The following is a 230,686-nucleotide window of genomic DNA, read 5'->3' as shown; positions in this document are numbered from 1 at the left end:
GTCATGGGCAGTGTGCTTACGGCCCATCTCAGGGAGCGCACCATATGGGTCAGCTGCGGGCTGCTGCTGGTCAGCTTCCTGATCATGTTTGTAAAAGAAGATATAGAAGGCGGGCATGTGTAAAAGCTGCCTCCCAAAGAAATGTAGATATATGGAAAAAACGGCTGAAGGTACCGGCTGTGATTCGGCGGCTTTCCCATTGACAAGCGCGTTCTTATGAAGGAAAACCCGGAGCGTTCCATGATATTCTGCGGCATGATTCACGGTGAGATGGAGCAGAAGGAACGGCTTAAAAATGTGGACGCATTCAGGCGGGTAGGGTTCCGGTACCTGATTGCCGCGGATGTGGCTGCCAGGGGAATTGATTTTGAGGACGTCAGCCTGGTGGTGAACTACAATTTCCCCATGGGAAGGGAGGCTTATGTGCACCGGATTGGTCGGACCGGGAGAAATGGCAAAAATCATAACAGTGAAAGAGGCGGCAGAGCTGGTACAGGACGGCGCGGTTATCGGTTCGGCGGTCCAGGGAATGACAGGCTGGCCGGAGGAAATAGGGCTTGCCATTGAGAACAGATTTATGGAAACAGGACACCCGTCGGGCATCACCCATATCCACGGGGCGGGTCAGGGGGATTTCGGCCGTATGTCTGAGGACGGCAAAACCTGCCGGGGAGAGTGTGCGCTGGCCCACGACGGACTGCTTTCATGCAGCATACACGGCCATGCGGGATGTTCCTTTAAGGTGACAAAGCAAATCGTGGACAACAAGATTCTGGCCTACAACATTCCACTGGGAGTGGTGGGGCAGATTTGGAGGGAGATGGGGCGCGGATTCCCGGGCCTTCTGACAAAGGTGGGACTGGGCACGTTCATGGACCCCAGATACGACGGGGCCATGGTCAACGAAAAGACAAAGAAGGAAGGGAAAGGGCCATTGAAAATCTTAAGACAGCGGGGGCCTCTCCGGTTATCATTGTGGCCGGATATAAAGCGGACCAGCTGATGGATTATCTGCGGCCCCTGGATATCATGTTTGTCCGCAATGAAAATTATGCCTCCGGCCAGATGTTTGATTCGGTCAAACTGGGGATATCCAGGGCTGCCGAGCTGTGCGGCCGAATCCTCATCACGCCTGCGGACGTCCCGCTGATTGAGCAGGCCGCCTTTAAACAGGTGATGGAATGCCCGGGCGCCCTGGTGCGCCCGGTCTGCGGCGGCCGTCCGGGCCATCCGGTCCGGGCGGATTCACGGCTGGTGCCGGATATCTGCGCCTACAGGGGCGGGGGAGGGCTCAAGGGAGCCATGGAGCGCCTGGGGGTGCCGATTACGGAACTGGAGGTGGAGGATCCGGGAATTTATCTGGATGCGGATACGCCTCAGGATTATATGAGTCTCAGATACTGGAATGATTACAGTCAGATACAGAAACAAAGCCCTAAAATGATACATTTCCGTATTTCAATAGGAATGACCTCATAGGGGTGTGGAAATGGTCAGGTGTGCCGCAGAGATGGAACGCCCGGCCATTTTCGCCTTAAAAGACTATGAAAACCCATATAAATTCCAGTTTTGCAGTGTATCTATCTTTACAAAATCGAACGCTGGTGCTATTCTATATGTAATGCGTTATTTGAAAAAATAAATAACGGGCGGAGGTTAAATAGAATGAAACTGATTCAGACAGTGGATGCGGAGGGCACCGTACTGTGCCATGATATCACACAGATTATTAAGGGCGTGACAAAGGATGCGGTATTCCGTAAGGGCCATGTGGTCACCAGGGAAGACATACCGGTCCTCTTAAGTGTGGGAAAGGACCAGCTCTATGTATGGGAGAAGGAGGATGGAATGCTTCATGAGAATGATGCGGCGGAGATTCTCTGTGACATGTGCAAAGGGCAGAATATGGAGCGTTCCCAGGCAAAGGAAGGAAAGATTGAGCTGACGGCAGCATGTGACGGCCTTCTGAAGGTGGATAACCGGGGGCTTAAGGCGGTAAACGGATTCGGACAGATGATGATAGCCACCCGTCACGGCAATTTTGCAGTGAAGAAGGGGGATAAGCTGGCAGGGACCAGAATCATCCCTCTTGTGATTGAGGAAGAAAAGATGGAGGCGGCAAAAAGGGCGGCCGCAGAGGCAACAGGGGGATGTCCCATCCTGGAGCTGAAACCATTTTTACATAAAAAGGCAGGTATCGTTACAACGGGCAACGAGGTGTTTTACGGCCGTATCCAGGATACCTTCACCCCTGTGATCCGGGGAAAGCTTTCGGAGTTTGACACAGAGGTCATTGACCATGTGACGTGGAACGATGACGATACCAAGGTGACGGCCAGCATCCTGGACATGATACAAAAGGGCGCGGACGTGGTTGTCTGTACGGGCGGCATGAGCGTGGACCCGGACGACAAGACGCCGCTTGCCATCCGGAACACAGGAGCGGACATCGTATCATACGGAGCGCCGGTGCTTCCGGGAGCCATGTTCCTGCTGGCCTATTACCAGGTCAGGGATGGGGAAAATCCCCGTACGGTTGCCATCATGGGACTTCCGGGGTGCGTCATGTATGCCAAGCGTACCATATTTGATCTGGTCCTGCCGAGAATCATGGCGGATGACCAGGTGACGGCGGATGATCTGGCCGCGTTGGGCCAGGGCGGGCTTTGCCTTAACTGTCCGGAATGCACCTTCCCCAACTGCGGGTTCGGCAAGGGGATGTAACAAACCGTTTGAAAGGAAACAGACATGGAATTTACACATTTTGACGACCAGGGCAACGCCCTGATGGTGGATGTAGGGGATAAGGCTGAGACAAAGCGGGAGGCAGTGGCCAGAGGAAGCATCTTTATGAGCCCTCAGTGCCTGGAAAAGGTGGCGCAGGGGACCATGGCAAAGGGAGATGTGCTGGGGGTTGCCAGAGTGGCAGGCATCATGGGGGCCAAAAGAACCTCGGAGCTGATTCCTCTGTGCCATATACTGAATCTCACCAAGCTTACCGTGGATTTCACCATAAAGAAGGAGAGCAATGAGATTGAGGCGGTCTGCACGGCCAGGACCACGGGAAAGACCGGCGTGGAGATGGAGGCGCTGACAGGAGTGTCCGTGGCGCTGCTGACAGTCTACGATATGTGCAAGGCCGTGGATAAGTCCATGGAAATCGGAGACATTTACCTGGAACATAAAAGCGGAGGCAAGAGCGGGGAATTCCATAACCCCAGATGTGCCCGGAACAGGGGATGAGCAATATGAAGGATGCATTGGGTAGAACCATTGACTATATGAGGATATCCATTACGGACAGGTGCAACCTGCGCTGTAAGTACTGCATGCCCTATGGGGTGGAGTGCGTTCCCAGATGGGATATCCTGTCTCTGGAGGAGATCCGGGCCGTGGGAATCTGCGCTGCCAGCCTTGGCATACGCCATATCAAGGTGACAGGGGGCGAACCCCTGGTGCGCAGGGACTGCTGCCAGCTGGTAAAGCAGCTTAAGAGCACACCGGGCATTGAGAAGGTAACCATAACCACCAACGGCGTACTGCTGGAGCGGTATCTGGACGATTTGACGGAGGCCGGGATAGACGGCATCAACATTAGTCTTGACACCCTGGACAGGGATCTGTATCAGAGGATAACGGGAACCGACGCACTGGGTACTGTGACGGAAGCCGTCAGGCGGGCCTGCGCCATGCCGTTATCTGTTAAAATCAATGCAGTGTCCATTGATTTCAGCCAGATGGATGAAGAACACCGGGAAGCCGGACAGGATGGCTGGCGGCAGATGGCGGAGCTGGCAAGGGAATATCCGGTGGATGTGCGGTTTATTGAGATGATGCCCATTGGTTACGGCAGGAATTTTAAGACCATCAACCACCAGGAGCTGCTGGAGGAGATGATGAAGGCATACCCCTGTATGGAGGAGGATGACCGGGTTCATGGCTTCGGACCGGCTGTCTACTACAGGATACCGGGATTTAAGGGCAGTATCGGACTGATCAGCGCTATCCACGGAAAATTCTGCGGCGACTGCAATCGGGTGCGCCTTACCTCCCAGGGCTATCTGAAGCCCTGTCTGTGCTATGAGGACGGGGTGGATTTGAGGCGGATACTTAGAAAAGGACAGGAACGGCCTGAGGAGGAGGGGCATTACCGGTGGCCCTATGCCGGCTGTCCGTCTGACGGGGAGCTTCAGAGGGAACTGAGGAAGGCCATGGAACAGGCTGTTTTACGCAAACCCGCGGCCCACTGCTTCGAGCGTCCGGGTCAGGTAACAGAAGCACATAACATGATTGCTATTGGAGGATAAAGTATATGTCAGAGCAGACAAAACAGAGTGTCTGTCCCACCGGAGTGGTGAAGGCCATCTGTATCAGTGATAAACGGGGAATTGAGAAGAGGGCCATAGAAGAGGGGCATTTTCTGGTGGATTTCGGTATTGAGGGAGATGCCCACGCAGGCCGCTGGCACCGCCAGGTAAGCCTTCTCTCCTATGATAAGGTGAGGGCGTTCAACGAGCGCGGGGCCAATGTTATAGACGGGGCTTTTGGCGAGAACCTGGTGGTGGAGGGTATTGATTTCAGAAGCCTTCCCGTGGGTACAAGGCTGTATGCGGGCACCGTGCAGCTGGAGATGACCCAGATAGGAAAGGAATGCCACAGCCACTGCGCTATCTACAAGCGGATGGGTGAGTGCATCATGCCGAAGGAGGGAGTGTTTGCCAGAGTTGTCCGGGAGGGAATCATCCGTCCAGGGGATGTGATGCGGGTGGAGCCGCCGGCGGAGGAACGTCCCTTTACGGCTGCCGTCATCACTCTCAGCGACAAGGGCGCCAGGGGAGAGCGAAAGGACGAGAGCGGTCCCGCGGCAAAGGAGTTGCTGGAAGCGGCCGGATATGAGGTGGTGGAGCTTTTGCTTTTGCCGGATGAGCCGGTCCAGTTAAAGACACAGCTTATACGTCTGGCCGACAGCCGCCAGGTGGATCTGGTGCTGACCAGCGGAGGAACGGGATTTTCCCTCAGGGACCAGACTCCCGAGGCCACCATGGCAGTGGCTGAGCGCAATGCGCCTGGAATCGCCGAATTCATCCGCATGAAGTCCATGGAGGTGACGGACCGGGCCATGCTCAGCAGGGGCGTGTCCGTTATCCGGGGAAAGACCCTGATTGTGAACCTGCCGGGAAGCCCCAGGGCGGTTAAGGAGAGCCTTGGCTTCATCATGGGCAGTCTTGACCATGGACTTAAGATACTCAGGGGAAGCGCCTCGGAATGCGCCAGAAGCTAACGTGGGTCTGAACGCAAATTCAGACACACTCCAGAGATACAGATAACAGTGATATAGGAATACAGGCGCTTGCCCGGTATAAATGCTCATCCGTTGCAGATGGGCATTTATGTGGGGAACGATATGGTCGTTTGAGTATAACGAGTACCTGTGTTTGTATATAAATAATATTCTAAATCCAGGAGGATTAAATTATGAAAAAACAGATTTGCATGATGATGGCGGCAATGATGGCGGCAGCAGCCCTGACCGGCTGCTCAGGCGGGGCAAAGGAAACAACGGCGGCCCCCACCGCGGCAAAGACAGCGGCAGAGACAACCCAGGCACCTGCCGCCGGTGAAGAGACAGAAGCAGAGTCTTCGGCCGGGGAGACTATGGCAGCCCAGGCAGGCGAATCCGCGGAGATTCTGGTTGCGGCTGCCGCCAGCCTTAAGAATGCCTATGAGGATGAACTGATTCCCATGTTCCAGGAGCAGTATCCGGGCGTGATTGTCAAGGGTACGTATGACAGCTCAGGCAAGCTCCAGACGCAGATTGAGGAAGGACTGGAGGCGGATGTGTTCATGTCGGCCGCGACCAAGCAGATGACAGCCCTGGACGAGGAAGGCATGATTGAATCCGACACCGTCACCAACCTGCTGGAGAATAAGATTGTGCTCATCGTTCCCGCAGGCAGCAGCGCGGGTTTTGAGAAGTTTGAGGACATTGAGAAGGCAGAGAGCATTGCTCTCGGAGACCCAGCCAGCGTGCCTGCCGGACAGTACGCGCAGGAAGCTCTTACCAGCCTAGGCATCTGGGATAAGATTCAGGACAAGGTAAGCTTTGGAACCAACGTGACAGAAGTGCTTAACCAGGTGGCCGCGTCCAGCGCTGACGCGGGTATCGTATACGCCACCGACGCAGCCGGCATGGCGGATCAGGTGCAAGTGGTAGCTGAGGCTCCGGAGGGCAGCCTTGCGGGGAAGGTCATCTATCCTGTGGCGGTAGTGAAGAACACGGCTCACGCAGAAGAAGCAAAGAACTTTGTGGAATTCCTTAAGACGGACGAGGCCATTAAGGTATTTGAGGAGTACGGATTCACGAAAGGCGAGTAAGGAAAAAGGGAGGAACCATCCATGGACTGGTCACCGATACTGATATCTATGAAAACAGCCAGCTTGTCGATTTTCATTACGTTTTTTCTGGGAATCTTTGCGGCATGGGCTGTGGTGAGCATGAAAAATGAAACATGGAAGCTGATTTGGGACGGCGTGCTTACGCTGCCCCTTGTCCTTCCCCCTACGGTGGCCGGTTTTTTCCTTCTCTATATTTTCGGGGTAAAACGGCCGGTAGGACAGTTTTTTATTGAATATTTCAGCGTTAAGATTGCATTTTCATGGACAGCTGCGGTGATTGCGGCCGTGGTTATGTCCTTTCCTTTGATGTACCGCTCTGCCAGGGGCGCGTTTGAGCAGGTGGACCAGAACCTGGCGGCGGCAGCCAGGACCCTGGGTATGAGCGAGTGGAGCATCTTCTGGAAGGTGCTCATGACAGGAGGCATGCCGGGGGTTGTCAGCGGAGGCGTACTGGCCTTTGCAAGGGGACTGGGAGAGTTTGGGGCCACTGCCATGATTGCGGGAAATATAGCAGGCAAAACAAGGACCCTTCCCATGGCGGTCTATTCCGAGGTGGCCGCAGGCAATATGGATACGGCGTACCGGTATGTGGCAGTGATTGTGGTCATCGCATTCCTGTCCATTGTATTGATGAACTGGGCGGCATTAAGGCCCGTGAACCGGAAGGGATGAAAGGGGAACAGCCGTGAACTCAGAATACAATCTTCATTTGGAAGTTGATATAAGAAAGAAATTAAAGGGTTTCAGCCTGGACATCAGCTTTGAGGCGGGGCGGGGATGCCTGGGCATCCTGGGGCCGTCGGGCTGCGGCAAAAGCATGACACTGAAATCCATAGCCGGCATCATCCGCCCGGACGAGGGCAGGATTGCCCTGCGCTATGCCCAGGGGGAGGCGGCCGGGGGCCGTGTTCTCTATGACTCTGCCCTCAAGATCAATGAGAAGCCCCAGGTAAGGCGGGTGGGCTACCTGTTCCAGAACTATGCTCTGTTTCCGGGCATGACCGTGGAGCAGAACATCATGGTGGGATTAAAGGGGGGACGGGGAAATGTGGGGCTTAGAAGGCGCCGGCCCATGTCCCGGGAAGCCGGGGAACAAAAGGTGTCTGAGATGGTGGAACGGTTCCGGCTTCATGGTTTGGAAAAACGCTATCCGGGCCAACTGTCAGGGGGACAGCAGCAGAGGGTGGCCCTGGCCAGGAGTCTGGCCTATGAGCCGGAGGCGCTGCTGTTAGACGAGCCGTTTTCAGCCATGGATACATACCTGAGGGAAGGGCTGAGGCTGGAGCTGGCCGGCGCCCTTAAGGAGTATGACGGGGTGACCATTATGGTGACCCATGACAGGGATGAGGCATATCAGCTCTGCGATAATCTGCTGCTTATGGACAGAGGATGCGTGCTGGCAGCCGGAAGAACACGGGACATCTTCCAGAATCCGGTCACATGCCAGGCAGCCAGGCTTACGGGGTGTAAGAACATATCCAGGATTGAACGTCTGGGGGAACGCAGGATACGGGCCGTGGACTGGGATGGCCTGGAGCTGGCCACGGACCGTCCCGTGGGTGACGCCATCACATACGTGGGCATCAGGGCCCATGATTTTGAACCCCTGTCAGAGAGCGGCGCCAGGGCTTATATGGAGCGGGAAGACGCAAATCTTATAAAAGTATGCTCCCCATGTATTTCCGAAATGCCTTTTGAGTGGTATATTACTTTACAGAACGGTCTGTGGTGGAAGAAGGAGAAGGATATCCACACCCACGATACGGCGGGGGTGGTTCCACAGTGGCTCAGGGTGGCGCCGTCCGCCCTTTTGCTCCTGACAGGAGAACTTTAGAGGCATATATCAGGCCGTTATAATACTTATCAGAAAGGCGGAACAGACTTATGAGGACAGGGGCTGTCATTATCGCAGCAGGCCATAAGAGCACAATCAGCCGTTTTCAGCCCATGCTTCCCGTGGGGGACAGCACGGTCATACGCAGAATCATCATCACACTGAAACGGGCGGGAATCGAGCCGGTGGTTGTGGTCACGGGACAGAAGGCGGACGAGGTGGAAAAACATATTGCCGGACTGCGGGTCATCTGCCTGCGCAATCAGGATTATGAGCAGACTCAGATGTATTACAGCATCTGCATGGGGTTAAATTATATAGAGGATTTATGCGACAGGGTATTCATCCTGCCTGCCAAATTTCCCATGTTCCTTCAGGATACCATACAGCGGATGATGGGTTCCCGGGCAATGGCCGCCTGTCCTGTATATGACGGGAAACGGGGCCATCCGGTCCTGGTATCCAAGGCAGCCATCGGGCCTCTTTTGGCATATCACGGTGAAAGAGGACTGAGAGGGGCTCTGCGCCAGCCTGAAATCAATGCGCAGCTGGAAGAAATTCCGGTGGAGGATGAGGGGATTATCATGGCCGTGGAATCGGACGAGGACTGCGCCCTGGGCAGTCTGGGCAGGGAAAAGCTGGCCGTATATCCCCAGGTACAGCTGACACTGGAGCGCAATGAAGGATTTTTCGGCCCCCAGGCAGCCCAGTTCCTGTCTCTGATCGGCCATACAGGCTCCATGCAGACAGCCTGCAGGCAGATGCATATGTCCTATACCAAAGGATGGAAGATTTTAAAGGAGGCTGAGCGGCAGTTAGGCTACCCTCTTCTGATTACACAGTCAGGCGGGGCGGAGGGAGGTTTTTCGCAGCTCACGCCCAAGTCTAAGGATTTTCTGGACCGCTACCTGCGGATGGAAAAGGAACTGCGCATGGAGGGGGAACGGCTTTACAAAAAATATTTTTCCGGGGAGGAAGAGACGGAGTCATGAAAACATTATTTACAGAGTTAAGACAATTACTGGAACAGGGGGAGGAAGCTGTCCTGGTGACCATTATTGCCAGTTCCGGCTCCACTCCCAGGGGAACCGGCTCCAGGATGCTGGTAAGGAAGGACGGGTCCATAGAAGGAACCGTAGGCGGAGGCGCCGTGGAGTACCAGGCTATGCAGACAGCCCTTAAGGCCATGGAGGACAAGGCTTCCTTTGCCAAAGGATTCACTCTTACCAGAAACCAGGTGGCGGATATCGGAATGGTGTGCGGCGGAAATGTGGTGGTATATTTCCAGTACATCCGCCCCGGCGACCAGGCGCTGTCCGGTCTCTGCGGCCAGGTCCTGGATGCCCTGGCAAAGGATGAGGACAGCTGGCTTATACTGGATATCACCGACGAGACATGCTGGCAGATGGGTTTGTACAGCCGAAGCCTGGGCCTGGCCGGGATTAAGGGGCTGGGACAGCTGCCGGAGGAGGAGCTTTTCGGAAGCAATGCCCTCCAGAAGGAAGTGGATGGGCGTAAGTTTTATATCGAGCCCCTGGTACAGGCGGGGACTGTCTATATATTCGGAGGCGGTCATGTGGCCCGGGAGCTGGTTCCGGTGCTGGCCCATGTGGGATTTAGATGCGTGGTCATGGATGACAGGGAGGCATTTGCCAATCCCCGGGTGTTTCCCCAGGCAGAGAGGACCGTCATGGGGGATATGGAACATATCAGCGATTATGTGGATATCCGTCCCAGAGACTATGTGTGCGTCATGACCAGAGGGCACCAGTTTGATTATTACGTGCAGAAGCAGGCCATGGCTCTGCATCCTTATTACATCGGCATCATGGGAAGCAGGAACAAGATACGGGTGGTGACGGATAAGCTGCTGGCGGACGGCTTCTCCCTGGAGGAAATCCAAAGGTGCCATATGCCTATCGGCACAGACATAGGAGCCGAGACACCGGCGGAAATTGCCATCAGCATAACAGGGGAACTGATTGCTCAGAGAGCTGCCAGGATGGGCAAAAAGAGATAGATGCAAAAAAAATTAGTCAATCTAAAATATTTTGCATTCATGCACAAAAAACAGATGTGTGTTCACCAAAAGATTAGATATAATGCGGATTGCTAAGCAGGTCTGCCTGACATATAATGAATCTATCACAGTGATGGGGAACATATTGGAAGGAAGGAATCAGTTATGGCAGTCATCGGAGTTATATTAGTGTTTGGTATCCTGAGTTTTGATTTGTATGGTGTAATCAGGAATAATATCCAGAAATAAGGACGGATTAAGGCCGGACAGGATAAAATCCAGCAGGAATAGAACAGCAGCCGGAAGCGGGGGAATGCCCCTTGTTTCCGGCTGTTTTGTTTGCCCAGCATGGGCGTTTTCTAATGGGTGAAAGTCCCAAGTGCGCGTAGGCAACAACGAAGCACATAGCCGAACAGCAAGGGTGTCCGCCGTGAGACGGAATCTGAAAGAAGCTGTAAGCAAACCTCTGACCTGACGGACAGGAACCGCATATAAGGCTCGGAAATACGGATAAGGTGGCAAAAGGCACTGAAGTCCAAAAGGTTGCCGGAAGTACGAGTAAATGCGGCAGGTACATGGAGGAAAAGAACACGCACCTTAACTGGGGAGGTCTCACAGGCGGTCTCATTAGCCGTAGTAACAACGAATTGTGAGAAGTCAGCAGAAGCCATAGTAGTGAGGAAGTTCCTGTAATGGGGACGGAGCGAAGGGCTGAACAATCAATCAGTTGAAGTACGTTCCACTTCGTAGCCGGAGCATACGCCTGTCGATGACTTCAAAGGCGGCAAAGGCAAAAGGGGCAGAAAGGAAACAACGCATGGACACAAGCAGTCTCATGGAGCAGATATTAAGCAGGGATAATCTAAATGCGGCGTATCTGCAAGTCGTAAGGAATAAAGGAGCGGCAGGCGTGGACGGGATGACCGTTGAAGAACTTGGCGCATATCTTTCGGAAAACGGCGAAAACATTAAGGAACAGTTGCGGACGAGGAAGTATAAGCCGAAGCCAGTCCGCAGGGTGGAGATACCCAAACCCGATGGTGGTACAAGAAATCTTGGAGTGCCAACAGCAGTAGACCGCTTTGTACAGCAGGCGGTGGCACAGGTGCTTACCCCGATATTTGAGGAGCAGTTTCACGACCACAGCTATGGATTCAGACCCAAGCGGTGTGCACAGCAGGCAGTCCTTAAAGCATTGGAAATGATGAATGACGGACACAACTGGATAGTGGATATCGACCTAGCGAAATTCTTTGACACAGTAGACCATGACAAGCTGATGACGATTTTCGGACGGACAATAAAGGACGGAGATGTCATATCGGTGGTAAGAAAGATTCTGGTCAGCGGCGTAATGATTGATGATGAGTATGAAGATACGGTAGTCGGCACACCGCAGGGTGGAAATATCTCGCCGCTGTTAGCAAATATCATGTTAAATGAGCTGGACAAAGAACTGGAAGCAAGGAGGCTGGATTTCGTCCGGTATGCAGATGACCTTATTATAATGGTCGGGAGCAGACAGGCGGCAGAGCGGGTAATGAAGAGCGTGGCTCGGTTTATAGAGGAAAAGCTTGGACTGAAAGTGAACGCGGAAAAGAGCAGGGTTGATAAACCAAAGGGCATTAAGTATCTGGGGTTTGGATTTTACTATGACTCATTTGCCAAAGGGTACAAAGCCAGACCACACCCGAAAGCGGCAGCAAAGTTCAAGGCGCAGATGAAGAAATATACAAGCAGGAGCTGGGGAGTGGGCAATGGTTATAAAATTGGGAAACTCAACCGGCTTATCCGAGGGTGGATAAATTATTTCAAAATCGGAAGCATGAAAAGGCTGTGCGCAAAAATGGACGGACAGATTCGGTATCGACTGCGCATGTGCATATGGAAACACTGGAAAACGCCAAAGAACAGGGAAAAGAATCTTATCAAACTTGGTCTGCCGCCAAATGCGGCACATGGCATTTCATATGCCAAAGGATATGCCAGAGTGTGCAGAAGCTGGAATCTCCACATTTGTATCAGTAAAGAGAGACTAGCTAAGTTTGGTCTTGTATCCATGGAAGACTACTACGCCGAAAAGGCTGTTACATGTTAAGTTGATTGAACCGCCGTATACCGAACGGTACGTACGGTGGTGTGAGAGGTCGGAAGGCGAAATAATCGCCTTCCTCCTACTCGATTGAATGGAAGTTTTTGAATGGAAGGGAAAATCATCTTTCCCAATTTACTGTTTTATGATAAAATAGTCAAAGTATCAAAATAAGTTTTTGTATCGACTGTAAAAGTGGAGAAAACGCCATGAGGGCTTATTTTTACGAGTATGGCATATGGACCGGAACAGACAGCCTGTGGCATGGCCTGGGGCTGGAGGGACGGATGGAGCAGGCACGGTCCGTGAAAGGACCGGGCCCTTTTGTGATATCCATGGCAGGGGCGGGGGGAAAGACATCCACCATCCGCAGACTGGCCTGGGAGGCCGTGAGACGCGGACTTAAGGTGCTGGTGGTTACAACGACCCATATGGCCCGTCCCGGTGCTTTTGGAGCCTTTGAGGGCAATGCGGAAGAAATCAGGACCGTTCTGGGATGCCACGGCCTGGCTGTGGCCGGAAGGCTGGCGGAGAAGGGAAAGATTGCATTTACAGGCTGGGAATTATATAGGGAGGCCTGTTCCCTGGCGGATTTGGTGCTGGTGGAGGCCGACGGTTCCAGACGCCTGCCTTTGAAGGTGCCAAGGGCCGGGGAGCCGGTGATACCGGACAATACAGACATGATTTTATGTCTCAACGGCCTGTCATCCCTTGGAAAGCGGGCTGAGGACTGCTGCCTGAGGCTTGAGGAGGCCAGGGCTCTGATGAACCGCCACGGCCGCAGACACTATGAGGATAACCGCAAGCCGTGGGGCAGTGCGGCGGATGGACTTGGCCGGAATCCGGAAAACAGGGCGGACTGGGTCATACAAAAGGAAGATATGATGACACTGATAAACCATGGATATCTGCTGCCCCTGCGGGCGGACTATCCGGGAGCGGATGTCCTGCCGGTATTCAACCAGGCCGACACCCCGCAGGAAGCAGCGCTGGCCGGGGAAATGCTGGAGGGCATGGGAGAGACATCTGGGGCTGCAAGCGGACAGCTGGACCAGGACGTGTCTGCCCGGTTATTTTAAAGGATGGTTATGAGGGATGAAGATATCGTTTATCTATATGGCTTCCGGATTTGGAAGCCGTTTTGGCTCTAATAAGCTTCTGGTACCCTTTAAGGGGAAGGCGCTTTACCGTCATGGGCTTGACTGCATCTGCCGTGCGGCGGGGGAGCTGGAAAAAGAGGGGTACCAGACAGAGGTTCTGGTGGTCAGCCAGTATGAGGAGATTCTAGAGCAGGCCGAAAGCCAGGGACTGCGGGCGGTCCTTAACAGATTCAGCGGCCAGGGAATCACCGCTTCCCTCAGGCTGGGAACTGATTCGGCCTCTCCTGAATCAGAGGCGCTTCTGTTTTCAGTGGCTGACCAGCCGTATATGAGTCCGTTCACCCTGAAGGAATTCATACGTGGTTTCCGGCTGGCCGGGAAGGGCATGGGCTGTGTGTGCCATCAGGGAAAGCGGGGGAATCCGGCCATATTCGCCGGCGCCTACAGGGAAGAACTGATGGGGCTTCGCGGAGACAGGGGAGGAAGCGTAATCATGAAGGCGCACCCGGAGGATGTGTGGACCATGGAGGTGCCGGAGGAAGAACTTAAGGACATTGACAGGGCAGAGGATTTGGGAGCGGTACAGAATTGACGGCGGCATTTTTCTAAAGCTATCCGGTGCGGCCGGGACAAAACAGACAGAACAAACGGAAATGTGGTGGGAGTATGAAACAGTCGGTTAATCAATCGGACAAACAATCGGACAATCAAAAGAAGAATGATTTTTCCAAGGGCAGTGTGGTTGGAAATATCATGAAGCTGGCGGTCCCCATGACCCTGGCGCAGCTCATCAATGTGCTGTATAATATTGTGGACCGCATTTACATAGGAATGATACCGGAGAACGCCACCCTGTCCCTGACAGGGCTGGGGCTCTGCCTGCCCATCATATCCATTGTGATTGCCTTTGCCAACCTCTTTGGCATGGGCGGTGCTCCCCTGTGTTCCATTGAGAGAGGCAGGGGGAACGAAAAAGAGGCGGAGGCCATCATGGGCAATTCCTTTGTGATGATGGTGGCGGTGGGGATTCTGCTGACGGTCCTGGGACTGATGTTCAAGAGACCCATGCTGTATCTCTTTGGGGCCAGCGATGCCACCATTTTCTACGCGGACGCCTATGTGACCGTCTATCTCATGGGCAATATCTTTGTCATGACAGGCCTGGGCATGAACAGCTTCATCAATTCCCAGGGGTTTGGGACCGTGGGCATGATGACCGTGCTTTTGGGGGCGGTCACCAATATTGTACTGGACCCCGTCTTTATCTTTGTTTTTAACATGGGGGTGAGGGGCGCTGCCCTGGCCACCATCCTTTCTCAGATGCTGTCAGCCCTGTGGATCCTGGCCTTCCTCACCGGCAGGCGGACCATCCTGAAGCTGCGGCCTTCCGCCATGAGGCTGGACTGCGGCAGGCTGCTTCGCATCGTAGGCCTGGGTATGTCCGGGTTTACCATGTCCATCACCAACAGTCTCGTACAGATCATGTATAATTCCATGCTCCAGAAATTTGGCGGCGACCTCTATGTGGGAATCATGACCGTTATCAACTCGGTTAGGGAGGTCATTTCCATGCCTGTAAACGGCCTGACCAACAGCGCCCAGCCCGTGCTGGGGTTTAACTACGGAGCCAGGGAGTATAAAAGGGTACAGAAGTCCATTGTATTCATGTCCGTGGTCTGTATTCTGTATACAGTGGTGGCCTGGGGATTTGTGGACTGGTTTCCGGCGTTTTTCATCCGCATCTTCAACCGGGAGGGCGATATGGTGGAGGCGGGAATCCCGGCCATACGTATGTATTTCTTTGGATTTTTTATGATGTCCCTTCAGTTTGCGGGACAGTCCGTATTTGTGGGTCTGGGAAAATCCAGAAACGCGGTATTTTTTTCCATTTTCCGAAAAGTCATCATCGTCATACCCCTTATCATCATACTGCCCACTGTATTCGGAATGGGAACCCAGGGAATACTGATGGCAGAGCCCATATCCAATTTCATCGGAGGAGGAGCCTGCTTCGGGACCATGCTGCTTACTGTGTGGCCTGAGTTAAAACGGGGCGGAGAAAAGATCCACAGCTAAAGGAGAAAGAACCAATGAAAAGACCATACATGAAGGCCGCGGCCATACTGGGGACGGCAGCGTTTCTGTTTACATCCGGCTTTGCCAGGGCAGAGGACCATGCCGCGGGGACAGCCGGTTATCTCAAATCAGCCACCTACTATTCCGATGACTGGGTTATCAATTTCTGGAACAGCGAGAGCCGCCATATGGACCAGGAGCTGGCCCGCATTGCGCAGGACGGCTTTAACAATATCATTCTGGTGGTACCCTGGAGGGAATTCCAGCCAGGCATGTCCCCATGCACATACAACCAGTATGCCTGGGACAAGCTGGACCGTGTCATGGATGCCGCCGCTGCCCGGGGACTGAGCGTGATGCTGAGGGTGGGATACACCTGGGATTACTGCGGGGCCGGCAATGTGATGGACCGGTACCAGGGGCTGATGCAGGAGGGCACGGAGCGGTCGGCCTGGCTGGAATATGTGGGCCGTCTCTATCAGGCGGCATCCTCCCATGAGAATTTCTGCGGAGGATTCCTGACCTGGGAGGACTTCTGGAACTTCACGGATGCCAGCGCGTCCCTGGGAAAAGGGGTAAAGGGACGCAGCATGGCCAGGGACTGCGGATATGTGGATTACGCCAGGGAAAATTATGAGCTGGAAGAACTGGAGGAGATGTACGGGCACAAGCTGTCCGGCTACGACGACTTGTATTTTCCGGCAAAGGATTCCCAGGCCAGAAGCGTATTTTACGGGTTCTACGACCAGTTTTTAAATGAACTTCTGGCTGACAGCCAGACTGTGTTTCCCGGTCTGTCCATGGAAGTGCGACTGGATGTGGACCCGGTGGAACACAAGGACGGAAGCCGGGAGGGCTTCATGCATTCCTCCACCTTCCCCAGCGGAAGCGCCGCCTATACCAGCGCGATGTACGGCATTCCCATGGGCTTCATGAATGAGCATGAACGCGTGACGGCAGCGGAAGCACTGGAAAAGGTTCCCGTGTTCCTGAACCGCCTTCATGTGTACAGCGGAGGCAAGCCGGTGTATCTGGACCAGTTCCTGTTTACGGACAATACAGTTGGATATGAGCACAATGCCCAGCTGCGGGACGATGAAAAATCATTGTATCTGGAAGGCGTTGTTCCCATTCTTAAAAATTCTACCATGGGATACGGCATATGGACCTACCGGGATTACGGGGACAATAAGCTGTTCAACGCCCAGTTTGCCCTTGGCGCGGACGGATGGCGTTTTTCCGGAGGAAGCTATATTATGGAGGATGAGAACGGAAAATCCGCAATGATTCCCTCCGGCGGAAATATTTACCAGAACCTGGGCAGCCGGATGACAGGCAACACAGGAAAAGATACTTATGTGAGGCTGAGGACAGGGGCAGAGGAAAAATGCAGGCTGACCATACGCATGGGCTCCCAGACAAGGACTGTGGACGTGAAGGAGGAGCGGAAGGTGGAGCTTAAGTTCAGCAGCTGCCAGCCCTCGGATTTCACCATCAGCGTAAGCGGAGGCAAAGGCGCCTATGTGGACGACGTTCAGGTATATACCTTTGTGACTCAGGGAGAGCTTTACAATATGGACGGCAGTGAAGGAAAATGCATTGAAGCCCTGCGGCTCATGAATCAAAAATTATAATCCGTACATACTATCCTTGTCATTGGTAAGAATAAAGACCAGGAGAAGGAGGTAAGGACGATGACCAAGCTGGAATGCAGTGTAAAGAACTGCCTGCACAACGCTGATAACTGCTGCTGCAAGGCAGCCATTGCAGTGGATGGGAACAAGGCTAAGACAGCAGAGCAGACCTGCTGTGCGAGCTTTGACGAGAACAAGGGAGGCAAGTTCACCAACCTGTTCAAGACCCCTGAGACAAGGCTGGAGATTGCCTGCGACGCAGTAAAATGTGTCTACAATGAGGAACACCGCTGCAGTGCTGAGCGTATTGATATCAGCGGTGACGGAGCCTGCGAATGTACGGAGACCAGATGCAGTACCTTTAAGGCCAGATAGATTCAGAATCAGGACGGATGTGTGAGGGGACGGGGACGTCTTGCGGGGAACCGGAGGGCGTCCCCGGCCTTTTGCCGGAGGCAGGGTGGAGACAAGCCTGGAGAAAAGTTTATAAGAAAAATTTGAAATTAGAGTTGACAAATACGTTCAAATGTAGTAGATTAATATAAGTTGTGAGAACGACTGACAGGAAAGCAGGTATCCGCCTCACCCTGGCACGAGTAAGTGACCCGGGTTTATAGATGAAACGATGTGCTGTATTATTTCCGGATATTTCCATGTGAGATAGGGCAGCAGATGGTTTTATGTGAGAAAGTGGATAGCCGGGCTGTCCGCTTTATTTTTTGCCCTACAGGGAAAGAACGGGGGCATGCTGATTCCAGAACAACATGACTTATTTGGAGGTGTACGACTATTAGCGAATTAATGATTAACGAGCAAATCAGAGACAAGGAAGTACGGCTGATTGGCGAGGACGGGGAGCAGTTAGGCATCGTGCCGGGAAAAGAGGCGCTGAGGCTGGCTCAGGAAGCAGAGCTTGACCTGGTGAAGATTGCACCTACGGCAAAGCCGCCGGTATGTAAGATTATCGACTATGGCAAGTACCGTTATGAACTGGCACGCAAGGAAAAAGAAGCCAAGAAGAAACAGAAGGTAATCGAGATAAAGGAAGTTCGTTTGTCACCCAACATTGACACCAACGACCTGAACACCAAGGTGGGAGCTGCCAGAAAGTTTTTGGAGAAGGGCGACAAAGTGAAGGTAACACTTCGTTTCCGCGGTCGTGAGATGGCCCATATGTTCAAGTCCAAATACATCCTGGATGATTTCGCTGAGAGTTTAAAGGATATCGCAGTTATCGATAAACCCTCCAAAGTTGAAGGAAGAAGCATGGTTATGTTTTTAACTGCAAAACGTTAAAATAGAAAGTTTTAAGGAGGAAATTTACAATGCCAAAGTTAAAAACCAGCAGAGCAGCAGCAAAGCGCTTTAAAAAGACAGGAACCGGTAAGTTAGTCCGCAATAAAGCTTACAAGACTCACATCTTAACTAAGAAGTCCACTAAGAGGAAGAGAAATCTTAGAAAAGATATCGTTACCGATGCTACCAACTCAAAGGTAATGAAGAAGATTTTACCATATCTGTAAGTTTGAATTGTAGAAGGAGGAATTACCGATGGCAAGAGTAAAAGGCGGTTTAAATGCAAAGAAGAAACACAATAGAGTCTTAAAGATGGCTAAGGGCTACAGAGGTGCCCGTTCCAAGCAGTACAGGATTGCAAAGCAGTCCGTAATGCGTGCCCTGACCAGCTCCTACGCAGGCAGAAAAGAGAGAAAGAGACAGTTCAGACAGCTGTGGATTGCGCGTATCAACGCTGCAGCACGTATCAACGGCCTGTCCTACAGCAAGTTCATGTACGGCTTAAAGTTAGCTGAGGTTGACTTAAACCGTAAGGTTCTGTCTGAAATGGCTATCAATGACGCAGAGGGATTCGCGAAGTTAGCTGAGCTGGCTAAGTCCAGGATTGCTTAATTGAAAATTGATATAAGAACACAGGAGGGTATTGCAGGACAAGCTGCAGTGCCCTCTTTTTTGAAACGGCCTTTTCACGGCTGATTTCTTTGCGTTTACCTTTATCCTGAACAGGAGTATGAATCGTGGCTGGGCGCAGCCGCCTGGCAGCTGACCATAGCGGCAGGCGTATTCCGGGCAGAAAACAAGGGAAAAAGCAGCCTCCAAGCGTTATAATAACCAAAGGAGGTTGTGGGCAATGATTAAGGATGCATATGTACAATACCAGTCGCGGAAAGCGGCAAAGGACCAGTTTGATGCAATGGAACTGCTGCCGGGGCGGGTGAAGATGGAGCGTAATGTCCACTATATTGACGATGAGACGGCTGCCATGAATCTGCATCTGGCCCTGATGATGGCGGTCCTGGAGGACGGGTTATGGCAGTGAGGCTGTTCGTGAAAAGACCCGCCGTGCAGGGTACAGGAAAGTAAGGGAGAAAAAAAGGGACAATGAAGAAGGCGGATAATAAGAACCCGGAATAGAAATCCTTCATGTAAAATACTGGATGAGGCAGAGGCCCTGGAGGTAGTGGAGATGAACCGGGAGGAAGTGAAGCGTTTACTGGGTGGGGGGGGGGTGCAGGCGGGCGCCGGATATGACCAGGCCCGCCTTTTCCTGTCTTTAATGCTCTCCTGTTTTATAATCGTCTCTTGCCCAGTTGGGAGCATTGACAGGGCCTGCTTTGGCGTTGCCGTTTTTGGCAGCCCCCTGGATTTCGGGAACCTGGGCCTGCTCATTTTTGGGGTGTTTCATTTTGTGGTGGTTCTCGGTTCCGTGATTATCAGCGTCGTAAGGGCTGGGTCTTCTCATTCCTGCTTTTGCCATGATGATACCTCCTGTCCGTAGTAGTTTTTGTAAGATTGGCGGAAAATATTCGGCAGTTTGTCTCCCTTCTGATGTTGTATTGTATTTTTTACTGCCATACTTGCATATTCGATACAGGACAACGCGGTCTTTGCCGGTTTCCGTCAATGTCCGCCGGCGGACGGCATATAGAAGAACCGGATAAGTTTGGCTTAGCCGCTTCACTTCACGTATCAATTTAATAGGAAAATAGAGAAATTTAAGTATGCGGCAAATATGCACCATATCAGATAAGGAATCTGTAAATAAGCAGATAGAGGGTTAACAATGAGAATTAGTGCAATGAGCCAGATAAAAGCAAATAGGAAAAGGTCCAAACCAAAAAAGATAATACTCCAACAAAAGTTGAAAAATAACTGTATACAATAGAGCAACAAAGCTTTCGATTGAACAAAATCGCTACGCGATGGCCTGCCAAGGCTGTGGCGCAGTTTTTACGTTCCTCTAAATAAAAAGCAGTGGAAAAATCTTCCGCAATACGGTATTGTTAAGTTACCACACAAAACAACCAAATACGGAAACCTCCACTGCCTATGATTACAATAGCATTTTTTGGTGTCTTCCGCAAGCGGAATTATGATGCCAATGCCCCTCCTGACAGGCAGCTGCCACGATCAACGCTGCTTATTTCAGGAGGTTTTATTATGTACGATGATATTTTTGAATCTATCCGCTATGAAGCGGAAAAACGGAACCTGCGGGAAAGTACCATAAACTTGTACTGTGCCAATGTCAATTACTTTCTCCGCTGTATTGGGAAAACCGCCTCTGAGCTTACACTTGACGATGCGGAAAGTTTCCTCTCTGCCAAACGTTTGGAAGGCAGGTCTCCCGAAACTCACAACCACTATCGGTCAGCAATTAAGTTCTTCTACAAAAAAGTGCTCTGGATCCTTTGGGATGATGACATAGTTCCTGCCATGAAAAGGGAACGGAACCTTCCCGCCGTCCTGAGCCGTAATGAGATAAACGCGATCATTGAGGCCACCCAAAACCTGAAGCATAAAGCTATCATTGCGACGATGTACTCTTCCGGATTACGCGTCTCAGAGGCTGTCCATCTCCATTACGATGACATTTCCCGTACCAACATGACCATCCATGTCCGTGAAACCAAAGGCAGGATTGACAGGTATACCATCCTCTCCCGGAAGAATCTTGACCTTCTTACCGAGTATTGGTACAAATGCGGCCGGCCCAGGGGGATACTTTTCCCAAGCTCCTGGACTGGTGGATACCTGGATATAACCAGTGTGAACCAGTTCTTTAAAAAAAGCGCCAGGCTTGCCGGTATTACCCGCCGTGTCTCTTCCCATGCGTGCCGACACAGTTTTGCCAGCCACCTGTTTGAAAGCGGGACCGATATCAAATATATCCAGTCCCTTCTCGGGCATGTGGATCCCCGCTCTACCGATGTCTACCTCCATGTAAGCAACAAGACCCTCCTCGGCATCCGCAGCCCGTTCGATGGTCCGCAAGGCGGTGAGGAATGAACACTGACTGCACAATCCAGGATGTTTTTAACCGTTTTTATCCTTCCTATGCATCTTCCCATGATGTTTCCCCTGCCCAGAGAAAGGCGGCTTACCACATCATGAACTGCAAGACCGGTGCTTTTGGCGTAAATGTGAGCGTCTGTGAGGATTGCGGCTGTATTTCCATCCACTATAATTCCTGCCGTGACAGATGCTGCCCTATGTGTCAGGAATTCCCGAAAGAAAAATGGGTTGACGCGCGCAGGGAGGATCTGCTGGACGCGCCATACTTCCATATGGTATTCACTGTGCCGGAAAATCTGAACCCTGTTATCTACAGCAATCAGAAACTTTTATATACAGCGCTTTACCATGCCGCGTCCGATACCCTGCGTGAACTTGCGGCTGACCCGAAATACCTTGGCGCTGACATCGGCTATATCTGCATTCTGCATACCTGGGGGAGCGCCATGAACTTCCATCCCCATATCCATGCCATTGTTCTGGGAGGCGGGCTGGATGCAGGAAATCACTGGAAAGGCAGCGGGGAGGACTTCTTCCTTCCGGTCAGGGTGGTCTCCCGGCTGTTCCGCGGAAAATATCTTGCTGAACTGAAACAGCTATGGAAAGATGGAAAACTCGAATTCCACGGTACGGCAGAGCCTTACAGGAACCATTATGCCTTACAGGAATTATTGGATACCTGTTACAAAAAAGAATGGATACCCTACTGTAAGAAGCCGTTCCATGGCGCGGAATCCGTCATCAGGTACCTTGGAAGGTACACACACCGGATTGCCATCAGCAATTATCGTATCAAATGCATGACGGATTCTATGGTCACATTTACTGCAAAAGATTATAAAAACCAGGGCCAGTGGGAGGAGATTACGGTTTCCGGTGAGGAGTTTATCCGCAGATTTCTGATGCATGTCCCGCCGAAGCGTTTTGTCCGGATACGCCACTATGGCCTGCTGTCATCCCGGAACAAGAATAAGAAGATCACCTTGTGCCGGAATCTCCTCGGCTGTAGAAAGTATATCGCAAGGCTGAAAGATCTGGATGCCCCTGCCATGATCCGGCTGCTTTACAATAAGGATATCTGCAGGTGTTCTTCCTGCGGCGGAAGGATCATTCCTTTACCGGCAGGGCAGCCTTGTACAATGCCAGAACCGCATCTTCTATGTTAAAAAAGGCAACTGAATATTTTTTAAGCTTCCTTTGGAGGCTTATTTCTGATGCCATAAACATGACACCGGACGCCGAATCTGGCTGCCATGCATCCATATGCAGTATACTTCGCTAAAAGGCTGGGGAAATTGAAAGTCCATATATAACGGCTACCCGGACGCGCCTTTGTTCAACCAGGAAAAATCGAAACTGATGCAAACGAAAGGGCAGTTATCGAAATATCAAAGCTGCTTTTTCGTTTGCACCACCTTCGATTCTTTCCTTAACGATTTATTGGGACTATTTGAAGAATAAACTATATATGAGGAAGCTCCCATCAGTATATAAAGTATTGTCCATACGACAGGAAAGATAAATCCCGGTGGGCTGAAAGCTGGTTGAGTTAAAATAGAGTATGATGACATATTTCCGCTAAATAATGCAGACATTGTGCCAACCGCTAATGGGATAAGTATTGATATGATAAGAGCACTTTTATCTCGTATTTTCATATGGCCCTTATATAGATAATAGATAAGATATCCTTCAGATTTTAAGCCTATTAAGAGGTGTTATCTATATTGTTATAAGGACCAATGCATACCAAGGTATGAATGAAGTTATATTCCGGAGGACCTAAGTCCTCCGGAATATGGAGAGGTTAACACATATTATTTAATTCATAAAGAGAGACCACCTGGTTGTTACGGACTTGTTACATGCAATCGTTCAGTAATGGAATGATTGAATCCAGTTTTGCCTTTAATACGCCCTCGAGGCTTATAATCCGGTCCAGTGTAGACTGAACGGATGTATCAATGGCCACTAAGGTTTCGTAATCGCTATAAGCCGCAACGACCTTGCTTATTTTATCACACTCTGCATTCAATATGCAGGCAAGAGCCTGTTCTTCGTTAGCAATGGAGGTAGCAATCTCCAAAAGAATCGGGCATGGGCAGCTCCTTGGACATGTTGTTGGGCAATGAATATTTCTATCATCGGTCATTATAATTATCTCCTTTCTTATCTCTCTATCGAGATAATAATATTATATGGACTAGTATAACTCGATTTTAATAAGTTTACATTATTATCCTGAAAACCAAGGGAAACGTGCGCCCAAAGCACGGACACGTAAGCCAATAAATCAGATTACTACCAATGCTTAAATTGTAAGCTTATTTAAATCGAGTTATACTAGATGAAAAAGTGTGACAACCCCTGTATGAATGCAAGAAGACAATATATAATTTGGCGGAGATGTGCAATGCAACAGAATGCAGGAACTGTTACCAGTCTTTTGATGAAAATAAATGCATATTGAAGCATGCCAGTGGCCCCGATATTGCTAAGGGCTGTTTTGATAAAGAGAAGAGGTATGAGGGGACGGTCTGGGTTCGTTTTAAAAGATAGGAGGATTTTGGACATGCATGTAATGAAATAAGGGAGCGATTAAGGGAAGAGGTGAACTATGAGGTCAGGATTTACCTTATGGATACTAATGAAATGCAAAAACAGGTATATTCATGAAGTTTATACATTCTTAAAGTACAGTATACAAGGGACTACACAGGGTAACGGTCTGACGGGAGGTGTGCTGCCCGTCAGATTTTCCATGTAATGTTGATGGCTTCGCTTGTGGCGGCTATGGTGGTAATCATCAAATCCACCACCCGCCGCTTGTCGTCAAAGGATACGCTGTTCCAAGTGTCGAGGTAGCCGGAAATCTGGCTGACCTGTTCCGGGCTGATGGCTTCCACGGTCAAGTCCGCTATCCGCTTCACAAGTTCCTGCTTGCGCCCGTCCAGTTCCGCTATCTTCACATTCACATAGGAGAGCAGGACATTGTTCGCCCCCGTCAGGCTGTCCACCAGCTTTTCAATCTCGCCGTCCACATGGGCAAGTTCCACTTGCAGGGCGGCGATTTTAGGATTAGCCTTTGCCGCTTTCTTCCTGCCCGTCAGCATCTTGTGGCTTTCCAGCTTTTTTACCATCTGCTGATAGACTACCGTTTCCAGTTCGGCGGTGTAAATCTTGCCGCACCCGACGCAGCTTTTGTTGTCCAGCCGTTTCGTACAGCGGAGATATTGACGGCCTACCCGGTTGACGATACTCATAAGCGCATAGCCGCAGTTACCGCACTTGATTTTTCCTGCCAGCCATGTGTGGGTGGCTTTTCGGGCGGACTGGATTTTCATGTTGTTCATCAGCTTCTTGCGGCAGGCCAGCCATGTTTCCGACGGGACAATCCCCTCATGGGGCGCAAGCACTAACATCTGGTCTTTGAGATTGTGCAACTTGTCCGGCTTTACATCACGGCCTTGATAGAGGTAACACCCGTTCAAGCCGGTGAAGTCAGCGGCGTCATTGACAAGCACCGTCCCCTGGCTTTTGAAAAATTCGTACACATCAAGGTCTGCCTGCACATAGACGGGGTTGCGTAGCATCTGCGCCAGCGTGGGGCGTATTAATTCCTTGCCGTAGAACAAAATCCCCTGTTCCGCAAAGTACCGGGTAATGTCGCCATAGGAGGTTGCCGGGTCTGCGTACATCTCGAACATCAGCCGGATATTTACCGCTTCTTCCGGGTTTACCACCAGCTTCTTTGTGTTGATACCGTCCATCTTGATAGGCTCCGTATGGAAGCCGTAGGGGGCTTTGCCGCCCATCTTGAAGCCCCGCTGACTGCGGGAGTAGTAAGCGTCCGTCACCCGCTTCTGTATCGTTTCCCGTTCAAGCTGGGCGAACACGATACAGATATTCAGCATGGCCCGCCCCATCGGGGTGGAGGTATCAAACTTCTCTGTAGAGGAAACAAACTCCACATTGTACTGCTGGAGCAGTTCCATCATGTTGGCAAAGTCCAGAATGGAACGGCTGATACGGTCAAGTTTGTAAACAACGACCTTTGCAATCAAGCCCCGCTTAATGTCCCGCACCAACTCTTGAAATTTCGGGCGGTCTGTGTTCTTGCCGCTGTATCCTTTGTCTGTGTATTCCTTGCAGTTACCGCCTTTCAATTCGTATTTGCAAAACTCAATCTGGCTTTCAATGGAAATGCTGTCCTTTTTGTCAACCGATTGTCTTGCATAAATCGCGTCTATTCGATTGTTCATTTGTCGCTCCTTTTCTTCAAAAAGAAACGGAGCTGCTGACAATACTATTATACTGCCAGCAGCCCCGTAAATCAATGTTGCCTTTGGAAAACCTTACGCCCCGGCTTCCGCTGCCCGCCGCTTGTCGGCGTACTTGCGGAACACCTCATAAAGCTGTTGTTCCAACTCCCGGCGGTTCGCCGCTTCCTGCTCTGGGGTGAATACCGGGGAGAGATTTTCCAGCGTGATTTCTTTCCCTTGAAAGGTCACGACCTCTGTTTCTTTTTTATATCTGATATGCTCCATATTGCCTATAAAATCACCTATCCTTTCCGTACTGCTGTTGTTGTTTCAGTTCCGCCAGCACGTCCGGGGAAATACGCTCCACGAGCCGCTGGATATTATGTAATTCGCTTTCCAGCTTCGCTCGTTCCATTGTGTCCTGCATCTTGCCTTTTTCGCTGGCCTTTGCCCTTGCTTCCAGCTTCTTGTTTTCTTCCAGCAGGTCGGTAATCGTGACCTTGTACTTTTTCAACTGCCCGGAAAAGTTCTCCATCTGCGGGAACCACTTTTTCAGCATGGCGAGGGCTTCCTCTTTCTTCTTCCCTGCGTTCAGCGGGTTGATGCCATCCAGCGCCGCTTCAATCGCCCTTGCCTGTTTGGAGAGGGAAACCGCCTGTTTGAAAAGGCGGGTGGGGATATGCTTTCTGCCTGTCTTGCTGGCACTCTCCCCACGCTCCAAGTCAGGATATTTCTCTACCATGTAGGCGTGAAAATCGTCCTGCCACTTTGTGAGGTTGGCTCTGTTCCCGATAATCTCTTTGGCGCACAGGCGGTTGTCCTGTGTCAGAGGAACGAAGGTCAAATGCAGGTGGGGCGTTTTCTCGTCCATGTGTACCACCGCCGACACGATATTCTCCCGGCCTACCCGCTGGATAAGAAAGTCAGCCGTCCGCTGGAAAAAGGCTTGTATCTCCTTTGGGGGCTTGTCCTTGAAAAACTCTGGGCTGGCGGTTATCAGCGTATCGACAAACCGGGTGCTGTCCTTGCGTGTCCTGCACCCGGCCTGTTCAATGCGGCTCTGAATGAAGTGGTAATAGCGTCCCTCCGGCTTAACGATATGGAAATTGTACTTGCTCTTTGCTGTGTCAATATCCGGGTTGCTGGCATACTTTTCTTTCTGCCGTTCGTGATGGGCTTCCAGCGGCCTTGCCGGGTTGCCCTTGTGCTTTGCAAATCGCAGGATTGCGTATTGCGGCAATCTATCAATCCTCCCTCCTGCGGACAGTTTGGGGGCTGTTTCGGGGGCGGGGCGTACAAACACACAGCCCCGCCCCGAACAGCCCGGAAAAGTCCTTGATTTACGGGCTTTTGTCAGCCCCTATTTGTCCGTTTCCCTGCGCCGTTTCCGGTCGCTGGCGTTCTTCTGCCGCCTATGTACCCGTCTGGCGCAGGCTTCACAATATTTTGCCCGGTTGGAACGGGGGACGAAAGCCGCCCCGCATTCGGCGCACCGCTTCACGCTGGCGCTGCGGAATATCTCCGCCTCCAGCGCCTTGTCCTGTGGCAGCACTGCCCAGCGGAACCACTTGCAGCAGACGGAATAGGAGATAGACTGGGGGCAGACACATTCCTCCCCATCGTCCAGCAACAGGCAGTTGCCGTTATCGTAGTTGCAGCAGGTTTTGCGAATGAGGGCGTTTGCCCGTCTGCGCTGCGCCGGGGTCATGCGGGGCAAGCCGCCGCCCGGTGTGCGCTCTATCCCTGGTATTTTTTTGCTCATGCGTTCCTCCATTTTCGCTTTACTGCCGTTTTCCCCGAAAGCCGTTCCTACCCCATTCCTGCGGCGTATCCCGGCATTGGTACGCTCTCCCTACTTCGGGACAGTGGCCAGAAGCGGGGTCACGGCGTACTTCCCCAGCCGGTAATATCTCTTTCGGACGGTCATTCACTTGTGCTTGTCCATCGATGAACTAACACAAGTCTACACTTTTTTGACCGCCCGTCCCGTATATCCGAAAGGTTGGAAATCCCGCTGGAAAACACACTATTTCCACGCTCTCGGAATTGTGGTAGAATGAAAGAAACCGTAAGCTGACAAGGAGGGCGAGCCATGAAAATGCCAACAGAAAAAATGGATACGGCTATGTTTGCCCCCTGCGGCATGAACTGTTTGGTCTGCTATAAGCATTGTTATCATAAAAAGCCGTGTGCCGGTTGCTTGAACAGCGACATGGGCAAACCGGAACACTGCCGCAAATGCAAGATAAAAGATTGTATCAAGGGCAAAGGGCTGTCCTATTGTTTTGAATGTCCCGATTATCCTTGCAAGCTGATTAAAAACCTTGAAAAAAGTTACAACAAAAGGTATCAGGCGAGCCTTATGGAGAACAGCGAGTTTGTTCGTCAGCACGGTTTGGAAAGGTTCATGGAACAGCAGAAAGGGAAATATACTTGTCCCAAATGCGGAGGTATCATTTCTATCCATGACAGAGAGTGCAGCGAGTGTCAAGAAAGCATGAAATAAGCATAAGAGGGGGTGTGTAGATTGGCGTTGACAATACAGGAACGCTTGAAAGACCTGCGTGTGGAGCGTGGGCTGACGCTGGAACAGCTTGCGGAGCAGACACAACTCTCCAAGTCTGCGCTGGGCAGCTATGAAGCGGACGACTTCAAGGACATCAGCCACTATGCCCTTATCAAGCTGGCGAAGTTTTACGGCGTGACCGCTGATTATCTGTTAGGGCTGACCGAAACAAAAAGTCACCCAAACGCCGATCTTGCAGACCTGCGTTTGAGTGATGAAATGATTGACCTGCTGAAAAGTGGGCGAATTGATACCGCCTTGCTTTGTGAACTGGCGGCGCACCCGGATTTTGTCAAGCTGCTGGCCGATATACAGATTTATGTTGAGGGTATCGCCGCAACACAGATACAGAACTTGAACGCATGGGTAGATGTGGCGAGGGCCGAAATTATGGAGAAGTACCAGCCGGGGGAGCATGACAAGACCGCTGGTGTCCTGCAAGCCGCCCATGTGCGGGAGGGCGACTATTTCAGCAGCCGGGTACATCACGACATAGACGCTATTATGGAGGACATACGGGAAGCACACAGGGGCAGGAGCGACAGCGCCCCGGAGAATACCATTGTGGACGAACTCAAGCGGGATTTGGAGGAAGTGGCGAACTTCAAAGGCAGTCGGGCGGAACACCTGTTGATGGTGTTGTGTAAGCAGACAAAACTGCGCTACACCAAGCTGACGGAGGAAGAAAAACAATGGCTGACCCGGATTGTACAAAAATCCGAGTTGACGAAAAGCTATGTGCCGCAACGGGGAAAACGGAAATAGCGAGCGACAATCGAGAAATTGCGAGGTAAAAAGTAATGTGTGGATTGATGTTAGTTAGGCCATGTAAACTTTATGCAGAACAAGTAATGTCATACAAAGAAGAAATGTCACAAAATGGGGATAGCTTTGACGGTTGTGCAGGACTTGAAGATGTCTATTCATTTGATGAATGGATTGATTTTGAAGGAAGATTAAGAAAAAAGTATAAAACTGGATATGTTCCATCAGAAGTGTTTTTAGCGGTAAGACAAAGTGACAAATTTCTTGTCGGAATGATTGATTTTCGTCACCCATTATCGGATTTTCTTAAAAATTATGGGGGCAATATTGGATATAGTATTCGTCCATCAGAAAGGCAAAAAGGGTACGCGTCTGAAATGCTAAAACTGGTTTTGCCCATTTGTCGCGACTTCGGAGAAAGTAAGGTTTTATTAACCTGCGATAAAGGAAATGTAGCTTCACAAAGAACGATTATTAAAAATGGTGGGATGTTGGAGAACGAAATTTCTGATACAGTAGGTTTAAGTAAAAGTGGAATAATACAAAGATATTGGATTTCATTATAACATCTTTCAACAATTCCTCGTCTGGGAGATAGCAAAGCCAGCCGAGCCAGTCAACGGTCAAGATGAACGGCGCTTACAGCGCCGCCGTTGACAGCCTCGCCCGTCTTTGCTTATGAGTAATCAAGGCGGGAAAGCCCTAAAATGGCTTTCCCGCCCACTCTAATTTTGAGAGAACGGACAGCCTCAAAATAACTTTGACGGCGGACAAGCACAGTATGGGATTGTCCGTCTTGTCTACCCATTCAGCGGGACGGGCGGCGGCGGTCAAGGTCGGGCGTAAGCCCGTTCATTTCAGCCTTGACGGTTGCCGTCCGTTCTGCTATTTTTGCCGAGTGTCTATACACAACATCGGGCTAACTTGACCCGATGTCCAAGCGGGGGCGAGGGCCGGGGGCTTCATATACGCCCTGTCTGCTGGCGAAAACAGTCCTGCGCTTGTGGCATCCCGCCCCGCAAGCACAGCCTGTTTTCCTGCCGCTTCAAATGCCGTTGCCCTCCACGGCGGCAACGGCATTTTCACGGCAACGCCGACAGAGCGTATAACACACTACACTTTGCTTCGCAAAGTCGTGTGCCAAGGGGCAAGCCCCTTTGGATTCCCCAGACAACAAAACAGGCGGTATGCTGCCCTCTCCGGGAGCATACCGCCGTTTGTTGTTAGCAGCCCGTTTCACGGTCTGCGTGTAGTCTCTTGTAAACTGACCTAAATAGACATTTTAACTGTTCAAAAAATAGTAAAAAGTCGCAACTTTTTTGAAATGTATTACGTCTAATATTATGAATTTATAAAAGACAAGGAGGTTTTAAATCATGAAAAAAAGGAGTATATTAGTTGCAGCTTGTGTAACACTGATGTTAGCTACAGGTTGCTCTGCACAGGAAAGGACAACATCCTCTGCAGTGTCCACACAGATGGTTAGCACTTCCAGGACGGAAAGCACATCGGATGCATCCTCTGCTGAAAATGACATGGCTGCAGAAAACGAGTCGACTATCACAGGCATTATCAGCGACATTAAGGATTTTATGTTTACTATCACTGATGAGAATGGAGTTGATTATGCAATTAGCTTTGAGGGAGAAAAGCCAGAGGGATTGTCTTCTGTCAAAGAAGGGGATACAGTTTCTGTGATTTATACAGGAAAACTAGAAGAAACAGAAGCATTCACCGGAACTGTGATTTCTGTGACAAAAAAGTAGTAGGTTTTAATTGTTAACTGGAAAAGTTTTGTACTAGTATAACTCGATTTTAATAAGTTTACATTATTATCCTGAAAACCAAGGGAAACGTGCGCCCAAAGCACGGACACGTAAGCCAAGAAATCAGATTACTACCAATGCTTAAATTGTAAGCTTATTTAAATCGAGTTATACTAGTTAAAGAAGGAAGGACAGTTATAAAGAAGGCGCCGTAAAGGCGCCTTTTGTTAATCAAGATAATATTTTACAATATAATGAGATAGTGCGGCTATAAATGTTTTATTTCATCGAAGATTTCCGATTCATCAGAGTTTATAAAAATCTCCTTGGTAACGAAAAATGCCTCTCGGCGGTCCCTGCGGCCGACAACATCACATGTCGCTTAAACGTTAATTCGGTTACATGATGCAGGCGGGATCGGGACGTGTAAACAGACCTGCCTGATTTCATGCCATTTTCTACTTTCTGATACCGCCCTATTAGACACGGTAAAGTCACAAATATGCTGAAAAACAACGTAAAACCGTACTTTTTAGTCCCACAATATTAAGGAATCGTTAATAATTATTGTTTTGCATTCCTTCCCAATATATGGTACACTGAGTCCTGTATCATATATTGTTTTTTACGGGAGCGGTTGCGGCGATGCTGGAGATATCAGGGATTTACAAGTCCTATCACAGACAGAATATTTTAGCGGGAGTGGACCTGACGGTGGCTCCGGGAGAATGTGTGGGCATCGTGGGGTATAACGGCTGCGGCAAGACTACTCTTTTGTCCATTCTGGCAGGCGCCCAGAAAGCGGACCGGGGCATCATTCTATACAACGGCAGGGAAGCGTCGGGCCATCCGCGGGTATTCGCGGAGGAGGCGGCTTATGTGCCTCAGGAGAATCCGCTTATGGAGGAACTGACTGTAAGGGATAACCTGCTTTTGTGGTACAGGGGAAGCAGGAAGCAGATGGAATCGGATTTGAAAGGCGGAGCGGCTTCCATGCTGGGTGTGGACCGCATGCTGGACCGGACGGTGGGAAAGCTTTCCGGCGGAATGAAGAAGCGGCTCGGCATAGCATGTGCTTTGTCCAATCATGCTCCTGTCCTTATTATGGATGAGCCAGGGGCTGCCCTGGATTTGGAGTGCAAGGAAGTTATCCGGAACTATCTCAGGGAATATATGGCTTCAGGCGGGGCTGTCATACTGACATCCCATGAGCTGGCGGAGCTGGCCCTGTGTACGAAGATGTACATACTAAAAGGCGGAGTTTTAAGCGGAATCGATTGTGGCCTGTCGGCAAAAGAGCTGATTAGCCAATTTCGATAGATTCAAAACGAAAGGGCAGCCGCTGCGGCAGCATACAGGGCAGCGGGAAGATCCTTTTACAAGGGAGGAGAGAGAAATATGAAATGTACCAAGTGTGGAGCAGAGCAGGAAGCAGATGTGAAATTCTGCACCCAGTGCGGGGCTCCGATGGAACAGGACAATCAGACACCGGAAGACAACGGTCCGGACCCGGCAAAAGAAGAACCGGCAGCCGAAGCAGAGGCTGTAAAAGCGGAAGAACCAGCGGCAGAGGCTGTAAAAGAGGAAGAACCGGCGGCCGAAGCGGAAACCGTAAAAGAGGAAGAGCCGGCTCCAACAGCTGTGACCGTGCCGGCAGAACCCCAGCCAAATAAGAAGTTTATCAAGGTATTGTCTGCCGTTGTCGCCATTGCCGCTGTCATTGCCGTTGTGGCGCTGGCTTATGTGAAGATGGCCACAAAGGACCCCAAGCAGGTTGTCATTGAAGCCTTTGAAAATGTGTTCCCGGAAGGACAGGTTTATCCCTCTGAGGAGCTGTTTGGACTGAAGGACTTTGCTGAGACAGTGAAGACAGCAGACAGCCAGGGCGGTCTGACACTTAAGATGGACAGCTGCTCGGATGAGACGGTCAATGCCTATGCGGGAAGCGGACTGCGCTTCCAGGCAAAGGACGACAAGACCAATGGCAGGAGCTTCTTCAATATGGGAGTAATCTACAGCGGAATGGACCTTGCCAATCTGAACGCATATTATGGGGATGACACCCTGATGCTTGCGATTCCGGAGCTGTCCGGCAAGGTGTTTACCGTGGACCTGGGAGATGGGCTGGCAGACCGTATTAAGAATTCCCCGACCGTGGGACCTCTGCTGGAGCAGAACGGCGTGGATGTGGAAGGCATGGCCGCTTATTTCACGGAGCTGATGGACGAGGCTGAAAAGGTGCAGACAGAAGGCAAACAGCCCTTTGACATGGAGGCGCTGATTAACCGTTATAAAGAAGGGTGCAAGGCCCAGGAGAATTTCAAGGCTGCCCTGACGGTTGAAAAGGCAGATAAGGGAACCTACACCATGGATGGCGCGCAGGTGAGCTGCAAGGGATACAATGTGACTGTCAGCAAAGATTCCATGATTGAATTCATTCGTCAGTCCTCTGATTTCTTCCTTCAGGATGAGACCCTGAAAGCAGACTTTATGCGTCAGCTGGAGACCACCGTGAAGATGAGCGAGCTTATGGGCGGAACCATGTCGGGAACCGGAAATATGTCCGCAGAGGAGATGCAGCAGCAGTCCTACGAGGAGGCAAAGAATATGGTGGACCAGATGATAGAATATCTGGACAAGGCGCTGACCGATGTAAACATGACGGTTTATGTGGATAAGAAGGGACGTCTGGCAGCAGTGGAGGGCTCCACCAATCTCCGTTTGGATGATACAGATGTTTCCGAAGAGGGATACCGTGCAGTGACCTTTAGCTGCCAGCTTCAGGGCGGAGCCTATCTGACCCAGAATGCTCTGGCCAGCATCACGCTGGAGGATGCCACGGATACGGTGAGTATTGATATGGTGAAGCAGGGAACCTACGATAAAAGCGTACTGACCAGCGACCTTTCACTGGATCTGTCTGTTCCGGGTGATGGGGCTTATAATTTTACATATACCAGTACGTATGATTCCAAGGATGGAAGCTACCACCTGTCAGGCGAAGTGGGAGGAAATGGTTCGCAGCTTGTGAAGATTTCCGCAACAGGCGCAGTGGACCAGCTGGAAAAGGGCAAATCCGTCCATGTGAACATAGATTCTCTGGAGACATCCATTATGGATGATTCCGTGAATGTGGTTCTCAGCGGTGAATACTACTACCAGCCGCTGGAAGGTGAAATCAGTCCTTTAGAGGGCGAGACCATGAATGTGCTGTCTGCCACGGAAGAGGAATGGACCAATGTAGGGATGGAAATGCTGTTTGGCGTCATGGGATTATGCAGCCAGCTGGGAATATCCATGTACTAATAAGATAAAAGGAATGGGAAGATATGTCTGCACGTCTGGTTTATCTCAGGCTTGAGCTGAAACGAGCATGTAAAAAGCTTCCCCACATCTTTGCAGGGGCAATCGTGCTGTTACTTTTAGCGGGTACGATTGCCCTTTTGTCAGCCAGGATGCTGTATGGGGAGACATCGGCAGGGAGGATTACCGTAGGGGTAGTGCTTCCTGAAGGAGATGCGGTGGCGAAAAAGGCGCTGGCCATGGTCAGTTCGCTGGAAAGCGTCAAGAGCATCTGCGATTTTGAATATATGAATAAAGAGGAATGCCTGGATAAGCTGAATGCAGGGAAACTATACGCGGTGATGGAGGTGCCGGAGGGTTTTGTGCAGGATATTATGAACGGAACCAATACTCCGGTGAAAATTCTGCTGCCCAGGGGAACCGGTCTGGAAAGCCGCATTTTCAAGGAACTGACCGACGCGGGCGCCTCCACTCTGGGAGCCGGCCAGGCGGGAATCTATGCGGGAGACGAACTGCTGTACCTTTATGGCATGGCTGATTCGGTGAGCGGCCTGGAGGCGGACCTGAACCGGATTTACATGGGTTACAGTCTGCCGCGTATGGATTACTTTAAGAATGTAAGGGTCAGCGCCACCGGCGATGTGGATACGATTCACTTTTACGGCATCAGCACCGCTGTGCTGTTCCTGCTGCTTAGCGCCATTCCGGTGTCAGCTTATCTTGCCTCAGGCTCCGCGTCCATGAAGGGTCAGTTGGCCCTTATAGGAGTGGGAAAAGGGACGCTGATTGCGGCAAGGATGTTGGGGCTGGGGATGCTGTTTATGGCGGTGGCCCTGTGTACAGCCCTGGGAGCGTCCTTTGCGGGACTGATAGAATTAAACCTGCCTGGACTGGCTGCCCTGCTGATGGTCTGCCTGGGGGCGGCGTCCATGGTGGTATTTATCTATCAGGCGGCCGGAAGCCTTATGGGAGGCGTTATGCTGCTGTTTCTGGCGGTGACTGCCATGCACTTTCTGTCGGGAGGATTTCTTCCCCTGGTGTTCCTGCCCGCCACCTTCCGGGCCGCGGCGCCGTTTCTGCCCAACTATATGCTGATGGAGGGAATGAAGCTGGTGGTTACGTCGTCCTTTAGCCTGGCAGTAATCATGAAGCTGGCAGCCCTGGCCCTGGCAGGGTTTCTGCTCAGCGTGGGAGCGGAGGTGGTCAGGGAATGAAGCGGGCCGCTATGTGGTTTTTTCTGTCATGCAAGCGTTATATGAGAAAATGGTCCTTTCTGTTTATCCTCCTGCTCCTGCCCCTGGGGGTGCTGGCAGCAGGCCAGGCCCAGAAAAAGGGGAGCCGGGACGTGAACATAGCCATCAGTGTGGAGGAGAGCGGGGAGAACGCGCTGGGCAATGCCCTGGCGGACAGCCTTGTGAACCGGCCGAGAGGAGAGGACGCGGGAATGTTCCGCTTCTATCTGTGCCGCGGCGAGGAAGCGGTAAAGGCAGAAGTGGCATCCCGGCGGGCGGAATGCGGTTATGTGGTATATGCCGGACTGGAGGAGAAGCTGGATGCCAAATCCTATAAGCGTTCCATTGGCGTATATTCGGCGCCGTCCACCGTGGCTGCGGCCCTTTCCACGGAGACCGTGTTTGCCGCTCTTATGGAGATATACGATGGGGAATTGCTGGCGGATTATGTGGCTGAAAATGAATTGTTTGACCCTCTGGGAACGGCAGGCGGCGAAGCCAGGGAGAAAGCAGCCGCACAGGCAAGGGAGCTTTACGCAAAATGGCTGGAGAGCGGTTCCACCTTCCGGTTTCAGTACCAGTTCCAGGGCAGGGATGGAGAGGACAGAGACGTTGCCGGCAGCCAGCCAGATGTATTTCCCGTCAGAGGTCTGGTGGCTGTTTATGTGTTCGTCACCGGTCTGTATGGGGCTGTAGTCATGTGCGGTGATGAGGAGCGGGGATTGTTCCTTCCGCTTTCATACGGATACAGGATACCCTGCCGTGTGGCTTCCATGGCGGCTCCTGCTGTCATGGCCGGCGTATCAGGCCTGCTGGCCTTGTGGGCGGGAGGCGTGATGACATCCCTGCCAGGAGAGGCCGCGGTTATGGCCGTTTACTGCTGCGTTGTCATAGGGGCGGCCTGGATTCTGCGCCTGGTATGCCGCAGGCAGCAGGTCCTCTGCTGCATCATACCATTTCTGGTCATTGGAAGCCTTGTATTCTGCCCTGTTTTTGTGGATGCAGGGAGGTTCTTTCCGGGACTGGACCAGGTGGGCGGGCTGTTTCCGCCGTGGTATTATCTGCAGGTATTCAGGTGATTTGAAAATTGGATATAGTAAGATGTGAATGCTGAAATACAACAAAGCATACGCATACCGAAAACCGGGGCCAAAATCCTCCATCACGGATTTCAGCCCCGGTTTTAATCCCTATATCAGTCTTTGGTAAAGTACATGGAGATTCCCTGTCCGCCGCCAATGCACATGCTTACCATGGCATCCTTTTTGCCGGTCCGCTGCAGTTCATAAAGCACCTTTACAGCCAGGATAACGCCGGTTGCGCCGATGGGATGGCCGATGGAGATTCCTCCGCCGTAAATATTTACTTTATCGGGATCCAGACCAAGGTCGCGCCGTACGGCAAAGGCCTGGCTTGCAAAGGCCTCGTTGATTTCAAACATATCAATGGCCTTAAGGTCCAATCCCAGTTTGGCTGCCAGCTTTTCGCTGGAGAGCTTGGGAGCGTATCCCATGACGGCCCCGTCGTTGCCGGCGACCGTGTAGCCTTTAATGGTAAGGAGAGGCTTGACGCCCAGGGCGTTTGCCTTTTCCCTGGACATGACAACCACTGCGGCAGCGCCGTCATTCAAGCTGGAGGAATTACCCGCGGTTACGGTTCCGCCCTTTACAAAGCACGGTTTTAAGCGCTCCAGCTTTTCTATGGTCTGGCTGGCCCTGGGGCCTTCGTCAGTGTCAAAGACAGTAATGTTTCCTTTTCTGTCCTTTAATTCCACCGGAAGAATTTCATCTTTGAATTTACCGGCTTCGATGGCTGCCGCTGCCCTCAGGTGGCTTTCCAGGGCATACTGGTCCTGCTCCTGGCGGGTCACATTGTATTTCTCGGCTACATTTTCAGCTGTCACGCCATTGTGGTAGGGGCCTAAGGGCCAGGTCAATATATCGATGACGCCGTCCTCAAACACCTTGTGTCCCATCCTGGTGCCCCAGCGGGCGTCCTTTACGTAGTAGGGAAGCTGGGAAATGTTCTCGGTGCCCGCAGCAACCACCACGTCCGCAAATCCTGTCTGTATCTCCATCATTGCGTCGGCAATGGCTTGAAGGCCCGAACCGCACTGACGGTTGACGGAATACGCGCATGTTGATTCGGGAAGCCCGGCCTTCAGGCTGACGGCCCTGGCCACAAAACCGCATTCCGCAATCTGGCCCACCTGGCCTACGATGGTCTCATCTACATCAGAGGGCTCTATACCGGCACGCTTCACTGCCTCTTTTACAGCCATGGCGCCCATATCAATGGCGGAAATATCCTTGAGGCTTCCGCCGAAAGAGCCGACGGGAAGCCGGACTCCGCTGACAATTACTACTTCTTTTAAATTTTCCATATCCGTATCCTCCTACTGTTTTATATGATTAAAGAATCATGCCGCCGCCCACGTTGATTACTTCGCCTGTTATGTAGTCTGCCTCGTCAGAAGCCAGGAAAGCAACCATGTTGGCTACGTCCCCAGGGCTGCCGGCTCTGCCCATAGGTATCTTGCTTATCATGGTATCCCATACCTTTTCAGGTACGCCGCGGGTCATGTCCGTGTCGATAAAACCGGGGCAGATGGCATTGCAGGTGACGCCCTTTCTTGCCAGCTCACGGCAGGCTGTCTTGGTAAGGCCCACTACGCCGGCTTTGGAGGCGGCATAATTGGCCTGTCCGATATTCCCCAGCCAGCTGGCGGAGGAGATGTTGATGATGGCGCCGCTTCCCTTTTCCCTCATAATCTGAGCCGCATACTGGACACAGTAGAATGTGCCGGTCAGGTTGACCGCGATGACCTGATCCCACTGTTCCGCGGTCATTTTGTGCAGCATGGCGTCACGGTTGATTCCGGCGTTGTTGACAATGACATCCAATGTGCCGAAAGACTCCACGGTAAAGTCCATCATTGCCTTTACCTCGTCCTGCTTGGCTATATTGACAGCAAAGGCCTTGGCTGTGCTGCCTAAAGCGTTAATTTCATCAGCGGTTGCAGAGGCTGTTTCCATTGACATGTCTGCTGCGATGACCTTGGCGCCTTCGGCCGCCAGTTTTAAGGCAATTCCCTTTCCCAGACCGCGGCCTGCACCTGTTACAATTGCGGTTTTGTTTTCTAGTCTCATGACAAATCCTCCTTTAATATGAATATGTTATTGGAACTGTTCAGGACGGAGACTCTTCTTGACCGAAAAAGCCGTCCTGAACTGTTGCGTATTAATTAGAAAATATATACTTTCTCAGTCCAAAGGGAGCCCCCTCCATGAAAATAGCCATGTCCATCTCCTTCAGATCAGGGCTGATTCGGGGAGTGAATTCCATCAGGTCCAGGACCTGGGTCTGGATATCAATTCCGGGGGCGATTTCGGTCAGGGTCAGTCCTTCCGCCTGCAGCTCAAATACGGCCCGTTCTGTTACGTAGTGCATTTTCTGGCCCTTTTCTCTGGCAATTTTGCCGTTGTAGGAAACCTGTTTAATCCGGTTGACAAATTTTATTAAGGAGCCCTCCTGGTTGATATGAAGCCTTCCTCCCTCAAAGGTGCAGTCCAGCCCTTTAGCGGTAAAGGAAGAACAGAAGACCACATGTTTGGCGTTGGTGGTGATATCGATGAAGCCGCCTGCTCCCGTGGGCTTCGGCCCTAAACATGTGGCGTTGACATTTCCCTGGGCGTCCACCTCGCCTGCGCCCATGTAGGTGACATCCACGCCGGGTCCATTGTAATAGTCAAACTGGTCGTCGTGCCGGACCAGGGCAAACTGGTTTTTGGCGATTCCAAAGTCAATGCCGCCCATGGGAATGCCTCCATAGATACCGGATTCCACGGTGATGGTCACATCCTCCGACATGCCCTCCTCCGTGATAATGGGGCCTACTACATCATTGGGAATCCCGGTTCCCACATTCAGCACATCGTCAGGCGACAGCTCCATCAGCGCCCTGCGCCCTATGACCTTGCGCAGCGAGATGGGGAGGACGTCATCGGATGATACAGGCGCCTTGGTATCCCCGCAGTAGGCAGGGTCCATATAGAAACTGTGGGTCTGCCTGTGATCCTCCTCGGGATTGGGGCAGATGACAACCGCATCAATGAATACGCCCGGCACAATCACGCGCTTGCAGTGGAGGGAACCGGCTTTGACTTTATATTTTGCCTGGGCCAGCACCTTGCCCCCGAATTTTTTGCATGCCATGACGGCGGAGAACACTTCCAGATGCATGGCCTCCTCGTCCGTGGTCAGATTGCCGTATTCATCCACATAGGTTCCCCGGATGATGCAGTAATCCAGAGGAATGGGTTTGTAGCGCATATATTCTTCGCCGCCAATAGTAACCACCTCGCTGATATCGGGGGCGCTCATGGTGATTTCGTTCATTTTGCCGCCGTCAATCCTGGGGTCTATGAAGGTCCCCAGGCCCACCTTGGTAATCTTTCCCGGCTCGCCTCCGGCCATGCTGCGGTATAGCTGGGCAAATTGGCCCTGGGGAATGCAGTAGGCCAGAATCTTGTTGTCCGCAATCAGCTGCATCATCCTGGGCTGCAGTCCCCAGTGGCCTCCGATGATTCTGGAGAGCATGGTCTCATGGGCAAAATGCTGGATTCCCCGGTCCCGGTCGCTCTGCCCGCAGGAATGGACCAGAGTCAGCCCTCTGGGGCTTCCTGTTTCCAAAAAGCGCTGTTCAATGGCCTTGAGAATGGTTTCGGCCGCCGACACCAGGGTCATGCCGATGGTTGCCACAGTTGCGTTGTCGGCAATCATGGCGGCAGCTTCTTCGCCGGTGATAAAAACTGGTTTTCTCATTTTTGTGTAACCTCCTTAATGTTCTGGCTGCATGAAAAGTTTCCGTATGGCTGATTTGTTTACTTTGTTATTGGGTGTGAGAGGGAGCTCGTCCAGGAAGATGATGCGGGAAGGAATCATGTATTTGGCAATCCTGCATTTCAGCAATTCCTGTATCTGCTGTTCCGTCAGAATGCTTTCGGGAGACAGCTTCACCGCGGCCACAGGCACCTCGCCGTATATATCATGGGGAATTCCCACCACGGCCGCCTCATCGATCCCGTCCAGCCTGTACAGCTCATTTTCAACATCAAAGCTCCATATTTTTTCTCCGCCCCGGTTTATCATGTCCTTTTTCCGGTCCACGATAAACAGATACCCCTCCCCGTTAAAATATCCCAGGTCTCCGGTACGGAGCCAGCCGTCTCCGTCCAGCCCGCCGGTTCCCTTTTGATAATACCGGTCCAGGACAACGGTCCCCCTGACCGCGATTTCCCCTACCTGGCCTGTCTGCATCTGTGAACCTGAGTCGTCCAGTATGCAAAAGCAGGTGCCGGGAATGGGAAGGCCCGAGGAACCAATGTAACTGCTGGTGGAGGCATCGCCCGGAAAGATGGTGGCAGGCGAGCATGTCTCGGTCAGCCCATATACGGTGTGAAATGCGGCGCAGGGCAGCCAGCGGTGGATCTCTGTCAGTTTTTCCTTTGACATGTTGCTGCTTCCGCAGGCCAGAAGCCTGAGACTGGGAAGGGAAGGAAAACTGTCCTTTTTCCTTAGCAGCAGGGAAAATACAGCGGGTGCGGAGTGGAGGAATGTGATTTCCTTGTCGTTTACATCCCTGAGAACCCTTTTGGCATCAAAGAACTTGTGCAGGTAAACGGTTCCGCCTGCATACAGGGTCAGCCCCAGAAGCGCCACCAGCCCGGTTACCAGATAGATGGGGATGGGAATGAGGGTTGAGTCCCTGTCCGTTATCTGGAAAATTCTTTGGTAGGAGACAATGGCGTGCATGATGCTGTAATTCTTGATAATGACTCCCTTGCTCTGAGAGGTGGTGCCGGAGGTGAACATGATGAGCGCGTCATCCTCTTCCCTGCCAAGAGACGGCACAGGGCTGAGATAGGAGGCGCACAGGTGGGAAAAACCAAATCCGTTCTTACCCCGTCCGGGCTTCATGATATGGACGCCGGAGGTTTCTAACGGCACAAACCAGTCATAAAACTTTTCATCACACAGGATGTACTGGAGATCGGCCTTTGCCGTCAGTGAAAGCACTTCGTTCCGGCTGTATTTACTGGGCAGCGGTATGACCACGGCTCCCAGCTTTGTAAGAGCCAGGAAGGTTACGCAGAATTCAACACTGTTGAACATCATGACGCCTGTCTTGGTTCCCGGCTTGATATCCGATATGTAATATAGGTAAGAAGAAAAATGGTCGGCCATGTCCCTCAGTTCCGTGTAGGTATAGGCGGTGCCGTTATCATCCACAGCGGCTGTCTTGTCCGGACGGCGTGCGGCAGATAAGGATAATGCGTCATATAAGTTGGCGGGAAGATTGGGATAGGTCAAATAAGTCTTGCCGGAAAAGGTCTTTTCTATCATATCCGCAGTATAAGAGCGATTCCAAAGAGTTGTTCCGTTAATCATAATTAATACCCCCCGTGTATTAGAGAAACCGATTTCGTTATTTAGGCTAATAGTAAACGAAAATGATTCAATAGTCAATAAGAAAAAATTATTTATTTTGGGCGGTACTTTATAATGGAGACAATATAATATAAAAAACAGTAAAAATATTATGCATATTGTATATCTGTTGAAGAAATGGGATTGTTTTAAAACAGGTGAATCTAAAGTATATGCACAATAATATTGATAAAAAATAAACAATTTTTAAAAAATACACAATATATGTACTGAAAATTTGTTGAAAAAGTAAAAAAGCATTAAAACAAGAGAAAAAGGGAAATAAACTTATTGATTTTAACGAAACCGTGTGCTATGCTTGGGACAACATAACGAAACTATTTTCTAAAAAGAACGAAACATAACGAAACTGAATCGCTAATTACGATTGGTGAACACAAACCACATAACGCAAAAGGAGGGGATTGATTCGTTTGGATACAGGGAAAGAGAGAGGGGGAAAAGGAATGATACTTGATTTAGAAGGACGCCGGGCGGTTGTCACGGGAGGCGGCAGGGGACTGGGATATGGAATTGCCCAGGCGTTGCACGGCTCCGGGGCAGAGGTAATCATAACCGGCAGGACAGGGAAGGCGTTGGAAGCTGCCGCGGAAATAGGAGGCAGCGGACCTTCAGCTTATGGAGTGACAGGAGATTTAAGTAAGAAGCAGCAGCGGGAAGCTGTCTGTGAGCGGATTATGGAGATTTACAACGGGCGTGTTGATATCCTGGTTAACGCGGCCGGAGCATTGAACAGATGCGCTGCTTTTGAGGTGCTGCCGGATGACTGGAATGAAGTAATCGAGCTTAACCTGAACGCCGTGTTCTTCATGTCTCAGAGGATTGGGAAGTCTATGGCGGCCCGTCATTACGGAAAGATTATCAACATAGCGTCCATGGATTCCTTTTTCGGCAGTGTTCTGGTTCCTGCCTACAGTGCCAGCAAAGGCGGAGTTGCCCAGCTGACAAAAGCGTTATCCAATGAGTGGGCGGCAGAAGGAATCAATGTCAATGCCATTGCTCCGGGATACATGGCCACGGCACTGACGGACACCATGAAGGTGAAGAATCCTGCCCAATACGAGGAGACCACCCGCAGGATACCCATGGGAAGATGGGGGACCGCGGAGGATCTTAAGGGGCTGGCTGTGTTTTTGGCTTCCGATGCCTCTGCTTATATATCGGGGGCGGTTATCCCGGTAGACGGAGGTTTTTTGGGGAGGTAGAAACAGGTGGAAACGCGTCGGTGAACGCGGAGCTGTTATCAAATTAGTTGGGAGGTAGTAACATGAATATATTTTTGCAGGCGGCTGCCAATGGGATTATGGTGGGCGGAATTTATGCACTCATAGGTATGAGCCTGACGCTGATTTTCGGAGTTATGAAGATTATCAATTTTTGCCAGGGCGAGCTGCTGATGCTGGGAATGTACATATCCTTTGTTCTGTTTGACCAATGCGGACTTGACCCCTTTGTGGCAATTCCCATTGTGGCGGTGGTAATGTTTGCGTTTGGGGCGCTTCTGCAGTCTACGCTGATTACGCGGTCCCTCCACGGAAATGACGATACCAATGTGTTGTTTTTAACGGTTGGTCTTGGAATTCTGTTCCAGAATGTAGCGCTTCTTTATTTCAAGTCGGATTACAGAACGGCCCAGAGTATGTTTTCCGAGAAAATCGTGCAGCTGGGAGCTATAAACTTAAGCCTTCCAAAGGTGCTGAGCTTTGTGATTCTTCTGGCGGTAACTATTCTGTTGTTTGCTTTCTTAAAGTATACCAATATAGGAAAACAAATTCGCGCCACTTCCCAGAACAGTACCGGAGCGCAGGTCTGCGGTATCAAGACAAAGATGGTCTATGCCACTACATACGGTCTGGGAGCCGCCATTGCGGGAATCACCGGAGCCTGTCTGATGTCCTTCTATTATGTATTTCCTACGGTTGGGGCCGTATATGGGACAAGGTCCTTCATTGTAGTGACCATGGGCGGACTGGGGAGCGTAATCGGAGCCTTTGTCAGCGGTATTGTGCTGGGACTTATGGAAACCGTGGGAGCGGTGGTTGTGGGTTCCTCCTTTAAGGATACCATTGTGTTCCTGGCATTTATATTGATTCTGGTAGTGAAGCAGACAGTGAAAACAAGACGGGGGTAGATAGCAATGAAGAAAAGAATAGGTTCCAGACAGATTTTATTATTGATTTTACTTCTAGTCGCGGCTGTGATACCCGTATTTGTCCGTATACCGTACCTGCTGTCGATTTGTGTGATGACATTTTACATGGCCAGCGCGTCTCTGGCCTGGAGTATCCTGGGCGGACTTACAGGCCAGATTTCCCTGGGCCATGCCTCCTTTATGGGACTGGGCGCATATATGTCAACCCTTTTGCTGGTTAAGCAGAATGTGTCGCCATGGATCAGCATTCCTCTGGTGTTTCTGTTTGTGGGAGTGTTAACCGCATTGCTGCTGTCTCCTTGTTTTGTTTTAAGAGGACCGTATTTTTCGCTGGTTACCATTGCTTTTGGAGAGGCGTTCCGCAATCTGATGACCAACTGGGATTTTGCCGGCAAGGGGCAGGGGCTTCTGCTTCCCTTTGGCGAAAATTCCCTGGCTCTGCTGAGATTCAAGAGCAAGGTGCCCTATTTTTATCTGTCACTTCTTATGGTAATAGCGGTATATCTGATTGTGCGAGCAATTGACCGTTCTAAGTTTGGATATGCCTTAAAGACGGTGAGGGAAGATGAAGACACGGCCAACGCAATCGGAATCAATCCACTCAAATATAAGGTGCTGGCGACCTTTGTCAGCTGCGGACTGATTGCTGTATGCGGAGTGTTCTACGCAAATTATATCCGTTTCATTAATCCGGATATCATGATTCAGGCGCAGTCCGTGGAATTCGTTCTTCCGGCTGTCATCGGAGGGATCGGAAGTGTGACAGGCCCCTTGATTGGAGCTATCATTCTTACGCCGCTGGCTCAGTATCTCAACTCTACCCTGAGCAGTATAGCGCCCGGAGCCAATCTGCTGGTTTACGCCATCGTTCTGATTGTGGTTATCCTGTTCCGGCCAAGGGGTATTATGGGCTGGTATAACGGCAGCAAATTCAAGGTAAAGGTCGATGAGATGTTTTACAGGCTTGACGGTAAAAAGTAAACCGGGAGAGGAGACGTTTTAAGTGGGCAATATATTGGAAATAAAGGATTTGAGTAAGAATTTCAAAGGACTGAAGGCTGTGGACGGAGTCAGCTTTGCTGTGGAGGAGGGCGGCATTACCGGGCTCATCGGTTCCAACGGAGCCGGAAAAACAACGGTATTCAATATGATCAGCGGCGTGTTCCCGCCTACGGCCGGTCATATTATCTATAAAAATAAAGAAATTACCGGCATGAAGCCATACCACTACACGTCCATGGGAATTGCCAGGACATTCCAGATCATGAAGCCTCTGGCATCCATGTCTGTATTGGATAACGTTGCCTCTGGCGCTTTGTATGGAAGAAAAAAGTATAAATCAGTGAAAGAGGCAAAGGAATACGCGGAGGAAATCCTGCATTTTACCGGATTGTACGAGCGGAAGGACTGGCTGCCGGGAGAAATGGGCACCCCCTTTAAGAAACGCCTGGAACTGGCCAGAGCCCTGGCCACGGACCCTGATATGCTGCTTCTGGATGAGGTTATGGCTGGCCTGAATCCCACGGAAACAGACGAGGCGGTGGAGCTGATTCGCAAAATCAATGAGAACGGAACCACCATACTGCTGATTGAGCATGTTATGAGAGCCGTGGCCAATCTCTGCCAGAAGGTGGTTGTGATGCATCACGGTGAGAAAATAACGGAGGGAACTCCGGAGATGGTAATGAATGACCCCTATGTCATCGAGATTTATCTTGGTAAGGAGGAGCATTGATATGGCAGACAGGTATTTTAAGGTAAATAAAATCAATGTCCGGTATGGGGACATTCAGGTGCTTTGGGATATTGAATTTACAGCGGATAAAGGGGAAATCGTAGCCCTGGTGGGAAGCAACGGAGCGGGGGAGAGCACGGCAGTCAAGTCCTGCGCCGGTCTGCTCAGGCCGTTTCAGGGAAATATCTGTTTGGATGGACATGATCTCACCGGTGCGGCCTGCAGAACCTTTATTGACCACGGGATTATCCTGGTTCCGGAGGGCAGGCAGTTGTTTCCTTCCATGACAATCTATGAGAATCTGGAGATGGGAGCCAGCAGCAAGGCGGCGAAGGCGGCTAAGAAGGATACCATTGAGCGGATTTATAACTGGTTTCCTAAACTGAAGGACAGAAAGAACCAGCTGGCAGGCACCTTAAGCGGAGGCGAACAGCAGATGCTTGCCTTTTCCAGGGGCATGATGGGGCTCCCAAAGCTTCTTATCATGGATGAACCCTCGCTGGGACTGGCCCCCAACATTGTGGACATCATATTCTCCATCGCGAAAGAGGTGGCGCAGGAGTCCGGGCTTACCATTATTCTGGTGGAACAGGATGTAAGGAAGGCGCTGAGGATTGCCAACAGGGGCTATGTGATTGAAAATGGCCAGATTACCGTATCTGGCACAGCGGAAGAACTTTTGGACAACGATGAGGTGAAAAAGGCGTATCTTGGATTTTAGAGCGTGTGCGGAATGAAAATGAAAGATGGCCCTTATATGGGTTAATCAAATAAAAGGAGGAGAAATACATGAGGAAACAATTGGTGGCATTGACATTAAGCGTTGCTGTGGCAGCGGGTATGCTGTCCGGGTGCGGGGGATATGGTTCTGGTTCAGGAGGACAGAGGGAGGCTGCAAAGCCCGCGGGCACGGCTGGGGGAGCGGCTTCGGAGGCCGCGGCCGCTGGCAGTGACAGCGCAGCGCAGCCGGCGAAGGAGTCCGCGGCTGACGGGGAGCCGATACTGATTGGCGCGCTGTATCCCATGACGGGAGCGCTGGCTGATTCGGGCCAGAACATGAAGGACGGCATTGACCTGGCTGTGGAGGAAATCAATGCGGCAGGGGGAATAAGCGGCCGTCCTATCCGGATTGTATACGGTGATACCCAGGGGGCCAATGCCACGGGCATGACTGAGATGGAGCGTTTGATTACACAGGATAAGGTGATGGCGGTAATGGGCGCATATCAGAGCGGCGTTACCGAGGTAGTGTCCCAGGTGGCGGAAAACTACCAGGTGCCGATGATAACAGCCAATGCCACGTCGGACTCCCTTACTTCTCACGGATACGAGTATTTCTTCCGCCTGGCGCCCACCAATATGATGTTTATACGTGATATGGAGCGGTATCTTCTGGATTTGTCAGCCAAGGATCCTGCGGATGATATTGATGTGAAGAGTGTTGCGGTCTGCGCGGACAACACCGAATTGGGACAGCAGACAGCAACCTGGGCAAAATACTTTGTGGAAAAGAACGGACTGGAGTTTAAGGGCGAGGTTCTTTACTCCCAGGGCGCGGCGGATTTGACCAGCGAGGTGCTGCAGTTAAAGTCCCTGAATCCGGACGCTCTCATTGTTGACAATTATGTATCGGATGCAATCCTCCTTACAAAGACCATGAATGAGCAGGGATACAAACCTAACATTATGATAGCCAAGGCAAACGGTTATACGGAATCCTCCTATCTGCCGTCCGTGGGCGGTCTTGCAAACGGAATCCTTACAGCCACGGAATTCCTGCCTGGAGACAAGGGGACCAAGGTTTCGGATGCGTTTAAGGCAAAGTACGGTGTTGATATGAACGGGCATTCCGCTGAGGCGTACACGGTGGTGTGGATATTCAGGACAGCCCTTCAGAACCTGGCGGATGCAGGCGGGGAGATTACCTCTGAAGCGTTAAAGGATGAGCTGAGCGCTCTGGAAATTAAAGAAGCCTTCCCGGGAGGCGAGGAGATTATTCTTCCTTATGATACCATCAAGTTCTCCGAGTCTGAATTTAACGGTATTCCTTATAAGAATACCAACATGGACGGCAAGCTGACAATCGCTCAGTTCCAGGATGGTTCGCTTGTTACTGTATGGCCGTTTGAAATTGCAAAACACGATACCATTTATCCGGCGCCGTTCAATTAAGGATGACGGGCGAAAGGGGGGACAGCTGGGGCTGCTCCTCCTTTTTCGATTCTCGCAATACCGATTGCATTACATTTTTACTTATATTATAATAATAGCAAGACGCTTATTGGGATAGGTGGATCACAGCCATGTTATTTCAAAGCAGATAAGGAAGTAAGAGAATGAGTATCCAGAAAAAAGATAAGTATACTATTTCCGACGTGGCCCGGATGCTGGGGGTATCGCGTTCCACTATTTCCAGAGCCATGAATAATTCTCCGGGAGTCGGGGAGGAGCTGCGCAAAAAGGTGCTGGATTTTGTGGAGGAGATAGGTTATCAGCCTAATACAATAGCCAGAAGTCTGAGCAAGGGCAGACAGAGCATCATCGCGCTGATTGTCAGTGACATCCGTAATCCGTTTTATGCGGATCTTACCTTCTACATTCAGAAGATTCTTCACAACAATGGATATATGCTGATGGTCCTGAACAGCGAATATGATATCAGACGGGAAAAAGAGTTCATTCATATGGCTATCCAGTTTAATTTTTCAGGTGTGTTTTTGCTTACTGCCCAATCAGAGGAAATTGAAGAGGAATTAGAGAATATTGAGATTCCGGTTGTGCTGGTAAACAGGATCCTGGGGTCCTATGAAGGGGATTCCGTGCTGTCGGACAATTTTAAGGCCGGTTACATTGCGACCATGCACCTAATTGAGCTGGGGTATCCGGAGATAGCCTTTGTGAAGGGGCCGGATGTCTCGTCGGCGTCGGAGCAGCGTTTCAGGGGATACAGACAGGCGCTGGAGAATTACCGGCTCCCTTTTAAGGAACAAAATGTATTCAAAGGTGATTTGAAGCTGGACACGGGAAGCGAACTGGCAAAGATTTATATATCGGATTTGAAGAACCGTCCAAAGGGAATCGTGGTTTCCAACGATATGATGGCCATTGGGTTTGTTGAGCGCTGCCGGGAGTCGGGGGTTAAGATTCCGGAACGGATTTCCGTGGTGAGTTTCGACAATATTGTTTTTTCGTCCCTCTATGACATTGGCCTGACAACGGTGAGCCAGCATGTCAGAGAGATGAGCGAGCACGCTGCCCGTCTGATGTTAAAGCAGCTGAAAACCCCCCGGGAAAAGCCGGAACGGGTGATACTTGACCCTACATTGATTGTGCGCAGAACCACATGCCCGTATGTTCCTGAACAGGATGGGGAATAGGCGGAGGCGGGGAGGCCTGGAGGCGCCGGTCTGTCTGCCGCCGGGCCGGTCTGTCTGCCGCCGGGCCGGTCTGTCTGCCGCCGGGCCGGTCTGCCGCGGGAAATGGGATAAACGAAAAACAGGAATCTCCATCATGGAAATTCCTGCTTTCTGCCTGCAGAAGATGGGAGTCGAACCCACAAGGTATTACTACCACACGGACCTGAACCGTGCGCGTCTGCCAATTCCGCCACTTCTGCATTTTGTTTTGTGCTGCTGCTCTGCTCAAGCAACGAAGGTTATTATAAATGAGTAACAGCGATTTGTCAATATTGTTTTTCAAATTTTTTATAGAATTTGGTTTACGAAAAAAATTAAAAAAATTTGTCAAAAATGGTTGCCAAGTTGAAAAATCTATGCTATACTACCATTCGTGTTGCGGGAGTGCTGGAATTGGCAGACAGGCAAGACTAAGGATCTTGTGGGTGTATGCTCGTGTGGGTTCAAGTCCCATCTCCCGCATTTTAGAGAAAGGAATCCTTCCAAAGAGGGTTCTTTTTTGTATTATAGGGTGCGCCCAGCTAAGGGCTTGAAATTTAGTGGGTGAGAGTCCCACGGTGTAAGGTACAAGCTATACCGCATCAAGCGAGTCTTGGGTGGACAGCAGCGATGTTGCCTGCTAAGCGTAGACAGCGGGATTGCAGGGCATAGCCGTATATAGCTTCGATATTAAAATGAAATTGGGAAGGCAGAAGTGCTCCTATACACTGAAAGCAACACAGCTGTAGTCGTTAAGAGCGAGAATGCAGCTGCTTCCCCGGGGTTTTAAGGCTGGTCATGTAATCAAGGATTTTAAGTCAACTGGGGAGGTCTGCCAGGCTCCGGGCAGGTTGCGTAAGCCCGGTATACGGAACAACGGTAGAAAGGAGAACCGTAAATGGCCGGCAGAAGTCGGATGGCCGAATAGTACACAGCAAAAAAAAGCGGTGGAAGTCGAGAGAGACCTGTCCTCGCAGGTCAGCCATGCAAAGTCATATCAAAGAGGAAACATAATCTGTACGCAGAGACAGGAGAAATTATGGAAACGAAATTGGCGAGAATATCACAGTTGTCAAGCGAACATCCGGAAATGGTATTTACGTCCATAGGGCATCTGATTAATAAAGAGTTACTGAAAGAATGCCACAAGGAGATGGATGGAAAGAAAGCGGTAGGAATTGATGGAATTACCAAAGAGGACTACGAAGTAAATTTGGAAGAAAACTTAGATGAATTAATCAGGAAAATGAAGAAGAAGGCATACAAGCCCAAACCGGCAAAACGGGTGGAAATACCAAAAGAAAATGGAAAGACCCGCCCGCTCAGTATATCCTGCTATGAGGATAAGTTAGTACAGGAAGCGCTAAGGCGAATACTGGAAGCAGTGTTCGAGCCCCATTTCTACGAAGAAATGATGGGATTCCGCCCAGGAAGGAACTGCCACATGGCATTAAGGAGACTGAATGGGATGCTGGAAAGGGAAAAGACGAATTGGGTGCTGGACGCAGACATTAAAGGGTTTTTCGACCATTTAGACCATGAATGGATAGTAAAGTTCATAGAATCGCGGATAAAAGACCCGACCATTATCAGACTGGTAAGACGGATGCTGAAAGCGGGAATCATGAGAGATTTCAGATATGAGGAGACAGAAGAAGGGGCAGGCCAAGGCTCGGACTGCTCCCCGGTCATAGCCAATATATATATGCACTATGTGCTGATATGGTGGTTCAGGGAGAAAGTACAGCCAGTGATGAGAGGATATGCGGGGCTGGTAGTCTATGCGGATGATTTTGTGGGATGCTTCCAATATAAATCAGATGCAGAAATATTTTATGAACACTTAAAGCGCAGAATGAAGTACTTTGGACTAGAATTGGAGGAAAGCAAGACAAGGTTGATTGAATTTGGCCGATTCGCAGAAAGTAACCGGAAAGACCGGGGAAAAGGGAGGCCGGAGACGTTCACATTCCTGGGATTCACGCATTACTGTTCGCATGGCAGGACGGGAAAGTTCAGAGTAAAGAGGAAAACCAGTAAGAAAAAGCTTGCAAAGAAAAGCAGGGAAATAAACGCCATGATAAGAGACATGAGGTTTCTGGAGATAAACAGGATAGTAAAGAAACTAAATGAAGTACTGACTGGTTATTATCATTATTACGGAATTACTGACAATTCAAGAAGCCTGAACTCATTCAATAATGTGGTATGGTTTAGGTTATTCTACTGGCTGAACAGAAGAAGTCAGAGAAGGAGCTATACGAAGGAAGGATATAAGGAACTAATGAGACAGTTCCCGCTTGTGCGGCCACGTATTTATGTCAGTATATACGGATAACTGTAGATGTATTAGCTTTGCAGGGAGCCGGATGCGGGAAAGCTGCATGTCCGGTTCTGAGAGGGGTAAGCCCTGTAAGGGGCTTACCTACTTACCAAAGTCCTTGCTGAAATAAAGTTATGTAAACTAATGATTCTGCCAAAGGAGGGTATAGAAAACAGACGGTGATTTAGAACAGGTCGATATAGAACCCTTCTTCCCATCCATCATCGTCGAGGTCGTCATCTTCAGTTAAAAAGTAATGCATATCCAATAAATCAGAATCGGTCATATTTCTGACCAGTTTGGGTGTCATTCCTTCTGGAGGATTTTTGATGTATTTTTGTCTGAGTTCATCCACATATCTTTGATTCATTTGCAACTGCCTCCCATCTGTAATAAATGTAGTATGAAGCAGATGGGAGAGAAAGTCAAGCAGAGCGGGACCGGGGATAAAGGCCATGCCTTATCCTTGTCCTTTTGTATAATTCATCCAGAGGAACCCGTTCATGTTTATGGTACAGCTCTAGAAAGACCATTTCATGTCTGCAGTTTGGGCATTGCAGGGGGTCGTACCCCATGGTAAGAAGGAAAAGCTTACGCCAGGTGTTGAAATCGAGGAGAATCCTGTGTTTGGATTTTGGGACTGCTTTATGGAGCTGATTGTCAATCTCCCGGTGTCTGGCATAAAGCCCATAGTACCGGGTCATCTTGAAGTTTTTTTCAGGTATATGCAGAATGAGCAGCTTAATGAAATCAATGGCGGGAAGAGTCTTTTTTACAAAAGAGTTGTCTTCATGCTTATTGTAATGGAAAGTCACCATCTCCCCATCGTAGGAATCAATCCTGGAAAGAGCAATGACAGGGCGGCCAAGATAACGGCTGACATAATTAATAATGGATTCTGGGTCGCAAAGATTGGGCTTGGCATAAACGTAGAATCCATTTCTGTCCCTATGGTAAACGGCGGCTTTCATCTTTTTAAAAGAGGGACCGATGCGTTTTTCCAGTTTATTTAACAAAACAGTCTGAAAGGATTTACGGAGGTAGGAATAATTGAAATATGTGACCTTGCGCCAGACACCATCATCAGAAAACCCGCCTTCGGTAAGGAGACAGTGGATGTGTGGATTCCAACCGGGAGGGCGACCGAAGGTATGAAGGACACAGATAAACCCAGGGACAAAGTTTTTGGATTTGTTCAGGGAGAAAAAATATTCTTTGATGACATCAGAAACAGCCTCGAAAAGGCAGTTAAGCAGAGTGCGGTCTTCGAGGAAAAAGCGGCGGAGGGATTCGTCAATGGTGAAGACGAGATGGCGATGGGTACACTGTATTAATTTAAAAGACATAGCGGCAGACCTGTCATTGGAATACTTAGCGCCGCAGGAGGGGCAAAACTTGGAGTGGCAGCGGAAAGGAACGAACTTGAGGTTACCGCAATGGGGACAGCCATACATGGCGCCACCATAAGAAGGATCCCCGCAGTTAATGACCTTATCAATGTTTTCCATGACGACAGGTCTGGGTTTTATATCGTATTCAATGATTTCGTAATAGTCTCTGAGCATCTTCTGAATCACATTCATGAGATTATTATGGAATAAAATGACGCAAAAAACAAGCCCTAATTCCCCTCATGAATGAGGGGCTAGGGGAGTTGAGGTGCCGAAGGCACTTTCTTGCGACGCGGCTGTAAAGGAGATGGGGCAGAGGGCAGGGACGATTGTGATGCCCTACGGCGGTACCACTTTGCCGGTTTTGGCCGGGAAGTAAACGGACAGGAGCGCGAACAGGCGGGGAAGGGATAAGCTTTTGTCCCCTGTTACCATTATATTTACTTGGACATTTGCGAAAATGAAATATGTTAGGGTATGCCGGATTAAACAGGGGAAGAGGACAGAGTATGAGTTATCACAGGCAGAAATAGAGGACATCAAACAGTATATTCCCCAGGCATTAAGGGAAATGGGAGTCAATGAGCAGAATCCCCAGGCAAGGGGATTTTACGAACACATGGGATTTCATGTGTATAAAAGAACGGAAACGGACGGACAGGGAATATGCGTCTTATATTGATTATAAGACAATCGGCCTTCTGTTTTGCCTGATGACCGTGATGGCAGGGCTTCAAAGCCTGGGAGTGTTCAAAAAAGCAGGGGAGCGGCTTCTGGGGTATGTGAAGGGTCCGGGGGCTGTGTCTGCCGTGCTGGTGCTCCAGACCATTGCGGCAAATCTGGGAAGTATGCTGACGCCCATTGGCAATCCCCAGAATCTTTATCTGTATTCAAAAGCCGGTTTAAGCGCGGGCCGGTTTATGGAGCTGATGGCGCCCTACACAGCGGTATCCTTAGGAATGCTGGGGATCTGCCTGGCCGTAGCGGCCGTGAGGAACAGGATGCCGGAAAAGGAGAAAAACGGCGGGGAACAGGGGCCTGTTTCTGGCTGTGGATTATTCCCTTCTCCTGACATTCTGCGCGTTTTTTGTATTCATCGGCAATATGGGAAGAGTGCCTGCCTTCTGCCGGTTCCTGGGCCGGATTCTGGAGGGCCGGGAAATCATCACCTGCGTGGGAGCCAGCCAGGTTATCAGCAATGTGCCAGCCGCCCTTTTGCTGTCCGGATTTTCCGGGGATTACAGTGCGCTGATTGTGGGGACGAATCTGGCAGTGCTTCTTGTGCTGGCTTTGTGGGTTATCCCCTTTTAAAAAAGGATTTCCGATGCTATACTTAAGTCAGAGCATGTTACGGATTGCGCCGGGCTGGCGGATTGTACCGGGCTGGCGGATTGTACCGGGCTGGTGGATTGTACCGGTCCGGCGGAACGTACCGGACGGAAAGGATAGGCATTATGGCTGTGATTGGAGGAATCATGGTGCCCCATCCGCCTCTGATTGTGCCGGAGGTGGGCAGAGGGCAGGAGATTCTCATTAAGGATACCATTAAAGCATACCAGGAGGCAGCCGGGATGGCAGCGGAGCTGAAGCCGGATACCATTGTGGTGATTTCGCCGCATGCGGTGATGTACGCGGACTATTTCCATGTATCGCCGGGAAAGAAAGCCAGGGGAGACTTTGGCCAGTTCATGGCCCCGCAGGCAGGGGAAGAAGCCGTATATGACGAAGCTTTCGTAAGGGAACTGGACGGACTCTGCGGGGAGGATGATTTTCCCATGGGTACAGAGGGAGAGAGGAAAAAAGAGCTGGACCATGGAACGCTGGTCCCGCTGCATTTTATCCATCAGCATTACAGGGATTACAAGCTGGTGCGAATCGGCGGATCCGGACTGTCCTTTGCCCACCATTACCGGGCAGGCCGGTACATTGCCATAGCAGCAGAAAATCTGGGACGCAGGGTATTCATTGTGGCCAGCGGGGATTTGTCCCATAAACTGAGAGGGGACGGGCCTTATGGCTACAGCGTCCAGGGGCCGGAGTATGATGAGCGGATAATGGACGTTATGGGAAAGGCGGAGTTTGGGGAGCTGCTGGCATTTTCAGAAAGTTTCTGCGAAAAGGCGGGGGAATGCGGCCACCGCGGCTTTACCATGATGGCGGGAGCCATGGATGGAAAGGCAGTCATGCCCAGGCGTCTGACCTATGAGGGACCCTTTGGGGTGGGCTATGGGATTTGCACGTTCCGGGTGACCGGGGATGACGATGGGCGCAGATTCCTGGAAACATATGAAAGCTGCCGGAAGGAAGCCTGTAAAAAACGGCGGATGGAAGAGGATGCTTATGTGTCTCTTGCCCGTGCAGTGCCCGTAAGTCCTGAGGAGCTGGCCAAAAAGGCAGCAGAGCTGGTTCAGATTGCCAGGGAGTATTTAAGATATGTGTGGACCGGTAACTGCTGAGCGGAAGCCGCCATGCGTGTAATCTTTTCAAACCATGCAAAGTTTGTACGGGTGCCTCAGCCCGCTTCGCTGTCCCTTTATTTTAACAGCGGTACCAGGGGACAGGAAGGGGCAGTCACCATGGTGATTTTTAAGTTAAACAGGTCTGTGTGAGTGACAGGAAATAAATTTAATTGCCGGACATCGCAATTCGCAAATGGCGGGCAGGAAATGGAGGTGCAGGATGGATTTCAGATACGAGACAGTAATTCCCAATGACGATCTGCCCTTTCGGATGTTCATATTCGAGGGAAGGGATGGAAATTACCGGGTCAGCAAGCATTGGCACCAGTCAGTGGAACTGTTTCTTGTGTTGGAGGGAACGCTGGATTTCTTCATCAATTCCAGGCAGTATACATTGAAGCACAATGATTTTGTCATTGTGAATCCCAATGAAATCCATTCCATTGAATGCCCTGACCCCAATATTACCATTGTGCTCCAGATTCCAATGAAATCCTTTGAGGGGTATATGAGTGATGAGTCCTGCATCACCTTTGCGGACAGGGAAGAAAGTCAAAAGGCCAGGCTGGTGTCCCTGGTCACTGCCATGTACCGGACGTATGAGCAAAGGGAATTCGGCTACCGCCTGAAGGTAAAGAGCCAGTTCATGGAGTTCCTCTATCTGATTGTGACAGAGTTTAGGATTGAGCAGATCGATAAGGTCCAGGTACAGCAAAAACGCCATTTGGATAAGCTGTCCCAGGTGACACAATATATGAAGGAGAACTATGACAAGGAACTGAGTCTGGAAATGGTTGCGTCCAGGTTTGGCTTTACACCCTCCTATCTCTCCCATATGTTCAGGGAATATGCTCAGGTGGGATACCGCACATACCTGATGGATTTGAGGGTAAAGTATGCCATGCGGGAATTGCTGAATTCGGACCGTTATGTGGGGGACATTGCTCTGGATCATGGATTTGCTGATGCAAGGGCATTTGCCAAGGCATTCAAAAAGCGGTATGGCTGCCTGCCCAGCCAGTACCGGAAGCAGATGAATCAAAAACAGATGATCCGCAAGTCATCGTCAGATGAGTGAAGATCGCAAAAAAGTGCTGTTAGTTCGTAAAATAACAGCACGTTTTTTTTTCCTGTTTATATTATAATGGTTACCAGAGAAAACAGGCTGGTGCGGATGGAAAAACGTACGGGCCGATATAAGGAGGTATGAACATGGGGATGACAGTCAGGAAGGTGGCGGATCCGGCGTTTAAAGCCTATGGAAGGGTCATCACAGGTTATGATTTCAGCGGTCTTTTAAAGGCAATGGAGCATACGCCCCTGCCGGAGGATGTTATTTATATTCCCTCGCTGCCTGAGATGGAGGCCCTGTCTGATGCAAAGGAGCTGGAACGCGGGATCTACGGCCAGATGCCGATTCAGATAGGATGCTGCAACGGACACAACAAGAAACTGAATGCAGTGGAATATCACCGGGATTCAGAGGTAGACATTGCTGTGGACGACCTGATACTGATATTGGGAAAACAGCAGGATATTGAGGAAGACCATACATACGATACATCCAGGATGGAGGCATTTCTGGTTCCTGCGGGAACCGCGGTGGAGGTATATGCCACAACCCTGCACTATGCGCCCTGCCATGTGAAGGATGAGGGCTTCAGATGTGTCATCGTTCTTCCAAAGGGCACCAATCTGGACATGGAGCCAGTGGATGTGAAGGACCCGGAGGACAGGCTTTTGTTTGCCAGAAACAAGTGGCTCATAGGCCATGCCGAGGGCGGACTGCCGGAAGGGGCGTTTATCGGCCTTAAAGGAGAGAATCTGAGCGTCTGATTCAGAACATGAAAACTCAGATGCGGACAAATAAATTTAATCATGTATGAGGAGGAAATTACAATGAACAATACACCAGAGGTAAAAATCGGAATCGTGGCAGTGAGCAGGGACTGTTTCCCGGAGTCTCTCTCTGTCAACAGAAGAAAAGCATTGGTGGAAGCCTACAAGGCCAAATATGACGCGGCGGAAATTTATGAATGTCCTGTGTGCATCGTGGAGAGCGAGATACATATGGTTCAGGCATTGGAGGACATAAAGAAGGCAGGCTGCAACGCCCTGTGCGTATACCTGGGCAACTTTGGCCCTGAGATATCAGAGACACTTCTGGCAAAGCATTTTGACGGACCTAAGATGTTCGTGGCAGCAGCCGAGGAGTCAGGGGATAACCTGTGCCAGGGCCGCGGCGACGCATACTGCGGTATGCTCAATGCCAGCTATAACCTGGCGCTGCGTAACATCAAGGCATATATCCCGGAGTATCCGGCAGGGGATGCTGAGGATTGCGCGGACATGATTCACGAGTTTGTACCCATTGCCCGCGCGGTGGCGGCGTTAAGCCAGTTAAAAATCATCAGCTTCGGACCAAGACCTCTCAACTTCCTGGCCTGCAACGCGCCTGTCAAGCAGCTGTACAACCTGGGCGTGGAGATTGAGGAAAATTCCGAGCTGGATTTGTTCGAGGCATTCAACAAGCATGCGGGGGATGAGAGGATTCCAGGCATTGTGAAGGAGATGGAGGAAGAACTGGGAGCAGGCAACAAGAAGCCGGAGATTCTCTCCAAGCTGGCCCAGTATGAGCTGACCTTAAAGGATTGGGTGCAGGAGCACAAGGGCTACCGCAAATATGTGGCCATTGCCGGAAAATGCTGGCCCGCATTCCAGACACAGTTTGGTTTTGTGCCATGCTATGTGAACAGCCGACTGACAGCCCAGGGTATCCCGGTGTCCTGTGAGGTTGATATCTACGGAGCGCTCAGCGAGTACATCGGTACGGTCATCAGCCAGGATACGGTTACTCTTCTGGACATCAACAACACCGTGCCGAAGGATATGTATGAAGCTGATATCAAGGGGAAATTTGATTATACTCTTAAGGATACATTTATGGGCTTCCACTGCGGCAACACCGCGTCCGGCAAGCTGTCCTTCTGCGAGATGAAGTATCAGATGATTATGGCCAGGGCCCTTCCAGTCGAAGTGACCCAGGGAACATTGGAGGGCGACATTAAACCAGGCAGCATTACCTTCTACCGTCTCCAGAGTACGGCGGACAACAAACTGAGGGCTTATATTGCGCAGGGAGAGGTACTTCCGGTTGCCACACGTTCCTTCGGCTCCATCGGCGTGTTCGCCATCCCGGAGATGGGACGGTTCTACCGCCACGTACTCATTGAGAAAAACTTCCCTCATCACGGAGCCGTGGCCTTTGGAAATTACGGCAAGGCATTGTTTGAGGTATTCAAGTACATTGGCGTGGATGTGGAGGAAATCGGCTACAACCAGCCAAAGAGCGTAAGATACAGGACAGAGAATCCATTTGCATAAAAACGCGGGGAGGGAAAAATATGCTTTATATAGGAGTGGACCTGGGAACCTCAGCGGTAAAATTGTTATTAATGGATGGAAGCGGACGAATCCACAAGGTGGTTTCACGGGAGTATCCCCTGTATTTCCCCCATCCCGGATGGTCGGAGCAGAACCCGGAGGACTGGTTTACAGCCTCCATGGACGGCATGAAGGAGCTGACCTCGGAGTGTGACAAATCACAGGTGGCAGGCATCAGCTTCGGAGGACAGATGCACGGTCTGGTGACGCTGGATGAGGCGGATGAGGTCATCCGCCCGGCCATCCTCTGGAATGACGGACGGTCCGAAAAGGAGACAGATTACCTGAACCAGACCATTGGCAAGGATAAGCTGTCCGCTTACACGGCCAACATTGCCTTCACCGGCTTCACGGCCCCTAAGATTCTCTGGATGAAGAAAAATGAACCGGAAAACTTCGCGCGCATATGCAGGATAATGCTTCCAAAGGATTATCTGGCTTACAGGCTGTCTGGCAGCTTCTGCACGGACTATTCCGATGCCTCCGGCATGCTGCTTCTGGACGTGGCCCACAAGCGCTGGTCTGAGGAAATGATGGAGATGTGCGGCATCACCAGAAAACAGCTTCCGGATTTGTATGAGAGCTATCAGGTGGTGGGAAATCTGAAGGAGGAACTGGCAAAGGAGCTGGGATTCACACAGGATGTAAAAATCATCGCCGGCGCAGGAGACAATGCGGCTGCCGCTGTGGGCACCGGAACCGTTGGGGAGGGCTGCTGCAATATTTCCCTGGGAACCAGCGGAACCATCTTTATTTCCAGCGAAAGCTTTAAGGTGGACTGCAACAACGCACTTCATTCCTTTGACCATGCGGACGGACATTTCCATCTCATGGGATGTATGCTAAGCGCAGCCTCCTGCAACAAGTGGTGGATGGAGGAAATTCTTAAGACGAAGGAGTTTTCCAGGGAGCAGGAGGGAATCGTCAGGCTGGGAGAGAACCATGTGTTCTATCTGCCCTATCTCATGGGAGAGCGCTCTCCTCATAACGACCCAAGGGCCAGGGCATGTTTCATCGGCATGAGCATGGATACCAGCAGGGAGGAGATGACCCAGGCCGTATTGGAAGGCGTGGTATTCGGACTCAGGGATTCCCTGGAGGTGGCCAGAAGTTTAGGCATCCGCATTGACCGCACCAAAATCTGCGGCGGGGGAGCAAAGAGCCCTCTGTGGAAGAAGATGGTGGCCAACATCATGAATGTGAAGGTGGATGTGGTTGAAAACGAGGAAGGCCCTGCCCTGGGAGGCGCCATACTGGCAGCCGTGGGCTGCGGGGAGTATCCGGACGTGAAGACCGCAGCGGACAGCATTGTGAAAGTCATAGAGACCATTGAGCCGGATGCTGGCCTGGCGGGAAAGTATGAAAAGCAGTACGGCAGGTTCAGGCAGATGTATCCTGCGCTTAAGACGGTATTCCGGAATCTGGAAGAATAATATAAACAGGGAGCAGGATGATTCAGGCCCCATTGCATGGCAGCTGGATGCAGCGGGGTCCTGGAAGTCAGGCTCCTTTTTTCTGTGTCGGTGCTTATTGTGCATTGCCTTGCACGTTCACAGGAATTATGATATAGTGATTCTGCCAGATGATAGTTGGTCAATTTAGGAGGCTGTACAATGGCCCGGTTGGGATGGGTACACTTGGTGGAGTGTATGACATTGGAATTAATAAGGATGCATTGACCGGCCGGGAGATTTCGGCTCATCCTCTCACCGTATCATGCCCCAGGTCCACCAGCACAGCGCGGGGCTGATTCTCTATTACGACAACATGAATTACATTAACCTGAGAAAATATTACAGCGAAACTCTGGGGCAGAGCGCCTTATCCGTCATCCATCTGGAAAATGGAGTAAGGACGGAATTCCTCAATACCAGGATACCGGTGGAGGACCGGCCTGTTTACCTGAGACTGTACGTACAGGGCAGACAGTCCTGGTTTGAATGGAGCTATGACGGAGAGAAATACGAGAAAATCGGGTGCATCTTTGATACCACGCGGTTTTCCGACGAGTACTGCAAATACGGGGAGTTCACCGGAACCATGGCAGGCATAACCTGTGCGGACCGTGTAAAACATGCCCATTATGCTGACTTTGATTTTCTGGAATATGTGGAGGAGCAGGGAGGATGATTCCCGCTCCGCAGCCCGCGACCGCCTCCCCCACCCCTGTTCCACTCACGGACGGATGCCCCAAAACACATTTACCCCCCAATCCTCAGCGCTTTTTTGCAGAAACCATCAAAAAACTTGCATTGTCAGCTTGGGACGTGCTAATATCTATAATATGGATAAAAGATACTTTGAGAGAACAGGAGAGGTAAGATGACAAGGGACAGGATATATGGGTACTTCATTGAAAAGGATAATAACTGTGCGGAAACCATGCTGCGTGCCCTGAATGACGAATATCAACTGGGAATACCGGACGACTCGGTAAAACTGGTGGGCGGATTCGGAGGGGGAATGGGCTGCGGGAAGGCCTGCGGCGCCTTGTGCGGAGGATGTTCCGCCATCAGCTACCGGCTCATTAAGGAAAGGGCCCATGCAACCCCTGAGCTTAAACCGGCCGTGGCTGCGTTTGCAGAGGAATTCGTGGAGCGTTTTGGTTCAGATGCCTGCTGTGAGCTGGTAAAGACCTATAAACAAGAAGATACCCGCTGTCTCGACATGATTTGCATGGCTGCGGACATTGCAGATGAATGTTTTGAGAGAATCCTATCAGCGGAAGAAAGGAAATAGAGATTATGAGGATATTAATTGTAGGCGGTGTGGCAGGCGGCGCGTCTGTGGCGGCCAGGGCCAGGAGACTGGACGCCAGGTCGGAAATCATCATGTTTGAGAGAGGGCATCATGTGTCATTTTCCAACTGCGCCCTTCCTTACTATCTCAGCGGCACGGTGAAGGACAGCAATGCCCTGGTCATGATGAGTCCGGAGAAGTTCAGGAAGCAGTATGACATTGAGGCGAGAACGGACAGCGAGGTGCTGTCAGTGGACCGGGAGAAGAAAACCATCCGGGTAAGAAACGGATGCACCGGGGATGTCTATGAGGAGCACTATGACATTCTGGTCCTCTCTCCGGGGGCGAATCCCATCCGCCCGAGGAGCATAGAGGGCGTGGACAGGCCCAATGTATTTACTGTGAGGAATGTGACGGATATTGTGAATCTGAAAAAGTTTGTTACCGACTGCCAGATTCAGGATGTGGCTGTGGTGGGAGGCGGATTCATCGGCATTGAAGTGGCTGAGAATCTCAGCATGGACGGAAGGCATGTATCCGTTATTGAGGCCCAGGACCAGATCATGGCGCCCTTTGATTATGATATGGTGCAGATGCTCCAGAAGGAGCTGCTGGACCATGGAGTGGATGTGATCGTAAATGACGGTGTCAGCGCCATCGGGGAAGAAAGCATTACCCTGGCTTCGGGAAAGGAAGTCAAGGCAGGCATGACCGTGCTGGCTATCGGGGCTGCGCCTGAGACAGGACTGGCTAAGGCCATGGGCCTGGAGCTGGGAGAGACAGGAGCCATTAAGGTGGACCACAATTACAGGACAAGCGACCCTGACATCTATGCGGTGGGAGACGCCATAGAGGTGTTTAACAGGCTGACCCATAAGCCGTCCAGGCTGGCGCTGGCAGGCCCGGCCCAGAGACAGGCCAGGGCAGCGGCGGACCATATGTACGGCATTCCCCATAATAATAAGGGGGTTATTGGTTCCTGCGCGGTCCGTATTTTTGACCTGAACGCGGCAGCAACCGGGCTGAACGAAAAGACAGCCGGTGCAGCCGGTATTCCCCATGATTCCGTCTATATTATCCCAACGGATAAGGTTGGGCTGATGCCGGGAAGCGCTCCCATGCACTTTAAACTGGTTTATGAATATCCCACAGGAAGGATTCTGGGAGCCCAGGCCATTGGACGGGGGAATGTGGATAAGAGGATAGATGTCATTGCGGCCATGATTTCCATGGGAGGAACTCTGGAGGATTTAAAGGAGCTGGAGCTGTGCTATTCTCCTGTATTCGGTACTGCCAAGGATGTGGTGAACCAGGCGGCCCTGGTGGCCCTGAACCTGCTCTATGGACGGGTAAGGCAGGTGCCTGTGACAAAGGTACGGGATCTGGTGGAGACAGGCGCGTATATCATTGATGTCCGCGAAAGGAATGAGTACAGCCTGGGCCACTTAAAGACATCCGTCAATATCCCGTTGTCAGAGCTGCGGGACCGTCTGGATGAGATACCGGCGGATCGTCCTGTATATCTCCACTGCCGTTCCAGCCAGAGAAGCTATAATGCGTGTATGGCCCTTGTGAACCGGGGCTACAGGAATGTGTGGAATATATCAGGTTCTTATCTGGGAATCTGTCTGTATGAATATTTTACGGATGTGACCACCGGACGAGAGAAAATCGTAACCGAGTATAATTTTAAGTGATTGTTCCGGATGAGGTTAGTTTATGACAATCGATGTGGAATCAAGCGTCCATGCGGGAAAGGCCATGGGGCTGTTTCTGGACGGATATAACTGTGCCCAGTCTGTATTTACAGCGTTCTGCGATCTGCACGGCATGGATGAAAAGGGGGCTCTGCGGTTAAGTTCTTCCTTTGGAGGCGGTATGGGGCGGCTGCGTGAGGTTTGCGGGGCGCTCAGCGGCATATTTATGACAGCGGGCCTGCTGTACGGCTATGACAGATAATGGAAGGCAATGCCAGTCAGAAAGTTACCGGGAGGTGTATATGCAGAGGTACGGCCGTTTTCTTAAAATCTTAAAAATAGCCGTGGGAAGCCTGCTGGCCATGGCTGCCGCCCAGGCGCTGGGCCTTAGGTACAGCTCCTCCGCCGGCGTGATTACCCTGCTCAGCATCCAGGATACGAAGCGGGAAACCTTACGTGTCACGGCCGGGAGGCTGTTAGCTTTCCTGGCCGCAATGGTCCTGGGGCCGGTATCCTTTGCATTGGCAGGATACCGGCCTTTGGCTATGGGGATTTTTCTTCTTATGTTTACTCCGCTGTGCATGAAATGGGGCATACAGGAGGGGATATCCGTGAACACGGTCCTGATGACCCATATTCTGGCCGAGGGTTCCATGGGAATGGCGGACATTGCCAATGAAGCTCTTCTGCTGTTTGTGGGAACGGGTATGGGAGTTTTACTCAACCTGTATATTCCGGGATCGGGGGCAGCCATACGTTCTGCCCAGAGGGAAATTGAAGAAAAGTTTATCTGCCTGCTGAGCCAGATGGCATCAGAGCTTGGGGAGCCGGGAGAGAATGGAGCACGGACGGACGGACACGGGTTTCAGGCCCTGGAACAGGCCCTGGAGCAGGGAGAGCGCAGGGCCTACGAGGGGATGGAGAACAGTCTTTTGGCGGACACACGCTATTACCTTGGCTACATGGGGCTGCGGAAAAACCAGTTTGCCATCCTGTGCAGAATGCGGGACTGTTTTTCGCGAATGGAGTCCAAACCGGACCAGGCGTCTGTGGTGGCGTCCCTGCTTGAATCCGTAAGCGGTTCCTTTCACGAAAGAAACAATGCCCTGGGATTGCTGGATGAGCTTGAGCAGGTGAAATTACAAATGAAGGCCCAGCCTCTTCCTGTCCACAGGCAGGAATTTGAGAGCCGGGCCTTGTTATACTTGAGTCTGCTGGAACTGGAACAGTTCCTGGTGCTGAAAAAGGAGTTTGCGCTGGGGCTGAGCCGGGAGGAAATCCGCAGATTCTGGGGACAGGCATAGACAACAGCAGCCGTTTTAAGCAAACCTTTTAGCTTAAGCAGGGGCGGCAAACTGTTCCGACAGCTTGTGGAACAGGGACTGGGCCTCGTCTCCCTGCCGGTTGATATAATCTGCTTCCGGAATCTCGATATCGTGAATCAGCACATTGCGAATCTTGCGCAGGGACACAATCTGGTTGATGCATTCCCTGTCCAGCAGATTCAGCCGCTTCAGGGTATTGATGTTGAAGGCTCCCCGCACCTTGGGGGAGTTTTTGGAGGAGACGCGGTTAAGCAGCTGTTCCAGGGGAACCCACTGGCTGAAGAAGTATTCCACTGCATGGCGCTCGTCCTCGCTGATGCCGTCCTGACCGGCCCGCAGCTCCTGGTAGATGTGGTAGCGCTTTTCACTTCCCGTAATCATCTGGTCAATGATCTGCTGGGAGATGTTGCGCCGGTCCTTCTCGAATTTCACGGATTTTAGTACCGGTTCCAGCTCTTTTACGCTGTTTATCTTCAGGCGGCTGCTGAGTTTGAACAGCAGCTCAATATTGCCCATGCGCAGCTCTATATCCTCGGGGCGGAAGTTGTTGCTGAGATAATTATACAGGTAGGAAGCCAGCTCGTACTGGGATCCGAACTCTGCGTTTTTGTTCCGTATGCGCTCATTGCCCGCGTTCTGAAGACGCTCCAGGGCAATCTCGCCGGCAAGGACCAGGCCGTTCAGCTCGTCCAGAATCGCCAGCTCCTCGTCGGACAATGTTCCCTGCAGGGGCTTGTAGACCAGGTCGTGCTCCACCTCGGACCAGGCGTGCATAAGGACCGAGGCCACCTGTATCTCAATGCGGGCCGTGGTATACTTTTTCTGGGAACGGTCCAGCGACTCCTCCCTCATGTGGGCCCGGTAATGGTTGGCCCAGTAACCGGAAAAACGCTTGTTATAAGAAGGCGCCTTGGACTGTTCCGGAAACTGTTTGGTTTCCAGAAGGAGGAAGAGGTCGTTAATAAGGCTGTCCGCCTTATCGCGGTCACCGGGGAAGTACAGTGACACCCTGACACCGCACAGGTCCGCAATATCTTCATATATCTCACGCATGTTTTTATAGGGGACCGACCGCCTGGAATTGCGTATGAGGACCTTGCTTTTCAGACGCCCCGGGGCTTTGGCGCGGGAGGTCACAATGGCCCGGATACCGGCTGCCTGAAGGGCGCTTTCCAGCTGCCTGGCAGCCATCCGGCCGGCTGTCTCATAAAAGTTTATCTTTTTCTTGTAATTCTCTATGAACTGGCTGATTAAATCCATATTTATTCTCCGTAATGCTTTGATACCCAATATTATATAACATTTTCAGAGGGAAGTCACCCCTGTGGTAACATTTAGGATAAAAAGTAAAAGCCCACTGGATTTAATGAAATTTGGTGTTATACTTAACACAATCTTCAGGGAAATGCCGACCGGGAGCAGAAACAGCGTCTGGATCGTATGTGGGGTACGCTGCGCGCCCCCTCAACGTGCTTCATACCTGCGGGGTGGAGACAGCCCGGGGATATCTGTTCAGCAGGCCCATATCCGTGTAGGAATATGAGGAAAAGTATCTGTAAGTGATATTGGAAGTGATATTGGCTCCGGCGCTGTAGTACTAGGTGACCGGAGCCATCTTGTTTTCCTGGCGCCACTGGCGTGGCGGGATGCCGTATGTTTTTTTGAAGGCACGGGAAAAATGGAGCTGGTTGGGATAGCCCACCGCATTGCTGATGTCGTTTATGGACAGTTCCGTGAGTTTCAGCAGTTCGGCTGCCTTGGTCATGCGGTAGCTGATAAGGAATTCCTGAGGACTCTTACCCACCGCGTCGCGGAAGATTTTGCCGAAGTAGCTGCGGTTCAGATTGCAGAAGGCCGCGATGTCCTCCACCGATATGTCGTTCTGGAAGTTCTGCTCGATAAAGGAGGTGGCTTCCCGTATATAAAAGTCCTGGAGACGGCCTGTTTTTAACAGTCTGCGGGAGGCGGAGGAGCGGGTCAGATAGTCCAGGAGCAGATAAAGATGGCCAATCAGGTGGAAGGGCGACTGGTCGGAGTGCCTGGCAATGTAGAGCATTTCATTTTTCAGTTCCAGGCTTAAGTCCCGGGCATTGGAATGGTATACAGGGGCATCCATGGTCAGTCCTGCCAGCTCCAGGGCTTCCTTAACACGGAGGCCGTCAAACTCCACCCAGGTGTACTCCCAGGGATGGTTCTTGTCCGCAAAGTAGGTGTTGATCTGTTTAGGATAAATCAGGAACCCTTCCCCGGTTTTAATCTGGTAGGTGTGGGACACACCCTTGGAATCCGTGGATATGAGGGTGCCTGTGCCGGATATGCAGTAGTGGAACAGATAGTGGTTCCTGGCGTAGGGACCGTAGGAGTGCAGCGGTTCACATTGTTCCCAGCCGTATTGATATAAACCCAAATCCACAAAACGTTCGTTGGGAAATATGGAAAACAGTACATTGTTCATTGCCTGAAAACCCCCTTTTTAATCATTATATACCCAAATGCCAGCCTATATCAAGTTATAGGTATAAAAATAGTATTTGGGTATATTTTTTGCGAAAGCAGAATATTTACCTGCTTTAAAACCCATGATATCATGTAGTTATCAAGGAAATCCGGATGGAATGAAGGCGACAAATTGGATGGTTTTAGAATAGAAGAAACAGGGATGACAGGGGGTATATTATGCTTAAAACGTTCAAAAAGGGATTGCTCACAGCGGCGGCAGCCGTGCTGGGGGCAGCTTTGCTGGGAGGATGCAGCTCCGGAACCAGAGCCTCGGACGGCTTGGTGCATCTGAACTTCCAGATTTGGGACAATGCCCAGAGAGGCGGCATGGAAGCGGTAGCCAGGGCTTATATGGATAAGAACCCGGAGGTGGAAATCCAGGTTCAGGTCACCAGCTGGGATGAATATTGGACCAAGCTGGATGCGGCGGCAGAGTCAGGACAGCTGCCGGACATCTTCTGGATGCACACCAATCAGATTCTCAAATATGCGGATTATGGAAAACTGGAGGATGTGACGGATTTATATGACGATGTGGAGCCGGACTATTATACCACCCATTTTTCGGATATTTCACTGGCAAATGCCAGGGGTTCCGACGGAAGGATGTATGGGGTTCCCAAAGATAAGGATACGATCTGCCTGGTCTATAACAGAGAGATGTTTGACGCGGCAGGAGTGGCTTACCCCGATGAGTCCTGGACGTGGGATGACCTGAAGTCTGCGTCTGCCCGGATTCATGAAAAAACCGGAAAATACGGATATATGGCATATGCGGATGATCAGCTGGGATACTGGAATTTCGTATACCAGGCAGGGGGATACATACTGAACGAGGATAAGACAAAGGCAGGGTTCCTGGATTACGGTACCAGGAAGGCCATGGAATTTTACATCGGCCTCCAGAAGGAGCCGTGGTGCCCTGACCAGAACTATTTTGCTGAGACAGCTCCGGGCAACGCGTTTATGTCAGAGCAGGGAGCCATGTACCTGGAAGGAAACTGGAACCTTATCTCCTTCATGGAAAATAACAAGGAGATGATTGGAAAATGGGACGTGGCCGTGCTTCCCAAGTGTCCGGACCCGGTCCGGGGAGACGGCAGGGCCACCATATCCAACGGCCTGTGCTATTCCACCGGAGCCAAGGGAAAGAAGCTGGAATACGCAAGGGATTTCCTGAAATTTGCAGGTTCTGAGGAAGGACAGAGGGTCCAGGGGCTGTCAGGCGCCGCCATACCGGCCTACAAAGGTCTGGAGGATACGTGGATAAGCGCCTTTGACCAATATGACTACAAATTGGATGTCCAGAAATGCGTGGATATGTTTCCCTATGGCGTGCAGAGCGTCAATAACGCATCCAGACCCAAGTGGAAAACCCAGATTAATGACCTGCTGTTAAAGATATACAGCGGCGAGCTGAGTCTGGACCAGGGACTGGAGGACATGCAGAAACTGGTGGACGAGGCAAAGGCGCTGTAATAATGGCAGGATTGGAGGAAAATGATGGGTAAGAAACAATGTTTGACAGAGGATGCAAAATGGGGCTATCTGCTTATTGCCCCTACGATAATAGGTCTGATTGTGCTGAACGTATATCCGTTCCTGCAGACCCTGGTACTGAGCTTTTCCACCACCCATCCCTTTGGGTACTATGAGGTCAGCGGGGTGGAGAATTACGTGCAGATGTTTGGAAGCAAGGAGTTTTGGAAGGCTACCTGGAATTCCATTTACTTCTGTATTCTGACCGTGCCCCTGGGAATATTCCTTTCCCTGCTGACCGCTGTTCTGCTCAATGCCAAGATTCGGGCAAAGGCGGCTTTCAGGGCCATCTATTTCCTTCCCATGGTGGTTGCGCCCGCAGCCATAGCCATGGTGTGGAAATGGATTTTCAACGCAGAGTACGGCATTATCAACCAGGTCATCGGAAGCAGGGTCAACTGGCTGACCAATCCGAAGCTGGTGCTCCCCGCCTGCGCGGTGGTGGCAGTCTGGAGCGCGGTGGGATATGACGCGGTTCTGCTGCTGTCGGGAATACAGAACATATCAAAGAGCTACTATGAGGCCGCCAGCCTGGACGGGGCTTCCAAGGTAGAGCAGTTCTTTAAGATTACGCTTCCAATGGTATCGCCCACCCTGTTTGTGGTGTTAATCATGCGGCTCATGGCATCTCTTAAGGTGTACGACCTGATTTACATGATGGTGGACCAGACGAATCCGGCCCTTACAAGCGCCCAGTCACTGATGTATCTCTTCTACCGTGAGTCCTTTGTGGCGGGGAACCGCGGGTACGCCTCCGCCATTGTCGTGTGGACCGTGCTGCTCATAGGAGCCGTGACAGCCTTGCAGTTCTGGGGACAGAAGAAGTGGGTCAACTATGAAGTTTAGGATGGAGGGAAATTATGAAATCACTGGAGACAAACCGCGGTATTAATACCGCCCTTGTGTATGCGGCCCTGGGAGCGGGAGCCCTGCTTATGATATTTCCGTTTATATGGATGGTGTTCACCAGCTTCAAATCAGCAGGGGAGAGCGTGCAGATTCCGCCCACCATCCTGCCAAAGCAGTGGATGAAGGAGAACTACCTGAGAGCCATCGCCTCCCTGCCCATTATGAAACTGTATGTGAATACGGCGCTGCTGATCCTGTTTCGGGTGCTCTGCGCGGTAGCGTTTTCCTCTGCAGCCGGGTTCGCATTTGCAAAACTTAAATTCAAGGGGAAAAACCTTCTGTTCTCCCTGGTGATTGTACAGATGATGCTGCCGTCCCAGATATTCATTATTCCCCAGTACCAGATGTTAGCCGGGATGGGGCTGACAAACAGCATGTTTGCGCTGGTATTTCCAGGACTGGTCAGCGCGTTCGGCACCTTTTTCCTCAGGCAGGCTTACATGGGCATTCCGGATGAACTGGGGGAGGCAGCATACCTGGACGGCTGTACCAAGTGGCAGACCTTTACAAAGGTCATGATGCCTCTGACCAAGGCCAGCATGGCTGCCCTTACCATTTTCACCGCGGTGTTCGCGTATGCAGACCTGATGTGGCCTCTGATTGCCAACACCGACCTGAACATGATGACCCTGTCAGCCGGCCTTTCCACCCTGAGAGGACAGTTTATCACCAATTATCCGGTGCTGATGGCAGGCTCTGTCCTGGCCATGGTTCCCATGGTGATTCTGTATCTGGTATTCCAGAAGCAGTTTATTGAAGGCATTGCAATGACAGGCGGAAAATAGAAAATGGAAATAGAGACGGAAATAGAGACAGATATATATAGACGGAGGATGACACATGGCAATACAGTATCAGGAAAATGGAAGGATATTCACCCTTCACACGGACCACTCCACATACCAGATGAAGGCAGATTCCTATGGGAATCTGCTTCATCTGTACTACGGAGACAGGACAGAGGGCTCCATGGAATATCTGCTTACCTTTGAGGACAGGGGGTTTTCACCCAACCCATATGAGGCCGGTGATGACAGGACCTATTCCCTGGATGCCCTTCCCCAGGAATATCCATATCAGGGGTCGGGGGACTTCAGAAGCCCTGCCTTTGCAGTGGAACAGGCCGGCCGATCCTATGGACTGAATCTGCGCTATGCCGGGTACGAAATATGCAAAGGGAAATACAGCCTTCCCGGCCTTCCGGCCATGTATGGGGAGGGGCAGGAGGACGCAGAGAGCCTTAAGATACGCCTGACAGACCAGGTCAGCGGGCTGGCGGTTACTCTGCTCTACGGCGTATTCCCCGGATACGACATTATTACCAGGGCAGTCTGTGTGGAAAATGGGGGGAATGGTCCGGCAGCCCTGAAACGGGTATACAGTGCATGTCTGGACTTCCTCCACGGGGAATACGACCTGATTCAGTTTTACGGACGCCATGCAATGGAGCGCAATTTCCAGAGGACCGCCCTGTGTCACGGCGCCCAGGTCATAGGGAGCCGCAGAGGGACTTCCAGCCACCAGTATAATCCATTTCTGATACTGGCAGGACGGGAGACAACGGAAACCTCCGGGCCCTGTTACAGCATGTCCTTTGTGTACAGCGGACCCTTTAAGGCAGAGGCGGAGACGGACCAGTACGGTCAGACCAGGATGGCTATGGGGCTTCAGGATGAGATGTTTTCCTATGAGCTTAAGCCGGGGGAGCGTTTCTTCGGACCTGAGGTAATCATGGGATACAGCGGACAGGGACTGGGAGCATTGTCACGCAGCATCCATAAGGCCATGCGCCGCAGCCTTTGCAGGGGAAAGTACAAGACCATTCCCAGGCCGGTGCTGATCAACAACTGGGAAGCCACCTACTTTGATTTTACCGGAGAAAAGATACTGGACATAGCAAGGCAGGCAAAGGACCTGGGCGTGGAAATGATGGTGCTGGACGACGGATGGTTCGGAAACCGGGATTCGGATTTTTCCGGGCTGGGAGACTGGCAGGTAAACGTAAAAAAGCTGGGCGGTTCCCTGGTCAGCCTGGTCAGCCGGATTAACGGCCTGGGAATGAAATTCGGTATCTGGGTGGAGCCGGAGATGGTATCTGAGGACAGCTGTCTTTACAGGGAACACCCGGACTGGGCCTTTGCCGTGCCCGGAAGGAAGCCGGTCCGGGGCAGAAGTCAGCTGGTGCTGGATTTTTCCAGGAAAGAGGTGGCGGATTACATTTTTGACAGTATATGCCAGGTCCTTGACAGCGCCCATATTGAGTATCTGAAATGGGACATGAACCGCAGCATAGCGGACGTATATTCGGCGGCAGGCAAAACGGCGGGAGGAGACAGTCCGGGCAGCGTCCTGTACCGTTATATGCTGGGACTCTATGACTTCCTGGAGCGCCTGACGAAGCGCTATCCGGACCTTCTGATTGAGGGGTGCAGCGGCGGAGGCGGGCGTTTTGACGCGGGCATGCTGTATTACACGCCGCAAATCTGGTGCAGTGACAATACCGACGCAGTGGACCGCATCCGGATTCAGTACGGCACCTCCTTTGGCTATCCGATCAGCGCGGTGGGTTCCCATGTATCCGCGGTTCCAAACCACCAGACAGGCAGAATCACGCCTATGAAGACCAGGGGAGTGGTTGCCATGGCGGGAAGCTTTGGGTATGAGCTGAATTTAAACGCCATATCAAATGAAGATAAGAAATGCGTGAGGGAACAGATAGACGCGTACCATAAATACTGGCATCTGATTCATGACGGGGCGTATTACCGGCTGACCAATCCCTTTGAGGACAGGGAAGCCGCCGCGTGGCTCTTTGTGAGTGAGGATAAGGGGGAGGCGCTGTTAAATGCGGTGATCCTTAAGACCCACGGCAATCCTCTGTCATTGTATGTCCGCCTGGAGGGACTGGAGCCGGAGGCCATGTACAGGGATGAGGATACAGGGGCCGTATATCCGGGAGCAGGCCTTATGTCGGCCGGAATGCCCATACCGTCCATGAAGGGAGAATACCAGGCGTGGCAGGTACATTTAAGGAGGATATGATAGGGATGAAGCGCGATAAAATCTACAAAGGACGCCTGGATAAGCATATGGATGAACTGAAGTGGCTGTATATGGAGCTCTACAACAGCCAGGATATGTTTGACGGGCTGTTGGAGGGAATGGAGGGGTTTTACGTGGAGCGCACAGAACGGCTCAGAACTCTGGATGCTTCCAGGGAAGAGGAACCGTGCTGGTACAGAAAGAGCTCTATGCTGGGCATGATGATGTACGCGGATCATTTCGCGGGCAGCCTGAAAGGCGTGGAAGGAAAGCTGGATTATATTGAGCAGTGCCATGTGAATTATCTCCACCTTATGCCTCTCTTAGATACCCCCAGGGGACGCTCGGACGGTGGATATGCCGTATCTGACTTCAGAAAGGTGAGGGAGGATTTGGGAACCATGGAGGACCTGGAACAGCTGGCCCGTGACTGCCACGATAGAGGAATCAGCCTTTGCCTGGATTTTGTGATGAACCATACGTCGGAGGAGCATGAGTGGGCGAGAAGGGCAAGGGCAGGGGAGAAGGAATACCAGGACAGATACTTTTTCTTTGACAGCTGGACGGTTCCCTCCATGTTTGAGGAGACAGTGCCTCAGGTATTTCCCACCACGGCGCCGGGAAACTTCACCTATCTGCCGGAAACAGGACAGCATGTGATGACCACCTTTTATCCCTATCAATGGGACCTGAATTACAGAAATCCCGTTGTCTTTAATGAGATGATGTTCAATTTCCTCTACCTGGCAAACCGCGGGGTGGATGTACTGAGGATTGATGCGGTTCCCTACATATGGAAGGAATTGGGGACGGACTGCCGCAATCTTCCCAGGGTCCACACCATTGTCAGGATGATGCGCATGATTGGAGAAATCGTGTGTCCCGGTATCCTGCTGCTGGGGGAAGTGGTCATGGAACCGGAGAAGGTGGCACCCTATTTTGGAACCGTGGAAAAGCCGGAATGCCATATGCTATACAATGTGACCACCATGGCAGCCATCTGGAATACGGCAGCCACAAAGGATGTAAGACTCTTAAAGAGCCAGATGGAGACGGTCAGTTCCCTGCCATCCACCTGCACCTTCCTCAATTATCTGCGGTGTCACGATGATATAGGCTGGGGACTGGATTACCCTCTTTTGGAGAAGTGGGGGATGAGACAGGTTCCCCATAAGAAATTTCTGAATGATTTCTTTACAGGCAGGATACCGGAGAGCTTCAGCCGGGGCGTCCTGTACAATGACGACCCGGTCACAGGCGACGCCCGGTTCTGCGGAACCACGGCCTCCATGTGCGGTGTGGAAAAGGCGGGATTCTGCCATGACAGGCAGGCCATGGAGGAGGCTGTCAGGCTGGATACCATGCTCCACGCATTCATGCTGTTTCAGTCGGGCATCCCTGTGCTGTACAGCGGGGACGAGGTGGCCCAGGTCAATGATTATACCTATAAGGACAATCCTGAAAAAGCGCCGGATTCCCGGTATATACACAGGGGAGATTTTCAGTGGGAACTGGCGGAACGGATAAATGAACCGGAAACAGTCCAGAATCGTATTTTCCATAATCTGGAACAGCTGGAGGCCATACGGGCCGGGGAACCCTTATTGGATGCCGGGTGTCCCTTCCGCACATTGGAGACTTGGGATAACTCTGTTCTGGGTATGGTAAGGCAGGGCGGCAGGGACGGAAAACTCATCGGTCTATTTAATTTCAGCGGAGAACGCCGCATTGCGTGGATTGATGAAAGGGACGGCATGTATGGGGATATGGTTACAGGAGACCTCATGGAAGCATCCGGCGTCAGTCTGCCTGGTTACGGATTTCTGTGGATGAAGCGTCAGTGCGGATGACAAAGCCATATTCCGCTGTGCTGTTGTCCGCCCACCGGCAGTTTACGCGGAACCCTCTCAAAATACCTGCTTCCATATAGGAAGACATATCAGAACTCAGCATGGCTGCCCCGTTGACATTCAGGGAAAAACCGGCTGTGCTGCCGGAACAGGCCAGGGTAAATTCCTCTGTGGCCTGTTCATTGTATTTAGGGGAACCGTCATCGTGATGCCGACAATGACACTCAGGTGCTTCTGATTGCCGGGCTCTCCGTTGCCATAATCAATGCCCTGCCGCACATTAAGGAACTGTGCGATGTGGTGGTGGCTGACAATGACCACGACGGCTGTGCCGAGGCAGTGGACCGTTACCTGCCGGATGCATGAGACTCAGGTTCGGCAGGCAGGCGGACCAGGAAACAGGCGCCTCCGTCCGGTGAATCCGATACGCTTATGGTGCCTCTGTGGAGCTGTACCAGTTCCTTTGCAATACTGAGCCCCAGCCCGTAATTCTGCTTGTGGCTTCTGGCGCTGTCTCCCCGGTAGAACCGGTTAAATATATGTTTCTTTGTCTCGTCGTCCATGCCGCAGCCCTGGTCTGATACGGTGAGGCAGACCATGCTCCGGCCGCGGGAGAGCAGATGCTTATCCGTCTGTACGGATGCGGCCAGACTGACACTGCGGCCTCTTGGCGTATAGCGCAGGGCATTGTCCAGGAGGACGGCAAAAATCTGTTCCAGGCGGTTTTCATCGCCGCATACCCTGGGCAGGGAGGTTTCGGGCAGGTCCAGCTTCAGGCAGACTCCTTTGTCCTGGTACAGCGGCTCAAACCGCTCGTAGATACTGATTAGAAGGGTATCCATGTCCAGGGAGGAGGTCCTGAGGCTCCAGTGTCCGGTGTCGGCTGAGGCCAGAAGCAGCATGTCGCCCACCAGACAGGACATGCGGGAACACTCCCGGTCCATATTATCCATGAATTTCTCCCTTTGGTCAGGGGCTGTCCGTGCAGCGCATATGCTGGAGCGGATGACCGCAAGGGGAGCCCTCAGCTCATGGGATGCTGCCGCTATGAATTCATTCTGTTGTTTCTGGCTTTCCGCCAATGGTTTTAAGGACTTTCCCACCAATACCCAGCTGACGGACATCAGCGCGGCGATGCCGGCCAGATTGAGAAGAAAGAACAGGATACCCTGCCGGTACAGGCCGAATCCCATGGGGTCCTTGTAGGCAAGCAGTGTCAGGCTCTGAAAGCCTGTCCGTGTGGGAAGGACAAGCACGCTGCCCAGATAGGTGTCATTGCAGTCCCCAGTCACCGTAAATACAGAGCTCCTGAGCAGGGATGAGGATACCGGCCTTGATGACGGGTCAATGCGCTCGGACATGGCGGCTTCCCTGGCCAGCATGATTAAAGTGTCCCGACCGCTGGCCGGAGTCCAGGAACCGCGGTAAAGGAGAGGCTTGCCGTTGTCCTCGATATGTATAATCAGGCGGTTATCGCTCTCCAGCCTGGACAGCCAGGTGCAGCTGATAGTGGTGCCGGACTGGAGCCGGGAGGTGATGTTAAGGATTTGGTTTTGAAAGGAAACCAGGTTTTTTTTGTTGAATTCCCTGGCGCTTATGACCAGGATGCCGATAACCACCAGGGTCAGAATCAGTCCGGTGGTAATGGTAAAAAGGGCGGTGAGCTGCCGCCGGAGCCGTTTAATCATGGGTCCCTCCGTTTTCCAGGCGGTATCCGATTCCGTGGACCGTCTTAATCTGGGGCAGGGCTCCTATGGATTTGAGGCGCCGCCTCAGAAAATAGATATAGTTGTCCAGATTCCCCTCCTCCACATCGGAGTCGGGACCCCATATGTAAGACAGAATCAGCCCTCTGGGAAGGACCTGGCCTGCGTTGCGAATCAGGTATTCCATCAGGGCGGATTCACGTTTGCTCAGCTGCAGGGTTCCCTGGGGACCTGTGAGCTCCCTTTTCTCCGGGTCCAGGCTGATGTTGGAGCAGGCGGCCGCGGGACTCTGCTTAAAATTACCCGGCCGCCTGGTTAGGGCCCGGATTCTGGCAAGCAGTTCCTCCGCGGCATAGGGCTTCACCAGATAATCGTCGGCGCCCGCGTCCAGGCCGTCAATCCTGTCGTTGATGCCGTCCAGGGCAGTGGTGATGATGACCGGCGTGGCAATATTCATTCTCCTTAAGCCGCCCAGGACGCTGAGTCCGTCCATTTGGGGAAGCATCCGGTCCAGTATGATTACATCGTAGGGGTATTCAGCCGCATAATAAAAGGCTTCCTGCCCCTGGCCGCAGCAGTCAGTCTCGTATCCCGCCCGCTCTAACTGGAGCTTTATGGCGTCACATAATTCCTTATCATCTTCAACCAATAAAATCCGCATTGTTCCATCCTCATTGTCATTAATATATGATACCATTATATCAGACAAATCTCTAAAAAATCTAAAAGAAATTTTTCCATTTTTTCAGTTTTTTTAGAGATTTGTTTGATATGATACATGGGACATGAATATTGTCCAGGAGGAGAATTACAATGAAAAAGAAACTTATGAGCCTGTGTCTGGCTGTCAGCATACTGGCAGGATGCCTGTGGGGATGCGCTAACCCGTCCGGTACAGCAGGCGGCAGCACAAGTGAACAGCAGACGGAATCAAAGAGACAGGAGGAAAAGCAGCAGCAGGAGGGCCCAAGGGGAAGATACGCGGAGAGCAGTATAGGCATTCCCCTGGAAGAAGGGGAGACAGCCGCCGATATCATCCAGACAGAGGACCAGGTCCTGGAGCTGTATACGATCAAGGACAAAAAAGCTTCCAGATACATATGGACGGGTGAAAAATGGGAGAAACAGGACAACAGCCTGCTGGAGGGACTGGAGTTTCCTTACGGGACCCTGCACATGATATGGGGGGAGGATGGAATCCGGTATGTGCTGTACCAGAGCGGGGATGATTATAAGACATTCATGATGAAACTGACAGAGGGGCAGGAGCCTCTGATGCTTCTGGACCAGGTCTTTTCCGCCAAAAATGAACGGGAATATTACGATGTGAGGCCTGACTTTGCGGCGGTGTCGGAGGAGGGACTTATTTTCCTGTCCCACAGCGGGGTGACGGACGTGTACACGCCTGAGGGCGACCTGGTTCTTACCCTGCCCCAGAAGTGGAGTTCCATGGAATGGAAGGGCTCGGGCCTGCTCATGGGGAACAGATATATCACGAACGGCGACAGCTCCTATATCAGCTACGATATATCCGGCATGTCAGCGTCCGCCAAAGAGGAGATACCATTCCAGTCACCGGATTTTGACATGTGGGCTCCCATGGCATCTGACGGAAGCGGGGGAATATACATTGCCAATCCCCGGGGAATCCACCATATGAATCAGGGGGGAAGCCTGTGGGAGACCGTGGCTGACGGCACCCTTAATTCCCTGAGCCTTCCAAGCGCTAATCTCAGGAAGCTGTTTGTGGGAAACCAGAATGACTTTTATGTCTGGATGACCCAGGATGATAAGGAAGAACTGAAACATTATACATATGACCCGCAGATGCCTTCCGTGCCCACCCAGACCCTGACTGTATACGGGCTGAATCTGGAAGAGACAGATACCATTCGCCAGGCAGCTTCCATGTTCCAGCTGGAACACCCGGATGTCAGGGTGGAATTGATTGACGGCCAGACCTCGGCAGGCAGCACCACGGTATCCGACACCATAAGGGCCCTGAATACAGAGCTTTTAGGCGGAAATGGGGCGGACCTGCTGGTTCTGGACGGTCTCCCGGCGGAGTCCTATATAAAAAAGGGGATTCTTGAGGACATGAAGGAATACTTAAGTCCCATGATAGCTTCGGGAGAGCTGATGGAGCAGGTGTCAAAGCCTTATACAGAGGAAAGCGGGAGTATTTACCAGATTCCCACCAGGATGACGCTGCTGGCTGCCTATGGGGACAGCCAGGCCGTAGCCAGCCTTGTGTCCATGGAAGCCATGAGAGCCTACCAGAAGGATTCGTCCAATCTTCCCCTGCGGCCCAAGACAAATTATGAGAGTCTGCTGCGTCAGATTCTGATGCTGAAATACGATGAAATCGTGGATATGCGCACGGGAAAGCCGTATCCGGATAAAATTAAGGAACTGTTGGAGACCGTGAAGGTCCTGGGTGAGGCAAACGGTGCCAAGCCTGCCTTTGACGAGTCTGAGGATGGTGGACGGGGCAATGTCTACAACCTTATTCCGGGAACGGATGGACTGATGACAAGCGAATACAACTGTGTGGACCAGGGTATGAGTGCCATTGCAATCGACAAGATTGGAGGCATGTACGATGTCCTGCTGCCTCTGGCAGTACAGAGAAAGCACGGATTCACTATGGAAAATGTAAATGCATCCTACCTGCCGGCAGGTACCATGGGAATCAACCAGGCCTGCCGGAACAAGGAGATGGCAAGGGAATTCATTCTCTTTGTGCTGGGACGTGATGTCCAGTCAAAGGACCTTTCAGACGGCCTTCCGGTCAATGCCCTGGCAGCCCGTGACTGGGTGGAGCGGGAAAATACAAGCGGTACATCCATTGCTGTCAGCGGAGCTGACGGTTACGAGCTGACAGGCAGCTGGCCCACAAAGGAAGAACGCCTGCTGGTATTTGATACCGCAGCCAGGGCGGATCATCCCATTCGGATGGACCGGGTTTTGACGGATATTATCATCAATGAGACAAAAGGATTTTTTGAGGGGAAACTGTCCCTGGAACAGGCAGCTCAGAATGCGCAGAACAAGGCAATGCTGTATTTTTCAGAGTAGAAAAGGCATAAAAAAATATTTTGGGAACCGGTTTGGCATCCAGCTCAGGAATATGAGGCCATGGCTGTTCCTGGCCCCAAGTCTGGCGGGGACAGCCATATTTGTGCTCATACCCTTTGTGAATGTGGTGGTCCGCTCCTTTTTCCAGGCAGTGGGCGGGCAGTTTGTGGGCATGGAGAATTTCATACAGGTCTTTCACAGCCAGGCATTCCGGCTGGCTGTGAAGAATACCCTGCATTTTATCCTGGTGTGCATCCCTGTGCTGATGGCCTTTTCACTGTGGGCAGCGGTGCTTGTGACAGCGGCCGCGGACAGCCGGAACCTGTATAAGACAACGCTCCTGCTGCCCATGGCCATACCGGTGGCCTCCGTTGTGCTGCTGTGGAAGCTGCTGCTTTATCCTCAGGGGCTCCTTGACCAGCTGGCGGTATGGGCAGGCGGGAGGGAACAGGACTGGCTGAATCAGGGAAGTGCCTTTTATATCCTGGTGCTGACCTATATATGGAAAAACACAGGCTACGACATGATGCTCTGGCTGGCCGGACTGGACGGAATACCAAAAGAGCTTTTCGAGGCAGCAAAGGTGGACGGAGCCGGTTCCTGGCAGAGCTTTTTCCATGTGGCTCTGCCGGGGCTTAAGAGCACGGCCTTTCTGGTGCTGGTGCTGTCTGTCGTCAATTCCTTTAAGGTGTTCAGGGAGGCATACCTTATATCAGGGGATTATCCCCATGAGAGTATCTACATGCTCCAGCACCTGTTCAACCATTGGTTTGTATCCCTGGACATTCAGAAGATGAGCGCGGCATCCGTGATGGTGGAGACATCCATTTTGATTCCGGTGCTGCTATGGACCTGGAAGAGGAAAAAGAGATGATAAAACGTATTTTGACAAATGTAGTCCTAATTTTGCTGTGCCTTTTTATATGGCTTCCCCTTTTTCTCATGGCGGGCAACGCGCTGATGTCTGAAGGGGAGATGCTTGAACGTTTCGGCGCTGTCTTTGGCATGGGAAACGCCCCCATAAAGGCAGCCCTTATTCCCTCCTATCCAACGCTAAGCCCCTTTGTGGAGCTGCTTGTGGATTCTCCGGGGTTTTATGTGATGTTCTGGAATTCCTGCCTGCAGACCGGGCTGGTGTTAGCAGGGCAGCTGCTTATAGCGCTTCCGGGAGCCTGGGCCTTTGCCCACTTCCGTTTTCCCGGAAAAAGGGCATTGTTTCTTTTCTATATCATTCTGATGATGCAGCCTTTTCAGGTGACCATGGTCCCAAATTATCTGGTCCTTAAGCAGTTCCATCTTTTAAATACCCATCTGGCGGTCATTCTGCCGGGAATCTTTTCCGCATTTCCGGTCTTTATCATGACAAAATTCTTTGCATCCATCCCAACGCCTCTCATAGAAGCGGCAAGGCTGGACGGAGCCAGTGACTTTTCTATATTTTTGAAGGTGGGTATACCAGTGGGACGGCCGGGAATCATTTCCATGCTGGTGCTGGGATTCCTGGAATACTGGAATGCCATTGAACAGCCCATGACATTTTTAAAGGAGCAGAGACTTTGGCCGCTGTCCCTTTATCTGCCGGACATTACGGCTGATAAGGCAGGCGCTGCCTGGTCTGCCTCGGTCATCATGATGATGCTTCCTGTCCTTCTGTTCATCATGGGCCAGGAGACACTGGAGCAGGGGATTGCCGCATCAGGAATCAAGGAGTGAGAGTCAATGAACGTGAAAAAAGCAGCGGCCATATTCCTGGCCCTTATGGCAGCTCTGACCTTTCTGTCCAGGGCCCTGGATTCATTTACCGTCATACGGGTGAAGACAGGGTATGGAAAGCAGGATGTGATACCCTACGCAATACAGGGAGAGGGAGAGCTTACTGCCGGAAGAACGGTATACATATCACTGCCGGAGAACATGCAGGTGGAGGAAATCACAGCCAGGCCCGGACAGTCTGTTAAGGCAGGAGACACGGTCCTGACCCTTCAGATGGAAGGACTTGAGGAGGAGCGGGATGCCCTGACCCTGGAGTACAAAAAGGCAGAGCTGACGTTTAAACAGGAGCAGATGTCCTTTGCTCCGGTCCCGCGGGTGACTGAGGAGACTCTGGCGCTGCAGCAGCTGGCCGCGGCCCAGAGAGCCCTGGAACTGGGAAACCAGGATTTGGCGAAGGCGAAGGAGGACCATGAGAAGGCATCCATTGAACTGGAGCACGATTATGTGCAGAAGAAGAACCGGACCAGGGAGCAGGTGAAGGAGGATAACCGCAAGGCTATGAAAAGTGCCAGAAGATCATATGAGTCGGCCCAGAAGTCCAGGGATTCTGCTGTGAGAAAGGCGGAGCGGGAAGTGGAGGATAAGCAGAAAAAACTGGACCGCCTGGAGGAGCAGGGGGCTTCCGAAGAGGAGCTGGAACGGGCTAAGCTGGAGTTTGATAGGGCCGGAGAGGATTTGGAGGACATCCGGGATGAAGAGGACCTGAAGGTAGAGGAAGCCAGGGCAAAGATGTATGCGGCCGAGGAAGACTACGAGGATGTGGATTACGGGGAAAGGGAAAACCAGGAGGACCTGCGAAGGGCGTATGAGGACGCCTTGAAGGCAGAGGATGACAAGCTGGAGCAAGCCGGAAGAAAGGTCCGGGATTTGGAGGAAAGCCTGTATCAGGCCATGGAGAAGGTGGAAAACGCAAGGGTATCGGATGCCGGTACAGCGGCAGGGGAAGCGGCCGGAAGGGGAATGTCCGGCCTGAAACAGGAGTCCATGAAACTGGACATGGAGGAGATTCAAAAAAAGCAGAGGAAGATAGAGGAATTAATAGATGCCAAAGGACAAATCAAGGCATCGGTGGATGGGGTTGTGGTGGATACCGGATTACAGGCAGGGGACCGGATCCAGGACGGTCATCAGGTCAGGCTGGCTGTGGGCGGCCTGGAGATGAAAGCACAGATTGACAAGGAGACAGCCGGGGCAGGTCTCCTGAAAAAGGGTGTCAGGATGCAGGTGAAGCTTGCGGGACAGTCAAAGAAGGTGGAAGCAGAGGTGGAATCCGTGGACCAGATGGCAGAGGACGGGAAAATCCAGGTGACAGCCAGGATGCAGGAAGGCGAGGGAAGGCTGGGAGACCTGGTATCCTTTGCCGTGAACATGGAATCCGGGGCATACCCTTGTGTAATTCCCATGGAGGCGCTGCGTGAGGATAATAAAGGATATTACTGTCTGGCGGCAGAGCCGGAAAAAACCATACTGGGAGAGGAGCTAAAAGCAGTGAGAATCCAGGTGGAGGTACTGGAAAAGAGCAGTTCCGCCGCTGCTGTGTCAGGTCTTGTGACAAAGGATATGAAGCTGATTACAGAATCCGGCAAACCAGTGAGTGAAGGAGACCGGGTCAGGGTGGTGGAAGAATGAAAAAATGGATCATACTTATACTTATTGCCGCCGTATGGGGCTATGGGGCCATCCTGGCCTGGACCATGAGGGATGCGGGCAGCCAGGTATTTATATACTATGGGGAAGGGGAGGCGGTGGAGGAACAGCTGATTTCCCATGCACTGGACGGTGAACAGGAGCAGACCAGGAAAATGCTGCCTGAAATCACGGCCTGGTCCCGTGCGGAAAGGCTGAAGGTATTGAACCCCGGACTGGGAAGGTCAGAAGAGGCGGATTGCATCGCTGTATACGGACTTAAGGAAATGGCGTCATCACCCAGGCTGCTGGGAGGAACATATGGCTGCCGTTCAGACCAGGACGGATGCGTCATCAGCAGAGGCCTTGCCATGGAACTGTTCGGAGGTCTGGATGTAGCGGGAAAATATATCTGGTGCAGGCAGAAGCCCTACAGGATACGGGGAGTCACGGATGAATCATCCCATGTCATACTGCTGCCTGCCAAAGAGAAAGACGCCATGAGATACATGATGTTTACATACGTAAGGGGGGCAGAAAGTGGTGCGGAAGAAGGGACATCCCATGGGATGGAAACAGGAAAATCAGCGGCGGAAAATTTTCTTTACAGGAATGGGATTAAGTCCGGGAAGGTCCTGGTGGACGGAACGTATTTTTCCTCTGCCGCCGGCCTTGGAGTGTGTCTGCCGCTGTGGATAACTTCAGTCTGGATGCTCTCTGGCCTTCCGGGAAGCAGGAGGGGGATAAGGGGGAGGACAAAGGAGGGCATAAAGAAGAGTATAAAGAAGAGTACAAAGGAATTCATCCTGGCTGCCGTATTTTCTCTGGCGGGATTACTCCTGGCATGGAAACTGGAGCTTAAGATACCTCCGGATTTGATTCCCAGCAGATGGTCTGATTTTGAATTCTGGGCCAGGAAGATAGGGGAAATGCGTTCCGATATGGCGGACATGGGGGAGGCAGGAGCTGTCTGGTGGCTGGCGCAGATGAAGGGCAGGCTGTCAGTGTGCCTGCTCTGTTCTTTTATAGGCGCGGCGGGAGGTGTTATCTGGACGGCAAAATGCACAGGGCGTTCCAGGGAGTAAAGCAGATTCTCTCCGGGACGCCCTGGGGCTGTGTCCCCATACCTGGCAATGGACCGCACCCGGAAGGTGTAATCGCCGGGTGAATTTGCTGCGGAAGTCATAAGAGGTGACGGAAGCAGTGTCTCCCAGGCTCCATATGGAATGCGCCATGACCACCCAGGGTGATGATGACATGATTGCGGGTAAGGGCTGTAAGGCGGTCGGCAGAGGTTCATCGGCTGCTTATCTTCCAGGGGGCCCGTGATTCACGTATATCCCATGGCCTCATCCCCATTGAGGTGCAGAATGGGGGATAGGGAAAACATGCGCTCCAGACTGCCTTGGGGGATGAAGCTGATTCTGGGACCCGGCGCAAAGTAAACAGTATATTCCGGGTACTCTTCCAGGTTGTCCCGTATGACGCTTCCTGTATCCTCATCCAGTTCCAGTCCGCATACATAGGCACATCCTCCCAGGGACATAGACTGGCTCTCCACAATCACATCCTCGCCGGTAACAGGCAGGCGGGGCAGCCTGACAGTTACGTCTACCACGGTGGAACCGATGATTAATGCCTGTTTCAATTTTATTTCCTCCCATGAATCGTATTTTTAAATAGTGGTGATGATGCTGCCGGCCGGAAGCTTTGGAGCCGGGGGAACCACCCTGGGTACCATGAAAGTCAGATACGGAGACGGATCAGAGGAGGACGTGTCCATAGGACAAATCATCCTTACTCTGGATAAACCCATGGAATATGTTACAGCTGCGGGGGGGATCGTTCAGCTCCGACGGAACCGCCATGACACGCTATCTTGTGCAGAAGGACTGCCGTCTGAAAGGCTTTGAGGTCCAAAACCCGGAACAGGTGAAAAGGGAATTCAAGGTTACCTGATTCAGTGGAAATGCTCTGACGGTTCAGGAGGAGAGTCCTGGTTTACCACGAATCTGGACCGGCAAAACAGCATGGACGCAGACCGCGGCATTCTATGAATACTCGGTTGTATTGGGAAGCAGCGGGTGGAATACCGCGGGAGCTGTGTGCGTTATAATTGGGCGCATCATGCTGGTGAAGGAGCTGGCGGCGTGGGCGCCTGGGGAGAAAACAGAATTATGACATCTCCCCTGATGGATGGTTGCCGCCGTACTTTTTTGTAAAATAATGATGGAGAAGAATCAATTTGAACCTGTCGTTGTCTTTGTGGAACGGATTGAGATTCAGCTGCTTTTTCAGCTGGTTCAACCGGAACACCATGGTGTTTCTGTGTATGAACAGAGCTTCGGCAGCCATAGAAATATCCATATTGCAGGCAACCAGGGCGCCTATGGTCTCCTGGGCCGTGGGGGAGATTTTCATATAGTCCAATTCATTTTTGAAAAAGTGTTCAAAAGAGTGTTCCGGAATTTCGTATACAAGGTGTTCTGCCAAAAAGTCATCTATATAATAGATTCGCTTTTCCATGTCCGGCCGGTTCTGCGCGTACCGGAAAACAGCCTGGGCAGAAATGGAGCTGTCGCAGTAATGCCCGATATTCGTTACGGTGAGCCCCACACCGATACGGCAGGAGACGAAGTAATTTTTATTCAAATCCCGGAGCCGCCCTTGCCGCCCGCGCCAGCCGGAGCCAGGAGGCCGGAGCCGGTCTTTACCAAAGAGCAGCCGCCCGTGTGCCGCTGCAAGGTGCGCTATGGGAAACGGGCGGCATGATTCCATTCCTGTCATGGACTACCGGCAATACAGGCGGGAGCGGCGATTAGTACATGAGTGCTGCAACTACGATTCCGGGAACTGTATCGCGCTGGACGACGGGGAGGAATGTGTCTGCATCCAGAGCATTTCCTACTCCCTGCTCTGCCGGTGGTTCCGAATTGCGGTGCTGCCGCTAGACAGGGAGCTGGAGGCCACCCTGTTCCACCGACTGGACAGGAAGAAATGCTGCGTGTGCGGTAAGTTATTTCTTCCCGGCTCCAACCGCGCCAAATACTGCCCGGAATGTGCCGCCGCCATGAAGCGGAAACACGCCGTAGAGCGCAAACGGAAACAGAGGCATAAGTGTCACGCTTTAGGGGCTGAAAAACCCTTGTAATATGACGCATGGGGCAGGAACCTGTTTTCAGTTTCCGCCCCATGTTTTCCGCCATATCAGAATTATTCTTCCATGCCCTCACTCTCGAAAAATTGTGCAACCGTCATACATTTCGGATGTTCCATTTCAAGGCTTAAAAAATCCTTATCTCCCGTGAGAATAATATCCACATCAGACACAATCGCCGCATTTAAGATCGGCTGGTCTTTTGCGTCGCGTATCAGCTTTTCCGCATGGTCTACCGCTGGGATAAGCTCATAGGACATTTCCGCAAGCAGCACTTCCGCGTCCGGCAGGAACTTCGGGGCTTTCCGTTGCAGAATATCCCGCAGCTCCACAATGTTGCGGTCACACAGGACAATCTCGTGATTGTCCGCGATATACAGAAGCGCCCGCGCCGGTTTGGAACGTGGAAAGACCAATGCGGAGAACAGGATATTTGTGTCGACCAATATCCGCATATTACCTTTCCTTTCCGTACCGTACTTCGTCTACCAGTGCCTGAATATCATCTTCACTGTAAACGCCCATTTCTTCGGCAGCCCCAGTAAAGGCAGCCTGCGCCTTGTGGATTGCTTTGGAAGAAGCGTTGCTTACAACAATTTCCCCGTCCTGCTTCTGGAAGAACAGAATTTTATCCCCGGACTTTAAGCCGAGCAGACGCCGTATTTCCACCGGCACCGTAATCTGACCGTTTGCAGAGATTTTTGCCAAATTCATAAAATCACCCTTTCTATTCTTGAAATCTAAAGAAAACTTGAGGTCATTTATAGTATATCCCATTCCGGGGCAAAAGTAAACTTGCCACAGGCGAAAAAGCGTGGCTGTTTTATGAATTTTTTGTGAATTTGATTAAAACGTCCTTGACAACTCGTCTCTGGGGCAGCCGTATGAGTAGTCAAATTCCTTCATGAAGGTCCAGTTCTCCAAGATACATAAATATTCCTCTCCTGTCTGTTGTTATTTTAAGTATATCAAGTTTTACATCATATAAAAATGTGCTTTTGATACAATAAATAAAAAGATAAATTGGGAAATATACATAGAGAATTGCCGAAATATGTACAGGAGGGGGGATTTTACGGCTAAAAGAAGGGTATATTTGACTGCATATGATAAAGAAATGTGCAGCTGATATAATAACCGTCTCTTTTTATTAGTCCCGGCGGATATTGTTTTGCAATTGTGGCATTGCTATACTTAATGCATACAGGAAGTACCGAAACAGTCCATAAATACAATCAATATGTGGGAGGATTATAAGAATGAAAAAGACAGGAAAAAAGTTACTGGCAACCGCATCCGCAGTTTCACTGGCAGCGCTCACTTTGAGCGGCTGTGGAGGAGGGAGCGCCGCCTCTTCGTCTGCTGTCCAGCCTTCAGAAACAAAAAAGGAGGAGACGCAGGAGCAGGCAGAGCTGGCAGGCGCTGAGTCATCTGCCGGGGTTGCGGACCACACCCAGGGAGATCCTATCGTGATCAAGATAGCCCATGTCAGCCAGGAGGGAGTGCCCATTGACCTTGCATCCAACAAATTGGGAGAGATGTTAAAAGAGAAAACCGGCGGAAGAATTAAGGTAGACGTGTTCCCTGCCTCAGCATTGGGAAATAATACGGAACTTCTGGAACAGCTTCAGATGGGTACTCTGGAAATGGCAATTTCCTCCGTGGCATTTCTTGGGGCATTTACGGATTCCACTGCTCTTTTGGACCTTCCGTATTTATTCCAGTCCAATGAAGCGGCTGAGGAGGTGCTGGACGGCGATGTGGGACAGGAAATATTCAGCAATCTGGAACCTGCCGGCTTCAAGGGGATGACATGGATGGCTACCGGCTGGAGACAGCTGACTGCCAATAAGGAAATTCATAAGCCGGAGGACATGAAGGGACTGAAAATCAGGGTTATGGAAAATCAGATGCACATTGACCATTTCAATGCGCTGGGTGCATCCGCAGTGCCCATGGCATTCTCTGAATTATATACGGCGCTTCAGAATGGAACCATGGATGCCCAGGAGAACCCCTTTGCCAATATTGACGGCAACAGATTGTATGAGGTACAGAAATATATCATAGAGACAGGCCATATTTATGATACAAGTCCATTATTAGCCTCCAAGACATGGTAGGACAGCCTCAGTGCGGCGGACCAGGAGCTGATTCAGGAATGTGTGGACGAGATGATTGTTTATGAGCGTGAACTCTCTGCTTCCAATGAGGCTGAACTGGAAGAAAAGATCGGAAACAATGGGACAAATGTAATCATTACCCTTACGGATGAGGAGAGACAGGCGTTCCGTGACGCGGCTGAGCCGGTTTATGACAAGTATGTTCCCGGAATAGGGGAAGATTTGGTAAACAAGGTTGACGAAATCAACGCAAAGTACATGAAGTAAAAAGACCTTGTACATAAGGAGAACAGCATGGAGAAGACGGAGAAGAAAGAACCTTTTTATAACCAAATTGAGAAGTATATCATTGTATGCATGTTTCTCGTGATGACCATAATCATTGCACTTAACGTTGTTACCAGATTTGTATTTAGCTTCACCCTTTCCTGGGGTGAACAATTGGCCAGGCTGCTGCTGGTATGGACATCCTTTGCCGGAATCAGCTGGGCAGGAAAAATCAATGCCCATATGAGGGTGACGGCCTTGTCATTGGCTTTTAAGAAGGACCCGAAGATTTTTGAGGCAGTGTACCTGGTGGGGGATGTGATTGCTGTTGGTTATGGGATATATATGTCTTATGAGATATTCCGGCTTATGAATTTGATACGGAACCAGGGGCAGGTTCTTTCCGCCCTGCCCTTCGTTCCCAAATGGATTATGTATCTGGCAGGAGTGCTGGGGATGGCCGGTATGAGTATACGGATTATCCAGCGCAGGGCCGGAGAATTCATGAATGCAGGTAAGGAGGGGGCAGAGGTATGATCGGTACAATGCTGGGAGTATTATTTGTATGCCTTTTGGGCACTGTCCCCATTGCGGTGAGTTTGGGATTGAGCTGTGTGGCTACATTCTCTGTCTTTAACGCGGGAAGCAATATGACACAGATGCTGGCGCAGTCCACGGTTACAAGCATTGATTCATTCTCTCTCATGGCAATTCCATTCTTTATGCTGGTGGGAAGTCTGATGGAGAGGGGAGGCATTGCAAAGAAGCTGGTGGATGTGGCGGAAATGATGACAGGAACCATGCCGGGCGGATTGGGTATGGCTGCCATAGTAGCGTCCATGTTCTTTGCGGCCATATCGGGCTCCGGACCCGCTACAGCCGCGGCTATAGGGGGCATCATGATTGGCGCCATGACAGCCCAGGGCTATTCCAAAGGGTACAGCGGAGCTCTGATAGCGGCAGGAAGCACCATCGGGCCGGTTATACCGCCCTCCATACCCATGATTATGTATGGGGTTACCATTGGGGTTTCCGTATCCTATATGTTTATCGCGGGAATTATTCCAGGGGTCCTCATGGGCGTGGCCCTGATGATTTATAACTATTTTGCCAGTAAAAAGCGGGGCTATAAGGGGAACGAGACAAAGGCCAAGACCGGCAGGGAAAAAGCGGTTGTGCTGAAGGAAGCCATACCGGCTATACTGATGCCCGTCATAATCCTGGGAGGCATTTATTCCGGTGTGTTTACTCCGACGGAATCCGCTGTCATCGGTGTCGTGTATGCAATCATTGTGGCTGTGTTCGTGTACCATCACCTGAGCCGGAAGGCTTTTTGCGAGGCCATGTTTGACGCGGCCATCACATCGGCCACCATCATGATACTGTTTGGCGCGGCAAATACCTTTGGCCGGATACTGACCATGAACCGTGTCCCTGCCATGATTACGGACTGGATGATGTCCATAACAAGCTCCAGAGCCATGATCATGCTGATGCTTAACATTGCTCTCCTGATCATCGGGATGTTTCTGGATACCATATCGTCAATCGTACTGTTTGGACCAATCTTTGCGCCTATTGCAATAGCAATTGGGTTTGATCCACTTCATTTCGGCATTATTATGGTGATTAACCTGTGCATCGGAATGCTTACGCCTCCCATGGGAGGAAACCTGTTTGTTGCCCAAAGGCTATTTATCTGTGGGCCAGTGAGCAGCCATGGTGTGACAGGGACAATATGTTTCCCGCAGGGCACAGTATGGGAGGGGCCATTGTTTCCAATATTATACCGCAGCTTCAGCCCAGGGGAGCCGTTATGTGGGCTCCGGGAAACGTGGTCTACTATGATATCAGCAGCCGTGTCCATGCTGTTCCGGGCCACTACGAGGAGTTCTATGACATAGGCGGACTTATGATGTCCAGTGAATTCCTTTCACAAGTGAGAAAGACAGATATCGTCAGGCAGGCGGAAGGTTACGGCAAAGAGGTGCTTATCATACATGGGGAGTTGGATGAGAAGGTTCCGGTTTACGCGGTGGGACCATATCTGGACCTGTATGGGGAAAAGGCCCGTCTGGAAATAATAAAAGGGGCCAATCATCAGTTTACTTCGGTTGAATGGAAGAATAGGGTATATGAATTGAGTATTGATTACATAAAAGAAAAGGTGGGCTCGACAGAAAAATATCTGTTAGAAGATTGAGTGCGGTTTTAATATCTGTAAGCCAACCCCTGCCCGTACCATTCCGGACAGGGGTTTTGCCCTCCAACTCAAAAATATACAAATTGGAATTGTCGTTATTTTTGGACAAGAATAACCGATTTATCGGAAAATACCACAAAGAGGGAATGGAAGAATTGTAAATAATACATGAAAATACTTTGTTTGGCGAAAATCTTTTGGTAGTATATTGACATTTTGAGATTAAGATGTAAAATGTAGACATAATCAAAAAGCTCCAGCAGGAGAGAAAAATTTTTGTTAATCTTAACAAGAGTTTGGCAACCTTTGACAAAGCGTTGCGGCTCTTGTTTTTTTTGTTCATATTTGTCTAAAAATTAACGATAATAACGGTGAAATCAGGAGTTTAAAGCTGTTCAGCCGGATAAAGCATGATGGGGACCCATGAAAAATATGGGCCTGAAATAAAACACAGGACAAAGAGGTGAGAAGGATGCTGTTAAGAAATGGAACCGTTGTCAGCGGGACGGGCTGTGTGCGGCAGGATATCCGCATAGGCGGGGGACGGATTGTACAGACCGGTCCGGGCCTGGAACCCCTTGAGGGGGAAGAGGTAATGGATGTATCCGGCTGTCTGGTTGCGCCGGGAGGAATCGATGCCCATACCCATTTCGACATGCCCTGCGGCGGCATCATGACTTCAGATGATTTTGAGAGCGGCACCAGGGCGGCTGTGGCCGGGGGAACCACCACAGTGATTGACTTTTCGGAGCCGGAGCAGGGGGCCAGCCTCCAAAGCGGTCTGGACCGGTGGCATGAGAAAGCGGACGGACGGTCCTTTACGGACTATTCCTTCCACATGACCGTGGCCCGGTATGACCAGGGGATAGAGGAGGAAATCCTCTCCATGATTCGCCAGGGAGTCACTTCCTTTAAAGCCTACACGGCTTATAAGGGGGACCTGGGAGTGGAGGACCGGGATATGTACCGGCTCCTGTCACTGATGAAGAAACATGGTGTCCTTTTGATGGTACACTGTGAAAACGGCGATATCCTGGATGTGCGCCGGGAGGAACTGGCAGCCGGACATCCGGCGGATATATCCCTCCATCCGCTGTCCAGGCCAAATGAGGTGGAACACGAAGCCGTGTCCAGGATGATTGACATGGCAAGGCTTCTCGCGGTTCCGGTTTACATAGTCCACACCAGCACCAGACAGGCGCTTAAGGAGATAGAGGAAGCAAAGGAAGAGGGAGTGAGGGTTTACTGCGAGACATGTCCCCAATACCTGTTCCTGTCAGAGGAAAAGTACCGTCTTCCCGGTTTCGAGGGGGCAAAATATGTGTGCAGCCCGCCCCTGAGGAGCAGCAGAGACCAGGAAGCCCTGTGGCGGGGACTGAAGCAGGGGATTGTGGATACGGTTTCCACGGATCACTGTTCCTTTAACTACAAGGGCCAGAAGGATTTGGGACGGGTGGACTTCCGCCTCATACCAGGCGGACTTCCGGGTGTGGAGAACCGGCTGGAGCTCATGTATTCACAGGCTGAAAGCCATGGCCTTACATACAGCGGCATTGCCAGGATGACAGCAGAAAATCCGGCAAAAATATTTGGCTTATATCCAAGGAAAGGAGTGATACAGCCAGGCAGCGACGCTGATCTGGTGGTAATCCGGCCGGACAGCAGTCATGTCATAGATGCCGGCACACAGAGGCAGTATGTAGACTACAACCCTTACCAGGGCATGGTAGTTTCACATAAAGTCCGGCATGTATTTCTGAGAGGGCAAAAAATCATAGAGGACGGCGCATTTAAGACAGATATACCGGCCGGCAACTATTTACTCAGGAACACATTGGTCAGATAGGCTTTTCTCCGGCTTTAGTCTATCTGTCAAGCCTGTACACTGGACGGATAAAGAACCATACCACAGGCACATCCTGGTACGAATCAGGGTGGGTAACGACGAAGTCAGGAACACCCGAAGGGAAGAAGCCCCCTTTCGTATTCTTAATCAGTTAAAGGAGAACAACATGAATAAGAATGCATCCAAAAGTACTTCAACTATCAAAACCGGCTCCATTTATGAGTTAAATGGACGCCCGCCATTCGCGCAGGCATTTCCGCTGGGATTCCAGCAGCTCTTGGCCATGTTCGTGGGAAACATAGTCCCCATGATTCTGGTAGCAAATGCAAGCGGTATGGACGCTTCACACGCTACGCTGCTTCTGCAGTGCTCCATCCTGGGAGCCGGCGTAGCCACACTTCTGCAGGTATTCCCCATACGGTTCGGCAATCTTCAGTTCGGATCAGGGCTGCCTGTCATGATGGGACTGACATACACATTTCTTCCCATCTGCATTTCCGTATCTGTCAATTATGGGTTAGGGGTTTTATTTGGGGCGCAGTTGGTAGGCGGTCTGGTGTCTATCGCTATCGGCTTTGCTCTTCCCAAAATTAGGAGATTTTTCCCGCCGGTGGTGACGGGGACCATTATCACCTCCATCGGTATCTCCTGTTTCCCCATTGCTGCTTATAATCTGGCGGGAGGACAGGGTGACCCGTCCATGGGACAGCTCCACAATTTTGTCATCGGCCTGGTCGTCATTCTGGCTATTCTGATTATGAACGGCTACGGCAAGGGCATGGTCAGCGCGGCAGCTGTACTGGGCGGCATGATTGTGGGATACGTCATAGCGGCTATCTGCGGATACATCAATTTTTCGCCCATCAGCGAAGCGGCATGGTTTGCTGTTCCGAGGCCAATGGCTTTTGGAAAACTGGAGTTCCACCTGAACTTTGTTTTGGTATTTGTCCTGCTGTTCTTCATCAATGCGGTGGAGATGTCGGGAGACTTTACGGTTTCGGCCACAGGCGGCCTTAACAGGCAGCCGAAGAATGAGGAGCTGAGAGGCGGCATCATCGCCAACGGCATTGCCTGTATCTTTTCCTCCTTCTTCAACTGTTTCGCCACAGGAACCTACAGCCAGTGCTCCGGTATCGTGGCGTTGACAAAGGTTTGTAACCGCTGGGTTATGGGCTGGGGCGCCATCACACTGACGGCCGCAGCCTTCTGTCCGAAGCTGGCCAGCGTGCTTTCCACCATACCCAACTGCGTTATCGGCGGGGCAACCATCGTGGTATTCTCCATGATATGTATGTCAGGCATGAGCCTGGTGGCGAGAGCCAGATTCACCAACAGGGCCATGCTCATATGCGGACCTGCCCTTGCGCTGGGACTGGGAATCTCTCTGGCAAAGGATACGCTGTCTGGTATGGGTGAATATGTGCAGATGTTCTTCGGGGAGTCATCCATCATCCTAGTACAGCATTGTTTAAATATCAGTGATTAAATTACTAATGGTATCCCGGCATATGTCCACTTAAATGGGTGTGCTGTAAGATTGTATTGTTCAATAAAGCGCAGGATGCTTGCTTCCAGTTCTTCTATTGACAGGCAGCTTTTCCGCTTCAGCAGCTTCCGGTTAATGATGCCAAACCATATCTCAATCTGGTTCATCCAGGAACTGTGTTTCGGAGTATAGACAAAGCGGATCCGGTGGGAAGGGTCATGCAGGAAATCCGCCCGGCTTTCCATACTTTTAAGGATCCCTGTTTTCCCTTTTTTGCCCAGTTCCACGCCAAGGGCACAGGCTTCTGCCACAAAGCGGACAAGGGCTTCCGATTTATGGGTGTTTAGGCCATCGCATATAAATGTCCATGGGGCTTGCGGGTCTGTCCCTACCAATGCTTTCACGGCTTCCACAAAATCCTCTTCTGTGCGTGTGGAGTTTAAATACGGCATTTCCATACGGCCCGTTGCAACATCAAAGAACCCGATGAGGCTGGCCGTGCCATGGCGGATATACTCAAACTCCATTTTGGCGCACTGGCCGGGTAATGGGAGCTTGTCAGGATATTTATGTTCCAGCGCTTGTACCCCGGTCATTTCATCCGTGGAAACAATGTGTGCACCTTCCCGGCTTTGTTCCTGGGCACTCTGGTACAGGCCGCAGATTTCGTTTACTTTCCGCGCAAAAGATTCCGGGGCTTCCGTCTTTTCCGAAGAATGAAGCCAGTAACGGATTTTGTGGGGATGTAAATCTACCTCATTTTTAAAAAACGGCTGACAGATTTCTCAGAAATCTGTTCAGCGATCCCCTGCTTTTTAATTTCTGCCACTAACAGCGGGAGACTCCACTGGCTTACTTCGTACCCAAAATCATTTGGGTTGCTGCAGGCAAGGTCGATGATCCGCATGATCTGGTCCGGCGTAAAAACAGACGGGGCACCGGGGCGTTTTTTATCGGACAGGACTGCCCGTATCTCATCTTCAAGCTTTTCCGGGGCGTCCATTTCAATCCTCCGCAAGGCTGGGAGCGCCGCGAGGAACCGACTGCGCCAGGTGGCAACATTATTATAATGAAGCCCGGCCTGTGGTGCAATATTCTGGTTGAGTTCCCCCTGTGACGCAAGCAGGACAATGCTGGCTCTTTTGACCAGTCCTGACGGAAGGGAGCGGCTTTTTGAAAAAGCAGATAATATGTTTTTCATGGCATCAGATAAAACCGGGATAGTATCAATTGTTTTCCTTCGCATAATAACACATCCATTCTTTAGTGATAGAATTATTATGCACCGACTACAATAAAAAAGCAACGTCTATTCATTATTATTTTGGCAATGCTGTACTAGTGGCCGGATTTGCCATTGTCCTGAACCTGATACTTCCAAAGGATAAGACGGACCAGGAAGTGGAGGCAGAGTACATAAGGGAAATCAGCCAGACAGAAGAGGATGGCGCTGCATCTGCAAAGGCACATGAAGTTGAGACGGCGTAAGCTATCGCGTGTGAATCAAAGAGAAAAGGAGTTTAGACTATGATCAGCCATTTATTTAAAAACGGAATCATTGTAACGGTAAATCCTGACAGGGAGATATTTTTTCACGGTGCGGCAGCCGTAAAGGACGACCGGATTGTGGAAGTGGGACCTACCGAGGCCCTGGAGGCCAAGTATACGGATTGTGAACGCGTGACGAACCTGGAGGGCAGGGTGATGTTCCCGGGCTTTGTGAACACCCACAACCATCTGTTCCAGACCCTGCTTCGGGGACTGGGGGATGATATGGTGTTAAAGGACTGGCTGGAAACAATGACCTTCCCCGCGGCCACCAGCCTGACTCCCGATGACTGCTACCACGGCGCCATGCTGGGCCTGATGGAAGGCATCCACAGCGGTATCACCACCAACCTGGATTACATGTATCCCCATCCAAGGGAAGGGCTGGACGACGGCGTTATAAAGGCCATGAGGGAGCTGGGAATCCGCGGCATCTTCGGCAGGGGCTGCATGGACACCGGAATCCAGTACGGCGTGCATCCGGGCATCACGCAGCAGAAGGACGACATCGAGAAGGGCGTCAGGGACATCTTTGAGCGCTACCACAACTGCGACAACGGCCGCATCAAAATCTGGGTGGCGCCGGCAGCCATGTGGTCCAACACCAGAGAGACACTTAAGATGCTCTGGAAGGTGACAAACGAGTACAAATCAGGCTTCACCGTACATATCTCCGAGACAGAGTTTGACAGAGAGGCAGCCAAGGGCATTCACGGCAAGTGGGATATAGACGCCATGATTGACATGGGAATCTGCGGGCCAAACGTACTGATGGTGCACTGTGTACATCTGACGGATGAGGATATTGAGAAGGCCGGGAAGTACGACCTTAAGATCTCCCACAATGTATGTTCCAACATGTACCTGTCATCAGGCGCAGCTCCTATTCCAAAGCTTTTAAAGGCAGGCGTTACCTGTTCCCTGGGCGTGGACGGAGCAGCTTCCAACAACGCCAACGACATGATAGAGCTGATGAAGAACACGGCCCTGATGCAGAAATGCGCCACCAGGGATCCGCTGTCCATGTCGGCCGAGAAGGTAGTGGAGATGGCCACCATCGACGGCGCAAGGGCCATTGGCATGGAGGATGAGATTGGTTCCATAGAGGCAGGCAAGAAGGCGGATATGGTAATCTTTGACCCATATGAGTGCGTCAAGGCAGTTCCCCTTCACAACCCATGCTCCACTCTGGTTTACTCCGCGTCATTAAAGAACATCACAGATGTGTATGTGGATGGCAGGGGAGTCATGGAAAAGGGAGTTATCCTTACAGTGGAGGATGAAAAGGCGGAGCTTCGGGCAGCCCAGAAGGCAGCGGAGGAACTCTGCGTGAGAGGCAATATCACCAACCGCTTAGAAGGGCATAAGTGGAATGATACTTATAGAAAATATGAGAGGCAGTAAAGAATGATAAAAAATGGAAATCTGGCAGCGGCCATTATAAAACCAGACTATGTATTGACGCCGGAGGGCCTGAAAGAGGGCTGGGGCGTCCGGATAGAAGAAGGACGGATTGCCTGTGTGGGGCCCTGGGATTCCCTGGGCGGCGGAAGCAATGAGGAGGCGCAGGCAGTCTGCCTTCCGGGACAGATGCTTCTTCCGGGCTTTGTCAATGGACACAACCATATGTACGGCGTCCTTTCCCACGGCATCACGGCAGAGGCAATGGTAACGGATTTTTCCGATTATCTGAAGGATTTCTGGTGGCCCTGCGTGGAGGACAGAGTGGACCATGACCTGGCGCGCATTACCGCCAGGTGGGCCTGCGTGGAGATGATTGACTCCGGGGTTACATCCTTTGTGGATATCCTGGAAGGACCTAATTCCATTCCCGGCGCTCTTGAAGTAGAAAAAGAGGAAGTAGAAAAGGCCGGCCTGAGGGGCTTCCTGTCCTTTGAGGCCTGCGAGAGAAAGAGCAGGGAAAACGGCCGGCTGGGTCTGAAGGAAAACTTCGATTTTGCAAAGGCCTGCAATGAGGAAAAGGGCCTGGTGAAAGGCGTCATGAGCATCCACACCCTGTTTACCTGCGGCGAGGATTTCATACGTGAGGCAAAGCACATGGCGGATGAAGCCGGATGCCTGCTTCACATGCATATGAGTGAAAGCGACCTTGAACCGGCATGGGCCAGGGAACATCTGGGAACCACGCCGGCGGAGGCATATGACGGCATGGGATGCCTGGACGGAAACGTCCTGGCTTCCCAGCTGGTACAGATCACTGATAAGGAAATAGCCATTCTGGCAGAAAAAGGCGTAAAGGGTATCTCCATGCCGCTGTCCAACTGCGAGGTGGGCGGCGGAATAGCTCCCATAGAGAAAATGCTGGAGGCCGGCATGACCGTCGGCCTGGGCACGGACGGCTATGTGAATAACTTCTTTGAAGTGATGCGCGGAGCTTTCCTGATTCATAAGGGCTGCCATAAGGATCCCCAGGCCATGCCTGCGGGGAAGGTGTACCGCATGGCAACGGAGCTGGGCGCAAAGGCTGTGGGCATAGAGGCGGGAGTCATAAAGGAGGGCATGCTGGCCGACCTGATTACCGTGGATGTGGCAAGGCCCACTCCTGTCAATGAATATAACGTATATGACCAATTAGTACTTTTTACCAACCCCCAGAATGTGATAAACGTAATGGTGGGAGGCGCATGGCTTAAGAGGGACGGAAAGCTGGTGACCCTTGACAAAGAGGCTGTGCGCAGGGAGATGGAAGAAAAGACAGAGAGGTTCTGGAAAGGAGATTCAGAATGCCGTTAACAAAAGTAGGCGAAAAACATTTTTCTGTGATAAACCACTGCGTACCCCGTATTGATGGGGTGGATAAGGTAACGGGAAGGGCGCGCTACGCAGCGGACATATATATGGAAGGAATGCTATACGCTGGCGTTTTAAGAAGCCCCTATTCCAGTGCCAGGGTAGTGTCCGTTGATGCCGCGAAAGGAAAAGGGATTCCGGGCGTGGAGGCTGTTGTTACCTGTTTTGACATGCCCCGCACCAGAAGCTGGGCAGGATATATGTATCTGACGGATACCATCCGTTATTCCGGAGACTGTGTGGCCATGGTTGCGGCCCAGTCAAAGGAGCTGGCAGACGAGGCTCTGGAGGCGATTCATGTTGAGTATGAGGAGCTTCCTGGCGTGTATACCATTGAGGAAGCCTTGAGCGAGGGCGCCTTTGCGGTCCATGAAAAATATCCCGACAATATTTTCAAGGAATCCATGTTCCATATCCGAAAAGGAGATCCGGAGGCAGCATTTGAAAAGGCTGATATTGTTCTGGAAAGGGAATACAGAACCCAGTACATCGAGCACTCCTATATTGAGCCGGAGGCATGTATCTGCTATCTGAACCCCAACGACGGTGCCATGACCGTACATTCCGCTTCCCAGAATCCCTTCTTTACAAGAAGGTATGTGGCGGATGTGCTGGGAGTGCCCATGAACCAGGTCCGCATGGTGCAGGAGACCCTGGGCGGCACCTTCGGAGGCAAGGAGGAGGGCGCCGGACTGGTGGCAGGAAGATGCGCCTACCTGTGCAATCTGACGAAAAAACCGGTGAAATTCGTGTTTAACAGGGAGGACTCCTTCCTGGAATCCGCTAAGCGCCATCCCTTCCGCCTCCGCTACAAGGCCGGACTCACAAAGGACGGACGGATCGTGGCCTGGCAGGGCGAGCAGGTGGATAACTGCGGAGCCTACAACAACCAGACCCAGTTCATGAACTGGAGGGCCAATGTCCACTCAGCAGGCCCTTATGAGATTGATAATATAAAGACGGATACATACGGTGTGTTCACAAACAATGTGCACTCCGGCGCCATGAGAGGCTACTCATCACCGCAGCTGATTTGGGCGCAGGAGCAGTTCATCGAGGAGCTGGCCATGGCCTGCGGCATGGATGAACTGGAATTCCGGCGCAAGAATCTGCTCCACGACGGGGCTCTGACAGCCACCGGCGTTCCCGTGGAGCACTGCGTGATCCAGGAAATCATGGACGCCACCGCAGAGCAGACCGGCTACAAGGAGAAACACGCAGCCTACTTAAAACAGCCCGAGGGAAGCCGCAAGCGCAGGGGCATCGGCCTGGCCGTCTGCCACAGGGGTTCCGGACTGGGAGCTGAATCACCGGACGCGTCAGGATGTATGATGATCTGCAACGAGGACGGTTCCGTGATGATTAATTCCGGTCTGGTAGAGAACGGCCAGGGCTTAAAGACAGCCTATGCCCAGATTGCGGCGGAAGCCCTGGGTGTGAGCTATGAGGCGGTCCGCTTCTTCGGCACCGACACCCATTCCATACCGGACTGCGGCATGACAGTGGCCTCCAGAGGAACGGTCATGGGAGCGCAGTCCGTCAGGAAGACAGGAGAGAAGTTAAAAGGGGTCATGATCCAGAATGCCCTGGAGCTTCACAGCCTTCCCCTGGAGGAAATCGAGAAGGCATACGGCCTTAAGAAGGGAACCCTGGATTACGGTAAGCTGACAGCGGACCAGGTGGAGCTTTTAGACAGCCAGTTCTATTTAAAGAAATACCCGGATGTGAAGGTTCCCTTCTCCGGCGTCTGCAATGCCTGCCTCTGGACCGGTAAGCAGATGGCTGCCTTTGAGTGGTTTAAGCCCCAGGATTTGATTCAGGACCACGAGACAGGACAGGGAAAAGCATTCCCCACCTTTGCATACGGCTGCATCGTGGCTGAGGTGGAAGTGGATATGAAGACCGGCTACGTGGATGTGCTGGAGGTAACAGCCAGCCACGACGTGGGAACCGCCATCAATCCGGCTCTTGTAAAGGGTCAGATTTACGGAGGCATTGTAATGGGCCAGGGCTTTGCGGTGACAGAGGACGTGGTAACCGGTAAGCGTGGACAGAAGACGAAGAATTTTGACAGCTACATCCTTCCCACCTCCATGGACGCCCCGAAAATGAACATCAATATATATGAAAACCAGGACCCGGCAGGAACCTATGGAGCCAAATCCATCGGGGAACCAGCCACCGAGGGCGTGGGGGCAGCCATTGCCAATGCCATCTTTAACGCCACCGGCCGACGGGTCTATGAGAATCCTGCAGACCTAGAGACAGTATTGCTGGGACATAAATTACAGTAGAAGGGAGATTCGGCAAATGATTCAGTATAAGTATCACAGGGCCGTTTCCCTGGACGACGCAGTGAAGGTGCTTAAGGAATACGGCGGCAAGGCCCGTATCGTCGCCGGGGGGACGGATATCTTAGTCCAGATTCACGAAAAGGATAAGCGGTGGAAGGACCTCCGGTGTCTGCTTGACATCACCTATTTAGACAGGGAGCTGCGCTATATCTGCGAGGACGAGGCGCATGTATACATCGGCCCTCTGTCCACCCACACGGATCTGGAGCAGTCGGAAATCATTGCAAAGCACATCCCCTTCCTGGGATGGGCCAGCGCCACCGTGGGTTCCCCGCAGATACGAAACCGCGGAACACTGGGCGGAAGCATCGGCAACGCGTTTCCGGCCTCCGACCCACTGCCTGCCCTGATTGCGGCGGACGCCCTTATCAAGGTGTACGGCCAGGACGGCGAGCGGGTATGCCTGCTCAAGGATTTTTATGAGGGAAAGGGAAGCCTCAAGCTTGAACCGGGAGAATTCATCCGTGAATTCGTGGTAAAGAAGCTGCCGGAGGGAACCGGAATGGGATTTTCCAAGCTGGGCAGAAGAAAGGCTCTGGCCATATCCAGGCTTAACTGCGCCGCAGCCCTTACCATGGACTCTGAGGGAACCGTCACAGAGGCCAGAATCGCTCCGGGATGTATCTTCGTACAGCCTGACAGAGTGGAGAAGGCAGAGCTGGTCCTTATAGGGCAGAAGCCGTCTGAGGAGCTGTTTGCCAAAGCGGGAAAGACCGTTTCAGAGGTCATGATAGAGCGCATCGGCATCCGCTGGTCTACCCAGTATAAGGAGCCTGCGGTCCAGGAAATCGTACTTCGGGCCCTGTGTCAGGCAGCGGGAATGGAGGTATAGCAGTGGAGAAGATGAAAATAAGTTTTACATTAAACGGAAAGCCATGCCAGGTGGAGGTAAAACCCCACCAGAGGCTTTTGGATATGCTGAGGGACGAACTGCGCCTGACCGGTACCAAGGAAGGCTGCGGAATCGGTGAGTGCGGCGCCTGTACCGTGATTTTGGACGGCAGGGCAGTCACATCCTGTCTGGTACCGGCTCCCTCTGTGGACGGCCGGAACGTGGTCACCATTGAGGGAGTGGGCTGCAACGGGAAGCTGGATCCGGTCCAGGAGGCGGTTCTTGAGAACCACGCTCTCCAGTGCGGATTCTGCACACCGGGATTCATCATGAGCGCAAAGGCTCTCTTAGACGAGAATCCGGATGCCACAAGGGAGGAAATCCGCCGTGCCATATCCGGAAACCTGTGCCGCTGTACAGGGTATGAGCAGCTGACCGACGCCATCTACCAGGCGGCAGGAGAGCTTAAAAAGCTCCGCATGGAGAAGCTGTAACCCCCAATAAGGGACAGAATGGGTCTGACGTTTGCCCGCAATATAAAATCAAGGAGATATTGGAACATGAGCTGTGAAATCAAATGGGCTTTAAACAAGATGCCCAAGACGGAAGACAAAAATCTCTCCATCATGTCTGTGGTGGAGGTAAAGAAAGCAAGGGCTTTCCATGAAAGCATTCCCCAGTACCAGGTGACCCCTCTGGCAGACCTTAAGAACATGGCGGAGTATCTGGGCCTGGCAAAGGCCTGTGTGAAGGACGAGAGCTACCGGTTTGGATTAAACGCATTCAAAGTATTGGGCGGCTCCTATGCCATTGCCAGATACATTGCAAAAGAGACAAAGCGTGACATCAGCCAGATGCCTTACAGCGTGCTCACCTCCAGGGAGCTTCGCGACGAGTTCGGCCAGGCCACGTTCTTCTCTGCAACCGACGGCAACCACGGCAGAGGCGTTGCCTGGGCTGCCAACCGCCTGGGTCAGAAATGTGTTATCCGCATGCCTGTGGGCTCCACTGAGAACAGGCGCCGCCATATCGAGGACGAGGGCGCGGAGTGTACCATTGAGAAGGTGAACTATGACGACTGTGTCAGGATGGTAGCCGAGGAGGCCAAACACGCGGAGCGCGGCGTGGTCATTCAGGATACCGCGTGGGAAGGCTACGATGAGATTCCGTCCTGGATTATGCAGGGCTACTCCACCATGGCGGACGAGGCAGTGGAGCAGTTTGAGGAGCGCCCCACCCATGTGTTTGTCCAGGCCGGCGTGGGAAGCCTGGCAGGAGGCGTGGTGGGATACTTTGCCAACAAGTATAAGAAGAATCCTCCGGTGATGGTAGTGGTGGAAGCAGAGCCGGCCGCCTGCCTTTACAGGGGAGCCGAGGCAGCAGACGGGGAGATCCGCATTGTGGACGGCGAGATGCCTACCATCATGGCTGGCCTGTGCTGCGGCGAACCCAATATCACTTCCTGGGATATCTTAAAGAACCATGTAACCGCGTTCCTGGCAGTGAACGACGATGTGGCCAGAAGAGGCATGCGCATGCTGGCAGCTCCGTTTAAGGGAGACCCCCAGGTCGTTTCCGGCGAGTCCGGCGCAGCCACATTCGGCGCCCTGGCCACCATCATGAAGGATGAATCCTACCGCGAGCTGCGTTTGGAGCTTGGGCTGAACCAGGATTCCAAGGTACTTATGTTCTCCACCGAGGGAGACACGGATCCGGACCGCTATAAGACCATTGTATGGGAAGGCGGACTGAAGTAAACAAATGCTGGAGGTAAAATATGTTAGATAAATCAAAATTAACCGGAGCGGATATCTCCGCAGACTTCTGCGGATGCCATCTGCAGAGCCCCTATATTCTCTCATCAGGCCCCTTATGCTACGGGGCGGAGGGAATGATTAAGGGCCATGAGGCCGGCGCGGGAGCTGTGGTGACAAAGACCATCCGCCTGGGAGCAGCCATCAACCCGGTACACCACATGGGAACCGTGAACCAGGATTCCCTGATCAACTGCGAGAAGTGGGCTGATTCCGACCGCCTGAACTGGTATGAGAACGAGATACCGAAAACCGTCGCGGCAGGAGCCGTTGTCATTGGTTCCGTGGGCCATACCTTAAAGGAGGCCCAGGCCATTGTAAAGAATGTGGAACGTGCCGGAGCCCATATGATTGAGCTGGTATCCTATACAGAGGACACCCTGATTCCCATGCTGGACTACACCAAGGAGCATGTGGACATTCCCGTTATCTGCAAGCTGTCCGGCAACTGGCCCGACACAGTGGGAACAGCCAGGAAATGTCTGGAGCACGGCGCCAACGGAATCTGCGCCATTGATTCCATCGGCCCCACGCTGAAGATTGACATTGAGAAGGCCGCGCCTGAGATGTTGAGCGGAGACGGCTTTGGCTGGATGACAGGCGCTGCCATGAGACCCATTGCCATGCGCTACAATTACCAGATAGCCAAAGAAAATCCCCAGCTTATGAACCTGTACGCATCCGGCGGAGTCATGAAGGCGGATGACGCCATCGAGTACATGATGGCGGGAGCCATGGGCGTGGGCGTCTGCACGGCCGGTATCCTTAAGGGCGTGGAGTATGTGGAGAAGATGTGCTATGACCTGTCAAAGCGCCTGGCAGAGCTGGGATACAGCTCCATCCGGGAGGTAAACAGGGCAGCTCATCCAAACTTCCCCAGTGAAGAGCATATTTCCGGCCTGAAGTTCCATTTCACAGCATTTAAGGAAGACGGCACCACAAAGAAATGCGTGGGCTGCAAAAAGTGCGAGACAGTCTGCTGCTATGACGCCAGAAAGCTCACCTTCCCGGAAATGACGGTGGATATGGATAAATGCAGGTGCTGCGGACTCTGTCTGGACGTATGTCCTACAGGCGCCCTCACGGCAGAGCTGGCTCCCCAGACAGAAAAGGACCTTGCCCTGGCTCAGAAGTCAAAGGACTTTTACGAATTGGTTAAGTAGAAAGGAAGAAAAAGAAATGTCAATGTTAAACGAGAAAAGGGCGGAGGAACTCCTGGCCCTCACAACCAAGATGATTCAGGCTCCCAGCTACAGCGGACAGGAGAACCTGGTAGTGGACGTCATGAAGAAATTCTGCGACGAGCACAAATTTACAGATATCCACGTGGACAGATACGGCAACTGCATCTGCCACATAAAGGGCTCCAAACCAGGGCCAAAGATTCTCTTTGACGGCCATATGGATACGGTACCCGTACCGGATAAGACAAAATGGGAGCATGACCCATTTGGCGCCGAGATAGTGGACGGCAGGATGTACGGGCGGGGAACCTCCGATATGAAGGGCGCCCTGTCCGCCATGCTGGCTGCAGCCCTGTACTATGCGGAGGATGCGAATTACGGCTTCCCGGGCGATATCTACGTGGCGGGCGTTGTCCATGAGGAGTGCTTCGAGGGCGTGGCTGCAAGGGAAATCAGCGCTTATGTGAAGCCGGATTATGTTATCATCGGCGAGGCGTCCCAGCTGAATATGAAGATTGGCCAGAGAGGCCGCGCGGAGATCGTGGTTGAAACCTTCGGCGTTCCCGCCCATTCCGCCAGCCCTCATAAGGGTGTAAACGCAGTCTACAAGATGTGCAAAGTAATTGAGGAAATCAACAAGCTGACACCTCCTCACCACGATGTGCTGGGCGACGGCATTCTGGAGCTGGTGGATGTGAAATCCTCCCCATATCCGGGCGCATCCGTTGTGCCGGATTACTGCCGCGCAACCTATGACAGACGTCTGCTCACCGGTGAGACAAAGGAGAGCGTTCTGGCTCCCTTACAGGAGCTTTTTGACCGCATGATAAAGGAAGACCCGCAGTTAAAGGCAAAGGTTTCCTACGCAGTGGGACAGGAGAAGTGCTGGACCGGCGAGACCATCGAGGCGGAGCGTTTCTTCCCGGGATGGCTCTTTGACAAGAACGAGGACTGGGTACAGAACATTTATAAGGAAATGAAGGAAATCGGCCTGAACCCAACCATCACCAACTATGATTTCTGCACCAATGCCAGCCACTATGCAGGCGAGGCGGGAATCCGCTGCGTAGGCGTAGGCCCGTCCTTAGAGACACTGGCCCACACCATCAACGAATACATTGAGATAGACCAGTTAAACAAGGTCATGGAATCCTATTACGGAGTCATGAAGGCACTGTTAAAATAACAGCTGGAAAAGGATAGTCCCCTGGCAGACAGGGCTTAAGCGTGTACGGTTCACACCCGCACGCTTTGCCCTGTTTGCCGGGGTATATCTGGTTACGCAGAGAGCAAAGCGAGGAGGAATCTGATGATGGCAGTGAAGAAGTGGGCTATGGTAATCATGAACGCGGGCTATGACCCGGAAAAGGACATGGCGCGTCTGGACCTGGAGCAGGTTGAGACACATATCCTCACGGTGAGGAATCCCGATGAGGCAGTGGCGCTGGCAAAACGTCTGGGGGAGGAAGGCTTTGGGGCCATCGAGGTCTGCGGGGCATTCGGAGAGGAACTGGCAAAGAAAATGTATGAGGCCGCCGGATGCAAGGTTCCTGTGGGCTATGTGACCACCCCTCAGGACCAGTTTGAGAAGGCGCTGGCATTCTGGAGCTGACCGTAGGGCTTAGTGCTCCATCCAGCCGGCAGAGGTCAATATAGCCTGTATAGGCAAAACCAGTTAGAAAGCCAGTGAGAAAGTCGGTGAGAAAGGAATATATACTATGAGGCTGTTTGATTTACACTGTGACACCATAGAAGAATTAAAAAAACGGGGAGAAGATTATCTTAACTGCACCACCCAGTTCTCCCTGAGAGACAGGGACAAATTACAGAAGGCTGTCCAGGTTATGGCTGTTTTCGTGCCTGATGATATCCGCGGGCCGGAGGCGGTGCAGTTCGTACTGGATTACCACCAGTACATGGACGACCAGGTGAGAAAGACCGGGGGCCAGGCTGAACTGGTGGAGAAGATCACGGACTTAGACCGGATACTGGATGAGGGAAAATGGGCCTTTATCCGATCTATTGAAAGCGGAGCCGCGCTAAACGGAGACTTAGACAACATAAACCGTTTTGCGGATTTGAATTTCAAGATGCTGGGACTGGTGTGGAACGGGGCCAATGAGCTGGGTTCAGGGCCGAACAACGATACCGGACTCACTGCCTTTGGAAAGGAAGCGGTAAAGCGCATGGAGCAGGTGGGCATGATTGTGGACTGCTCCCATCTCAACGATGCAGGGTTTGAGGATTTGTTAAACATAGCAGAGCGTCCCTTTGTGGCATCCCATTCCAATGTCAGGGCCTGCTGCAGCCATCCCAGGAACCTTACGGACGCCCAGTTTAAGGAACTTGTGCGCCGGGGAGGACTGTGCGGCCTGAACCTGTTCTCCCGGTTCATAGACGACGATGACAATGGAAGCAAGGACTATCTGCTGCGCCACATCTACCACATGCTGGAGTTAGGCGGAGAGGATGTGATAGCCTGGGGCGGGGATATGGACGGCGAGATCACCTGCGACCCCGACCTGAGCACGCCTTATGGAGTGGGACGGTTTGCGAATTATCTGTTGGAACACGGCATCGGGGAAACGGCCGTGCAGAAGATTTTCTTTGACAATGCATACCGGTTCTTTAAACAACAAGTCAAATGATGTTCTGAAAGGAAATACAATATGGAAACAATTAGCCTGTATATCAACGGGGTCTGCCGGGAACTGGCAGTGGGAAAGAATTGGACGCTGTTAAAGACGCTGAGGGACGGACTCAGGCTCACGGGAGGTCAGAAAGGCCATTGACCCGAATCTGTGCCGCTGCACCGGGTATGACAATATAGTGAAGGCTATTTTACTGGCTGCCAGTCGGATGGGAGGAAACCGGAATGGAGAATGAATACACTGTAATCGGAAAACCGAGCCCCATAGGCGACGTTGCTTTAAAGGTGACGGAACAGAAGATATATGTAGGTGATATGGAACTGCCAGGAATGCTTTGCGCAAAGGTGCTCTTAAGCACGGTTTCCCAAGCCGGAATAAAGAGCATCGACACCTCCGCGGCAGAGGCTCTGCCCGGGGTGAAGGCGGTAGCCGCCTATAAGAATACACCCCAGGTGCGGTACAACAGCGCGGTCCGTTTCATCGAGCACAAGAATGCGATTACGTATCTGAGGACCGCTACACCACCCAGGCCATCCGCCATGCGTCCATCGAGCCCCATATTGCCATAGCTGACTTTAATTCCAAGGGAACGCTGACCGTATACAGCCCATGCCAGAACACCTTTGCCTTCCGCGTTATCATGTTCCGTATCTTCGGCCTGTCCTATAACAAGATACGGATGGTGGCTCCGGCCATCGGCGGCGCCTTCGGAGACAAGCTGGAGGTGACGGTGGAGCCCGCGGCGGCAGTGCTCTCCCGGATGACGGGAAAGCCTGTGAAGGCGGAGTACAACAGAAAAGAAAGCATCCTGTCCACCCGTGTGCGCCACGCTTCCGTAAACTATGTGAAAACAGGGTTCATGAAGGACGGGACCTTAAAGGCAGTGGATTTTAAAGTCTACACCAACACGGGAGCCATGAGAGGATACGGCTCGCCCCGGGTTTATTTCGGATGGCAGAGACAGATGCAGAAGATTGCCGATTTCCTTCGCATGGATATGGCGGATCTGCAGATGAAGAACATGGTGGACCCGGACAGCTGCGATTCCATTTTCCACAAGCCCCGCGGCAATCCCAGGCCAAAGGACTGCTTAAAGAGGGCGCCGGAGCTCATTGACTACGAAGCCTGCCTGAAGGAACAGGAGGCCACCCGGAATATTGATATCGTGTCCCGCCGCCAGAGCATTTGCTGCGGCGGGACATTGTTGTCCGGGCTATGCCGCGGCCCGCTGTAAGGGATTCCCATGTAAAATCTTAAATACAAGGTAGATATCTGTATGATTTGGTAGTACAATAAACGGAGTTCAGTTAACACGGCATGGGAGTTCATCCCTGCACCATTCCCCGTTGGAAAAAGGTGCTGGAGATAAAGGATTATTTTGAGGAACAGATGGGATGCACCATCTATGAAGCGCTGCCCTGCGGGGGAAAGCTCCGGCATTTATAAGGAGGCATATATGATATATACAGTTCCCCACTATTACAATCGTTTTAAATGCATTGCGTCGGAATGCCCGGACACCTGCTGCGCGGGGTGGGGCATCATGATTGACAGAGCTTCCCTTAAGAAGTACAGGGACATGGAGGGACCCTTTGGCAGCCGCCTCCATAATTCCATTCACTGGAAGGAAGGCTCCTTTAAACAGTACCATGGAAGGTGCGCGTTTTTAAATGAGGAAAATCTATGCGACCTCTACAGCGAGGCAGGGCCGGAGTACCTGTGCCGCACCTGCCGCGCATATCCCAGGCACATAGAGGAGTTTGAGGGATGCAGGGAAATAACGCTCTGTCTTAGTTGGCCGGGCTTTATGTTCCAGGTATGAGGTTATGGAGGAGGCGTTTTCCCTGTTTTCCGAAATGGAGGTTCTGGGGAAGGATTGGCCGGCGTTTGCCTCGGAAATGAGGTCGGCTCTTTACGGGCAGGGCAGGAATGTATATGAGAAGCGGCGCCGGGCTTTCCTGGAAGGTGAGATTGGAAAACGCCTGCCGGTGCTTAAGGAGCAGCTTATGGTGTATTTTGTGTTCACCTATTTCTGCGGAGCTGTTTACAACGAAAATCCCTGTGGAAAAATGAAGATGGCTGCCGCGGCCACCCTGTTGATTGAGGAGCTGGCCCAGGCCCTGTGGACAGACCGGGGCGGCCGGCTTTCCTTCATGGATTTCGTGGATGCCGCCCACCGGTTTTCCAGGGAGGTGGAACACTCGGATTCCAACAAGGCTGTACTGGAGAAAGCCATGGTCAAACGTCCCGGATTTGCACTCAGGCGTCTGCTGGCCGCGGTGAACAGTGACGTCAGAGGACAGGATGGTGAACAGCCAGAAAACAATGGACAATATGGGGAAATGGCTTTATAATTAAAATTATGTTTAGAAATATTGGAAGGAGAACAAAAAATGAGCGAATGTAACCATAATTGCGGCTCCTGCAGTGCAAACTGCGACAGCCGCAAGGTAGATAAAAGTGAGTTCCTGGAGGCACTGAATCCGGCCAGCTCCGTAAAGAGAGTAATTGGTGTTGTCAGCGGCAAGGGAGGGGTGGGCAAGTCCCTGGTCACCTCCATGCTGGCAGTGAGCATGAACCGTAGGGGCAAGAAGACAGCTGTCCTGGACGCTGACATCACAGGTCCGTCCATTCCCATGGCCTTTGGAATCGGCAATGAGGGCGTGGCAACCTCACCTGACGGCAGCCTGATGCTTCCGGCCAAGTCCATGGAAGGCGTGGAAATCATGTCCGCCAACCTGCTTCTGGATAAGGATACGGACCCTGTTATCTGGAGAGGCCCCGTGATTGCGGGAGCGGTGAAACAGTTCTGGTCTGAGACCTTATGGCAGGATGTGGATTATATGTTCGTGGATATGCCGCCAGGCACAGGCGATGTGCCTCTGACCGTATTCCAGTCCCTGCCCGTGGACGGCATCATCATCGTCACCTCGCCCCAGGAACTGGTGGGAATGATTGTGGCCAAGGCAGTGAATATGGCCAAGAAGATGGATATACCCATTGTGGGTGTGGTGGAGAACATGAGCTATCTGGAATGTCCCGACTGCGGCAAGCGCATCAGCGTATTCGGAGAAGGCCATGTAGAGGAAATCGCGGCAGAGCACGGCATCAAGGTCCTGGCTCAGATACCAATTGACCCTGCCATTGCCCAGATGGTGGATGCAGGACGCGTGGAATATCTTGAAATGCCGTGGTTTGATGAGGCTGTAAAGGCAGTGGAGGCATTATAAAAAACTGCGGCAGCAGTAAACCATAGATAATGAGGTGAACCGATGAACATTAACATCAATCCCAACAGTGAGCTTCATCAGTCCATCGTCAATGTACCGGATATGGTCCAGGTGCCGGAGATGTGGGTTGACCAGGCTCACCAGTTCCAGCAGGCTATGATGAGGTATACCTGTGCAATCAGGGAGGTTAAGACAAAGCTGGAAGTGCTGAACGACGAGCTGTCCGTCAAGAACCAGCGCAATCCCATCGAGATGATAAAGTCCCGTGTAAAGAAGCCCAAGAGCATCGTTGAAAAGCTGCAGCGCAGGGGTTTTGAGATCTCATTGGAGTCCATGGAGAAAAATCTGGATGATGTGGCCGGAATCAGGATTATCTGTTCCTTCCTGGATGATATCTATGAAGTTGCGGATATGCTGATAAGGCAGGATGATGTAAAGGTGATTGCGGTGAAGGATTATATACAGAATCCCAAGCCCAACGGATACCGGAGCTACCACATGATTATCGAGATACCGGTGTTTTTCTCTGACAGCAAGAAGCCAATCCGTGTGGAGGTACAGATACGTACCATTGCCATGGACTTTTGGGCCAGCCTGGACCATCAGCTGAAGTATAAGAAATCCTTTATTGACGATAACGGAGAAATCAGCGAGGAACTGAAGCAGTGTGCGGAAGTCATCGCCGGCACAGACATGAAGATGCTGGAGATACGCAAGAAAATCGAAGCCCAGGGCGTCACGGTGCGCAGGGACTGACAAGGGCTGTAAAACAGCCGTTTCAAACAGGCTTTAGTAGAGGTAGTAGGACAGGGTTTCCGTGATGCGGAACCCTGTTTTTCGATAGAGCCGCAGGGCAGGTTCATTGGAGCCGGAAACCTGGAGGCAGATCCGCCGGATACCCTTACGCTCCAGATGCCGGATAAGCTGCGCAAGGAAACGGCCGGCCAGCCCCCGGCGGCGCAGGGCCGGGACAGTCTCCAGGCTGTACAGATAGGCGCTGGTGCCGTTTAGGGAGAGACGGCAGGCGACGCAGGCGCCCGGCACGTTGTCCGTGCCGGAATTTGTATCTGGGGAGGTAACGCCATTCCCATCCGCGGGGGAGTTGTCCCCGGGTATTCGGGCGCAGATAAGCAATCCTTCCGGAGTTGTATGGATGTCCATGTCCAGTTCCGTGTCCGGTTCCGTGTCCGGCAGGGAGGCCTGGGAGACGGATGTTCCGCTCTCATAAGCGGTTCCGGCTGCCGGTACATCATATTCCATCATATATTCTTCATTCCAAAGCTCTGCCTCCAGTTCCCGGAGAACGGCCATGGCCGCCGGGCATTTGTTATCGGTTACAAAGCAGAGTTCCGGCTCTCCCAGGGCTTCGCTGTAGCGGCAGACCTGTTCCAGGAGCAGGGAAAAATATCCTTTTCTTCTAAAATCCGGGTGTGTGAAGGCACAGCATTCCCACATGGTTACCTCTGTTTTATACACGGCCAGAAAAGCAGCCGCAGTCGTATCCTCCTCCAGAATCCAGTATTCATCCCCGTCCCCGGGGCAGGAAAGACTCAGGCCGTCCGCGAGGCGGCACAGGGCAGTAATCCTGTGTATATCTTCCTGTTCTTTCCGGGATAATGTTGTTGTATGAGTAATGTTTGTATGAGTAATGTTTGTATGTGTGGTGTTCATATGCGTCATGTTCATGCGGGCGCGGCCTCCTGGACTCCTGCCTTTGGACTTTCCTATATTGTAGGGCAGGAAGGTCTCCATTGCAACGGTAAGATTGTATTTCTTGTGTATTTATCTGTCTTCGGGTTGATTATGGAAAAATGCAGTGGTAGAATAAAGGCCGTGCGAATTTTAAACATAATCAGAGCATGGCTGAAAACACGCTCTAACGCAGCAGGAGGAAACAAAAGATATGAGATATGTAAAGCAGATAGGAATTATCATGGGCATTACCCTGGCGGGAGAGGTATTGAATCATATGGTGCCCCTGCCTGTGCCGGCCGGTGTATACGGCCTGTTTATCATGCTGGCAGCCCTTATGTGCGGGTCCGTGAAGCTGGAGAGCGTGGAGGGATCGGGCAATTTTCTCATGGATACCATGACCATGATGTTCATACCGGCAACGGTTGGAATTGTGGAGTGCATCGGGGAGGTAAGGGCAGTTCTGGTGCCCTTTCTGATCATCATAGGCATATCCACCCTTCTGGTCATGGCGGTGACCGGATGCATGGCCCAGTGGGTCATGGGCAGGAAACACAGCGGGGAGGAGCAGTGACATGAGGGAAGGAATACGATTGATACTGGAACAGACGCAATATTTCGGTCTTGTGCTCAGCATAGGCGCCTACCTGTTTGCCTGCTGGCTTAAGAATAAAACAAAACTGGCTATCCTGAATCCGCTTCTTGTGTCGGCGGCCCTGATTATTGCCTGCATTCTGGGAGTAGGAATGGATTATGAAACATATAATAAAGGTGCGTCTTATCTCAGCTGGCTTCTCACGCCGGCCACGGTCTGTCTGGCAATCCCATTGTATAAGCAGCTGCATCTGCTGAAGAAACATGCCGACGCCGTGGCGGTGGGTATTACGTCGGGGGTAATCACCAGCGCGGTGAGCATTTTTCTCATGTGTAAGGTGCTGGGCATGACCCATGTCCACTACGTGACACTGCTTCCCAAGTCCATTACCACGGCCATCGGAATGGGTATCAGCCAGGAGGCGGGAGGAATCGTCACACTGACGGTCATGAGCATCATACTTACGGGGGTGTTAGGCAATATGGCAGGGGAGACTGTGTTAAAGCTTTTAAAAGTCCGTCATCCCGTGGCAAAGGGCCTTGCCATGGGAACCAGCGCCCATGCGGTGGGGACAGCCAAGGCGCTGGAGATGGGGGAAATCGAGGGCGCCATGAGCAGTCTCTCCATTGCGGTGGCGGGACTGATGACCGTTATTGTGGTGCCTCTGGCAGCGAATTTGATATAGGTGAATTTAATAGGGCGCCAATTTAATATAGTATTGGAAGGAGTGTGTTCTGCATGAAAAAACGAAGCGAAGCAGATGTAAAGGATACCTGGAAACTGGAGGATATGGTGGCGGAGGACGGTCTGTGGGAACAGATGTTTAAAGAGGCCTCCGGGGAAATAAACGAATATGCTTCCTACAAGGGGCGGCTGGCTGACAGCGCGGATACCCTTTATGCCTGCCTTTCTTTCGACGACAGGCTTTCCCAGAAGATAGAGCGCCTGTATGTCTATGCCAGGATGCGTTCCGACGAGGATACCACGGTGCAGAGATACCAGGATATGTTTTCCAGGGTCCAGACGCTGTCCTACAGGGCGGCTGAGAACAGCTCCTTCCTGGTGCCGGAAATTCTGTCCATGGACCGGGAGCTTCTGGACCGGTACATGGAAACGGATAACGGAATCAGTCATTTTAAGCGGGCGCTGGAAATCATTCTCGCCAGGCGGGATCATACCCTGTCCGCTGAGATGGAAGAACTTCTGGCCCAATCCTATGACGCCACGCAGGGCGCCAGCCAGATTTTTACCATGTTCAACAATGCGGATGTGAAATTTCCTGTTATCACGGGGGAGAATGGGGAGGGCATCCAGATTACCCACGGCAATTACATTTCCCTGATGGAGAACCAGGACCGCAGGATACGTAAGGATGCGTTTGAGGGGTTATACAGTGTATATGAACAGTTTTCCAATACACTGGCAGCTGCATTTTCCTCCAATGTGAAGCAGGCCGTGTTCTACGCAAAGGCGAAGAAGTATGCCTCCAGCCGGGAATACTACCTGGCTGACAACGAGGTGCCGGAGCTGGTCTATGACAATCTGGTGAAGGCGGTGCGGGAGAATATCACAAAGCTTCATGAGTATACCCGGGTGAGGGGGGATGTGCTGGGGGTGGATGAGCTTCACATGTATGACCTCTATGTACCCATGGTGGCAGCGGCTGACCGCCATTACACCTATGAGGAGGCCAAGGCCATTGTTCTGGAGGGGCTGGAACCGCTGGGAGAGGAGTATCTGTCCTTGTTAAGGCAGGGATTTGACAACCGGTGGATTGATGTCTATGAAAATGAAGGCAAGCGCAGCGGCGCTTATTCCTGGGGAACCTATGGCAGCCATCCCTATGTGCTGCTGAATTTCCATGGCACCCTCAACGATGTGTTTACCCTGGCCCATGAAATGGGGCACTCCATCCATACCTGGTATTCCGACAAAAACCAGCCATTTACCTATGCCGGGTATAAGATATTCGTGGCAGAGGTGGCTTCTACCTGCAATGAGGCGCTTCTGATACGCCATCTTCTCAAGAAGGCAGGCAGCAGGGAGGAAAAGGCATACCTGCTCAATCATTTCCTGGAAAGCTTCCGGGGAACCCTGTTCCGTCAGACCATGTTTGCGGAGTTTGAGGATATGGCCCATAAAAGGGCGGCCAGTGGGGAGAGCCTGACGGCTGAGAGTCTGTGCAATGCGTACCGCCAGCTGAATACGGATTATTTTGGGCCGGCCATGACAGTGGACCGTCAGATTGATTATGAATGGGAGAGAATTCCACATTTCTACACACCTTTTTATGTATATCAGTATGCCACGGGATTTTCGGCAGCCGTGGCTATCAGCAGCCGCATTATGAGCGGGGAGCCAGGCGCGCTGGAAGGGTATAAGAAGTTCTTAAGCGGAGGCTGTTCCATGAAGCCCATCGATCTTCTGAAGCTCTGCGGCGTGGATATGTCCACCACCCGGCCGGTGGACGAAGCCCTTGGTTTCTTTGGGGAGCTGCTTGAAGAATTTAAGACGTGTATCCATACAAATGAATGATTGAGGGAAGAAGATGAATCAGAGTGCAGCAAAAAGCCGTGAACAGGAAAAACAGATAAAGAAGCGGATTGACTTGACGGAAGGGAGACCGGGGCGGCGCCTTCTCCTGTTTGCCCTTCCCATGATACTGGGAAACCTGTTCCAGCAGTTTTACAATATGGCGGACTCCATGATTGTGGGAAATTTTGTGGGCGAGGACGCATTGGCGGCTGTGGGCGCTTCCTATGCACTGACCAATGTGTTTATCATGATAGCCATAGGGGGAGGAAACGGCGCATCGGTTTTGACCTCCCAGTATCTGGGAGCCAGGCAGCACGGAAAGATGAAAACATCCATTTCCACGGCCCTGATTACCTTCCTTTTTGTGAGCATTCTGCTGGGGAGCGCGGGTTTTTACCTGAACGGCCTTATACTGGAATCTCTTAAGACGCCGGCCAATATCATGGGCCAGGCAAAGCTTTACCTGGGTATTTACTTTTTGGGAATGCCGTTCCTGTTCATGTACAATGTCCTTGCCGGCATATTTAACGCCATGGGGGATTCAAGGACACCTCTGTACCTTCTCATATTTTCTTCTGTCCTGAACGTGGTTCTGGATATTATATCTGTCACATGGCTGGGGATGGGAGTGGACGGTGTTGCCATAGCGACTGTCATGGCCCAGGGAATATCCGCCCTGATATCCTTCGGTATCCTGATGAAAAAATGTAAGGGATATGAACAGGAGGACGGGGATGGTTTCCGGCTCTACGACAGCAGCATGTTAAAAGCAGGGACCAGAATCGCGGTGCCGTCCATTCTCCAGCAGTCCATTGTATCCATCGGAATGCTGCTGGTCCAGTCCGTGGTTAATGGGTTTGGTTCCGCTGCCTTGGCAGGTTACTCAGCGGGAAGCAGGATTGAGTCCATCTGCGTGGTGCCCATGATTGCAACGGGCAACGCCGTGGCCACCTTCACGGCCCAGAACATCGGCGCCGGAAAGATGGAACGGGTGAAGGAGGGATACAGGGCCAGCTACGGCATTGTGGCCGGTTTCTCCGTCATCATAGCCGTGATAGTGGCGCTGCTTAACGGCCCTATCATAACCTCCTTCCTGGGAGACGGCATGAGCCGGGAAGCCTATGGGGCGGGCACGGGATACCTGTCCTTTATCGCCTACTTCTTTGTATTCATCGGTATGAAGGCGTGTACGGATGGAGTTCTGCGGGGCTCCGGGGATGTGCTGGTATTTACCATCGCCAATCTGGTGAATCTGACCATACGTGTGTATGCGGCCTTTCATTTCGCACCCATATGGGGCGTGGCAGCCGTGTGGTACGCGGTGCCCATGGGCTGGATTGCCAATTATGCCATATCCTTCAGCCGTTACCTCGCAGGAAAATGGAGGGACAAAAAAGTTATATAAGGAAACGGAAGGGCTGCATCACAAAGCCCACCACCTTCCAGGCCGCCCTTTTATACGCCGGAACATCTGCAATGGTCAGATGTTCCGGTATTTCATATGCTCCGCCCGGCAGCAGACGGCGGCAGTCCTTCTGATAGGAGACCATGTATTCTTCCAGCCGGGCTGTCAGCTCCCGGCTCTGGATGACCAGCATAAGCTCTGTGTCCAGATAGGTGCTGCGCAAATCGAAGTTGTAGGACCCCACGGCGCACAGCTCACTATCTATGACAAGGGATTTGCCATGGTAGGAGAGGCCGCCGTCATATTCCAGAATCCCCATGCCGGTATCCCAAAATGCGTCCCTGTGCATGGGATAATCGCTGGAGGCAAAGAAATTGTCGCCGTTTTCAACGGAGTTAACCATCATGGTCACCGGCACCCGGGACGTGATTTCCTTCATGGTATCGTACATATAGTCATTGAACACCGCATAGGGAGTGTGAATCAGCACACTCTTTTTAGCGTTCTTCATAAGAACGGACATGGTGTGAAAGACCACCGGCTCCTTTCCGTAGATACCGGTGGGATTGGACACCAGGGTGATTTTTCCCGTGGGAACGGTGCTGGCTCCGTAATACTCCAGGGCCTTCGACTGAATGGGGGTCAGAGGGAAGGCCGGGGAAACGTCATCGTTGATACTGGAATCCATGGGCAGAGCCGGACAGCCGGGCTGGCCGGGAAGGGTCCCGCAGCCGGCGGAATCCTTCTCACTGTCCAGCAGTTCCGGATATTTCATGGCCAGAACCTTATAGCGCTCCCTCAGCATGGCCGCGGCATTCCGGACAGAGGTCCTGTCTGCTGTCGTTTGGCTGTCGTGGAACAGGGTGGACACATCCAGATTCCATACCTGCTCAAAATAATCTTCCACCTGATACAGGGAGCTGTCCCGCCCCTTGTCTGTGCCGTGGGCTGTATTGTAGACCAGGACCTCCCGATCATGGCTTCTGGAATCCGTGGGATAGGAACCGATGAAATAATCAAAGGTATTCCGGCCTCCAAGTATATATCCGTAGTCATCCACAATCACGTACTTGTCATGCATCCTTCCCTGGGTTTTCCACGGAAGCAGGGGATTCATTTTGTTGTAAATCTTGATTTCAATGTTTGGATGGCTGGACAGGGCATAGAAAAGCTTGCAGGGTTCCATGCGCACCAGGCCGGAGAACCCGTCCACCAGTATCTTTATGCTGACTCCCTGGTCGGCCTTGTGAAGCATGACTGCCATCAGGTCCCTGGGGCTATCGCCGTCCCTGAAATCAAAGGTGGACAGTATAATCCGTTCCCTGGCCAGGTTCATCAGGCGCATCCGTTCATCCCAGGCGCTCTGATTGGTTTCCAGTATCATGGCGCGGTCCGAACTGTCTCCCTCCTGATAGAAGCTCTCAGCCGATACCGTTTCTTCTGTTTCCTGGGAGATCGGCTTATAGTGACAGAAAGGCGCCGCGGCCCCAATTACCAGATACATAAGTATCAGGAAAAAGAGTGAGAGGACAGGGCGCTTTTTAATCCATGTTATACAAGTGCGTATCATAAGAAACTCCTTTTATGTGCATACTTTCAGTACAGCGTATTATGATATAGGTACTATACTAAGAAAAACAGGGAAAGTCAATTCATAGAACAGGAGGACGGGACATGGCGCAGACGCTTTACTATAACGGCACCATTCTTACAATGGAGGACAGATGCCCCCGGGTGGAAGCCGTGCTGACGGAAGACGGAAGAATCCTGGAGACAGGGACATGGGAAAAGATAAAGGAAAGGGCGGGGGATAAGACCCGCAGGCTGGATTTGCAGGGAAGGGTGATGCTGCCGGGCTTCATAGATTCCCACAGCCATTTTACTGCCTGTGCCAGCCATACAATGGAAGCGGACCTGAGCGGGGCGCGCAGCTTTGAGGACATTCTGACATGCATCCGGCAATACATTGCGGACAAGAAGATTCCGGAAGGAAAATGGGTCACGGCATCCGGCTATGACCATAACCGCCTGAAGGAGCACAGCCATCCCCGCAGGAAGGTCCTGGACCAGGCATCGCCTCAGAATCCATTAATACTGAAACACCAGTCAGGTCATATGGGGGTGTTTAACACCATGGCCCTCAACCTGCTGGGTGTAACCGGACAGACACAGGCGCCTCAGGGCGGCGTCATAGAAATGGAAGGCGGGCTGCCGACCGGATATATGGAGGAAAATGCATTCTTAGGCTTCCAGGGACGCGTCCCCATGCCGTCGGCGGAGGACTTTCTGACTGCCTATGGCCGCGCCCAGGAGCTCTATGCTTCCTATGGAATCACCACGGTCCAGGAGGGATTGATGGCAGGCCGGCTGGTTCCGCTGTACCAGATGCTGCTGAAATCAGGACTTTTAAAGCTGGATTTAATCTCCTATATGGATATCCGGGACAGTGATGCTGCCCGGAATACATTTGAAAGCCATATAAAGAACTATAAGGGGCATATGAAGATAGGCGGGTATAAAATGTTCCTGGACGGCTCACCCCAGGGAAGGACGGCATGGATGCGGACACCCTATCTGCCGGAAACGCCGGATGTGCGGGAAAAGGGACAGGGAGATACGTGCCCGGAGACCTATGAAACAAAAGAGAATTACCGGGGCTATAATACCCTGGAGGACAGTCAGGTAAAGGAAAATGTTTTGAAGGCAGAGCTGGAAGACATGCAGCTTCTGGCCCATTGCAACGGTGATATGGCGGCAGAGCAGTATATGGACCAGTTGGAAACAGTCTACAGGGAGCTGGGGAGCGGGCACAGCAGAAAGCCCGGTTTTTACAGGGGCGATATCCGGCCGGTCATGATCCATGCCCAGCTTTTGGGGCTTGATCAGCTGGAGCGGGTAAAAAAACTGGGTGTCATTCCCTCCTTTTTCCTGGCCCATGTATACCACTGGGGAGATATCCACGTGCGCAATTTTGGTTTGGAGCGGGCAGGACGCATCAGTCCGGCTGCTTCGGCCCTAAAGGAGGGCATTTGTTTCACCCTGCACCAGGACAGCCCGGTTATCATGCCGGACATGATGGAGACCCTGTGGTGCGCCGTAAACCGGCGTACCAGGGAGGGAAAGGTGCTGGGACCAGAGGAACGCATTCCGGTCTGGGATGCGCTTAAGGCAGTGACGGTCAACGGGGCATACCAGTATTTTGAAGAAAATGAGAAGGGAACTGTCACACCCGGAAAAAAGGCGGATTTTGTGGTGCTGGAACAGAATCCACTGGAAACAGGGACAGATGAGATACGGAATATCAGGGTACTGGCCACCATCAAGGAGGATCGGCTTTTGTGGAAAGCATAGGATGAAATAAAGAATATAAAAAAGCCGAAAAGGACACAGCCGGGATGGGGGTGGGGGCGATTACCGGCTGTGTCCTTTATCAGGGTTAATATATATAAAAGGAGTGTGGGCACTCAATGATGATTACAGAATATCAATATACTTCGGTGTCTCCTCCACCTTCGGCGCATCCTTTGGCACCTGAAGCCTCAGTATGCCATTTTCAAAACCAGCCTTGATATCTTCCTGGCGAATCTGCTCGCCTACAAAGAAGGTTCTCTTACATGAACTGGTATAGCGTTCCTTGTGAATCAGGGTACCCTTGTCATCCTTGTCCTCGCTGGATTTGGTTATATCCGCGCTGACGGTCAGATATCCGTCCTTAAGCTCTGCCCGGATATCTTCCTTCTTAAATCCTGGAAGTTCAATCTCTAAAATATAGTTTCCATCCTTCTCCATGATGTCGGTGCGCATCACCGGAAGCTTCTTGGCGTCCTCGCCCTTTTCGGAGGCGCTGGTAAAGAATGGGTCATTGAAAAAGTCATCAAATAAATTAAGTCCGTAGTTTCTTCTTGGTATTAACATCATCGTTATATCCTCCTCGCTCATAGAACTGTTTGTTTTTATTTACTTTATGTTTGTATTATAACACGATTGTTAGCACTGTCAAGAGGTGAGTGCTAATAAAATTATAAAAAAAGTTTGAAGTACATTAAGAAGGTATTTATAAGGCAGCCCTGTGGATTTTGCCTTTTACCGCTCAACGCAAAAGAGGGACCATCGTCACCGATAGTCCCTCTTTTGCTGTCATATTACGCTTGCCGACTGACACTCTTTTCATAAAATTTATAATCCTCTATCTCCACCTTATCCGTCTCCTGGAACGGAGCCAGAGTGGAAATCATTTTCACGGTCCGCTCATATGGGTTGAAGCAGTAGTGGACTTCCAGCGGTTCGATGTGGATCAGGTCGCCCTGTTTTAAGTGGTGTACGGTTCCGTCCACCACGATATTGATTTCGCCCTCGAGTATAAAGAAATCTTCCTCCATGATATTGTGGTAATGGGCCTTGAAATCCTGGCCTGACTGGAACTGGACCACGGCAAAATTCATTCTGGGGCCTTTCATCAGGTACTTGGGGCCGCTGTCCCCAAAACGGTACTCTTTTTCATTTTCATTTACAATAAACATTTTCTGCTATTCCTCCTGTTTTATAATCCCGGGGCAGCCCACATGCTCCTCGTCAGATTCTGGCTGCACAGATTCAGCGAAGCCTTGTAAACGCTGCGCCATTGTTCGTACATTTCACAGTAGAGCTGATGATTGGCGGAATCCGGAACATAGGTGGTATCCCATTTTACCAGTTTTTCTGCTGCTTCTGACATATCTTTATAGATGCCGACCCCGCAGCCTGCCAGAATCGCGGCGCCCAGGGCGGTTGCTTCTTTGACAGCCGGAACCTTTACCGGAAGTCCCAGAACATCGGATAAAATCTGGCACCACAGCGGGCTCTTGGAAGCGCCTCCGGCGAAAATGATATCCTCGGGCTGGTTCCCGGTTGCCTCGCGCACCAGGTCCAGATGGCCCTTGGTTACCATGGCTGTATTTTCCAGGATTGCGCGGTAGAAGGTATATTTTGAAAACCGCACCGGATCCAGCTCGAAGTTGGTAAAGGTAGGTGAGGCGTGTTTCCAGTTGATGAAGTTCATAACATCGGAGAAAACACACATCATACCGTAGGAACCTGCGGCAATGTCCTTCGCGTACTCGTTCATCACATCATAGGGGTCCGTGCCCTTCAGCTTTGCAATCTCTTTTTCCGCCTGGCAGAAGCCGTCCCGGAACCAGCGCATCACGAGGCCGGGCTTGAATGCCAGGGCTTCGTACTGCCATACATTCGGCACCGCGTGGCAGTTGACCCGGACTCTGCATTCCTCGTCTGTTCTGCCGTCCGCTGTATTGTATTCATACTGCCAGAAGCTTCCGCCGAACACAGCCGCCTGGTTCGGCCTCACAACACCTACTCCGATACAGCCCAGCTGCGCGTCGCCGCCGCCTACAATCACAGGCGTTCCCTGGGCCAGTCCTGTCTGTTCCTCGCACTGTGCGGTCACGGTTCCGGCTCTGGAGCCGCATTCCCTTACTTCAGGGAACATGTCGGTGCGCAGTCCGCAGCGTCTGGCAATGGAGGAATCCCAGGATCTGTTTTTGAGGCTGAATAGTCCAGTGGTGGAGCCGTTGCTCGGCTCCACGGCCAGAATCCCGGTCATCTTATGGATCAGCCAGTCGTTAAACATTCCCACATATGCAATCTTTTCGTAGACGTCCGGCATTTTATTCCTGACCCATAACAGGCGGGGAAGTGCGTCCAGGGCATAGGTCTGGCCGGATTCCAGGTATAATTCCTGTTCCAGTCCGGGGTATGCCTTTCTAAGCTGGCTGACCTCGTCCGTGCTTCTTGCGTCCACATTGGCGCAGGCCCAGATTTCGTGTTCGTCCTTGTCGTAGAGTACAATACCCTCCCTCATGCAGGTGGTGGAAATCGCGGCAATGTCATCCGGGGAAATGCCGGACTGCTCCAACACGCCCTTGATGCATCCGCAGGTCAGCTTCCAGTTATATTCCCAGTTAAAATCCATACTGCCCGGGTATCTGGGATCTTCCTTGTGATCCCATTCCTGCTGTACGCATGCGGTCTGGTTGCCCTCCAAGTCAAACAGGACGGCCCGAACGCTTCCCGTTCCGGCATCGACTGTAAGAAAATGATTCTTTGACATATGTAAACTCCTCCTTTACATAATCTTTGTCAGCTTAAATCAATCAGCTGCATGGCTGTTTCTTCATCCGTAATCAGCACATCCAGATATCCGCCCCTTAACGCTGCGCGGATAGCCTCCACCTTCTGAGGGCCGCCCGAAATCCCTATAACATTATTCAGACTTTTTAATGTCTCCAGAGGCGTGCTGAAAAGACGCTCTTCCACGTCGCTGTGAATCGGCTTTCCGTCTTTATCAATGAAGTGGGTCAGGATGTCGCCCACTGCCCCCTGCATGGAAAGATACAGGAAATCATTCTGGTTTAAAATACCGTTGGAAATGATAGTGGCCTCATCGTTCATGGCTCCGATGCCGACCACTGTCATGGTTGCCAGACGGACCATTCTTGCAATCTCTTCAATGGGAGGCTCGTTGCGCATGGCTTTGCACATCTCCTTGGAAGAGACGAGAAGCGGCGCCGGATAGAGATAGAGCTTGGCATTAAAAATGTTGGAACGGATATTGGGCAGATAATAGCTGACTCCTCCTGTGAGGGATACCACGGAAATGGGTGTCTCTGCAATCGTGGCCAGGTGGTTTAACACCCGGCTGGGGGTGTCTCCGTAGCCCATGTTGATAAACATGTTTTCTGTCAGACGGTCACCTATATACATAGCGGCTGCCTGAGCAATGGTTTCATTCAGATTGGAACCGCTTGGCGGCGTGGGAACCACAAAGATGTCCTTTAAATTCCATTGGGTGGTCAGCTTCTGCTCAATCATCAGCTGCTGGCTCCGCTCCGGCGAGATTTTAAATTGAATCACCCCGGTCTGTTTCGCCTTATCCAATAGTTTGATGACTTTCATGCGGGATATGCCCAGCTTTTCGGAAATTTTCTGCTGTGTCATGTTTTCTATATAATAGTACCAAGCTGTTTTGACAATCAGGGAATCTTCGTAATTCATATCTACCGTACGCACCTCCAATTTTTGTATCGGGAAACAAATGTTTAGATTTTGGTAAAATGTTTAACTCTGTGATTAGTATATCAGAGCTAAACATGAATGTCAATAATAAATAGTGGAGGAAATTGGCATAGAATAGAAAAAATGAGGGTAATTATGCTAAAATAAATGAAAAAAATAGAGGGATAAACGGTTAAAATGCTTAAAAGCTCTTGACAAACTTATCTCGTTCACGTATACTTACAAGTGTTACAAATGTTTGAGCAATAAACAAAAATATCAAAAACAGATGCACTAAGGAGGGTAAACATGAGTCAAGCAGAGACATGTGATTCTAATGAAATGCTGCTTTCTGCCCGCGGCGTCTTTAAGACATTTGGTTTGAACGCAGTATTAAAAGGAATTGATCTGGATGTTGGCAAGGGCGAGGTGCTGGCTTTGATAGGCGGAAACGGTGCTGGAAAGAGCACTCTGATGAAAATCATCATGGGTATTTACCAGCCGGATGAAGGAGAGCTGGTCATTGCAGGTGAAAAGATCAATTCCTTCAAGCCTTCGGTGGTGCTGTCCAAGGGCGTCTATATGGTACCCCAGGAACCTATGCTCTTTCCAAACATGACAGTGGAAGAGAATGTCCTCATTGGATTTAAGGAAAAGTCAGGAATCTTGAGAAAGCGGCTGCTGCAGATTATGGAAGACATCGGATGGCGCCTGAACCTGAACAGAAAAGCCATGAGCCTTTCCATAGCAGAACAGCAGCTGGTAGAGCTGCTGCGCGGACTTTTGAGAAATGCCAGGGTACTGATCCTGGATGAACCTACCAGTGCACTTACATTTGACGAAGTAGAGAGTCTCTTCAAAATCGTAGAAGACCTGAAACAGAAAGGCATCGGCATCATTTACATAACACACCGTCTGGCAGAGGTATTTCAGATTGCCACCCACGTGGCGATTATGAGGGACGGAATTATCACATTAAAAGGACGCGTATCGGACTTCACCAGGGAAATGCTGGTAAAGGGACTCCTTCCTCCCAATATGGATGAGGCGGATATCAAGGATGGGAAGGCGGAGGAAAAAGCCATTAATTATGAAGGACTGAAACCTGTGTTTGAACTTCAGGATTACTCCGGATACGGATTTGAGGATGTAAACCTCAAGGTGTACCCGGGGGAGGTGCTGGGAGTGGCCGGGGTTGTCGGCGCCGGACGTACGGAGCTTGCCACAACCATATTTGGAAGAGACAAGGTTTTAAAAGGAAAAGCGATTCTGGATGGAAAGGATATAACAGGACATTCCACCGCCCGGGTTCTGGAGGCAGGAATCAACTATGTGCCCGAGGACCGGAGGCTCAACGGACTGTTCGCAATCAGCGATGTGGCTGCCAACACCACCTCTTCCCTATTAAGAGACAAGAAGATGGGAGGATTCTTTCTGAATAAAAAAGCAGAAAGGGAGGTTGCCGGACGCTGCATTGACGACTTCCGCATCAAGGTTACGGGGCAGGATCAGACAGCAGGAAGCCTTTCGGGAGGAAACCAGCAGAAAATCATTATCGGACGTTCGCTCTCAACCAATCCCAAGCTGGTGATTCTGGATGAACCCACCCGCGGTATTGACGCTGCGGCGCGGGGAGATGTGTATTCCATTATTCATAAACTGAAGGCCCAGGGTGTGGCGATTATGCTCATCTCCTCCGATATGGAAGAAATCGTGGAGCTTTCGGACCGGGCGGTGGTGGTGTTTTCCGGGCGGATCAAAGGTGAACTGTCCAGGTCGGAAATCAGCCAGGCCAGCCTGATGGCAGGAGCCTTTGGTGTGACAGAATAATGAAAGCAGGTGGAGAGACATGAATCGATTGAAAAAAATAATGAAAACCCATGAAATGAGCAGTTTTTTATTTCTGGCAGCATTGATATTCGTTGTAGGCTGTGTAAATCCAAGCTTCTGGCAGCCTACGTCAATCCTGAACTGCTTCAATGACAGTGTGGTCTTTACCTTGCTTGCAGTGGGAAGCGCCTTTGTCATACTGACCGGAGAAATCGATGTTTCGGTGGGAGCAACTCTGGGCATGTCGGCTGCAGTGGGAGCAACGCTGCTGCGGGACGGTTCCAACTGGGCCGTGGCCATTCTGGCAGCGCTGGCCATCGGGGCAGTCATCGGATTTGTCAACGGATTCGGAGTGTCGGTGCTTCAGATCCCATCCCTTATATTTACCCTTGGTGTCAACGGTGTTGTCCGCGGCCTGATTTACGTATTTACAAAGGGAGCATGGGTGGAAAACCTTCCCGCCGGGTTCACAAGGATGTCCAATACCCTGATTGCGGGACAGCTCACCACGTTTTATGCAGCGGCAATTCTGGCGGTGATTGCGGGACATCTGATCCTGACGCAGACTAAAAAGGGCAAGTATTTTATCGCGGTAGGCGATAACGCGGCAGGAGCAACCCTTGTTGGTATCCCTGCGTCCCAGACGAAAATTACAGCTTACATATTAAGCGGAGTCTTTGCGGCAGCGGCCGGCATGATTTACACGTCGCGTATCGGCTTCATCACGCCCACCGCAGGCAACAGCTACGAGATGAAAGCCATTGCGGCATGTGTTCTTGGAGGTATAAGCCTGACAGGAGGCCAGGGCAGCCTGATCGGCGCGTCCATCGGCGCAATCATTATGTCCTCTATCAGCAGGATTCTTGTATTCCTGGGATTTTCTTCTGACTATGACAATACCATCACTGGCATCCTTCTCATTACAATTGTGGTGCTCAATACAGTGACACAGAACAGGGCCATCCTGAAGAACAGGCACCAGATACTGTCTGCGAGGACAGTGGCGGGCGCTGATAAAAAAGGAGGGGTTCAGTGATGAAAAAGGCATTAAAAAGCTGGGAGACCGTTCTGCTCTGTATTCTGGTCCTGGAGTTTGTAATATTTGCAGCAGCCAACAATAAATTCCTGATGCCACGTGTACTGTTCGGAAGCATCAATGATATGATATCCATCTGTATCATTTCCTTGTTTGTTACCTTTGTCATGATTACAGGAGGAATTGATATCCAGGCCGGTTCCATTGTAGGACTGACCTCCATTGTTCTCGGCGTATCCTGGCAGGACTGGGGGCTCAATATCTGGGCAGCGGCAGTACTGGGAATTGTAGTTGCAGCGCTGTGCGGTGCCCTGTCCGGATATTTTGTGGCGTACTGCGGCGTACAGCCCATGGTGGTCACGCTGGGCGGAAGCTTCCTGTTTTCAGGCATTGCGCTGCTGGTATCCAACCTGTCGGCTACTGAAAGCTATAAGGGTATCAACGGATTCCCCGACAGCTTTATCAGGATTACCAAGTTCAAACTGTTTGGGGTCATACCCAGCCAGGTGCTGATTTTCCTGGTGCTGGCAGTCATTGCCTACATCCTTTTGCATAGGACGAAATACGGACGACAGATTTTCCTGATTGGTGTAAACCAGAATGCGGCAGAGTATTCCGGCATCAACAGCAGGCTGGTGATCATGAGCACCTATGTGCTGTCGGCCATGAGTGCGGCGGTGGCCGGCATTGTCCTCACCTCCTATCTGGGCACTGCCAAAAGTGATATCGGAGCGACCCTGACCATGCCTATCATCACAGCCGTGGTGCTGGGAGGAACCTTGAGCACCGGGGGTAAGGGAAGCGTTCCCGGAACAGCCCTGGCAGCGGTGGTGATTGGAGTATTAAGATTCGGGCTCCCGCTCTGCTTCAAGGTAAACCAGCAGTACCTGGATATCCCGGTTGGACTGATTCTCCTGGTGGTGGTGGTTGGCCGTTCCCTGGCCAATAACCAGAAGGTAATCGCCATGTTCCGCAGGAAGAAGAATTAGAGAAGTATTACGGGAACAGAATTTCCCTGAAAATGCGATAACAAAACAATCATAAATAATTTAAGGAGGAACAATGTTATGAAGAAAAAATGGTTATCAGTGGTTCTTGCAGGAGCAATGACAGTTTCACTGGCAGGCTGCGGAGGCGGTACTGCTGCTACGGCAGCGGCGCCTGCAACAGAGGCAAAGGCAGAGGCTGCACAGAGCAAGGCAGAAGAGGGCAAGACAGAGGCGGCAGCTCCCGCAGCAGGTGCAGATGTTGCCGGCATGACAGTTGCCTTTGTTCCAAAGCTGACAGGAAACGCATTCTTTGAGTCCGCCAACAACGGCGCACAGGAGTATTCCAAAGGCTGGGGCTTTACCGTTGACTATCAGGGCAGCGCCAATGCGGCGGTTGCAGACCAGGTTAACGTAATCAACAACGCAGTGGCCAGCGGCGTGGATGCAATCTGTATTTCATCTGTTGACGCAACCGGACTGGATTCTGCACTGACAGAGGCAAGGGACGCAGGCGTTACCGTTGTTACATGGGATTCAGATGTTTCCGATACAGCACGTACCCTTATGGTCAGCCAGGGAACACCGGAACTGTTAGGTAAAATGCTGGTTGATATGGGTGCTGATTCCCTGACCAACCGCGGCAAAGACACCAAAAAAGATACCATCAAATATTGCTGGCATTATTCACAGGCAACAGTTGCCGACCAGAACTCCTGGCAGGTAGCAGGCGAAGCCTATATCAAAGAAAACTTCCCGAACTGGGAAAATGTAGCTCCTGACAACTATTATTCAGAGCAGGATGCAGAGAAGGCGGTTTCCATCGGCGCATCCATTCTGGAAGCACACTCTGACATTGACCTGATCATCTGCAACGACTCCACCGCGCTTCCGGGACAGTGCAAGGCAGCTCAGAACAAGGGGCTGACCAAGGACGACGTTACAATTACAGGTTTTGCATCTCCTATGTCCATTAAGGATTACTGTGCAGCAGGCGTAATCGAGCAGTGGGGCCTCTGGGACTGCGGCGTACAGGGCGCAATGGGCTGCTACCTTGCAGCTTACCTTGCAGCAGGCAATGAAGTACATGTAGGCGACAAGATTAATATCCCTGACATCGGCGAGGTAGAGGTTATGCCTAATGACAGCCTGGTTGAAGGCGCATCTACCGCAGAGGTAAACAACGGCGTTGTACTGCTGCCGGAACGCACCGTATTTAACGCAGATAATATGAATGATTATAACTTCTAAGCTTAAAAATCAATCAAAATTGTATTAATTGAATTGGAAGGAGATTTTTGATTATGGCTGATTTGGAAGGTGTAAAGGTTGCGAAGGATTACCACGTAGATGTACCCTTTGCAAATAACGATGGCTTCTATGTTAAAGGAGCAAACAACCTGGACTGGGGAATGAAAAAACATCTGTCCAACATTTTTAATCCCCAAAGTGGGAACACGGTTATGTTCGCCTTTGACCATGGATACTTTATGGGGTCAACTGCCGGACTGGAGCGTCTGGATTTGGTGATTCCTAAGCTACTTCCCTATGTGGATGTACTTATGGGGACCAGAGGCGCTCTGCGTTCATGCGTGACACCAGCGTGCGGCAAGGGCATTGCCCTTCGCTCCACCTCCGGTTCCTCCATGCTGAACGACGACCTGTCCCATGAAATCCTGGCGGTTGATATTGAGGACGCAATCCGTATGAATGCAGACTGTATGGCAATCCAGACCTTCATCGGCGCCGACGGACAGCTGTCCAGTATTGAGAACCTTTCAAAGGCAATCAATCTGGGAATGAGATACAGCATCCCTACCATGGGCGTTGTGGCCGTGGGCAAACAGATGGAGCGCACGGACCGTTTCTTCAAGCTGGCTACCCGAATTGTTGCTGAAATGGGAGCCAACATCATTAAAACCTATTACTGTGAAAACTTTGAAGAAGTTGTGGCGGCATGCCCGGTTCCCATCGTAGTGGCAGGCGGCAAGAAGCTTCCGGAGAAGGAAGCCCTGACCCTGGCTTACAATGCAATAAGCGGCGGAGCCCATGGCGTGGATATGGGAAGAAATATTTTTCAGAGTGTTCACTCGCTGGAGATGGCGGCAGCAATCGGAAAGATTGTGCATGAAGGATTTACGGATAAAGAAGCATACGAATTCTTTGAGGATGCAATCCACTAGAATGTATTTGGAACGTGCAGATGGTGCCTTTTATTTATGGCTTTAGCCAGTACAGACTTGACGGCGGCGAACAATTTTGAAATTGTCCGCCGCCATTAAGTTCAATAAATAATATTTTCCAGCTGCTCCTTTTCATTTAATATATCAGATCGCTTTCTAAAGGTAAAATCCGCAGAGAAGGAAATTGGTAAGCAAGACCTATAATATACAGGGTATAGGTTACACCATTCTGGACATTAAATGTGGCTGTATCCATAATTGCAATGCGTGTATTATTGCATTCCACATAGTCCTCGGTCATTATAATCGAATTGTTGTTCGTACAAGGCAAGGACTCGGAGACGGCTGCGCGGTATGTGCCTTGGTTGATTAGGCGAAATCCCGTATAGGAAAACTGATTGATACGCTGGAAGATGCGTCCATATCCTGCAGAACTTACAGGGTAACGCGGGAGCCATTATCAACAATTGACACGGTGTAAGCGGATTGATTGGAAAAATAAAAATTTCCCCGGTACAGCGTATCACCCGTTCTTGTATTTATTACCGTAATAGGAGTACTCTGATTCCCCGCGTTTGTATAGTAAGGAGGGGTGGAGGCGTGGAGGGAATCCTTTGACCGGATTGACGATATAATAGATAATACCATGGAGATAGAAAACGGATTTGCCAGCGCTGGATTGGCAGTGAAGCAGCAGTAAGGCAGCGTTGAGGCAGCAGAAAATTACTGCCGGACAGGAACTGATATCATATCAGGTTTTTCTGCCCGGCTGTTTTTTGCCTTTCACGGGTCCGTTAAAATAATTGCAATACTGGAATATCATTCCTTGAAACAAGGTACTTTATATGATAAAATGGGGAAAGAATTCATGCAAAGTGAAAAAACTCTCAACAAAGGAGAACATTATGATAAGCCAGTTAATTGAAAAAATAAAGAAAACCAATGCCCCAATCTGCGTAGGACTGGATCCCATGCTGTCCTATGTACCGGAGCATGTGGTAAAGAAATCCCTGGATTCCTGCGGGGAGACACTGGAAGGGGCTGCTGATGCCATCTGGCAGTTTAATAAGGAAATCATCGACCACACATTTGACCTGATTCCGGCTGTAAAGCCGCAGATTGCCATGTATGAACAGTTCGGCATTGAAGGACTGACCGTATATAAGAGGACCGTGGACTACTGCCATGAAAAGGGGCTGATTGTCATTGGAGACGCCAAGAGGGGCGATATCGGCTCCACATCCGCTGCCTATGCAGCAGGCCATCTTGGCAGGGTGCAGGTGGAAAGCAAATCCTTAAGCGGATTTAATGTGGATATGCTTACCGTAAACCCATATCTGGGAACAGACGGCGTGAAGCCCTTTGTGGATGTATGTAAGAGTGAGGACAAGGGCCTTTTCGTCCTGGTCAAGACCTCCAATCCGTCCAGCGGTGAATTTCAGGACCGCCTGATTGACGGAAAGCCCCTTTATGAGTGGGTGGCCGCCAAGGTGGAGGAGTGGGGCTCCGACTGCATGGACGGTGAATACAGCAATGTGGGCGCGGTGGTAGGCGCCACCTATCCTGAGATGAGCGGGATTCTGAGAAAGCTCATGCCCCACACCTATTTCCTGGTACCCGGATACGGGGCGCAGGGAGGAACAGCCGCTGACCTGAAGCATTGTTTTAACCAGGACGGGCTTGGCGCTGTGGTCAATTCCTCCAGAGGAATCATCGCGGCCTACAAACAGGAGAAGTACAAGAAATTCGGGCCGGAGCACTTCGGTGAGGCATCCAGACAGGCAGTGATTGACATGGCTGCTGATATCAGCAGCGTACTGTAAGAGACAGGAGATGCATGTTATGGCAAAAGTGAAAATGACAGCAGCCGTCACGCTTCAGGAGCAGCTGGCTGCCGATATATACGATATGAGGATAAAAGCGCCTGAGATAGCGGAGTCAGCGGTTCCGGGCCAATTCGTATGCCTTTATTCAAAGGACGGGGCCAGGATTCTTCCGCGTCCCATCAGTTTGTGCGGCATTGATAAGGAAAAGGGAGAACTCAGGCTGGTGTACCGCATCGCGGGGGAAGGCACAAAGGAGTTCTCCGGACTCGCGGCAGGCGATACCATTGATGTCCTGGGACCTCTGGGCAATGGATTTCCCCTGCAGGCCGGAAAAAGGGCGTTTCTGATAGGCGGGGGCATCGGTGTTCCTCCCATGCTGGAATTGGCCAAAGCCCTTCATGGACTTAACAGGTCCGGGGAGGACAGCCTGGTCCAGTCCGTACTGGGATACAGGGACAGCCAGATGTTCTTAAAGGATGAATTTGAGGCATACGGTCCGGTATACGCTGCAACAGAGGACGGCAGCTTTGGCACCAGCGGCAATGTGCTGGACGCCATCCGTGAGCAGGGCCTTACGGCGGATGTCATTTACGCCTGCGGTCCCACTCCCATGCTCCGCGCGCTGAAGGCATATGCGGCCGAAAAGGGGCTGGAGTGCTGGCTTTCCCTGGAAGAGAAGATGGCCTGCGGAGTAGGCGCCTGTCTGGCCTGCGTGTGCCGGTCCAAAGAGGTGGACGGCCACTCACAGGTGCACAATAAGCGCATATGCAAGGACGGTCCTGTGTTCCGGTCAGATGAGATTGAGCTGTAGGCATGTATAGGTGAAAGATAGCGAGGTACCGTTTAGATGAATATGAGTGTAAATATTGCCGGTGTGGAATTTAAGAATCCGGTAATGGAAGCGTCGGGCACATTTGGTTCCGGCATGGAATACAGTGAATTTGTGGATTTAAACCGTCTGGGCGCAGTGGTTACCAAGGGTGTGGCAAGTGCGCCGTGGCCGGGCAATCCCACTCCCAGGATAGCGGAAGTATACGGCGGCATGCTCAATGCCATCGGCCTCCAGAACCCGGGCGTTGAAGTGTTTACAAAGAGGGATATTCCCTTTTTAAAACAGTATGACACGAAAATCGTTGTCAATGTCTGCGGAAAGACCACGGAAGAATATATTGATGTGGTAGAGCGTTTGGGGGACCAGCCGGCAGATATGCTGGAGATCAATATATCCTGCCCCAATGTAAAAGAAGGCGGAATCGCTTTCGGCCAGGACCCCAAGGCGGTTGAGGCCATTACCAGGGAGGTAAAGGCACATGCAAAGCAGCCTATCATCATGAAGCTGAGCCCCAACGTGACGGATATCACTGTCATGGCCAGAGCGGCAGAGGCCGGCGGGGCAGATGCCATTTCCTTGATTAATACCCTTACAGGCATGAAGATTGATATTCACAAAAGAGCCTTTGCACTGGCCAACAGGACAGGCGGACTGTCCGGTCCTGCTGTAAAGCCGGTGGCTGTGCGCATGGTATACCAGGCTGCCCGGGCCGTGAAGGTTCCCATCATCGGCATGGGAGGAATCAGGAATGCAGATGACGCCCTGGAGTTCATACTGGCGGGCGCCACGGCTGTTGCCATTGGCACGGCCAATTTCCATAACCCCTATGCTACGGTGGAGACCGTGGATGGAATCCGGGCGTATATGGAGAAGTACGGAATCGGGGATATCCGGGAACTTATAGGGGCTGTGAGGTAGGACCGGCCAGGTAAGACAGGAAAAAAAGGCACGTAAGAGGTTAAATGACCCGTAAATACAGGAGGTTTAAGGAAGATGGAAAACTACAAGCAGGAATTTATAGATTTTATGGTGGAAAGCAATGTGCTTAAATTTGGCTGCTTCACATTAAAAAGCGGACGCAAGTCCCCGTTTTTCATGAATGCGGGAAGCTATGTCACAGGAACCCAGCTGAGGAAATTAGGAGAGTACTACGCAAAGGCTATCCACGATAATTTCGGACTGGATTTCGACGTGCTCTTTGGGCCGGCTTATAAGGGAATTCCATTAAGCGTTGCGACCACCATGGCGATCAGCGAGCTGTACGGAAAAGATATCCGTTACTGCTCCAACCGCAAGGAGGTCAAGGACCACGGAGATACAGGCATCCTTTTGGGAAGCCCTATCAAAGACGGGGACAAGGTAGTTATCATCGAGGATGTGACCACATCCGGAAAGTCCATCGAGGAGACATTCCCCATCATCAAGGCCCAGGGAGATGTGGAAATCAAGGGACTCATGGTATCCTTAAACCGTATGGAGCGCGGCAAAGGCGCCAAGAGCGCCCTGGATGAGATTAAGGATTTATATGGTTTCCCCACAGCAGCTATCGTATCCATGGCAGATGTGGTGGAGCACCTCTATAATAAAGAAATAAATGGCAAGGTAGTCATCGACGATCAGATAAAGGCCGCCATCGACGCATACTATGAGCAGTATGGAGCCCAGGCATAATGATGTTTCCAGGAAGAAAGGCGATGAATATGGAGAGAGTGTATAAAACCATGCGTAACACAGGGGCTGGCTGCATAGCGTTAGGAGTCATCATAGCCGTGACCGGCCTTACGGTTGGAATCATTTCTATTGTAAATGGAGCGCTGCTGCTGAAACGAAAATCCGAAATTGAATTTTAGTAAGCGGGGCTGACAATGATAAGAAATACAACAAAGCGTCAAAAGCTGGGATGGGTATTGTTCATACTGTATCTTTGTTTCCTGGCGTATTTCATGTTTTTTTCAGAATCCTTTGGGCGCACGGACACAGACAGGGGGTACCAGTATAATCTGGTGCCCTTTAAGGAAATCATGCGGTATTTCCGTCATTATGACGTGCTGGGGCCCACATTGTTCATGATTAACATGATAGGAAATGTGGCGGCCTTCATGCCTTTTGGGTTCTTTCTCCCCATAATCAGCAGACGCAGCAAAAAGTGGTACAACACGGTTATGTTCGGCTTTGTTTTCAGTCTGATGCTGGAGACTCTGCAGCTGGTGTTCAAGGTAGGGAGCTTTGATGTGGATGATATGTTCCTCAACACCCTGGGGGCAGCCGCAGGCTATCTGTGTTACCGCCTGGTGCAGTGGACCCGGTGCAAATTGAGAAAAAGGAGGCTTTCACGTTGAGGCAGATTGGCGATAAGGTATCGTATGTTAGAAATCCTTTTGCGAGAAACAGCTACTGCTGTCTGATACTTGCGGTGCTGGGACTGGCTTTGGGAATAGCCAGCATGTATCTGTCTGTGACAAGGGCAGGCCAGGGAGGCCTGAATACAGGGGCTTATGGCTTTTCCAGCCTTGCCGCGGCCCTTATGGGGCTGTGGTACGGGGCGCGCTCATTTATGGAAAAGGACCGCAATTACATACTGGCGAAGATAGGAATCAGTATCAGCGTGGTGCTGGTCATCGTGTGGGCTGTGATTATCATAACCGGTATTGTAAGATAGATGGGAGTAGATGCAGATGGATTACAGAATATTATTACAGGAAGAGAATGATGCCGTAAGGGAGCGTTACGAATTGTCCATGGAGCGTATCAGGTCCATGGACACAGAGGAGATGCAGCTGCCTTACGGCTGTTATTTTAAGAAGGTTTCGGCATTTATCCGCCGGATAGAGAGACTGGCAAAGCGGGTGGAAGAAACCGGCTTAAGCCAGGAGGCCGGGCTGGATGGGGCTCTTTTAACCCTGGAGGAACTGCGGGAGGAGAATCATGCCCTGTACCAGGATATTCTGCCTGAGAATTACGGGGAGAGCTTCACCAATCCGGATTACGCGGTGGAGGTTTTGGGGGATGGCTATGGCCAGCTTTTATCCTTTCTTTATACGGAAATCCGGGCTGACATCGTATATGCATTTGAAATGCGGCTTATGAATATCACTATCCTGAACGAGCTGTTCCTGGAAGTATATAACCTATTTGACCAGGCATGGGAGGAGGGAAGGAAAGCGCCCCAGGAGCAGCTGATTAAGGATTCCCTGTACTGGTTTGTCAGCGACTATGCGGAGGTCACAGTGGACTGGCGGATTCGTGAGGGACTGGACCCGGCCCTTTCCTTTGGGACAGACATTGTGATGGAGCAGGATTTGACTGACCTGCGGTATCTCTATGCCTACGGGGAATATGTTTCGGAGACAGAGATAAAGCTTGCCTCTTTCATGAACAGCCTTCCCCAGGAGACCATTGATCAGATGGCGTCCACTTATACGGAAGGATTCAGGAAGGGTTTCCAGGTCATGGGCAGGGACCTGAAGAAGAAACGGACCGTTGTGGTGGAATTTCAGCTGGGATTTGAGCGCATGATTCGCAGGGCGGTGGAGTACTTTCGGGAGATGGGACTTGAACCCATCTGTTACAGGGCGGCGGTGGAGTCCGTGAACCGCGGGGCCAATGGACGCAGAGGATATTACGGCACATCCCCCAACAAGCAGTATGATTATGACCATCGTTATGACAGCGCCCTTTATATGGGCAATGCTTTTAAGGAGAGGAAGCTGGCCGTCCTGCGGTCTGCCTATGAGACCCGCAGGAAGGAAGCCGCCTGGTGCGCGGGCCCTGCCCTGGTGGAGACATTTGGTGAGGAAGGCTTCACGCCTGTAAATAAAAAGACGGCTCTGGCCCTCAACGCCCATCAGGAGGCGCTGACTCTGGCTTATGCCAATGAATCCAGGCGGATTGTGAACCAGTATATGCCGGGAGACGAGACCAGCTTTACCATTATTGCCTTTCCCAAACCTGAGATTGGGCCGGAGTTTGAAGAAGTCTTCAGGGAAACCATCCGAATCAATACACTGGATTATGAGAAGTACCAGAAAATTCAGCAGCGTATCATCCGGGCGCTGGATGAGGCCAGCCATGTGCTCATAACGGGCCGCGGCGGCAATGAGACATCCATGAAGGTATCCCTCCACCCCTTAAAAGACAGGGAAAAGGAGACCAATTTTGAGAACTGTGTGTCCGATGTGAACATTCCGTTGGGAGAGGTTTTTACATCCCCTATTTTGAAGGGGACAGAAGGACTGCTGCACGTAAAGAATGTTTATGTGGAGGATTATCAGTTCAGGAATCTGCGCATGGTGTTTAAGGACGGTAAGGTGACGGAGTATTCCTGTGGGAATTTTGAGGAGGATGGGAGTACCGGGGACGCCGGAAATGGTGAGGCCGCTGGGGCTGCCGGGAGCGTCGGAAACTCCGGAAATGGTGAGACTGCCGGAACTGCCGGAGAGGCCCGCAGACAGGGCCAGGCTCTTGTAAAGCAGGTCATTATGCGGAATCATGACTGGCTGCCTTTGGGCGAGTTCGCCATCGGTACCAACACTACGGCCTACGCCATGGCCAGAAGGTTTTCCATTGGCGACAAGCTGCCTATCCTTATTGCCGAGAAGATGGGGCCTCATTTTGCAGTAGGCGATACTTGCTACAGCTTTGCTGAGGATTCGCCCATGTATAACCCTGACGGCCGGGAGGTCATTGCCAGGGATAATGAAATATCCCTTCTCAGAAAGACGGATATGTCCAAGGCGTATTTCAGCTGCCACACGGATATCACCATTCCTTATTCGGAATTAGGGGATATAAAGGCTGTGAGGGCAGACGGAAGCGGTATTGATATCATCCGTCAGGGCAGGTTCGTGCTGGATGGGACAGAGGAACTGAATGGGGCTTTGGACGAGGCGGCTGACTGAGTAAGCGGGTTAGAGCATGTTTGAAAATAACAGAATGTTTGTTTGATAGATGAGGGAGACACTGTTCCGGATGAGGGGAGGGTGTGCTCATTGTTGAAAAATCACTTGGACAATCCAATTTACGGATAGAACAAGTGATTTTTTCTGTTATACTAGGTAAAAGAGAAACAATTTAGACTATATCAGGAAGGAGGGACGCCGCAGACTTCCCATTGCGGAGCTGGCTGTAGCTGCCTGCCTGTGCCTGGCCGGCAGAGAGACTGGCGGCTACAGGAGTCAGTGGGTTTCAGGAGAATACATTATAAAAAACATTCAAAAATGCGGGAGACCTTTTCAAGTACTTTTTTCAAGTTTTGTATTGACGGCATAAGCATTTCCTAGTATTATGATTATAAGTAGAATTGAGCTATATAAAGATACTTATAAGATAAACTAATAATAATTATCTACATGGATAATGAGCTTTAGAAAAGGAGAATAAATAATGGCAAAAGTAGGAATTGTAATGGGAAGCGACTCTGATATGCCTATTATGGCAAAGGCGGCTGAGATTCTGGACAAGCTGGGCATTGATTACGAGATGACAATTATTTCCGCGCACAGAGAGCCTGATGTATTCTTTGACTGGGCAAAGTCAGCAGAGGATAAGGGCTTTAAGGTAATCATCGCAGGTGCGGGCAAGGCTGCACATCTTCCCGGTATGTGTGCGGCTATTTTCTCTATGCCGGTCATTGGAATTCCTATGAAGACATCTGACCTGGGCGGTGTGGATTCACTGTATTCCATCGTGCAGATGCCAAGCGGTATCCCGGTGGCAACAGTGGCCATCAACGGCGGTGCCAATGCCGGAATCCTGGCGGCAAAGATACTGGCCGTCTCCGATGCAGAGCTGCTGGCAAAGCTGAAAGAGTATTCTGAAAGCCTGAAGAACGATGTGGTGAAAAAGGCCGGAAAGCTGGAGCAGGTGGGCTACAAGGAATATCTTGCACAGATGAAATAGGGCGGATTAAAGGAAATTGGCAAAGGAAATATCAGATAAGAGAGGATAAAAACCATGATGGATTACAAGAAGGCCGGAGTTGATATTGAGGCAGGCTATAAATCGGTGGAACTGATGAAGGAATATGTAAAGGGAACCATGCGCCCTGAGGTATTAGGCGGTCTGGGTGGATTTTCAGGAGCATTTTCCATGTCCGCGTTCAAGGGGATGGAGGAGCCTACTCTGCTGTCCGGTACTGACGGCGTGGGAACCAAGCTGAAACTGGCATTTCTGATGGATAAGCATGACACAGTGGGAATCGACTGTGTGGCTATGTGTGTCAACGACGTGGTCTGCGCTGGTGGTGAGCCTCTGTTCTTCCTGGATTATATTGCCTGCGGCAAGAATGTTCCGGAGAAAATTGCCACGATTGTAAAGGGTGTGGCTGAGGGATGCAGGCAGTCCGGTTCTGCCCTGATTGGCGGGGAGACAGCAGAGATGCCGGGCTTTTATCCGGAGGATGAGTACGACCTGGCAGGATTCTCTGTGGGTATTGTAGATAAGAAGGACCTGATTACAGGTGAGAACCTGTGTGCGGGGGATGTCCTGATTGGAATGGCTTCTTCCGGTGTACACAGCAATGGCTTTTCGCTGGTGCGCAAGGTATTTGAGAAGGAGCTGACAAAGGAAGGCCTGAACACATATTATGATGAGCTGGGGACCACTCTGGGCGAGGCATTGCTCGCCCCCACCAAGATTTACGTGAAGGCTCTGAGAAATGTAAAGGAAGCAGGCGTTACCGTAAAGGCATGCAGCCATATCACTGGCGGCGGCTTCTATGAGAATATTCCGCGCATGTTAAAAGACGGCGTGAAGGCTGTCATCAGGAAGGACAGCTACCCCATTCCTCCTGTATTCAGGCTGCTGGCTGATAAAGGGCAGATTGAAGAGCAGATGATGTATAATACCTATAATATGGGATTGGGTATGATAGTTGCCGTTAACCCTGCTGATGTGGAGAAAACCATGGAAGCCATGAGGGCAGCAGGCGAAGCTCCTTATGCAGTGGGCTCCATTGAAGAAGGAGAGAAGGGTGTGTCCTTATGCTAAGAGTAGGCGTACTGGTATCCGGCGGCGGAACCAATCTCCAGGCTATTTTGGACGCCGTGGATCATGGTGATATTACCAATGCAGAGATATCCGTTGTCATCAGTAATAATCCGGGGGCCTATGCTCTGGAGAGAGCCAGAAAGCATGGGATCCGGGCTGTCTGCATTTCTCCAAAACAGTTTCCGGCCAGGGATGCGTTCAACCAGGCATTTCTCGCCAAAATAGATGAATATGATTTGGATTTGATTGTACTGGCCGGATTCCTGGTGATGATTCCGGCGGCCATGACTGAGAAGTATAAGGGACGCATCATCAATATCCATCCATCCCTGATTCCCTCTTTCTGCGGTGTGGGTTACTATGGGCTTAAGGTCCACGAGGCGGCCCTGGCTCGCGGCGTGAAGGTGACAGGGGCAACGGTCCACTATGTGGACGGAGGTATGGATACCGGCCCCATTATCCTCCAAAAGGCAGTGGAGGTGGAGGAGGGGGATACCCCTGAGATTCTGCAGAGAAGGGTCATGGAGCAGGCAGAGTGGGTAATCCTTCCCAGGGCAATCAACATGATTGCAAATGGGCAGTAGCATCTCTTTGACAGTAGCGCGCACCATATGTGCCATGTTTTCATTATAAGGAGGAACGTCATGAAAGTATTGATAGTAGGAGGCGGCGGACGTGAGCATGCAATCGCATGGAAGATATCCCAGAGCCCGAAGGTGGAGAAGCTTTACTGCGCTCCCGGCAACGCGGGTATTGCCAAGGTGGCTGAATGCGTTGACATCGGCGTCATGGACTTTGAGAAGCTGGTCGCATTTGCCGGAGAGCAGGCCATTGATTTGGTGGTGGTAGGACCGGATGACCCGCTGGCGGCCGGCGCAGTGGATGCATTTGAAGATGCAGGCATCCGCGTGTTCGGCCCCGGGAAAAACGCTGCCATACTGGAAGCTTCCAAGGCATTTTCCAAGGATTTGATGAAGAAGTACAACATTCCTTCTGCCGCTTATGAGACATTTGATTCCCCGGAAGCAGCCCTTACATACCTGGAGACAGCTCCCATGCCTATCGTGCTGAAAGCGGACGGCCTGGCGCTGGGAAAGGGCGTGCTTATCTGCAACACCAGGGAGGAAGCAAAGGAAGGCGTTAAGACCCTGATGCTGGATAAACAGTTTGGCTCCGCGGGTGACAGAATTGTGATTGAGGAGTTCATGACAGGGCGGGAGGTTTCCGTGCTCTCCTTTGTGGATGGCCACACTATCAAAATCATGACCTCGGCCCAGGACCACAAGAGAGCCAAGGACGGGGACCAGGGACTGAATACAGGGGGGATGGGAACATTTTCGCCCAGCCCATTCTATACGGACGAGGTGGATGCATTCTGCAGAAAGTATGTGTACCAGCCAACCGTGGACGCCATGAAGGCAGAGGGCAGGGAGTTCAAAGGAATTATCTTCTTTGGCCTGATGCTGACGGAAAACGGCCCCAAGGTGCTGGAGTACAATGCCAGGTTCGGAGATCCGGAGACTCAGGTAGTTCTGCCAAGGATGAAGAATGACATTGTGGATGTGTTTGAAGCCTGCGTGGACGGAACCCTGGACCAGATAGAGCTGGAGTTTGAGGACAATGCAGCCGTATGCGTGGTTCTGGCATCGGACGGATACCCGGAGCATTATGAAAAGGGATATAAGATAGACGGCCTGGACCGGTTTGACGGTCAGGACGGGTATTATGTATTCCATGCCGGAAGCAAGTTCGATAAGGACGGGAATGTAGTGACCAACGGCGGAAGGGTGCTGGGGGTTACGGCAAAAGGTAATACACTGAAGGAAGCCAGGGAGAATGCTTATAAGGCTGCGGAGTGGGTGGAATTTGGGAATAAGTATATGAGGCATGATATTGGGAAGGCGATTGATGAGGCCTAAGTTGTGATATAGATGATACTTGTGGTTTTTTAGAATAAGACGCATATATAACCGCAATATATTGCGGCTTACGACCGAAAGGTTGGCAAAATTGGGTCGTTTTTCGATTGTGAATTTAAGGGCAAAAACGGCAAGAGTGTAGATGAAATCCCCTGGTTTGGGTAATAAACCAGGGGATTTTCTGTTTTCTGGAAGCTATTTTATCCACGTTCATTGAAACCGGACAATATTATAAATAGCATTTCATATACCAGAGTTCCGTTGCTGATTTTAACTATCGTGGCAATATTATTACTGTTTTATAGAAAACGAATAATTTTGATATGTCATGCTTCATTTAGTCCATAAATGGCATCGGTTGATAATAAGGAAATAGAGAAAGAGTATTATGTAAGATGATGCAATAAACAAAATAAGTGAAGTACATAATTGTGAACTTGGATTTTATGGTGTTGCACATACTCCATCTGAAAGGAACAAAAAATGGAACTGAATTATTATCGGAGAGGAGATTACCTGTTTCCAGATCTTATTATCGATGAGGAGGAAGTATCAATCGGAAAATATGGTATGTTGCGGAGAACATTTTTAAAAGAAAATAGGAAGAACTGGTATCAGAGCATGATGCTAACAGAAAGGAAAAAGACCAGTTGGCATGGGCGGCACATCTGAACAATTTGACTGCAATGGCAGAGGAAAGTGTCCTGATAGAATTAGTGTATAATTAAGCATATAAAAATCAAAACCATACTCTCATTTTGGAATAACCGCGGGAGTATGGGAAGTATGGCTGATGTATGCAGGAAAATCTTTATGGAGTCAGGCGATAACGGGTTATTTTTTTCCAGTTTTGAGGAAATCCCATTCGCTCAAGCAATTCTAAGCTGTTTATGTGCGTAAGGTTTGCAGATACGTTATCAATTAGGCGCGACAGCTTCCTTTGGAAAACGTGAAAATCTTTATTGGGGATTAAATATCGGAAGGCAATGACAACGGCAAACAGGTCATTCTTGCCATATTGGTACTGGATTCCCACTAAAGGTATGGACATTTTCCTGTGCAGTGGGAGGTCGGAAATATTGTCTATTGTCCGGTAAGTAAAAAGCCGTTCTCCATGGGCGCAGACATTCCTGAATTTTGTAAGGACAGAAAGGAACTGCTCCATCTGCTTCTGGTTAATGGCTGTAAAATTTTTACATATTTTCGATTGTAAGGATTGGGGTATTACCTGGTACATTTTTGACAGGTTCCCAAACGTAAGGACATTGATCAGCACCCAAAGCGGTATGTTTCCATATGTAGCACGGTAATAATTGATATAGTCATAGTCGGTGGTCGATGCCGCCCGATTGAGGGTAGAAATCAGTTTTGAAACTGTGCGGTGGTTGCGCTGGCTGTTATTATAGTTATTGATGTTCAGGTAGGCATTTTGAGATTCCCCGTATTTTTCGGAAAAATAATAGGAGATCAGGGAACGGAGATGCCGCTCTATCTGTAGCAGGTACTTGAAAAATAATTCTCTTAGTTCCGAATCAAATTCGTACAAGGCAACGATTTCTTCAAATGTGGTTCCTTCCTTATATTTCTTTGTCAGTGGGATGCGGAACAGGTGTTTATATCCACCCATCAAAGGGAAATAGCCGATATGCTTTAAGGTTTCTTTTGCATATTCAGGGTCAGTGATAATAAGCTGTTTCTCATCCTTTAGCCATCTGACTTGATCCTGGAAAGAGGAAAATGTTTTTGTTGCCATATAGTTTCTCCTTAAATGTAAAAGGGGAGAGACCCGCAGGTTCTCCCCCGGTCACGGGCTTCGCAAGTTTCCGCAACACGATCACTGAGCATAATATAGCAAAAATTAGGGAAAGTGTCAACCGATTCTGAAAAATTTCAGATTAGTTTTCCCCTTTTGCTATAAAGCTCATCATCAGTATATGTAAGAAATAATAAAAAATACATAAGCGGTGGATACCCAATATCGTAATAAAAAAAATCAGGTTCAAGAGATAGTCGAAAGCAGCCTGGAAAATGAAATTGGTATTATCATGCTTGCTGAGGCGGATAATTTGGATTCACAGTACCTAATTGGTCAAATGGAAACATCTTGATCTTAAGTTATGGATACCTGAGCGTGCCATTGAAAAACAGCAGAAGCTGACCTTAATGCATCCGAAACAGGCGGAAAACCTTGGAAAATCCACATACCAAATAGCGAAGGAGCTTACCGAACATGTATTGATGGCTACATGGTAAGCTCAGGGAGCGGAACCTATCCGTCGGCATACTTATGAAAGATTAGATACTATCCAATATTTAGGCGATACCGGCGTGGTGTGATTCCTTTATAACGTTTAAATGTTTTGATAAAGTAGCATACATCGCTAAAACCACATCTATAGGCTACCTCTGTCAAGGTTAAATCAGAGGTACTTAATTCGCTGCAGGCGCGCTCAATACGATAGTAGTTCAAGTAATCAATGGGGGTTCTGTGAATGATAGAATGGAAATAGCTGCAGAAATATTTGGGAGACATTCCGGCAATTCTGGACAATTCATTCAGTGTAATAGTCTGCCCGTAATTACTATCTATGTATTCCAGCACAGGTTTGAGCTGCATCATCTTTCTGGAAGATTTTGTATCATCAGCCTTATCCTGATAAAGCCCTTTTTGGTAGATAATTCCAAAAATTTCAAATAAAGTGCCCATAGTTATCAATTCGTTTCCAGGCTCACTATGCTGCATGGATATGAAAAGATGGCCGATAATTTGATGCAGGGAACGGTTGCTTTTTGTAAAATGATTCTGTACGATAATCTGATGCTTTGTAATAAGGCGGATATAAAACCGACAGGTATCTGTGTGCATGAGGAGACGCTGGATATCGAACACAATACATTCATAAATACAATTATGAGGTAAACCGCCATGAATAACCCCCTCATTAATAAAAATAATATCCCCAGCTTTAGCTTCAAATTCTTCATCATCTAACTTTAAATAGAGGATTCCCTCCAAAATCCGGATGATTTCCAACTCTTTATGACAGTGGAATGGCATGTTATAACGGGGATGGTGCTCGTCTACATGGTAATATTCGATAGGAAAATCCGGAGTCCCGTGTTGCTTTTTTTCATTATAGTCCAAATAGTGCATACTGCGCCCTCCTAAAAATGTAAAAATAACTATAAATACAGAACAGTAAAGTAAATAAATGGATAAAATGTCTAAAAAAATGAATATTGTTATATTTTTTGCCATTATATCACAGCAAATAGCTATATATCAATAGTATAATACAATTACGCAAGAGGAGCACAAAAATACAGAACTTAAATAAGTTAAAGCGAACACAATCTAAAATTAAAAAGGAGGAAAACACTATGGCAGCAAGCAGATTGATTGGGTCTTATCCGGTTATCGGCATCAGACCCACAATAGACGGAAGACAGGGATATATGAAAGTAAGGGAATCCATGGAAGAACAGACCATGAATATGGCCAAAAGCGCGGCGGCCCTGTTTAGGGAAAATCTTTTTTACAGCAATGGAGAACCGGTAAACGTAGTGATTGCGGATTCCACCATTGGACGGGCGGGGGAAAGCGCGGCCTGCGCGGATAAATTCCGCAGAGCCGGAGTGGATATTACCCTGACTGTGACCCCATGCTGGTGTTACGGTGCAGAGACCATGGACATGGATCCGCATACAATCAAGGGCGTGTGGGGATTTAACGGAACGGAGAGACCCGGTGCCGTATATCTCGCCTCTGTACTGGCTACCCATGCGCAGAAGGGGCTTCCGGCTTTTGGTATCTATGGACATGATGTCCAGGATGCTGATGATACAAGTATACCTGAGGATGTAAAAGAAAAACTTCTCCGTTTTGGACGCGCCGCAGTGGCTGCCGCTACCATGAGGGGAAAGTCATATCTCCAGATAGGTTCTATCTGCATGGGAATTGGAGGTTCCATCATAGACCCGGCATTTATTGAGGAATATCTCGGGATGCGGGTGGAATCCGTAGACGAAGTGGAACTGATCCGCCGTATGAGTGAGGAAATATACGATAAAAAAGAGTTTGAAAAGGCCCTTGCATGGACAAAGGCAAACTGTAAGGAAGGCTTTGACAAGAACCCTCCCGAAGTTCAGAAGACCCGGGAACAGAAGGATAGGGATTGGGAATTCGTAGTTAAGATGATGTGCATCATCAAGGATTTGATGAATGGGAATCCCAATCTGCCAGAGGGGCGGGAGGAAGAGCGGATCGGACACAATGCCATTGCCGCAGGCTTCCAGGGACAGAGACAGTGGACAGATTTTTATCCCAATGGTGACTTCGCTGAGTCCATGCTGAATTCCTCCTTTGACTGGAACGGCGCAAGGGAGCCATACATACTGGCTACTGAGAATGACACATTAAATGGGCTGGGTATGCTGTTCATGAAGCTGCTCACCAACAGGGCGCAGATTTTCGCGGATGTGCGTACGTACTGGAGCCCTGAGGCTGTTAAGAAGGCAGCCGGATATGATTTGGAAGGGGTCGCAAAGGAAGCAGGCGGTTTCCTGCATCTGATCAATTCCGGAGCGGCCTGTTTGGATGCCACGGGTAAAGCCCTGGATGAAGACGGTCAGCCGGTCATGAAGCCATGGTATGAGGTGACGGCGGACGATCAGAAGGCAATGTTGGAAGCAACCACATGGAATGAGGCTGATTTTGGGTATTTCAGAGGCGGCGGCTATTCTTCCAGATATGTTACAGAAGCCCAGATGCCATGTACGATGATCCGCTTAAACCTGGTAAAGGGACTGGGGCCTATGCTGCAGATTGCAGAAGGCTGGACCGTGAAACTGCCGGACGATGTAACTGACATCTTATGGAAGAGAACGGACTACACATGGCCGTGCACCTGGTTTGCGCCCAGGGTGACAGGCCGGGGCGCATTTGCCTCCGCGTATGACGTGATGAATAACTGGGGAGCTAACCACGGTGCAATCAGCTATGGACATATTGGGGCGGACCTCATTACACTCTGCTCAATCTTAAGGATTCCTGTCAGCATGCACAATGTGCCTGAGGAAAAAATATTCCGTCCTGCAGCCTGGAACGCATTTGGAATGGACAAAGAGGGACAGGATTTCCGTGCCTGTGCGGCCTATGGGCCTTTATATAAGTAAGGCGGTGTGTCTATGAGCCATAAAAATGTACTGGCAGTGGATTTCGGCGCTTCCAGTGGAAGGGTAATGCTGGGAAACTTTGATGGGAGCCGGTTATCTATACAGGAAATCCATCGTTTCCCCAATGATCCGGTTATATTAAACGGAACCATGTACTGGGATTTCCTGCGGCTGTTTTATGAAGTGAAGCAGGGACTGATGAAAGCAAAGAGGTATGGAAAGATTGACAGCATCGGCGTGGATACCTGGGGCGTGGATTTCGGCCTGATTGACAAGGAGGGAAATCTTTTAGAAAACCCGGTGCACTACCGGGATGCGCGGACCGCAGGGATGCTTGAAAAGAGTTTTGGAAAGATGGATAAGGACCGCTTTTATCAGATTACGGGCAGCCAATTTATGGAGATTAACACGGTATTCCAGCTTTTGGCTCTGCTGGAAAAGCGGCCCGGGCTTCTGGAGGGAACTTCCAGACTTCTGTTGATGCCGGACTTATTTAATTATTATCTATGTGGGGCGCAGGTCAGCGAGTACTCCATCGCGTCCACCACGCAGATGCTGGATGCCCGTACTAAGATGTGGTCGAAGGAAGTGTTGGAGAGCCTAGGTATCCCGGAACGGATTCTGAGCGGTATCGTTCCATGTGGAACGAGACTTGGTTTCATAAAAAACGGAATTTGCCAGGAGCTGGGAATTGAGCCCATGGAAGTGATTGCTGTGGCAGGACACGATACGCAGAGTGCCCTTGCGGCTGTTCCTGCCAGGGATAAGGATTTCATCTTCATCAGCTGCGGAACATGGTCGCTGTTTGGCACAGAACTGGACGAACCTGTTATCAACGGGTTGTCAGAACGGCTGAATATCACAAATGAAGGCGGGTGCCAGGGAAAGATTTCCTTCCTCAAGAATATTATCGGGTTGTGGCTGATACAGGAAAGCAGGAGACAGTGGATTCGTGAGGGAAAGGAATACAGTTTCGGACATCTGGAGCAAATGGCCGCGGATGCAAAGCCATTTAAAGCCCTGATTGACCCGGATGCACCAGAGTTTGTTCCGGCTGGAAACATTCCTGAGAGAATCCGGAGATACTGCCGTGAAAGCGGACAGAGGGTACCGGAAAATGAGGCGGAGATTGTGAGATGTATCGACGAGAGCCTGGCGTTTAAGTACCGCATGACATTGGAAGAAATTAAGATGTGTACCGGAAGAGAGTACCCGGCTATCCATATGGTGGGTGGCGGAACACAGAGCGGACTTCTCTGCCAGATGACGGCCAATGCGTGTCATTGTCCGGTGATTGCCGGACCGGTGGAGGCTACTGTACTGGGTAACGCGGCTATGCAGCTGCTTGCAACAGGAGAACTTAGGGATCTGGATCAGGTGAGAAGTGTCGCAGGGGCTTCCGCCAAGGTAAGCATCTATGAGCCGAAAGATACAGATCAATGGGAGCAGGTATACGGACAATATAAAAAGATGCTGGAATGACCAAAGACCGGGACAACCTGGAAAATAAGGAGGTATTATGGAATTAAGCTATATGGAACTAAGGGAACAGATTTGCGATGTGTGCCATAAGATGTGGCAGCTTGGCTGGGTGGCAGCCAATGACGGCAACGTGTCCGCCAGGCTGGATGACGGAACCTTTCTTGCCACTCCCACCGGAATGAGCAAAAGTTTCATCACACCGGAAAAACTGGTTCGTATCGATGGGAAAGGCGAGGTGTTGGAAGGCCTTCCCGGATACAGGCCCTCTTCAGAGATTAAGATGCATCTCCGCTGCTATAAAGAGCGTGAGGATGTAAATTCCGTGCTTCACGCCCACCCGCCTGTGGCCACCGGATACGCGGTAGCCAATGTGCCGTTGGACGAGTACTCTATGATTGAGACGGTAATTGGTCTGGGTTCGATTCCGGTAACGCCTTACGGAACCCCTTCCACTTACGAAGTACCGGATAACATAGCGCCTTATCTGGGGGAACATGACGCAATGCTCCTTCAGAATCATGGAGCTTTGACCGTGGGGGCTGATGTGATTACCGCTTATTACCGCATGGAAACACTGGAACTCTTTGCAAAAATCAGCCTTAACGCCAGAATGCTGGGAGGTGCACAGGAAATATCCAGGGAAAATATTGACCGCCTTATCTCAATGAGGAAAGGATATGGGGTAACCGGCAGGCACCCCGGTTATAAAAAATACAGTAAACAGGGGGAAAACAGATGCTAAGAGGAATACCCCATATATTATCTCCTGAACTGTTAAAGATATTATGTGAAATGGGTCACAGCGACCGGATTGTGATTGCCGATGGGAATTTCCCGGCAGAGTCCATGGGCAGGGATGCCCATGTCATACATATGGAAGGCCACGGCGTGCCGGAGATACTGGAAGCAATCCTCTCGCTTTTTCCACTGGACACCTACGTAGAACACCCTGTCTGCCTGATGTCGGTAACGGACGGGGATACGGTTGAAACACCGATCTGGGATCAATACATGACATTGGTGGAAGCGTGTGACAGCAGGGGCAGAAGTGCCATTGGCCATATAGAGCGGTTCGCGTTCTACGAGGAGGCAAAGAAAGCTTATGCAATTATCGCCACCAGCGAGAGAGCGCTTTATGCCAATATCATGCTGCAAAAAGGGGTAGTTACCGACCAGGGCCTGTAAATGGGTTCCGCCAAAACAGTGCAATTAGTAAAGAAATGGAAGGTGATGATGTGGGAGAAGTAATTCTGACCATGAAAGACATTGATAAGTCCTTTGTCGGAGTACATGCGTTAAAAAATGCCTGTCTGGAACTTAAAAAGGGCGAGGTCCATGCACTGATGGGTGAGAATGGCGCCGGAAAATCCACCCTCATGAAGATATTGACGGGAATCTACAGCAAAGACAGCGGTACTATTGTGTATGAGGGGCGCCAGGTGGAGTTTAAAAGTCCCAGGGAAGCGCAGGACGCCGGCATTGTGATTGTGCATCAGGAATTAAACATGATGAACCACTTAACGGTGGCCCAGAATATCTTTATCGGCAAAGAAAAAATGAACGGAAAGCTGATTAATGACCGCAGGATGGTAGAAGAGGCAGAAAAGCTGTTCGGATTACTGAATATCAGGATTGACCCAAGGGAAACAATGGGTAGGCTGACGGTGGGGCGCCAGCAGATGTGTGAGATAGCCAAGGCAATCTCAACAGATGCCAAGATAATCGTATTTGATGAACCGACTGCCGCGCTGACAGATTCAGAAATCAGCGAGCTGTTCAAAATCATCCGTGACCTAAGAGCCAAGGATATCGGAATTGTATACATTTCCCACCGCATGGATGAGATTAACCAGATTACTGACAGGGTAACGGTTATGAGGGACGGGGAATATGTGGGTACGCTGACAACCAAGGATTCCACGAAAGACGACATCATCCAGATGATGGTAGGACGCACGGTGTATGAGGAGCCTAAGAGTTTCAGCAATGTAAAGCCGGATGCCCCGGTGGTGCTGAAGGTTGAACACCTGAATGTTGGGAAAACAGTAAAAGATGTAAGCTTTGAACTTCGCAAAGGAGAAATCCTGGGTTTTTCAGGACTCATGGGAGCCGGAAGGACGGAGACAGCCAGGGCTATCTTTGGTGCTGACAGGAGAGACAGCGGTGATATTTATGTGAATGGAAAACGGGTGGATATCAAGAACCCACAGGACGCGGTTGACGCCGGGATTGGATATCTGTCGGAGGACCGCAAGCGCTATGGTGTGATCATTGAGAAAACGGTAGCCGAGAATACGACAATGGCTTCCCTGAAAGCATTCTGCAAAGGCCTGTTTATTGATAAGAAAGCGGAAAAAGAAACCGCGGAACAATATGTGGAGGCATTAAAGACCAAGACACCATCCGTGGAACAGCAGGTGCGCAACCTGTCGGGAGGTAACCAACAGAAAGTGGTCATTGCAAAATGGCTTACCAGGAACTGCGACATCCTGATATTTGACGAACCCACAAGGGGAATCGATGTAGGAGCAAAAAGCGAGATTTATACATTGATGAATAATCTTGTAAAGCAGGGGAAGTCCATTATCATGATATCCTCTGAACTGACGGAAGTGCTGCGAATGAGTGACCGTATCCTGATTATGTGTGAGGGCCGTAAAACAGGAGAAATCAGCATAGAAGAAGCTACCCAGGAAAAAATCATGCATGCCGCTACACTGAGAGATTAAATGGGAGGTTAAAGACATGTCAAATAATGGGAATCAGGTAAAAAAGGAGCCGAATGGATTGTTCAAAGCTATCGGTACTCAGAAATTGGTGGCAGTCATTGCGCTGATTGTATTATTCATGTTCTTCTGGATTTTTGGGGACAATTTTGCAAAATACAGTACACTGGTCAGCATTTTTGATTCGTCCTATTATATCGGTTTTATGGCGATAGGCGTAACATTTGTAATCATCACCGGAGGAATCGACTTATCCATTGGTACGGTCTGTATCTGCTGTTCCTTGATTTCAGGAACGCTGTATACAAAACTGGGACTGCCTATGCCGCTGTGCGTTATCCTGGCCATACTGATGGGAGGCCTGTTCGGACTTGCCAATGGACTTATGGTATCTGTCATGAGGCTTCCGGCCTTTATTGCCACACTGGGAACCATGATGATTACCAGAGGCCTGGGTTCGATTGTGACAAATACGGCAACCGTGACCTTTCCGCAGGCTTTTGCGCCGGGCGGCTCATTCAGAGGCATTTTTAAATTAAAAGGGGCAGGGCTTCCGCAGGCAGGTATCCCCACGGGATTCATACTGCTGATTACACTTGCAATCCTGATGGCAATCCTTCTCAACAAGGCGCGTCCGGGACGCTATATACTGTCTCTTGGGAGTAATAAGGAGGCGACCCGGCTTTCCGGTGTAAATGTGGTAAAGTGGGAGACTTTGGCTTATGTCATAAGCGGTCTGTTTGCCGGGCTGGCAGGTGTGTCTTATGCAGCAGTATACTCCACACTCATGCCTGGAACCGGAAATGGATTTGAACTGGATGCAATCGCCGGGGTTGTAATCGGCGGAACATCCCTGGCAGGTGGCGTGGGTTCCATATCGGGGACTTTAATCGGTGTTTTTATTATGTCCGTTTTGAAGACAGGCCTTCCCTTTGTGGGAGTACAGCCACATTATCAGCTGCTGATTACCGGATTTGTGTTGATCATAGCCGTATTTGTAGATGTTTTGAATAGAAGGAAACAGGGGAAGGATTGATACGCACTAATAACCCGCAAAGCGGGATAATAAAGGGAGGTTTATTCATGAAGATAAGATTATTAAGTACAGTCATCTGCGCAGCAATAGTTTCCACGATGGTAATGGGCTGCTCCAGCGGAGCCAGCGCGCCTGCCACGACAGCCGCAGCAGCGGCCGCTCCGGAGACAGAGGTAAAAGACACAACAGCAGGGGATACGTTGGCAGCCAAGGCAGATGGGGCTGTGGACTACAGCGATGTCACGGTTGAGATTGTGGCAAAAGGCTTCCAGCATGATTTTTGGAAAGCGGTAAAGATGGGATCAGAGCAGGCTGCAGAGGATTTGGGGCTTAAGTCCACCAATTTTGTAGGGCCAGCCAGTGAGAGTGCAGTCGCTGAGCAGATTGAGCAGTTAAATAATGCGGTCAACAAGGCTCCAAGCGCCATCTGCCTGGCGGCTTTGGATACACAGGCGGCCCTTGATGCAATTTCCAATGCTCAGGCAGCAAATATTCCGATTGTAGGGTTTGATTCCGGTGTGCCGGATGCCCCTGCAGGCTCCATTGTGGCCAATGCCGCTACGGACAACTATGTAGCGGGCGGTCTGGCCGCGGAGAAATTGTATGAAATGATTAAGGATAAGGTCACAGCTCCGGCAGAAGAGGTCAGAATCGGCGTTGTCTCCCAAGATGCGACATCCCAGTCCATTGGAGAACGGACGGGCGGTTTCATAGACAAAATGCGTACCTTGGTTGGCGAAGATAAATGCATGGTAGTAGGCCATGATAAGTATAATAAGGCAGTTGACGGAGCAAAGGTGATTATCGATGTAGGCATTCCGGCAACCGTGGATGATGCGGCTTGTGTGACTGTGGCCAATACCCTGCTGAATAAAAATGATTTGATTGCCATTTATGCGTCCAACGAATTTACAGCCAAGAACCTGGTGACAGCCAATGAGAGTCTTCAGGTGCTGGGAGTAGATAAAGTAATCGGCGTTGGATTCGACTCAGGCGCCATCCAGCTTGATGCTATCAAAAGTGGTGTCTTAGCAGGTTCCATCACGCAGAATCCGGTACAGATTGGATATCAGGCGGTTACCCTGGCCGCCAAGGCAGCCAAAGGAGAACCGGTAGAGGATGTTGATACTGGTGCACTGTGGTATGACAGCGCCAATATGGATTCGGCGGAAGTAGCTCCGTGTCTCTATAAGTAATATTTTGTTAGCCAGTTGTTTAATCATAACTTGGTTAGACGGCTGGCTGCACCATTCAGCATATAGCGGTATTAAGGAGGAAAATCTTGTTTTTCGGATCTTTCGTGCAGATGGAAAAACGGTGGATCTCGTAAGAAGGCATTGACTGATTAGGTTGAACTGGTATATTGACATTATTTTGGAAATTGTTATAATATTAAAATAAAAATCAGATTCAGATTATGGGGTTTCCGTATGGAAGAACGGGCAGGTACAGGACAAAGCGGCAAGAAATCATATTAGATTGTTTGAAAAAACAGAAAGGAGGAGACGAAGTGAGCTATTTGGTAAAGCATAAAAAAATCTTTGCGTTCATGACAGCGTTTCTTGTAACCGCTGTGCTGCTTCTCTCCGGCTTTTTTATTGTCACACATACAGAACATGAGTGTACAGGTGAGGACTGTCCTGTCTGCGCGGAGCTTCAGGCATGCGCTGCCACAATCCGCTTGATAACAGAAGCGGCAGGAACAGGTGCCGTCGTCATCTTTGCATATATCATTACTCAAAAACTCTTAATATCTTACCAGACCGGACTCTATATGTGCCCGGTTTCTTTGGTCAGCTTAAAAATCCGTTTAGATAATTAAGACTTCCTTCCGGCAAGGCTGTTTTCTATCCATAATATTTTTAATTCCCTGGGTCAGCGTACTTTTTTCGTCAGGCTGCACGGTCAGGGGGACATTATGGCTGGAAATCTGCCTTGTTTTTTGTGTACGCATTTATTATGTATCACTGTGAAAAAACATATCAGGAAGGATGATCATTATGAAAAAAAATTTAAAATTTACATTCTGCGCACTGACCGTGACGGCTCTTGTTTCCGCTGTTGTGCTTTCAGGGTGCTCCGGAAATACCGCCGCCCCAGGGGCCTCTGATACAGAGCCTGTCTCAACCACCGCCGCGGTAAGCAGGGATGAAGAAAGCACAGGCGCAGCTTCATCAGAGTCAGAAGAATTCAGTGCTGAGATTGAAGCAGAGGATACGGACGGGCAGAAACTGAAGGTAATGGCCAGTTTTTATCCCATGTATGATTTTGCCGTCAAAATCGGCGGTGATAAAGCGGAGGTGACAGACATGGTCCCGGCCGGCACAGAACCCCATGACTGGGAACCGGCTGCAACCGATATCAAGAACCTGGAGGAAGCAGATCTCTTTGTCTATAGCGGCGCCGGTATGGAGCACTGGGCCGATGACGTGCTTGCCAGTCTGGAAACAAAGCGTCTGGTATCGGCGGAAGCTTCCGCCGGGCTTACCCTCAGGCCAGGACACAGCCATGATGAGGAAGAACATGAGGGAGCGGAGGAACACGCAGAGGAAGAGGAACATGACCGCGGCCAATTCGATCCCCATGTATGGCTGAGTCCGGTGAACGCGAAGAAAGAAATGGAAAACATTAAGAATGCTTATGTCAAGGCAGACCCGGACAACAAGGATTACTATGAAGATAATTATAAGACCTATGCGGTCCGGTTTGACGAACTGGATCAGGAATACAAAGATACCCTGTCTGCCCTGCCTGGTAAGAGCATTGTAGTGTCCCATGAAGCGTTCGGTTATCTCTGCGATACCTACGGGCTGACCCAGATGGGCATCGCGGGACTTTCCCCTGATACGGAACCGGACCCGGCCAGAATGGCAGAAATCATTGACTTTGTAAAAACGAACCATGTCAAAGTTATCTTCTTTGAAGAATTGGTAAGCCCGAAGGTGGCAGAGACAATCGCGGCGGAAACAGGAGCCCGGACACGGGTTTTAAATCCCTTGGAGGGTTTAAGTGACGAGGAATTAAAAAACGGCGCGGATTACTTCACCGTAATGGAAGATAACTTAAAGCAGCTTAAGGCGGCGCTTGAATAAAAACAGGAACAGGAGTACTGAGGATGGATGCCATTGCAGTGAAAGGACTGGATTTTTCCTATGGAAATACCAGGATATTAAGGAACATCAATTTTACCATCCCCGAGGGCCGGTTTGCGGTCCTGCTGGGGCCAAACGGGGCAGGAAAAAGCACCCTGTTAAAGCTCATGCTGGGGGAACTTCCGTTAAATGGACAAAGGGGCAGGATTGAACTTCTGGGACAGGAGATCCGGCAGTTCAAGGACTGGCAGAAGGTCAGCTATGTTTCCCAAAACGGCATGGCATCCTGCCAGAATTTTCCCGCTTCCGTGGAGGAGCTTGTCCAGGCGGATTTATACGCCCAGATCGGAAGATTCCGGTTTGCGGGAAGAAAGGAGAAGGAGCAGGTCCGCAGCGCGCTGAACCAGGTCGGAATGGGGGATTTTGCAAAACGGATGATTGGCCGGCTGTCCGGAGGGCAGCAGCAGCGGGTCCTGCTGGCAAGAGCGCTTGTGAACGCCCCGCGGCTTTTGCTGCTGGATGAACCCACTTTCGGTATGGACGAAGACAGCACCACCTTATTTTACCGGCTGCTGTATCAGATTAACCGGGAGCAGGGGGTGACCATTTGGATTGTCACTCATGACCGGAAGCGGCTCATGGCTTATGCGGACGATATCTGGCTTTTAGAAGATGAAAGCCTGAAACCGGTTCAGCCGGGCAGGAAGGAGAACAATTATGGAAATCTTTGAATATGCGTTTATGCGGCGGGCCTTTATTGTAGGTATTCTTCTGGCGGCCGTTATCCCGTGTATCGGGCTCGTGATTGTATGTAAGCGCCTGTCCATGATTGGGGATGCCCTGTCCCACACCTCGCTGGCCGGGGTGGCGGCCGGGCTGATCCTGGGGCTGAATCCTGTCTTGACCGCTGCGGCTGCCTGCGTGGTTGCCGCCATTGGGATTGAGGCGATACGCAGGAAGATTCCCAGGTTTTCGGAAATGTCCATCGCTGTCATTATGTCCGCCGGGATTGGCATGGCGGGCGTTCTGTCGGGATTTGTTAAAAATGCAGCCAATTTCAACAGCTTCCTGTTTGGGAGTATTGTGGCAATCAGTAACGGGGAGTTGTATCTGGTAATCGCCGTCAGCATGGCGGTTCTGCTTATGTTTCTGCTTATGTACAAAGAACTGTTTTATGTGTCTCTGGATGAACAGAGCGCCAGGCTGGCCGGGGTGCCTGTAAAGACGGTGAACTTCCTGTTTACTGTTTTAATCGCGGTGACAGTTTCTGTCGCCGCCAGGACGGTGGGGGCTCTCATCGTCTCATCCATGATGGTGGTTCCCGTGGCCTGCGCCATGCAGTTTGGAACGAGTTACCGCCAGACGCTTACCTTTGCAGTGGCGTTTAATGTTCTGTTTATGATTACGGGCCTGTTTGCGGCATATTATTTGGGATTGAAGCCGGGCGGTACGATTGTTCTGGTGGGAGTGATATTTCTGATACTGGTGTTTGCAGGAAAGAGAATTCTGAGGCGGAAATAATCACATGAAATGGCCAAAGAGAAAAGGACAATACGGAATCAGGAGGTATTGCGGACGGGATTTATATATTGGAAAAAAGATAAGAGTAGCATCCGGATTCCACCTACTGAGGGGTCAAGGCAATCCTGGCTCTGAGCGGATATAACGGTATCCTGGGATGCCGTACCGGGCCTATGTAAAAAAGCTGACACAGGCGCTGAAAGAGGACGGCTATGAGTTTGCTTCCCATTCCTGGGGGCATCGGGATAGAGGCAGCCGGCAGAAAGGAGTGTATATGACGGACGTTTATGTGATATCCGGCTTTTTGGGAGCGGGAAAGACGACACTGATTAAAACAATGGTGCGTTCCGCGCTCAGGAACAAGAAAATTGTTGTGATTGAAAACGACTTTGGGGAGGCCGGGATTGACGCCGGACTGCTTAAGGAATGCAGCCTGGCTGTTACCAGCTTAAGCGACGGGTGTATCTGCTGCAGTCTGACCGGAGACTTTGAGAAAGCGATGGAACGCATACTAAAGGACTACGCACCGGATGCTGTATTGGTGGAGCCATCCGGCGTGGGCAGATTATCCGATATTATTAAAATCTGTTTAAAACAGGAGGACAGGGGCCTCATCCATCTGAAAAAGACAATAACCGTGGTGGATATACGGTCATTTGATAAATATAGGAAAAATTACGGGGAATTTTTTGAGGACCAGATTGCCTATGCCGATTTGATCCTGTTAAGCCGCCAGGAGGAAGATGTACATGAAATCCAACCGGTGAAGGCAAAACTTCGGAAACTGAATCCGGAGGCCAGGATCGAGGCAGACTTTTGGGAATCCATTCCCGCATCCGTATTCCGGTATGGCCCGCGAAACAGCGGCATTTTCAGACTGGAGATGGAAACAGCGGTATCCATGAAACCCGTGCGGATCCGCAGCCCCAGGGAACCGTCCGGGAAGGCTGGTTTTATCCGCCGTCATTTTGCCAGGGAGGTTTTTTCTTCTGTCACAATTGAGTGGAAAGAGCCTATTACGGAGGAACCGCTGAGAAAAAGGGTTCTGCGTGTTGTGAAACATGCAGTGGGGGAAATTCTCAGGGGAAAGGGGATTGTGACAGACGGACGCCGGGGACTGGTCTTTCACTATCTGCCGGGCAGTTTAAGCATTGAACCTGTAAATATAGTTGGAAACCAGGTCTGTTTCATAGGCACCGGCCTGGATGAACAGCAGATACGCACATTATTCAGAGAGGAAACAACATGACAACGCCGGTATGGGTCATAACTGGACTGCTGGATTCGGGAAAGACCACACTCATCAACCAGTTGATTGAACAGGAGCTGGATGAGCAGGATATCCTGGTCATCCAGTTTGAATCAGGAGAGACACCTCTGACAGAACAGGAACGCGTGAAAGAACTGGTATTCTCAAAAAACCAGCTGGAACAGATTCCCTTCGGCATTGCGGATACAATCACTCGCTATATTGACAGGCACAGCCCTGATTTAATCCTGGTTGAATGGAACGGAATGGAGCATTTCCATAGACTGGAGGAAATGCTTCTCCAGTTCACCGCAAAAGCGGTACTGAGTATTGAAAAGGTGGTCTATGCAGCGGACGGCGCCAGCTTTAAGGCCAGGATTCCAGACGCGGGAGCGGCCGCGTATTCGCAGATTGCGGGGAGCGACTGCGCTTATGTCAGGCTGAGAGGACATCGGCGGAATCGGAATGACATGGATGTACTTTATAACTGCAATCCGGATATTCGGGTCTATACCAGCCGGGATCGTTTTGCGCGCGCCTTATTCCGTTTCGGCATGAAGCCCCGGCATTGTTTCCTGATGATTCTGACCGCGGTCATGTTGTATATGATGGTTTTTCCGCTGCTGAATGAAGTGGGGGTTCCGCCCGGCCGGTATGTCAGCATATTCCTTGGGGTTTTTCTGCAGGCGGCACCTTTTTTGGCGATTGGCGTCCTGCTTTCATCTCTGATCCAGGTTTACTTAAGGACGGACTGGATTCAGAGAAAGTTCCCCGGAAAAATCCTGGCGGGACAGCTCTTTGCGGTGATTGCCGGTTTTTGCCTGCCGGTATGCGACTGTGCGTCTATCCCTGTATTTAAAAGCCTGGTCAAAAAGGGGGTGCCCATGCCGGCTGCCGTGACCTTTATGCTGGTATCTCCGGTCATTAACCCGGTAGTCATCCTCTCTACCTGGTATGCGTTTAACGGCAATTACAAAATTGTCGCGGCCAGATGCGGATTAGGAATACTGTGTGCCGTACTCTGCGGATTAACCTATCTTTTTAAACCGCCTGCGGATTATCTGATAGAACAGGCCATGCCTTTCCAGGCGGTGTGTGTGGATTACAGCCTTCCGGCAGAAACCGGTACCCGGCTGTCACGTTTTTCGCTGATGATGAGGCACGCCCAGAATGAATTTTTCTCAGTGGGGAAATTCCTGCTCACAGGAATCTTTGCATCCACACTGTTCCAGGATATGATTCCCCAGGCAGTGGCTACGGGCGGCGCTGGGGCGCCCTGGAAAGCGCTTCTGGTGATGATGGGGCTGGCCTTTGTGCTGTCCCTCTGTTCCTCCTCCGACGCGGTGGTGGTCAGAAGCATGGCCGGGAGTCTTCCGGCGGGGGCTGCCCTTGGATTCATGGTGTTCGGCCCCATGATGGACATCAAAAATGCCGCCATGCTGCTTTCCGGCTTTAAATCCGGTTTTGTTATACGCCTTTTTGCAACCACATTTCTTGTCTGTTTTATTGTGACAGGGGTGTTTATAATAGGGGGAAGCGGAGGAATCGGGATATGACGCTGCGGGGAAAAGGAATCAACCTTCAGGTACTGACAGAATGTATCTGTTATCTGCTGTTTGGATACCTGTTGTTTCAGCTTACTTTTTCAGGCGGGTATTTAAACTATGTGACTCCAAGGATGAAGCCGTATCTTTACGGCATGTCTGCTTTAATGCTTTTATGGGCGGTGTTTACCGGAAGATACTTACTGACACCCCGGTATCGGGTAAAGCTGGCCCGTTCCTTTGTTTTTATTATTCCGATTCTGCTGCTTGCCTTCCGCCCGGCCGATCCTGGGGGAAGCAGTATGGTCAGAAGCTATGAGAACTCCGGTTTATCCATGGGTTTTGGAAATGGCGGCGGCCAGATGGCGGGAAATCCGGGGCGGAAGACAGCGGGGAGTACTGTGAGGCAGACATTGCCGGCGGCCGGAGGAGAATCCCGGGGGCCGCTCTCCGATGGAGAAGCAGGTTCAGGGCTGCCGGACGGGGAAAATACAGAAAAGGATGGATACAGCGGAACCGATGCTTATCCGGAAGATGATACTGGACAGTCCTATGGAGAAGAAAATCCATGGTATGACTTAAGAGGTCTGGACGAGGCAGAAAAAACCATTACGATTGCAGATGAAGATTACTACACATGGATGTATGAATTGAGTAATTTTTATGAAAAGTATGAAGGTTATACCGTTGTAATGAAAGGCTTTGTATTCCGTACTCCGGACATCCAAAAAAAATGCGATTTTGCCCTGGTCCGGCTGTCCATGTGGTGCTGTGCCGCGGATTTAACCCCAATTGGTTTTCTGGTGGACAGTGACAGTGAAGTGACATTCAAGGATGACGACTGGGTGACGGTAACGGGTACATTTGGAATCAGCGAGAACGGAGAGTCTCTGATTTTAAAGGCTCAGAGCATTGAAGCAGCCGGGAAGCCTGAAGAAGAATACGTTTATCCGTACTTTTAATCGGAAAAATGATGAAGGAGAATTGAAAGGGAAAAAATAAAGATTGAAAAATGAAAGCGGCCGCACTGTTTATTTAACAGACAGAATTCGGTTACTTGTAAAAAATGAAAATAGGCTTCTTGTGTGATAGAATTATATATCAATTGCAAGAGGTCTATTTTTATAATGAGAAAATCTAATACAAATTGTTATTGACATGAAACATCCTTTAATTCAGATCATCATGAAGTATTAAAAAAATGCACAGTATGAGGCACAAGCATCATAAAAATCATCCGTATATTGATTGTTAATGTATTCCAAAAATCAGGGGAACTCTGTAAAAGGGAGATTTCTTCCTGATTTTTTCGTGTATAGAGCCAGGTATAACTCAATTAATTATATTGGTGATTTTGTGGCAACTTTTAAATTTGTTATATGGGTGCTTAAAAGGAACAGTCATTTTTTGTTTAGCGATAAGGATAATCGTCTATAATCAGGGCAATATAAATATTTATAAAAACCATATAATGTAAGGAGCAGAATGTGATGAAAAGAAATGGAAGGCTAATAGAAAGAATCGTTACGCAGGAATCTGTTAATAGATATTGTGAATGGCTTTATGGGTGTGAAAAAAGTAGTGGAACCATTAAACAATACAAGTATTACTTAATACTATTTATGCAATACATGAATGGGAAGAGTGTGGAGAAAAGTGATGTAATTATGTGGAAGGGAATCCTGAGAGAGAGAATGGCTCCGGTAACGGTCAACAGTGCACTGGCAGCAGTCAATGGATTTTTGACGCATAATGCATGGCAGGATTGCCGGACAAAATTTTTGAAGGTAAGCCGCAGGGTATTTTGTCCGGAAAACAGGGAAATAGATAGAGATGAATATAAGCGTTTGGTGAAATGTGCTTACAAAAGGGGCGATGAAAGAATGGCTATGCTCCTTCAGACTATATGCGCTACGGGAATACGAGTTTCTGAAGTTCCCTATATTACTATAGAGGCGGTAATACAGGGAAAGGCAGAGGTTGAATGCAAAGGGAGAATAAGGACCGTTTTTTTGACTCGCCGTTTGTGTTATATGTTGTTGGACTACGCAAAGAAAAGTCATATTGACAGTGGGATGATCTTTGTGACAAGAAGCGGGAAGGCACTTGACAGAAGCAATATATGGCGAAACATGAAAAAACTGTGTGAAGGAGCCGATGTATTATGGGATAAGGTATTTCCGCATAATTTTCGTCATTTGTTTGCCAGGCTCTATTATGAACAGGAAAAAAACCTGGTTAGGCTTGCGGATATATTAGGGCACAGCAATATTAATACAACAAGGATTTATACAATGGAGAGCGGACGCAACCATATGAGACAATTAGAAAAACTTGAAGTATTGTTTGACTTTTACAACAAATTTTCTCTTTTGTTGTAAAAACATTCATACAACCACAATTATTTTACTACATATTTTGAAAGAAGTCTACAGAAATTCTTAATAAATATTGTAATATCATGTTTTTCGACATAATAAAATGGCCAACTGATTCTTTCTGGGGTTGGCCTATTTGTATTGTCTGCATCTATGAATTTTAGATTCTAAAAAACTTTGTCTACTAGGTTTTCGCCTTCCTTCCACTGAATTTTGAAGTAACTTTACAACAAAAGAGAAAATTTGTTGTACAGAGGACAATGTGATAAGGGATGAGTTATGAAAAGGAGAGAAGACTTAGACTGGTTTCCATGTACAAGCAATGGAAAACGGGTGCATGACATTAGAAAGAAAGTGATGAAGCAAAACAGAGGGGAGAGGCTGCATCATCTCTCCTTTTATATCGTTGGAATCGCGATGGTGGTATTTATTATCAGTGGCTTGGGAAGAAAATGTGAAGCGGCCCAGAATGAAGAAATTGTGGAGACGATTCGCCTGGAAGACGATGTGCTTCATATGAAATCAATAGGACAAGAAACTGGATTACTTGCAGTAATAGATGAAAATGAAGTCCAGGAAGCATACATAGGGGAATTGGCTGTGGCTGTCAGTACTGTGTCGGAAAGACAGACACTGCCGGCTTTTAAAGTAGAATCCGGAGAGGAACATTTGGGAGAACCCTTAGGGACTTTTGAAGTGACTGGTTATTGCGGTTGTGAAAAATGCTGCGGATTGAAAGGGGGATTGACTAAGACAGAGAAAACCCCGAAGGCTGGGTATACAATTGCGGCAGATCCGGAGGTACTGCCTATGGGGAGCAAGGTGGAAATCGATGGTATTGTCTATATGGTGGAAGATACTGGGGGATTAGTAAAGGGAAATGTGATTGATATTTATTTCGACACTCATGAGGAAGCGGTGATGTTTGGCAGACAAAAGAAAAAAGTTTATTTAGTTTCGTAATCATCATGCAATAAGTTAATCGCTGTCAATGTGTTGGAAGAAGTTTGGCAGATTTAAAAGTTTTCTATCGAAATGGAGAATTTCGGTGGTTTATCATAGATATCAATGAGGAAAGGAATATTTGGAATGAGAAGAAAAAAAACGGCAGTTGCAGCGTTTGCGTTGTCTATGGGATTTTCAGCGATTTTATTTTTGGGAACAGCACAGGCGGCAGAAGGCTGGAACATGACGGAGGGTGAATGGAGTTATTATGACCAGAATAACCGGCCGGTAACCCTGACATGGAAAAAGTCAAAGGATTACTGGTATTATCTGTCGGAGGACGGAACTATATTGAAGCATTGTGTGTTCAGGGATAAGGATTCTGTTTACTATGTGGATGAAGAAGGGAGAATGGTACAGGATACATGGATATATGCGGATGCAGGAAAAACTGCCAAAAATGGTTTTGAAGAAGGATGGTACTATTTCGGCGCAGATGGGAAAGGTTACCGGCGTAAGAACAGCAGCTTTAAAAGAAATATAGGGGGCAGTACCTACATATTTGACGAAAATGGGAAGATGCTGTCAGGATGGTTTGACGAGGATGGTAACCCCATTGAGGATTCAGACACCCCATTTGTTGAAGGGGTTTATTATGCAAGGGAGGATGGAAGGCTCCTGACCGGGGAGTGGCTGGATTACGGAGATATTGATGAAGGAATCGGGGGGTCCGGCCTGGACAGTGAGGTTGCAGGGAGAAACTACATGGATTATGACAGGATGTGGATTTTTTTTGACAGCCATTCAAAGAAGGTTAAAAGCAATGGAGACCGTCTTAGACAAAAGACCATCAATGGAGCCAAGTATGGTTTTGATGAAAATGGTATCATGATTCCCTGGTGGAGTAAGGTGGCCAGTATCAGCAACGCAGATAAGAGTAATCCCAGCAGCGATGTTTCAGCCCGGTATTATTCCGGATATGACGGTGGTGTGCTTCTGAAAGATAGTTGGTTTTGGATGTATCCGTCGGAAAATCTGGATACGGAAGATTATTATGACCAGGAATGCAGCTGGTGGCATACAGATGAAAGGGGCGAGGTATATCGGAACCGTATTCGCAAAATCAATGGACGTTCCTATGCTTTTGACGGGATTGGCAGGATGCAGACGGGGTTTGTCCTCTTCGATGGAAAGTCTGAGTTTGTAGCCCGGTATGAAGCGGATGACTGGGGGTCAGAGGATTTTATTGAAGGAAATATATATGGTATTGAGAAATCAGATCTGTATCTGTTCTCTGCGGATGAACTTAATGATGGTTCCATGCAGATTGGAAAGGATATCGCGGTGGAACTGGAGGATGGGGTGTTTCATTTTGGGTTTGCCTCCAATGGAAAGGCGTTCGGTAACCGGAATCGACTTCAAAAAAAGGATGGCATGTATTATATCAATGGTCTCCGCTTGGAAGCAGATGAGGAATATGGATATGGGCTTGTAAAGGTGAACGATGGAGAGGAAACCTATTATCAGGTTGTAGACGTCCGAGGAAAGGTGATTGAAGGAACGAAGAAGATTGTAAAGGATAGGGATGGCGGTTACCTGCTCATCATCCGAAACCGTTTTGCGGCTTGGTGTGGAGATGAGGATAAGCCAAGGTGGAGAAAAGGAGAGGCGGGGACAGGTTTCTATCATTATGACAGGGAAAACAAGGAGGATCACTTTGCCGGAGGACTCATCGCAGCTGCAGGCATGGAGGCTGACATTGATGGATTGCCGGAGGAAGAACGGCTGAATTTTTAAAAGGAGATGAAAAATGTACAAAGGAGATGAAACAAATGAACAGCGGCATATATAGATTCTATAAACGTCTGACTGCCATGTTGCTGGCCATATGCATGATAGCGGGGCTTGTTATGGGACAGCCCAGCATTCTGTCCTATGCATCCACGGAGCTGTTGGATGAAAACCTGGGAGAGGGGGCCAGCGAAGCGACGGCATATACGTGGAAGAATGGTTCTGTGACCGGCCAGGGAGGAGGTGGAAGTTCCTGGCGTTTTGACCTTAGGGGCCTGCAGGCAGGGCAGCATAATTATGCTCAGGCCGGTATTAAAACAACCTACAGTAACGGAGGGTATGCAACCTGGTTTCAAGTGGGAACCAATGCTAAACAGCTGATAGGAGGCAGTACAAACGGCGGGGTACAATCACTGGACGCCTATGGCATAGAGGTGAAGATTGCTGTATCTCCGAGTCCGGATAATAAATATGTATTTGTTGATTACTATGTCTATGATAAAAATGGTCAGGGCGGCTCAACTGGCAGGACCATAAAAATGGGAACAGGAACCGATGTCATGATTGGAGGCACTCAGGAGGATGACTACGCAACGGTATATAAAAATGACCGGGGTTTTCATATGGTCAACCAGCATGTCAAAACCACCTTTGACTGTATCACAAATGACAGCAGCCTTGGGGTGACGCCTCCTGATACCAGGTGGATTGGTCATTACAATTCCTGGGGAAGCAATGTATTTAATGAGAGCTCCAATGATGTGGTAAGCAGCACTGATTCGGGAATGGCCTATTCATGGGAGTTCCAGCTTCATCCGTATGAGACGGTTCACAGGAGGGTTGCATTTGCTATTAGAGACACCTCCTATTATGTATCAGACCAGTACGGCCAGGACTCTTCCGGCGCAGAAGGGACCTACAGCAGTCCTTTTAAAACCATTGAATATGCGCTTAATAAAATTGGAAATAACAAGGGGTATATTTATGTAATGGATTATCCGGATATTTCGTCCGCCATTGATGTGTCGGGAAACAGCCAAAAGGATATTACCATTGCCAGTACGGATTATGACCATGAGGGTCATCCTATGAATGAGGATGGTGATTATATTAAAACCCTGACGCGCGCATCCGGGTATACGGGTCCGCTGTTTAACGTATCAGGCCCCACTTTAAAGTTTACTGACATTGTCCTGGACGGAAATCATGCGGAAAGTCAGGACCCCCTGATATCCGCTTCATCCGGAAAGCTGGAGATTAACAGCGGCGCTGTAATCACTAACTGCAGCGGCAGTGAGTCCGGCCAGGGAAGCGCGGTAAATGTAATGGGAAGCGCGGGACTGTCCATGAATTTTGGAACGGTTTCCGGTAATGTGTCTGATGGAAAGGGCGCTGTTTATTACAACGGGTCAGGTGCATTTGAAATCAGAAACCGGAATCAGATATCAGACAACACAACTCCGTCCGGGAAGAAGGCAAACGTATACCTGGCTCAGGATAAATATATAACAGTTATGAGCGATTTGGACACGTCCCAGGTAGGCGTTACAGCAGAGCAGCTTCCTCTGGCATCACCGGGAGGGATATCATCCCAGGCCGGTCAGGAAGTAAAGATAGCCGTGCCGTCAATCAGTTATCCGGGGGCTGCAGGCTCCTGCCCCTTTGCGGATAATTTTAAAGCGGACCAGGAGGCGGGGAATTCCGGCGTGTATGTAAGCGCGGGAACGGAAGGTCTTGGCAATGGGCGGAATGCAGTATTAAAGCGGAATGGATATACGGTGTCCTTTGTATACCGGGATTCTGCCACAGGCGGAACTGTAAATGGAGCGCCGGCAAGCACCCCCCTGTCATATGCGGGAGGAGATGCGGTTGAGGTGAACGCGCCCGCCGCCATTACTGGATACAGCCTTACAGGCGTAACCATTGACCAGGGGACAGGCGGCACTCTGAGCGCCCAGGCAGATGCCGGCGCTGTGGATTTTGGCAAGGTAACGGGAACCATGCCGGGCCAGGATGTTGTTATCACGTATGAATATACCAGAAACAGCGGTTCCATTGTATTTGAAGCCAATGGAGGGACACCGGAGCCTCAGACTCTGACGGGGTCTGTTGGAGGAAGCGTCAATGCGCTGCTGCCTAATATCAGCCGCTACGGCTACCAGTTTGTGGGGTGGAGTACGGTCAATGACAGGGTGAATCCAAATCTCATAAGCGGATTGCCGTCAGAGTTCCCGGAGGATCCGGTTACTTATTACGCAATTTTCTCACCGGACAGTAATGTGAAGTTTGATTATACGGTTGACTATGTCAATGCGGACGGTTCCATCGTCTTCCAGTCGACCACGGCCGAGGATGCCTACAGCGTGGAGGCGGAGGTTCATTCGGGGAAGAAGAACATCCACGGCTATACCTGGAGTTTGGCAGATTCCTCCACGAACCCGGCCATCTACAATTACGGTGATGGGCACGGGCCCGTTCCGTTCGGAAACTTTAATGGAAGTACCGGTGACTTCTCGGGGAAGATGCCGGGCCAGGATGCGGCCGTGAAATATGGTTATCAGGTAGACCGCAGCAATCCAGCTGCGAAATCCGCATTTACAGTTAAATACGTGACAGAAAATGGTACGGTTGTCCATGCGCCTGATGTGCAGGAGGTTTTTCCGGAGGTTATAATTGCGGCGGCTCCGGCGGATGTTTATGGCTTCCGGTACCTGTCAGGCAGCATCACGGCGGGACATGCTGCGGATGATACGGACGGGCATCTGGTAAGCGCTGTCCGGGGCAGTTTTGACAGCGATGGAAGGTTTACGGGAACCATGCCGAACCAGCCGGTTGAGATAACGTACCTGTATGAAGCCACGGAAGAGGGGTATGAGTATAGGATTCATTATCTGGATAATGGCACGCAGGATGAAAGGCTGAGAAACATAACGGGACCGGACACCCAAAATGTAACAGCGGATACGCCTGTGACCGCTGAATTTAAAAATCTGTATGGTTATGTGTTCCAGGTTGAACGCTCGGAGCCTGCATCCGCGGGAACCTTTGACAGCGGCCATAATTTTAACGGAATTATGCCGAACGACCGTCTGGCTGTCACCTATCGTTATGACAGAGACCCGTCAAAATGGGCGGATTTGATTTACCGGGCAGGAGAACATGGGAGCCTGAGCCGGGGAAGCAATACATCGCCTGATGTAACGGCCATGGCTGGAGGAACTTACAAAGCTTCCGTGCTGCTCAATGACGGAACAGATGAGGGTGCTGCAGGCAGCTATACATGGAATGACATACTGGAAAAGAGACTGGCTCCTGAAGCGGCTGCAGACACCTATTACCGCTTTGAAGGCTGGTTTATCGACCAGAATGGAAACGGAATCAAGGATAGTGGTGAGGAGCTGCTTTCAGCCGGCAGCAGGTTTACAGGTTCGGCTGCCGTGACTGCATACTTTGGGGAAGATCCTGACCAATGGGTTGATATTCATTTTACAGCAGGAGAGCATGGAACCATAGATGAGGGGGAAAACGTAAATCTCCATATCCAATACGACCGTACCTGGGCCGACATCACAGGAAATCTGCCTGCCTATACACCGGAGGTCAATTATCTGGTTGATGGTTGGTATGATGGCGGAGTACCTGTGGAAGATGACAGCAGACTTGTGGATGGGACTACCTATACCATACGGTTCTATCCGGACCCGGCAGTCTTTGGCACAGATGTGGCGGCGCGGGATGCATCAGCAGGTATTGATACTCAGGGAAAAGGCAGGATTACAGTCTATGGGACAACCCAGGGATATCAGTATATAATCACGGACATGGAAGGCAATATAATAGATGTGGTACGCGGGAATATATCAGGACGGGTATATTTTGAAGACCTGTATCCTGGTACGCGGTATTTAATATATGAAGCAACAGGTACGACACAGGCACAGCCCGGGCGGCCCATAGACAGTGTGACCGGAATTATAAGCAGTGCCACTGAGGTTCTGGTCCCGGTAGTGGAGACCAATTACCAGGTTCTTTACGATGAGGAACATGAGGGGAAGACTGTTTTCGTGATTAAGCCGGCGGATGCGAATTCCGACTATGCCATTTTAGATAAGGACGGAAATGCGGTCACAACTCCTGAGACGGGAGATGGGGGCTGGCAGTCAGCCGGCGGCAGCCAACCGGCAAGCCTGACCTTCTCCGGACTGGATTACAATGAGGAATATGTGGTGGTGGCAAGGCCTCATGGGGCATCCGGCATCACTGCGGAAAGCAAATTGGAAGACGGGACTCACATCAGCACAGATCCGGGCGGCGAACTGGATATCCCCAACTATGTAGCAGAGGCGATTAATGGCCAGGTACACTCCGTTGATGGAGTAGAATTAGATATCCCCAGATATGATGAGGTCCATAAAGGCGATGAAGTGGTGCTTCACGCGGAAGAAACCGATGGAAATGGACAGAACTTCCTGTACTGGAAGGTAACAATCGGGTCAGTTCCTGGAATGACAGAAACCATACGCCGTCAGGATGTGACATTTGCCATGCCGGATTCCAATGTGGTTATGACAGCTTATTATGAGCGTGCGGCAGCGACACCCAGCAATGCCACAGTGACGGATGAGGTACGGGGAGGAAATAAACATGAGATGGCTCTGGACCCCAATGAAATTGAAAATCTGGAGGAGGAGCTTACCACAGACGCGGACCGGACCCTTATGGATGTGAACCATGCAGATGTGACCTATAAAGTAGTATATAAAAAGAATGTGGTAAAGGCGACTGAATCCAATGCAATTAAGAGTTCGCCGTATTATGACAGTGACCATGAAGAGGCGTACCATGGAGCCTGGGGATTGAATGTAGATATTGAACGGTATGTGAACGGGCGGAAAGTAGGTGTAGCTTCGCCATCGGAAGCAACGTTTAACACATATGTCCAGCTGGATAAAGAAGATGTAGACATGATGGACTATCAGCTGTTTGCTATTTCCGAGGATCCGGATGATGGGGAGCTGATAATTGAACCGGTTGATATGTCCGATAATCCGGAAGAGACCGGCGGTTTGTTTACATTTACGGCTCAGGCCGGAATGAGATATGTGCTTATCTATTCCAGGGCATACAGGATTTATTTTATCAATAATAAAGAAGAACCAAAATACCGTTATCATTTTAAAGTGCGCCGGGGTGAGGCACCAGGCAGTGGAGCGTATTCCTTTGAATACAGCCAAGTGGAGATACCAATCGATTCATTCATTAATAATGAGGGGATTGAATTTAATTATATTGGCTGGAGTTACCGGGAAGACCGGCTGAAGGAATTTGACCCGGACAAGGAAATCAAGAGGAAGACGTATGTATATGCGTTTTACGATGACAACAGCGGTGAAGTAAGTGATGCCAGGAAACAGCTGGAGGATGCAATCAAAGCTGCAATCGAAAAATCAGACGATTACTTCCTGACGCTGAAGGAGACGGAAAAGATAAAGGAAGCCATAGAGGAAGCCTTGGATGTATTCGACAGAACGGGCCCCCGGGCAACTCTGGATGAACTTCTGGATGCCCTGGACCGTTTGGAGGAAGCCTGCGAACCTTTCGATAAGATTCTGGAAGACAGATATGATCATTATGACAAAATCCAGAATGGAGGAAACAGCGGAGGCACATCCGGCGGAGACGGCTGGGGCAGCGGAGGCCATGGCGGTTCAGGAAGCGGTTCGGGAGGAAGCAAAGGCGGGCCTGTCACAACTCCGGCGCCTTATGTTGCGGAAACCAGTAAAAGTTATGTAGTTGGAACCAATGGGAACTGGGAATTGGTTGATGCGTCCAACGATAAATGGGCCTTTGTGCTCAACGGAGGTATACGCCTGACCAGCATATGGGCAAAGCTTGATTATGCCAATGGTGATGTGAATCAGAATGGCTGGTATCATTTTAACGCGAATGGTCTTATGGATTACGGCTGGTTCAGGGACGAGCATATGAACTGGTATTACTGTAATGCGAAAAAAGACGGCTGGCTGGGAAAGATGAAGACAGGATGGCATTATGATGAGGTAGATAAGCATTGGTATTACCTGGATTTGATTACAGGCCAGATGGTAATGGGATGGAAGGAAATTGGAGGAAAGTGGTATTTCTTTACACCTCAGAATAAGGTAGAGACATACTCATATGACCACGGCACTGGAAAATGGGTGTTTAAGCAGAATCAGGAAAGACCGCTTGGTTCCATGTACAGCAATGAGAAGACACCGGACGGCTATCAGGTAGGCGCTGACGGAGCTTTAAAATAGCGGCAGGAGGTTTTATGAATAGGACAAATAAGATTAAGGCATATATGGCCCGTGTCTTGGCCGCGGCCATGGTGATAACCATGGCCGCGCCTCCGGCGCAGGCGTATGCGCTGAGTTACGGGGATCCGGCAGTCATTCGGTTTGATCCCAAGGAGGGGCCGGATTTATCACATTCAAACTATATAAATGTTCCCAGAGATGGAAATCGGATTACGTATGCTGCCGGACAGGCTGGCCATCCACTGGCTGAAGCAAGTGATTTCAATGGAATTGCCGTGGAAAATCTGGGTTCCGGCGACAGGCCGGTACTGCCTATATTTGACACGGGTTTGAGCTGGCCGGGATATACCTTTGACGGCTGGTATAATGCAGATGGCAATAAGATTCTATATCTGCCCTTTGCGTTTCCTTACAATTCAACCACGGTGTATGAGGCACGCTGGAATGGTGATACGTCCAGTCAGTTTGATTTTACAGTCATGCATTACCGAGACCTGAATGAGGACAGAAATGGTAACATGAATGGAGAAGACCCGAATGCATGGCCCGAAGCCGGTGACAGCCAGATATATAAGTTTTTTGATGATGGAAGCTGGACAACCCGGGTGACGGCCAATACAGCGGTATCCGCCACCTACAAACGGGATATACCGGGATATAAGGTATCCTCTGTACTTATTAAGAACAACAAAACGCGCCGTTTTGATGACGCTTCAGGCCATGGGACGCTGGGGGAGGCCGCGACCATTAATGAGTCTACGCGGTCTGTCCGCGGAAATATGCCCAATGATGACCTGACTGTGGCATACAGATATGAGCCTGACAGTTCAAAGAAATTTGCCCTGCGTGTAGAATATGCAGATGGGAGTGGCCGTGCTATCCGTACTCCGGAAAGCTATCTCTATTCCGCGGAGTCGCAGGTTTCTGCTGCACCGGCACAGATTACGGCTTATACCCTTACCGGCGCTCAGATAAAAACAGGCAGCGGGGATATAGATGATTTGTCGGGAAGAGGGATATATTCGGCGCAGACAGCAGGGTGCACATTTGATGCCCAAAAGAACTTTACCGGAAAGATGCCTAATCAGCCGGTAACCGTGGTATATACTTACGAGATTGACCCTTCTTATGTAACCCGTGTAACCATTAACCGGATAGACAACCACAACAATGTGCTGGCTGAGCCGGAAACAAGGGAGGTGTCTCCTAATGAAACAGTGACGGTAAATGTAGAGCGAAGATCCGGGTATACGTATCCGCCTAACATTGGATGGAATGGAACTTTTACCGATATCAGTATGGACCACACAGCAGCCACGCTGAGTTTTAAAACAGACTTTACAGGCGGCACTGTTACGATTACCTATAATGAAGATCTGAATGATACAACACATTGGGCCAGGATAAACTATTACAACAGCGAACATGGAAGCCTGTCAGGAGACAGCAGCCCGCGTTCCTTACGGCTTGGTACCCACTCCATTGATACAATCACAGAAGGAATCACGCCATCTCCTGAAACCCACTATATGTTTAACGGCTGGTATAAAGCCAATGCTTCCGGTACGGGTAAAGTAGGAACCGTATTGACCGGAGATATTGAACTGACCGGTGACCTCAAACTTTACGCGGATTTTGTGGAAGACCCGGGACAATGGTGCGATATAAGATTTGAAAGCGGAAGCCACGGCTCTATTTCAGGAACCAGGTCCATGCATGTGCCGAAAGGGACTTTGTGGTCTCAGATTTCCCTGCCTCAGACTACACCGGACAGTAACTATATGTTTGCCGGCTGGTTTGATGAAAACGGGAATCAGGTTACGGACTCTAATATGCCGATACTGGCGGATCAGACTTACAGGGCTCGTTTTACACCTGTGGGAGGCGATGATGGAATCCTGTGCATTCCAGATGGAACAGGAACTATAGGAAATGACGGGATGGGTAAGATTGAGATAAGCGGAGCAAATGAGGCCCGTAAATATGCCCTGACGGACAGTGATGGACGGCTTTTGGCAGTGATGACAGGGGAACAGCTTGGCAGCGGCTGCTTTGAAGAACTGCCGCCCTGTGACAGCTGCTATGTGTATGAGATGGCGGAAAGCGCAGCTCCTGTTGTTGGAGACATACTGACAGATTCAGTAGACCCATCCTTAATAAGTCAGCCGGCCCGTGTCATGGTACCGGCTATTGGAGGGAATTATTCTATCGCGGATGATACGACAGAGGGACGAAAGAAGATTGTTATCCGTCCGGCAGGAGAAAATACCGTGTATGCGGTTCTTGATATGGATGGAAATGTAGTCAGCCAGGACGGGAACGAAGATGGATGGGTAAGCCCGTCCGGCAGTCCGCGGACAGCGGAGCTGGCAGGACTTGAACCCAATGTATCCTATACCATCGTGGCCAAGCAGGCAGATAACGGCGATGCGCCTTCAGACCGTATGATAAACGGGAGCCAGGTAATGGTAACAGGCACTTCGCAGCAGGACCGTGTTTATACCTTCCGTCTGGTGAACGGAGGTTATGTGGAGTCGGTGACAAGAAACGGGGAAGCGCTGGATGTGGAAGAGCATGCAGATGAAATCCTGGTAAAGGCAGGGGATCAGATTAGGATATCCGCGGAGGATATGAATCCTGCTGGACAGGCATTTAAGCAGTGGGAAGTACAGATTGGTAATCTGCATATCTCGTACCCGGCCAGAAGAAATCAGACCGTGGAAATGACAGCGGGAGATGTAATCCTCCAGGCCATGTATGAAACGCCTCCTGTAGCGACTGCATCCAACGCAACGGTGGATTATTCACCCAAAAACGGGATATTTGCCCTGGACAAATCAGATGAAGCACTTCAGGAATTGAAGGAGGAGCTGGTTGATAATGATGAGGATAGAACAGCGCTTTCAAACGGGCAGCGGATAGCTTATACAGTCAAGCTCGACCGACACGCACCGGTGGCGTCTGCTTCGGAAGCGGTGAGGCAGGAAGCGGATGACGGGGAGAGCGTTAAGACACCATGGAGTCTGGATATCGGACTTACACGAAGGGTGGATGGAACCAATAAACCACTGGTGGAGGAGGCGAATCTGACTCCGGCAATTAAAGTGTTTGGAAAATTGGACACCAGTCTTTTGGGAAATCTGGAATACAGGTTATGGAAAATTAATTTTGGAGAGGATGAGGGAGACACGACCTGTGAAGAAGTCCTGATGACACCTGACCCGAATGGGAATGAGGACTTTACCGGAAGCTTTGCCTTTGAAGCTAATATCGGTGATACTCTGGTATTTAGTTATTATAAAGCGTATGAAGTGACCATCATGGATACCGGAAGGGGGCAGGTTCATACATTTAAGGTAAGGGATGGCAGGTCTTTGGATGATACGGAAGACTATATGGATTTAGATATTCACGAAGGCTATACGGATTCCGTTACAGGCATAGCGTATGAGTTCACAGGCCTGTCGAAACGCCAGTCTGGAGGAGGGATGTATGATACTTCAGATCCTGTGACAAGAGATTTGGAATTATATGCTGTCTATGAGCCGGAAGACGATACCCAATGGCAGGAAGCAAAAGAAAGGCTGCAGGAGGAGATTAATATCGCCAATGCCCTGAAGAATAATGGGTCTGTAAGCGCAGAAGACAGAGATGCCCTTACAGAGGCTGTGAATGAGGCTGTTGAAGTGCTGAACCGCCTGCCCAGACCTTCGGTTGATGACCTGGAAAATGCCTTTGATACACTGAAAGCACTGGTAGACAGTATTAGCAGTGGCGGCAGCGACAATCCCGGCGGAGGAGATAACACCGGCGGAGGCGACAATCCTGGCGGAGGCGATAACCCTGGCGGCGGCAGCTCAGGCGGCGGCGGCTCGGGCGGCGGCTCAGGTGGCGGCGGCTCAAAAGGTTCTTCTGGCGGAGGACGTGGTCCGGGTAATAGCGGTGCAGAAAACGGTTACCGCACTTATTTGGAAGGAACCGATGGCAGATGGGATAACTTTGACCTGATTAACCATAAGTGGGCATTTGTATTGAACAACGGAGCCCATATCAAAGACAGCTGGGCAAATATACGATACACACATAATGGAAGCAGCCAGATTGCCACATACCATTTTGACAGTGAGGGCGTTATGGACAGCGGCTGGTTCCTGGACCGGGATACGGACAAGTGGTATTTCCTGTCAAATGTACACGATGGCTGGTTCGGTCGAATGACAAAGGGATGGCACTATGATGATACCGATGGCAGATGGTATTACCTGAGCCCATTCACCGGAGCTATGTTGCTGGGATGGCAGAAGATTGATGGAATATGGTATTATCTAACAGCTGATAACCAGCAGAAGACTTGGACGTTTAATGAGGTATCGAAGCGATGGGAATATACGAACCGGAATGGCCGTCCATTGGGATCCCTGTACATAAATGAGATGACGCCAGATGGATACCAAGTCGATGAAAACGGAGCTTGGATTCGGGAAACACCTTAGGCGGTATTAATTCTGCCCCATAGTGCTTGATGGCATTATGGGGCAGAATCATAATATGCGGCAAGGCGGATAAAGCCATTATCAATGAAAGAAATATGAGGGATAAGGTGATACATATGGAAGAAAGCGGGTATTATGCACTGGCAAACACGGACCGTATGAGTGTGTTTCTTATTTGTATTAAAAACAAGCAGGGAGAACTAAGTGGGAATATTGTAAATTTTTATTTAAAGGAACCAGTAGAATTTACCGGCATACTGGACTTGGGACTGAAGATTGATACATTATGCGCGAGATTGCACCGGCCGATGGCGACAACAGAGCCAAGATTCTTGGACGCCCATATGAAAGAAGCATATGAGAAGCGGGAACTGGATAGAGAGCATATTCCACTGAAATACTGTACAAAGATTCAAAATATGGATCGGTTTATGGCCATAGGTACAACCGCATATGAGACGTTGGTAATTGAAATTCATCAGCGGCAGTTCTCCAGTATGCAGGGGCGTATAAAAGAAAAATGTATTGAAGGAAACTATATTTCATTTCGCAGTGCACTGGAGCTGATGAGAATGCTGCGTGAGTATGAGTATATGCGAAATGGAATGGATGAGAGAACGGATAAAATATCAGGGCAATAGATAGCGAGAGGTACTAAAAAAGAAGGTAAAACAACCAAAGTATTTTTGTGTTATCACAATCAACAGGCTAAAGCCCATAAACAAAAATTTGGCCTAAGCTGTTACTGCTCAGAGGCTTGAAAAGACAAGAAAAAAGCAAGAATTTAAAAGAGACATTTATACTAAAGCTATGATAGAATGTTTTTATAATAATTAAGGAGGAGCTGTCCTGTGCCCAAATCAACACTGTTCGACAGTCGTATCAAAAAATACGCATATTACGAAGCAGAAGAAATATATCGGGAGATCGGTACATCGAAAGATGGCTTAACTGGCGAGCAGGTCGAGATGATGCGGCAGCGATATGGCGTAAACAGTTTCATAACGAAAAAAAAGGATACGACAATACATCGGTTGCGGCGGGCTTTTGTAAACCCATTCAATGTGATTCTCTTTGTCCTAGGTATGATTTCGCTGGTGACGGACGTCTTTCTCGCATCCAACTTCGCCAAGAACGCCACTACTGCTATTATTATCTTTTCCATGATCCTAATTGGTGGCATGATCCGTCTGGTTCAGGAGCTACGGGCCAAAAATGCTGCAAAGCAGCTTGACCGGCTGCTCCATGAAAGCATCACTGTAAAGCGAGAAGGAGAACTTATAGAAATACCCGTGGAAGAATTGGTGGTGGGGGATATCGTCCTTTTCTCTGCGGGTGACCGTGTCCCGGCAGACATCCGGCTGACAGAGGTCACTGACCTGTTCATCTCACAGGCATCCATAACGGGTGAGAGTGCCATTTTGGAAAAGAACTGCCGTACACATAACCGCGGCAGTCAGAAAACACTGACCCAGCTTGAAAACCTTGTGTTTATGGCAACGACAGTCATCAGCGGTAAGGGTGAAGGAATCGTACTGGCGGTAGGCGAAGATACGCTCTACGGCAGCTTTGCAAAACCTGATTCCGATGATAAAAATTCTTTTCAAAATGGGGCCGGCTCCATCGCTTGGGTCATGCTCCGCTTTATGGCTGTACTGGTTCCCATTGTGTTTGTGCTACTCGGTATTACAGGCGGAAAATGGCTGGAATCCTTTGCTTTTGCTCTGTCGGTAGCCGTAGGACTGATGCCGGAGATGCTGCCTATGGTCATCACAGCCTGCCTTGCAAAAGGCAGCCTTACCATGAGCCGCAAGCAGACCATTATCAAAGATATCAATGCTATGCAGGGTTTTGGCAGCATGGATGTGCTTTGCATGGACAAGACTGGAACACTGACCAATGAAAGCATTCTGCTGGAATATTACATGGACGTGCTCGGCAATGAAAATACCGAGGTACTGGATTTGGCGTTCTTAAACAGTTCCTATCATTCCGGCGTCCACAATCCCATAGATAACGCAATTCTTGCCTGTCAGACTATGCCAGGGCGCGAAACGCATTACACTAATTTGCTCACTCAGTATCAAAAAATAGGAGAGATTCCCTTTGACTATGCCCGCAAGCTTGTCAGCACTCTTGTAACAGGCAGAAACGGAGAAAGTCAACTCATTATGAAAGGGGATATCTCCCATATCGTTGCCCGCTGTAGCCATGTGGAGTATCGGGGTGAAATTCTGCCGATAGAGAAAGGCGGGATTCAGAGCGTAGCCGCTGTGGTAGATGAGATGCTCCAGGACGGGATGAAGGTCATCGCTGTTGCACGAAAAAATGTGGGATATAAAAAGCAGATTATCCCTGCCGATGAAACGGGTATGATCCTGATGGGGTATTTGGCGTTCTTTGACGCACCCAAGAAAACCGCGAAAGCGTCCGTGGCGGCGCTCAAAAGGCTAAAGGTGGCTCCAAAAATTCTGACGGGGGATCAGGTGGACGTGGCAGTCTCTGTATGCCAACGGGTGGAGATTTCTTCCGAAACCGTGCTGACCGGCGCCAGGCTGGATGAAATGACAGACAGCGAACTTAGCATGGCGGTTGAAGAAATTCATGTTTTTGCGGAGCTTACGCCGGGGCAAAAGGTCCGTCTGGTTTCCGCTTTGCGCCAAAATGGCCACACAGTGGGCTTTTTGGGCGATGGAATCAATGACATTCCGGCACTTTGCGAGGCTAATGTGGGCATCTCGGTGGATACGGCAGTTGATGCGGCAAAAGACGCGGCGGACGTGGTACTGCTCCAAAAGGATCTTGGCGTGCTGGAACAGGGGATTTTAGAAGGGCGCAAGACCTTTACCAATATGCTCAAATACATTAAAATTACCGCCAGCTCCAACTTCGGCAACATCCTCTCCATTGTCTGCGCCAGCGCCTTTTTGCCGTTTTTGCCAGTGACCTCCGTGCAGATTTTGCTGCTGAATCTGCTGTACGACATTTTGTGCATCGTTCTGCCCTGGGACAACGTGGATGAAGAAGAAACCCTGTCTCCGAGGGATTGGTCGGGCAGGACGTTGGGGCGGTTTATGCTGTCCTTTGGGCCGATAAGTTCCCTGTTCGACATAGTGACATTCCTGTTTCTGTATTACTTCCTGTGTCCTATGCTGTGCGGAGGAGCGACCTATTTGAATCTTACCTCCCCCGCCCTGCGGCTTCAGTATGTGTCTCTTTTTCAGACAGGATGGTTTTTGGAATCCATGTGGACGCAGGTGCTGATTCTGCATTTTCTGCGGACCCGCAGGATACCCTTTGTGCAGAGTAGGCCATCTGCGCCTGTTATCTGCATTACTCTTACCGGAATCGTTGCCTTTACCGCAATTACCTTTACCGGCGGCGCGCTGCTGTTCGGCCTGACAAAATTGCCGTTCGGATATTTCGTGTTTTTACTGACTGTGGCTCTATTGTATATGCTGCTGACTACGGTAGCCAAATACTTCTATCAGAAGAAGTACCATGAGCTGATTTGAGGAGGAATTCATCATGAAAAAGAATATCAGTTTCATCCCAATGGATTCCGCCCTTGAAACGTGGCTGCTGGAAAAGCTGATGAAAGAACCGCCGGAAAGTGACTGCGCAGAAGATTTACTTTCCGGCATCCGGGATATGCTAAACGGAGAGGTGTCATCCTTGTTATTGAGTTCGTCCAACGAGACAGAGGCTCCCGTGCCCGTCCCGTTGGACGGGATGAGGCTCGGAGAACTGGAAATTTATCCAAAGGGCAGAAGGGTCATTATGCAGGGGGCGGAGGTCAGCCTGACGCCAAAGGAGTTTGAGATTCTGTATTTTCTTGCGCAGAACCAGGGCGAGGTTTTTACTAAGGAACAGATCTATCGGGCAGTCTGGGCGGAGGATTACCTTTTGGATGACAGCAACATCATGGCGTTTATCCGAAAGCTACGGAAGAAAATTGAGCCTGACCCGGACGCGCCAAAGTACATTCTGACCATCTGGGGCATTGGATACAAATTTAACGACCAACTTTAACACAGTCGGGCCAATCTCAGCCCGCCTAAATTCTTGCAAAATCGCAAGGAAATCGCAAGGCTTTAGCCATGTGATTTCCTTGCGATTTTTGTATTCTATTAATGATTGAAGGGAGGCGATTCGTGTGGTTTACACCGGTTTTGTTTTAAGAATCTCTCCTCAACTAAAACTCAAGGAGGTAAGACCAATGAACAAGAAAGAAAAACGTATAGCTGTTCGTCAGGCCGCGGAAAAAGCAGTCATCCGTGACGGGCAGGATCGCCGCATTCAGTTTGCGGCTACCAATCCCGTTAAAGAAGTTTTGAAAAATCTGCATACCACACTTCGTGGCCTTGATGCAGAGACTGTATCCGTAAGCCGTACTAAATACGGAACCAACAAAGTAACCCATGAAAAAAGGAAATCTCTGGTAAAACGGCTGGCCGGGGCATTTATCAATCCCTTTACCGCTATCCTGTTTTGTCTGGCGCTGGTGTCCACCATGACGGATATGGTGTTTCCCTATTTTTCTCTTTTAGGCAGTACGCCGGAGGATTTTGACCCTCTGACCGTGATTATTATTCTGACCATGGTTATGATTTCTGGTACACTTCGCTTTGTACAGGAATCCAGAAGCGGAAACGCGGCGGAAAAACTGCTGGCCATGATTACGACAACCTGCACGGTTACCCGCAGGGAACAGGAAAAAGCCGAAATTCCCATGGAAGCTCTGGCGGTGGGCGATATCGTACATCTGTCCGCCGGGGATATGATTCCCGCCGATGTACGCATTTTGGATGCAAAAGATTTGTTTGTAAGTCAGGCAAGTCTTACGGGGGAGAGTGAGCCTGTCGAAAAGATGCCCAATGTGAGCGCACAGAAGCAGAGCGTGACCGATTACACAAACATTGCCTTCATGGGCAGCAATGTGGTTTCCGGCAGCGCGACCGCTGTTGTCATCTGTGTCGGCGACCATACTTTGTTTGGCTCTATGGCATCCGCCATTGCCGGAGAAGCGGTGGAGACCAGCTTTACCAAGGGCGTCAACGCTGTTTCCTGGGTACTGATCCGCTTCATGCTGGTCATGGTTCCGCTGGTATTCTTCATCAATGGCATTACGAAAGGTGACTGGCTGGAAGCATTCCTGTTTGGCATCTCTATTGCCGTTGGCCTGACCCCGGAGATGCTTCCCATGATTGTGACTACCTGCCTTGCCAAAGGCGCAGTATCCATGGGCAAAAAGCGGACCATCGTCAAGAACCTGAATTCCATCCAGAACTTCGGGGCCATAGATATTCTTTGCACCGACAAAACCGGAACGCTGACACAGGATAAAGTTGTGCTGGAATGTCACCTTAACGTAAACGGTGAGGACGATACACGGGTTCTGCGCCACGCTTACCTCAACAGCTACTTCCAGACCGGCTATAAGAATCTGATGGATTTGGCGATTATCCATAAGACAGAGGAAGAAGAAGCGGAAGATTCCCGCCTGCTCGATCTGTCTGAAAACTATGTGAAGGTAGATGAAATCCCCTTTGACTTCACTCGCCGCCGTCTGACCACGGTGGTACAGGACAAAACCGGTAAGACCCAGATGGTGACAAAAGGCGCTGTGGAAGAAATGCTCTCCATCTGCGCTTATGCGGAGTGTGATGGCAGTGTGCGGCCGCTGGCCGATGATGTCCGCCTCCGTATCCTGGAAACAGTGGATGATCTCAATGACAAGGGCTTCCGTGTTCTTGCCATTGCACAGAAAAGCAACCCCTCTCCGGCAGGCGCTTTTGGCGTAAAGGACGAGTGCGAAATGGTGCTGATAGGGTATCTTGCGTTCCTCGATCCCCCGAAGGAATCCGCCGCAGACGCAATCAAGGCGCTGAAAGACCATGGTGTGACCACCAAAATCCTGACCGGGGACAACGACAAAGTGACCCGTACCATTTGTAAGCAGGTGGGACTGAAGGTCCGCAATATGCTCCTTGGCTCTGATTTGGAAAAAATGAGCGATGCAGAGCTGGCAAGAGCCGCGGAAGCCGCCGATGTATTTGCCAAGCTGACGCCCGACCAGAAAGCCCGTGTGGTTTCTATTCTTCGTGCAAGCGGGCATACCGTTGGTTTCATGGGCGATGGAATCAATGACGCCGCTGCCATGAAAGCCGCCGATATCGGCATTTCGGTAGATACTGCTGTGGACGTGGCAAAGGAATCGGCTGACATTATCCTGTTGGAAAAAGACCTGATGGTTTTGGAGCAGGGTATTATTGAAGGCCGTAAGACCTATGCAAACATGATAAAATATATCAAGATGACCGCATCTTCAAACTTCGGCAATATGTTCTCGGTACTAGCGGCTTCTGCACTGCTGCCCTTCCTGCCGATGATGAGCGTGCATCTGATTTTCCTGAATCTGATTTACGACCTGTCCTGTACCGCGATTCCTTGGGATAACGTGGATGAGGAATTTATCGCAAAGCCCCGGAAATGGGATGCCTCCAGTGTAGGCAGTTTTATGATTTGGATTGGACCCACCAGCTCCATTTTCGACTTTACAACCTACATTTTCATGTATTTTGTATTCTGCCCTATGTTCGTGTCCGGCGGTGTTTTGTTCAACGATCTGGCCGCTCATTACAGCGGCGCAGAGCTTGCGGCAATTCAGGCGCAGTATATTGGGATGTTCCAGGCCGGATGGTTCGTGGAATCCATGTGGAGCCAGACACTGGTCATTCATATGATCCGCACACCGAAACTGCCCTTTATCCAGAGCCGTGCATCTGCTCCGGTGACACTGCTCACCATGGCAGGAATTACGATACTGACCATTATTCCCTTTACGGCCTTTGGAACGATGCTGGGCTTTGTCGCTCTGCCCGCAGCATACTTTACTTATCTGATTCCCTGCATCCTGCTGTATATGGTGCTGGCAACCAGTTTGAAAAAAGCCTATGTCCGTCACTATGGCGAACTGCTCTAAGGAGGTGTAACAATGAACTGGAAAGAAATTTGGATGACTCTTTTCGGAACGACCCAATGGCTGGGGCTTAATATTGGCTTCTGGGTGGCAATGGCTGCGGTTTTACTGATTGTGATTCTGATGAATGTAATATTTTGGGGAATAAAGCCCAGACAGTCAAAAACAGATGAACCGAAAAAAGCTTGATTTCATCACGTGGGCACTGTACCAGAATCCGTATTGAAATGCTAATTGCCGCACGACAACATGAGAAAAGGCTAACAGCGCTACAGGGGGGCTGGCAATCGGTCATGTAAGCCCTGAGACATATGAAGGTGGAAATATAGCTTTGATTAAAGACGGAGATATGGTCCATATTGATATTCCTTCCAGAAAGCTGACTGTTGATGTAAGTGATGAGGAATTTGAAAATCGTAAAATGAATTGGAAGCCTGTTGAAAAGCCTGCATTGGGCTGGCTCAAGCTGTATAAAAATAATTGTACGTCAGCCCACAGAGGCGCAACAATTTATTGGGACTGATATCCTTAGAAGACAGATGGGGAATGTGCCGTGAAGGATAAATGCAGGTTGTTTAAAACAGAGAGAATTGAAAATATAGTAATTGGATCAGGAGCGGCTGGTTTTCAGGCAGCTTTGAGATTGTTTCAATCAGGGGAAAAGGAACTGGCGCTTGTGGAGAATGAATTGCATTCAACAGATAACCAAAGAGATTATAATAACTGAATTATTAACTTTATAACAAGAGCATCATAGGATTGATACTGTTTACAGCACCAATCCTATGATTATGGTAAAACTCAAAAATGCGGTTATTGCAATAGAAAACCGCCAATGCTATAATATAAATATAGCATTGAGTTTTACAGGAAAGGGGCGAGAAAATGGATGGGATTTATGCGGTAAGCGAAATTAGCAGGATCATTGCGCCGATACTTGAAAAATATGGCGTTAGCAGAGCCTATCTGTTTGGCTCTTACGCCCGTGGGGACGCCCTGCCTGAGAGTGATATTGATTTGCGTATTGACGGCGGGCAGGTACGGAGTATGTTTGGACTCGGCGGACTTTACAGCGATTTGACAGAGGCGTTGCATAAGCCGGTGGATTTAGTTACCACGGAGGCGCTGAACCACCGTGCCAACGCAGAACGCACAGAAAGTTTCAAAAAGCATATCAAGGAGGATGAGAAGCTGATTTATGAAGAAGAAAGCCGCTGATATTTTAGAGCATATCCGTCATTATTGTATTGATGTGCAGGAAACGCTGGAACGATTCGGAAAAGACAAAGCAGTTTTTGAAACGGATAAGGATTTCCGCAACTCTGTCTGCATGAGCCTTTTCCAGATAGGAGAATTGACAGGACACTTGCCGGAGGACTTCCGGGAAGCGACGAAAGCAACTATTTACTGGCCGGCGATTAAGGGGATGCGTAACCTATTTGCACACAATTATGGTGCGATAGACATTGACCGTGTGTGGGAAACTGCACTGGAGGATATTCCGAGGTTGTTGGAGTTTTGCAACAAGACGATTGAAATGCATCGCATGATGGAGCAGGAAGCCGTGCAGCCAGAGCCGGACGAGGGGTGGGAACGCTAAAAGTAAATAACTGACGATGAAAAGTATCATGGGAAACCATGGTACTTTTTTTGACCCTTATCAGGGTGGAAAGGGAAAAGCTACGAAACCAGTTTTGATTTGCGGCGGGATTGCCGCTGGACTTGCGTTGGTGGTATTGGCAATCGCCTATGCAAAGCGCGTGTGCAGGTATGCCACCATCTTCATGGATTACTATTGATGTGACGCGGCAGACTGTTGTTCTCGCCTTTTTGGGGAGCGTAGCGACCAACAGCCCTCACCGCTTGCGGTGGGAGCTACTTAGTGCCAAAATCTTATATTTTGGAGTTAAGGCAGGAATAGGGTTGTTAAACAACCCACGGAAACACCATACAGGCAAAGCCTGTACCCTTGTTAAACAGCAACTTGCGTTGTTAATTTTCGACTAACGCCGAAAGGAGGGCGCTAATGCCAAAAAAGGCCGATCGGGAGCATATCTCCCGCAACGAACAAATACGGCGGTTTATAAAAAAGGGATTGACGGTGGACGGCTACGCCGAAGATATTGATTTTATCGCCAGCATCATCCGGCAGGAATTTACCGCCGTCTACCACATCGGGGACATCAAGGCGGTGGTGGAGCAGCAGACAAACCGGCTGGCAAAAATGCTGATGAAGTCCGGCAAGATGGACGCCGCCGCATTTTTCTTACTGATAAAGGTATTGATGAATGTAACCCATGATGGTACACAGGACGAGTTTGGCCAGATGTTGAATGAGGCCGTCACGCTGGGCGTGGACTATATGCAGAGAAAGGATTTCCAGATCAACGGCTTTTTGCAGGACACGGACAATCTCCGTTCCCTTGCGGATAAATTGCAGGAGGCGCTTATGGCAAACGATATTGAATACAGCAAATTTTTAATGCAGATACAAAAAATGGTTAGGGAAAGTCTGTCGGAACAGAACATCAATGCAGACGTGTATATCCAGAAAGTCACGAAAAACAATAATACAGAGTTTATGGCTCTTGTGATACATACGCCGGGGGAAGCAGTATCTCCACAGGTTTATCTGGATTCCTTTTTTGCACAGTGCCAAAAGGGAAAAGCGATTGAGGAGATTGCCGCCGAATTGATTTCCAGTTATGCACAGAATAAAGACTTTGAACTATCTGATGTAAAAGGATTAGTGACTGATTTTGAAAAAGTGCAGGAGTTTTTACGGTTACAGCTTATCAATAAAGAATTTAACAGCGAAAAGCTGCAGCATACACCACACAGAGATTTTGAGAACACAGACTTGACAGCGGTTCTGCGGATACATTTGCCGACACAGGAACATGGGGAGGCTACGATTCTGGTGTCCGATGCACTGTATTCCCACTGGAACAAATCCATGGAGGAATTATATCCGCTTGCCCTGCACAATACCATGGAGGCAAACCCGGCGAAAATCATCCGTATGCTTGAACTTGTAAAAAATATGTTTTCGGATAATTGTATCGGGGAAGATATTAAAAACTTCCAGATGGAGCCGTATGAACAGTATGTCCTTTCCAACTCCACGAGCGTGGGCGGAGCAACGGTCCTTTTATACCCGGAGGTTATGGAACATCTGGCGCAGGGGGCTGGCGCAGATTTCTTTATTTTATGGGATTAAAAATATACAAATAAATACAGAAAAAATGAAAATAGATGTTGATTTATTTGCAAAATGGCATATAATAAGATTAAGAGCGTAAAAGAGTGTGAGATGAAGGGGAGTGCCATGCTGATACAGTTTAACTTTAAAAATTTTAAATCCTTCCGGGATGAGGTATCCCTGGATTTATCGGCTACAAAGATTACGGAGCATGAAGATCATGTGGTGGAGATGGCAAATGATAAGCTGCTGAAGGTTGCGGCCATCTACGGTGCAAATGCCAGTGGAAAGTCTAACATTTACGATGCTTTTAAATTCATGAGCTATTATGTGGAGGAATCCTTTAAGTTTGGCGGTGAAAGCGACAGCAGGCAAAAAGCAGATTCGGATTACATTAGGGTAAGCCCGTTTTTGTTTGACAGTAAGAGCAGGAGTGAGGAATCAACCTTTGAAGTGTTCTTTGTTGATAATTCGGAGAATACTGGAAAAATTTATCAATATGGGTTTGCGTTGCAGAATGACGAGGTGGTGGAGGAATGGTTTTATTCTAAGGCCAAGACAGCGAGAAACAGGTATAAGACTATTTTCTACCGAAAAAAGGGAGAAGAACTGGAAGTAAACGGGCTGCCGAAGAGTAGTATTGAAAATATAAAGGTCGCATTGGAAAAGGAGACTTTGATTGTATCGCTAGGGGCAAAGCTGAAGATATCGAAACTGAAAAAGGTAAGGGACTGGTTTCTGAATAACGAAGTTGTGGACTTCGGAAATCCTGCGGAGAACTTTTTCCGTTCCCAGGTGCTGCCGAAAGGTTTTACCACAAGTAGGGAAATACAGAGTAATGTGGTGAATTATTTTGCATCATTTGATAATGCCATTTGTGATTTTAAAGTGGAGGAAGTCCAGCGGGAAATTGAAAAAGAGTCCGATCTCAGTTATAAGATTGATGCATTGCATAAGATGACGGATTGCGATGAATTTGAATCTATACCTTTGAAAAGTGAATCCAGTGGGACGCTGAAGATGTTTGCCTTATATCCTTCTTTGAAAGAGGTGCTTGATAACGGCGGAACCTTGTTTGTAGATGAACTGAATGCGAGACTTCATCCGTTATTGGTTAGAAACATCATATTGACTTTTTTGTCACCGGAAATTAATACCAATCATGCACAGATGATTTTTACCACACATGACATCTGGCAGTTATCCAATGAGTTGTTGCGTCGGGATGAGATATGGCTGGTGGACAAGAATCAGGATGGAGTTTCCGATTTGTACTCCCTTGCTGATTTCAAGGATGAGGACGGAAACAAGGTACGCCGTGATGAAGCGCTGGCAAAGAATTACCTGACGGGCAGCTATGGCGCTATCCCTGCGCTCCGGCCTATGGAAATGTTAAAGGGGAGGAGCACGGATGGCGAATAAGAGTGGAGGAAAGCCCAGCGACCGCAGGGCTGGCAAGAGGAAAGACCGGAATCAGCGGATGGGGCAGAGAGTACCGGAACTGGGATATTACCTGATTGTGACAGACACCGAAGAGACAGAGAAGAATTATTTTGAGGGACTTCGTGACAGCATACAGGCAATAGCGGAAAGAATCCAGTGTATCTTCCAGTTCATCCCGGATACCCTCATGTGATGTCTTGTGATAGTATTCTTCAAGATACATGCCCCAGTAGCTGTTTAACTCCTCCAGTGTCTTGATCTTATGGATTTTTACTTCCCGCAGGAAAGCGTCCGCCACCTGATGGAATTTTTCCATTTTCCCTTTGGATTTTCCGCTTCTTACGGGCGCATGGCGGACAGTTATGCCAAGCTTTGCAAGTGACAGCTTTAACTGCTTTGCGACATACTGGGAGCCATTGTCGAAATATGCTGTGTCAAATTTCCCGGCTTTCAGGATCACCTTACGGAAGGTATCCTCCACGATGCTTTCTTCCTGGTTATCATAAAACTGTGACTGGATAACGTACCGGGAATGGTCATCAATGGCAGAAGACAGATACGTCTGTACCATGGCACCGTTTTTACCGATTGGCAGCTTGCAGCCATATTTAATGTCTCCCTGCAGCAGCATCATTCGGTGGGGCTTACAGAAGCGTTTGGATGAACTTTCGCGTTTTTCCTGCTCAAGGATGAAATTGATCTGTTCTACGGAACGCCTTGTAACTTCCTTTTTTAGCTGTATTGCCTGTTCCACGATCCTGAGGTAGTTCTCCGGGAGCTTTTTGGAAAGACTCCGTTCACCGGCGACCGGTTTTAACCCGGCAAACCACAAAGCCTGCTGGTCCTGCCAGTTTACGTCTTTTACTGTTGTCCGCATGGTTTTATGCACCTCCTTGAGCTAAGGATACACCATGCAAAAATGACAGTAAAAACAAAACAGGTGCAAGGGCATCATCCTCAGGAAGGTTCCAAAAACCCTCCAGAGTTATATATCATACGGAGAATGGCTTCCAGCCATCTGTCGTTTGATAAGCGTAAATATTCGAGCAGAGACAGCCGGGTATTCAGCAGTTCCTCACTGAATCCCAGGAATCGGTACCCAATGGATTTCAGGTACTCGTTAATCCGGAAGTAATTCAACATCAGCCAGTGTTTCCATCGGAGCATGGTTGCCTCACACGGATAGTCTTCTGTTTCCAGATCCTGCGTGGTAATGATTTCGTCCAATACACCGGAAATGATCTCGGCAGCATAATGTTTATAGGGAACCAGCCTGTCAGGAAGGGCGTTTTGGAGCCGGTTGCAGCTCTTATTGGTGCACTGCAGGCGTTCCATGTAGATAAAATGCTTTTCGCCGCCTTCCATCTTCATGATACGGAGCTTATAATCGCGGTGTTTTACCTGTGACTGGCACACCGCGCAGATGCAGGTATCTCTGCTCTCAACAAAAAATATCAGAATCCTCCTTGCAGGAGAGATTCCCTGGGACTTTTTTCTTTCTGTATAATGTTACCGCCATTATACAGGTCAAATCCCGGACAGGCAAGTAGAGCAGACTTCGGTCAAATCAAGAGATCAATAACAACATAGCAAAAAGGGATACTCCCCTATCGGAACAGGAAAAGTCTATCTGTAACACTATTATTGACACCTACATTTCTAAATACTCTTTAGGAGAAATGTACGAGCCATTTTGTGTGTATGATAATTCTAATCCGACAGAGGAAAACGTCAGTTTTGAGGGAGCCACCAAATTACCGCTTGATGAGGGTGAAGAACACTGTGCGGAAGTTTTTGATTATTGGGGAGAATGTTTGCAGGAGATTGTCACTATATTGATGGGGAAGGGGGTGGTATATACATTTAGACGATACGGATATAACAGCGCAGTTTGATTTTCCCGGATAAGGATGGGAATGGAATTGTAATTTAAAGAGATAAATTCCAGCTTTTCAGGATAATGTACTACGACTTTTATGAGGAAGAGCACGCCGCGCTGGACCGGGCCTACAGCAATAAACATCTCCTTTGGATGGACTGTGACGAATCAGCGGCGTCCTCTCCTTTTGGGGTCTGCTCTGCCTTCGGTGAAATAGGCGCACTTGAGAAAATCAAAAAAAGAGCGGTCAAACACTATTAGGAATTGGCCGCCTAGTCCACCCCATTCATCGGGACGGTGGGCGGCAGTCAGGGATGGGCACAAGCCCGTTCCTTTCAGACTTGGCGGCCGCCTTCTGTCTTGGCTGTCTTTTACATTGCGTGGGCCGCGGCCCTCTCAATGGCATTTCCAAAGTGGCGCCCTCTGGCACAGGATCTTGATTGCAAGGAGTAGTATGCTATACGTCCTGCCTATCTGCTGCTCCGCTAGGGAGGGCACGGCATTTGAAGCGGCGGAGAAACAGGGCTGCATAATAATTATGTGTAAAAGTGGTGTGATTAACCAGTAAAAAATAAGACAGCCTTGATTTCTCAAAGCTGCCCTGCCGAAAACTGAATGCAGTTATAGCTCGTTAATGGTTTCAGTCACAGTTGTATTCCGTATTCTTTTAGCCGGAGCATAAGCAGCAAGCGTTGCCGCAAAAGCAACAAACAGAAGAATGATTACTAATGAACGCACCGGTATACTCCATACCGCATAGGGGAAGTGATCAGAAATGAGAAAGTCATATAGCATTTTGCTGAGTGGCAAACCAATGGCACAGCCAATTCCGCCGCCCCAAAAGGCATAGGTCAATGCCTCCGCAAAAATCATTTTTGTGATTTGCTGTTCGTCCATTCCGACTGCCCGCATAGCACCATATTGCTTGATTTTGGCCGATACACTCATTGAGATGCTGTTCACGATATTCAGTACGGTAACCAATGTAATAATTCCTAAAAAGCAATAAATGCAGAACACAAATGCCAGATAAGTGCCTGATGTGCGCTGATCCCGCTTATCACTGAAATGATTACCGCTCTCCGCCACGGTATTGCGGAGCTGAGATACATCTTCGTCCGTTGCTTGAGAAGTTGTCTGTACCATAATGAGTGAGTATCCGGTTATGCCTGTCAAACGGGTGAAGGTTTCGCCGGAAGTAATCAGTGTAATTTTTCCGTTTGTAAGACCATTGCTGCTGAATGGATCGTATTTCAGTAAACCGGAAATTTCAATTTCTTCATCCCCGATAAGGATTTTATCACCAATTTTCCATGAGCTGTCTTTATCCCAAGCCGCAAGCGCATAATTACTGTTTCCATAGACTTTAGAGAGATTACTGCCTCTATGGAGCGCTCCATCCTTTTTGAGACAATCCAAATCAAAATCGTCAAAGGAGACAAGGTCAACGGTACTGGAAACCATTGTCCCTGTGTCCCTCTCTGCCGGAATATCAAAGCTGCCCCGGCGTCCGTACACCTGTTTTACGCCGTTCATTCCCCGAAGTGTTTCCGCCAATGCATTGTCGATAGAATTTAATCCGTCACTGCTTGAAATATCAATATCTGAAGTGGCTGCCGATTGGGGCATAAGATGGTTGACAAAATCTATCAGGACCGTAAAGCTCAAAAAAAGGATAATGCTAAGGGCAAACGAGCCTGTCATTAAAAGCAGGTTTTTCTTTGCAGAAGTAGCGTGGTGGATACCAAGTGCTGTTTCTATTTTGATAGAGCGGGCATGGAACGTGTGATTCTTCATTTTTCCATGTTCTGAATTTCCGGAAACAGCCGTAACGGGAGATACCTTTGCCGCCTGATTTGCTGGAGACCTTGCCGCCAATAGCACCGTGACAACTCCCACAATAATGCCGCTGACAATCCCGATTACACTGATGCCAAAAAGCGGAATATTGGAAAATTCTTCTCCAACAGCATACCGCAAAACACCGCACAGTATCCAGGAAGCTGACACACCAAGGGCAAGCCCGATTGGAACTGCTGTCTTACACCAATTTAATGCTTCCAGACGCACGAATCGAACAATCTGTTTTTTGCTCATTCCAATACAGCGCATCATTCCAAAGAATTTCGTTCTTTGGGCCACGCTGCTATTGAGACTGCTGGAAATCATCAATACGCCTGCAAATAAAATCAGCAGGAATATAATCCCGGCACTCAACAGGAGCGTCTGCCCCATGGTGCTGCTAAACAAAACAGATATGGAAAATCCGTCATGCTTTTCTGCGAGCCGTGCCTGTTCCATCCTTGCTCCCATTTCCGCCATGCTGAATACTGCAGTTACCATGAATACAGCAAAGATGATACAAAGTGATGTCATGCGGTTTTGCCGGCGGTGTACCTTTGCAGAGATTGGAATTAAACTTAAATAGCTTTTCATTCCCGGCACCTCCCAAAATCAGTCAGTACACCGTCCGACACCTGCAATACCCGGTCTGCTGTCTGGGCGATGCTGCGGCTATGGGTAATCATTATGATGGTTTGCTCGTATTTTTTGGATGCGTCTTTTAAGAGCGAGATTACTTCACTGGTATTTTGCGTATCCAGGTTACCGGTCGGCTCGTCTGCCAGAATCAGGGAGGGCCGTGTAATCAGTGCACGACCAATCGCTACACGCTGTTGTTGACCGCCGGATAACTGGCTGGGAAGATGGTCCCGCCGTTCTTTCAGATTCAAAACCGTTAAAAGCTCTTCCAAATATTTTTTGTTGGGTTTCTGGTAGTCCAGCAGAACCGGGAAAATGATATTCTGCTCAACCGTCAGTTCCGGTATCAAATTGAAAGACTGAAAAATAAAACCGATGTTTCTGCGTCTGAAAACCGTAAGTGCCTGATCCTGCATGGAGAAAATATCTTTGCCGTCAATGAAGACCTTACCAGAAGTGGGTGTGTCCAGCGCTCCCAGCATATTCAACAGTGTACTTTTCCCGGAGCCGGATTCTCCCGCAATTGCGACAAACTCTCCTTTCGGCACGGAAAAGGTGGCAGCCTTTAAGGCATGAACAGCAATATCACCAGTACCATAGGTTTTGGATAATGATTGAACTTCTAATAGATTCATGTTATTAACACCTCTTTTTTTTTGATACCGAAAGATTACCACCACTACCTTACTGTGATATTACCGTAAGACTACAATTTTGTAGGAATCAGAAAGTTGATACGGAACGTTGTGCCAGCTCCCAGTACACTTTCGACTTCAATCGTGCCGTCATGTGCTTTAATGATTGCCTTTGCCAAAGGGAGGCCCAAACCAATGCCCTGCGTATCCTGTAAGAAGCGGCTCCGATAAAACCGTTTGAAAATGTGGTGTAAATCCTCTGGATGGATGCCACAGCCTGTATCCTTCACTTTAATCTGAATGATGGACGCAAACTGTTCCCATTCAATCTGAATGGAATCGCCCTCTTTCGTGTGGTCAAAGGCATTTTTGACAATATTACTGATTGCCTCTATCAGCCAATCCCGGTCACAGGGAAACATGATATGATTGTTTCCTGAGAGTGTAAGTCTTTTGTGTTCCAGCTTGGCACGATAGGAGAAATGAAGCTCTATGTCATTCATCATATCGGGAATATTCTGAGGAGCCTTTTCCATCTCCAGCGTTCCGGCGTCCAGGCGGGCAATTTTAAGCAAATTCTGTACCAGTGTTTCAATCCGGTCAATTTCCTGTTCGGACAGCTCGGCAAACTCTTTAATTTCCGGCAGATTTTCTGCTTCATTTTGCAGAAGTCCGTTATAGATGTTCAATGCCGCCAGAGGGGTCTTGAGCTGATGGGAAATATCAGATAGGGTGTCTTTCAAAAAATCTTTGTCCCTTATCCCATTTAATGCATGGGCGTTCAATACCGCCGCCATTGTATTGATTTCATGGAACAGACGGTATAATTCCCCCTCATAATCACAGTCGATACGGGCTTCCATATCGCCATCGAGATAGGCTTCAATCTGATGGAGCGCTTTTTTTATGATTCTGCTCTGCCAGAGTAAGTAGCGAACATATATTGTAAGGATACAGGCTGCTAAAAACAGGAACAGGAAAAGAAACACTACGGACAGCTTTTTGCAGTATATCCATATTAAGGCTTCGCTGAGTATCGCGTACAGAAGCAGAACGGCGGCGGCAGCACCGATAAACCGTTTATTTTCGTTATTTACAAATAGCTTCATAACCGCACCTCACCGTACAACATTCCATTTATAGCCCATTCGCCGGACCGTTACTATCATCTGCGGCTCGCCGGGATTGTCCTCTACTTTCATACGCAGCCGGCGAATATACACGGTGAGTGTATTATTGTCTATATAGTTGCCCTCACAGTCCCACAGCTTATCTAAGATTTTTTCTTTCGATAACACCGTATTGGGATTTTGCATGAAGAAGCACAGCAATTTGTACTCTGCCGCAGTTAATTCCAAACGTTCCCCGTTTTTATACACCTGTCCTTGTAATAGCAGTACCCGTATCCCGTTGGATTGAAGTTCTGTATCTGCTGTACCAAAATCTTTTACCCGGCGGAGCAGCGCATTGATTCTTGAAATCAAAACCCCCAGCTTAAACGGTTTCGTGATATAGTCATCACCGCCCATGTCCAGTCCCATGATAATACTTGTTTCCTCGTCAGACGCGGTTAAGAAGATAATCGGGACTCTGGAAACTTGCCGCACCGTTTTACAAAAATCAAAGCCGGATCCATCCGGCAAAGAGACATCCAGAATCAGCAGATCATATTTCCCGTCAGACCATATTTTTTCTGCCTCATCCAGTGTTCTTGCAATGTCAGCCTCATGGCCCTGCTTTTTGAACGTAAACGTCAGTCCGTTAATTAAACTTAAATCATCCTCAAGAAGTAAAATTCTACTCATATTTATGCCCCTTTCGCCATCCATCGGCTGGCTTTTTTGCATCTTTGGGCATCAGCCGCATTGTGCCAATCGTTCCAGCCCCAAAAATCCTGCCAGCAGTACAATCGTAATTTGTTTTACGGGGTGCGGCACCCCGTTTTAACTTGCTTTTCTCAAAGCCATATAGTCCACCATGTACCACCTTCGTATAAAACACATTATAGTTCTTCTGATGGAACAGTTCAAGTTTGGGCCGCATGATACCAGATACCAACGAAACGAACAGCAAAACGGCATAGCCAAAACCGGCTATGCCGTTGTCTGCTATTTAAGCTCCGCTAATTTTGACCAGCAACCTTTCATATGTTCCCAAAGGTGTGTTGAGTGCTTCTGTAGATAATTTTCCAAATATGTACCATGATTATGTATTCCGCTGGCAGGATAGCTGAGATATTCCGCCTCCAGTTTCTCCCATATGTCGGTTGAGTCGGTATCCATTTTTTTGTATCATATCAAAAAGGCTTCTCACAGGGGGTGGTCTGGCGATTGTCGGATAGAATGCAACGCTGCCACAGCAATCTGACGCCACCTTGAATGGAATCCGCATCATCATGATTGCCATTCCCATGATATTTGCAGTACTCAGTTATGTGATTTACGCCAAGTGTTATAAATTAAAGGGCAAATACCTGGAAGAAATGATTCAGAAACTAAATGAGCTTCACGCGGCATAAAGCGGAAGGTAGACAGCAGTTGGACAGAGCCAGGGGTATCAGCTGCAGATTCATATCAGGTATAGAGACAGGAGATTGTATGAGCATTATTTATCATGAACAGACAAAGGAATTTCACCTTTACAATGATTCCATCAGTTATATCATAAAGGTATTGAGAAACGGCCAGATGGGACAGGTGTATTTTGGGAGCAGCATACCGGATAAAGAGGATTTCGGTTATTTTATTGAGACAGCCCACAGGCCTATGACGTCATACCTGTTTGAAGGGGACTTATCCTATTCCCTGGAGCATCTGAAACAGGAATATCCCTCTTACGGAACCACAGATTACCGTGAACCAGCGTTTGAAATCTTACAGGAGAATGGAAGCCGGATTTCGGATTTTGTGTATAAAGCCCATAAAATATATGATGGAAAACCGGGACTTAAGGGGCTGCCGGCCATTTACACGGAGGATCCCGGGGAAGCCCAGACCCTGGAAATCCTTCTGGAGGATACGCTTATGGGGGCGCAGCTGATTCTCTGCTACACAATTATGAGGGATTACCCGGTCATCACAAGAAGCGCGAAGATTAGAAACTGCAGCGCCGCCCGTTTAACGCTTGCCAGGGCCATGAGCGCATGCCTGGATTTGCCGGATAAGGATTATGAATGGATTCAGCTGTCCGGGGCATGGTCGCGGGAACGGCAGATAAAGAGGAGGGCGCTCCAGCAGGGAATCCAGGCCATTGGCAGCATCCGGGGGAACTCCAGCCACAACCACAATCCGTTTGTGGCATTAAAACGGCCATCTGCTGATGAATTCCAGGGGGAGGCCCTTGGAATGAGCCTTGTATACAGCGGAAATTTTCTGATGCAGGCGGAGGTTGATACTTATGATGTGTCGAGAGTGCTCATGGGAATTCATCCGATTGGAGTTTCCTGAAATCTTATTTGAGTCCTGTGCCAGCGGCGGCGGGAGATTTGATCCGGGCATGCTTTACTATGCACCGCAGACCTGGACCAGCGATAACAGCGATGCTGTAGAACGTATCCGGATTCAGTACGGAACCAGCATGGTGTATCCCTTAAGCAGCATGGGGGGGGGGTGTGTTTCTGATGACAGGAAAGACGCAGTCATGGGATATTATAAAATATTAAATGATGTGGTTTGTCCCTATAGAAGATTAAAGCTCCATGGCCTGGATGCAGGAATGGATTATATCATAGAGGGAAGGGACGGTTCCTATTCAGGAAGAGAGCTGATGAATGCAGGACTAATCACCACGGATGCTTCCGCCGGTCAGGTGCTGAATGGAAGCGAGACATGTACGGATTTCTGGTCTGAGATTTATGTGCTGCATGGAACAAAGAAGGCTACTGGTTTTGCCATTAAATTTGGAAGGTCTGATGGAATATTATTTAACACAGGATTCCTATTTTACACAGTGCAATCACCTGATAACTATGTTGGAAGATTAAGTTAATAAAAAAGCAAATAAATAATATCCAAATAAGTGGAGCGGCTTCTGGCGGCTCCGCTGGCTTTTACAACGGGCAGATAAGAAGACATTCGGTGCCGGACTCACGCCTTCTTTTTGATTGTGATGGCAGGGACCAGTTTTACTCATTGCCCAGAACAGTCTGCACTGATATTTCACAGTAATAAAACAACTCCTCACAGCTTTATGGTAAAATTGAGATGTCCAGTGACAATCAACCATATCCAACTGAGAGGAGTTGTACTTATATGATTAATCCGTGAAGGGCGCTGACAAGGCGCCCTTCATAATTAGTCATAATAATGCTCTACCACATAATGAGCTACTGCATCGATGAATGCCCCATTGCGTGGTTTCTGTTCTATTTCAAAACCAAAGACTTCATATAAAAGCATCTTGTCTCCATACTCCCATATGGTTTTGACTACAGTCCGTATATCTCGTTCAACGCAGCCAATGGATGTTTGGAATCTGCTGGCAATCTCTACATATAGTCCTTTTGATATGTAGGTTAGCAATTCTGGATCCCGGATGGTTTGGCTGACTCCATAAGTAGTATAGTGGAATCCCTTATAGGAGTTGTTGACGCCCAGGCGCCGAAGTAGATTACTGGTTACTCTTTTGTATTTCATACTAATCCCTCCTTATATAGTGTTACAATAGTAACTTAATATGCCAGGAGGGGGATAATCAAGAAGTTTAAAGACGACAAAAATCGGTATTTTATGATGGTAAATGTCGATGTCCATATAGCTTGAGGATGTCAGCTGATTTTTTTGCTATGAGGTAGTTTCTCTACTAATCAAATCAATTTATTTTTTCATTATATAAAAATTCCCTTTTTCAATGTGCTGCTTTGATATCTGCGTACAGAGGTATATCCATCTATGCCTGGTACTGATAGACGGCTTGATGGCCCAAGAAGGTAAGAAGCAACTAATAAATTCCATGAGATGCTTCATCTTATTTTAGATAAAGTAAGTACTTTGAGAATGAAATATCATATAAAGGGCGTATTGTTCTCTTATCTTTTATTCAGAATTGCCGATATAGATTAAAAAGATAAGTTTCTATGGGGGTAAAGGAGGTTGATAGATATGAGAAATAGAGGGAGTCCTAATATGTGGTAGCCTTATATAATTGTGCAAGTTACAAACAAAGCTGTTAATTGAATACAGGTTTACGCAGTTCCCCGCGATTAAGAAATATAACAGAAAAATAGGTCCAGGCAAACCGTTTCCATAATATTTTGTGCCTGGAGAAAGGAAATGAGATATGCAAGTTAATGTAAATCAGAATACAGACATCAGACAATATACACAGACAGTTCAGAAAATGGAAAAAACATCAACAGTCGCGGTCGAGGCGTCCGATATGAAAGAAACTGTTTCCAGTGTTCAGAAGCAGGATGTGGATTGTGCGGAATTCAATAAGGATAGGGCCGTAACCAGTAAGATGAGTGAATCGGAGAGAGCCTCTCTTGTACAGAGTTTAAAAGAGGATTTGAACAATCAGATGTCTCGTTTTACCAATATGATGATGCAGACCTTCCAGAAGCAGGGGATTACAGCCAATCAGGCCAAAGGAAATGATTTCTGGAAGATGATAGCGAGCGGTAACTTTACAGTGGACCCACAGATTAAGGCAGAGGCCCAGGAGGCAATCTCAGAGAACGGATATTGGGGGGTGTCGCAGACTTCTCAGAGAATCTTCGATTTCGCGTACGCTCTTGCGGGAGATGATGTAGATAAAATGAAGGAGATGCAGGCTGCTGTGGAAAAGGGATTTCAACAGGCCGGCGTGACATGGGGAGGTGAACTTCCATCTATTTGCGGCAATACGCATACAGCGGTCACCAAGCTGTTTGATGATTATTATGCCCAGCAGGGAATAGTATAGTTCAGCATTGTATTTTGGAAACTAATTAATCCGGGGAACTGTCATAAAGCCTGACTTTTATTTTCAACCAGTTACAGAGCGGGCAAAGCGGTGCTATGGATTTACCGCTTTGCCATGCTTTAGTATTCTGAATGTTCGTAAGAATGCGGCATACACTATGCACACCTTGTGTTTTTTTTTGGGTGGGGGGGGGGGGTCAATCTTCAAGCACACTATGGCCTGTAGCGGTTTTCTTAGTATATTTCCGGGATTCGGATATTAGCTATCCTGTAAAATTTGTATTTGTTAATCATATAGTCTTTTACACGGATTAAAGAGTAACGGGTACAATCTGTAATTCCATCTGCAAAAGAGTCTATGTTTCCCTTGCGCAGATGCTGTACCGCTGCAATGACTTGCCGGTTCAGTTTCTGAAACACTAATTTTCAGCCCAAAAGCCATAAACTATATGTGTACCTGTCCAATATGATTATTACCTTGGTGCATAAAATATATTTATAATGAAACTGTAAATTTTTTTGAAGAGATTATAACATATGGAAAAACAAAAAATTTTAATTGTGGACGATTCAGAGATGAACCGTGACCTTTTGATAGATATTCTGGAAGACCAATATGATATTGTAGAAGCTGAGAACGGTGCAGAAGCGGTTGCGATTCTTTTACAGGAGAGAACAGATTTCTCTCTCCTGCTTCTGGATATTATGATGCCTCAAATGGACGGATTTGAAGTATTAACCTGTATAAACAAGAACCACTGGAATGATACCTTTGCTGTTATTATGATTTCTGCTGATGATTCTCCCGCGAATATAAAACGCGCCTATGACTTGGGGGCATTTGACTATATCAGCCGTCCCTTTGATTCTACAATTGTCCAACGCCGGATTTCGAATACGATGTTTTTATATGCACGGCAGCAGCGTCTTGAAGAAATTATCGCAGAACAATTCTATGAACAGGAAAAAAATAATAAGCTGATGATCGCAATCCTGTCTCATATTGTGGAATTCCGCAATGGAGAGAGCGGTTTGCATATACTGCATGTGAATACCATTACAAAATATCTGCTGAAACAGCTGGTTCAGCGGACAGATAAGTATCCTTTGTCTAAATCTGATATAACTTTAATAAGTACTGCTTCATCACTTCATGATATTGGAAAAATTTCAATTTCAGATACGATATTGAATAAGCCGGGACGCCTTACGGCAGAGGAGTTTGAAGTGATGAAAACGCACTCAGCAATCGGCGGAAAAATTCTGATGGAATTGCCGATGGAGCAGCAGAAGGCGCCGCTTGTCAAAGTGGCTTTTGAAATCTGCCGTTGGCATCATGAAAGATATGACGGCAATGGCTATCCGGATGGACTAAAGGGTGAAGAAATACCTATTGCTGCTCAGGTGGTTGCTTTGGCTGATGTATATGATGCTCTGATCAGCAAGAGGTGCTATAAGAATGCATATTCACATGATGAAGCATTGAAAATGATTTTAGATGGTCAATGCGGGGCCTTTAATCCTGTTCTTTTACTATGCCTGCAAGAAATTTCGGATACACTTAAACATGAGTTAACGTTTGCCTCATCTGAAAAAGAAACTAATGATATACAGAATATGAGAAGTAAAATAGACTATGACAGACTGTTTTCCAGGGAAAAATACACTATCTTGTCCCATAAAAAGAGACATCTGCAGTTATTATATATTGATTCCTTAACCAATGTATTCAACCGCCGTTATTATGACGAGCATTTTCAAGGTGAAGAAAATATTCAGGCTTTCGTTATGATAGATGTAGATAACTTCAAGCAGATTAATGATACGTATGGGCACAATGTAGGCGATATCGTGCTCCAAAGCATTGCCCAGACTATTTTATCATGTGTACGAAAGACAGACTCCGTGCTTCGTTATGGCGGTGATGAATTTGTAATTATATTTAACAGTATGCCTGCAGATGTTTTTGAACAAAAGCTGGAGAGAATAAGACACTCTGTTGATATCCTGAAGGTGGACGGACACCCCGAAATACATATGTCTGTAAGCATAGGAGGAGCATATGGAATGGGAAAACCAAAGGAACTGTTTAAAGTTGCAGACAGTATGATGTATCAGGCAAAAATCACAAAGAACAAAGCGGCAATACGTTTTCTTGACAAAGAAGCAGATGACATCTAAAAAGAGAGGAAATATAAATATGGATTTAAGAGATTGCTATAATAGTTTTGGCGGTGATTTTGATGAGGTGCTGGGCAGATTGCGGCGTGAACAGACTGTCCGGAAATTTGTTTATAAATTTCTGGATGATAAAAGTTTTGATTTGTTTGAAGCGGCTATGAGGGATAGGGATTATGGAGAGGCGATTCGGGCTGTTCATACACTCAAAGGTATTTGTCAGAATCTTTCATTTGGCAGGTTATATGCAAGCAGCAGCCTTATGACAAAGGCATTAAAAGAAAACGATTATAATAAAGCAGTTGATATGATGCCCCAATTATCAAATGATTATTGCCAAATTATTAATAAGGTGAAAGAATATAAAAGGTCCAGGGAGGAATAACAATACAATGGGGAGCAGTAAAAAAAAGAATGCTACAACGCGGTTTCTAAAATACAGCTTTATTGGACTTTTATTTTTTAGTATTGTTATTTTCAGCATGCTGGGAATTTATATGAATCAAAAGAGCAAAAAGACCATTTATGAAGTTGGAGAAATCTATATGTCTGGAATGAATGAACAAATGGCCAAGCACTTTGAAAATGTAGTTGAACTGCGTTTTGAACAGGTTCACGGCATTGTTTCTGTCGTTTCAGGGGAAGGCAGTGAAACAGAAGACTTATATGAGGAGCTTGTTTACAGGGCGCAGGTCAGGGCGTTTGACTATTTAGCCCTCTGCTCTGCAAAGGGAGACTTTGAAACTCTTTATGGAAATCCCATGCAGCCGCTTAATCCATTACCTTTTGTTGAAGCGTTAATACAGGGGGAACAAAGGGTTGCTGTGGGAACTGACGCAGATGGTAATGAAGTGGTATTGTTTGGTGTTGACGCAGATTATCCCTTGAGGAATGGGGAGAGGAGCACCGGTCTGATAGCGGCTGTTCCTTTGGAGTATGTCACTGATTTTCTTGCCTTGGAGGACGAAGGCCAATTAATGTATTATCATATTATCCGGCCGGACGCCAGTTTTGTAATACAAAATTCTAATACAGAGCTAGTGGGATTTTTTAATCTGTTACAAAATCAGATTGATTCTGCTTCAGATAAGCCGTCTGCCGAAAACTCTGTTAAAGAGTTTGGCGATGCATTAAGAGATAACAGAGAGTATTCCACAATATTTGAATTAAATGGCGAGGAGCAAAAAATTTGTGGCATACCATTGCCTTATTCTGAGTGGTACCTGGTAGCGGTAATGCCTTACGGTATTTTGGACAATATCATTAACAGCCTGAGCAGCCAGCGTATGTTCATGACATTGTTGTCCTGTGTTTCTGTATTAATCATTCTGACATTGATCTTTTTCCGGTATTTTTCCATGACCCGTTCCCAGCTGTTTGAATTGGAGAAGGCACGTCAGGAGGCGCTGGAGGCAAGCAGGGCAAAGAGTGAGTTTTTAGCAAATATGAGCCATGATATCCGTACGCCCATGAATGCGATTGTGGGCATGACTGCGATTGCAACAGCCCACATGGATGATAGGGAGCAGGTACAGAATTGCCTGAGAAAGATTGCACTGTCCAGCAGACATTTACTGGGGCTAATCAACGATGTTTTGGATATGTCCAAAATTGAAAGCGGTAAATTGACTTTGACAACAGATCATATCTCTTTAAAGGAAGTTGTTGAAGGGATTGTCAGCATTATGCAGCCCCAGGTGAAGGCCAAAAAACAAACATTTGACATTCATATTGATAATGTTGTGACGGAAAACGTATGGTGCGATGGTGTGCGTTTGAATCAGGTTTTGCTGAATCTTTTGTCCAATGCAACTAAATATACGCCGGAGGGAGGCTCCATACGGTTATTCCTATTTGAAGAAAAATCTCCCAAGGGAGAAGATTATGTCCGGATTCATATCAATGTCAGCGACAATGGAATCGGCATGTCGCAGGAGTTTCTGAAAAAAATATATGAATCCTACAGCCGCGCGGATGAAGCCAGAATACATAAAACCGAAGGTGCCGGTTTGGGGATGGCGATTACAAAGTACATTGTGGACGCAATGAAAGGGACTATTGATGTACAAAGCGAGCCTGATAGAGGTACGGAATTTCAGATTGCGTTTGATTTTGAAAAAGCTGATGCAGTGGAGGGGGATATGGTCCTTCCGCCCTGGAATATGCTGGTAGTTGACGATGACGAATTACTATGCAAAACAGCCATGGACGCACTGAAATCCATTGGAATAAATGCTGAATGGACATTAAGCGGAGAAAAGGCCATAGAATTGGTGATTCAACGCCACAACAAGGGGGATGATTATCAAATAATCCTGTTAGACTGGAAACTGCCTGGTATGAATGGTATTCAGGCAGCAAAGGAAATACGGCGCAATTTAGGAGATAAGGTGCCGATTCTTCTGATTTCAGCATATGATTGGAGTGAATTTGAAACAGAAGCCCGCCAGGCGGGCATTAGTGGTTTTATTTCAAAACCGCTGTTTAAATCAACGCTGTTTCATAGTCTCCGTCAATATATGGGCACTGAAACAGCGCATGAACAGATATTGGAACAGAATATCGATCTGTCCGGGCACCGCATCCTGCTTGCTGAGGATAATGAACTGAATTGGGAGGTCGCAAATGAATTGTTATCCGACCTGGGCGTGGAGCTGGATTGGGCGGAAGACGGACAGATATGCCTGAATAAGTTCCAAAAGTCACCAGAGGGATATTATGATGCTGTTCTTATGGATATACGAATGCCGCACATGACAGGATATGAGGCTGCAAAGGCAATTCGTGAGCTGAACCGCTCTGATGCTTTATCTGTTCCAATCATTGCCATGAGTGCGGATGCCTTTTCTGACGACATACAGCGCTGCCATGAGTGCGGCATGAACGCCCATATTGCAAAGCCAATCGATATCATGGAAGTGTCACGATTGCTGAAAAGATTTCTGATTAAAAAATAAGGATAGGGAATTCTCTATTCTTATTTTTTTCCTTCGGAATTTGAACTGTATAGGTATACAAATAGCTGGATATTTTTGGCCGATGACAGCCTGGAAGGCATTGGATATAATAAAAACAGCTTATAAAGTAGGAGGAGATAAACCATGGTTCCACAAACGACCAAGTTTTCTTACGTGTATGATGAATTAAAACAGAGAATAACAGATGGTCAGATATTGCCCGGAAGCCGCCTTCCGTCATCCAGACGGCTGTGCGATGAATTTCAGGTAAGCCTGTATACAATTAATAACGTATTAGAGGCATTAAAGGAGGAGGGATTGATTGAAAACCAGCCCAGACTTGCCCCGCGGGTTGTTTTAAGAAAGAATATGCCTCATCCAGAGAATATAGTACTGAGTATATTGAAACAAAGGGATGGTATCACACAGTTATATCAAACTTTAGTTTACATAATGCCGCCGCTTTTGACATTTGCATCCCGCGGATGCGACTTGGAGATAATGCCTCATTATGGACAGGCAGCTGAAGCGGCAAAGGCAGGTATGGCTGCGGGTGGGTGGCGTCCGCCTTCCGCTTTAAACAGAGATATTCTGAAATCAGGGGGAAGCCCTTTGATCGGAGATCTCTATTCAACATTTGAACTCCACAGTAAACTCACGTTTTTTACAGAGCAATGTTCTTATTTTACGGAAATCTTTTTAAAGGACAATATATTTGGGACAGGCGCTCTTATGGATATTTTAAAAGGACAGGATTCCTCTGTAAAATACAGGCAATTAACAGCCTTATATCAAAGGCTTTCGGATTCCATTGCCGGTACCATGAAATACCTGGCAGGTACTGTGCCTAAATGTCCAATTCAATCCCCGGCACCGTTTTCATGGAATCCCACACGTGGACAGGACTACTGTTACGCCAGAATTGTCAGTGATTTAAACCGGAAAATCGGCAGCGGATTTTATCCGAGGGGAACATATCTTCCCTATGAAAAGCAATTAGCCAACCAGTACAGAGTATCCGTATCCACAGTCAGAAAGGCGCTGGCTGAGCTGGAAGAAAGAGGTTATGTAAAGAAGATGAATGCAAAGGGAACCATAGTTACGGAACCGGATGATTCCAGGGTAAGCCAGCTGCTTCCGAATCCAAGGCGCACAAAGGAGGCACTGCGCTATCTCAATTCGCTTCAATTACTCACATTAATCATTCATCCGGCCGCACTGCTTGCAGCTGAGCGGTTTACAGAAAAAGAGATAAAGGAATTAACTGAAAAGTTCAGCCGAACCGATTCTATTTATTTAATTGATATGTTTGAGGCTGTTTTAAAACATATTGAGTTAGAGCCTATGCGTGTCATACTGACTGAGGCGTTCCGGCTTACTGAATGGGGGTACTATATTACGTATTATACGAAAAAAAGACGGAACATTTTATCGCTTAACGATTTGGTTCTCACAGCACATCAGTATCTATGCAAGGGAAATGCAGCTGCTTTTGCAGACAGTATGGAAGAGTGTTACCGTCATGTTTTGGAACGCGCCAAAAAGATTATGGTAGAAGAGTATATATTTTACGGGGCGGTATATATCCGGATCCCGGAAAGATCAGGATGGTCTGGGGATGGCCTTCATAATTGCTGATATTTTGCCATTTGTCTGTGCGGAAAGTTAAAACAGCAGGCTATTAGGTTGAAAGAAAAAATCAAAAAAAATCGTAACTTAACAAGAGCACCAGTAAACTGCCGCCCCAAAGGATCCTATGGAATAAAGGGTATCAGGCCATAGCAGGAGGAGTAATCATATAGCCTCGTTTCTCTAAACGTTTGATGGCATTTCTGTCATACTGTTCCTGAAATTTCCGGTACATTTCTTCAGGAATAGCGGAATAATCCGTATCGGCAGGATTAAATACCTCCTGCTTTTGGAACATGTGGTAAATGCAAGTCAACACCATGCGTGCAATGGCAATGATTGCCCGTTTATGACCACGACGTTTTTTTATACGGTCATATTTGTATCTGAAGTAAGGGTTTTTACTCTTGATGGCAGCATTTGCACACTGAACCAGCAGAGGCTTTAAGTACACCCCGGCTCTTGAAACATGGACGCTCTTCTTTTTACCGGCACTTTCGTTATTTTCAGGAGCCAGCCCAGCCCAGGAGCACAAACGTTTTGAGGATTTGAATACCGCCATATCCACCCCGATTTCAGCAATGATAAAGGTGGCAGACTGCTCTGTAATTCCAGGAATTGTAGTAGCCAATTCGATAAATTTATGGTAAGGTTTAGCCAGGTCGGAAATCGTTTCTTCGAGAGTGGAGACGCACTCATTGATTTCATCGAAATGCTTTCTGCAGACCTTAATCTTAACGGATTGGTCACGGCGCAGTTCATAACCGATTATGGAGGTTACAACATCATCTGCCTTGTCCTTTGCTTTTTTAAGAAGCAGGGATTTACAGTATTCGGGGTCAAATACCTCACAGGTCAGGATATAGTCAACGATGGCGGTCGCTGATTTTCCAAAGGTATCTGAGAGGACGGATGCAAGGGCAATGTTGGAAACCGTAAGAGCATTCTGTAACCGGTTTTTCTCACTGCTGCGGTGGCCAATCAGTTTCTGCCGGTATCGGAACAATTCCCGAAGCATGCGAATTTCCTTACAGGGGATATAACTGGAAGGAACAATATCAAATTTAAACAGATCCGCAATCCAGGCGGAGTCTTTGTCATCGGTTTTCTGTCCTTTGATAGCCCTGACATACTTGGGGTTAGCAACGACAACGTGACAGGAATCCTCCAGGATATTAAAAATTGGAATCCAGTATTTACCAGTGGATTCGAGGCAGATCTCAGTGCAATTGAAAGAAAGAAGCCATTTTTTCAAAGAATTAAGATCGGAATTGAAGGTGGCGAACCGCTTTTTAACATAAGAAGTAACGCCCCTGTAGTCTGTCAGAGCAATGGTAGCGACAACAAATTTCTTGTGAACGTCCATGCCACAGCAGACAAAGTGTTTGATAGATAACATAAAACAGCCCTCCTAAGTAAAATAGACAGACATTGACTGGCTGTCCAGCAAAGAAAGACCTAAGGAATTGCTTTGACAATGATTAGGTTACGAGCTCAAGGCGTCACTGGTTTGTGCTTGAGAAGACAGCCGACACATGTTTTTATGCGGACTTGATCCCAAATGGAGGAACCGATTCTACTTCCTCCTCCGTGCTCTGTAGTGTATCTGTCTGAGGAGAGTTTAACATCAAAAATAAAATAGTGGAAGCACAAACTTGCTATTTCATAACTGTTTTGTGCCTAAGCGAAGCGAAAGGAATGAGAGTTTCTATGATAAAATCTATTATCATAAGGAGGCCTATTATTATGGCAAGAAGAGAAAAACAGCCCGTACACAAAGTAGTCATGACGGAGGGGAAAAGGAACATCGTCCATCAGCTCCTGGAAGAGTATGACATCCAGACTGCGGAGGATATCCAGGAAGCCCTCAAAGACCTGCTGGGGAGCACCCTGAAGGAGATGATGGAAGCGGAGATGGATGAGCATCTCGGCTATGGGAGGTCAGAACGGTCGGATTCGGATGATTACCGCAATGGCTACAAGCCCAAGCGGATCAACAGCAGCTTCGGGAGCATGGACATCCAGGTGCCCCAGGACAGGAAGTCCACGTTTGAACCCCAGGTGGTAAGAAAGCGCCAGAAGGACATTTCCGGCATTGACCAGAAGATCATATCCATGTATGCAAAAGGCATGACAACCCGCCAAATCTCGGATACCTTGATGGACATTTATGGTTTTGAGGCTTCGGAAGGGTTCATCTCGGACGTGACGGACAAGATACTGCCGCAGATTGAAGACTGGCAGAACCGCCCGCTGGAGGAAGTCTATCCCGTGGTCTACATCGACGCAATCCATTATTCCGTGCGGGAGGACGGGGTAATCCGCAAGCTTGCCGCCTATGTCATCCTCGGCCTTACGCTGGAAGGTAAAAAGGAAGTCCTGAGCATACAGATCGGGGAGAATGAAAGCTCCAAGTACTGGCTCTGCGTTCTGAACGAGTTGAAGAACCGCGGTGTGAAGGATATCCTCATTCTCTGCTCGGACGGGCTCACGGGCATTAAGGAAGCCATAACGGCGGCATTCCCGAAGACGGAGCAGCAGCGCTGCATCGTACATATGGTACGGAACACGCTGAAATACGTCTCCGACAAGGACCGGAAAGCATTTGCCACGGACCTGAAAACCATCTACCATGCCGCAAACGAGGAAAAGGCGCTGGAGGCGCTGGAGAAGGTGACGGAAAAGTGGACGCCAAAGTACCCCAACTCAATGAAACGCTGGCATGACAACTGGGATGTGGTATCCCCCATCTTCAAGTTTTCCATGGAGGTCAGGAAGGTGATCTATACTACCAACGCGATCGAGAGCCTCAACTCTACCTACCGGAAGCTCAACCGCCAGCGGAGCGTGTTCCCGGGCAGCACGGCGCTCTTAAAGGCTCTGTACCTGGCCACGTTCGAGGCGACGAAGAAGTGGACCATGCCCATCCGCAACTGGGGGCAGGTCTATGGGGAACTGTCCATTATGTACGAAGGCAGACTGCCGGAATAAGAGCGCACAGGCATAGGTGTACACCTATCCGGAAAGGAGCTTTCCATGTATGGATTTTCAAAATACGATGCTCAGGACAGGTACGACAGCTATAATACTGTACAGGTGAAGTTAAAACTGAATATGAAGACAGATGCAGATATCCTGGCCTGGGTCAGACAGCACAAATATGGCAGGGACACTTCCGTCCAAGGGGCCATCAAGGCCCTGATACGGGAAGACATCGCCAGAGGCCAGGCCGATGGGACACAAGGTTAATCCCTCTGCATTTTACATTCGTTGGCTGTCTGCAGCTCTGACAGGGATTCCATGATAGACAGGTAATCGATCCCCTCCACAACAGTCCCTGTGCCAGGGTCAAACAGTTCATCGTCTGCGGTGGCTTTCGGGTCATAGGATTTCAGTTCACTGTCATACCAGCTATAGATATCACTGTATAAGTCGGCTGCATGATCCAGCAGGGACTGCAGTCCATTGATCTTTGCCCTGATATCTTCAGGTACAAAGGGATCGTCTGTTTTTAGCTTCATGGCACACCTCCTGATGTTTTCCTGTAAGAAGTGTACCATAATTTGATGGGATTTTCCAATACATCTTGACAGAATCCAAAAGCATCCGTATAGTAAAGGTAGGTGGTCACGACATCCACCTACCTTTCTCATTAACTTATCATAGAAGATCTCAATTTACAGACTTTTTTTCATACTCTCAAGGCGGGCTTGAGGAAGAGAACCTTTAGCCTCTTTGCTGAGTTTGGGGCAGGATTCGATTTTATGAAACACGATAATTTCCCACATCCTGTTTATTTTGGCAGGCGACTTCATGAATCTCTCAGCATTTTACAAAATAATAGAACTCTATGTCATCTATTGTAATCCACACATATGGATTGCCCAATATATCCCTTACACCGTTTACAACCTGTGTAAAAGCTTCATGGAACTCTTCATAACTTTCCACCTCGACTGGATTCCATATGATTATAAAGTTGGCAGTCAGCCCGTCTAGTTCAGGTCCCCGTTTATCCCCGCAAAGGAAATAAGATTCATTTAACCATGCATTTACATATATGCCAGTACTCGCGCATACCTTTTTGGCAGCTTTTTCCCAAACCTTAATCAGAATGCTCTGAGTGACGATTTCCGGCATAAGCCCTGCTATGGCAACTGTATATCGTTTTGTACGCATATGAATACCCTTTTTTATTAATATATTCAGCATACAAAGAAAAAGTTATTGAGCGTGGTTTTGCAGCCAATTTATGGCATTGGATGCGTAAAGTGCACTGCCCAGGGGGAGAACCTCTTCATTAAATACAACGTGGTCATTATGCATAGGTTTGCCAAATAGCGGATTTTCCTCTGGAGTTCCGGCGCCTATTAACATATAGCAGCATGGCCGCTCATAAGTATAAGACGCGAAATCCTCTGATCCCATACCGCCTTGTGCAAACAATACTATTTTATGAGGATCATAGCATTCTTTCATGTAGCCGGCAAGTTCCTTGACCATCTCACTGTCATTTTGCAGTGGCGGGGCAGATGCGATTTCTTTCACACTAGCCTGCCCGCGAAAGAGAGAAGCTGTCTGAGTGGAGATTTCTTCAATTCTGTCAAAGATATATTTGGATATCTTACAATCCATTGTACGGATGGTTCCCTCCAGAATCACCTCTTCAGGGATGATATTTGGAGCTTCGCCGGCAGAAAACCTGCCAATGGTAAGTGCGGCTGGCTGGGTGGGTGCAATTTCTCTTGCAATGATTTCCTGAAGAGACAGATAAACATGGGCCGCAATATTGATGGGATCAACCCCTGTTTCCGGCATTGCGCCATGGCAGCCGGTGCCTTTTATATGAATCTGAAATAAGGTACATCCTGCCATGCAGGTGCCTGAACCACACATAACCGTTCCGGATGGAATGCCGGAAACAACATGAAATGCAATGCCCGCATCTACATGGGGATTTTCCAAAACACCGGCCTTGAGCATTGCCTTTGCTCCTGTGAACCCTTCTTCGTCAGGCTGAAATACCAGTTTAACGGTACCAACCAGATCCTGCTGGTATTGTTTTAATAATTTAGCTGCTCCCAAAAGCATGGCTGTGTGCATATCGTGTCCACATGCATGCATAGAGCCATTTTCGGAGGCAAAAGAAACGGGAGCCGCTTCCTGAATGGGCAGAGCGTCCATGTCTGCGCGAAGAAGGATGGTTTTGCCTGGCTGTTTTCCGGATATCGTGGCGGTAACAGCACTTTCACATAGTTTCTGAGGGCAATATCCATACTCTTCCAGTTTGCCAAAAACAAATGATTGGGTCCGTGGTAAGATGGAACCTATTTCAGGATATTGATGTAATGTTCTTCTGATTGATATAAGTTCTGACTCCAGCTGTTTTGCAGATTCAAAAATTGGTTTCATAATTAATATCCTCCGGATTCATAATGATTGTATTTTAAGAATATGAAAATGGCTCCGATTCTCACGCTTCTGTTAATGAAGTATACCATAAAAATGAAAGGAATGTGAAACCATATGATAAATAAAACAATAAAATTGAGAAAGGAGTGCCTGTAATAGTATGTATGAACAGCACGGGGTGTATACTTGTCGGAGCCGTATTCAGCAGAGCATCAGGATTAAAAAGCGGCAGGCCCTGCTTGTTTTGACTGCCACTTTTATATAATAGTTGATTGTTGATAAGCCGAACTTTTGGTATAATTCAAATATTAAAAAAATTCAGAAATCACAGTTTGCTTCTGGTGATTTTCTGAATAGTCTCTGTAGGGTATCTTTCAAGGGAGGAACAGACCATGAAAAATAGTAAACCCTTGGATATGGCCCCGCCTGTAACAGTAGGTGTAGAGGACACATTCAGCTACATGATTTCTGATGAATGTGTAGGCTGTGAGGCGTGTGTCGCAAACTGCCCTGTCCATGCAATAGCAGAGCAGAGCGGCCGGTTAGAAGTTGATCCTGCCATTTGTATTGATTGCGGGACTTGTTCCGCGGTTTGCCCCACCGGGGCGGCGCGCCGGGTTCCATATATCAGAAGCAGCATATCAGAGGTCAACACGGAAAACTGTTATTTCAATCCGGGGTGTGCCATGAATTTATATAAGCACGATGGGGCCAATCGTATGTTGAAGCTGCTGCAGGATTTGTTTGGCGAGGTTAAATCACACAACGTATGCTGCAGGCATTCCCCTAACTTTTATTGACGGTATTGATATTCCAGATCTTCCAGACTACGGCGGCATCAACATCGCAGAGGCACAGTTCCATGGAACAGAATCTATTTGTTGTGGTGATAACTTCTATGGATACGTCCCTAATGGAGAAGTTGAGAAGCGGATTATGATGCGGGCTTGACGCCTCACTATCTCCCCGATTTGTTGTTTGGGCAAATGTCCGCAAAAAATACGGATACCCTTGATGAATACCATCAGCAATTAGTAACATACATAGAGAATCACTAAATCTACATCCTGGCGCAAGGGGACGCGCGCCCCTTGCGCCGCTGTCATAAGATGCGGCAGAAGAGAGCAGCGGAATCTGTCTTTTACCGGGCGGATTTTTACCGGCCAGGTAGATTAGGTTTAGCTTATGTCATATACAGCTATTCAATCATTCCGTCTTTTACAGTAATAATACGGCTGCTGTTTTTTGCCGCTTCGGGAGAGTGCGTTACCATGATAATCGTCTGCCCGCTGTTTTTATTGATTGATTGTAATAGCTTCATGATTTCAGCCCCCGTCTTACTATCTAAGTTTCCCGTGGGTTCATCTGCGAATAAAATTTCCGGATCGCTGATTAAAGCGCGGGCGATTGCTACTCTTTGCTGCTGGCCGCCTGACAATTCCCTGGGCGTATGCTTCCTTCTATCGGACAGCCCCACAATCTCTAAGATGTTATCAAGCTGTTTTCGATAGTCTTTAGACTTTTTGCCATCTAACAAAAGAGGAAGCATGATATTTTCCTCAACATTCAAATTAGGAATAAGATTATAGAATTGAAATACGAACCCTATATTCTGACGTCTTATCTGACTCATTTTAGCATCATTAAACCGGGAGATATCTGCTCCATTCATAGACACGGTACCTTCTGTTGGTGTATCAAGCCCTCCTAAAATATATAGAAGTGTACTTTTTCCGGAACCAGACTGTCCCATAATTGAAACAAATTCTCCCTTTAAAACTTTTAAGGACACATTTTTTAAAACTCTGGTTGTTGTTTCTCCAATTTTAAAATCTTTCATTATATTTTTTCCTTCAATTGCAATATTGCCTGTAATTGGTTTCATTTTTAAATCCTCCGGCTATTCAAATTTGATTTCTTCCACTAATTTCATTTTCTTACTTTTCACAATAGGGACAACAGAGCCTGTTAAAGTAACCAAAACTCCCATTGCCCCTGCCGATAGAAACGTCATAAAATCCAATTCTGGCAGCATTGAGATTTTTGGACCTGCTACGATAAAAATAGTCTGTATTTCTAAATAAGATATAATTATTGCAATAAAGGCACCTATCATTCCAGAAGTGAAGCTTTCAATAATCGTCATTTTTATATTTTGCCTGTTACTCAGACCGACAGATTTATACATAGCAATCGAACGGCGTTTCTGCATATAATTAATTAGCAGGTTGTTTATAATTCCAACCGCGGCCAACAATAATATAAAGTACGTCATACTATGCATTGGTTGCAGAAAGGCTCCCACCGTAGAAAGGGCATCGGTATTAAATTCTTCCACAGTTCTGCTCCAATTCTGTGTATCCCCAAATAAATCCCGTATTTGAATCATGACAGAATCGGGATCAATAGCTGTATAAGCAAGGAAGTTATAATTAACAGCATTGAAGTCTGCCACAGCATAGGTGGACGGAATAATCGCTTCAACATCAGTTGCCCTTGATTTAAAACTCCCAACAATCGTATAAGAATTACTTCCCACACCATTTGTAATGGTTATGGAATCTCCAACTTGGCAGCCTGTTCTGTTTAGACAGTTCTCGCTCAATACGACAGAGCGGGATTTAAAAAAAGAAGAAACAGAGGATGTTTCCATTTTTTTATTGGTATAGTTCAGGTTCAGCATTCTATTATACAATTCTAGATTATCGGTTGCTTCCAAACGAGAAAAAGTAATATCATCACATTTCATTTGGTTATTATACACGTAGACTGGCAATAAGTTTTCTATACCGTCCATGCCCTCGACATGTTTAACAAACTCCGGGCTCATTTCCCCGTCAGCAAAGCCTTGTAGTTCTGCACCATTAAATACATCTGTAATATACGTATTTACGAAATTACCAACTACTGTAATTGCAATTACGGCAGAAATACTAATAAACAGCAGCGTGATATTTTGGGTAATATTCTTATTATTCCTTATATTTTTAGAAGCCAGCAACCCCTCATTTTTGAAAATGATTACATATATATGTTCCAGACATCTTGATAAAAAATTGGTTATAAGAGGAATGACCAATATTGTTGCAATTATCAATCCCAGCAATGAAAATCCGCCTGCAATATACAGCATGTTTCCGGTAACGACTTTGGGTAAAATTTCTGAGATCAAAAATAATACAATACCAATTCCAACAATAAATCGATTTGATACTTGTGTTTCTTCCGCGACGCCAAGTACAACATTCTTAATAGGCAAGCGGCTGGCACGGCGGACAGGTATCCAGGCGCTCAATACAGAAACAACGACTGCCACACCAAAAGAAAGCAGCACCGCTGCGCCTGTAATAACCACAGGTATTTCTATACCTTGTGATAGCGTATTACCCATACCCCGTAGGATTAATTTTAGAACAACAATTCCAAGGGGTATACCTGCAATGCCGCCCATACAGCAATATAATGCGCTTTCAAGCATTAAAATGCGGGTTACCGTTTTTTGTGTCGCTCCAATGCTGCGGAATGTGCCAATAATGGGTAAACGGTCCAACGTAATGACCTTATAACTGCTGTAAATAATGAAAACACTAATGGTCAACGAAAAGAAACTGATTAGAAAAAAAGGCATGGATTTCTGCCTTGCATCAGCTGCTATTTGGTTTTCATTTACAATCTCCGAGATGGTTACGGGCTCCCCAGAAAGTTCTTCCGACAGCATACCCACCAATTCTTTGGTAGAAACACTTTCAACAGGCTCTATTAAGATTTCGCTATACCCATGTTCTTTCTGTAAAATGGAAGCCAGTGTTGTTTCTGGAAGTAATGCGGTTGCGCCTCTGGTATGCCTTAAAAAAACTGTATCATAAGAGGCAATTTCAGTAACTTTAAATTCGATTGGTACGCCGCCTATTTGAAAGGTTATGGTATCGCCTTTTTCAATTCCTATTTTAGAAGTAAAGCGGTCTGGCAATATAACTTGATTTCCCGAGAAATCTCTTATTCCCTCCCCGTTGACTAATCTGGGTTTATTGATTTGATTTAATTGCGTTAAATCAGAAGCTATCAAATCAATTGTTTCATAATATCCGTTTTCATGATATAATGCTGTTCCCTTTAACATGCCCACCTTGGCCTGGATAGAGGATAAGGCGGGAATATCATTTGTATTTATTCCACGGTTCGTATCCTTGAAACGCACAGCTACCGTTGCGCTTCCCGCCATTCCACGTGCCATTTTCCGCTGCGCGTTTTCATAAGATGTGCCGATTGAAAAGGAAACAAATAAAAGTACGGTGGATAAAAGGATTGAAAGAAACATCACAATTGTCCTGACTTTTCGTTCCTTAACATTTGTTACAATGTACTTTAAAATTATTTTCAAAACCGCACCTGCTTTCTTTAAAAAGATACATTACTTTTCCTTCGGTTTAAGTGCATTTTCTACTGCTTTTAAAACAGTATCACTTGTCAGTGCTGCACCAGATATAGAACCAGCTTCCAATGACTGTTTAGAACATACATCATCTGCAATTTGTTGCGCCCGTGTCATGTAGGAAGCCTTTTCACCCCCTTATAGAAGAAAAAAGGTTGACAGCTATTATAGTTTATAATAAGCCATCAACCTTAATCTAACTTGCAGGAAACCTTAATTAACCTTAATTTAGGGGAAAACATATTTTAAAATCTGTTCCAAGTCCTATTTCACTTTCAACGGAAATATTACCGCCATGGGCTTCGGTGATGCTTTTTGTTATCGCAAGCCCCAAGCCCGTACCCGCTGTTTTCTTTTCTGTATTTGTCCCACGATAATATCTTTGGAATAAATGATTAACCTCTTCCGGCCTCATACCCTTTCCATTATCGGAAACAATAATTTGAAGTATATTATTCAATACGGTTATTCTTATCGTGATTTCTGTATCATCATTTCCATGTGCAAAAGCATTGATAATCAAATTCTGAAAAGCTCTTGTCATTAATTTGTGATCAAAAGAGAGCATGATATTCTCTTTTGTACAATCAAAATGAATTGTGCGTTCTTCATATTCTGGATGATTTAACACATTAATCACCAGTTCCTTTAAAAAACGGACAAAATTTTGTTCTGTACATTGAAGCGGAGCAATACCATTCTCTAATTGGTATGTCAGCTTTAAATCATCAATCAGGGACTCCATATAAGAAACATTTTTTAGAATTACATTTGAATATTTCTTTATCTGTTCGCTTGATACATCCTTGTTATCAAATAAAATTTCGGCGTATCCTTTTATTGAGGATAAAGGAGTTTTTAAATCATGCGTAATATTGGCAATCCATTCTTTTCGCATTGTTTCCGTATTTTCTTTTATATTGTCACTGGTCTTGATTTCAGTATCTAAACAATCCAAGCTTTCAAATACATCTTGAAAAACGCCTGTACTAACCGCAGGCGTATAAGAGCGTTTTGCAACAGCCTTTATAGATACGGTTATACGGTTTATTATTTTGGTTATCCAGAAACCGTATATTATGCCAGCCATAAGTATGATGAAAAGCGTTATACCCAAACATAATAAAATGATTGTTTTACCTGTTGTAAATTTTTCCCCATTCAAATACATGGTGACTTTTGCAATATTCACTGGAAAATGAATAATATATGTGTAATTTTTTTTATTATATGTTAAGCTGCTAACAAATGATGTTGACTGATTATCATTTAGATGTCCTGTCTGGTAAAGCCGTAAAAGGTCCGCGTCAGAATAAAATGTTTTCGCGTTTTCCGGCGTTTGGTAGTGAATCAGTTCCTTTCCGCCACCATCTAATACCTGTAATCCGGCATTATTTGTCTGTAATAATTCTAAGCCAGACTGTTTGATTTGTGGTCTGTCATCAATAAAAATAATTTGTTCGGAGAAGCTCTCTGTAAATTCTTTTGGATAATTGCTTCTCACGGTTGCTCCATCCGGGGTATTGACACTTACTACTGATAGCAGAAATATTCCGGAAAAAGCAATAACACTGAGTAAGGCTATAAAAAACATCAAATAGATATGCAAAATGGAACGGTATCCCGATTTTTTCATTTAATCAATCCTTTTCTTTAATTTATATCCCAAGCCTTTGACTGTAACCAGCTGCTGCGGGGCAGAGGGGGTATCCTCAATCTTTTCGCGTATATGCCGTATATGGACCATAATGGTGTTATCACAAATACTGCTGTACTCGCCCCAGACCTGTTCATATAATTGTTCTTTGCTGATAATTTTATTTGCATTTTCCATTAAATAGGATAAAAGAAGAAATTCCCGTCCTGTTAAGGCAATCTCTTTTCCGGCTTTATAAATTCGGCTGCTGCCTTTGTCAAGTGAGAGACTGTCAACAATAATCCTGTTTTTTTCATTTAATTGCCTGTCCGTATGATATTGTTGACGGCGAAGCTGCGCTTTTATCCGAAACACAACTTCTCTTGGGCTGAAGGGTTTCGTGATATAATCATCGCCACCACATGACAGTCCGAGTATTTTGTCGATATCATCATTTTTTGATGATAAGAAAAGAATAGAGCAGATAGAAAACTCACGAATTTTTTTACACACTTCTATTCCGTTTATGTCTGGGAGCATTATGTCTAATACAACGATATCCGGGTTGAATTCTTCGCATAGCCTTAGTGCCTCTGAACCGGAGTAAGCTTTTTGGATCAACCGGAACCCGTCTTGTTGTAAAACTTCTGCAATTAAATCTACGATATCTCTTTCATCATCTACTAATAATATTTTATCGCTCATTTTATCACTCCCTTGCTTTTATTCTTTTATCTTAATGCCTTTCTGCTGTTGTATGGAATGCTGCCCCCCTGAAATGAATACTACCACAAAAAACAAAAAATTGAAGCAATAATTGAAAATACTTTGGTAACCGGAAGAACTTGGAAGGCGTTATTATACCGGATTCATGCATTCCAATGGAACAAGGCTTCAACGGTTTCTTCAGGAAATGAACAGGGAAGCGCTGGATGGGTATGACTGCATGACCGCAGTCTGGGTGGCAAAGCTGGTGGCCCGTGAGACAACAATCAGACAGGGATTGTGATGATTGCATAAAAGTGAGAGATGAAATTATGATATTGTAACAAAAATATGAATTCCAATCAAAAAATACTTGTCTTACCTCATATATTGTGCTATATTGAATTCAAGGTTATTGGAAACGTTACCGATATCGTTACCGGGAAGGTTTCTGGAAACATTGTACAAATGTATCACAGTATGGAAAGTATCCGCGGCAGAGAACGTGGATACGGAAGGAGGATATAATTATGAAACTGAGGAAACTTGCAGCACTTTCACTGGCGGCAGCTATGGCGGCAGGCACACTGGCCGGGTGTTCTTCCAAACCATCAGGGACCGCGCAATCCCCCGCGGGAGAAGCGGCGGAGGGGACACAGTCAGGGGAACCGGTATCGGCCGATGGAAAGGGACAGATTTATTACCTGAACTTTAAACCTGAGGTTGCAGATGTATGGGTAGAGCTGGCAGAGAAGTACACGGCAGAGACCGGGATACCGATGAAGGTCCAGACCGCGGCGGCCGGGACGTATGAGCAGACCCTGAAGTCTGAAGTGGCGAAGAAGGAACCTCCCACACTGTTCCAGATTAACGGACCCATTGGCTATAAGTCATGGGCTAAGTACTGCCGCGATTTAAGTGATACGGAAATCTACGGCCACCTGGTAGATAAGACCATGGCGGTTACAGATGGTGACGGCGTATACGGAATCCCCTATGTTGTAGAGGGATACGGAATCATTTACAATGACGCAATCATGCGGAAGTATTTTGCATTGGACGGCGCTAAGGCAGCATCCATGGATGAGATTAATGACTTTGATACACTAAAGGCTGTTTCCGAGGATATGCAGGCAAGAAAAGCGGATTTGGGAATTGACGGTGTGTTCGCCTCCACATCCTTCGCGCCTGGCGAAGACTGGAGATGGCAGACCCATCTTGCAAACCTTCCGGTTTATTATGAATATAAAGATGACGGTGTGAATGACAAGGACGCTATCGACTTTAGGTATTCCGATAATTTTAAGAACATTTTCGATTTGTATTTGAATAATTCCTGTACGGACCCGAAGATGGTAGGCGCTAAGACCGTGGAGGATTCCATGGCTGAATTCGCTCTGGGCAAGGTTGCCATGGTGCAGAACGGCAACTGGGGATGGAGCCAGGTGGCTGGCGTTGAAGGCAACACTGTAAAAGAAGAAGATGTGAAATTCCTTCCGATTTACACCGGAATGGCCGGCGAAGAGAAGCAGGGGTTATGTATCGGTACCGAGAACTTTTTCACCATCAACAGCCAGGCAAAGGCTGAGGACCAGCAGGCGTCCCTTGACTTCTTAACATGGCTGTTCAGCTCTGAGACAGGTAAGGACTATATAACAAACAGGCTGGGCTTTATCGCGCCATTTGACACCTTTACAGCCGATGAGAAGCCATCCGACCCACTGGCCAAAGAAGTTGACAGATACATGAGTAATGGCAATCTGTATTCCATATCCTGGAACTTCACTTCCTTCCCAAGCCAGACCTTTAAGGATGACTTTGGAGCATCCCTGTTACAGTATGCCCAGGGCGGGAAAGAGTGGCAGGCTGTTGTGGATGATATGAAGGCAGGCTGGGAAAGTGAAAAGGCCATGACCAAATAAGACTTTAAGGACCGGACTTGACATGGGTGAGCGTAAGGGAACTTCCTCACCCGTTTCTTTGCCTGAGGGATGAGAATTATCATGTGATTTTTAAGGAGGGTGCGCCATGCAAAAATCAATGAAACGATATTTTCCGATTTTTGTGCTGCCAACGCTGATTGCGTTTATCATTGCATTCCTGTATCCGTTTATCATTGGTATCTATCTGTCTTTTACAGAATTTACTACGGTAAGGGATGCCGCGTGGGTGGGCATAAATAATTATAAAAAGATATTTTCAGACCAGAACTTTATAAATGCCCTGTTATTTACCGTGAAGTTTACCATAGTATCCGTTGTTACAATCAATGTGCTTGGGTTTTTGATGGCCTATGCCCTGACAAGAGGAATCAAGGGGACAAATCTGTTCAGAACCGTTTTCTTCATGCCTAACTTAATCGGCGGCATTGTCCTGGGCTATATCTGGCAGCTTTTGTTAAACGGAATCCTGATGAAGTTCGGAGTTACCCTGTCATTTGATGCCAGATATGGTTTCTGGGGCCTGGTCATGTTGATGAACTGGCAGCTGATTGGATATATGATGATTATCTATATTGCCGGTCTCCAGAACGTTTCACCGGATCTTATTGAGGCGGCTAAGATTGACGGAGCTACGAAGACACAGGCACTGCGCCGGATTACGATCCCGATGGTGATGCCGTCCTTTACAATCTGTCTTTTCTTAACCCTGACAAATTCCTTTAAGCTGTTTGACCAGAACCTGGCCCTGACGGCGGGAGGTCCGGGAAGGCAGACCAGTATGCTGGCGCTGGATATTTACAGTACATTTTACGGCAGGGTGGGCTGGGAAGGCGTGGGTCAGGCAAAAGCAGTTGTATTTTTCATCATGGTGGCGGTCATTGCCCTGACACAGCTTTATATAACAAGGCGTAAGGAGGTGGAAAACTGATGGGAAGGAAAGATAAAAATGCAGATGACCAGCAGATGGAGGTCAGCAGATTTACAGGCATGATGATGACGATATTCTTTGCAGTACTTTCTCTTGCATTTCTGTTTCCCATATTCCTGGTTTTCATGAATGCTTTTAAGAGTAAGCTCTATATCAGCGACGCCCCGTTCCGGTTCCCGGTGGCAGAAGCCTATGTGGGCCTTGGCAACTATATTGAAGGGGTGAGGAAGACGGGATTTTTCATGGCGTTTGGGCGTTCCCTGTTTATCACGGTATGCTCCGTGGCGGTAATCGTACTGTTCACCTCCATGACCGCATGGTATATTACCAGGGTTAAAACAAAGTTTTACAGCGTTCTCTATTATGTTTTTGTGTTTGCCATGATTGTGCCGTTCCAGATGGTCATGTTCACCATGTCGAAGACGGCCAATGACTTATATCTGAATTCCATCTATGGACTTATACTTTTGTATCTGGGATTCGGCGCAGGGCAGGCGGTATTCCTGTTTTGCGGGTTTGTGAAGGCGATTCCGCTGGAGATTGAAGAGGCGGCCATGATTGACGGCTGTTCTCCTGTCCAGACTTATTTTCATGTGGTATTTCCGATGCTCCGGCCGACTGCTGTCACGGTTGCAATCTTAAATGCCATGTGGATATGGAATGACTATCTGCTTCCGAGCCTGATTCTTCCCCAGGAAAAAGGCACCATACCCATGGTTATCCAGAATCTTAAGGGCGGTTACGGTTCCATTGACATGGGAGCCATGATGGCCATGCTGGTCCTGGCAATTGTGCCAATCATTATTTTCTATTTAAGCTGCCAGAAATACATCATCAAGGGTGTGGCTGCCGGCGCAGTAAAGGGATAGACGTATACGGAAAAACCAGACACAATTAAAGGAGAGACACGATGCGGGAATGTGGTATGTTGCTTCCGGTTGCCAGTCTGCCGTCCAAGTACGGAATCGGAGCGTTTTCTAAAGAGGCATATGGATTTATTGATACATTAAAGAAGGCGGGGCAGCATTACTGGCAGATTCTGCCTCTGGGGCCAACCAGCTACGGGGATTCCCCCTATCAGTCATTTTCAGCTTTCGCGGGCAATCCGTATTTTATCAATCTGGACAGACTGGTGGAAGAAGGTCTCTTAACAGAAGCAGAGTGTACTGCTGCCGATTTCGGTGACAATCCCAGGAAGATTGATTTTGGGAAATTGTATTTAAACCGTTTTCCATTGCTTCGCAGGGCATATGGACGGTGGAAGGAGAAGGGGCATACGGCGGCAGAGGCCAAAGGAAGACTTTGGCCTGAGACGGTGGAGTACTGCTTTTATATGGCGGTTAAGAACCGATATGAGGGCAGGACCTGGACACTGTGGGATAAGGATATCCGTCTCCGGAAGCAGGAGGCCATGGAGGCGCTTCAGCATGAACTGGCGGATGAGACCGGCTTTTACGCGTTCCTCCAGATGAAATTTGAAGAGCAGTGGAGCGCGCTTAAGTCCTATGCCAATGAAAAGGGAATCCGCATCATTGGGGATATCCCCATCTATGTGGCGCTGGACAGCGCCGACACATGGTACCATCCGGAGCTGTTCCAGCTGGATGAGGACAGGAATCCGGTGGCGGTGGCGGGCTGCCCTCCCGACGGTTTTTCCGCCACGGGACAGCTGTGGGGCAATCCGCTGTACCTCTGGGAGTATCATGGGGAGACCGGATATGAATGGTGGATGCGGCGTATGGAATATAGCTTCCGCATGTACGATGTGGTGCGTGTGGACCATTTCCGTGGCTTTGACGAATACTATTCCATACCGGCAGGAAGCCAGACGGCGGTTCACGGAACCTGGAGAAAAGGCCCTGGCATGGATATTTTCCGAAAAATGCAGGAAAAGTTTGGAAAACTTAATATTATTGCGGAAGACCTTGGATTTTTGACCCCATCTGTGCTAGAATTAGTAAAAGATACAGGATTCCCGGGAATGAAGGTGCTGGAGTTTGCCTTTGATTCCAGGGAGGAAAGTGATTATCTGCCCCATAACTACACTTCTAACTGCGTGGTTTACACAGGAACCCATGATAATAATACCATCAGGGGATGGTATGGGGAGATGAGTGAGGAAGACAGACAGCTTTCCGTGGATTATATGAATAATCCGCATACGCCTGTAGAGGAAATCCATTGGGATTTCGTGCGCCTTGCACTGTCAAGCGTGGCAAAGCTGGCGGTTATTCCGGTCCAGGATTATTTAGGTCTTGGCGGAGATGCCCGGATCAATACGCCATCCACGCTGGGAGAAAACTGGAGATGGCGCATGATGCCCGGGGAAATAACTGATGAGATTGTTGTAAAGTGCAGGAAGATGGCAAAGCTTTACGGCAGAGGATGACAGGGGATGAGTATTTCTTATGGAATCGATTAATATTAAAGACGTAGCCAGAATCTGCGGAGTGGGCGTAAGTACGGTGTCACGGGCCATTAACAATCATCCGGATATCAATCCGGAGACAAAGGATATGATTATGCAGGTGGTTAAGGAGCATAATTATATTCCTAACAATAGCGCCCGCAATTTAAAACGCACTGATTCAAAGGCTATCGCGGTTTTAATCAAGGGAATCAGCAATCCCTTTTTCAGCAAGATGATCCGGATTTTTGAAAAGGAAATTCATAAGAAGAAGTACTCTTTTATCATGCAGCATGTGGATGCCGGTGAAGATGAAGTGGATGTGGCCCTTGAACTGATTAAGGAGAAGAAACCAAGGGGAATTGTATTCCTGGGTGGGTTCTTCTCACACAGTAAGGAGAAGCTGGAGCAGCTGGCGGTCCCCTTTGTGCTCAGTACCATTGGGATGACGGATTCACTGGAAGAATCGCCGTTTTATTCCTGGGTTTCTGTGGATGATTTTGCGGAAAGCTATAAGATGACGGACTACTTGTGTAAGCTTGGTCATAAGAGGATTTTAATCCTGGCAGCTACCAAGGATGATGAGAGTATCGGCAGGCTGCGTCTGGAAGGATACCGCAAGGCCCTTAAGGACAACGGAATCGAACTGGATGAAGATCTCTGTGTTTTTTCAGGGGTGGGAAGGGACTGTTACACCATGGATTACGGCTTTATGGCCATGAGCCGGATCCTGGAAGAAAAAAAGACGGATTTTACAGCTGTGTATGCCATATCAGACAGTATCGCCATCGGCGCCTGCAAGGCCATCACGGAATACGGCATGAAGATACCCGAAGACTATTCGGTGGCTGGATTTGACGGACTTGACATTGCGCATTACTATAATCCGACGCTGACTACCATAAGGCAGCCCGTGGAGGAGATGGCGGAAGCCACCATTAAGATACTGTTTGACGTGGTAAGCAATCATGCGGACCATCAGAAGCGGGTGTTTAAGGCGGAGTTAATGGAGGGTGAGTCAACCCGGAACGTAAAATAGAAAAATTCCGCATATACTGTTATCAAATCCCCTGCATGAGGTACATCATGGCGGAATGCCCTATTAACTCAGCTTCAGAGACCATTGCTGACTTTATCTACCGTTATGGAAGCCAGCAGCAATTTCCTGGTAATTCGGAAGATATTTTCTGCATGGACTTTGTAAGCACTGATTTCAGTATTATATATACCCCGCTAGATACAGTAGAACCCATATCACTAAGCAAGTTTACCTATTACAGTATCCCTGGACTGTACACACTGTTAGATAGTTCCAGCATGGACGCTTCCGGTATTTTAGCAACCCATGCATCACCTGCCCTGAGCAATCAAGGCAGAGGTGTTATAATCGGCATCATAGACACGGGAATTGACTATACCAATCCTCTTTTTCGCAATCAGGATGGAACTACCAGAATCTTGAGTATTTGGGATCAGAGCCTTCCGGAAGATAAAAGCCTCCTTCCTGCCGGCGTACCTAACCGCTATAATGCCAGCGGGGCAACCTATGGCACAGAGTACACGCGGGAGCAGATTAACGAGGCACTGGAATCTGATAATCCTCTTACCGTGGTGCCTTCTACCGATACCAACGGACATGGAACCTTTCTGGCGGGTATCGCTGCCGGAGGAGTCCTGCCTAATCAGGATTTTACAGGAGCTGCCCCGGAATGTGAACTGGTAATCGTCAAATTAAAACCAGCCAAACAATATCTGCGCGATTTCTATCTTGTCAGTAATGACGCTGATGCTTATCAGGAGAATGATATTATGATGGGCATTAAGTACCTGCGCGTGGAGGCATACAGCCAGAGAAAGCCTCTGGTCGTTCTGCTGGGAATCGGCTCCAATCTGGGCAGCCATGAGGGAACGTCCCCGCTTAATGTGATGATTCAAGATATCAGCCGAAATTTAGGAATGGCTACGGTAATTGCCGCAGGCAATGAGACTGGCCGGGGTCATCACTATATGGGTTCTGTACCCATGGGGGAAGAGTCCGTTGATGTGGAAATCCGAGTCGGGAATGCGGAATCCCAGCGTGGATTTGTAGTAGAACTCTGGGCCGCCACCGCTGATACATATTCCGTTGGATTTGTATCTCCCAGTGGTGAATCCATAGGCCGCATTCCTATCATAGGAAGAAATGAAACCTCTATTGGGTTCCTCTTAGAACCCACGGTCATTACAGTTAATTACCAGCTGATTGAGACAGGCGCAGGCAAACAGCTTGTTTTTATCCGTTTTGAAGCCCCAACAAATGGAATTTGGAGAATACGCGTGTATAATACCCAGTATCTCACAGGGCAATTTAATATGTGGCTTCCGGCCCATAACCTGATTTCCGATGAAACCGTGTTTCTGACTCCCAGCCCATATACGACCATAACCCTCCCGGGAGATTCTACCTCTCCAATCACAGTAGGCGCCTACAATCATTTAAATAACAGCATCTACATTCATTCCGGCCGTGGATATACAATAGGCGGAGTAATTAAACCGGATTTGGCGGCCCCTGGGGTTAATGTAAGCGGGCCATCGATAGGGCGCAGGAACCAAGACTCCATTCCCATGACTACCCGAACAGGAACCTCGGTTGCGGCCGCCCATGTTGCTGGTGCAGTCGCTAATCTTTTAAGCTGGGGCATTATAGAAGGACATAACATGGCGATGAGCGAAGCCACCATCAAAGCATTTTTAATAAGAGGAGCAAAACGAAATCCAGCACTATCATATCCCAACAGGGAATGGGGATATGGGGCTCTGGATTTATATGAAACTTTTTTACGGTTAAGGGAAATAAGATGAATGAATTATCAAAAGCAGCAGGTCCTTATGAATATCATGGATATGGGTGGACCTGATGGCAAGCTTTGGTTGGGGGGCTAAAAAAGTATAAGGAGCGTCAACAGCATTAAAAGACAGGGCGGCGGGCTAGATTATCTAACCAGCTGTCCTGTCTTTTAAGCGATTTTATCACTGATTTGTACAAGCTTAGAAGCGACCGGATATGAAGTGGCTTCTTTTCAGGACGGAGATATGGCAAGTGAATCGCTTGTTAAGAACCACGATTATGGATTGGCAGTTGTGGACATCATGCTGCCGGGAAAGGACGGTTTTGCCCTTCTTCCGGAACTTAAAAGCTATGGAGTGCCTGTTATCTTCCTTACAGCAAGAGGTGAACTGTCAGATAAGGTCAAAGGGCTGACAGGCGGCGCAGAGGACTATATGGTAAAGCCTTTTGAAATGCTGGAATTGCTGGTTCGTATCGACAAGATACTAAAACGCTTTCAACAGGAGGAACCGGAGATCCACATTAAGGATATCGTCATTGACCCGGAAAAAAGAACTGTAACGAGAGAAGGACAGGAAATCAGCTTAAAACCAATGGAATTCGACTGCCTGATGATGCTTGCACACAACAGGAATAAGGCATTAACCAGAAAACAGCTCCTGACCGTGCTTTGGTTACTGTTCAGAGGGCATCTGAACAGTAACCTTTAATCATGTGGGGAGCAGATAATTATTGTAAAAGTGTTTTTATCTGTGTATAATAAAATAAAAGGAGGTATATGCCATGCCATTATTAAATCGGCAATATTATACGATAGCGGATATTTATGCATTGCCAGAAGGAAAGCGAGCCGAATTAATTGAAGGTGAGATTTTTGATATGGCGCCACCAAGTCGAAAGCATCAAGAAATCGTCGCGTTTTTTACAAAGACAATTGGCAATTATATAGACAAAAATAAAGGGAACTGTAAAGTGTATCCGGCACCGTTTGCAGTTTTTTTAAAAACGGATGACAATAGCGAGGATTATGAAAATTATGTAGAGCCTGACATAAGCGTTATCTGCGATTCCAGTAAACTTAATGATAAAGGTTGTAAAGGTGCTCCTGACTGGATTGTTGAAATTGTATCCCCGTCCAGCCGGAGCATGGATTATTATCTAAAACTTTCTCTGTATCAAATGAATGGTGTTAGAGAATATTGGATAGTGGATACAGAACGAAAAATTGTTATTGTCTATGATTTTGAAAATTTGTCACCAGCCGCCCTTTATCGGTTTGACAGTACGATAAAGACACATGTGTTCCATGACTTGGAAATAAGCTTCAGTAGTATAGTGCTTGACTAATCAAGCTTTATTGCAAAAGGTCAGGCTGCTTGTCGTAATTTATCACCATGACGGGTTCTATGGAACCCGTTTTTTCAAAATTGTAAACGGTATTGATAATTTTACTCTTTTTCAGAACCTTTCTGCATATCAAAGTATAGCTGCATCATTTGTTCTGACAGCTTTCTTACCTCTGGAGCAGAAGCACGATATAAACGTAAGTGTGCCAGTTCATCTTCATTTAGCTCTGTTTCAGACAGGGTTTCATACTTTCTTGGATTATTCGTATTTCCCACAAGATAATCAATAGATGTATTGAAAAAGTTAGCAAATGCAATGATTAGTTCCAGATCAGGCTGTGCCAGGTCATTTTCATATTTCCAAACAGACTGTTGGCTGATATGGAAAAGTTCTGCAAGCTTAAACTGGCTCAGATGCCTGCTATTCCGTAGCTTTTTTAGATTTTTCATAATTGTTTACCACCTTCTGGGATTAATATTAGCAATTAAATAAAAATTATAAAAAACTTAATAGTAGTTATAGACAACAACTAAAAAGTGTTATATAATGACCAATGTAATTATGTACGTTCGGTAGTCATGTCACAGAAGAAAAGAAGAAGCCTTGTATGAGAGATTCTGTGTGACTATAGAAAAAGAGCAGGAGGAAAAGGAATGAGAAAAAAGCTTTTGTTAAAAAAGGCGGTAACGTTTTCTTTAATGGGTGTACTGGCCGTGTCACCAGTTCTGATAGCTCACGCTAATCCCGGAGCTGTATTTAGTTCCAAAATCAGTGGTGGGACACAGGATACACCGGACACGCCAGATGAACCCGATGTTCCAGATACGCCCGATGTACCAGATATACCGGATGTGCCGGATGTGCCGGACGTGCCGGATGTTCCGGACGTGCCGGATGTACCAGACATTCCGGATGTTCCAAACAATTCAGGCTCGTCGTCAGGCGGAGGTTCTAGTTCAGGAGGCACTGTAACAACCAATAGTAGTAGCGTATCATCAGCTTTAGACAGCGTTATGGTGAAGGGAGTAAAAGTGTTCACAACAGTTGCTGGCCGTTATTCAGCAAATTCAGTTGCCGGGGTTATAGTGACGACACCTTACTCGGATGTAGCCGCAGCCGTTGGCGCAGGGACGAATCAGAAGCCATTTGCTGTTATTGAGAACAGCGTGTGCGGAGAGGATTCCAAGGCATGTATGATGAAAAAGCTGGAAGAGCTGAAGTCAATTTCACCGGAGATTGTTTCGGGACCGGCGCTGGATATATGGCTTGGAATATCTGACATTAATAATAATTTTACCAAAGTAGGGAAGGCTGCCAGACCCATTGAATTTAAAATTGGCATTCCAGCTAATTTTAAAACGGATGGTTATGAATATGCATTAATCTTTGTCCAGTCAGATGGTACCACTTCAGTGATTGTTGATACGGATGATGATAGTGATACTATGACATTTTCAACAGATGTTTATGGTACATTTACTCTGGTAAAGGGACCGTCAGGTAGTTTCGCAGCTTACAGATAATTAAAATTCGCATAGGCTTCTGTGGGGAAATAGTTAGTGGGTAACTGCTAGCTATTTCTTTGCAAAAAGCTGGATTAGGATGAAAATATGAAAAAGGGAAAAGCAGAAGCATATATGGAATTTTGTTTTTTTCTGATCCTGTTATCCGTTTACATGCATGGAATAGGAAAGCTATTCGGACCAATCCGTTTTCCGGATGAATTTGGGTACTGGAGTCATGGCGCCAGGCTTCTGGGGTATGACTGGAATGAGGTTTCAGGCATCCATCCATATTATTCTTTTGGATACGGAATGCTTATGGCGCCGCTGCTTAAATGGTGTTCCAATCCCGTTGTTTTGTACAGAATAGCTGTAAGTATAAATTTCATACTGATTGTCTGGTGCTATGTGCTTCTAAAAAAGATTTTGGTAATCCTGTTTCATGCTCCTGCATATCCCTTTATGACATTGTTTTCAGGACTGGCCATTCTCTATTCATCTTTTATGGTATATGCACAGACGACACTGCCAGAAATCCTTCTTGCATTGCTGTACCTTCTGCTTATAGCCTCAGTCCTGATGTTTTTCCAAAAGCCAAGCGCTTATTACATGGGAGCAATGGCAGCAATATCTGCTGGCCTGTATTTCGTACACATGAGAACCCTTGGAATCGGAATGGCTCTATGGCTGGTGCTGGTTTGGGAAGCGGTAATAAATAAAGATATACGTGCACATGTCCTTACAGGAGCATTGGCCTATGGAATCCTTATCATAGCAGGAATGGTATATAAGAACAACTATATAGACGAAATTTATGGTGTATCAGGAGGTTCCCTGGCAGCCTTGAATGATTTCAGCGGTCAGATTGAAAAGCTGGGGAAACTGACAAATATTAAGGGGATGGCAGATTTCATCTGCTCCTTAGGCGGTAAGCTGTTTTATTTGGGAAGTGCAACCGGAGGTTTGTTTTATTGGGGAATAATGTCTTTACATTCCATGACGGCCTGCAGTATAAGGCATAAAATGGTTGCCGCGCGTTTCGTTTTACTATCAGCATTGTTTACCCTTAGTATTGTATCTTTGTTCATGATTGACACTCCGCGTGTAGATGGTGTTATATACGGCCGCTACAGCGAGATACTCCTCCCAATCTTTATTGGAACAGGGCTGACAGCAATGGTCCGCAGCCCAAGTATGTGGAAAGTGAGCTTTGGAATTATATGTTTCCAAAGTGTTATGATGTACCTTGTCAATTGGAAGATAAGTTCATCTGGTGCCTATGGTATTTACAGACATTCGATTCCGGCGGTGGCATACGCTTTGGAATTATCGTCAAACAGAGTATTCGCATTTACGAAAAATGTATATTTGGGAGGCGTGTTTTTGGGTTTAACCATGGCGGGTGTGCTGTGGATTGTGAGGCAAAGAGAACGGTTTTGGTATTTGGCCTTTTTATGGGCCGTGATTCAATGGGGGCTGGGAATGGATGTATGCGTCCAGATGAATTACAAATACAACAAGGATAATTATCAAGACATCATGATCGCAGAGCAAATAAAGGACATGGTTGGAGACTATGAAAGGATTGTTTTTCTATACTCAGATGGTTACGGATATGTGGATCTGCTTCAATTCTGTCTAAAAGAGAAATCGGTTCACGTGTTAAAAGAACCCTATGGAAGCATAGGGGATGTGACACAGGAAGATATTGTGGTGACCAGCAGACGGGATATCTTTTCAAAGGAATTAAGTCAGACCTATGGGACAAAGAGGGAGTCCGCCCATTTTGAAGTTTATTACAATGAGAAATAAGAAAAATACGATGGATAAATATATGAAGCTAATCATTCAGATGCCTTGTTATAACGAGGCGGAAACATTAAACATTGCATTGGACGCATTGCCCAGAAAACTTGAGGGAATCGATTGTATCGAATATCTAATCATAAATGACGGCAGCAGGGATGCTACCCTTCAGGCAGCCAGGCAGTGGGGCGTAAACTATATTGTGAATTTTAAACAAAATAAAGGCCTTGCGAAAGGCTTTATGGCTGGGATAGATGGATGTCTCAGCAAAGGGGCAGATATTATCGTGAATACAGATGCTGATAACCAGTATTGCGCGGAGGATATCAGCAAACTGATAGAGCCTATTCTTCGGGAAGAGGCCGATATCGTAGTGGGAGCAAGACCCATTGATAAAACAGAACATTTTTCCCCCGTTAAGAAAAAGCTGCAGCATTTTGGAAGCTGGGTAGTGAGAAAAGCTTCCAATACTCAGATTCCAGACGCGCCCAGTGGATTTCGGGCATACAGTAGAGAAGCGGCCATGAGGATGAATGTAGTTAATGACTATACATATACGTTAGAGACCATTGTACAGGCCGGCAGGGAAAAGATACCGATGACAAGCGTACCTGTAAGGACCAATGGAGAACTGCGTCCTTCCAGGCTGTTTAACAGCATATGGGGGTATGTAAAGAAATCCATGATTACAATTATCAGGGCGTATATGATGTATAAACCGTTAAAGTGTTTTACATTTCTGTGCATTCCTCCCATATTAGTTGGTGGAATGATTGGAATCCGTTTTTTGATCTTCTATTTTAAGGGCACAGGAACCGGACATGTGCAGTCTCTGATTTTGGCATGTACGTTAATTATAATTGGATTTCTCACGTTAATGATGGGACTTTTAGGTGATATACTTGCATCCAATAAGAAGTTGCTGGAAGACACCCAATATCATGTTAGGCGGATTGAATATGATATCTTACAAAATAAAAGAGAAATAAAGGAATATAGTGAAGGAACAGGTGATGCAGAGGGGGATGCCCATGAATGATAGTAAGAAACGAGTTGTTCTGATTGGCCCTGTTTATCCGTATAAAGGGGGAATTTCACATTATACCAGCCTTATGTACCGTGCTCTTTCTGAAAATTATCTGGTTGAAATGGTGTCCTACCGGCTGCAGTATCCCCGATTCCTTTTTCGGAAGGAACAAAAGGATTACAGCAATGACAGTTTCAAAATAAAAGGGACCAAATACTGGATTAACACAATGGCTCCTTGGAATTGGATTGAGTGCAGCAAAAAAATCAAACAGCTAAAGCCGGATCTGATTATCATCCAATGGTGGCATCCATATTTTACCCCCTGTTATTTGGCATTGGCCTGTCTGTTAAAAAGGTGCAGAATTCTGTTTGTATGTCATAATGTATTACCTCATGAACATTTCCCGGGAGACCGATTTTTAACCCGAATGGTACTGTCCAGAGGAAACGGGTTTATTGTCCAGTCAAAGAAAGATGCAGCGGATTTGCTTCAGATGATTCCGGAGGCTCTGTATCATCAGACCGTCCATCCCACTTATAATGCGTTTAAATTCAGTAATATAACCAGGGAAGAAAGCAGAAAACGGCTGGGTATTGATAGCGGGTACAAAGTGCTGTTGTTCTTTGGTTTTATAAGGGAATATAAAGGCCTGAAGCATCTTATAAGAGCGCTGCCCGCCGTGGTGGAATCATGTGAACAGGTAAAGCTGTTGATTGTGGGGGATTTTGGTAGTGACAGGGAGAGCTATTTGAAGCTGATT

209 protein-coding genes, 2 tRNA genes and 12 pseudogenes (2 of these 223 only partly in view) are annotated in these 230,686 nt (G+C 49.1%); 172 read left to right on the top strand and 51 right to left on the bottom strand.

Annotated features, from left to right (window positions below; translation table 11 throughout):
• The 23 genes and pseudogenes from LA360_RS28505 to LA360_RS28395 all read left to right on the top strand — a co-directional run.
• A protein-coding gene (locus LA360_RS28505) for a YoaK family protein (protein ID WP_002584311.1) crosses the window boundary here: on the top strand, nt 1–123 show its 3' portion. It extends 567 nt beyond the left edge of the window; the window shows 123 of its 690 coding nt (coding positions 568–690); the start codon falls outside the window, past its left edge; it ends in the stop codon at nt 121–123.
• Between the two features lie 81 nt (nt 124–204).
• Nucleotides 205–459: pseudogene (locus LA360_RS31730) on the top strand (helicase-related protein); the annotation flags it as partial.
• Nucleotides 452–1,003, top strand: coding sequence for a CoA-transferase (locus LA360_RS28495; RefSeq protein ID WP_022201903.1), 552 nt, complete (start codon nt 452–454; stop codon nt 1,001–1,003). The pseudogene LA360_RS31730 and the gene LA360_RS28495, both read left to right, overlap by 8 nt.
• Nucleotides 976–1,479, top strand: a complete 504-nt coding sequence (locus LA360_RS28490) for a nucleotidyltransferase family protein (protein ID WP_242857940.1) — start codon at nt 976–978, stop codon at nt 1,477–1,479. The genes LA360_RS28495 and LA360_RS28490 overlap by 28 nt, the downstream gene beginning before the upstream one ends.
• 186 nt (nt 1,480–1,665) lie before the next feature.
• Nucleotides 1,666–2,724: a molybdopterin-binding protein gene (locus tag LA360_RS28485; RefSeq protein WP_022200744.1), complete on the top strand. Its 1,059-nt coding sequence runs from the start codon at nt 1,666–1,668 to the stop codon at nt 2,722–2,724.
• A gap of 24 nt (nt 2,725–2,748) precedes the next feature.
• Complete coding sequence (gene moaC, locus LA360_RS28480; protein ID WP_002584307.1) at nt 2,749–3,243, top strand: cyclic pyranopterin monophosphate synthase MoaC; 495 nt, start codon at nt 2,749–2,751, stop codon at nt 3,241–3,243.
• Nucleotides 3,240–4,307: a GTP 3',8-cyclase MoaA gene (moaA, locus tag LA360_RS28475; RefSeq protein WP_057572494.1), complete on the top strand. Its 1,068-nt coding sequence runs from the start codon at nt 3,240–3,242 to the stop codon at nt 4,305–4,307. The genes moaC and moaA overlap by 4 nt, the downstream gene beginning before the upstream one ends.
• 5 nt (nt 4,308–4,312) lie before the next feature.
• Complete coding sequence (locus tag LA360_RS28470; protein ID WP_022200746.1) at nt 4,313–5,281, top strand: MOSC domain-containing protein; 969 nt, start codon at nt 4,313–4,315, stop codon at nt 5,279–5,281.
• 194 nt (nt 5,282–5,475) lie between these two features.
• Complete coding sequence (gene modA / locus LA360_RS28465) at nt 5,476–6,375, top strand: molybdate ABC transporter substrate-binding protein (RefSeq protein WP_022200747.1); 900 nt, start codon at nt 5,476–5,478, stop codon at nt 6,373–6,375.
• 21 nt (nt 6,376–6,396) lie between these two features.
• Nucleotides 6,397–7,068, top strand: a complete 672-nt coding sequence (gene modB, locus LA360_RS28460; RefSeq protein WP_022200748.1) for a molybdate ABC transporter permease subunit — start codon at nt 6,397–6,399, stop codon at nt 7,066–7,068.
• A 13-nt stretch (nt 7,069–7,081) separates the two neighbouring features.
• Nucleotides 7,082–8,230, top strand: coding sequence for a sulfate/molybdate ABC transporter ATP-binding protein (locus LA360_RS28455; RefSeq protein WP_002584302.1), 1,149 nt, complete (start codon nt 7,082–7,084; stop codon nt 8,228–8,230).
• Nucleotides 8,231–8,280: 50 nt separating this feature from the next.
• On the top strand, nt 8,281–9,222 hold the full coding sequence (locus LA360_RS28450) for an NTP transferase domain-containing protein (RefSeq protein ID WP_022200749.1): 942 nt from the start codon (nt 8,281–8,283) through the stop codon (nt 9,220–9,222).
• Nucleotides 9,219–10,250 (top strand): XdhC family protein, encoded by a 1,032-nt coding sequence (locus tag LA360_RS28445; protein ID WP_022200750.1) that lies wholly within the window; start codon nt 9,219–9,221, stop codon nt 10,248–10,250. Before LA360_RS28450 ends, LA360_RS28445 begins: the two co-directional genes overlap by 4 nt.
• Before the next feature lie 817 nt (nt 10,251–11,067).
• The gene (gene ltrA / locus LA360_RS28440; RefSeq protein ID WP_002578445.1) at nt 11,068–12,348 is read left to right on the top strand and encodes a group II intron reverse transcriptase/maturase; all 1,281 of its coding nucleotides are present in this window, start codon (nt 11,068–11,070) and stop codon (nt 12,346–12,348) included.
• Between the two features lie 203 nt (nt 12,349–12,551).
• A complete protein-coding gene (yqeC, locus tag LA360_RS28435; RefSeq protein ID WP_002584299.1) occupies nt 12,552–13,421 on the top strand; it encodes a selenium cofactor biosynthesis protein YqeC in 870 nt (289 codons plus the stop codon).
• A gap of 16 nt (nt 13,422–13,437) precedes the next feature.
• Nucleotides 13,438–14,034, top strand: a complete 597-nt coding sequence (locus LA360_RS28430; protein ID WP_022202099.1) for a nucleotidyltransferase family protein — start codon at nt 13,438–13,440, stop codon at nt 14,032–14,034.
• A 74-nt stretch (nt 14,035–14,108) separates the two neighbouring features.
• Nucleotides 14,109–15,518 carry an MATE family efflux transporter gene (locus tag LA360_RS28425; protein WP_057572491.1) on the top strand — a complete coding sequence of 470 codons (1,410 nt, stop codon included), beginning with the start codon at nt 14,109–14,111 and terminating at the stop codon, nt 15,516–15,518.
• Nucleotides 15,519–15,532: 14 nt separating this feature from the next.
• Entirely contained in the window at nt 15,533–17,152 is a 1,620-nt protein-coding gene (locus tag LA360_RS28420; protein WP_022202101.1) for a hypothetical protein, read from the top strand.
• Nucleotides 17,153–17,212: 60 nt separating this feature from the next.
• Nucleotides 17,213–17,527, top strand: coding sequence for a DUF1540 domain-containing protein (locus tag LA360_RS28415; protein ID WP_002565218.1), 315 nt, complete (start codon nt 17,213–17,215; stop codon nt 17,525–17,527).
• A 426-nt stretch (nt 17,528–17,953) separates the two neighbouring features.
• Entirely contained in the window at nt 17,954–18,448 is a 495-nt protein-coding gene (gene infC, locus LA360_RS28410) for a translation initiation factor IF-3 (RefSeq protein ID WP_002584295.1), read from the top strand.
• A 29-nt stretch (nt 18,449–18,477) separates the two neighbouring features.
• Nucleotides 18,478–18,675 carry a 50S ribosomal protein L35 gene (gene rpmI, locus LA360_RS28405; RefSeq protein ID WP_002584294.1) on the top strand — a complete coding sequence of 66 codons (198 nt, stop codon included), beginning with the start codon at nt 18,478–18,480 and terminating at the stop codon, nt 18,673–18,675.
• A 28-nt stretch (nt 18,676–18,703) separates the two neighbouring features.
• The gene (gene rplT / locus LA360_RS28400; RefSeq protein WP_022202102.1) at nt 18,704–19,060 is read left to right on the top strand and encodes a 50S ribosomal protein L20; all 357 of its coding nucleotides are present in this window, start codon (nt 18,704–18,706) and stop codon (nt 19,058–19,060) included.
• A 238-nt stretch (nt 19,061–19,298) separates the two neighbouring features.
• Nucleotides 19,299–19,487, top strand: a complete 189-nt coding sequence (locus tag LA360_RS28395) for a hypothetical protein (RefSeq protein ID WP_022202103.1) — start codon at nt 19,299–19,301, stop codon at nt 19,485–19,487.
• Between the two features lie 234 nt (nt 19,488–19,721).
• Here the strand turns inward: LA360_RS28395 and LA360_RS28390 are convergent, their stop codons facing one another.
• Together LA360_RS28390 and LA360_RS31725 are read right to left on the bottom strand one after the other, a co-directional pair.
• Complete coding sequence (locus LA360_RS28390) at nt 19,722–19,925, bottom strand: hypothetical protein (RefSeq protein ID WP_002584291.1); 204 nt, start codon at nt 19,923–19,925, stop codon at nt 19,722–19,724.
• A gap of 212 nt (nt 19,926–20,137) precedes the next feature.
• Nucleotides 20,138–20,353 (bottom strand): annotated as a pseudogene (locus LA360_RS31725) (TspO/MBR family protein); the annotation flags it as partial.
• Nucleotides 20,354–20,608: 255 nt separating this feature from the next.
• On the opposite strand from LA360_RS31725, the gene LA360_RS28380 reads away from it, so the two are divergent.
• Both LA360_RS28380 and LA360_RS28375 read left to right on the top strand, forming a co-directional pair.
• Complete coding sequence (locus LA360_RS28380) at nt 20,609–21,457, top strand: tyrosine-type recombinase/integrase (RefSeq protein WP_027641389.1); 849 nt, start codon at nt 20,609–20,611, stop codon at nt 21,455–21,457.
• The gene (locus LA360_RS28375; protein ID WP_027641388.1) at nt 21,454–22,629 is read left to right on the top strand and encodes an IS91 family transposase; all 1,176 of its coding nucleotides are present in this window, start codon (nt 21,454–21,456) and stop codon (nt 22,627–22,629) included. Before LA360_RS28380 ends, LA360_RS28375 begins: the two co-directional genes overlap by 4 nt.
• Before the next feature lie 267 nt (nt 22,630–22,896).
• On the opposite strand, the pseudogene LA360_RS31720 reads toward LA360_RS28375, so the two are convergent.
• From LA360_RS31720 to LA360_RS28345, 6 genes and pseudogenes are all read right to left on the bottom strand, one after another.
• Nucleotides 22,897–23,121 (bottom strand): annotated as a pseudogene (locus tag LA360_RS31720) (TspO/MBR family protein); the annotation flags it as partial.
• 203 nt (nt 23,122–23,324) lie between these two features.
• A complete protein-coding gene (locus tag LA360_RS28365) occupies nt 23,325–23,615 on the bottom strand; it encodes an alpha-helical endospore appendage domain-containing protein (protein WP_003523167.1) in 291 nt (96 codons plus the stop codon).
• Between the two features lie 598 nt (nt 23,616–24,213).
• On the bottom strand, nt 24,214–25,725 hold the full coding sequence (locus LA360_RS28360; protein ID WP_112482545.1) for a recombinase family protein: 1,512 nt from the start codon (nt 25,723–25,725) through the stop codon (nt 24,214–24,216).
• 93 nt (nt 25,726–25,818) lie between these two features.
• Entirely contained in the window at nt 25,819–26,010 is a 192-nt protein-coding gene (locus LA360_RS28355) for a hypothetical protein (protein WP_057572607.1), read from the bottom strand.
• 13 nt (nt 26,011–26,023) lie between these two features.
• On the bottom strand, nt 26,024–26,965 hold the full coding sequence (mobV, locus tag LA360_RS28350; RefSeq protein ID WP_057572608.1) for a MobV family relaxase: 942 nt from the start codon (nt 26,963–26,965) through the stop codon (nt 26,024–26,026).
• A gap of 120 nt (nt 26,966–27,085) precedes the next feature.
• Nucleotides 27,086–27,487, bottom strand: coding sequence for a cysteine-rich VLP domain-containing protein (locus LA360_RS28345; RefSeq protein WP_089774948.1), 402 nt, complete (start codon nt 27,485–27,487; stop codon nt 27,086–27,088).
• A 330-nt stretch (nt 27,488–27,817) separates the two neighbouring features.
• Here LA360_RS28345 and LA360_RS28340 point away from each other — a divergent pair, with 330 nt between their 5' ends.
• From LA360_RS28340 to LA360_RS28305, 8 genes are all read left to right on the top strand, one after another.
• Nucleotides 27,818–28,231, top strand: coding sequence for a DUF3795 domain-containing protein (locus tag LA360_RS28340; RefSeq protein WP_057572610.1), 414 nt, complete (start codon nt 27,818–27,820; stop codon nt 28,229–28,231).
• A gap of 21 nt (nt 28,232–28,252) precedes the next feature.
• Nucleotides 28,253–29,056, top strand: coding sequence for a helix-turn-helix domain-containing protein (locus tag LA360_RS28335; RefSeq protein ID WP_057572611.1), 804 nt, complete (start codon nt 28,253–28,255; stop codon nt 29,054–29,056).
• Nucleotides 29,057–29,142: 86 nt separating this feature from the next.
• Nucleotides 29,143–29,622, top strand: a complete 480-nt coding sequence (locus LA360_RS28330) for a GNAT family N-acetyltransferase (RefSeq protein ID WP_330378533.1) — start codon at nt 29,143–29,145, stop codon at nt 29,620–29,622.
• 810 nt (nt 29,623–30,432) lie between these two features.
• Complete coding sequence (locus LA360_RS28325) at nt 30,433–30,822, top strand: hypothetical protein (RefSeq protein WP_022202716.1); 390 nt, start codon at nt 30,433–30,435, stop codon at nt 30,820–30,822.
• Nucleotides 30,823–31,467: 645 nt separating this feature from the next.
• The gene (locus tag LA360_RS28320) at nt 31,468–32,142 is read left to right on the top strand and encodes an ABC transporter ATP-binding protein (RefSeq protein WP_057572748.1); all 675 of its coding nucleotides are present in this window, start codon (nt 31,468–31,470) and stop codon (nt 32,140–32,142) included.
• Between the two features lie 78 nt (nt 32,143–32,220).
• On the top strand, nt 32,221–34,128 hold the full coding sequence (locus LA360_RS28315; RefSeq protein ID WP_112482547.1) for a zinc ribbon domain-containing protein: 1,908 nt from the start codon (nt 32,221–32,223) through the stop codon (nt 34,126–34,128).
• A 23-nt stretch (nt 34,129–34,151) separates the two neighbouring features.
• Nucleotides 34,152–35,339 (top strand): ABC transporter permease, encoded by a 1,188-nt coding sequence (locus tag LA360_RS28310; RefSeq protein WP_022202719.1) that lies wholly within the window; start codon nt 34,152–34,154, stop codon nt 35,337–35,339.
• Nucleotides 35,336–36,436: a hypothetical protein gene (locus LA360_RS28305; protein WP_022202720.1), complete on the top strand. Its 1,101-nt coding sequence runs from the start codon at nt 35,336–35,338 to the stop codon at nt 36,434–36,436. The genes LA360_RS28310 and LA360_RS28305 overlap by 4 nt, the downstream gene beginning before the upstream one ends.
• Nucleotides 36,437–36,552: 116 nt before the next feature.
• Here LA360_RS28305 and LA360_RS28300 read toward each other — a convergent pair whose 3' ends face one another.
• From LA360_RS28300 to LA360_RS28285, 4 genes are all read right to left on the bottom strand, one after another.
• Entirely contained in the window at nt 36,553–37,740 is a 1,188-nt protein-coding gene (locus LA360_RS28300; protein ID WP_022202721.1) for a thiolase family protein, read from the bottom strand.
• Between the two features lie 28 nt (nt 37,741–37,768).
• On the bottom strand, nt 37,769–38,506 hold the full coding sequence (gene fabG / locus LA360_RS28295; protein ID WP_022202722.1) for a 3-oxoacyl-ACP reductase FabG: 738 nt from the start codon (nt 38,504–38,506) through the stop codon (nt 37,769–37,771).
• 91 nt (nt 38,507–38,597) lie between these two features.
• Nucleotides 38,598–40,181, bottom strand: a complete 1,584-nt coding sequence (locus LA360_RS28290; protein ID WP_089776459.1) for an acyl CoA:acetate/3-ketoacid CoA transferase — start codon at nt 40,179–40,181, stop codon at nt 38,598–38,600.
• A gap of 15 nt (nt 40,182–40,196) precedes the next feature.
• Nucleotides 40,197–41,807, bottom strand: coding sequence for a class I adenylate-forming enzyme family protein (locus LA360_RS28285; protein WP_022202724.1), 1,611 nt, complete (start codon nt 41,805–41,807; stop codon nt 40,197–40,199).
• Between the two features lie 506 nt (nt 41,808–42,313).
• Between LA360_RS28285 and LA360_RS28280 the strand changes: the two genes are divergently transcribed.
• The 7 genes from LA360_RS28280 (at nt 42,314) to LA360_RS28250 (ending at nt 49,131) form a co-directional block, all read left to right on the top strand.
• On the top strand, nt 42,314–43,072 hold the full coding sequence (locus LA360_RS28280) for an SDR family oxidoreductase (RefSeq protein ID WP_112482613.1): 759 nt from the start codon (nt 42,314–42,316) through the stop codon (nt 43,070–43,072).
• Nucleotides 43,073–43,134: 62 nt separating this feature from the next.
• A complete protein-coding gene (locus LA360_RS28275) occupies nt 43,135–43,998 on the top strand; it encodes a branched-chain amino acid ABC transporter permease (RefSeq protein ID WP_003523187.1) in 864 nt (287 codons plus the stop codon).
• Nucleotides 43,999–44,004: 6 nt separating this feature from the next.
• Entirely contained in the window at nt 44,005–45,000 is a 996-nt protein-coding gene (locus tag LA360_RS28270) for a branched-chain amino acid ABC transporter permease (RefSeq protein WP_022202726.1), read from the top strand.
• A gap of 22 nt (nt 45,001–45,022) precedes the next feature.
• Complete coding sequence (locus LA360_RS28265) at nt 45,023–45,754, top strand: ABC transporter ATP-binding protein (RefSeq protein WP_003523191.1); 732 nt, start codon at nt 45,023–45,025, stop codon at nt 45,752–45,754.
• Nucleotide 45,755: 1 nt separating this feature from the next.
• The gene (locus LA360_RS28260; protein WP_112482549.1) at nt 45,756–46,475 is read left to right on the top strand and encodes an ABC transporter ATP-binding protein; all 720 of its coding nucleotides are present in this window, start codon (nt 45,756–45,758) and stop codon (nt 46,473–46,475) included.
• A gap of 68 nt (nt 46,476–46,543) precedes the next feature.
• Nucleotides 46,544–47,926 carry an ABC transporter substrate-binding protein gene (locus tag LA360_RS28255; protein WP_057572757.1) on the top strand — a complete coding sequence of 461 codons (1,383 nt, stop codon included), beginning with the start codon at nt 46,544–46,546 and terminating at the stop codon, nt 47,924–47,926.
• Between the two features lie 164 nt (nt 47,927–48,090).
• Nucleotides 48,091–49,131 carry a LacI family DNA-binding transcriptional regulator gene (locus LA360_RS28250; RefSeq protein ID WP_022202735.1) on the top strand — a complete coding sequence of 347 codons (1,041 nt, stop codon included), beginning with the start codon at nt 48,091–48,093 and terminating at the stop codon, nt 49,129–49,131.
• A gap of 155 nt (nt 49,132–49,286) precedes the next feature.
• On the opposite strand, the gene LA360_RS28245 is transcribed toward LA360_RS28250, so the two are convergent.
• Nucleotides 49,287–49,370: transfer RNA gene (locus LA360_RS28245), tRNA-Leu, on the bottom strand.
• Between the two features lie 178 nt (nt 49,371–49,548).
• Here LA360_RS28245 and LA360_RS28240 point away from each other — a divergent pair.
• Together LA360_RS28240 and ltrA (LA360_RS28235) are read left to right on the top strand one after the other, a co-directional pair.
• Nucleotides 49,549–49,632: transfer RNA gene (locus tag LA360_RS28240), tRNA-Leu, on the top strand.
• Between the two features lie 556 nt (nt 49,633–50,188).
• Nucleotides 50,189–51,487, top strand: a complete 1,299-nt coding sequence (ltrA, locus tag LA360_RS28235) for a group II intron reverse transcriptase/maturase (RefSeq protein WP_057572962.1) — start codon at nt 50,189–50,191, stop codon at nt 51,485–51,487.
• 169 nt (nt 51,488–51,656) lie between these two features.
• Here the strand turns inward: ltrA (LA360_RS28235) and LA360_RS28230 are convergent, their stop codons facing one another.
• Together LA360_RS28230 and LA360_RS32215 are read right to left on the bottom strand one after the other, a co-directional pair.
• Entirely contained in the window at nt 51,657–51,842 is a 186-nt protein-coding gene (locus LA360_RS28230; RefSeq protein ID WP_009295925.1) for a hypothetical protein, read from the bottom strand.
• A 55-nt stretch (nt 51,843–51,897) separates the two neighbouring features.
• Nucleotides 51,898–53,001, bottom strand: a complete 1,104-nt coding sequence (locus tag LA360_RS32215; protein WP_465245348.1) for an IS91 family transposase — start codon at nt 52,999–53,001, stop codon at nt 51,898–51,900.
• A gap of 322 nt (nt 53,002–53,323) precedes the next feature.
• Here LA360_RS32215 and LA360_RS30915 point away from each other — a divergent pair, with 322 nt between their 5' ends.
• The 13 genes and pseudogenes from LA360_RS30915 (at nt 53,324) to LA360_RS28150 (ending at nt 64,506) form a co-directional block, all read left to right on the top strand.
• Nucleotides 53,324–53,545, top strand: coding sequence for a GNAT family N-acetyltransferase (locus tag LA360_RS30915; RefSeq protein ID WP_057570993.1), 222 nt, complete (start codon nt 53,324–53,326; stop codon nt 53,543–53,545).
• Nucleotides 53,546–53,672: 127 nt separating this feature from the next.
• Nucleotides 53,673–54,141, top strand: a pseudogene (locus LA360_RS32050) (SLC13 family permease); the annotation flags it as partial.
• A gap of 176 nt (nt 54,142–54,317) precedes the next feature.
• Nucleotides 54,318–55,220, top strand: a pseudogene (locus tag LA360_RS28200) (DODA-type extradiol aromatic ring-opening family dioxygenase); the annotation flags it as partial.
• Nucleotides 55,221–55,331: 111 nt separating this feature from the next.
• Nucleotides 55,332–55,472 (top strand): hypothetical protein, encoded by a 141-nt coding sequence (locus tag LA360_RS28195; protein WP_157135192.1) that lies wholly within the window; start codon nt 55,332–55,334, stop codon nt 55,470–55,472.
• 70 nt (nt 55,473–55,542) lie between these two features.
• Nucleotides 55,543–56,400, top strand: a complete 858-nt coding sequence (locus LA360_RS28190) for an AraC family transcriptional regulator (RefSeq protein ID WP_022200782.1) — start codon at nt 55,543–55,545, stop codon at nt 56,398–56,400.
• 134 nt (nt 56,401–56,534) lie between these two features.
• A complete protein-coding gene (locus LA360_RS28185; RefSeq protein ID WP_022200783.1) occupies nt 56,535–57,158 on the top strand; it encodes a DUF4867 family protein in 624 nt (207 codons plus the stop codon).
• Nucleotides 57,159–57,221: 63 nt separating this feature from the next.
• Nucleotides 57,222–58,706 carry an L-fucose/L-arabinose isomerase family protein gene (locus LA360_RS28180; protein WP_022200784.1) on the top strand — a complete coding sequence of 495 codons (1,485 nt, stop codon included), beginning with the start codon at nt 57,222–57,224 and terminating at the stop codon, nt 58,704–58,706.
• Nucleotides 58,707–58,726: 20 nt separating this feature from the next.
• Nucleotides 58,727–60,199, top strand: coding sequence for a xylulokinase (xylB, locus tag LA360_RS28175; protein WP_022200785.1), 1,473 nt, complete (start codon nt 58,727–58,729; stop codon nt 60,197–60,199).
• A 283-nt stretch (nt 60,200–60,482) separates the two neighbouring features.
• The gene (locus tag LA360_RS28170; protein WP_022200786.1) at nt 60,483–60,896 is read left to right on the top strand and encodes a beta-xylosidase family glycoside hydrolase; all 414 of its coding nucleotides are present in this window, start codon (nt 60,483–60,485) and stop codon (nt 60,894–60,896) included.
• Nucleotides 60,897–61,088: 192 nt separating this feature from the next.
• Nucleotides 61,089–61,505 (top strand): C-GCAxxG-C-C family (seleno)protein, encoded by a 417-nt coding sequence (locus tag LA360_RS28165; RefSeq protein ID WP_022200787.1) that lies wholly within the window; start codon nt 61,089–61,091, stop codon nt 61,503–61,505.
• 5 nt (nt 61,506–61,510) lie between these two features.
• Nucleotides 61,511–63,202, top strand: a complete 1,692-nt coding sequence (locus tag LA360_RS28160) for an FAD-dependent oxidoreductase (RefSeq protein WP_022200788.1) — start codon at nt 61,511–61,513, stop codon at nt 63,200–63,202.
• Nucleotides 63,203–63,224: 22 nt separating this feature from the next.
• The gene (locus LA360_RS28155) at nt 63,225–63,464 is read left to right on the top strand and encodes a C-GCAxxG-C-C family protein (RefSeq protein ID WP_022200789.1); all 240 of its coding nucleotides are present in this window, start codon (nt 63,225–63,227) and stop codon (nt 63,462–63,464) included.
• 40 nt (nt 63,465–63,504) lie between these two features.
• Nucleotides 63,505–64,506: an aromatic acid exporter family protein gene (locus tag LA360_RS28150; RefSeq protein ID WP_002584238.1), complete on the top strand. Its 1,002-nt coding sequence runs from the start codon at nt 63,505–63,507 to the stop codon at nt 64,504–64,506.
• 33 nt (nt 64,507–64,539) lie between these two features.
• Here LA360_RS28150 and LA360_RS28145 read toward each other — a convergent pair whose 3' ends face one another.
• Both LA360_RS28145 and LA360_RS28140 read right to left on the bottom strand, forming a co-directional pair.
• A complete protein-coding gene (locus tag LA360_RS28145) occupies nt 64,540–65,787 on the bottom strand; it encodes a RelA/SpoT domain-containing protein (protein ID WP_022200791.1) in 1,248 nt (415 codons plus the stop codon).
• 337 nt (nt 65,788–66,124) lie between these two features.
• A complete protein-coding gene (locus LA360_RS28140) occupies nt 66,125–66,982 on the bottom strand; it encodes an AraC family transcriptional regulator (RefSeq protein ID WP_022200792.1) in 858 nt (285 codons plus the stop codon).
• A gap of 221 nt (nt 66,983–67,203) precedes the next feature.
• Between LA360_RS28140 and LA360_RS28135 the strand changes: the two genes are divergently transcribed.
• The 6 genes and pseudogenes from LA360_RS28135 to LA360_RS28110 all read left to right on the top strand — a co-directional run.
• Nucleotides 67,204–68,505, top strand: a complete 1,302-nt coding sequence (locus LA360_RS28135; RefSeq protein ID WP_022200793.1) for an ABC transporter substrate-binding protein — start codon at nt 67,204–67,206, stop codon at nt 68,503–68,505.
• A gap of 24 nt (nt 68,506–68,529) precedes the next feature.
• Nucleotides 68,530–69,411 (top strand): carbohydrate ABC transporter permease, encoded by an 882-nt coding sequence (locus tag LA360_RS28130; RefSeq protein WP_002584234.1) that lies wholly within the window; start codon nt 68,530–68,532, stop codon nt 69,409–69,411.
• 14 nt (nt 69,412–69,425) lie between these two features.
• The gene (locus LA360_RS28125; protein ID WP_057570997.1) at nt 69,426–70,259 is read left to right on the top strand and encodes a carbohydrate ABC transporter permease; all 834 of its coding nucleotides are present in this window, start codon (nt 69,426–69,428) and stop codon (nt 70,257–70,259) included.
• Between the two features lie 55 nt (nt 70,260–70,314).
• Entirely contained in the window at nt 70,315–72,516 is a 2,202-nt protein-coding gene (locus LA360_RS28120) for an alpha-galactosidase (RefSeq protein ID WP_022200795.1), read from the top strand.
• 5 nt (nt 72,517–72,521) lie between these two features.
• Complete coding sequence (locus tag LA360_RS28115; protein ID WP_112482615.1) at nt 72,522–74,366, top strand: alpha-amylase family protein; 1,845 nt, start codon at nt 72,522–72,524, stop codon at nt 74,364–74,366.
• Between the two features lie 219 nt (nt 74,367–74,585).
• Nucleotides 74,586–74,732, top strand: a pseudogene (locus LA360_RS28110) (HAD hydrolase family protein); the annotation flags it as partial.
• On the opposite strand, the gene LA360_RS28105 reads toward LA360_RS28110, so the two are convergent.
• Together LA360_RS28105 and LA360_RS28100 are read right to left on the bottom strand one after the other, a co-directional pair.
• Entirely contained in the window at nt 74,714–76,054 is a 1,341-nt protein-coding gene (locus LA360_RS28105) for a sensor histidine kinase (RefSeq protein WP_112482553.1), read from the bottom strand. The pseudogene LA360_RS28110 and the gene LA360_RS28105 sit on opposite strands and share 19 nt — an antisense overlap.
• Complete coding sequence (locus LA360_RS28100; RefSeq protein WP_027640551.1) at nt 76,047–76,733, bottom strand: response regulator transcription factor; 687 nt, start codon at nt 76,731–76,733, stop codon at nt 76,047–76,049. The genes LA360_RS28105 and LA360_RS28100 overlap by 8 nt, the downstream gene beginning before the upstream one ends.
• Before the next feature lie 152 nt (nt 76,734–76,885).
• Between LA360_RS28100 and LA360_RS28095 the strand changes: the two genes are divergently transcribed.
• From LA360_RS28095 to LA360_RS28070, 6 genes are all read left to right on the top strand, one after another.
• Nucleotides 76,886–79,150, top strand: coding sequence for a type 2 periplasmic-binding domain-containing protein (locus tag LA360_RS28095; RefSeq protein ID WP_089776445.1), 2,265 nt, complete (start codon nt 76,886–76,888; stop codon nt 79,148–79,150).
• Nucleotides 79,113–80,024 carry a carbohydrate ABC transporter permease gene (locus LA360_RS28090; protein WP_022200800.1) on the top strand — a complete coding sequence of 304 codons (912 nt, stop codon included), beginning with the start codon at nt 79,113–79,115 and terminating at the stop codon, nt 80,022–80,024. The genes LA360_RS28095 and LA360_RS28090 overlap by 38 nt, the downstream gene beginning before the upstream one ends.
• On the top strand, nt 80,021–80,863 hold the full coding sequence (locus tag LA360_RS28085) for a carbohydrate ABC transporter permease (RefSeq protein WP_057571117.1): 843 nt from the start codon (nt 80,021–80,023) through the stop codon (nt 80,861–80,863). The genes LA360_RS28090 and LA360_RS28085 overlap by 4 nt, the downstream gene beginning before the upstream one ends.
• A gap of 6 nt (nt 80,864–80,869) precedes the next feature.
• Nucleotides 80,870–82,552 carry an HlyD family efflux transporter periplasmic adaptor subunit gene (locus LA360_RS28080; RefSeq protein ID WP_022200802.1) on the top strand — a complete coding sequence of 561 codons (1,683 nt, stop codon included), beginning with the start codon at nt 80,870–80,872 and terminating at the stop codon, nt 82,550–82,552.
• Nucleotides 82,549–83,634 (top strand): ABC transporter permease, encoded by a 1,086-nt coding sequence (locus LA360_RS28075; protein WP_022200803.1) that lies wholly within the window; start codon nt 82,549–82,551, stop codon nt 83,632–83,634. The genes LA360_RS28080 and LA360_RS28075 overlap by 4 nt, the downstream gene beginning before the upstream one ends.
• Nucleotides 83,635–83,740: 106 nt before the next feature.
• The gene (locus LA360_RS28070) at nt 83,741–83,878 is read left to right on the top strand and encodes a hypothetical protein (RefSeq protein ID WP_225537830.1); all 138 of its coding nucleotides are present in this window, start codon (nt 83,741–83,743) and stop codon (nt 83,876–83,878) included.
• Nucleotide 83,879: 1 nt separating this feature from the next.
• Here the strand turns inward: LA360_RS28070 and LA360_RS28065 are convergent, their stop codons facing one another.
• Both LA360_RS28065 and LA360_RS28060 read right to left on the bottom strand, forming a co-directional pair.
• Complete coding sequence (locus LA360_RS28065; protein ID WP_057571002.1) at nt 83,880–84,197, bottom strand: carbohydrate kinase family protein; 318 nt, start codon at nt 84,195–84,197, stop codon at nt 83,880–83,882.
• Between the two features lie 27 nt (nt 84,198–84,224).
• On the bottom strand, nt 84,225–84,365 hold the full coding sequence (locus LA360_RS28060; protein ID WP_225537829.1) for a hypothetical protein: 141 nt from the start codon (nt 84,363–84,365) through the stop codon (nt 84,225–84,227).
• A gap of 5 nt (nt 84,366–84,370) precedes the next feature.
• Here LA360_RS28060 and LA360_RS28055 point away from each other — a divergent pair, with 5 nt between their 5' ends.
• A complete protein-coding gene (locus LA360_RS28055; protein WP_225537828.1) occupies nt 84,371–84,508 on the top strand; it encodes a hypothetical protein in 138 nt (45 codons plus the stop codon).
• A 216-nt stretch (nt 84,509–84,724) separates the two neighbouring features.
• Here LA360_RS28055 and LA360_RS28050 read toward each other — a convergent pair whose 3' ends face one another.
• Nucleotides 84,725–85,201 carry a PucR family transcriptional regulator gene (locus tag LA360_RS28050; RefSeq protein ID WP_225537827.1) on the bottom strand — a complete coding sequence of 159 codons (477 nt, stop codon included), beginning with the start codon at nt 85,199–85,201 and terminating at the stop codon, nt 84,725–84,727.
• Nucleotides 85,202–85,301: 100 nt separating this feature from the next.
• Here LA360_RS28050 and LA360_RS28045 point away from each other — a divergent pair, with 100 nt between their 5' ends.
• The gene (locus LA360_RS28045; protein ID WP_057571003.1) at nt 85,302–85,700 is read left to right on the top strand and encodes a cysteine-rich VLP domain-containing protein; all 399 of its coding nucleotides are present in this window, start codon (nt 85,302–85,304) and stop codon (nt 85,698–85,700) included.
• A gap of 62 nt (nt 85,701–85,762) precedes the next feature.
• Here the strand turns inward: LA360_RS28045 and LA360_RS28040 are convergent, their stop codons facing one another.
• The gene (locus LA360_RS28040; RefSeq protein WP_065551024.1) at nt 85,763–86,161 is read right to left on the bottom strand and encodes a putative toxin-antitoxin system toxin component, PIN family; all 399 of its coding nucleotides are present in this window, start codon (nt 86,159–86,161) and stop codon (nt 85,763–85,765) included.
• Nucleotide 86,162: 1 nt separating this feature from the next.
• Nucleotides 86,163–86,420 carry an AbrB/MazE/SpoVT family DNA-binding domain-containing protein gene (locus LA360_RS28035; RefSeq protein WP_057571005.1) on the bottom strand — a complete coding sequence of 86 codons (258 nt, stop codon included), beginning with the start codon at nt 86,418–86,420 and terminating at the stop codon, nt 86,163–86,165.
• 545 nt (nt 86,421–86,965) lie between these two features.
• Here LA360_RS28035 and LA360_RS28030 point away from each other — a divergent pair.
• The 6 genes and pseudogenes from LA360_RS28030 (at nt 86,966) to LA360_RS28005 (ending at nt 93,631) form a co-directional block, all read left to right on the top strand.
• Nucleotides 86,966–88,096 (top strand): annotated as a pseudogene (locus LA360_RS28030) (TRAP transporter substrate-binding protein).
• Nucleotides 88,097–88,123: 27 nt separating this feature from the next.
• On the top strand, nt 88,124–88,633 hold the full coding sequence (locus LA360_RS28025) for a TRAP transporter small permease (protein WP_057571006.1): 510 nt from the start codon (nt 88,124–88,126) through the stop codon (nt 88,631–88,633).
• Nucleotides 88,630–89,733 (top strand): annotated as a pseudogene (locus LA360_RS28020) (TRAP transporter large permease); the annotation flags it as partial. The gene LA360_RS28025 and the pseudogene LA360_RS28020, both read left to right, overlap by 4 nt.
• A 101-nt stretch (nt 89,734–89,834) precedes the next feature.
• Nucleotides 89,835–90,299, top strand: a complete 465-nt coding sequence (locus LA360_RS28015; RefSeq protein WP_318258496.1) for an alpha/beta hydrolase — start codon at nt 89,835–89,837, stop codon at nt 90,297–90,299.
• Between the two features lie 472 nt (nt 90,300–90,771).
• Nucleotides 90,772–92,145: a dihydropyrimidinase gene (hydA, locus tag LA360_RS28010; RefSeq protein ID WP_022203403.1), complete on the top strand. Its 1,374-nt coding sequence runs from the start codon at nt 90,772–90,774 to the stop codon at nt 92,143–92,145.
• Nucleotides 92,146–92,311: 166 nt separating this feature from the next.
• Nucleotides 92,312–93,631 carry a uracil-xanthine permease family protein gene (locus LA360_RS28005; protein WP_225537825.1) on the top strand — a complete coding sequence of 440 codons (1,320 nt, stop codon included), beginning with the start codon at nt 92,312–92,314 and terminating at the stop codon, nt 93,629–93,631.
• Here LA360_RS28005 and LA360_RS28000 read toward each other — a convergent pair.
• Both LA360_RS28000 and LA360_RS27995 read right to left on the bottom strand, forming a co-directional pair.
• Nucleotides 93,628–94,245, bottom strand: coding sequence for a transposase (locus LA360_RS28000; protein ID WP_225537847.1), 618 nt, complete (start codon nt 94,243–94,245; stop codon nt 93,628–93,630). The two genes, LA360_RS28005 and LA360_RS28000, sit on opposite strands and share 4 nt — an antisense overlap.
• Nucleotides 94,246–94,382: 137 nt before the next feature.
• Complete coding sequence (locus LA360_RS27995) at nt 94,383–94,877, bottom strand: helix-turn-helix domain-containing protein (RefSeq protein WP_112482557.1); 495 nt, start codon at nt 94,875–94,877, stop codon at nt 94,383–94,385.
• Between the two features lie 20 nt (nt 94,878–94,897).
• Between LA360_RS27995 and LA360_RS27990 the strand changes: the two genes are divergently transcribed.
• The 19 genes and pseudogenes from LA360_RS27990 (at nt 94,898) to LA360_RS27905 (ending at nt 110,811) form a co-directional block, all read left to right on the top strand.
• A complete protein-coding gene (locus tag LA360_RS27990) occupies nt 94,898–95,119 on the top strand; it encodes a hypothetical protein (protein ID WP_225537824.1) in 222 nt (73 codons plus the stop codon).
• A 39-nt stretch (nt 95,120–95,158) separates the two neighbouring features.
• On the top strand, nt 95,159–96,583 hold the full coding sequence (locus tag LA360_RS27985) for an amidohydrolase family protein (RefSeq protein WP_022203405.1): 1,425 nt from the start codon (nt 95,159–95,161) through the stop codon (nt 96,581–96,583).
• A 3-nt stretch (nt 96,584–96,586) separates the two neighbouring features.
• On the top strand, nt 96,587–97,933 hold the full coding sequence (locus tag LA360_RS27980) for an amidohydrolase family protein (protein ID WP_022203406.1): 1,347 nt from the start codon (nt 96,587–96,589) through the stop codon (nt 97,931–97,933).
• Nucleotides 97,924–100,284 (top strand): xanthine dehydrogenase family protein molybdopterin-binding subunit, encoded by a 2,361-nt coding sequence (locus LA360_RS27975; RefSeq protein ID WP_022203407.1) that lies wholly within the window; start codon nt 97,924–97,926, stop codon nt 100,282–100,284. The genes LA360_RS27980 and LA360_RS27975 overlap by 10 nt, the downstream gene beginning before the upstream one ends.
• A 16-nt stretch (nt 100,285–100,300) precedes the next feature.
• Nucleotides 100,301–101,176: an FAD binding domain-containing protein gene (locus LA360_RS27970; protein ID WP_112482559.1), complete on the top strand. Its 876-nt coding sequence runs from the start codon at nt 100,301–100,303 to the stop codon at nt 101,174–101,176.
• A gap of 2 nt (nt 101,177–101,178) precedes the next feature.
• Nucleotides 101,179–101,670, top strand: coding sequence for a (2Fe-2S)-binding protein (locus LA360_RS27965; RefSeq protein ID WP_022203409.1), 492 nt, complete (start codon nt 101,179–101,181; stop codon nt 101,668–101,670).
• A gap of 66 nt (nt 101,671–101,736) precedes the next feature.
• The gene (gene dpaL, locus LA360_RS27960; RefSeq protein WP_022203410.1) at nt 101,737–102,933 is read left to right on the top strand and encodes a diaminopropionate ammonia-lyase; all 1,197 of its coding nucleotides are present in this window, start codon (nt 101,737–101,739) and stop codon (nt 102,931–102,933) included.
• Between the two features lie 20 nt (nt 102,934–102,953).
• Nucleotides 102,954–104,153, top strand: coding sequence for a 4Fe-4S binding protein (locus tag LA360_RS27955; protein WP_057571008.1), 1,200 nt, complete (start codon nt 102,954–102,956; stop codon nt 104,151–104,153).
• Nucleotides 104,154–104,169: 16 nt separating this feature from the next.
• The gene (locus LA360_RS27950) at nt 104,170–105,360 is read left to right on the top strand and encodes a YgeY family selenium metabolism-linked hydrolase (protein ID WP_022203412.1); all 1,191 of its coding nucleotides are present in this window, start codon (nt 104,170–104,172) and stop codon (nt 105,358–105,360) included.
• Between the two features lie 126 nt (nt 105,361–105,486).
• Nucleotides 105,487–105,786: a DUF6506 family protein gene (locus tag LA360_RS27945; RefSeq protein ID WP_002584212.1), complete on the top strand. Its 300-nt coding sequence runs from the start codon at nt 105,487–105,489 to the stop codon at nt 105,784–105,786.
• Between the two features lie 106 nt (nt 105,787–105,892).
• A complete protein-coding gene (locus tag LA360_RS27940; RefSeq protein ID WP_089776438.1) occupies nt 105,893–106,822 on the top strand; it encodes a dipeptidase in 930 nt (309 codons plus the stop codon).
• Between the two features lie 21 nt (nt 106,823–106,843).
• Nucleotides 106,844–106,966, top strand: a complete 123-nt coding sequence (locus LA360_RS29865) for a (2Fe-2S)-binding protein (protein ID WP_022203415.1) — start codon at nt 106,844–106,846, stop codon at nt 106,964–106,966.
• A complete protein-coding gene (locus tag LA360_RS32045) occupies nt 106,962–107,060 on the top strand; it encodes a hypothetical protein (RefSeq protein WP_146774962.1) in 99 nt (32 codons plus the stop codon). The genes LA360_RS29865 and LA360_RS32045 overlap by 5 nt, the downstream gene beginning before the upstream one ends.
• On the top strand, nt 107,050–107,394 hold the full coding sequence (locus tag LA360_RS27930) for a hypothetical protein (protein WP_057571010.1): 345 nt from the start codon (nt 107,050–107,052) through the stop codon (nt 107,392–107,394). Before LA360_RS32045 ends, LA360_RS27930 begins: the two co-directional genes overlap by 11 nt.
• Nucleotides 107,358–108,059 (top strand): molybdopterin cofactor-binding domain-containing protein, encoded by a 702-nt coding sequence (locus LA360_RS27925; protein WP_225537846.1) that lies wholly within the window; start codon nt 107,358–107,360, stop codon nt 108,057–108,059. Before LA360_RS27930 ends, LA360_RS27925 begins: the two co-directional genes overlap by 37 nt.
• Before the next feature lie 83 nt (nt 108,060–108,142).
• Entirely contained in the window at nt 108,143–108,271 is a 129-nt protein-coding gene (locus tag LA360_RS27920; protein ID WP_330411320.1) for a hypothetical protein, read from the top strand.
• A gap of 10 nt (nt 108,272–108,281) precedes the next feature.
• Nucleotides 108,282–109,179, top strand: a pseudogene (gene fliB / locus LA360_RS31700) (flagellin lysine-N-methylase).
• A 39-nt stretch (nt 109,180–109,218) separates the two neighbouring features.
• Nucleotides 109,219–110,055, top strand: a complete 837-nt coding sequence (locus tag LA360_RS27910) for an Mrp/NBP35 family ATP-binding protein (protein WP_022201428.1) — start codon at nt 109,219–109,221, stop codon at nt 110,053–110,055.
• Nucleotides 110,056–110,097: 42 nt separating this feature from the next.
• Nucleotides 110,098–110,811 carry a GTP pyrophosphokinase gene (locus LA360_RS27905; protein ID WP_002584206.1) on the top strand — a complete coding sequence of 238 codons (714 nt, stop codon included), beginning with the start codon at nt 110,098–110,100 and terminating at the stop codon, nt 110,809–110,811.
• Nucleotides 110,812–110,844: 33 nt separating this feature from the next.
• On the opposite strand, the gene LA360_RS27900 is transcribed toward LA360_RS27905, so the two are convergent.
• A complete protein-coding gene (locus tag LA360_RS27900) occupies nt 110,845–111,726 on the bottom strand; it encodes a GNAT family N-acetyltransferase (RefSeq protein WP_057571120.1) in 882 nt (293 codons plus the stop codon).
• Nucleotides 111,727–111,958: 232 nt separating this feature from the next.
• Between LA360_RS27900 and LA360_RS27895 the strand changes: the two genes are divergently transcribed.
• The 4 genes from LA360_RS27895 to LA360_RS27880 are packed head-to-tail and all read left to right on the top strand — an operon-like array spanning nt 111,959 to nt 116,282.
• Nucleotides 111,959–112,321: a CidA/LrgA family protein gene (locus LA360_RS27895; RefSeq protein WP_022201430.1), complete on the top strand. Its 363-nt coding sequence runs from the start codon at nt 111,959–111,961 to the stop codon at nt 112,319–112,321.
• A gap of 1 nt (nt 112,322) precedes the next feature.
• The gene (locus LA360_RS27890) at nt 112,323–113,027 is read left to right on the top strand and encodes an LrgB family protein (protein ID WP_022201431.1); all 705 of its coding nucleotides are present in this window, start codon (nt 112,323–112,325) and stop codon (nt 113,025–113,027) included.
• Between the two features lie 53 nt (nt 113,028–113,080).
• Nucleotides 113,081–114,877: an oligoendopeptidase F gene (pepF, locus tag LA360_RS27885; protein ID WP_022201432.1), complete on the top strand. Its 1,797-nt coding sequence runs from the start codon at nt 113,081–113,083 to the stop codon at nt 114,875–114,877.
• Nucleotides 114,878–114,890: 13 nt separating this feature from the next.
• Nucleotides 114,891–116,282: an MATE family efflux transporter gene (locus LA360_RS27880; protein ID WP_112482561.1), complete on the top strand. Its 1,392-nt coding sequence runs from the start codon at nt 114,891–114,893 to the stop codon at nt 116,280–116,282.
• Here LA360_RS27880 and LA360_RS27875 read toward each other — a convergent pair.
• Nucleotides 116,275–117,852, bottom strand: coding sequence for a phospholipase D family protein (locus LA360_RS27875; protein ID WP_022201434.1), 1,578 nt, complete (start codon nt 117,850–117,852; stop codon nt 116,275–116,277). The genes LA360_RS27880 and LA360_RS27875 overlap by 8 nt on opposite strands.
• A gap of 104 nt (nt 117,853–117,956) precedes the next feature.
• Between LA360_RS27875 and LA360_RS27870 the strand changes: the two genes are divergently transcribed.
• Complete coding sequence (locus LA360_RS27870; protein ID WP_022201435.1) at nt 117,957–119,633, top strand: amidohydrolase; 1,677 nt, start codon at nt 117,957–117,959, stop codon at nt 119,631–119,633.
• A 123-nt stretch (nt 119,634–119,756) separates the two neighbouring features.
• Here the strand turns inward: LA360_RS27870 and LA360_RS27865 are convergent, their stop codons facing one another.
• The 4 genes from LA360_RS27865 to LA360_RS27850 form a co-directional block, all read right to left on the bottom strand.
• Nucleotides 119,757–120,200 carry an Hsp20/alpha crystallin family protein gene (locus LA360_RS27865; protein ID WP_002584198.1) on the bottom strand — a complete coding sequence of 148 codons (444 nt, stop codon included), beginning with the start codon at nt 120,198–120,200 and terminating at the stop codon, nt 119,757–119,759.
• A 224-nt stretch (nt 120,201–120,424) separates the two neighbouring features.
• Nucleotides 120,425–120,802, bottom strand: a complete 378-nt coding sequence (locus LA360_RS27860; protein ID WP_112482564.1) for a cupin domain-containing protein — start codon at nt 120,800–120,802, stop codon at nt 120,425–120,427.
• Between the two features lie 20 nt (nt 120,803–120,822).
• Nucleotides 120,823–122,388 carry an autoinducer-2 kinase gene (gene lsrK, locus LA360_RS27855; RefSeq protein ID WP_027640567.1) on the bottom strand — a complete coding sequence of 522 codons (1,566 nt, stop codon included), beginning with the start codon at nt 122,386–122,388 and terminating at the stop codon, nt 120,823–120,825.
• Between the two features lie 29 nt (nt 122,389–122,417).
• Complete coding sequence (locus LA360_RS27850; protein ID WP_027640568.1) at nt 122,418–123,332, bottom strand: sugar-binding transcriptional regulator; 915 nt, start codon at nt 123,330–123,332, stop codon at nt 122,418–122,420.
• Between the two features lie 309 nt (nt 123,333–123,641).
• Between LA360_RS27850 and LA360_RS27845 the strand changes: the two genes are divergently transcribed.
• The 18 genes from LA360_RS27845 (at nt 123,642) to LA360_RS31695 (ending at nt 141,603) form a co-directional block, all read left to right on the top strand.
• A complete protein-coding gene (locus LA360_RS27845; protein WP_057571015.1) occupies nt 123,642–125,162 on the top strand; it encodes a sugar ABC transporter ATP-binding protein in 1,521 nt (506 codons plus the stop codon).
• 19 nt (nt 125,163–125,181) lie between these two features.
• The gene (locus LA360_RS27840; RefSeq protein ID WP_057571016.1) at nt 125,182–126,198 is read left to right on the top strand and encodes an ABC transporter permease; all 1,017 of its coding nucleotides are present in this window, start codon (nt 125,182–125,184) and stop codon (nt 126,196–126,198) included.
• Nucleotides 126,198–127,187 (top strand): ABC transporter permease, encoded by a 990-nt coding sequence (locus tag LA360_RS27835; RefSeq protein WP_112482566.1) that lies wholly within the window; start codon nt 126,198–126,200, stop codon nt 127,185–127,187. The genes LA360_RS27840 and LA360_RS27835 overlap by 1 nt, the downstream gene beginning before the upstream one ends.
• 78 nt (nt 127,188–127,265) lie before the next feature.
• Nucleotides 127,266–128,435 carry a substrate-binding domain-containing protein gene (locus LA360_RS27830; protein WP_057571018.1) on the top strand — a complete coding sequence of 390 codons (1,170 nt, stop codon included), beginning with the start codon at nt 127,266–127,268 and terminating at the stop codon, nt 128,433–128,435.
• A 53-nt stretch (nt 128,436–128,488) separates the two neighbouring features.
• On the top strand, nt 128,489–129,367 hold the full coding sequence (lsrF, locus tag LA360_RS27825) for a 3-hydroxy-5-phosphonooxypentane-2,4-dione thiolase (RefSeq protein ID WP_027640573.1): 879 nt from the start codon (nt 128,489–128,491) through the stop codon (nt 129,365–129,367).
• A gap of 905 nt (nt 129,368–130,272) precedes the next feature.
• Entirely contained in the window at nt 130,273–131,190 is a 918-nt protein-coding gene (gene pyrF, locus LA360_RS27820) for an orotidine-5'-phosphate decarboxylase (RefSeq protein ID WP_022202028.1), read from the top strand.
• 19 nt (nt 131,191–131,209) lie between these two features.
• Nucleotides 131,210–132,004: a dihydroorotate dehydrogenase electron transfer subunit gene (locus tag LA360_RS27815; RefSeq protein ID WP_022202027.1), complete on the top strand. Its 795-nt coding sequence runs from the start codon at nt 131,210–131,212 to the stop codon at nt 132,002–132,004.
• Between the two features lie 36 nt (nt 132,005–132,040).
• On the top strand, nt 132,041–132,943 hold the full coding sequence (locus tag LA360_RS27810; RefSeq protein ID WP_057571020.1) for a dihydroorotate dehydrogenase: 903 nt from the start codon (nt 132,041–132,043) through the stop codon (nt 132,941–132,943).
• 75 nt (nt 132,944–133,018) lie between these two features.
• Nucleotides 133,019–133,696 (top strand): orotate phosphoribosyltransferase, encoded by a 678-nt coding sequence (pyrE, locus tag LA360_RS27805; RefSeq protein ID WP_022202025.1) that lies wholly within the window; start codon nt 133,019–133,021, stop codon nt 133,694–133,696.
• Nucleotides 133,696–133,875, top strand: coding sequence for a hypothetical protein (locus LA360_RS27800; protein ID WP_002584185.1), 180 nt, complete (start codon nt 133,696–133,698; stop codon nt 133,873–133,875). The genes pyrE and LA360_RS27800 overlap by 1 nt, the downstream gene beginning before the upstream one ends.
• Nucleotides 133,876–133,890: 15 nt before the next feature.
• Nucleotides 133,891–134,364: a VanZ family protein gene (locus LA360_RS27795; RefSeq protein WP_022202024.1), complete on the top strand. Its 474-nt coding sequence runs from the start codon at nt 133,891–133,893 to the stop codon at nt 134,362–134,364.
• Nucleotides 134,361–134,684: a hypothetical protein gene (locus tag LA360_RS27790; protein ID WP_002593507.1), complete on the top strand. Its 324-nt coding sequence runs from the start codon at nt 134,361–134,363 to the stop codon at nt 134,682–134,684. Before LA360_RS27795 ends, LA360_RS27790 begins: the two co-directional genes overlap by 4 nt.
• 16 nt (nt 134,685–134,700) lie before the next feature.
• The gene (locus LA360_RS27785) at nt 134,701–136,923 is read left to right on the top strand and encodes an aminopeptidase (RefSeq protein WP_022202023.1); all 2,223 of its coding nucleotides are present in this window, start codon (nt 134,701–134,703) and stop codon (nt 136,921–136,923) included.
• A 484-nt stretch (nt 136,924–137,407) separates the two neighbouring features.
• Nucleotides 137,408–137,923: a 5-(carboxyamino)imidazole ribonucleotide mutase gene (gene purE, locus LA360_RS27780; RefSeq protein WP_022202022.1), complete on the top strand. Its 516-nt coding sequence runs from the start codon at nt 137,408–137,410 to the stop codon at nt 137,921–137,923.
• A 54-nt stretch (nt 137,924–137,977) separates the two neighbouring features.
• The gene (gene purM, locus LA360_RS27775) at nt 137,978–139,012 is read left to right on the top strand and encodes a phosphoribosylformylglycinamidine cyclo-ligase (RefSeq protein ID WP_022202021.1); all 1,035 of its coding nucleotides are present in this window, start codon (nt 137,978–137,980) and stop codon (nt 139,010–139,012) included.
• The gene (gene purN, locus LA360_RS27770) at nt 139,006–139,596 is read left to right on the top strand and encodes a phosphoribosylglycinamide formyltransferase (protein ID WP_002584179.1); all 591 of its coding nucleotides are present in this window, start codon (nt 139,006–139,008) and stop codon (nt 139,594–139,596) included. The genes purM and purN overlap by 7 nt, the downstream gene beginning before the upstream one ends.
• A 60-nt stretch (nt 139,597–139,656) precedes the next feature.
• On the top strand, nt 139,657–140,931 hold the full coding sequence (gene purD / locus LA360_RS27765; RefSeq protein WP_022202020.1) for a phosphoribosylamine--glycine ligase: 1,275 nt from the start codon (nt 139,657–139,659) through the stop codon (nt 140,929–140,931).
• A 483-nt stretch (nt 140,932–141,414) separates the two neighbouring features.
• Nucleotides 141,415–141,603, top strand: coding sequence for a TnpV protein (locus tag LA360_RS31695; protein WP_002593511.1), 189 nt, complete (start codon nt 141,415–141,417; stop codon nt 141,601–141,603).
• A gap of 139 nt (nt 141,604–141,742) precedes the next feature.
• On the opposite strand, the gene LA360_RS27755 is transcribed toward LA360_RS31695, so the two are convergent.
• Together LA360_RS27755 and LA360_RS27750 are read right to left on the bottom strand one after the other, a co-directional pair.
• Nucleotides 141,743–142,684 (bottom strand): Abi family protein, encoded by a 942-nt coding sequence (locus LA360_RS27755; protein WP_057571024.1) that lies wholly within the window; start codon nt 142,682–142,684, stop codon nt 141,743–141,745.
• Between the two features lie 549 nt (nt 142,685–143,233).
• Nucleotides 143,234–144,085 (bottom strand): AraC family transcriptional regulator, encoded by an 852-nt coding sequence (locus LA360_RS27750; RefSeq protein ID WP_022200814.1) that lies wholly within the window; start codon nt 144,083–144,085, stop codon nt 143,234–143,236.
• A 227-nt stretch (nt 144,086–144,312) separates the two neighbouring features.
• Between LA360_RS27750 and LA360_RS27745 the strand changes: the two genes are divergently transcribed.
• From LA360_RS27745 to LA360_RS31690, 32 genes and pseudogenes are all read left to right on the top strand, one after another.
• A complete protein-coding gene (locus LA360_RS27745; protein ID WP_022200815.1) occupies nt 144,313–146,106 on the top strand; it encodes an L-fucose isomerase in 1,794 nt (597 codons plus the stop codon).
• Nucleotides 146,107–146,118: 12 nt separating this feature from the next.
• A complete protein-coding gene (locus LA360_RS27740) occupies nt 146,119–147,588 on the top strand; it encodes a rhamnulokinase (RefSeq protein ID WP_022200816.1) in 1,470 nt (489 codons plus the stop codon).
• A 37-nt stretch (nt 147,589–147,625) separates the two neighbouring features.
• Nucleotides 147,626–148,330 (top strand): class II aldolase/adducin family protein, encoded by a 705-nt coding sequence (locus LA360_RS27735; RefSeq protein WP_112482568.1) that lies wholly within the window; start codon nt 147,626–147,628, stop codon nt 148,328–148,330.
• Nucleotides 148,324–148,773, top strand: coding sequence for an RbsD/FucU family protein (locus tag LA360_RS27730; RefSeq protein WP_112482570.1), 450 nt, complete (start codon nt 148,324–148,326; stop codon nt 148,771–148,773). The genes LA360_RS27735 and LA360_RS27730 overlap by 7 nt, the downstream gene beginning before the upstream one ends.
• A 50-nt stretch (nt 148,774–148,823) precedes the next feature.
• Nucleotides 148,824–150,317: a sugar ABC transporter ATP-binding protein gene (locus LA360_RS27725; RefSeq protein WP_112482572.1), complete on the top strand. Its 1,494-nt coding sequence runs from the start codon at nt 148,824–148,826 to the stop codon at nt 150,315–150,317.
• A gap of 16 nt (nt 150,318–150,333) precedes the next feature.
• Nucleotides 150,334–151,350 carry an ABC transporter permease gene (locus LA360_RS27720; RefSeq protein WP_002584155.1) on the top strand — a complete coding sequence of 339 codons (1,017 nt, stop codon included), beginning with the start codon at nt 150,334–150,336 and terminating at the stop codon, nt 151,348–151,350.
• 47 nt (nt 151,351–151,397) lie between these two features.
• Nucleotides 151,398–152,546, top strand: a complete 1,149-nt coding sequence (locus tag LA360_RS27715) for an ABC transporter substrate-binding protein (RefSeq protein ID WP_112482574.1) — start codon at nt 151,398–151,400, stop codon at nt 152,544–152,546.
• Between the two features lie 314 nt (nt 152,547–152,860).
• Complete coding sequence (locus LA360_RS27710) at nt 152,861–153,172, top strand: AraC family transcriptional regulator (RefSeq protein ID WP_112482576.1); 312 nt, start codon at nt 152,861–152,863, stop codon at nt 153,170–153,172.
• A gap of 178 nt (nt 153,173–153,350) precedes the next feature.
• A complete protein-coding gene (locus LA360_RS27705) occupies nt 153,351–154,442 on the top strand; it encodes a metal ABC transporter substrate-binding protein (RefSeq protein WP_022200822.1) in 1,092 nt (363 codons plus the stop codon).
• Nucleotides 154,443–154,465: 23 nt separating this feature from the next.
• Entirely contained in the window at nt 154,466–155,173 is a 708-nt protein-coding gene (locus tag LA360_RS27700; protein WP_022200823.1) for a metal ABC transporter ATP-binding protein, read from the top strand.
• On the top strand, nt 155,160–155,963 hold the full coding sequence (locus LA360_RS27695) for a metal ABC transporter permease (RefSeq protein ID WP_022200824.1): 804 nt from the start codon (nt 155,160–155,162) through the stop codon (nt 155,961–155,963). Before LA360_RS27700 ends, LA360_RS27695 begins: the two co-directional genes overlap by 14 nt.
• Before the next feature lie 274 nt (nt 155,964–156,237).
• On the top strand, nt 156,238–157,212 hold the full coding sequence (locus tag LA360_RS27690) for a CobW family GTP-binding protein (RefSeq protein WP_022200825.1): 975 nt from the start codon (nt 156,238–156,240) through the stop codon (nt 157,210–157,212).
• On the top strand, nt 157,209–158,768 hold the full coding sequence (locus LA360_RS27685; protein WP_112482578.1) for a permease: 1,560 nt from the start codon (nt 157,209–157,211) through the stop codon (nt 158,766–158,768). The genes LA360_RS27690 and LA360_RS27685 overlap by 4 nt, the downstream gene beginning before the upstream one ends.
• Nucleotides 158,765–159,718, top strand: coding sequence for a TIGR03943 family putative permease subunit (locus tag LA360_RS27680; RefSeq protein ID WP_057571030.1), 954 nt, complete (start codon nt 158,765–158,767; stop codon nt 159,716–159,718). The genes LA360_RS27685 and LA360_RS27680 overlap by 4 nt, the downstream gene beginning before the upstream one ends.
• 528 nt (nt 159,719–160,246) lie before the next feature.
• On the top strand, nt 160,247–161,137 hold the full coding sequence (locus tag LA360_RS27675; RefSeq protein ID WP_112482580.1) for a tyrosine-type recombinase/integrase: 891 nt from the start codon (nt 160,247–160,249) through the stop codon (nt 161,135–161,137).
• Nucleotides 161,138–161,413: 276 nt separating this feature from the next.
• Nucleotides 161,414–162,097, top strand: coding sequence for a 3D domain-containing protein (locus LA360_RS27670; protein ID WP_225537822.1), 684 nt, complete (start codon nt 161,414–161,416; stop codon nt 162,095–162,097).
• A 126-nt stretch (nt 162,098–162,223) separates the two neighbouring features.
• Nucleotides 162,224–163,876, top strand: coding sequence for an N-acetylmuramoyl-L-alanine amidase family protein (locus LA360_RS27665; RefSeq protein ID WP_112482618.1), 1,653 nt, complete (start codon nt 162,224–162,226; stop codon nt 163,874–163,876).
• A 35-nt stretch (nt 163,877–163,911) separates the two neighbouring features.
• Complete coding sequence (locus LA360_RS27660; protein ID WP_225537821.1) at nt 163,912–170,169, top strand: InlB B-repeat-containing protein; 6,258 nt, start codon at nt 163,912–163,914, stop codon at nt 170,167–170,169.
• Between the two features lie 14 nt (nt 170,170–170,183).
• On the top strand, nt 170,184–174,662 hold the full coding sequence (locus LA360_RS27655; protein ID WP_089776427.1) for an InlB B-repeat-containing protein: 4,479 nt from the start codon (nt 170,184–170,186) through the stop codon (nt 174,660–174,662).
• 116 nt (nt 174,663–174,778) lie between these two features.
• Entirely contained in the window at nt 174,779–175,303 is a 525-nt protein-coding gene (locus tag LA360_RS27650; protein ID WP_112482620.1) for a hypothetical protein, read from the top strand.
• 210 nt (nt 175,304–175,513) lie between these two features.
• Nucleotides 175,514–178,177: a magnesium-translocating P-type ATPase gene (gene mgtA, locus LA360_RS27645; protein ID WP_112482584.1), complete on the top strand. Its 2,664-nt coding sequence runs from the start codon at nt 175,514–175,516 to the stop codon at nt 178,175–178,177.
• A 13-nt stretch (nt 178,178–178,190) separates the two neighbouring features.
• Nucleotides 178,191–178,694: a winged helix-turn-helix domain-containing protein gene (locus LA360_RS27640; protein WP_002584138.1), complete on the top strand. Its 504-nt coding sequence runs from the start codon at nt 178,191–178,193 to the stop codon at nt 178,692–178,694.
• A 187-nt stretch (nt 178,695–178,881) separates the two neighbouring features.
• A complete protein-coding gene (gene mgtA, locus LA360_RS27635) occupies nt 178,882–181,647 on the top strand; it encodes a magnesium-translocating P-type ATPase (protein ID WP_022200835.1) in 2,766 nt (921 codons plus the stop codon).
• 12 nt (nt 181,648–181,659) lie between these two features.
• A complete protein-coding gene (locus LA360_RS27630; RefSeq protein ID WP_022200836.1) occupies nt 181,660–181,833 on the top strand; it encodes a hypothetical protein in 174 nt (57 codons plus the stop codon).
• 91 nt (nt 181,834–181,924) lie between these two features.
• Nucleotides 181,925–182,167 carry a dihydroxy-acid dehydratase domain-containing protein gene (locus LA360_RS27625; protein WP_225537845.1) on the top strand — a complete coding sequence of 81 codons (243 nt, stop codon included), beginning with the start codon at nt 181,925–181,927 and terminating at the stop codon, nt 182,165–182,167.
• A 30-nt stretch (nt 182,168–182,197) separates the two neighbouring features.
• Nucleotides 182,198–182,371, top strand: coding sequence for an FAD-binding protein (locus LA360_RS27620; protein ID WP_155521173.1), 174 nt, complete (start codon nt 182,198–182,200; stop codon nt 182,369–182,371).
• A 158-nt stretch (nt 182,372–182,529) separates the two neighbouring features.
• Complete coding sequence (locus tag LA360_RS27615; protein WP_002584135.1) at nt 182,530–182,862, top strand: nucleotidyltransferase family protein; 333 nt, start codon at nt 182,530–182,532, stop codon at nt 182,860–182,862.
• Nucleotides 182,843–183,244, top strand: a complete 402-nt coding sequence (locus LA360_RS27610; RefSeq protein ID WP_070104003.1) for a HepT-like ribonuclease domain-containing protein — start codon at nt 182,843–182,845, stop codon at nt 183,242–183,244. The genes LA360_RS27615 and LA360_RS27610 overlap by 20 nt, the downstream gene beginning before the upstream one ends.
• 16 nt (nt 183,245–183,260) lie before the next feature.
• A complete protein-coding gene (locus LA360_RS27605; RefSeq protein ID WP_057571056.1) occupies nt 183,261–183,443 on the top strand; it encodes a hypothetical protein in 183 nt (60 codons plus the stop codon).
• A 227-nt stretch (nt 183,444–183,670) separates the two neighbouring features.
• A complete protein-coding gene (locus tag LA360_RS27600) occupies nt 183,671–184,864 on the top strand; it encodes a DUF5688 family protein (protein ID WP_174517517.1) in 1,194 nt (397 codons plus the stop codon).
• Nucleotides 184,865–184,972: 108 nt separating this feature from the next.
• Entirely contained in the window at nt 184,973–186,268 is a 1,296-nt protein-coding gene (locus LA360_RS27595) for an AAA family ATPase (RefSeq protein ID WP_057571057.1), read from the top strand.
• A pseudogene (locus LA360_RS31690) lies at nt 186,258–186,422 on the top strand (RloB family protein); the annotation flags it as partial. The gene LA360_RS27595 and the pseudogene LA360_RS31690, both read left to right, overlap by 11 nt.
• Nucleotides 186,423–186,638: 216 nt before the next feature.
• On the opposite strand, the pseudogene LA360_RS31685 reads toward LA360_RS31690, so the two are convergent.
• Nucleotides 186,639–186,920: pseudogene (locus LA360_RS31685) on the bottom strand (DDE-type integrase/transposase/recombinase); the annotation flags it as partial.
• Nucleotides 186,921–187,246: 326 nt separating this feature from the next.
• Complete coding sequence (locus LA360_RS27580) at nt 187,247–187,705, bottom strand: DUF6431 domain-containing protein (RefSeq protein ID WP_174713930.1); 459 nt, start codon at nt 187,703–187,705, stop codon at nt 187,247–187,249.
• Between the two features lie 263 nt (nt 187,706–187,968).
• Here LA360_RS27580 and LA360_RS27575 point away from each other — a divergent pair, with 263 nt between their 5' ends.
• The gene (locus LA360_RS27575; protein WP_089775928.1) at nt 187,969–188,184 is read left to right on the top strand and encodes a hypothetical protein; all 216 of its coding nucleotides are present in this window, start codon (nt 187,969–187,971) and stop codon (nt 188,182–188,184) included.
• A 605-nt stretch (nt 188,185–188,789) separates the two neighbouring features.
• Here LA360_RS27575 and LA360_RS27570 read toward each other — a convergent pair.
• The 4 genes from LA360_RS27570 to LA360_RS27555 all read right to left on the bottom strand — a co-directional run bounded on the left by LA360_RS27570 (nt 188,790) and on the right by LA360_RS27555 (nt 193,089).
• Complete coding sequence (locus LA360_RS27570; protein ID WP_022201002.1) at nt 188,790–190,604, bottom strand: ABC transporter permease; 1,815 nt, start codon at nt 190,602–190,604, stop codon at nt 188,790–188,792.
• Nucleotides 190,601–191,284, bottom strand: a complete 684-nt coding sequence (locus LA360_RS27565) for an ABC transporter ATP-binding protein (RefSeq protein ID WP_022201001.1) — start codon at nt 191,282–191,284, stop codon at nt 190,601–190,603. Before LA360_RS27565 ends, LA360_RS27570 begins: the two co-directional genes overlap by 4 nt.
• A 71-nt stretch (nt 191,285–191,355) precedes the next feature.
• Nucleotides 191,356–192,393 carry a sensor histidine kinase gene (locus tag LA360_RS27560; RefSeq protein WP_022201000.1) on the bottom strand — a complete coding sequence of 346 codons (1,038 nt, stop codon included), beginning with the start codon at nt 192,391–192,393 and terminating at the stop codon, nt 191,356–191,358.
• Nucleotides 192,394–192,402: 9 nt separating this feature from the next.
• On the bottom strand, nt 192,403–193,089 hold the full coding sequence (locus LA360_RS27555) for a response regulator transcription factor (protein ID WP_022200999.1): 687 nt from the start codon (nt 193,087–193,089) through the stop codon (nt 192,403–192,405).
• A 569-nt stretch (nt 193,090–193,658) separates the two neighbouring features.
• Between LA360_RS27555 and LA360_RS27545 the strand changes: the two genes are divergently transcribed.
• Nucleotides 193,659–193,802 carry a hypothetical protein gene (locus LA360_RS27545; RefSeq protein ID WP_155521175.1) on the top strand — a complete coding sequence of 48 codons (144 nt, stop codon included), beginning with the start codon at nt 193,659–193,661 and terminating at the stop codon, nt 193,800–193,802.
• A 79-nt stretch (nt 193,803–193,881) separates the two neighbouring features.
• Nucleotides 193,882–195,154 (top strand): annotated as a pseudogene (locus LA360_RS31680) (glycoside hydrolase family 36 N-terminal domain-containing protein); the annotation flags it as partial.
• 422 nt (nt 195,155–195,576) lie between these two features.
• On the opposite strand, the gene LA360_RS27535 reads toward LA360_RS31680, so the two are convergent.
• A complete protein-coding gene (locus tag LA360_RS27535; protein ID WP_057571063.1) occupies nt 195,577–195,918 on the bottom strand; it encodes a sporulation initiation factor Spo0A C-terminal domain-containing protein in 342 nt (113 codons plus the stop codon).
• Between the two features lie 703 nt (nt 195,919–196,621).
• On the opposite strand from LA360_RS27535, the gene LA360_RS27530 reads away from it, so the two are divergent.
• The 5 genes from LA360_RS27530 to LA360_RS27505 all read left to right on the top strand — a co-directional run bounded on the left by LA360_RS27530 (nt 196,622) and on the right by LA360_RS27505 (nt 203,957).
• Entirely contained in the window at nt 196,622–197,185 is a 564-nt protein-coding gene (locus tag LA360_RS27530; RefSeq protein ID WP_225537820.1) for a hypothetical protein, read from the top strand.
• A 536-nt stretch (nt 197,186–197,721) separates the two neighbouring features.
• Nucleotides 197,722–199,365 (top strand): diguanylate cyclase, encoded by a 1,644-nt coding sequence (locus LA360_RS27520; protein WP_112482590.1) that lies wholly within the window; start codon nt 197,722–197,724, stop codon nt 199,363–199,365.
• A 19-nt stretch (nt 199,366–199,384) separates the two neighbouring features.
• A complete protein-coding gene (locus LA360_RS27515; RefSeq protein ID WP_057571066.1) occupies nt 199,385–199,747 on the top strand; it encodes an Hpt domain-containing protein in 363 nt (120 codons plus the stop codon).
• Nucleotides 199,748–199,754: 7 nt separating this feature from the next.
• Entirely contained in the window at nt 199,755–202,319 is a 2,565-nt protein-coding gene (locus LA360_RS27510) for a hybrid sensor histidine kinase/response regulator (protein ID WP_112482592.1), read from the top strand.
• Nucleotides 202,320–202,463: 144 nt separating this feature from the next.
• Nucleotides 202,464–203,957 carry a GntR family transcriptional regulator gene (locus LA360_RS27505; RefSeq protein ID WP_112482594.1) on the top strand — a complete coding sequence of 498 codons (1,494 nt, stop codon included), beginning with the start codon at nt 202,464–202,466 and terminating at the stop codon, nt 203,955–203,957.
• 133 nt (nt 203,958–204,090) lie between these two features.
• Here LA360_RS27505 and LA360_RS27500 read toward each other — a convergent pair whose 3' ends face one another.
• Nucleotides 204,091–205,347: an IS110 family RNA-guided transposase gene (locus LA360_RS27500; protein ID WP_057572861.1), complete on the bottom strand. Its 1,257-nt coding sequence runs from the start codon at nt 205,345–205,347 to the stop codon at nt 204,091–204,093.
• A gap of 386 nt (nt 205,348–205,733) precedes the next feature.
• Here LA360_RS27500 and LA360_RS27495 point away from each other — a divergent pair, with 386 nt between their 5' ends.
• Nucleotides 205,734–206,939, top strand: coding sequence for an IS256 family transposase (locus LA360_RS27495; RefSeq protein ID WP_173876956.1), 1,206 nt, complete (start codon nt 205,734–205,736; stop codon nt 206,937–206,939).
• 45 nt (nt 206,940–206,984) lie between these two features.
• The gene (locus LA360_RS27490; RefSeq protein ID WP_002583243.1) at nt 206,985–207,197 is read left to right on the top strand and encodes a hypothetical protein; all 213 of its coding nucleotides are present in this window, start codon (nt 206,985–206,987) and stop codon (nt 207,195–207,197) included.
• Here the strand turns inward: LA360_RS27490 and LA360_RS27485 are convergent.
• The 3 genes from LA360_RS27485 to LA360_RS27475 all read right to left on the bottom strand — a co-directional run bounded on the left by LA360_RS27485 (nt 207,194) and on the right by LA360_RS27475 (nt 209,360).
• A complete protein-coding gene (locus LA360_RS27485; protein ID WP_002583244.1) occupies nt 207,194–207,469 on the bottom strand; it encodes a hypothetical protein in 276 nt (91 codons plus the stop codon). The two genes, LA360_RS27490 and LA360_RS27485, sit on opposite strands and share 4 nt — an antisense overlap.
• A gap of 301 nt (nt 207,470–207,770) precedes the next feature.
• Entirely contained in the window at nt 207,771–208,127 is a 357-nt protein-coding gene (locus LA360_RS27480; RefSeq protein ID WP_057572278.1) for a hypothetical protein, read from the bottom strand.
• A 45-nt stretch (nt 208,128–208,172) separates the two neighbouring features.
• The gene (locus LA360_RS27475; protein ID WP_022202233.1) at nt 208,173–209,360 is read right to left on the bottom strand and encodes a M20 metallopeptidase family protein; all 1,188 of its coding nucleotides are present in this window, start codon (nt 209,358–209,360) and stop codon (nt 208,173–208,175) included.
• A 392-nt stretch (nt 209,361–209,752) separates the two neighbouring features.
• On the opposite strand from LA360_RS27475, the gene LA360_RS27470 reads away from it, so the two are divergent.
• A complete protein-coding gene (locus LA360_RS27470; RefSeq protein WP_225537818.1) occupies nt 209,753–210,160 on the top strand; it encodes a 4Fe-4S dicluster domain-containing protein in 408 nt (135 codons plus the stop codon).
• Between the two features lie 398 nt (nt 210,161–210,558).
• Here the strand turns inward: LA360_RS27470 and LA360_RS27465 are convergent, their stop codons facing one another.
• From LA360_RS27465 to LA360_RS27445, 5 genes are all read right to left on the bottom strand, one after another.
• Nucleotides 210,559–211,245, bottom strand: a complete 687-nt coding sequence (locus LA360_RS27465; RefSeq protein WP_112481900.1) for an ABC transporter ATP-binding protein — start codon at nt 211,243–211,245, stop codon at nt 210,559–210,561.
• Nucleotides 211,246–211,260: 15 nt separating this feature from the next.
• Nucleotides 211,261–213,741, bottom strand: a complete 2,481-nt coding sequence (locus tag LA360_RS27460) for an ABC transporter permease (protein ID WP_174713915.1) — start codon at nt 213,739–213,741, stop codon at nt 211,261–211,263.
• 30 nt (nt 213,742–213,771) lie between these two features.
• On the bottom strand, nt 213,772–213,909 hold the full coding sequence (locus tag LA360_RS27455; protein WP_160116326.1) for a hypothetical protein: 138 nt from the start codon (nt 213,907–213,909) through the stop codon (nt 213,772–213,774).
• A 106-nt stretch (nt 213,910–214,015) separates the two neighbouring features.
• On the bottom strand, nt 214,016–215,428 hold the full coding sequence (locus tag LA360_RS27450) for a HAMP domain-containing sensor histidine kinase (RefSeq protein WP_112481899.1): 1,413 nt from the start codon (nt 215,426–215,428) through the stop codon (nt 214,016–214,018).
• Nucleotides 215,429–216,133, bottom strand: coding sequence for a response regulator transcription factor (locus tag LA360_RS27445; RefSeq protein WP_112481897.1), 705 nt, complete (start codon nt 216,131–216,133; stop codon nt 215,429–215,431). It lies immediately after the preceding gene.
• 530 nt (nt 216,134–216,663) lie between these two features.
• Between LA360_RS27445 and LA360_RS27435 the strand changes: the two genes are divergently transcribed.
• From LA360_RS27435 to LA360_RS27400, 8 genes are all read left to right on the top strand, one after another.
• The gene (locus LA360_RS27435; RefSeq protein ID WP_022202230.1) at nt 216,664–218,055 is read left to right on the top strand and encodes an ABC transporter substrate-binding protein; all 1,392 of its coding nucleotides are present in this window, start codon (nt 216,664–216,666) and stop codon (nt 218,053–218,055) included.
• A gap of 106 nt (nt 218,056–218,161) precedes the next feature.
• On the top strand, nt 218,162–219,004 hold the full coding sequence (locus LA360_RS27430; RefSeq protein ID WP_022202229.1) for a carbohydrate ABC transporter permease: 843 nt from the start codon (nt 218,162–218,164) through the stop codon (nt 219,002–219,004).
• A complete protein-coding gene (locus tag LA360_RS27425; protein ID WP_022202228.1) occupies nt 219,004–219,873 on the top strand; it encodes a carbohydrate ABC transporter permease in 870 nt (289 codons plus the stop codon). Before LA360_RS27430 ends, LA360_RS27425 begins: the two co-directional genes overlap by 1 nt.
• 41 nt (nt 219,874–219,914) lie before the next feature.
• Nucleotides 219,915–221,393: a 4-alpha-glucanotransferase gene (gene malQ, locus LA360_RS27420; protein ID WP_022202227.1), complete on the top strand. Its 1,479-nt coding sequence runs from the start codon at nt 219,915–219,917 to the stop codon at nt 221,391–221,393.
• Nucleotides 221,394–221,412: 19 nt separating this feature from the next.
• Nucleotides 221,413–222,450, top strand: a complete 1,038-nt coding sequence (locus LA360_RS27415) for a LacI family DNA-binding transcriptional regulator (protein WP_022202226.1) — start codon at nt 221,413–221,415, stop codon at nt 222,448–222,450.
• Nucleotides 222,451–222,497: 47 nt separating this feature from the next.
• A complete protein-coding gene (locus LA360_RS27410; RefSeq protein ID WP_057572279.1) occupies nt 222,498–224,255 on the top strand; it encodes a S8 family peptidase in 1,758 nt (585 codons plus the stop codon).
• A gap of 162 nt (nt 224,256–224,417) precedes the next feature.
• Nucleotides 224,418–224,951 (top strand): response regulator transcription factor, encoded by a 534-nt coding sequence (locus LA360_RS27405; protein WP_225537844.1) that lies wholly within the window; start codon nt 224,418–224,420, stop codon nt 224,949–224,951.
• 73 nt (nt 224,952–225,024) lie between these two features.
• Nucleotides 225,025–225,588, top strand: a complete 564-nt coding sequence (locus LA360_RS27400) for a Uma2 family endonuclease (protein ID WP_022512519.1) — start codon at nt 225,025–225,027, stop codon at nt 225,586–225,588.
• 101 nt (nt 225,589–225,689) lie between these two features.
• On the opposite strand, the gene LA360_RS27395 is transcribed toward LA360_RS27400, so the two are convergent.
• Entirely contained in the window at nt 225,690–226,037 is a 348-nt protein-coding gene (locus tag LA360_RS27395; RefSeq protein WP_112481895.1) for a helix-turn-helix domain-containing protein, read from the bottom strand.
• 204 nt (nt 226,038–226,241) lie between these two features.
• Here LA360_RS27395 and LA360_RS27390 point away from each other — a divergent pair, with 204 nt between their 5' ends.
• The 4 genes from LA360_RS27390 to LA360_RS27375 form a co-directional block, all read left to right on the top strand.
• A complete protein-coding gene (locus LA360_RS27390; RefSeq protein WP_022202222.1) occupies nt 226,242–227,111 on the top strand; it encodes a hypothetical protein in 870 nt (289 codons plus the stop codon).
• Nucleotides 227,112–227,198: 87 nt separating this feature from the next.
• On the top strand, nt 227,199–228,902 hold the full coding sequence (locus LA360_RS27385) for a hypothetical protein (RefSeq protein WP_225537817.1): 1,704 nt from the start codon (nt 227,199–227,201) through the stop codon (nt 228,900–228,902).
• Nucleotides 228,877–229,935, top strand: coding sequence for a glycosyltransferase family 2 protein (locus LA360_RS27380; protein WP_089776262.1), 1,059 nt, complete (start codon nt 228,877–228,879; stop codon nt 229,933–229,935). Before LA360_RS27385 ends, LA360_RS27380 begins: the two co-directional genes overlap by 26 nt.
• A protein-coding gene (locus tag LA360_RS27375) for a glycosyltransferase family 4 protein (protein ID WP_089776263.1) crosses the window boundary here: on the top strand, nt 229,892–230,686 show its 5' portion. 408 nt of this gene lie beyond the right edge of the window; the window shows 795 of its 1,203 coding nt (coding positions 1–795); the start codon lies at nt 229,892–229,894; the stop codon falls past the right edge of the window. Before LA360_RS27380 ends, LA360_RS27375 begins: the two co-directional genes overlap by 44 nt.

It is taken from the genome of Enterocloster clostridioformis (genome assembly GCF_020297485.1).
Lineage (GTDB): Bacteria > Bacillota > Clostridia > Lachnospirales > Lachnospiraceae > Enterocloster > Enterocloster clostridioformis.
Note: the sequence above shows the minus strand (reverse complement) of the source record. Positions and strands in the feature narration are given on the sequence as shown.

What these genes read in the sequence shown, in the direction of transcription:
- LA360_RS28495 (WP_022201903.1), top strand. Translation starts at nt 452, where the DNA reads ATGGCAAAAATCATAACAGTGAAAGAGGCGGCAGAGCTGGTACAGGAC.
- LA360_RS28485 (WP_022200744.1), top strand. Translation starts at nt 1,666, where the DNA reads ATGAAACTGATTCAGACAGTGGATGCGGAGGGCACCGTACTGTGCCAT.
- moaC (WP_002584307.1), top strand. Translation starts at nt 2,749, where the DNA reads ATGGAATTTACACATTTTGACGACCAGGGCAACGCCCTGATGGTGGAT.
- moaA (WP_057572494.1), top strand. Translation starts at nt 3,240, where the DNA reads ATGAGCAATATGAAGGATGCATTGGGTAGAACCATTGACTATATGAGG.
- LA360_RS28470 (WP_022200746.1), top strand. Translation starts at nt 4,313, where the DNA reads ATGTCAGAGCAGACAAAACAGAGTGTCTGTCCCACCGGAGTGGTGAAG.
- modA (WP_022200747.1), top strand. Translation starts at nt 5,476, where the DNA reads ATGAAAAAACAGATTTGCATGATGATGGCGGCAATGATGGCGGCAGCA.
- modB (WP_022200748.1), top strand. Translation starts at nt 6,397, where the DNA reads ATGGACTGGTCACCGATACTGATATCTATGAAAACAGCCAGCTTGTCG.
- LA360_RS28450 (WP_022200749.1), top strand. Translation starts at nt 8,281, where the DNA reads ATGAGGACAGGGGCTGTCATTATCGCAGCAGGCCATAAGAGCACAATC.
- LA360_RS28445 (WP_022200750.1), top strand. Translation starts at nt 9,219, where the DNA reads ATGAAAACATTATTTACAGAGTTAAGACAATTACTGGAACAGGGGGAG.
- ltrA (WP_002578445.1), top strand. Translation starts at nt 11,068, where the DNA reads ATGGACACAAGCAGTCTCATGGAGCAGATATTAAGCAGGGATAATCTA.
- yqeC (WP_002584299.1), top strand. Translation starts at nt 12,552, where the DNA reads ATGAGGGCTTATTTTTACGAGTATGGCATATGGACCGGAACAGACAGC.
- LA360_RS28430 (WP_022202099.1), top strand. Translation starts at nt 13,438, where the DNA reads ATGAAGATATCGTTTATCTATATGGCTTCCGGATTTGGAAGCCGTTTT.
- LA360_RS28425 (WP_057572491.1), top strand. Translation starts at nt 14,109, where the DNA reads ATGAAACAGTCGGTTAATCAATCGGACAAACAATCGGACAATCAAAAG.
- LA360_RS28420 (WP_022202101.1), top strand. Translation starts at nt 15,533, where the DNA reads ATGAAAAGACCATACATGAAGGCCGCGGCCATACTGGGGACGGCAGCG.
- LA360_RS28415 (WP_002565218.1), top strand. Translation starts at nt 17,213, where the DNA reads ATGACCAAGCTGGAATGCAGTGTAAAGAACTGCCTGCACAACGCTGAT.
- infC (WP_002584295.1), top strand. Translation starts at nt 17,954, where the DNA reads ATGATTAACGAGCAAATCAGAGACAAGGAAGTACGGCTGATTGGCGAG.
- rpmI (WP_002584294.1), top strand. Translation starts at nt 18,478, where the DNA reads ATGCCAAAGTTAAAAACCAGCAGAGCAGCAGCAAAGCGCTTTAAAAAG.
- rplT (WP_022202102.1), top strand. Translation starts at nt 18,704, where the DNA reads ATGGCAAGAGTAAAAGGCGGTTTAAATGCAAAGAAGAAACACAATAGA.
- LA360_RS28395 (WP_022202103.1), top strand. Translation starts at nt 19,299, where the DNA reads ATGATTAAGGATGCATATGTACAATACCAGTCGCGGAAAGCGGCAAAG.
- LA360_RS28390 (WP_002584291.1), bottom strand. Translation starts at nt 19,925, where the DNA reads ATGGCAAAAGCAGGAATGAGAAGACCCAGCCCTTACGACGCTGATAAT.
- LA360_RS28380 (WP_027641389.1), top strand. Translation starts at nt 20,609, where the DNA reads ATGTACGATGATATTTTTGAATCTATCCGCTATGAAGCGGAAAAACGG.
- LA360_RS28375 (WP_027641388.1), top strand. Translation starts at nt 21,454, where the DNA reads ATGAACACTGACTGCACAATCCAGGATGTTTTTAACCGTTTTTATCCT.
- LA360_RS28365 (WP_003523167.1), bottom strand. Translation starts at nt 23,615, where the DNA reads ATGACCGATGATAGAAATATTCATTGCCCAACAACATGTCCAAGGAGC.
- LA360_RS28360 (WP_112482545.1), bottom strand. Translation starts at nt 25,725, where the DNA reads ATGAACAATCGAATAGACGCGATTTATGCAAGACAATCGGTTGACAAA.
- LA360_RS28355 (WP_057572607.1), bottom strand. Translation starts at nt 26,010, where the DNA reads ATGGAGCATATCAGATATAAAAAAGAAACAGAGGTCGTGACCTTTCAA.
- LA360_RS28345 (WP_089774948.1), bottom strand. Translation starts at nt 27,487, where the DNA reads ATGAGCAAAAAAATACCAGGGATAGAGCGCACACCGGGCGGCGGCTTG.
- LA360_RS28340 (WP_057572610.1), top strand. Translation starts at nt 27,818, where the DNA reads ATGAAAATGCCAACAGAAAAAATGGATACGGCTATGTTTGCCCCCTGC.
- LA360_RS28330 (WP_330378533.1), top strand. Translation starts at nt 29,143, where the DNA reads ATGTCATACAAAGAAGAAATGTCACAAAATGGGGATAGCTTTGACGGT.
- LA360_RS28325 (WP_022202716.1), top strand. Translation starts at nt 30,433, where the DNA reads ATGAAAAAAAGGAGTATATTAGTTGCAGCTTGTGTAACACTGATGTTA.
- LA360_RS28320 (WP_057572748.1), top strand. Translation starts at nt 31,468, where the DNA reads ATGCTGGAGATATCAGGGATTTACAAGTCCTATCACAGACAGAATATT.
- LA360_RS28315 (WP_112482547.1), top strand. Translation starts at nt 32,221, where the DNA reads ATGAAATGTACCAAGTGTGGAGCAGAGCAGGAAGCAGATGTGAAATTC.
- LA360_RS28310 (WP_022202719.1), top strand. Translation starts at nt 34,152, where the DNA reads ATGTCTGCACGTCTGGTTTATCTCAGGCTTGAGCTGAAACGAGCATGT.
- LA360_RS28305 (WP_022202720.1), top strand. Translation starts at nt 35,336, where the DNA reads ATGAAGCGGGCCGCTATGTGGTTTTTTCTGTCATGCAAGCGTTATATG.
- LA360_RS28300 (WP_022202721.1), bottom strand. Translation starts at nt 37,740, where the DNA reads ATGGAAAATTTAAAAGAAGTAGTAATTGTCAGCGGAGTCCGGCTTCCC.
- fabG (WP_022202722.1), bottom strand. Translation starts at nt 38,506, where the DNA reads ATGAGACTAGAAAACAAAACCGCAATTGTAACAGGTGCAGGCCGCGGT.
- LA360_RS28290 (WP_089776459.1), bottom strand. Translation starts at nt 40,181, where the DNA reads ATGAGAAAACCAGTTTTTATCACCGGCGAAGAAGCTGCCGCCATGATT.
- LA360_RS28285 (WP_022202724.1), bottom strand. Translation starts at nt 41,807, where the DNA reads ATGATTAACGGAACAACTCTTTGGAATCGCTCTTATACTGCGGATATG.
- LA360_RS28280 (WP_112482613.1), top strand. Translation starts at nt 42,314, where the DNA reads ATGATACTTGATTTAGAAGGACGCCGGGCGGTTGTCACGGGAGGCGGC.
- LA360_RS28275 (WP_003523187.1), top strand. Translation starts at nt 43,135, where the DNA reads ATGAATATATTTTTGCAGGCGGCTGCCAATGGGATTATGGTGGGCGGA.
- LA360_RS28270 (WP_022202726.1), top strand. Translation starts at nt 44,005, where the DNA reads ATGAAGAAAAGAATAGGTTCCAGACAGATTTTATTATTGATTTTACTT.
- LA360_RS28260 (WP_112482549.1), top strand. Translation starts at nt 45,756, where the DNA reads ATGGCAGACAGGTATTTTAAGGTAAATAAAATCAATGTCCGGTATGGG.
- LA360_RS28255 (WP_057572757.1), top strand. Translation starts at nt 46,544, where the DNA reads ATGAGGAAACAATTGGTGGCATTGACATTAAGCGTTGCTGTGGCAGCG.
- LA360_RS28250 (WP_022202735.1), top strand. Translation starts at nt 48,091, where the DNA reads ATGAGTATCCAGAAAAAAGATAAGTATACTATTTCCGACGTGGCCCGG.
- ltrA (WP_057572962.1), top strand. Translation starts at nt 50,189, where the DNA reads ATGGAAACGAAATTGGCGAGAATATCACAGTTGTCAAGCGAACATCCG.
- LA360_RS28230 (WP_009295925.1), bottom strand. Translation starts at nt 51,842, where the DNA reads ATGAATCAAAGATATGTGGATGAACTCAGACAAAAATACATCAAAAAT.
- LA360_RS30915 (WP_057570993.1), top strand. Translation starts at nt 53,324, where the DNA reads ATGAAATATGTTAGGGTATGCCGGATTAAACAGGGGAAGAGGACAGAG.
- LA360_RS28195 (WP_157135192.1), top strand. Translation starts at nt 55,332, where the DNA reads ATGCGTGTAATCTTTTCAAACCATGCAAAGTTTGTACGGGTGCCTCAG.
- LA360_RS28190 (WP_022200782.1), top strand. Translation starts at nt 55,543, where the DNA reads ATGGATTTCAGATACGAGACAGTAATTCCCAATGACGATCTGCCCTTT.
- LA360_RS28185 (WP_022200783.1), top strand. Translation starts at nt 56,535, where the DNA reads ATGGGGATGACAGTCAGGAAGGTGGCGGATCCGGCGTTTAAAGCCTAT.
- LA360_RS28180 (WP_022200784.1), top strand. Translation starts at nt 57,222, where the DNA reads ATGAACAATACACCAGAGGTAAAAATCGGAATCGTGGCAGTGAGCAGG.
- xylB (WP_022200785.1), top strand. Translation starts at nt 58,727, where the DNA reads ATGCTTTATATAGGAGTGGACCTGGGAACCTCAGCGGTAAAATTGTTA.
- LA360_RS28170 (WP_022200786.1), top strand. Translation starts at nt 60,483, where the DNA reads ATGCCCCAGGTCCACCAGCACAGCGCGGGGCTGATTCTCTATTACGAC.
- LA360_RS28165 (WP_022200787.1), top strand. Translation starts at nt 61,089, where the DNA reads ATGACAAGGGACAGGATATATGGGTACTTCATTGAAAAGGATAATAAC.
- LA360_RS28160 (WP_022200788.1), top strand. Translation starts at nt 61,511, where the DNA reads ATGAGGATATTAATTGTAGGCGGTGTGGCAGGCGGCGCGTCTGTGGCG.
- LA360_RS28155 (WP_022200789.1), top strand. Translation starts at nt 63,225, where the DNA reads ATGACAATCGATGTGGAATCAAGCGTCCATGCGGGAAAGGCCATGGGG.
- LA360_RS28150 (WP_002584238.1), top strand. Translation starts at nt 63,505, where the DNA reads ATGCAGAGGTACGGCCGTTTTCTTAAAATCTTAAAAATAGCCGTGGGA.
- LA360_RS28145 (WP_022200791.1), bottom strand. Translation starts at nt 65,787, where the DNA reads ATGGATTTAATCAGCCAGTTCATAGAGAATTACAAGAAAAAGATAAAC.
- LA360_RS28140 (WP_022200792.1), bottom strand. Translation starts at nt 66,982, where the DNA reads ATGAACAATGTACTGTTTTCCATATTTCCCAACGAACGTTTTGTGGAT.
- LA360_RS28135 (WP_022200793.1), top strand. Translation starts at nt 67,204, where the DNA reads ATGCTTAAAACGTTCAAAAAGGGATTGCTCACAGCGGCGGCAGCCGTG.
- LA360_RS28130 (WP_002584234.1), top strand. Translation starts at nt 68,530, where the DNA reads ATGGGTAAGAAACAATGTTTGACAGAGGATGCAAAATGGGGCTATCTG.
- LA360_RS28125 (WP_057570997.1), top strand. Translation starts at nt 69,426, where the DNA reads ATGAAATCACTGGAGACAAACCGCGGTATTAATACCGCCCTTGTGTAT.
- LA360_RS28120 (WP_022200795.1), top strand. Translation starts at nt 70,315, where the DNA reads ATGGCAATACAGTATCAGGAAAATGGAAGGATATTCACCCTTCACACG.
- LA360_RS28115 (WP_112482615.1), top strand. Translation starts at nt 72,522, where the DNA reads ATGAAGCGCGATAAAATCTACAAAGGACGCCTGGATAAGCATATGGAT.
- LA360_RS28105 (WP_112482553.1), bottom strand. Translation starts at nt 76,054, where the DNA reads ATGATTAAACGGCTCCGGCGGCAGCTCACCGCCCTTTTTACCATTACC.
- LA360_RS28100 (WP_027640551.1), bottom strand. Translation starts at nt 76,733, where the DNA reads ATGCGGATTTTATTGGTTGAAGATGATAAGGAATTATGTGACGCCATA.
- LA360_RS28095 (WP_089776445.1), top strand. Translation starts at nt 76,886, where the DNA reads ATGAAAAAGAAACTTATGAGCCTGTGTCTGGCTGTCAGCATACTGGCA.
- LA360_RS28090 (WP_022200800.1), top strand. Translation starts at nt 79,113, where the DNA reads ATGCGCAGAACAAGGCAATGCTGTATTTTTCAGAGTAGAAAAGGCATA.
- LA360_RS28085 (WP_057571117.1), top strand. Translation starts at nt 80,021, where the DNA reads ATGATAAAACGTATTTTGACAAATGTAGTCCTAATTTTGCTGTGCCTT.
- LA360_RS28080 (WP_022200802.1), top strand. Translation starts at nt 80,870, where the DNA reads ATGAACGTGAAAAAAGCAGCGGCCATATTCCTGGCCCTTATGGCAGCT.
- LA360_RS28075 (WP_022200803.1), top strand. Translation starts at nt 82,549, where the DNA reads ATGAAAAAATGGATCATACTTATACTTATTGCCGCCGTATGGGGCTAT.
- LA360_RS28060 (WP_225537829.1), bottom strand. Translation starts at nt 84,365, where the DNA reads ATGGGTTTATCCAGAGTAAGGATGATTTGTCCTATGGACACGTCCTCC.
- LA360_RS28055 (WP_225537828.1), top strand. Translation starts at nt 84,371, where the DNA reads ATGTTACAGCTGCGGGGGGGATCGTTCAGCTCCGACGGAACCGCCATG.
- LA360_RS28045 (WP_057571003.1), top strand. Translation starts at nt 85,302, where the DNA reads ATGGGAAACGGGCGGCATGATTCCATTCCTGTCATGGACTACCGGCAA.
- LA360_RS28040 (WP_065551024.1), bottom strand. Translation starts at nt 86,161, where the DNA reads ATGCGGATATTGGTCGACACAAATATCCTGTTCTCCGCATTGGTCTTT.
- LA360_RS28035 (WP_057571005.1), bottom strand. Translation starts at nt 86,420, where the DNA reads ATGAATTTGGCAAAAATCTCTGCAAACGGTCAGATTACGGTGCCGGTG.
- LA360_RS28025 (WP_057571006.1), top strand. Translation starts at nt 88,124, where the DNA reads ATGGAGAAGACGGAGAAGAAAGAACCTTTTTATAACCAAATTGAGAAG.
- LA360_RS28015 (WP_318258496.1), top strand. Translation starts at nt 89,835, where the DNA reads ATGTTTCCCGCAGGGCACAGTATGGGAGGGGCCATTGTTTCCAATATT.
- hydA (WP_022203403.1), top strand. Translation starts at nt 90,772, where the DNA reads ATGCTGTTAAGAAATGGAACCGTTGTCAGCGGGACGGGCTGTGTGCGG.
- LA360_RS28005 (WP_225537825.1), top strand. Translation starts at nt 92,312, where the DNA reads ATGAATAAGAATGCATCCAAAAGTACTTCAACTATCAAAACCGGCTCC.
- LA360_RS27995 (WP_112482557.1), bottom strand. Translation starts at nt 94,877, where the DNA reads ATGCGAAGGAAAACAATTGATACTATCCCGGTTTTATCTGATGCCATG.
- LA360_RS27985 (WP_022203405.1), top strand. Translation starts at nt 95,159, where the DNA reads ATGATCAGCCATTTATTTAAAAACGGAATCATTGTAACGGTAAATCCT.
- LA360_RS27980 (WP_022203406.1), top strand. Translation starts at nt 96,587, where the DNA reads ATGATAAAAAATGGAAATCTGGCAGCGGCCATTATAAAACCAGACTAT.
- LA360_RS27975 (WP_022203407.1), top strand. Translation starts at nt 97,924, where the DNA reads ATGCCGTTAACAAAAGTAGGCGAAAAACATTTTTCTGTGATAAACCAC.
- LA360_RS27970 (WP_112482559.1), top strand. Translation starts at nt 100,301, where the DNA reads ATGATTCAGTATAAGTATCACAGGGCCGTTTCCCTGGACGACGCAGTG.
- dpaL (WP_022203410.1), top strand. Translation starts at nt 101,737, where the DNA reads ATGAGCTGTGAAATCAAATGGGCTTTAAACAAGATGCCCAAGACGGAA.
- LA360_RS27955 (WP_057571008.1), top strand. Translation starts at nt 102,954, where the DNA reads ATGTTAGATAAATCAAAATTAACCGGAGCGGATATCTCCGCAGACTTC.
- LA360_RS27950 (WP_022203412.1), top strand. Translation starts at nt 104,170, where the DNA reads ATGTCAATGTTAAACGAGAAAAGGGCGGAGGAACTCCTGGCCCTCACA.
- LA360_RS27945 (WP_002584212.1), top strand. Translation starts at nt 105,487, where the DNA reads ATGGCAGTGAAGAAGTGGGCTATGGTAATCATGAACGCGGGCTATGAC.
- LA360_RS27940 (WP_089776438.1), top strand. Translation starts at nt 105,893, where the DNA reads ATGAGGCTGTTTGATTTACACTGTGACACCATAGAAGAATTAAAAAAA.
- LA360_RS29865 (WP_022203415.1), top strand. Translation starts at nt 106,844, where the DNA reads ATGGAAACAATTAGCCTGTATATCAACGGGGTCTGCCGGGAACTGGCA.
- LA360_RS27930 (WP_057571010.1), top strand. Translation starts at nt 107,050, where the DNA reads ATGGAGAATGAATACACTGTAATCGGAAAACCGAGCCCCATAGGCGAC.
- LA360_RS27920 (WP_330411320.1), top strand. Translation starts at nt 108,143, where the DNA reads ATGGGAGTTCATCCCTGCACCATTCCCCGTTGGAAAAAGGTGCTGGAG.
- LA360_RS27910 (WP_022201428.1), top strand. Translation starts at nt 109,219, where the DNA reads ATGAGCGAATGTAACCATAATTGCGGCTCCTGCAGTGCAAACTGCGAC.
- LA360_RS27905 (WP_002584206.1), top strand. Translation starts at nt 110,098, where the DNA reads ATGAACATTAACATCAATCCCAACAGTGAGCTTCATCAGTCCATCGTC.
- LA360_RS27900 (WP_057571120.1), bottom strand. Translation starts at nt 111,726, where the DNA reads ATGAACACCACACATACAAACATTACTCATACAAACATTACTCATACA.
- LA360_RS27895 (WP_022201430.1), top strand. Translation starts at nt 111,959, where the DNA reads ATGAGATATGTAAAGCAGATAGGAATTATCATGGGCATTACCCTGGCG.
- LA360_RS27890 (WP_022201431.1), top strand. Translation starts at nt 112,323, where the DNA reads ATGAGGGAAGGAATACGATTGATACTGGAACAGACGCAATATTTCGGT.
- pepF (WP_022201432.1), top strand. Translation starts at nt 113,081, where the DNA reads ATGAAAAAACGAAGCGAAGCAGATGTAAAGGATACCTGGAAACTGGAG.
- LA360_RS27880 (WP_112482561.1), top strand. Translation starts at nt 114,891, where the DNA reads ATGAATCAGAGTGCAGCAAAAAGCCGTGAACAGGAAAAACAGATAAAG.
- LA360_RS27875 (WP_022201434.1), bottom strand. Translation starts at nt 117,852, where the DNA reads ATGATACGCACTTGTATAACATGGATTAAAAAGCGCCCTGTCCTCTCA.
- LA360_RS27870 (WP_022201435.1), top strand. Translation starts at nt 117,957, where the DNA reads ATGGCGCAGACGCTTTACTATAACGGCACCATTCTTACAATGGAGGAC.
- LA360_RS27865 (WP_002584198.1), bottom strand. Translation starts at nt 120,200, where the DNA reads ATGATGTTAATACCAAGAAGAAACTACGGACTTAATTTATTTGATGAC.
- LA360_RS27860 (WP_112482564.1), bottom strand. Translation starts at nt 120,802, where the DNA reads ATGTTTATTGTAAATGAAAATGAAAAAGAGTACCGTTTTGGGGACAGC.
- lsrK (WP_027640567.1), bottom strand. Translation starts at nt 122,388, where the DNA reads ATGTCAAAGAATCATTTTCTTACAGTCGATGCCGGAACGGGAAGCGTT.
- LA360_RS27850 (WP_027640568.1), bottom strand. Translation starts at nt 123,332, where the DNA reads ATGAATTACGAAGATTCCCTGATTGTCAAAACAGCTTGGTACTATTAT.
- LA360_RS27845 (WP_057571015.1), top strand. Translation starts at nt 123,642, where the DNA reads ATGAGTCAAGCAGAGACATGTGATTCTAATGAAATGCTGCTTTCTGCC.
- LA360_RS27840 (WP_057571016.1), top strand. Translation starts at nt 125,182, where the DNA reads ATGAATCGATTGAAAAAAATAATGAAAACCCATGAAATGAGCAGTTTT.
- LA360_RS27835 (WP_112482566.1), top strand. Translation starts at nt 126,198, where the DNA reads ATGAAAAAGGCATTAAAAAGCTGGGAGACCGTTCTGCTCTGTATTCTG.
- LA360_RS27830 (WP_057571018.1), top strand. Translation starts at nt 127,266, where the DNA reads ATGAAGAAAAAATGGTTATCAGTGGTTCTTGCAGGAGCAATGACAGTT.
- lsrF (WP_027640573.1), top strand. Translation starts at nt 128,489, where the DNA reads ATGGCTGATTTGGAAGGTGTAAAGGTTGCGAAGGATTACCACGTAGAT.
- pyrF (WP_022202028.1), top strand. Translation starts at nt 130,273, where the DNA reads ATGATAAGCCAGTTAATTGAAAAAATAAAGAAAACCAATGCCCCAATC.
- LA360_RS27815 (WP_022202027.1), top strand. Translation starts at nt 131,210, where the DNA reads ATGGCAAAAGTGAAAATGACAGCAGCCGTCACGCTTCAGGAGCAGCTG.
- LA360_RS27810 (WP_057571020.1), top strand. Translation starts at nt 132,041, where the DNA reads ATGAATATGAGTGTAAATATTGCCGGTGTGGAATTTAAGAATCCGGTA.
- pyrE (WP_022202025.1), top strand. Translation starts at nt 133,019, where the DNA reads ATGGAAAACTACAAGCAGGAATTTATAGATTTTATGGTGGAAAGCAAT.
- LA360_RS27800 (WP_002584185.1), top strand. Translation starts at nt 133,696, where the DNA reads ATGATGTTTCCAGGAAGAAAGGCGATGAATATGGAGAGAGTGTATAAA.
- LA360_RS27795 (WP_022202024.1), top strand. Translation starts at nt 133,891, where the DNA reads ATGATAAGAAATACAACAAAGCGTCAAAAGCTGGGATGGGTATTGTTC.
- LA360_RS27785 (WP_022202023.1), top strand. Translation starts at nt 134,701, where the DNA reads ATGGATTACAGAATATTATTACAGGAAGAGAATGATGCCGTAAGGGAG.
- purE (WP_022202022.1), top strand. Translation starts at nt 137,408, where the DNA reads ATGGCAAAAGTAGGAATTGTAATGGGAAGCGACTCTGATATGCCTATT.
- purM (WP_022202021.1), top strand. Translation starts at nt 137,978, where the DNA reads ATGATGGATTACAAGAAGGCCGGAGTTGATATTGAGGCAGGCTATAAA.
- purN (WP_002584179.1), top strand. Translation starts at nt 139,006, where the DNA reads ATGCTAAGAGTAGGCGTACTGGTATCCGGCGGCGGAACCAATCTCCAG.
- purD (WP_022202020.1), top strand. Translation starts at nt 139,657, where the DNA reads ATGAAAGTATTGATAGTAGGAGGCGGCGGACGTGAGCATGCAATCGCA.
- LA360_RS31695 (WP_002593511.1), top strand. Translation starts at nt 141,415, where the DNA reads ATGGAACTGAATTATTATCGGAGAGGAGATTACCTGTTTCCAGATCTT.
- LA360_RS27755 (WP_057571024.1), bottom strand. Translation starts at nt 142,684, where the DNA reads ATGGCAACAAAAACATTTTCCTCTTTCCAGGATCAAGTCAGATGGCTA.
- LA360_RS27750 (WP_022200814.1), bottom strand. Translation starts at nt 144,085, where the DNA reads ATGCACTATTTGGACTATAATGAAAAAAAGCAACACGGGACTCCGGAT.
- LA360_RS27745 (WP_022200815.1), top strand. Translation starts at nt 144,313, where the DNA reads ATGGCAGCAAGCAGATTGATTGGGTCTTATCCGGTTATCGGCATCAGA.
- LA360_RS27740 (WP_022200816.1), top strand. Translation starts at nt 146,119, where the DNA reads ATGAGCCATAAAAATGTACTGGCAGTGGATTTCGGCGCTTCCAGTGGA.
- LA360_RS27735 (WP_112482568.1), top strand. Translation starts at nt 147,626, where the DNA reads ATGGAATTAAGCTATATGGAACTAAGGGAACAGATTTGCGATGTGTGC.
- LA360_RS27730 (WP_112482570.1), top strand. Translation starts at nt 148,324, where the DNA reads ATGCTAAGAGGAATACCCCATATATTATCTCCTGAACTGTTAAAGATA.
- LA360_RS27720 (WP_002584155.1), top strand. Translation starts at nt 150,334, where the DNA reads ATGTCAAATAATGGGAATCAGGTAAAAAAGGAGCCGAATGGATTGTTC.
- LA360_RS27715 (WP_112482574.1), top strand. Translation starts at nt 151,398, where the DNA reads ATGAAGATAAGATTATTAAGTACAGTCATCTGCGCAGCAATAGTTTCC.
- LA360_RS27705 (WP_022200822.1), top strand. Translation starts at nt 153,351, where the DNA reads ATGAAAAAAAATTTAAAATTTACATTCTGCGCACTGACCGTGACGGCT.
- LA360_RS27700 (WP_022200823.1), top strand. Translation starts at nt 154,466, where the DNA reads ATGGATGCCATTGCAGTGAAAGGACTGGATTTTTCCTATGGAAATACC.
- LA360_RS27695 (WP_022200824.1), top strand. Translation starts at nt 155,160, where the DNA reads ATGGAAATCTTTGAATATGCGTTTATGCGGCGGGCCTTTATTGTAGGT.
- LA360_RS27690 (WP_022200825.1), top strand. Translation starts at nt 156,238, where the DNA reads ATGACGGACGTTTATGTGATATCCGGCTTTTTGGGAGCGGGAAAGACG.
- LA360_RS27685 (WP_112482578.1), top strand. Translation starts at nt 157,209, where the DNA reads ATGACAACGCCGGTATGGGTCATAACTGGACTGCTGGATTCGGGAAAG.
- LA360_RS27680 (WP_057571030.1), top strand. Translation starts at nt 158,765, where the DNA reads ATGACGCTGCGGGGAAAAGGAATCAACCTTCAGGTACTGACAGAATGT.
- LA360_RS27675 (WP_112482580.1), top strand. Translation starts at nt 160,247, where the DNA reads ATGAAAAGAAATGGAAGGCTAATAGAAAGAATCGTTACGCAGGAATCT.
- LA360_RS27670 (WP_225537822.1), top strand. Translation starts at nt 161,414, where the DNA reads ATGAAAAGGAGAGAAGACTTAGACTGGTTTCCATGTACAAGCAATGGA.
- LA360_RS27665 (WP_112482618.1), top strand. Translation starts at nt 162,224, where the DNA reads ATGAGAAGAAAAAAAACGGCAGTTGCAGCGTTTGCGTTGTCTATGGGA.
- LA360_RS27660 (WP_225537821.1), top strand. Translation starts at nt 163,912, where the DNA reads ATGAACAGCGGCATATATAGATTCTATAAACGTCTGACTGCCATGTTG.
- LA360_RS27655 (WP_089776427.1), top strand. Translation starts at nt 170,184, where the DNA reads ATGAATAGGACAAATAAGATTAAGGCATATATGGCCCGTGTCTTGGCC.
- LA360_RS27650 (WP_112482620.1), top strand. Translation starts at nt 174,779, where the DNA reads ATGGAAGAAAGCGGGTATTATGCACTGGCAAACACGGACCGTATGAGT.
- LA360_RS27640 (WP_002584138.1), top strand. Translation starts at nt 178,191, where the DNA reads ATGAAAAAGAATATCAGTTTCATCCCAATGGATTCCGCCCTTGAAACG.
- mgtA (WP_022200835.1), top strand. Translation starts at nt 178,882, where the DNA reads ATGAACAAGAAAGAAAAACGTATAGCTGTTCGTCAGGCCGCGGAAAAA.
- LA360_RS27630 (WP_022200836.1), top strand. Translation starts at nt 181,660, where the DNA reads ATGAACTGGAAAGAAATTTGGATGACTCTTTTCGGAACGACCCAATGG.
- LA360_RS27615 (WP_002584135.1), top strand. Translation starts at nt 182,530, where the DNA reads ATGGATGGGATTTATGCGGTAAGCGAAATTAGCAGGATCATTGCGCCG.
- LA360_RS27610 (WP_070104003.1), top strand. Translation starts at nt 182,843, where the DNA reads ATGAAGAAGAAAGCCGCTGATATTTTAGAGCATATCCGTCATTATTGT.
- LA360_RS27605 (WP_057571056.1), top strand. Translation starts at nt 183,261, where the DNA reads ATGAAAAGTATCATGGGAAACCATGGTACTTTTTTTGACCCTTATCAG.
- LA360_RS27600 (WP_174517517.1), top strand. Translation starts at nt 183,671, where the DNA reads ATGCCAAAAAAGGCCGATCGGGAGCATATCTCCCGCAACGAACAAATA.
- LA360_RS27595 (WP_057571057.1), top strand. Translation starts at nt 184,973, where the DNA reads ATGCTGATACAGTTTAACTTTAAAAATTTTAAATCCTTCCGGGATGAG.
- LA360_RS27575 (WP_089775928.1), top strand. Translation starts at nt 187,969, where the DNA reads ATGTACGAGCCATTTTGTGTGTATGATAATTCTAATCCGACAGAGGAA.
- LA360_RS27570 (WP_022201002.1), bottom strand. Translation starts at nt 190,604, where the DNA reads ATGAAAAGCTATTTAAGTTTAATTCCAATCTCTGCAAAGGTACACCGC.
- LA360_RS27565 (WP_022201001.1), bottom strand. Translation starts at nt 191,284, where the DNA reads ATGAATCTATTAGAAGTTCAATCATTATCCAAAACCTATGGTACTGGT.
- LA360_RS27560 (WP_022201000.1), bottom strand. Translation starts at nt 192,393, where the DNA reads ATGAAGCTATTTGTAAATAACGAAAATAAACGGTTTATCGGTGCTGCC.
- LA360_RS27555 (WP_022200999.1), bottom strand. Translation starts at nt 193,089, where the DNA reads ATGAGTAGAATTTTACTTCTTGAGGATGATTTAAGTTTAATTAACGGA.
- LA360_RS27535 (WP_057571063.1), bottom strand. Translation starts at nt 195,918, where the DNA reads ATGAAATACAAAAGAGTAACCAGTAATCTACTTCGGCGCCTGGGCGTC.
- LA360_RS27530 (WP_225537820.1), top strand. Translation starts at nt 196,622, where the DNA reads ATGGAAAAAACATCAACAGTCGCGGTCGAGGCGTCCGATATGAAAGAA.
- LA360_RS27520 (WP_112482590.1), top strand. Translation starts at nt 197,722, where the DNA reads ATGGAAAAACAAAAAATTTTAATTGTGGACGATTCAGAGATGAACCGT.
- LA360_RS27515 (WP_057571066.1), top strand. Translation starts at nt 199,385, where the DNA reads ATGGATTTAAGAGATTGCTATAATAGTTTTGGCGGTGATTTTGATGAG.
- LA360_RS27510 (WP_112482592.1), top strand. Translation starts at nt 199,755, where the DNA reads ATGGGGAGCAGTAAAAAAAAGAATGCTACAACGCGGTTTCTAAAATAC.
- LA360_RS27505 (WP_112482594.1), top strand. Translation starts at nt 202,464, where the DNA reads ATGGTTCCACAAACGACCAAGTTTTCTTACGTGTATGATGAATTAAAA.
- LA360_RS27500 (WP_057572861.1), bottom strand. Translation starts at nt 205,347, where the DNA reads ATGTTATCTATCAAACACTTTGTCTGCTGTGGCATGGACGTTCACAAG.
- LA360_RS27495 (WP_173876956.1), top strand. Translation starts at nt 205,734, where the DNA reads ATGACGGAGGGGAAAAGGAACATCGTCCATCAGCTCCTGGAAGAGTAT.
- LA360_RS27490 (WP_002583243.1), top strand. Translation starts at nt 206,985, where the DNA reads ATGTATGGATTTTCAAAATACGATGCTCAGGACAGGTACGACAGCTAT.
- LA360_RS27485 (WP_002583244.1), bottom strand. Translation starts at nt 207,469, where the DNA reads ATGAAGCTAAAAACAGACGATCCCTTTGTACCTGAAGATATCAGGGCA.
- LA360_RS27480 (WP_057572278.1), bottom strand. Translation starts at nt 208,127, where the DNA reads ATGCGTACAAAACGATATACAGTTGCCATAGCAGGGCTTATGCCGGAA.
- LA360_RS27475 (WP_022202233.1), bottom strand. Translation starts at nt 209,360, where the DNA reads ATGAAACCAATTTTTGAATCTGCAAAACAGCTGGAGTCAGAACTTATA.
- LA360_RS27470 (WP_225537818.1), top strand. Translation starts at nt 209,753, where the DNA reads ATGAAAAATAGTAAACCCTTGGATATGGCCCCGCCTGTAACAGTAGGT.
- LA360_RS27465 (WP_112481900.1), bottom strand. Translation starts at nt 211,245, where the DNA reads ATGAAACCAATTACAGGCAATATTGCAATTGAAGGAAAAAATATAATG.
- LA360_RS27455 (WP_160116326.1), bottom strand. Translation starts at nt 213,909, where the DNA reads ATGACACGGGCGCAACAAATTGCAGATGATGTATGTTCTAAACAGTCA.
- LA360_RS27450 (WP_112481899.1), bottom strand. Translation starts at nt 215,428, where the DNA reads ATGAAAAAATCGGGATACCGTTCCATTTTGCATATCTATTTGATGTTT.
- LA360_RS27445 (WP_112481897.1), bottom strand. Translation starts at nt 216,133, where the DNA reads ATGAGCGATAAAATATTATTAGTAGATGATGAAAGAGATATCGTAGAT.
- LA360_RS27435 (WP_022202230.1), top strand. Translation starts at nt 216,664, where the DNA reads ATGAAACTGAGGAAACTTGCAGCACTTTCACTGGCGGCAGCTATGGCG.
- LA360_RS27430 (WP_022202229.1), top strand. Translation starts at nt 218,162, where the DNA reads ATGCAAAAATCAATGAAACGATATTTTCCGATTTTTGTGCTGCCAACG.
- LA360_RS27425 (WP_022202228.1), top strand. Translation starts at nt 219,004, where the DNA reads ATGGGAAGGAAAGATAAAAATGCAGATGACCAGCAGATGGAGGTCAGC.
- malQ (WP_022202227.1), top strand. Translation starts at nt 219,915, where the DNA reads ATGCGGGAATGTGGTATGTTGCTTCCGGTTGCCAGTCTGCCGTCCAAG.
- LA360_RS27415 (WP_022202226.1), top strand. Translation starts at nt 221,413, where the DNA reads ATGGAATCGATTAATATTAAAGACGTAGCCAGAATCTGCGGAGTGGGC.
- LA360_RS27410 (WP_057572279.1), top strand. Translation starts at nt 222,498, where the DNA reads ATGGCGGAATGCCCTATTAACTCAGCTTCAGAGACCATTGCTGACTTT.
- LA360_RS27400 (WP_022512519.1), top strand. Translation starts at nt 225,025, where the DNA reads ATGCCATTATTAAATCGGCAATATTATACGATAGCGGATATTTATGCA.
- LA360_RS27395 (WP_112481895.1), bottom strand. Translation starts at nt 226,037, where the DNA reads ATGAAAAATCTAAAAAAGCTACGGAATAGCAGGCATCTGAGCCAGTTT.
- LA360_RS27390 (WP_022202222.1), top strand. Translation starts at nt 226,242, where the DNA reads ATGAGAAAAAAGCTTTTGTTAAAAAAGGCGGTAACGTTTTCTTTAATG.
- LA360_RS27385 (WP_225537817.1), top strand. Translation starts at nt 227,199, where the DNA reads ATGAAAAAGGGAAAAGCAGAAGCATATATGGAATTTTGTTTTTTTCTG.